The following is a 230,686-nucleotide window of genomic DNA, read 5'->3' as shown; positions in this document are numbered from 1 at the left end:
GGTCCCCGGCATCTGCGTGAGGGCCTGGTCGATCTCGAAATCGGCGTCGTGGGTGAAATGGGGCCAGAGATACGGCTTCAGGCGCTATTCCGCGATCGGTTTGTTGGCGTGGTGCGCGTCGGTCATCCTCTGGCCGCTCTGCCTGAGGTTACCGTCGAGCAGTATCTTTCGTACGGGCACGTGGTGGCCTCCCGGCGTCTCCGTTCAACTCGCGGGCCAGTAGACGATGCCCTCGATGAAAGAGGGCTGACGCGCAAAATTGCCGCCATAGTGCCGTCATTTCCTGCGTCGCTAAAGGTCGCGCAGGCGTCCGATCTCATTGCGCTGGTGCCTGCTTCTTTCCTGTTGAATCAGCCGGTTTTGGCGGTCGAGGGAGAGAACGCGAGGCTGGCAATGTTTGAGCTGCCGGTGAAGACGAGAGCCATTACTGTGTCCCAAATGTGGCACCCGCGTTCAGAGGCAGACCTCGCGCACCGCTGGCTTCGGCAGCTGGTACTAAACATCTGCCGACAAAGGGCAGGCGATCTGTCTTCATAGGGGGAACGCCGCGTTTGTCTGCGACATTATTCTCATTAGCCAACGCTGGCGCAGGGTGAGGCTGGCGTTTATGATAAGGGCCACTCTGGCACCGTCCGGCATCAACAAAGAAACGCATGGCTGCGGCACCGTCTGCGCGATGGGCTCGTTTCTTAAATATAAGGATGATTATGCCTTCAGCAGTTGGATTTGGCCGCATTGCAGCGACGCTGCCAGTCAAAAATATGCCTGCCGCACTGGCGTTTTACGTGGGCGTTTTAGGCTTCACGAAGCGTTTCGAGAACGGCGAACCCGTTGGGTTTGTTATCCTCCAGCAGGGGGCAAGTGAGCTGCATCTGACGCTCCAGCCTCAGCATAAGGCCGCACATTTTCCGGTGGCCCATCTTCTGGTTGATGACATCGGGGCGCTGTTTGCTCTCTGTCAGCAGGCAGGCGCCAGGATCGTGAAGGGGCTTCAGGATAAAGAGTACGGCCTGCGGACGTTTGTGTTTGCCGACCCGGACGGGAACCGGATAGACGTCGGGCAGAGAGTCGATAAGACAGGTCCGGGGGAATAGCCTGAATCAGTCATAAAAAAAGCCGCTGCGGGTGACCGTCAGCGGCTTTTTTATGGGAGCGGATGTGCATCCCGGACACGACTTGATGAATGAAATCCTACCATTCATTAACGATCATCACCGTATCTGCTGAAAGTTTTACTTTAGTTACTTTAGGTGGCATCGGATTAGGAAGTATAGTCATTCTCACGTCGAAATTTCCGCTGACGGACGCCAGAGACATTTTGAAGGGAGTGAAAAGGCACAGCGCCAGGAGAAGTTGTTTCATATTAATACAATTTGTTTGCTTTTAATTAAAATCAATGGATTGGTCAAAATTATATCATATATGATGCCGTCGAGGGAACGCCTGCCGCTTTATTAACACTTAAAGCGTGTTTCAGACTGAAAAGTTAAAATTCTATAAATACGATAATTCAATGATATTTAAGGCAAGAGGTGGTTTATATGAGGTTTACGTCGCTACTCGCCAGGCTGTGTCTGGCTTCCTCCCTGATCTGGTCGGGCACCCTGTTGGCCGCCACCGAGCAGGCAATGGACGCGAATTTAGATAAGTTATTCAGCTCGCATGAAAACTATCATGCGTTTTTTGATAATTTTAAAACGCAGATTGCCGCGCAGAATAAAGCGGAAGTGGCAAAGCTAATTTCCTATCCGATAAAGATCGCGCTGGCGGGTAAAAAAGTGCAGATCAAAACGCCGCAGCAGTTCATTAAAAACTATGACGCCATTTTTACGCCGGATCTGGTGGCGGTGGTTAACGCGCAGAAATATCAGGATCTTTTTGCGAATTATCAGGGGCTGGCGATCGGCAAAGGGCAGATTTGGTTCTCCGGTATTTGCCAGGATAATCAATGTAAAAAATCAACCGTGCTGGTTATTGGCATCAATAAATAGCGTGGGGCTGGCCGTCATTCACGGCCAGCTTATCAGACATTACAAGGCGGCCAGATAACGCCGGTAGTTATCCTCTATCGCTTTTAGCAACTCGCTATCTTCGCTCTGGTGGAGGAGCGCCGAACGCTCAGTACCCAGATCAACGCTTTCACACTGCGGGTAATACGCGGCCCGCAGTGACGGTTTGATGGCGTTAAAATAAGCCGTCGTGGGCACCTCAAAGGCGGCGGCAATATGCAGGGCCGACGAATCACAGGTATAGACTTTACTGGCGTGACGAATAATGGCGATGTAGTCAGACGTTGTCCGGGAATGAGAAGAAAGATCGATGCACTGCGGGTGATCTATTTTTCCAAAGCCTGCCACGGGCAGACCGTGCTGCCGATAGATATGCTCGACTAAATCAACCAGCACGGCAGCCGGGATATCGCGAAGCGGCGTGCTGGCGCGGTGATTGAACAGGATGTAACGACCTTGCATGGGGGACGTTTGCTCTGGCATTCCGTCGCGTAGCCAGCGGTTGGCTTTTATCTCTTCGGGTACAGTGTCAGGGGCAATCCCCAGGTGGCGTAAGAAGAAATCGTGCATTTCCTGAGTGGCGAAATCCTCCCGGAAAAGCTGGTTCCCCGCGTCAATCAGCGCATCATATCCCTCCAGTGAAGCCAGTCCCTGAGGCATGAAATGCAGCTCATCGATCACGTTCCCCGCAAGCCGATAAATCTCTTCCACATAAGACTGGCAGGTGTGAGGGCGCAGCACCGTCAGATGAAGTTTGGGATTTATGGCTTTAATAGCGTGCAGCGCCGCAATCCCGATCAGCGAATCTCCGAGCGTGACGCCCATGCCGTTGATAATACAGAGCCGCTGGATCTGGCTATAGTCGAGAGAAAAGGGACGTAAAGCATAGTTATGAATGCCGGGCTGCCGTAAAGCCTGAAGATGAAGACTGCGCTTCAGCTCAAAAGGCAAAGACTCAAGATCGTAAGAGGCAACTAGCGTTTTCTCATCCTGGAGCAAACTTCCGACAAAAGTTTGAAGCGAAGGGTTCATGGGGTTCCTGGGATCTGGCCAGCACGGCGTAAAATATCCCTCTCACCTTAATGAGATTCAACCTGCTGTCAATTTCCTGCCATCGTTTTTTCAGCAAACCACCGGCATATAAAGCGCATTACCAGGGAATCAGTCCCATTTCATGTAATGCACCCAGAATCAGCGCGATAGACATGCAGGCATCAAAGGGATTAGGCATCGTGTTTCACCTTTACACAGAGCGTCACTGGTTAAATTATAGCCTGTTTTGTGTGCTATTCACGAGATGACAGCCAGTCCCAGGTATTAACTCAGCAACCCGGCGCCCACGTTGACGGAAAGTCCCAGAATCGCCAGGTTGAAGATAAACGAGATAACTGACTGCAGCAGGGTTATTTTACGCATGCCGGTTGTGCCGGTTGCCACATCAGCTGTTTGTGCGGCCACGGCGATGGTAAAAGAGTAATAAAGGAAATCCCAGTAATCCGGATCTTTCGGTTTATCAGGAAAGATCATCGGGGTTATCTCTTTGCTGCGATGCAAATAATGTTGATGGGCATAGTGCATCGCGAAAACGCTGGGCAGCAACGTCCAGGAGACGACCAGCGTCATTGCCGTCAGTAAAATATGCAGCACAAGCGGGGTTCCGGACAAAGAACGCAGCGACGGAAGTTCGCTCATAATCGCCACGAGGCTGGCCATGCAGGCAAAGATAAGCAGGCTTAACACAAGCGCGGCGCTTTGATCCTGTACCCTGGCTATTCTCGGGATGTCGCAGACTTCCGTTCGCAGCATGCGAAACCAGATAAAAATCAGGTAAAGCCAGGCCAAAACATTCCAGCCGATCAACAGCCGCTGCAGCGTGCCAAGCTGAGCGGGAAGGGCGAAATAACAAGCGACGCCGGCAGCCACTGAAATCAATAACCGAAGTCGGGCGAACAGGTGAGTCCTTAACGAAAAGCTCATGGGATGATTTATTCGATGAGAATTAGATAAGTTAACTGTAGACGAGGCTAAAGCCATGATGGTCTGAAAGGGCTGATAAGTAGCGATTTCTTGACCATCCATTTGCATTACCTGCGTGAATTCAGACGCACTGGGATGCTGTCAAAAAAGGAATACGGCTTAGACAATCTTCACTTCGCCAACTGAAAAGATGTTGGGCGGTATCCTTTCCCTCCAGAGGATACCCTTATCCCTCACTGAAAACGCCAGAGCTTAAGGTGCATTTCTGGCGTGGTTATCTCCGATGATTAATGCAATGCCTTCGCAATAGCGCTGAACATCAGCGAAGCTTCCAGCGGCTGGGCGCTGAACGACGGTTCCGCCTGCGGCCAGGTAGACCACTGGACGATCACCAGATTTTCCGCACGGTTGACCATGATCATCTGCCCATAAATCCCCAGCGCCCACATGGAGCCTTTCAGCGAATCCTGCGGCGTTGGTTCCACGTTTTTAGCGTTGGCAGGCACTTCGTTATTCCACCACTGATAGCCATACAGCCCCTGTGGATGCGCCGCAGAGACGGAGTTCTTCGCTCTGTTCCAGTCGGCCGACTGGGCAACCCAGTTCTCCGGCAGAACCTGCTTACCGTTCGGCAGGCGGCCATTGTTCAGTACGAATTCGCCGAAACGTCCCCAATCTTCCAGCGTGGCGTTAAAGCCGTGTGCGCCAACATCATGCTGGTTTTTGGTATAGGCATGCCATACACCATCGTTCGCCATACCGTACGGCCGCCAGATATTGTTCTCAAGGTAGGTAGCAAGCGTCATACCCGTTGCGCGCTCCAGCACATCGCCCAGCAGCCATGCACCGCCGGAGGAGTAAGACCACACTTCACCCGCTGGGTGGGCGCGTTTCAGACCAGAAACCAGCGAGCGGACGCAGTCATAGGTACCCGCGTGCGCTTCACACTGCGTGAGTTTGGCGAAGTCAGACTGCGGATTAGCGTAATCTTCATTCCACGCCACGCCAGAGGTGTGTTGAATCAACTGTTTCAGTGTCACGCCGTTCCAGGCGGTGCCTTTCAAATCAGGTTCATACTGCGTGACCAGATCGTCCATTGAGTGGATTTTTCCCTCTTTTAAGGCCACACCCACGAGTGTAGACACCACCGATTTCCCTACAGAACGAGAGGTCCAGAGTGTGGTGTCGGTATTGCCTTCACCAAGATATTTCCAGGCAACTTTACCGTCCTTCAGTACCAGCATACCGCTGACGTTCTGGCGTTTAATATAATCCTGTAGCGTCCACAGTTTGCCGTTGACCTGATAGCGAGCCTGCGTCAGTGGTTTTTCAGCCATCGCTAACGGCACGGATTTGCCGTGGTGGAAAACATCGCCCTGATAATTACGGTAATCGTTACGAAAACCGATAACACGCTCGGCTTGATCCCAGATCAGCATCGTTTTGGTATCGGGAAGTTTTGCATCAAAAGGGGCCGGGCAGGCGGTGAGTTCGGTGCCTTCACAAGCCGCCATTACGGGAGAAGAGAGGAATGCACCAGCCACCAGACCTGCCAGAAGGCAGTACTTTGCAGGCAAGGATTTATGTTTATTAATCATAGCGTTCTCTATTTAAGTTAAACCCATAGACATGTTGTCCCGGCGGGATGACGGGATGGATGCAGTATAAAAATGACGGCACTATAATAAAAAACGCGTAATGGGGGATAATCCCCCATAAACACGGCAAAAGGAGCCCAGCGTGCCGTCATTGTCTTACTCTTTTTCTCAACTTGAAGCCTTCACTGCCGTTGCGGAACACGGCAGTCTGATGAAAGCTGCGATGAAGCTGGAGAAAGATCGCACCACGCTGCGCGATCTTATCGATCTGCTGGAAGATAGCTTTGGCTACCCGCTGTTTGCCCGCCAGGGGCGATCGCTGCAGCTGACAGCAGAAGGCGAACAGCTTCATCGCCAGGCGCACCTGCTGTTGCGTCAGGCAAGAGCATTCGATCAGTTTGCCCGTCGGGTGCCGTCAACGGAGGTTCAGGAGCTGGGCGTCGCCTACGACCCCTTTACACCCCGCCGTTTTTTGAAGGCATTAATTACGCGGATGGCGACGCGGGGGATCCGTCTGAGTCTGAGATGCACCTCGCGCGCGGAAGGCGAAAAAGCGCTGGCGAGCGGGGAGGTCGATCTGGGCTTCTTTCAGGCCAACAATCACAGCGTCGGCAGCGACATGGAGTGGCGTGCGCTCGGGGCCATCGACATGGATTTTTACGCCGCAGAGCCGCTGTTTGAAGAGGCCAAACGTCCGTGTTCACTGCTTGACCTTTCTTTGACGCCACAGGTGGTGATGCACTCCACAAGCGACGTACCAATGGCGCGGCGGCTGCAAATCTCCGGGAATATCATTGTGGCCAATGAGCTTGAAATGCTGCGTAGCCTGATGGAAGCCGGGTGCGGATGGGGATTTTTACCGACTCATTTTGAGGCGGTGCGTTGGAAAAATGTTATGGCTATTCCCACGGTGGTGGGCAATGAAGGTATTAGCCAGACTATGGTGACGATTTGGCGGCCTGGGAGCGAAAAGCGGATGCTGATCGATGATTCGCTGACCTGGTTATCTGCGCTGTGGCGAGAGGTGAGCACGCACAAGGAGTGCGACGTGTAACTTTGAATGGTTCCGGCATCTGAGCCAGGCTCAGCGCTTAACGGTAAAGCAGTACCTAACGTAAGAAAAGGGAGGTATCTCAAAAATCACAATATGCTGATTGCCGTGGCGGCACCACAGAACCACCAAGTAATAGACCCATGGATTGAATTTAACTATTTTGCGACTGTCGGTTCATGAGCTTGACGTTCTAATTTCATGATAAATGTCACGTTTTTCTTTAGGTCTGCTTATCGCTCGCAGCGGACCTTCAGCTCAGGTATCGACGGAAGAGACCCTCCGGAAATTAGTAGTTATGGCAGTAACCTGTTGATTTACATAACGCAAAGAGTATTGTACTGCCGCCATGGTAGGGAAGGATATGTTCCCTAATATTGACTGAAAATATTCTCATTTTTTCTGAAGCAGTGGGATCAGGATATAAAATAATGAAGTTGAGTCTCAAGAAAAGTGTGATTACCGTTATCGCCGTCTGCTCACTTACGGCTTGTGCCACCATTGATAAATCAAAAATGTACGCGGGAAGCGATGCATCAGCGATATATCTGTATGACGATAACACTCACCAAAATGCGCTTGTCACCTATATTCGTAACGATAAAGACAAGTGCTATGAAAAAGTAAATGACGAGCAGCTGACCATCCTGAGATGGTTTTGGAAGAGTGAAACACTTGGTATGAATAAATTCACGTTAAAACCGGGGAAGACATATGCCTTACGATCTGTCCGCGCTGATATCTCGGGGACGACATATATACAATCTGTGGCATTTATCCCGGAAGCCAATAAAAGCTATTACCTTCGCTATGACCGTGTACTTGAGATCCCCAATAATGCGGATGCAGAGTATTTGAACAAACTTTATACCAAGAGGCCGGGGGAAGAAATCAGTCTACCTCAGGCGAAAGGCTGGCCTATTAAAAATAATACCTGTAGTAATTTCCTGACCGGCAGTCTGTAGTGAAGGACGGTCAAGCCGTACAAGTATGTGCGGCGTATTATCCGATCAGATGAATACTGACGTCATCCAACTTTCTCCGACCCGTTTATGCAGACAAAATCTGGTTAATGCTTTTCAGCCCGGCTCTGCGTAGCGCGGTATGTTTATAGCGGCTAACCGCCCGATAGGGGATCCCCATCTTACGCGCGATAAGCGCTAACCGGTCGCCGTTGAGCAGCGCGCCGAGAATATAGCGTTCTTCCGGGAGGTAAAATCTGGCATCTCTGCGGATGTTTCCCCGGGAAGGATTAACCAGGGCTTGCCGAAGGACGCCGGTCAGCTTGCGCAGCGGCATGCTTTTATCGATCACGGCATAAAACCCGGCCGTTTGTAGCGCCCGGCTCAGGGCCACTGATTCGGCGTCCGTGAGCAAAACATACCTGCACGACGGATAATAAGGCATGTTCAGCAGCTGCGGCAGAACATTGGCCCGAGGGTCAATGCCGCAAATCACCATATCTGGCTTCGATTCAATCATCAGCTCCAGGAAGTGTGGCAGAGTCTGGGGAGTGCCAATCACCTGGCTCTCTAATTCGCTTTCGCACAGTCTGGCCAGACCGAAAGCGGCATACCCGCAGGGGTCGAAGATTAAAACGCGCGGGTTACTTTTCGCGACAGCCTTACCTTCGGCTATATTTTTTTCCATAAGCTATTTCCAGCCAAATTAGCCGCTCTAAGGCGAGCGGGAATATAAGTTCTTACAGGGTAATGAGGAAAAGATTAGGGCTGTATCAGTCGGCGCTGGATTGCGCGTAGGAATAAGATAGAAAGGGTGTAGGGAAAGTATGACAGCGTCGGCAATTGCTTAGGCGTGAAACTCCTATTACACTGATAATTAAAGCGAACTGACAACGTGACTTTAGCTTTTCTTCCCCAGCCCAACAGGATAATAAATGAAAAACGTACTGATTGTTGATGACCATCCTGTCGCCAGGCTGGCGGTAAGAATGGTACTGGAGAAGGAAAACCTGACCGTTATTGCCGAAACTGATGATGGCCTGCAGGCCATTCAGCTGGTCAGGAAAAATACCCCGGATTTGGTGATCGTCGATATTGATATTCCCTCTGTCAACGGCATTGACGTGGTGCAGAGAATGCGCCGCGACGGGTTTAGCGGCGGGATCCTCGTACTCACCGGCAAAGAGGGCGATCACTACATTCGCCGCTGTGCCAGCGCCGGCGCGGACGGGTTTGTCAGCAAAAAGAATAATCTTTCCGAACTCAGCGACGCCGTGCGCGCGATCCGCAGCGGCTATGGCTATTTCCCCCGGCATCTGGCCAGGAGTGATGTTGCCGCCGGTGATGCGGCGGCAGATAAAGACAAACTGGGCGAGCTGTCGGCGAAGGAGCTGGATGTCCTGCGGCATTTGGCTAAAGGCGTGAAGGTGGTCGACATTGCCCGCCAGATGAACATCAGCGACAAAACCGTGAGTACCTATAAAAGTCGCCTGATGGCTAAGCTCGGCTTGAAAACGATGATCGAGCTGTACGATTTTACCCAAAAACATAACCTGGACTGACGCCGTGATGCGCGCCTTGCTGCTTTGCTGTTTTTTATTGAGCTTATCTCTGGGCGTCCTGCGGGCGGAAGAGCCGAAGTCAATGACGCTTCACAGCCGGGAAACCGTCGCCCCGCTGAAATTCACGCTGAGCGACAGCGACTGGCGCTGGTTAGGGGAAAAGCGCCTCGTCAATATCGCCATTTATCAGCCCGCCACCCCACCGTTTAACATGTCTCCGGACGAGCAGACCTACGAAGGCATCTCCGCCGACTACGTGCTGCTGGTGATGCGCTACCTGGGCGTGCGGTTTCAAATCCTGAATTACGCCAGCCGTGATGCGGCGCTGGATGCCGTGCGCCAGGGCAAGGTGGATATGCTGGTGGATGACGGCACCGGCCAGATAACTGCCCCGCAAGGGCTGGCGTACAGTCAGCCGTTTATTCCCGATCGCCCGGTGCTGGTTTCGCGCCAGACGGACATTGCCGCGCCGGTCAAGCTGTCAAAAGGGGCTCGCATTGCGGTGGCGGAAAACTGCCAGTGCGAAGCCTGGGCCAAACAGCGCTATCCCGGCACCAGGGTGACGGTATTCCCGACGGCGCCAAACGGCATGTCCTCGGTGGCCTTCGGCGAAAATGATTACTACATCGGCGGCTTTACCCTGTCGAGCTTCCTGATAGAACGCAACTTCATTAACACGCTGTCTATCGTCGATATTTTGCCCGACAGAAGCAACGGCGCACGCTTTATTTTCAAACAGGACAACAGCGTGCTGATGCGGGCGGTCAATACCGTGCTGGGGGCGCTCACGCCGGTGGAGCACAAGGTTATATTCCGCCACTGGAGTCAGGGGCCAAACCTGTGGCTGTTTGAATCCACGCTGCCGCTGAGCGAGCGCGAGACGCAGTGGCTGGCGCAGAACAAAGATCTGCGCGTGGTGATCAATCCGCTGGACGCGCCGTTTACTCAGCTAAATGCCCGGCAAGAGTTTCAGGGCATTGCTGCGGACGTGCTGCGGCTGATTCATCTGCGTACCGGGCTGAACTTCACCGCCGTGACGGCAGACAACATGCCGGATATGCTGGCCACAGTGGCAAAGCACAGGGCCAGCCTGTTTGCCGCCGTCAGCTTCAGCCAGGATCGCGATAAACAGCTGCTATTGACGCGCCCCTATGTGCAGCCGGAATTCGTCCTTGTCGTCAAAGAGAGTCCTGCCGCTCCGGCTAACATTAGCGGAGCTAAAACGGTGGCCATCACGCCGGACAACGTGCTGCGTGGGCAGCTTGAAAAACAGTACCCGCAAATACACTTCATCGACGCGAAGAGCGGCAGCGTGGCGATGAAAATGGTGGCCGACGGCAAGGCTGATGGGGCGGTGCATAACCTGATCGGCGCCCGCTACATGATTGAAAATGTCTTCCCGGGTCAGCTCAAAATTGCGGCAAGGGTCGCCGATAAACCCGCGTTGATTGGCTTTGCCGTCGGGCGCGACAGCCCTGAGCTTTACTCGATTTTGAACAAGGCGCTGGCGGATATTCCGCCGCGCGACATCTCGCTTATTGTCAATAAATGGCAGACGACGCCCAACGTTAAGCTGGATACCTGGTCTGAGTACCGGCACGAATTCTACTGGCTGGCCGCCATCTTCTCGGCGCTGGTGCTCACCTCGCTGGTATGGGTGTATTACCTGCAGCGCGCCAACCGCTCGCGCAAAGAGGCTCAGGCCCGGCTGCAGGAGCAGGCCACGTTTCTGGCAACGCTGTTTAACGGCACGGCGGTGCCGGTGTACGTCATCGGGCGAGATGGCCGCATTATCAACAGCAATGCCGCGTTTGCACGCTTTTTTGACCTCATGCCGGGTAAGCTTCTGCAGCAGCCGCTGAGCGAGGATAAACATCCGCTGGCTGCGGTCTGGCAGCAGCTTGAACCGGGGCTCGATTCTCCCGAAGGGCTGGCGGCCTCGCCCCAGCGTTTTCTGGTCAATAACGGCGCTGAAGTGCGGGCTATCCTGCACCAGGCCGTGGCCTTCCGGGATAAAAACCAGCGTATCGCCGGGCTGATATGCAGCTGGCAGGATATGACGGAACACGATCGGCTGCTGATGGAAACCTCCCGCTCCCGCGAACAGGCGGAGCAGGCCAACCGCAGTAAAAGCACCTTCCTCGCCACCATGAGCCATGAAATCCGCACCCCAATTGCCGCCATTATTGGTTTACTGGAGCTGGCGGTTACCAGCAAAGGGGCGCGGGAGAACGAGGCCGAGGCCGTGCGCGTGGCTTACGAATCAGCCCAGTCGCTGCTGGGCCTGATTGGCGACATTCTCGACATGGCGAAAATCGAGTCCGGCAAACTTGAGCTTACCCCGGAATGGGTCCGGTTTGATTCTCTGGCCGCGCCGATTGTCAGAGTTTTTGAGGGCCTGGCGCGGCAGAAAGGGCTCCAGCTAAGCTGCCATGTCGATCCACTCCATCCCGATGAAATTTGGATAGATCCGATGCGCCTGCGGCAGATCCTGTCCAATCTCGTCAGCAACGCGATTAAATTTACGCCCCAGGGTTCGGTGGCCGTGCAGGTCAGCTGCCCGGCAGATGGCGGCGAGGGGCAGCTGGTCTTCTCCGTGTCGGACACCGGCATCGGCATTCCCCAGCCGGAACAGGCCACCATTTTTGACCCTTACGTCCAGTCAGAAGAGGGGAAAAAACAGAGCGGCACCGGCCTCGGGCTGGCTATCTGCCAGCAGCTGATCACCATGATGGGCGGGACCATTACCCTGCACAGCCAGGCCGGGAAGGGCACGCGGATCGAAGTTTGCGTGCCGGTTAACTACCGGGACGGCGAAGAGGTGCAGGCCGGTGAGAATGAGGCGCAGGCCAGCGCTCTGCCGCCGCTTAATATTCTGACGGTGGACGATCATCCGGCCAACCGCCTGCTGTTAAAACAGCAGCTTCTGCGCCTGGGGCACCGGGTCACCGAGGCTGAAAACGGGGCGCAGGCGCTGGAACTGTACCCGACCGGAGAATTTGAGCTCGTGATTACCGACTGCAGTATGCCGGTCATGGACGGCCTGGAGCTCACCCGCCGGCTCCGGGCCGGGCAGCGCAGCCCGCTGGTGATCCTCGGGCTGACCGCCAACGCTCAGCCGGAAGAACGCAAACGCTGCATTGCAGCCGGAATGGATGACTGCCTGTTCAAACCGCTTCGGCTCCCGCAGCTTGAAGCGGTGTTAAACCGCATTCCCCGGCAGGAAACCAGTGCCCAGGTCGAGGCTCTCGAGCTGGAGATACTGGTAGATTTACCGGCGCTAAGGGCGCTGGCCAGTCATGACGCAGAGCTGCTCCGTGGATTACTCAAAGCAACTTATGATGAAAACCAGCGTGACGCCGGTCGCGCCCGGCAGCAGCTGGATCGAGGTGACATGGAGGGGCTGGCGCAGAGCCTGCACCGCCTGGCGGGTAGCACCCGGATCGTCGGGGCGAATGATGTGGCCGAGGCGTGCCACGCCCTGGAACAGCGGTGTGCGAAAGAAGCAGAGCGCGAAGCGATAAACGCAGAGTTTGTGGACGTGACTCAAAAACTTAGCGCTCTGAACCGGGCAATCGCGCGGTTTATCGGTATAGAAGCGGCTTAACGGTTCCTTGTTGGCCCGTCACGCCAGCACTTAATTGAAGGTGACCAGCACCTCGGCGGAGGCTTTGATCTCGCCTGTCTGCAATTTATCGCCGCCGGAGCAAAGCCGCCACGTCATCTTATAGGGGAAGCGTTTGATGGTGTCGGTCGCACCCATTATGCCTATATCTAGTGGCGTGGTATCAAATTTTACGCCATTCGCTGTACCGCAGAAGCCTTCCGGCTCGCCGGATAAAGTCCCGGTCAGATAGGCACCGTTAGGATCGCCGAAAGCCAGCTTGTTAATTTCTGAGTTTTTGTGCAAGCCGCTGAGCGCGTTAAAGCGCACCTCTATATTGGTATCTTCGATGTCCACATCCTGAGTGCAGTCCACATTAAAGTTCACCGTTTGCACCGCCAGTTCGGCGTTTCGATTCAGGTTCCGCGGTACATCGCCAAAATTAATATCCCGGGGCGTATCAATATTACACTCCAGGGTGGAAATGCGCAGCGTGGTACCCGCCGGGAACCAGGGTTCCCTTAAATTTCCCGTTCGGTCCGGGGTGAAGGATGCCGCGTGAATATCCGGGAAACGAATGCCGCGCTGCATCTTCTGCGTCCCGTCCGCCACAATGACCCAGTGCCCCCGGAAGCTTAGGTATCTGTCTTGGCTCCGTTCGAGAAATTCGTCCCACCTGTCAGTTTGAGCCATGGTAAAGCACCATTGCCGGTCAGTTGTTCTTGGTCGCTTCAGAGGGAGCGTCTGGGTGTGGCTAATTGTATTGCCTCTAATTTCGGCAGAACCACCTTCAGTGGTAAAATTCCCGCTGATGCTTCCCCTGTTTGAGAAACCCGCCTGCCAGACATCGCTATAAAATCTGATACGTGGCGCAATCCCAACGCCGGGCGCAATTTCGTAAGCCAGTACGCCAGCGATCTCTTTTAGCTTGCTCGCCTCAATACATTCGTAGGGTTTATCAGACAGAGCAGCGTAGCCCTCAGGAGACATGCTTTTTCCGTCCTCTAATTTTCCATATATCGCCACATCTCCATTAAACCCAGCCCATAAAATTCCGGAGCCTTTGCCAATGGTGATTGTATCTTTGGCCTGTGCGGTGGGCGCGTCAGAGAGCAACAGCGCTGCCGCAATAAGAGCCAGGGGGTTAATCCGTAATCGTTTCATCATCTGTCATTATCTCGTTACTGGCAGACAGCCGTCAGGCTGCGGACCGGGTTTGCCGCGGAAGGCTGCTGGTTTTTAAGGTTAAAGCTGGCCCGGCACTGCTGGGTCGCCTGCTGGCCCCACTTCAGTAACAGGCTGCCTTGCTCCGGCAGGCCGCTCATATAGACCTGCCCGGCGTCGCCGACGATGCCGGTAATAGGTTCACCTTCGGCGGTGTTAACCAGCGTGGCCGTGGTGCCAAAGGGCACCGCTGCGCCCGCGTGCTGCAGGGTGATTAACGCCTGGTAGCCCAGGCGGGTATTGAACTTTGACATCACTACCGCCCCTTTGGTGGGGTAGACGGTATTGCTGGAGTGGGTGAGGTCGACGTCATCGGGCAGCGTCGACGGATCGAGGCTGATGTTGTTCGCCTGATAGTCAGATAAATAAGGCACTACGGCATAGCCGAAGCCGTCAATGGTGGTGCCGCCTACGCCCGCGCGTGTGCCTTCCGCGCCCGGGGCATGGACAATGGCTATCGAACTGCCGAGCGACCGGCTGAGCGTCACGCCGCCCGGATGGATGACCATGCCGCCGCTGCCGGAAAGGTTCAGCGAGCGACTGCCGCTTGCCTGGCTGTAGCCCGCCGATACCGAACCTTTGCTGCCGGACCAGGCCCCGTTCAGCGAGGTACTGTCGCTCTGGGCCCGCTGGTTACTCCAGCCCTGGCGCACGCCCCAGGAGAGGCTGGAGTCCAGCGCGCTGCCGCTCAGGCCGGCCATCTGCTGCACCTGGCCGGTGTTGCTGCGGGTGGTCTGGTAGGTGGCATAGACCCGGTTCAGGGCGGAAGAGGCGCTGAACAGGCTGAAGGGCACCATCATGTTGAAGGCCAGCTGGCGATTTTCCGGCCAGTTACCGTCGCCCTGGGTTCTGTCGATGGTGTAGGCCAGGCCGTAGCTGACGCCGCGGTAGCTGCCGTTGTAGCCGGTGGAGAGCGTATTCATGACCTTGCTTTTGCCCCAGTAGTCGTTGCGGGCGGCCGATACGAACACCGATCCCAGACCGCCCAGCTGCTGGCTCATATAAAGCTGGAAGGTGGACCGCGCCCGGGCCAGCGCCCACGGCTGGGTCTCTTTTTTCAGCTGATAGCCGAGGCTGTTGTAGTCTGAAAAGCTGTAATAGTCGCTGGTCGAGTAGCGGTAGGCGGCCAGATCGATGGTGGTGCCGGTGCTGAGCATGCTTTTGGCGTAGCGCAGCCGGTAAGACTCGCCTTTTTGCTGCGCTTCTATGCCGGGTATTTTGGCGCGCGAGGCCGTGACGTCAGCCGAGACGGCCCCCAGTTTCCCCAGCGAGACGCCCGCGCCGGTGACCAGCGAGAAATAATCCCGCGCCGTGAGCGCCCCGCCGTAGAGGGTGAAATCATAGGGCAGGCCGAGGATGGCGGTGCCCTGCACAAACTCAGCCTCGCGCGATCCCACGGTAATGCCGCCGTTATAGCGGCCGGCGGTTACTTCATATTTTACGCTGCCCGGACGGCGCATCACCGGCACTGAAGAGATGGCGATTGTCTGGCTGTGCACGGTGCCGTCGGCTTCGGTAACATACAGCGTCAGCTCTCCGGCCTGGCCGGTCTGGTTCAGATCGTCAATACGGAAAGGCCCGGGGGCGACGTAGGTCTGATAGATAATCGAACCGTTTTGCGTCACCGTGACGCGGGCGTTACTTTGCGCGATGCCTTCAATGACCGGCGCAAAGCCGCGCTGCACATAGGGCAGCATCTCATCGGACGAACTTAGCTTTACCCCCCGGAACGGAACGCTGTCGAGCACGTCCCCGGAGGTGCTGCTTTCCCCCGCCAGCAGCTCCGACCGCCATGCCGCAATATCTCGCATCAGATAAGTATTGGAAAAATCCGTGTGTTGGTAACGTTGCCCCGCCTGGCCCGGCGAGGTTTGCACGCTTCGCGTCCAGTAGGCGTTGCTGCGCAGTCGCCATGCGTGCAGGTTGGCGCCCAGGCTCGTGCTGGCATACAAATTGGTGTTTTCCCCGCCGCCTGGCTGGCTGCTGCGGCCGCCGTTGAGGCTGTAATTAAACAGCAGCGCCGGCACGCCGTGGTCCCACAATTCCGGGTCAACCACGCCGCGTGAACTTGGCTGCATGGCGACCTGCGGAATGCTCAGCTCAAGCTCCAGTTTGGCAAAGTTAAACCGGGCGCTGGCGTGCTCGATCAGCTCGCCAAGCGGCGGGGTAGCCTTGTCATCCTCAAGGGTGCGAAACGCTTCCAGCCCCTGGGTATTCACCCCGACCTCGCGTAAAAATGCGGGCGTCAGCTGGGGTACCACGCTGCCCTGAGCATCCTCGGCAAAATCAATGGCGTGCTGGCCCATGTCGGTACGGTTAACTTTCACCGTCACAACGTAATTGCCCGGCGGTACCTTGCCCGAGGTTGAGAAAACGCTTAAGTCGACGGACTGTGCGGGCACGCCGTTTAAGGTTAAGAACGCCGGGTCAAAATAGTCCTCGGCGAACGCGGGCGACAGCGGGGCCAGCAGCGCAAGGCTGACCAGCCTTGAGAGCAGTTTGGGGCTCGGTTTTTTTGGTTTCATTATTTTGGTTTCCATTGCGTCTTCGGCCCCACTAGTCCTGCTTCAGCGGCTCGGTATGCCAGCCGTCTTCATCAATTAACTGCCACTCAACCTGGCCAGCGGCGCCCTGCGGGAAGCGGTAGGTCTGCTCGCCTTTCGGCGGCACCATCAGCCGGAGCTGCGCTTTATCCAGGGTATTTTTGCCCACGCTCAGGCGGGCAAAGGTCAGCCAGTAGGGCGTGGGGTTTTTGGCAATCAGGGCGTCTCCCTGCCGGGTAAAACGCAGCTCCGCGGCAACATCCTCGATGGCATACTTTTCCAGCCCTTCGGGGCGATAAAAGACCTTCATGCTGTTCACGACCGCCAGCACGACCTTGTTTTCACTCTGTGGTTTAGCGTCCGTTTTTTCGGCAGGAATGGCTTTCATGGCGATGAAAAAGACCGATTCGCGATCCTGAGGCAGTGGCTCCGCATTGCGGCGAATGCGCACGGTCAGCTCGCCGTTGGCCTCCAGGCGCTCCAGCGGCGGGGTGACGATAAAAGGCGCATTAATGTGGCGCGCGTTATGGATATCAATGCTGCCGGTGGCCGGGTCGACCGGGCGAATAAAGGATTGCACCAGCCAGGAGCGGCTGGTTTTGTTGTGCGCCGTGAGCGTGACGCCTTTTTTCTCTGCCGCCGGGTAAACCACGCGGGTGACGTAATAAGTCAGGCCCTTGCCGGAATGACCCGGCTCAGCGCTGGCCAATGCAGGCTGCAGCAGAGCGAATAACACCAGCAGGAAGGAGAAGGTGTGGCTTATCTTCATGGTAACTCCGTAGGGGCCGCGTCGGCCTTGCAGAGCGGGGCCAGCCCGCCGCGATCGTCCACCACCTGCCATGTCACATGGCGTGTGGGTCCCGCCGCGTCTAAAACCTGCCTGCCGAAAGGCGGCAGCATCAGCGGGGAGGCGTCGGCCTGGCGAGGTTGACCGTCCAGGGTTAGCGCCCCAAGGGTGATAAAGTAGGGCGAGGGATTACGCACACTCAGCCCGTTCCCGCTGCGGGAAAAATTTAAATGGCAGGCAGGTAATTCATTGTCGAGCTTCAGCTTTGCCGGGCGATAAATCAGCTTGAGGTTAAAACGCAGGCCCGCCGAGACCTGGGCCGCTGCGTCGCTTTGCTGGCTGGCCGGAATCGCTTTAATTGAGAGATAAAACAGCGACTCCCGATCTTGCTCAGGCGGCTGCTCTTTGCGCATGATTCGCAGGGTTTGTTCTTTCCCTGCGGCCAGGCGAAACAGCGGCGGGATGACAATAAACGGCGTGCCGGCGTCATCTCCATCCAGTGCGGTCAGACTCCGGCTGTGGATAAGCCAGGCTCTGTCGCTGTTGTTTTTGACGATCAGGGTTTGCGTTTTCTCGGCTGCGTTGAACACCAGTCGCGTTTTTGTCAGCGCAATCCCGCCGTCGGCCTGGGCGACCAGCGGCAACAGGAGGCCCGCCAGACCCGAAGCATGGCTTAAAAGACTCAGCAATTTCATCATGACCTCAGGGGTGGTTGAGGGTGAACTCGATGGTGGCGTTAACCTCGCCCAGCGTCGCGGCGCCACAGTTGGCAGTGGTGCCGCAGATCAGCCCGGCATAAAAGTTAAGGGTCTGATTCGGGACAATATCGCCCGCGGTCTGTAAGGTTACTTTCCCGCCGTCGGTCAGCGGCGTATGGCCGTAATCCGGCGGGGTATCGCTTTTCACCAGCATCACGCCGACATTTTTGGCGGTGGACGTCGCGTCATCGCGAAAGGCCCATTTCCCGAGGTTTTGCCCCTTGCCATTGACGCTGATAAAGGGCTTCAGCGAGGTGGAGACATTGCAGTTTGAAATCTGCAGCTCCACTTTTTTGGCGCCAATCAGCCTGGAAGCTATAAGCTCTGCAGGCCGCACCGGGTCCAGCAGCAGCTTAGGGATATCAAGTTCAAATTCGCAGCTGCCGGGCACCAGGTTGGCGGAAAAATTGATCACGGTTAACGCCCCGTGACCAGGATTTAGCCCGGAGAAAGCCAGCAGCAACAGCAGGCCCGCTGATGCCTCAAGGCAGCTTCTGGCTAAACGCATTGTCGCCTCCGTGGTCGTCGATAGTTACCCACTTCACCGTGCCCTTCGCAGCAGGCAGCGGCCAGGTATAGCTGGTAAACGGGGCGATCATTTTGGCGTCCGCTTTATCCAGCGGCAGGTTTTTCCCCTCCAGGCTGAGATGGGCAAAGCTCACGTGGTAAGGCGAGGTGTTGGTCACTTTTAAGCCCTGGTTCACTCGGGAGAACTGCAGGTTTTTTTGTGCATCCAGCGCGGTGCCCGGCAAGCCTTTTGGGCGGTAGAACAGCTTGATGCTGTTGCCGATGCCAAAGCGGACCAGATGATTGTCGTTTTCACCGGCGCCCTGTTTGCTGCCCGGAATGGCGGTGGCGCGGAAATAGAACACGGATTCACGGTCAGTGGGCAGACTGGCGCTATTTTCCAGAATACGCAGGTTATGCTTGCTGTTGGGTTCCAGGCGAACCAGCGGGGGAATCACGGTAAAAGGTGCCGGTTCGGCATGGGATGACACGCGGCTAACCGCCGACTGCACCAGCATTGGTGCGGCGCTGCCGTTCCTCAGCGTGACGTTGATACTTCCTGCTCCCTGGGGATATACCAGCCGGGTGGTGTTAATCCCAAAGCCCTCAGCCTGAGAGACCGACGTCACCGAAAATAGTGCGGTGACAAGTGATATATGCAGGAAATAACGAGTCATTAAATTAACCTTTATTGAGCGGCGGGCCAACGGCACCCGCCAAATAAGAGTAAAATCAGTTGTAGTCAAACTGGAAAGTAATTGGCGCGAGAATGCTTCCCTTGGTTTTTGGGTTATCAATGGCGCTGGTCAGGCTAATATCAAAACTTTTATTCAGTGCACCTAATTCAGCTGCGGTTGGCATAGTTGGGTGAGCGGAGAAATCTTTCAGCAGCACTTTATCTCCAGTTTTAACGATGGTTGCCCCGTCTTTGACCAATGCACCGACATCAGAGGTTGCCACGCTATTAAATACCGCTGAATTACTGGCTGTGGTGGCGCCGGTAACAATGAAGTTAGCCACATTTTTGGTAGTCGGCGTGCTGCAGTTTTTCAGAGAAACATCGACTTTTTGAGTATTTACCGGAGCCATCGCCGTGGCTAGTTCAGTCGCGGTAAAGCTACCCAACTCCAGCGCCGGTGAACCGAGCACCACGTCACAGGTCGCAGCCGTAACGTTCGCAGTAACTGTCAGGGTGGCGTTCTTGCCCGCGGCGTGAGCCGGAGAAATCGCGGCCATCATCAGCAGAGCGGCAGGGGCCAGAGTGTAGAAAGATTTACGCATATCAAAATTCCTTTATCTTTAATTAAATGTTTTACCGTCACTCAAACCGAGTGAAAAGGTCAGTGATGTTCGGCGTTAATAATCGCTTGCGTAGCCTGGGACAAACAAAAGCTATTACTGATGGCGGACATCTTCTTTATTCGCAAGGTGATGCTGTCTTGCGTTGAAATATAATAGGGGGCGGTGAATAACAGAAATAGTCAGCGGGCGATGTGTTACCTGTAGTCTCTCCATGGTGATAATGTAGGGGGACGACTACATGGCAAAGGCTAAATGTTTATGCCTTCTCCAGCGGCGGGTAATAATAGATATTGGCAAACGGATGCCTGTCAGCCCTTCAGCTAAGGCTGACACCAATGTCATCCAGGGCTTACAAAAGTTAAAGCGGGCGATGATATTAATCGTAGGGCAGCCCGGTAATACTCGATTGAACCGCTCACATTATTATTCGATATTGCCTGAAATGAAAAAACAAGTACGTATTATCCCGACGGCCACTTTATGGATGGCTTTAACCGGCTGCACCCTGGTGCCAGGCCAGACGCTATCGCTGCCCGGCGACCCGGCGTCAGACGCAGAAATTAAGCAGCTTCTTCAGCGGGTCAACGTTTATACCCTGACCCCGACGCTAATCGACCGGCTGCGCCCGGCAAAGGTCGCCGCCCGGGTTAATCCCGGACTGGACAGGCAGCTCAATGCGTATGAATACCGCATCGGAAGAGGCGATGTACTGACGGTGACCGTATGGTCGCATCCGGAATTAACGACGCCGGCGGGCCAGTACCGCAGCGCCAGTGACTCCGGAAACTGGGTTGGCGCGGACGGAACCATTTTTTACCCCTACATTGGCCGCCTCAAAGTGGCGGGGAAAACGCTGGCCCAGGTCCGGGCGCTGATTACCGGCCAGCTGGAGAAGGTGATTGAAAGCCCGCAGGTGGACGTCAGCATCGCCGCGTTTCGCTCACAAAAAGTCTATGTCACCGGCGAGGTGGCGCAGTCCGGCCAGCAGCCGCTCACCAATATTCCGCTGACGGTGATGGACGCGGTTAATGCCGCCGGCGGCCTGACGGCGGATGCCGACTGGCACAACGTGGTACTCACCCGCAACGGCCAGGAGAGCCGCCTTTCTCTCCACGCCCTGCTGCAGCGGGGCGATCTGTCGCAAAACCGGATGCTGTCCGCCGGCGATATCCTGTTTATTCCCCGCAATGACGCCCTGAAGGTGTTTGTTATGGGGGTGGTCGGGAAGCAAAGCACGCTGAAGATGGACCGCAGCGGGATGACCCTCACGGAAGCGCTGGGCAACGCCGAAGGGCTGCGCCAGGAGGTGGCCGACGCCAGCGGCATATTCGTTATTCGCCCGCTGAAGCAGGGCGCGGGTGGCAAAATCGCCGACGTTTATCAGCTCAACGCCCGGGACGCGCTGGCGATGACCCTCGGCACCGAATTCTGGCTCGAGCCCTACGATCTGGTCTGGGTCACCGCCGCACCGGTTGCCCGCTGGAATCGGGTGATTTCGCAAATGCTGCCGTCGGTCGTCGGCCTGCGCGATCTGACCGAGACGGGACGCCTGCTGAAGCCCGGAGTGGATAAATGGTGAGATCCGTGCTGGTGATTTGCAGCGGAAATATTTGCCGCTCGCCGATTGCCGAGCGCTTCTTGCGCCGCGACTGTATCGGGCTTGCCGTCGACTCGGCGGGCACGCTTGAGGTTCCGGCGCATCTGGCCGATCCGCTGGCCGCCAGCCTCTGCTCCGGCAGCGGGATTACCCTGGCCGGGCACTCGCCGAGAAAGCTCACCGTTGAAATGGCCCGGCAGTATGACCTGCTGCTGGCGATGGAGCCGCACCACATTAGCGAGATAGTCGCCCTTGCGCCCTGGGCCCGGGGGAAAACGCTGCTTTTTGGCCACTGGTCCCGACGCCGGGCGATCCCGGATCCCTGGCGGCGCGGCCCGGCATTTTTTGAACATGTCTTTGGCCTGCTGGAGCAGGATGCCCGGGAGTGGGCGCTCCGGCTAAATTCTCATGAATAAAAGGTATTTTTTATGTTTGCAGAGGAAAGCGCGCGTTTAACCCGCCGCCCCCCCGTCGAAGAAATTGACTTAGTACATCTGCTACACAAACTACTCAGCGGCTGGAAGCTGATTACCGCCGTCACCTTAACCGCTTCGCTGGCGGGGCTGTTAATCGCGCAATCTTCACCGCCTCGCTTTAGTACAGACGTGCTTATTCAGGTTGAAAAAAAACAGGCAGGGCTTTTGCCAGGCGGGCTGACCCGCCTGATGCCGGAACAAGCGTCAGGCACTGAGCCTGAGGTGGAGATCCTTCAGTCGCGGATGCTGTTGGGGAAAACCGTACGTGACGTCGGGCTACAAACTGTTATCACCCCGGTTTACTTTCCCATTTTAGGTAATCGATGGGCGCAGTTCACCGGAACTGTTCCTCCTTTGCCGGACATCGGGGCTTTTTCTATTGCCGACGGTAAAACCGCCACGCTGCTTGTGGGAGACGCGCATCACTACACCCTTGAACTGGACGGCGACCGGCTGGCAGGCAAAGTGGGGCAGACGCTGCGTGGGAAAGGGGTAAGCCTCACGGTTAACGCCCTGAATGCTGCCCCCGGAAGCCGGTTCGCGCTAAGCGGAGTCACGGAGCAGCAGGCCATCCAGACGTTGAAAAAGGCACTCAGCGTGACGACCAGGGGGAGCGAAAGCGGGATGCTGCAGCTCAGCCTCAGCGGCACCCATCCGCATCAGCTGGCGCGTACTCTTAATCTGCTGGCGGATAATTATCTGCAGCAAAATGTTGCCCGGCAGACGGATAAAGAGGCGAAAAGTCTCGAGTTCCTCAATCAACTGCTGGCGGAAGTGCGCGCCACGCTTAACGACGCGGAGGGCAGGCTCAACCGGGCCCGGCAGAGTAATGATTCGGTCGATCTTAATCTGGAAACCAAAGCCGTACTGGAGCAGCTGGCCGCCGTAGATAGCCAGCTGAATACGCTCACGTTTGAAGAGGCAGAGATAGCCCAGCTTTATAAAAAGGAGCACCCGACATATCGCGCGCTTGCCGGGAAACGGCTTACGCTGGAAAAAGAGAAATTACGTCTGAATCAGCGCGTGGCCAATATGCCAGCGATTCAGCAGGAGATCTTCCGGCTGAGCAGAGAAGTCGACTCCGGCCAGGAAGTGTATATGCAGCTGTTAACCCGACAGCAGGAGCTGGGCATTACCCGGTCCGGCATCACCGGCAATGTGCGTATTATTGACACCGCCCTCGTGCCCGTTGAGCCAGTGTCCCCTAAAAAAGGCTTTATTATTGCCCTCTCAACCCTGCTGGGGTTGCTGGCCGCCTGTGGGTTTATTCTTGGCCGTGGTTTACTCATTCAGCGTATTGAGACGCCCGGGCAGCTGGAAGCGCAGGGGCTGAACGTCTATACCACTCTGCCTCACTCCGCCTGGCAGGCGTTGCATTCGCGTAAAGCGCGCGGCGGCCTGTGGCCCGATAAAAAGATAAGTCCGGCCAGCGTTCCGGCATTGCTTTGCCTGGCTAACCCCACCGATCTCTGCGTCGAGGCCATCCGGGGGCTAAGAACCAGCCTCTGGTTTGACACTATGGAGACAGGCCGCAACGTGGTGATCATTTGTGGCGCAACCGAAAACAGCGGCAAAACCTTTGTCAGTACATCGCTGGCTACGCTGGTGGCGCAGGCCGGGCAGAAGGTGCTTTATATTGACGCGGATATGCGCCGGGGCGATGCCCATAGAATGTTTGGTCTGGATCGCGGGGAAGGTCTGTCGGCCTTGCTGAACGGGGATGTATCCAGTCAGCAAGCGGTAAGCCGCTTCCACGCTGGAGGATTCGACGTTATTACGCGGGGGAGATCCAGGCAGGATCCCATCCCATTGCTGGTGGGGGAAAGTTTCCCGGCTTTACTGGCCTGGGCGAAAGAGACTTATGACATGGTTATTGTCGATACCCCGCCCGTGCTGGCCGTCAGCGACGCGGCGATAATCAGTAAATCCGTTCCGAGCCTGACGCTGCTGGTGACAAGAGCAAGGCTTAACAGCCTGAAGGAAACCACCCAGAGTATTACCCGGCTGGAGCGAGAAGGCGTTCAGGTGAAAGGGATAGTGCTCAACGGCGCGGTCTCAAATGCGATGACGGAGTATTGCTCCGGTTACCGAAGCGCGGGATATCGTTACCAGTCTGAGGATGAAAGCGCCGAAACAAATCGGGCATAAGATAACCCGGCGGGGGAGCCGGTTCTCACCGCCTTTTCATCGTTGGCTGCGCCGCGATAAAATCGTCTATCGCCTGGTTCAGCGTCAGTACCTCCCCGAGCACGGCATCCAGCGTTTGTGCCTCAATGGCATAGCCCCCAGGTTGCCCACAGCGCGTTTCCAGGTTAGCGCACAGGGTCGCAACCTTTATTGCCCCAATGATCCGCGCTGAACCCGCCATCCGGTGCAAGCTGCGGGTCATCCCCGGCAGGTCATCTTCATCGAAACAGAGCCCCGCCACCTGAATATCACGCAGATTTTCGTCACGCGTGGTACACAGCAATCGGGTTAACATCTCGTCATCATCATGCACAAGTTCGCGCAGGGCGCGTATATCCAGCAGCGTACTCAGGGTATCCGGCTGCCACTGAGCTGCGCCCGAAAGGCGAGGGATCCCGGCAAGTAACGCTTCCAGCTGAGGCAGACGCAACGGTTTAAACAGGCATTTGTCCATGCCGGCCGCCAGGCAGCGGACGCGTTCCTCCGGCTGAGCGTTGGCCGTTAGCCCCATGATAGTCAGGCCGCCAGGCTGCTGATTACGCAGCCGCCGCGTCAGTTCAAACCCGTCCATCACCGGCATATTACAGTCGGTGATCACCAGCTGAATATTGTGCTGGTGCCAGAGCGTGAGGGCCTGTTCGCCGTTTTCAGCTTCAATCACGGTGTGCCCCAGCCGCGTTAACTGGCGTTTCAGCAGCAGGCGGTTCGCCGGGTGATCGTCTACCGTCAGAATGGTCAACGGCAGAGAACTGTTTCCCGGCAGCGGCGCGTTTTGCCCTGGCAGGATTTTCGTCTCTCGGGTCAGAACCGGAATACGCACGCAGATACGGGTGCCGCGTTTAGGCCTGCTGCGCAGCTGTATCGTGCCGTTCATCATCGCTACCAGCTGCTCGCAAATAGCCAGCCCGAGGCCGGTACCGCTCTGTTTTTTTCCCGCCTCTGACTGTTCGTAGGGGTTGAAGATCAGCCGCTGTTCCGCCTCGCTAATACCAATCCCGGTATCGGTCACCACCATTTCGAGTATCGCCTGCTCGTGCCGGTCGGGTAAACAATGCACCTGTACCTCAACGGAGCCGTGGCTGGTGAATTTAATGGCATTGCCGATCAGATTGGAGAGAATTTGCCGCAGACGCATCGGATCCAGCAGCAGTTCGTCCGGGTGCAGGATATCAACCTGATGATGCAGGCGGAGTCCTTTTTGCCGCGACAGTCCCTCAAAAACCCGAACAACCGGCGCGGTGAGCGTATCAAACCGCACCCACTCCGGGGACAGTTCCAGCTTACCGGACTCAATTTTAGCCATATCCAGAATGTCGCCAATCAACCCCATCAGCGACAGCGAGGATTCATAAGCCACCCGCACCGACTCGTGATCTTCTTGCCGGTGATGCTGGGTCACCGCCAGCTCCAGCAGGCCAATAATAGCGCTGATTGGGGTTCGAATTTCGTGGCTCATGGTGGCGAGGAAGGTACTTTTCGTTCGATTTGCCTGTTCGGCATGCTCGCGGGCCAGGGAGAGGTCGGCCAGCAGCCGCTGGTGGTCGGTAATATCCTGCCAGCTGCAAATTAGCCCGGTTATGCTGCCGCGCGTGTCGCAAAAAGCCTCAAACTGATAGATCACGTCGCGATCTTCTACACCGTTATTGATCTTCCCGCGCTGAGGAACCAGACAGTATCCGCCGTCGCCTGATTGCGCCGCCTGTGTCTGATAAATGGCGTGCAGAGGATGGCCGGCGGAGGAGGGCTGCAGCGCGTGGATAGCGTCCGTGCTATGACGGAAGAACTGTTCCCAGGCGGGGTTGTGGTTGATCAGCTTCCCGGCCGTATTAATCACGCAGACGGGCACCGGCGTACCGTTAAATAAGGTTTCAAGAAACGTGGCCTGTTGCTGGAGGCTCACCTGAGCCTCTTTTCGCAGGCGCACCGCCCGGTGCAGGTGGTAATTCCAGAATGCCGACGTAAGCCCCAGAAGGGCTAATATCCCGGCCAGCCAGTAAAACTCACGCCGGTAGGTGAGCCAGGTTTCAAGCTTGATATCCGGCGTCCCCTGCCATTTGGTGGCCAGCTGCGAGATATCCCGGGGAGGGATCGCCGCCAGCGCCTTATTTAAAATACTCAGTAATTCTGGGTTATCCCGCGCTACGCCAAAGGCAATGCGGGCCGGCTCTTCCCCCAGTCGGGTGGCTATTGTGAGCCGGCCCCGGAAATAGCGGTCAATCATATAGCGGGCGGCAATCAAATTATTCACCGCGCCATCCACGCGCCCTTCATCAACCATTTGCAGGGCAATGCTGGTATTTTCAACGACGATCAGTTTGATTTTTGGGTAATTTTTACTTAGCCAGGTGGTCAGGGCGTGGTCAGGCGTAATGGCCAGGGTCCGGGTGGCCGCCAGCGTCATTGGGGTCGTCAACGTGTTCTGGCTGACCATCACATAAGGCGGGCGGGCGTAGGGCCGGGTGAAAAGCACTTTTTCTTCCCGCCCGGGGCTGAAGGGCAGGGAGCCGATAAAATCGGCTTCATGATGCTGAACCATAGCCACCATTCCGCTCAGCGTGGCGGCTTCAACCATTGTGAAGTTGATGCCAGTGCGCAAATGGATCAAACGCAAAAGGTCGGCCGCCATGCCGTTAAACCGGTTCCGGCTGTCGCTGAGGGTGAAGGGGGCTTCCATGGAATTGACCACCACGCGCAGCGCTTTATGCTGCTCAAGCCAGCGTCGCTCTTTGTCCGTGAGCTGAAGCTGGGCGGCAGGTTTCCATACCCCAAGCCCCTGGCTCCAGTGGGCAAAGATTAGCTCGTGCTGCCGCGGTGTCATTGCGTCCAGGGCGGTGTTAATACTCCGCTGGAGGGGGGCATTGTCCGCTGAAAAAATAAAGCGTGGGCCGGTGTTTTGATCTTTAAAGACATGGACGACCGACAGCGTAGAGGCATAGTTGCGTTCAATGAGGTAGCTGGCGGATATCAGATTGCCAATAAAGTAATCATTCTCGCCAAACGCGACTGAGGCCAGCGCGCTTTGGGCCGAGGGAAAACGCATGATGCGGATTCCCGGATAGCTGGCTTCAACCCAGCTGTCGCTCAGATAGCCATCGGCCATGGCTATTTTGCTTCCGGCGGGCAGGGGATCAAGATCCGACATCGACGTTTCCCGGGATACCAGCACCGGATGATCGGCCACAAACTGGCGGCTTTGTAATAGAGCATGGTCCGGCTGGCGCTGACCGCCTCCGTCATCGATGAGCAAATCGCTTTCGCCGTTGGACAGGGCGTTTAGCGCGCGAACTCTGTCGGCGTAATAGACAATCTGGAAACGCAGGCCAAGAGACTGGAGGATCAGCGCGGTATAATCGCTGGAAAGGCCTTCCAGCGTGTCGTTATCCACCACAAGGTCAAAAGGCGGGTTCTCTGGCCCATAGACACCTACCTTTAACTCTCTTTTTTCCCCGAGCCAGCGCCAGTCGCTGTCTGCGAGAGAGAAGGTTAACGCCGTCCAGGGTTCCCTGCTGTGCAGGCGCATGGGGGAGGCCGTCTCGGCCCGGAGCCCGGCAAAGTTAAGGCCGAGAAACAGTGCAAATAAAAGAAGTAGACGGGGCATGAGGGTATTAGTCGATATTATTCCGCTGGGTAAATTCGTAGAGTTCAATCATGTTTTCTAATTCCAGCTTTTCTAATACCCGGCTCTTATAGGTGCTGACTGTTTTATCGCTGATATTCATCACCTTCGAAATATCAACCACCTTCATACCGCGGGCCAGTAAAGTTAATACCTGCAGCTCCCGGGTAGAGAGGCTGGACATTTTTTGCTGATCGCTAAGTTCCCCGCTGGCCGAGCCCTGGCGTCCTTTAATGGCGCGCACCGCGTCCTGCAGCTCCGTCAGATTATTGCGTTTACTGATAAAACCGTCGGCACCGGCATTGACGCAGCGCTTCACATAATGTTCGAGGTCTTTGCCGCTTAATACCAGAATCCCGCCCGTGAAGCCGTTATTGCGAAGGCGTAAGACGAGATCTATCCCATTCAGGGAGGGCATATCGATATCCAGAATAATCAGCTCAGGCGAGTGTTTTCTGGTGAGCGCCAGCGCCTCCAGACCGTCGTCCGTCTCAGCGCAAACTACCATGTTGTCTTTTTCAAGCAGCAGCCTGACCGCCATGCGAACAACCGGATGGTCATCAACAATAAGAACATCCTTCATAATTTAATCCTGTGAGTTTATTTGCGGCTGATAATGCGATCCAATCATTTAATTATTTTCAAAATAATAGAGTGATAAGTGCTTATTGGCAATGTTTAATTTAGTCAGGATCCCCCTACATGAATTATATCCTTTGACTACGGTAAAATCGCTGAGTCCTGCTATCGGAATGATTACTCGTGATTTATAATAAGCCGCAGGGGTGTTTTTTTTTAATTCGTGAGAGGCTGCAGTAGGCGTAAAATGTAATTTATTTTTTGAATGAAACATTATGTCGCGCCGTTGACTATTTCTAATTAACGGCGCTGAAAGCTATTTCATTGGTATAAAAATATGCCAGGTCTGCGCTACAGACAGATAACAAAAGATTGGGAGTTTAGTGGGCGCGAACCGTCCAACTCACCAGGCGAACAACAACCCGGCGTACCGCCAGGATACAGATAAAGGCTGCCGGCATGGCGACTTGATAGGCATTCATCAGATTCTCGAACATCCGGCAATCTAACGTTGAATTATTCCACAATATATATTGATACTATCAGGTTAATAGATCGGCAAGTTGATTAAAACTTGAAGCATTTATATCAAATTGCGTAGGTTCAGGCTTTGCATCAACATTTCCATTTGGGCCTGATTCCCGTATCGATAGCATCAATAACGGCTCTTTCGCATTCAGCGGCATCAGACATCTGAAACACACCAAAGCCAACCAGGGGCATTTCAATCCCGTTGTTCAGTTTTACCGTTTGCATGACGTAATCCTTCAGCTGTTGTGTTGGAAAAGCATAACGCAAACTGATTTATTCGATTAGATGGGATAATCAGCTAGGGTTTATTAGATATGTTCATTAAAGAGAACGTCCGCCTCAAGAAGCTACTCGCCGAAGCCATGCTGGATAAAGAGGCACTACAGGTGGCTTTGGGTCGAAAGTACTGACGACAGATCAGAAGCGGGAAGCATAACGTCCGGTAAGTAGAAGATGGGGGATAGGTAAGTGTATGATTAATCGTGGTCTGTGGCCGGTTATGAACTCAATGAGCAATGGATTGAATTTAACATAATATACATTATGCGCACCATTAAGACGTTAGAGAGAATCCAGCATTTTGGCACAGGAAAACCCGGCCATCAGGTCTCGGTCCACCAGAACGACTCTGGTGAAGCTGCCTCGCCGGATTAGCCCCAAACCTGTCATCATGACTGCGCGGCCTGGCCAACTCCGGTCAGCACCATAACAAGTTTTGTCACTGCCCGACGTTACCGTTAAAAACATGAATGCCAAAGTGTTCGCAGCCACAATAACTTCTGTCCTGTTATCCTTATTCAGTCGTGAGCAATTATGCAAAACGGATCGTCGTACTGTTTCCTCACCAGTTACACACGACAAATCGTCTGCAATGTTATAGGACGGATAAGCTCTGCGGTTATGCAATGCGCTTAAACTCTAACGGCTGGCGATTGTTGCCAGCCATAGCGCTGGCCGTGCGATCACCTGGACTGATATTGTAATCATCTAATTCACACAACCAAATCCAGTGAGTAAGATTAGAGCAAACCGTGGGAAACCACAGTAAGCGACAGAAATTCACTAAGGGAAATCATACCCACCTGGAAATCCTTCTTGTCATCGATCTTGATGTGTTGGGTATTTGTATTATGTTCTATAGCTGCGCTAAGCGGCTGCGTATCCCTTTTTTAAGTGCCAGAGAGACTATGAAATCGTTAATTACCCTGATGGTATATTCATCTATTTTTGCACTTACCGGATGCTTGTCCGTTGGCACCCACTTGTTTACTCGATAGCCATCGCGGCGCAGACGTGCTCTTTCTAATGGGATCTAATTATCATGATCCCATTAATGCTTATGCCCTACAACATTCAGGTTGCCCGATCCCGACATTACTCATATGGCACATCAGCGGGAAGATATGGGCGGTAAAATGGCACACTCTTTATCCAGTAGCGCTTCCACCGAAGCCCGATTATTGCGATCCCAGCCTCGCTTCGTGGTGAGCAAAATAAACCCTCTTTGATCGCCGTAAGCGGTTGGAATGACGGCCACGCCCCACTCTGCCAGCTGTTCCGGCGATAAATGAAAATAGCTGGCGACGCTGTGAACAGGGTCAATTCCCATCACCGTCGGCTGCATCACCCGTCTCGCATACCAGGTGTAGCGCAGGAGTTTATCGGGCAAGGGGCGCCATTCTTCCGTGATAAAGGGACGTTCTGCCAGCATCTGACGCCTGACGTCTTCCCGCAGACAGGTCAGATGAATATGAAGCTGGTTTTGGCTGCGGCCATAAGCCGAGTTAAGCGCCAGGCCAAGTTTATCGTCGGGGATTGGGCCGCCATACTGCCAGTCTAAAAGACGACGCATAAGCCAGGCATAGCCGAAATAGTCCGTGCGCCCCGCTGCTGCCAGCGCCGGGCTTTCAATGCCGGTCATCTTTGCTGTGGGGACAAGAATAAAATGGTAGAGGTAGCGCGGGTTCTGGATAACGCTAAAACCCTGGGCCTTCCCTTCAGGCATATAGATCTGCTGGCACGGCGCCGGGTTGCTAGTATGCTGATAGTTAGTCATGCAAACCTTATCAACCACGCCCCACAACGCGTCCGAACGCGCGCAGCCCACCAGCATAAAGATCCCTGTCAGGATTGCCCCCCGGAGGAAACCGACCTTAACCTTCGCGGCTATTCCATTCATTTGCATCATCTCTGCCCCGCTATCCACGGCCACGACTCGCCGCCGGCGGGGAATCATAACGTTTTATTGCAATGAAAACAGCTCAATATGAAAATAAACAGCTATTATATTTTTTATATTATGTATTAAATAATGCCTGCATATATTTATTAGCCAGATCGCCAGTGAAAATATTAAAAAATTTTAATGCTGAGTGTTTTTTATTTTTAGTTAACTACTTCGTCAATTTAAGGGAGGAAGATATTAAATTGCATAATGGCAATATAACTTGCAGGAAAGGCATCAGGCAGCCATAGATTAACAGGATCAAATGGATTCCAGAAACCAATATAAAATATATGGGGCGACATCCGAAAAGCCAAACGAGTAGGAAATATTTCACTGTTGAGGTATCACTATGTCGGAACAACAAACGCTGCTGCCTGGCGGCTGGACGGCTTATCATCCGCTGACTGCTCAGGACCGAAAAGTGTTCGAAGAGGCGCTCAACGGGCATCTGGGCGTGGATTACGAGCCACAAAAGGTAAAAACCCAGGTCGTGGCCGGAACAAACTACCGCTTCCTTTGTGAGGCTTCGGTCCCGCCGTCTACGGCCGTCTGGGAAGCGATAGTGGAAATTTATGCGCCATTACCGGGACAGGGCGCCCCGCATATTACTCAAATTATCAGAATTTAGTTTCTCGCTTTTTCTACACTCAGCCAGACAACATCAACCTGTTTACTGGCAGGTTGATGTTGAATAATTTCACGCTAGTTTCACCGGTGGAAAGCGCTGGAAATAATCCACCAGAAAATCAATGCAGACCTTTAACTTCGCAGAGCCGCTGGTGCGGTTGGAATAAACCGCCCAAATATTGGCGGGCTGGTGCCAGTCGGGCAAAATCTGCACCAGCTCACCGCGAGCAATATAGCGCTGCACTTCCCATTGGGAACGCAAAATAATGCCGTGACCCTTCAGCGCCCAGCTTAATACCACGCTGCCGTTGTTGGAGGAAAGCTGGCTACTGACGTGAGCCTGCACGCTTTCCTCGCCGTTGGTTAACGGCCACACACCGAACTGCGCGCTACGCTCCTGAATGACAAGGCATTTATGGGCTTTAAGATCGGCTATGTTTTCTGGCATCCCGTGTTTTACCAGGTAATCCGGGGCGGCGCAGAGTATGCGGTTGTTGGTGGAGAGCTGCCGGGTGATATACAGGTCTTTGATATCGTCACCCACGCGAATTTCTATATCGACGCCCTCTTCTATCAAATCAACGACTCTGTCCGTCAGCGTTAGCTTGATATTTAGCGCCGGATAGCGCTCCGCCAGCGCCGAAAGCGCATCCGGCATATACGTTGAGCCAAAACCAAACGAGCAGCTCATCTGAATATTGCCTTCCAGCGTGTCCCGCCAGGCGGCAAGCCCTGAGACAAAATCGCCCATGCTCTCCAGCACCGAAAGCGCACCGCTCAGCGCCTTATGGCCATCGGCCGTTAAATGAATCGCGCGGGCACTGCGGTGGAACAGCCGCATCCCCAGGCTTTTCTCCAGCAGCGCGATGCGTTTGCTGACATAAGACGGAGACAGCCCCAGCTCCGCCGCCGCGTTGGCAAAGCTTTCTTTGCGCACCACGGTGACAAAGACATTCAAATCTTCAACAAGCGGCCAGGCGGCGCGTGGGGTTTCGTTGGGGCTCATCGGTATGCCATCTTCTGCGTCAGGTTAAGAAAGGCATAATAGCGCTCAGCAGCACATCAGGACACTCCTCTTGCGGACTGTGTCCGCAGGGCATGGCCCGCCCACGAACGTCCAGCGCTTTGTCCTGCCAGGTCGCGGGGACATCATACAGCTGGCCCACGGTGCCTTTCTCCCCCCATAACACCAGCAAAGGACTGGTAATGCGCAGATGCTTGTCGGCTTCGTCATCCTCAAGGTCGATAGTGGCCGAGGCGCGATAATCTTCGCAGATGGCCCGCAGCGTATCGGGATTCTGGTAACAGCGCAGGTACTCGGCAAACGCTGCAGGTTCCGTTGCGCCAGGAGTTTTAAGCTGGCCATCAATATGTTTACGCAGGAAAAACGCCGGATCTGCGGCGATCATTTTTTCCGGCACAGGCGAAGGCTGGATCAGGAAAAACCACCAGAAATAGCGGGTAGCAAAAGTTTTGTCCGTCAGCGCATACATGGTTGCCGTCGGGGCGATATCAATAAAAATGCTGCGCTTAACCTGTGTCGGGTAATCCAGTGCCAGGCGATGCCCGACACGCGCCCCGCGATCGTGCCCCATAAAAGCAAAACCGTCCTGGAAACCGAGCCGCGCCACCAGCAGGACAATATCTTTCGCCATCTCTCGTTTGGAATAGCGGCGGTGAACTTCGTCGCTGGCGGGCTTAGCGCTGTCGCCATAGCCGCGGATGTCCGGCATGATGACGGTGAAATGCTGTGCCAGAACCGGCGCGATTTTACGCCAGGTCACGTGGTTTTGCGGGTGGCCATGCAGTAAAACTAACGGTTCACCCTGTCCTCCCACGGCGGCGTGCAGGGTAATCCCGTTTTCCAGCGCCACGTCCATGAGCTGGAAACCCGGGATAAAGGGCGATTCGCCCCTGTCGCAAATAAAGTCAGCGTTCTCTTTCATCATTGAAAATTAATCCTGAGTCAGTAGCCACGGATGCGCAGCAAAATGGCGCTGTTCAAACTCGCGAATCTCCTGCTGAAACTGCAGCGTGTAGCTGATGGCATCGTGGCCCTCCAGCAGCATATGCTTTTTCAGCTCATCGACCGTAAAGGCAATATCTTTGCCCTCCACGCCAATCTGCTGCCGGGCGAGATCGACAGTAATGCGGTTAGCTTCAGGATTGTATGCCGCCTGCGCCAGCCGCTCGATATCCTCCGCTGGCAGCGTCAGGGTCAGCACGCCGTTACGCTGGCAGTTGTCGTTGAATATCCCGGCGAAGCTGGTACCGATCAGCGCCCGTATGCCAAGTTGACGTAACCCCCAAACCGCATGTTCACGGCTGGAGCCGCAGCCAAAGTTAGGGCCAACGATAAGAAACTGCGCGTCCCGCCATGCGGGCTTGTTGAGGATAAACTCAGGATTCGGTGAGCCGTCGGTCAGAAAACGCTGGTCGAAGAACACGCCTCGGTCCAGATTGTTACGATCGATACCTTTTAAAAACTGCTTCGGCATGATCACATCGGTATCAATGTTGGCTGCCATCATCGGCGCAGCCACGCCGGTGACGCGGTTAAAGGGTTCCATTTACGCCTCCCCCTGCTGTAAATAAGGACGGACATCGGTGAGGTGGCCAGCTACTGCCGCCGCCGCGACCATGGCTGGACTCATTAAATGCGTTCTGGCCCCGGCCCCCTGGCGGCCAGAGAAATTACGGTTGGTGCTGGAGGCGCAGCGGTCACCCGGCTGCAGCACATCTTCGTTCATCGCCAGGCACATGGAGCAGCCTGACTGCCGCCATTCAAACCCGGCGTCGATAAAGATTTGAGCTAAACCTTCTTGCTCGGCACGGGCGCGAACCTGCGTTGAGCCCGGCACAATAATTCCCCTCACGCCCGGCGCAATTTTTCTGTCTCGCAGCACCTCGGCAACCGCCCTGAGATCTTCAATTCGTCCGTTGGTGCAGGAGCCAATAAACGCATGGGTAATCGGAATCTGGCTCAGCGGCGTGCCTGGCGTGAGTCCCATGTATCTCAGCGCATTTTCAATGTCACGACGTTTGGCCGCATTAGACTCACTGGCAGGATCGGGTACATATTCAGTGATGCCGCCGCCCTGGTCCGGGCTGGTACCCCACGTGACACGAGGCGTTAAGTTGGCGCAGTCGAGCACAACTTCTTTATCAAACACCGCGTCAGCATCGCTGTAGAGCGTTCGCCAGTATTTCAGCGCCTGTTCCCACATCTCGCCTTTGGGTACACGCGGTGCCGGTTTGATGTAGGCATAAACTTTTTCATCAGGTGCCATAAAAGCCCCCCTTGCTCCGGCTTCGACCGCCATATTACAGATGGTCATCCGCCCTTCCACGCTAAGCGCATCAATGGCGCTGCCGCAGAACTCGATAGCAAAGCCGGTCGCGCCGTCGGCACCAATTTCAGCGATCAGCAGCATGACAATATCTTTTGCCGTCGCGGCAAACGGCAGCTCACCGTTGACCGTCACGCGCAGCGTTTTTAGCTTTTTATAAGCTAACGTCTGCGTCGCCAGCATATGCTCAATTTCAGAGGTACCGATGCCGAATCCAAACGCGCCAAACGCGCCGTAAGTGGTGGTATGGCTATCCCCTGCGGCAATCACCATGCCCGGCAGCACGATCCCCTGTTCATGGGCGACGACGTGTTCAATGCCCTGGCGTGGATCCATTACGTCGAACAGCTCAAGGCCAAAATCACGGCTGTTGGACTCAAAGTAGCGAACCTGCAGCTCGCCGCCCGGATCGGTCATTTCTGGCGTACGCTCTGGCCGGGTCGGGTTAACGTGGTCCACGTTGAGCAGGATACTGTTTGGCTGCCAGACCTTGCGGTTGGCGTCACGCAGGCCGCTAAATGCCTGCGGGCTGGTGTATTCGTTGAGGATGGAACGGTCGATATACAGCAGGACATTGCCCTGGTCGTCCAGAGGGCGGATGACGTGGCTATCGATGATTTTATCGTACAGCGTTTTAGGCTTCATGACGGGTCACCTTGTTGCTCTCACAGCATAAAATAACGGCGTGCTGGCACGCAGATAAAAAATGAACAATTTCTACAGGGATAGTAGCAACCGGGTGATTAGGCTGTCAGTAAAGGCATGATGCACAAGCGTAATAGGATAAAACACGAAATGTGTTTTATTTATTGTGATGATAAATAAGGATTTTGATCGTAAGCAAGGTTAATCCGCATCTGCTTTACTTCACGGCGTTAGAGATTGACTTGATGTCGAATAGTATGAAAATGCTTGTTGTTCACCGACTGGCAAAATCTGGAGCACATCATCGCCACTTCAAGCCGCTTCTTCTCTGCCGCCAGGGTCAAAAAACCTGGCGCGATACTTGCCGCTGCGCTGCTTCTGGCGAGCTGCGCCTCTAAACCGCCGGTTTCTCTCGTCACGCCCTTGCCGGGCACTAAGCCGAATGTGACGACCCCTTCACAAGATCATGAGCCGATGCGTGGCGTCTGGCTGGCAACGGTTTCCCGTCTGGACTGGCCGCCGGTTTCATCCGTTAACGGCAGCAGCGCCGCCGTGCGCATCGGCCAGCAGCAGCAGGCGTTAAAAGACAAGCTGGATAAGCTGAAGTCATTGGGCATCAACACGGTATTTTTCCAGGTGAAACCCGACGCCACCGCCCTGTGGCCTTCGAAGATTTTGCCGTGGTCAGATATGCTGACGGGAACAATTGGCGAAGATCCTGGCTACGATCCGCTGCAGTTTATGCTCGATGAGGCGCATAAACGCGGCATGAAGGTACACGCCTGGTTTAACCCCTACCGGGTTTCTACCAACATCACGCCAGGCACAGTTGCCGCCCTGAACCGCACGCTTTCTCTGCAGCCCGCCAGCGTTTATGTGTTACATCGCGACTGGATAAAAACGTCCGGCGACCGCTTCGTGCTTGATCCCGGCATCCCGGAAGTGCGCGACTGGATAACCAGCATCGTCGCCGAAGTTGTTTCAAACTACGCCATCGATGGCGTGCAGTTTGATGATTACTTCTATACCGAATCACCGGGCTCTACGCTCAACGACAGCCAGACTTACAGAACCTACGGCCAGGGCTACGCGTCCAAAGCCGACTGGCGGCGGCACAATACTGAGCAACTTATCGAGCAAGTCTCACGCACCATCAAACAGCTTAAGCCCGGCGTTGAGTTTGGCGTGAGTCCGGCTGGCGTCTGGCGCAATATCTCCCACGATCCGGCCGGGTCTGAAACGCGCGGCGCAGCAGCCTATGACGAGTCCTATGCCGACACGCGTCTCTGGGTACAAAAAGGCCTGCTGGACTATATTGCCCCGCAGATTTATTGGCCTTTCTCCCGCAGTGCTGCCCGCTACGACGTGCTGGCAAACTGGTGGGCTAACGTAGTGAAGCCCACTCACACGCGTCTTTATATTGGGATTGCGCTGTATAAAGTCGGGGAACCTTCGAAGAATGAGCCAGACTGGACGGTGAGCGGCGGCGTGCCGGAGCTGAAAAAGCAGCTCGATTTGAACGACGCCGTGCCGCAAATTAACGGCACCATTTTGTTCCGGGAAAATTATCTTAACCAGCCCCAAACCCAGCAGGCGGTGAATTACATCAAGGAGCGTTGGGGGGAATGATAGGCTAAAAAAACCGGATCGCCCTTCCCTGGGCAGATCCGGGGGCTGTCTTACTGACCAGCCAGGTCGTCATACACATTGCGCAGCCGGGTGCGCAGATACAGAACGGCTTTGTGTTTGCGGGAGAGTAGCGCCTGCACGGTGTCGCCGCTCTCTGCCGCCAGTTCCTTCACGCTATAGTCTTGCAGCTCGGTTTTGATAAACACCTCACGCTGCGGCGCAGGCAGCTCCGACAGGGCCGTCTCCAGCTCCTCCCACAGCAGTTGCTTCAGGTACTCGTCCTCCGGCGTTTGCGGGATCCCGAACAGCGTTTCGGCCAGCTCATCCTCCGGGTAATCGTCCTCTTCATCTCCGCCAAACCAGCTCGCCAAAGGCAGCTCGCGTTTTTTCCTTGCCCGGTCGGTCATTTCATTTCGGGCGGCGCGGAACAGCCAGGCGGCGACGTTCTCCACCGGCTGTTCAACCTTCATAAGCTGGTAGCTGACTTCCTGCAGAATATCGTCGGCGTCTTCACGCCCGGCGGTTCTCCCGCGAATAAACGCTTTCAGTCGGGTGCGGCAGCCGGCCAGCGCTGCCATCAGCAGAGATTCCCCCACTATTCCGGCTTTCATCGTCGTCACTCAGCGTCCGGTTTTTTAGCGCTGTTTTCATCTGGCTGGACTGGCTGCACCGGCGGCTGAGGCTGAGGACGTGGATCCATTTTCTCATCCCAGCGGGAATGCCAGCCGCAACGGTCGCGGTGACCAAAGCCAAATTTCTCGCGGCGATGCTGCATAAACTCTTCGCGCTGCTCCGGCGTCATTTGCATCCAGCGTTCGTGCATGCGGCGACGGGCTTTGCCAAACATGCCCGGGCGGAAGCCCAGGCCGCCGAACAGAATGCGGCACAGCGCCAGCAGGCCTAAAGACTGCCAGAAGCCAATCTCTTTCACGCCCAGCAGGCCAGGCAGCACCGCATTCCACAGCGTCATCACGATCAGGCCGAGTGCGACAAACAATGCCACGCAGAGCAAAATCGGCTTACCCATGCGGTGGCCACAGAATCCACGGCGGCGGTGTTCATGTCGGTGCATATCAAAATCTCTCATTATGTTTACCTCAGTAAAGTCACGGCTAATCACTTGTGATGAGGTAGACGAATCAGCGCGAGAAATATTGCTAAAAAATTCAAAATTTATTTTCACGCCACCGGGTAAGCGCCTGCGCATACGCTTCTGCCTTCGTTTTCAGCCCCGCAGCGTCGAGCTTATCGGCAGTGTAGACCACAAACGGGGTATGCCAGGTCAGGCCGCAGCGATTTGCCGTGGCCCGAAGGGGGGCTAACAGAGATTCGAGGGTAAAAAGATTACGGCCTCCGGGACGATAAGCTTCCTCCACGTTACCGGCGGTGACCGCCACATACAGCGGCGTTCCTTCCAGCTTTCGCCCCTCCTCCTCGTAATGCAGGTAGAACATCCGGGTCAGCACCGCGTCCTGCCACTGGCGCATAATGGCTGGCATGGAGTACCAGTGGATCGGGAACTGCAGCACAATGCGGTCGGCGGCAAGTAGTCGGGCCGCTTCGCGCTCGCCGTCGCGGTAAATGTCGAGCCCGTTAGGGTAAAGCGCCTGGACATCGACCACTTCAACGTGTTCAAGTTTTGCAACTTCTTGCGCCAGCGCGGCATTGGCGCTGGAACGGGACAAATCCGGATGGAAAAGTAAAATCAGGGTTTTGTTCACGGGGCGTCTCCTTGGGTTGATGAGACGATAATGGCGAGGCCCAGAAAATTACTCCAATAGATAATCAAGATAATCTATTATCTGTTGTATGAATTTAAGAACGCTGGATCTCAACCTTCTGGTGGTGCTGGACGCCCTGCTCGACGAGGCGCACGTCACCCGTGCCGCCGACAGACTTTGCCTGTCGCAATCTGCCACCTCTGCAGCCCTTGCCCGCTGTCGCGATCTTTTTCACGACGAACTGCTGGAGCGTGGCAGAGGCACCATGCGGCTGACGCCCCTTGCTCAGTCTCTTCGTGCCCCGCTGAAATCCGTGCTGGGCGGCATTACTGAACTTATCGACCCGCCGGTGATTCCCCTGCATCAAATTAAGCAGCAACTGCGGATAACCATGGCGGATTTCCCGGCGCTGTTCGTGCTGGTGCCGTTGATGCAAAAACTTCAGCAGTCGGCCCCGGGGATTGACCCCATAGTTCAGGGCTGGGCTGGCGCGGAACAGGCTGAAACAGCGTTGCTTAACGGCACCACGGATATCGCTATTTCGGTCTTTCCTCAGCCTGCCGCGGACATTCACAGCGAACTGTTGATGGGCGAGCACTATGTCGTGGCGATGCGTGAGGGACATCCTGCCGCATCCGGGTTTAGCCTTGAGCGCTGGCTCGACTGGCCGCACATTATCACGTCCGGGAAAGGGGAAAGCGTCACACCGGTGGATGTGGAACTCTCAAGGTTGGGATTACGCCGCCGCGTCGGGCTGGTATTGCCGAATTTCCAGATGGTGCCGCAGTTGCTGGCGGCCTCGGATATGCTGGCCCTGCTGCCTTCCCGGGTCATACCTTTTACTGAAGGGCTCGTCGCCTTCTCTGCCCCCGTAGAACTGCCGGGATTTTCACTGCACCTGGCCTGGCACAAACGCCGAAGCCAGGATGTGGCCCTGCAGCACGTGGCCGCGATTTTAATGGCGTTGTTGAAGTAACCCCATTTCACAACCCGGCTTCGCGCACCAGCGTTTGCAGTAATTCAGCGGCGGGCATTTCGCGGATCAGGTTCACGCCCTGTCCGGCCCAGTGCGCGCTGTAGCCCTGGTGACCGTGGCTTTTTGCAAGGCCGGCAAGCGCTTTACCAATATCGTAGGCCACCGGATAAGCCGGGACGGCATGCTGGCCGACGATTCGCCCGTGGCGGCAATAATCGTTTTCCAGGCTTCTGGCTGCCCTGCCTGAGATAGCGTGGGTCATTTCCGTCTGGTGTAATCGGCTGAATTTCAGCCGCTGCCGGTAGCCATCATCGGCGGCGGACTCTGGGCAAAGCAGAAACGCGGTCCCCAGCTGTACCGCGTCCGCCCCCGCGCTTAGCATGGCGTGAATACCGGCTCCGTCCATAATTCCGCCGGCGGCAACAACCGGCAAATCCACCTGTTTTTTCAGCAGTTGCACAAGCGCAAAGGTGCTGAGCTGTGTATCGTGAGCCTTCTCGTCGAACATCCCGCGATGCCCGCCCGCTTCAAAGCCCTGCGCCACAATAACATCCACGCCGTTCGCCTGGATCAGCAAAGCCTCTTCGGGCCGGGTGGCGGTGGCAAGCGTCACAATTCCTTTGTCACGGAAGGCCTGAACAACGTCGCGATCGGGCACGCCAAAATGGAAGCTGACCGCGGCCGGAGCCGTCTCCAGCAGCATCTCCAGCATAGCTTCGTGGCCAATAAAGCTTTGATAAATTTCGCTGAGCACTTCCGGCGGCGTGCCGCCAAATTCAGCGAACAGCGGGCGCAGGCTTTCAATCCATGCGCGTTCCAGCGCCTCATCCCGTTTGGCAGGCTGATGGCAAAACAGATTCACGCTGAACGGGCGTGAGGTTAAGGCCTGCGTTTTCAGGATGGCTGTCCTGGCCTGCACGACGTCGCTCGCGCCAATACCCAGCGATCCAAGGCCACCGGCATTACTGACCGCCGCCGCCAGTTCCGGGGTGGAGACGCCCGCCATAGGGGCCTGTATGATGGGATGGTCTATCGCGAGCAGTTGGGAAAGGCTACGAAACATGGCGCTACCTCAGGAAATGAGAGATTGAAGGCTTAACATCTTATTTGAAGATGTTAAGATCAAGATCATTATCATATTGAGAATGAAAAATATGAACCACACCACACTGCAGATGTTCAAAATCGTTGCCGAAGAACAAAGCGTGACGAAAGCAGCCCAAAGGCTCGGCCGCGTGCAGTCGAACATCACCACCCGCATTCAGCAACTGGAAGAAGATCTTGGCGTCGCGTTGTTCGTGCGCGACAGCAAGAAAATGATCCTGTCGCCGGAAGGCGAAAGTTTTCTCTCCTACACCAAAAAAATACTCAGCCTGGCGGAAGAAGCCCGACAGGCGCTGCATCCGGATAAACCTGCCGGGGCACTGAATATGGGCTCGATGGAAGCCACCGCAGTCAGCCGCCTGATGCCGGTGTTCCAGCAGTTTCACCACCGGTATCCTGATGTCGCCCTCACCTTAACCACCCAGCCGACGCAGCAGCTGCTGGAGCAGGTTCGCCACGCTTCACTGGACTGCGCGCTGGTGAGCCTGTTACCGGAAGCCGAGGGACAGGTTCACTGCCCCGTAGATCTTGAGTCCATGGACGTGTTCACCGAACGCCTGGTGTTGCTCGTGCCTGAAACCGCCAGCGGCAATCATCCTCGCCTTGCCGCTTTTCCGCGCGGATGTTCCTATCGGGCGCGCGGTGAGGCTTTGCTCAACGCACAAACTCTGGTGGAAGTGCAGGACATCAGCTCTTATCACTCGATGATCGCTTCCGTTGCCGCAGGACGCTGCAGCGGCGTGCTCCCGGAAAGCGTCGCCGCGACGCTGGCTTTGCCGGAAGGAACGCGGCAACAGTTTGTGGCCGAAGCCCTCACTCAGCTAGTCTGGCGTAAGGGCTACTGCTCCACCGCGCTTGAGGCGATGAAGCAGATTCTCGCCTCAGCCAGCAACCTTTGAACGCCCCGCTAGCACCAGCCCGCCGGCCAGCAGCAATGCGCCGGTGGCGGCAGCTAACGATCCGTTAAAACTGCCCGTTAAGCCGTACAGCTCCCCGGCAACCAACGGCCCAACAATCTGCCCGATGCCGTAAATAGCGGTCATCGCCGCGATCATATTGAAGCGTACCAGATGCGCCAGCCTCCTGGCTTCCGGTAAGGCTATCGTCACCGTGCCGGTGAACGTAAAGCCCACCAGCGCGGCGCTTAACAGGCAAAAAAGCAGCGAGTGGCTAAAGGCCGGAAGCACTACGCCCGCGGCCTGAACCAGAAGATTGGCGGCAAAAGCGCGGCGATAACCATACTTCAAGACGATTTGATGCCAGACAAAACAGGACGGTATCGCAGCCAGGCCAAAGATAGCCCAAAGCTGCACCGGATCCAGCGTACTAAGTGACCCGGAAAGAAAAAGCGGTAAATAGGTGGCCGTAATGATATACCCGAAGCCCGCCAGGCCGTAGATAGCCAGCAGTTTCCACGTCGCTTTAGCATTCTCTGCCGCCGGCTGAAGCTGACTGGAAGCCTGCCTTTGGTAGTCGATCAGATAATCCGGTGGGCTAAGCAGCAGTTTATAAACCAGCATAAACAATAGCAGCGCAGCGATCCCGCACAGCAGCCAGATTTGCTGACTGGTGTAGCCATAAGCTTTACCAAGCGCGATAAATTCCGCAGATAAAAAGATCCCCAGCCCAACCCCGGTATACAGCACCGGCGCGCCGGTATGGTGTTTCATGTGCTGCAGAAGCCACAGTGAAGCCGCAATCAGCGACACGGCGCTCAGTAGGCCGGCAACCCCCCGAACCGCTACCACCGCCCACGGCGATTTCGTCCATGCCAGCAGAAGCAGGCAGCCAATGGTTAACCCGACGGAGGCCATGTTTAACCGCCGCGCGTCGGCAGGCTTAGCTTTCGCCAGCAGTAAGGCACCAATAAGATAACCTGCGTAGTTAGCCGATGCGGCGAGGTTGCCCTGATGCAGCGACAGCAGCCCTTCTTTCAGCATCACCGGCAGAATGCCGGTATAGGAAAAACGCCCGTAGCCCATACCTATCGCCAGCACCACTGCACCCGCAAGCGCCAGCTGTAGCGCACGAATTTCCGGCCTGAAATACATTGTCATAACCCCCACCCTTTCAATCTCTAAATATGAATATTATTTTTATTTAAATCTTATTTTGAGATTAATGTCAGCAAGAGCAACAAGCAAGCGGCTTTTCTGCCGCTTTGCATTTCATCGAAAGATCACAGCTGACGCAGATCGGTTTCTATGCGCTGGATCCAGCCTTTGGCCGTCTGGGTTTGTGCCAGCAGCAGCGCAGATTGCAGCGCCATGCTGAGTTCCAGGCCATATTCTGGTTGGCCGCCGTAACGAATGTGCGCCTGAACCCGCATCAGCTCGGGCAGGTTCCAGAGTGACTGGTTGACGTCAAGCGCGGACAGCCGCTCGGCGATCATCGCTTCGGCTACCTCTGGCTGGCCTTTTTGCGCCAGCGCGGCGGCGAAATCAGACAGAAAAAGTGAATAAGCGGGATCAAAACCGTTATCCCGCAGCCGGGTAAGCATGGCGAGGATCTGCTGGGGAAGTACCGTTTCAGGCTGCTGGCGAAGCCTGCCCCAAAAGGTAAAAGCGGCCGCATAAAGCCGCCAGAAGCCCAGGCCGTGTTCCAGGGCGATGGCCTCAATCTGCGAGGCTACCTGTAGCACGCCAGCGGTATCTCCGGTGAAGGCCGCCAGCGTGCAGGTGCCTTCCGCGAGGGCCGCACACAGCGAACAGGCATGATCCAGCGCCCGGGCTTCTTCCACCGCCAGCTGCGCCGCTCTTCTGGCTTTCGCCACATCGCCAGTCACCCACAGGGCCCGCACCAGGAAAGCCCAGCCCGCCACGCGCTGATCCAGCCCAAAGCGGAAAGGCGCTCTCTGGCTGTCATCATCCACGGTGCGATCCAGCAAAGCCTGAATTTCGCTGAGCGCGGCCTGTTGCTCGCCGGAAAAATGCAGCGCGGTGCCTGCCAGGCGACGGGCGGTTAATAGCGCGCCGTAATCACCGGTTTGTGTCGCCAGTTCAGCCATTTTTTTGCCGTTCTCTGCGGCATCGGCGTAACGGCCACTGCGCAGGTGATACAGCCACAGCCCGTACTCGGACTGTAATTGCATTTCCACATCGCCAAGCGTGCTGGCAATCTCCCCGGTTCGCCGCCAGGCCTGGCCGTTTTCTTCAATGGGCCCCTGCGCCCAGCCCAGCGCCGAGCCCAGCGCGGCCTGCATTAGCATCTCTTCGCGCGGCGTGGCCTGACCATTGTGCGAATCGTTAATTGCGGCGGTAATCCGCTGGCGGCACTCGCCGTGGAGCGAAAGCTGGATCCAGAACGGCGTGGCGTTAGCGAGAATACTGCGTCCCAGCGGAGCGTTTTGACCCACACCAAAACACCAGTCTGCCGCCGCACGGAGATCGTCAATTAAATAGCCATACTGACGGCGCCACTGCGGACTGGACTCTTCGGCCCAGGCAACTTTTGCCCGCACCATGCTGTCGGCCACAAGTTGTGCATGGCGAAGAAAATACGGGGTGTTATTTGGGGCCAGCGTCCGGCGAGCGTACGTGCGCACAATGTTGAGATAGCGATACCTGGCCGGGCGCGTGCCCGCCTGCAAAACCAGCAGGGATTTCGCCACCATGCTGGCCACCACGTCGCTGACCTCTTGCTGATCTAACAATCCTTTCGCGGCGGCAAGGTCAAATTCACCGGGAAACACCGCCAGGGCATGAAACACTCGCTGTTCTTCAGCCGTAAGTAATCGATAACTCCAGTCCAGCGCCTCGGCCAGCGTTCTGTGCCGGGAAGCCGTCACTCCCGGCGTTTCCGGTAACGTCTCCCGCCCGCTCAGGTCGGCCAGCACGGCATCCGGTCCCAGATTGGCAACGCGAGCAGCCACAATTTCCAGCGCCAGCGGTACGGCATCCAGCAACCGGCAAAGCGCCAGGATCGGCCCGATATTCTCTTCGCTCAGGCGGAACGCGTAATCCACCGCTTGAATGCGCTGTACCAGAAACTCAACCGCGCTAAAACTTTGCGCCTCGCTGGCGGCCAGTTGCGCTGGCGGCAAAGTCAGCGGCCCAACGCGGTAAACCTGCTCCCCTTCAATCCCCAGCGGAGACTGGCTGGTGAGCAAAATGCTCAGTAATTCGTTTCGCTGTAGTAGATGCTCAATTTCCCTGGCGCAGGCGGCCGACAGATGCTCACAGTTATCAATCACCAGCAGCGCGGGGCGTGGCTGCGACGGCCCCGCGCCACGAATACCGGCCAGTGCCGCCCGCAAAACTGGGGCTGGATCTGATCCTGCGTTCAGGCTGGACAGGTCGGCAAAAAAGACGCCATCGGGATAAAGACTGGCGGATTCGCGAGCCACTTCCAGCAATAGCCGGGTTTTGCCGATGCCCGCCGGCCCCGCCAGCGTGCAAATAGTATGCTCGATCAGCCGTTTTCTGATTTCACCCAGTTCTTTTTCGCGCCCTATCAGCGGCGAGCGGGGACGAGGTAATGCCGTTGAAGAGGTGATGACAGGCAGGGCCGACGTGGCCGCCTGCAGTTTATTCACCGTGGCGGTAAAGCAGTAGCCCCGGCCAAACACCGTGGTAATCAAATTGCGGTCGGGACCAAAAATTTTGCGCAAAGCGGAGATTTGCGCCTGCAGATTATTCTCTTCGACGATCTCTTTTGGCCAGACGGTGGCCAGCAGCGTCTCTTTGGTCACCACCTGCCCCGCTTCGCTGACCAGCAGCCGGAGCACGGCCATTGCCCGCTCGCCCGGCTCCAGCCGAACGCCGTCCCTGAGCAGCAATCCCAAATCGGGAAACAGCTGATAGCGGCCAAAGACCACCATGTCGTCATCTCTTTCTGAGCGGAGTTGGGGCTCGTCGGCAGGCATAAGAACGGTCGCTTTTCAGGTGATTTCAGAAGTCTGAAATTCTAGGGCAAAGATTGCGGGCGGACAATCATTCAGCATCAGCACTCGTCATTCCCAGAGAGAAAAATCATGTCGGAGAATCCCCTGAGCATCACCCTGAATCGTCCGCCCGAGGCGGAAAAGAATTCGCCTTTAACCTCCAGTCTGCTGCTGATCATGGCGCTGGCCTGCGGGGTTTTCGTTGCCAATGTCTACTACAACCAGCCGCTGCTGGAACTGCTTCAGCAGGCGTTTCCGGGGCAGCTAGCGCTGGTCAGCCTTGCGCCGACGGCAACGCAGCTTGGGTTTGCCTTTGGTTTGTTCTTGCTTGTACCGCTGGGCGACAAGATTAACCGCCGCACGCTGATCCTTTGCCAGTCTGCGGGGCTGGCGGTAGCGCTGGCGTGCCTGGCCTTAGCGCCGAATGTTGTCACAATTATTATTGCCTCCGCTGCGGTGGGCGTAACCGGCTCCGTGGCCCAGCAAATAGTGCCGTTCGCCGCCGAGCTGGCTAAACCGGAACGCCGTGGACAGGTGGTCGGCACGGTAATGAGCGGCGTGTTGTGCGGCATACTGCTTGGCCGGGCCGTGGGCGGTTTTAGCGGCGATCACTGGGGCTGGCGAGCGACCTTCTGGCTCGGTGCTGTGGCAACTGCTTTCGGCTGGCTGATGCTGTTCTTTACCCTGCCGCACCACACGTCCGGTAATAAACAGAGCTACATGACCCTGATGCGCTCGCTGGTTTCTCTGTGGCGGGAAGAACCGCTGCTGCGTCGGGCGACCTGGATTCAGGCCGCGCTGTTTGGCTCGTTCATTGGCCTGTGGACCATTCTGGCCTTGCAGCTCCATGCCGCGTTTCATCTTGGCGCAGACGTCGCCGGTCTGATGGGCATTGTGGGTGCCGTAGGCATCCTGGTTGCGCCGCTTGCCGGGCGAATTGCCGACCGCCGGGGACCGTATACCGTCATCGGGCTTGGGGCGCTGGTGATGGTTATCTCGTTTGCGGTGCTGGGGCTGTGGACTTCGCTCACCGGGCTGGTGATTGGCATCATCCTGATGGATCTGGGCGAGCAGTCGGCGCTGATCTCTAACCAGCACGTGATCTATGCCCTGAGGCCGGAAGCCCGCAGCCGTATCAATACGGTCTTTATGAGCGGCATGTTTATCGGCGGCGCGCTGGGATCCTGGGGCGCGAGCCTGATGTGGCGACTCGGCGGCTGGGAACTGGCTTCGATGCTGGGCGGTGGGCTTAGCCTTATCGGGCTAATCATTCATCTGATCGGGCAGCAAAAACGCGGTTAGTGCCCCAGGCGGCGGCACGAAAATCGCCGTCGCCTGAAGCATGAGACGTTACTGAATCAGCACGCCCTGAACGAGGTTGGCCTTCACCACGGTCACCTGAGGGATTTTCAGGGCTTCCATATAGCCCTGAACCAGTAGCAGGTTGCTGACGTCCGTGGCCCGGTAATCCCCGCGCAGCTCTGAATCCCCTTTCCAGACCTGGCTGGCGGAAGATTTTTGTAGATCGGCGAGGGTGTAAACCTTTTCATTGAGCTGCTTGCTGACGGAGAAGTCATGCACCCCACCGATACCCACGACGGTACGCTTAGCCAGCGCCTGTTTCATCTCCGGGCTGACGTGAGTGGTGGCATAGAAGCGAACAAAACGCAGCACTCCGTCACGCAGGGAACCAATCGGATTTGGCGAACTGACATCATGCAAATCTTTGTTTTTCACCACGTCGATGATGTAGTTCTTCAGCGTGACGGAGGCCAGCTTGCCCTGGTAAATCTCCGGCTGCCATTTGTCGTGTTTTTGCAGCCAGGTCGTCATTTGCATCGACCCGCCGCCAATGTCCCAGACCACCATCTGGTCGTCTGGCAGCGGCACGGGCATCGAGGCTTTGGCGGACAGGAAGCCCAGCTCGGCCTCTTGTTCCTGAGTAATAATTTTTAGATTCACCGGAGCAGCACGGTTGAAGGCATCGATCGTCTGCTGGGCGTTAGACGCGCTGCGAAAAACAGCGGTAGCCACGCCGTTAAAACGGGCAGGATGATAGCGGGCGGCCTCTGCAGCTAGCTCGCGCAGCGCCGTCTGCCCCTGCTGTTGAATCGCTGGGCTGAGAGTGTTATCTGCAGATTTGGATAAATCTTCGTTAAAACCGATTGGACGCTGATCCTCGAACAACACTTTGTTGATGCGCTGCTGGCAGGTATCCACTTTGGCGACCACCAGCTTGGTGGTGCCGGAGCCCATGTCGATGCCCGCCCTGGTCTCTTCACAGCCAGCTGCGTGGGCCGCAACGCTCACGCCGGGTAATGCCGCTACCACCATCAGGGAAAAAAAATTGCGTCGAAATATTTTTGTCATATTGAGTATCCAGTGTCGATCCATTAAAAAGCTTTTGATAACGTAGCTTTAATATTCGGTAAAACACTTTTTAACAATACCTGCTGATTTTGTTAGAAAAAGTCACTGCATTGTTCAGTGCAGAGGCCGGCAGGTATCAATGGCGTTAATGATAAAAGCAAGGGTAAGGACATAAAAATGAAGAAAAGTTTATTGGGTGGCGCGGTAGCGCTGGTGCTGGTTAGCCTGACTGGTTGTGCAAATCAGCAGCAGGCGGCGGATCAAAAACTGGCGAGCCAGGCGGTGATGGCGGTGGACTGGTTCCAGCAATCCGGCGAATACCGCGCGCTGGCGTACCAGTCGTTTAACAGCGCTCGCGCCGCGTGGGATCAATCCGCTAAACAGGGTAACGCTAAGCGGGCCGTTATCGTCGATCTGGATGAAACCATGCTCGACAATAGCGCCTACAGCGCGTGGCAGGCCAAAAATAACAAAGCGTTTGACGACAAAACCTGGTCCCAGTGGACTCAGGCTCGCCAGGCGCTGGCCGTCCCGGGCGCGGTGGATTTTGCTAACTACGTGAACAGCCACGGCGGCACGATGTTCTATGTGTCCAACCGCGACAGCAAAGACTTTGACGCCACCGTCGCCAACATGAAAGCTCTGGGCTTTACCGGCGTGAGCGACAAAACCGTGCGCCTGAAAACCGACAGCTCCAACAAGCAGGCCCGTTTCGATGCGATCAAAGCCGAAGGCTATGACGTAGTGATGTACATCGGCGACAACCTGAATGACTTTGGCAAAGCGACTTACCACAAGGATCAGTCCCAACGTCAGCAGTTTGCCAGCGATAACCGCGGCAAGTTTGGCACCCAGTTCATTGTGCTGCCGAACCCAATGTACGGCGACTGGGAAGGTGCTTTAGCGCCAAATTACTACAAGCTGAATACTGCCCAGCAGGCCGAAGTGCGCGAAAACGCACTGCGTACCTGGTCCGGGAAATAAGTTTTCTGGCAACCCCACCCATGCGGTGGGGTTTTTAGAGTGATAGTTAAAGGATGAAACACATTTACTTTATCTATAATCCAGTAGGTAAAGAGCTTGATTTTGGCGACTACTTTTCATATCCGTATAAATTAATCCTGCCCGAGAGATACTCGCCCAAATAGACTTCGCTAATTTTATTAAAGCCTTGCTTGATAACTTCATTTTCTAACCAGGCGTTGTCCTTGTTAAGGATTTCGAGCAAATCATGGTTAGCTAAACCATCAACTATAATTGGGTAGCGTATATTCTCATCACCACTTTGTATAATGGTTAATTGCCCATTCTGCTCGAGAACTACTCGCTTCAATTGTTCTATTTCATAAATGCTATTCGCCCTTAACTTGAACATCAAATCATTCGCAGAAACACCATTGCGTAAACACTCCTTAACATTGACACTGCCATTATGTACCAGGGTGATTGGCTTGCCATCAATAATCCTTTTAACTAACCGATTATTTTCTTTTAAAAACTTAAGGACAAAGACGAGGAAGGTCCATATAATTAACACCAAAACAAACTGCAGTACTGTTATCGATTCATTATAAATTACGCCACCGATAATCCCCCCGAGCACATAGTTTTGAACCTGATCCATTGCGGATGAAGGCGCCAGATTGCCCTTCCCCATGAGATTTATTTGAATAATCAGACACAGTATCCCCAAGCCCAATTTTATCATGATCGGCGTATAAATTATCATTTCTGTTCCTCAGTTTTTTATGATTTCTATGCCTGGGTTTACTAACGACACCTCAACTAAACTATATGTTTTTTGATCCGGACTTAAATTGACTCGATAGTAAAGATCATTAATTTTAATGATGATGCCATCCGAGAGCTGTACTGAGTTTGAAAATATAGAATCCATACCCACTTCTTTTTCTTTTGATAGCAATTTAACAAAACTCACCATTTGTGATGATTGAGAGTGTATATTTTGACTGTCAGTATAATCTGCATACTGAACACCCGAAATGAAGAGTAAAAATAAAAATACTATAATTGTTAGATCTCGATATTTAGTTTGTAAGCGATGACGCATGTACAGGCTAAAAAAAACGATCAGGATAAATAAAGTACTAAATATAATGATGTATTTTAAATAATCATTAATATTAGACTGCGTTTGTAGATATTCAATGCCATAAAATCTCATATAGTTATAATCCCTAACCCTTAAGACCCCGTTTTTTATTATAGTAACACATTGGCATTTCCCGCCCTAACGGCCGCGATCCGGGCTTTCTCCTCCCTGCCAGTTCACCCCTATCCCCCTTGCTGCTTTCCATGTTGAAAACCTCTTGATCGACATTTAGTCCAGATATAGATTATTTGTCTAAATCTGACCGCGCTTGAGAGGATACATGGCCCCGAACATTACGCTGCGCAATATCGAACAGGTTCCTGCCCCCGTGGGGCACTATTCCCATACCGCCACTGCAGGTGGTTTGGTGTTTATTTCCGGTCAGCTTCCCGTGGCGGCGGACGGCACGCCTCGCTGCGAAGCGCCCTTCGAAGAACAGGCTCAACTGGTGCTGCAGAATATTGAATCTTGCCTGGCCTGCGCGGGCGTGACAAAACAACATCTTGTCTCCGTAAGGGTGTACATCACTGATATCAACCTCTGGCCGCTGTTTAACAGCATTTATGCGGCGTGGATCGGTCAGCATCGCCCTTCTCGCGCGGTGGCCGGCGTGGCACAGCTCCATTACGGCGCGGCGCTCGAAATTGAAGCCGTGGCGCTCTCTGAATAAGACAACCGTTTAAAGGTGGCAAAATGAGTGAATTAGTTCTCCCTGTTTATGAAGATGTGGTCGCGGCGGCTCAGCGCATTGCAGGCCATGCCAACCGCACCCCGGTCATGACGTCCCGTACCGTGAATGAAGAGTTTGGTGCCGAAGTCTTTTTCAAGTGCGAAAACTACCAGCGAATGGGGGCGTTTAAGTTCCGTGGGGCCATGAACGCTCTCGCTCAGTTTACGCCGGAGCAAAAAAAAGCTGGCGTGGTGGCCTTCTCCTCCGGGAACCACGCCCAGGCGATTGCGCTCTCCGCAAGGCTGCTGGGGATCCCGGCCACCATCGTGATGCCGGAAGATGCCCCGGCGGCTAAAATTGCCGCCACGCGCGAATACGGCGGCAAAGTCATTCTCTATAACCGCTACACCGAAGACCGCCAGCAAATCGGCAAAGATCTGGCTGACAAATATGGCCTGACGCTGATCCCGCCTTACGATCACCCGCACGTCATTGCCGGCCAGGGCACCGCGGCGAAAGAGCTGTTCGACGAAGTTGGCGAGCTGGACGCGCTGTTTGTCTGCCTGGGCGGCGGCGGGTTGATTTCCGGCTGTTCGCTGGCGGCGCGCCATCTTTCCCCCAACTGCAAAGTCTACGGCGTGGAACCGGAAGCCGGGAACGATGCCCAGCAGTCACTCCGGCATCGACAAATTGTGCGGATTGATACGCCCAAAACCATCGCCGACGGCGCACAAACCACCTTCCTCGGGGACTACACCTTCCAGATGATTTGCCAGAACGTGGACGACATTTTCACCGCCACTGATGAAGAGCTGATCGATTCGATGAAGTTTTTCGCCGAGCGGATGAAAATGGTGGTCGAGCCGACGGGCTGCCTTGGCTTTGCCGCCGCGCGCGGAATGAAAGAGAGCCTGCGCGGGAAGCGAATCGGGATTATCATCAGCGGCGGCAACGTCGATATCAGCCGCTACGCTGAGTACCTCGCCGGCCCGCGTTAATTAACAGGAGAAATAGAGTGTCAAAATCAGAAAACAGTGCCCTGCTCGACCAGCTCGAAAACATCGCCCAGGGGTTGAGTGAAACCTTCGCGCCTTTTTGCGAAGTGGTGGTGCACGACCTGACGCAGCCCGAGCACTCTATTCTCTCCATCCACAACAACCTGTCTGGCCGCGAGGTTGGCCAGGGCGCCACGGAAATGGGGCTGGCGCGCATCGCCTCCCCTGATTTCCCGACGGTGATCGCCAATTATGCCAACCAGTTTGCCGACGGACGCCCGGTGAAAAGCACCTCTATTGGGCTGAAAGATGACGCCGGGAACTATGTCGCCGCCCTTTGCCTCAACCTGGATATGACCTTGTTCAGAGGGATGCAAAGCGCACTCGCCCGCTTCACCGACACCAGCCCCGGCCCGGTGGAAGAACATATTGAACCCGCAGGTTCCGAAGCCATCCGGCTGAGAATCGATCGTTATGCGGCTGGCATAGCCACCACGCCGCGCGCGCTGAAAACTTCAGAAAGAATTGAGCTGTTGCAGACGCTAAAAAAAGAAGGATTACTGGATATCCGTAAGTCGATGGAGACCGTGGCGCAGCATCTGGGCGTTTCCCGCGCATCGGTTTATTTGTATGCAAAACAACAGCCGTCCGTTGACGACACGGCATAATTCAACCGCAGTATTTTTTGTCAGGGTAAACAGATGGGTTCTTTGAAGTGGCTGATAGCACCTCTATTTCAGGAGCCACAGCGCTCCGGTTCTTTGTTTCATCTCTTCACCGGGCTGCCGGTTGCGGCACTTCTTCTCAGCGTCAGCGGCTGCAGTTCCGCCAGTAATAACGCTTCATCTTCCCTGAAGCTGGATCGCCAGCTCAATGAGCAGATTGTGATGTTGCCCGTGCAAATAGAGGGTAAAACCGTTGAGCTGGAAACCACGCTGTATAAGCCTTCGGGTAATGGGCCTTTTCCCCTGCTGTTGATGAACCACGGTAAAAATCCGGGCAATGCGCGCACGCAGCCGCGTTCCCGTCACCTGGAGATTGCCTCAGTATTTGTTCATCGGGGATTTGCGGTCGCGATTCCGATGCGGGAAGGTTTTGCGGCCTCCGGCGGCGACTACCCGAAAGACGGATGCGATGTGCGTCGTCACGCGTTTGATGAAGCAGATGGCGTGGCTGCCGCCCTCAAGGAACTGGTCAAACTGCCCTACGTTGACCGTTCACGCATTGTGATTGCCGGCCAGTCTGACGGCGGGCTGGTGACTATGGCGCTGAGTACGCATCCACTCCCCGGCGTGCTGGGCGCGATTAATTTCTCGGGCGGTCTGCGCCAGCCAAAATGTGAAGGCTGGCAGCAAAATCTGGTACGCACCTATGGCGCGATAGGTAAACAGGCTCGCTACCCGTCGGTTTGGTTCTATGGCGATAACGACCAGCTCTGGCCGCAGCCGATGCCGGAGCAAATGTTTAATGCCTACACCCGCAACGCGGAGGGCGACGCCGGGCATGCCCGAATGATCGATATCGGCACCTTCGGCAAAAACTCCCACGACTTTGCCGACAGCAAAGCGGGCGTCAAGCTCTGGTATCCGCAGGTTAAAGCCTTTGTTCAGTCGCTGGGAATGCCGTTCGAACCCCTGTCGAAATAGCTAAGCAGCCGGGCCATTTTACTCTGAGGTGAGGTGTGCCCGGTGACGCTGTTGTCAAACCAGCTGCCATCCGCCTCCGGATGTGGGCCGGTCAATACCACTTTTCCTCTGCCATAGCGGTAAGCGGCGATAGCCACGTCGCCGTTGCTGTACCAGGCCACGGGCGTAAAGCCGCTGCTTTTCGTGCCGGGATTAAAATAAGGGCCGTCCTGATAATAAAAAGGCTCTTTTTTATTCCCCCAGCGGATATTCAGCGTGTAGTCACCTTCATCCGCCACGCCGGACTCAGGCCGACCGACCTCAGACTCAAGGGGGTTGTCGATAAGCCCTATCCAGTCTTTGTCCGCCAGATAAGCCCCCATGCACAAGCCAAGATAACCTTTCCCGCGTCTCACAAACTCTCTGATAGCCCGCGCGCCATCATCACCAATGGCATCATACGCAGCCGGAATATCCTGCCCGCCGCCAGGTTGCACATAGAGATCAAATTTACTCAAGTTCTGGCCGGTCAGCTTTAGCTTTTCTTTTTCACCGATGTAGGAAATAACAATGTTTTTCCTGGTATTTTGCAGGGATTTCGCCACCATTTCGGAACATTCATCGCAGCCGGCAGCTCCCCGGTATATGGCAATATTTAAGGGGCCGCCGTTGGCTGCATGCGTAGCGAATGGGGATAATAAAAAAGCGCAAAACGCTAAGCGAAATACGTTCAGACCTTGGGGGAAGTTCATCCGGGGATCCTGTCTCAAAAGCACATTAGAGGAAGTCAGTATGGATCCCGAAGCCTTTTAAAAACCAGTCAAATCGCGGCGAGGTTTAGCAGGTGTTTAAGCCTTCCCTTCGGGAGGAAACCGCGAGCTGTAAATCCCCTTCAGCCAGTCGATAAACACCCTCACCCGCGGCGAAAGCTGCCGGTTTTGCGTGTACACCGCGGATACCGCGATGGCCGGACTTTGCCAGTCAGGCATCACTTCTACCAGCCGACCTTCGCTCAGTGGCTGTTCAACGTGGTAGCGCGGGAGCTGAACCAGCCCGCAGCCGCGTAGCGCACAGATCACGTAATTCTCAGCTTCGTTGACCGTCACCCAGCCTTTCGGCGAATAAGCCCGGCGCTCGTTATCGATAATGAATTCAAAAGGGTAATTCAGGCCGCCTGTCGTCGAGAAAAAGTTCACGCACTGGTGCTGGTCAAGATCGTCCGGGTGTGCAGGCACGCCAAACGCCGCCAGATAATCCGGGCTGGCGCATACCACCTGCGGGAGATCCGCCAGATGACGGGCGACCAGCGAAGAGTCCTGTAATTTACCGGCACGCACCACGCAATCTATCCCCTCGCGGATTAAATCCACCAGCCTGTCGCCGCTGCTTATAATCAGTTCGATATCCGGATAACGGCGATGAAACTCGTCCAGGCGCGGCAGGACGATGTGCGAGGCATGCGTTCCCTGCAGGTCAATACGCAGGATACCGCGAGGCCGGGCCACAACCGGGCGCAGCGCGGCTTCGGCATCATTCAGCTCCGCAAGAATGTACACACAGCGCTGGTAGTACGCTTTCCCATCCTGAGAGGCTCGCACATGCCGGGTGGTGCGCTCCAGCAAGCGGCAGCCCAGTTGGCTCTCCAGCTCTTTAATCGCATTGCTTGCCGTGGCCCTCGGGATACCAAGCTGGTCGGCGGCCTGGCTGAAACTGCCCAGCTCAACAATGCGGGTGAACAGCTGCAAAGTGTCAAATTTATCCATCTGCTATTGTTAACCAAAACGGAATTATCTAATCAAATTAGCACCATTTATCCCGAAATCAAAAACATTAACAATGCACCCACGCCCACTCGGGGCGATTCACTCACCGCATCTGGAGAACAACATGACGACTGCAAAGAAAACTGCCCTGGTGACCGGCGCTTCCCGTGGAATTGGCCGGGCAATTGCCGAAAGACTGGCCCGCGACGGCTTCACCGTCGTCGTGAACTACGCCGGAAATAAAGCCAGCGCCGATGAAACGGTCCAGGCGATTAAAAACAACGGCGGGAACGCCGTGGCGATTCAGGCCGATGTCTCTTCGGAAAGCGATGTCACCCGTCTGTTTGCTGAAGCGAAAGCTCTCCACAACCAGCTGGATGTGGTGGTGCACAGCGCGGGGATTATGCCGATGGTGAAAATTACTCCAGCAGGCCTGGCCGAGTTCGACAAAATCATCAATACAAATCTGCGGGGGGCGTTTATGGTGCTGGCCAACGCCGCAGAGTCTCTGCAGGATGGCGGCCGCATTATCGCCCTTTCAACCAGCGTTATTGCCAAATCATTCCCGGCCTATGGCCCCTACATCGCCTCCAAAGCCGGGGTTGAAGGCCTGGTGCACGTCCTCGCCAACGAACTGCGTGGCCGTAATATCACCGTCAACGCCGTTGCACCGGGGCCAACCGGCACCGATCTGTTCCTGAACGGAAAAACCGAAGAGCAAATTCAGGCCATCGCCAGCCTCGCCCCGCTGGGGCGCATCGGCACGCCAGAGGAAATCGCCAGTATTGTGGCGACATTGGCTGGCCCGGACGGCAGCTGGGTGAATTCTCAGGTGATCCGCGTTAACGGCGGCTTTGCATAAGACTGGCGACCAACAGGAGACAAACATGCAGCAAATTATACTGATAACCGGCGCATCCAGCGGCTTTGGTGCCTTATCCGCGCGCGCCCTCGCCCATGCCGGGCACACCGTTTATGCCAGTATGCGCGATATTTCAGGTCGCAATGCTCCCCAGGTTGAAAGCCTGCAAGAGTATTCGCGGCAACACGGCGTGGATCTTCGCGCCATTGAGCTGGACGTGCAGTCCGAGGCTTCTGCGGAGGCGGCAGTCGCGCATATCATCGCGGAGCAAGGCCGGCTGGACGTCGTGGTGCACAATGCCGGGCATATGTCCTTCGGCCCTGCCGAGGCGTTTCTGCCGGAGCAGTTCAGCCAGCTATTCGACATTAACGTGCTGGGCACCCAGCGGGTTAATCGGGCGGCACTGCCTTATCTGCGTCAGCAGAGAAAAGGTTTGTTGCTGTGGGTCGGAAGTAGCAGCACTCGGGGCGGTACTCCGCCTTATCTGGCACCCTATTTTGCCGCCAAAGCCGCGATGGACGCCGTGGCCGTCAGCTATGCCGCCGAACTGAGCCGCTGGGGTATTGAAAGCTCGATTCTGGTGCCGGGGGCTTTTACCAAAGGCACCAATCACTTCCTGCATTCCGGCAAGCCTGCGGACAGCGAACGTGAGCTGGCCTGGACCCAAACTGGCCCAACCGCTGGACTGGAAGATGAAGCGCTGAAAGGCCTGGCGGCCTGTGAGCCAGAGGATACCGATGTTGCCGATGTCGCGGCGGCGATGGTGGATATTGTGAATGCGCCGTATGGCAAACGCCCGTTCCGCGTGCACGTTGATCCCTCTGATGACGGGGCCGAAGTGGTCAACGCCGTGGCCGACCGTATCCGCAAGGAGTTTTTGCAGCGTATTGGTTTAGGCGACCTGCTTACTCCCCGGCAGTAAATCCCCAGCCTGCGGCTTATCTCGCAAAGTTAAGCCGCAGGCCATTTCCAGGAGTGTTTTATGCGAACATTGTTATTTCTGCTGAGCGGTTTTTTGCTCGCCAGCGGCTGTTACCTGCTTATCCGCCTGTTCAGCCCGGACTACCCGCCGGCTCAGGCAATTATCGCCCGAGGCTTTGCGGTACTGTGGTGCCTGATTGCGGCGGTAAATATGCTGATCGGCGTAATTAAAGTAGGCTATGGCTGGGGCGAAGAACTGACCATTTTTGTCGTTATTTTCGCCCTGCCGGTGGTGCCGCTTTTGTGGATTGTTGAGCACTAATAGGGGGGCGGCCCATTCCTCGTTAAGCCTATTGCTTAGGCAAAAATTGCCCGGCTGCTTTGAGCGAGATGCTGACGTTAAAGGCCGCTAAAGTGAAGAGTGACTAACCCTGTGTTTTAAGTTCGAAGGGTTCAGATATTGCCCACCGGGAAGCAAAATGTTCCTGATACTGAGACACGATGTGAGGCATATTTTTAATAACGATGACATTCTCGCTGTTATCGTACTCTGCTGATTTTGCATAATTAAATGAACCTGTTTCTACAGTTGAACCATCAACAATCATCATCTTATCGTGCTGAATATGGTAATGCCCATCAATGCGCAGCTCCACTCCATGGCGAGTAATGTCGCGCATTGCCGCCAGTGATGTACTGCCTCTATTTCGACGTTTATCGATAACGACTTGTACTCTAACGCCTCGCTGTTGGGCTGCATCTAGTGCAGCAGCAATATCGTGGGCCTGAAATGCATATGCAACCATTTCGATAGAGGAGTGCGCTGAATTGATGGTATTTAGCACGAGCTGTTGTGCGCTACCTTCCGGAGAAAATCCCACCTCTATTGAAGGGGCTGCAGAAGCTGAACCAGTAATAATGAGCAGTAAAAAGGCCAATTGTTTCATAGCGGCTGTTCCAAATGAGTCCTCGATAACGTTCAGGAGTCCTCATTACCGGGTCTACTGCTGCAGGAATGAGGACATCGATAATACTCCTGACGTCCGCATTTGGCACGGAGCGGACAGCCTTGCTCGGTTTTGCCTGAGAACGTCAACCCACCAGCCCGCTAACAAAGTCCAGAAATGCCCGTGTTTTCGCCGGCACATGATGCCGGGAGGGGTAATACGCATAGAGCGGGAATCGATGATCTGACCATTCGGGAAACAGCGGCACCAGCCGCCCAGAAGCGATGTATTCCTCACTGCCCAGCTCGAATATTTGCACAACGCCCAGCCCCGCAAGACAGGTACTGAATGCGGTTTCCGCATCATTCACCGTTAACAGGCCGCGCGGCTGGATCATCAGTTTCTTTTTCCCCTGATGAAATTCCCAACTGAAAGGCTTCCCCGTCAGCGGCTCGCGGAACAATACGCAGCGGTGCGGCTCCTGCTCCAGTTCCTGCGGTGTTTCAGGCCGCCCAAAACGCTGCACGTATTCAGGCGAGGCCATGGCAAATACCCGCGTGTCGAACAGCTTTCTGGCTATCAGCGATGAGGACTGAGGGTGACCAAAGCGCAGCGCCAGATCGAAGCCGTCAGAAATAAGGTCCCCCAGTTCGTCCCGGCTGCGCAGCTCGATTTCAAGCTCAGGGTGCTTATCCATAAACGCGCCGAGGCGTGGCCCTAAAACCTGGCTGGCAAACAGCGGATCAACATTCACCCTCAGTCTGCCGCGAATGCTCTGCCCGTCCCCTGCCGCGCCGCCGGTGACTTCGGCCAGGGCGCCAATCAGCGGCATAACCTGCTCGTAGAACGCCCGCCCCTCATCGGTCAGCCGCACTGAACGCGTGGTGCGGTCAAACACGCGAATACCGAGCCGCTTTTCCAGGCGTGCAATCGCCCGGCTGACACCCGACTGCGACATATCGAGCATTTCGGCGGCAGCGCCAAAGCTTAGCGTATCCACTACCGCCGCCATCACGTCCACACCTTCCAGCAGTTGCGAACTAAATGCTCTCATTATTGATTCTCAGTCATAGGTGATATGCCTTTCATGCTATCGCATTCTGACCTGTACGACGCCACAATTTGCTCGTCATCTCGACCTGTTCACATTTTCAGGATGGTTTTATGCATTCAAGCAGTACAAATATCGCTGCGCCGCAGGGCGCACACGTTTCCCGGGCCCGCAGCATCGCGGCGGTGCTGGCGCTGAGCCTGGGCTGTTTCACTTTTGTCAGTACCGAACTGATGCCGGTGGGAGTGCTGCCGGGCATGGCTGCCGGGCTAAACATTTCCCTCGGCGTGGCCGGTTATCTGGTCACGATTTTTGCCTTCATGGTGGCCCTCACCGCCGCGCCGCTAACCGGGTTACTGGGGCATATTAACCGCAAAACGCTGATGGCTGGGCTGCTGGCGGCCTGCTTTGCCGGCAACCTGATTACCTGGCTTGCGTCTGATTATTTTGTTGTCTTTGTGGGGCGTATTCTGGTGGCCGCGGCTATCGGCGTATTTTGGTCCACGGCGGTGGTGACCGCCGTGCATCTGGTGGCAGCACGCAACGCCGTGCGGGCAACGTCCATTGTTTTTGGGGGCGTTTCGCTGGCAACGGTGCTCGGGGTTCCGGCGGGCACGATGCTGGGCGATTTTTACGGCTGGCGGGCGGTATTTGCCGCTCTGTGCCTCTTGTGCCTGGTGGTTTTCACGCTTATCGCCTGGTCCGTTCCCGCGGTACGAATCGCTAAATCCGCCAGACGCGGCGCTATTTCCGCGGTGTTTAAAAACAGAGCATTGCTGGCCATTCTTGGCATCACCGCGCTGGTGGTGACCGGCAACTTCCTGGCCTATACCTACATTACGCCATTCCTTGAGCAAATGGCCCGCCAGAGCAGCTCGCAAATCAGTATGTTATTGCTGGTTTACGGTGCGGCAGGCGTTGTCACCAACTTTGCGGTGGGGCCTTTTGCCGCCCGGGAGCCGCGAACCAGTCTGGGCGTGGTGGCCGCGCTGTTTACCGCCAGCCTCGCTTTTCTTAATGCGGCGACCGTCAGCCATACCACAATTTTTATCGCTATCGCCCTGTGGGGTGCAGCTTATGGGGCTCTGCCGGTGTTGCTGCAAACCCTGGTGTTCAAAGAGGCATCCACGCTTGAAGGCGGCCCGGATGCGGCAACCTCGGTCAACGTGTCGGTGTTTAACGCGGCAATTGGCTTCGGCTCACTGGTCGGCGGCGTGCTGATAAACCTGACTGGGCCTCGCCCTATTCCCTACGTGGCCGCCGCTTTTGCGCTGGCCGGGCTGTTGGCGGTGATAGTGACCCGTGAAAGCAAATTCCGTGGTGGCTGATGGCCTTTTTACAACACCTGGCCAATCATGATTTTATGGCCTTCTGGCGTCGCGACGAGAAATTCGCGCATCCCATGTGGACGGCTGGCCGGTGGTTGTAAAATGATGGCACCACGCCGGGTAAACTCGGCGTAGAGTGCATCCACGTCATCAACATGCAGATAGCCGAAATAACTGTGATCCCCAAGGGAAGCTGGGGCCAGCGCCTGCGGGCAATGGCCCAGCATCACCTTCACTGTCCCTCGCACCGCTAATTGCCAGCCGTTCGTGCCAGGCCATTCAAGGGTAAAGCCTAACGTATCGCGGAAATAACCTGCAGTGTCATCAAGGTTGTTTACCGCCAGCACAAAGGCAAAAGGCGTAATATTATTAGTCATTTACAATCTCTTCAGGCTGAAAAATTCAGTGTAGAGCCGTTCATCATGTATCGCAAGAACGCCCTGTTTGTCATTTTTTTGTCATTTGTACGTCAGCACTTTGTTGGCGCCCGGGAACTACATTGGTCCTGACCCCCTTGTTGAATCCTGAGGATAGATCATGAAATTACGCCATCTCTCTGCTCTCGCCACCCTTGTGCTGGCGTCTCTTGGTACCACGGCGGCCTATGCCGACACCGCATCTGCTACACAGGAAGTGAAAAATATCGTGCTGGTGCACGGCCTGTTTGCCGATGGATCGAGCTGGGGCAAAGTTATTCCCCTGCTGCAGGCCAAAGGTCTGCACGTCACGGCGGTACAGAACCCGACGACCTCTTTAGATAACGATGTTGCCGCGGTAAAACGCGCGCTGGCGCAGCAAAACGGCCCGGTGATTCTGGTGGCACACTCCTACGGCGGGATGGTGATTAGCCAGGCGGGCGATGAGCCAGAAGTCAAAGGCCTGGTGTATATCGCCGCCCGCGCCCCGGAAGCGGGTGAAGATTACCCGGCGCTCACCAAAAAATACCCGGCGGCACCGGCTTCCGCTGGCCTTAAATGGAACGACGACGGCTACGGCGCGCTGAGCGAGTCGGCATTTATCCACGATTTCGCCGGCGACCTGCCGGAAAGCGAGGCCAAAGCCTATTACGCGGTGCAGCAGCCAATGGGCAAAGCCATCACCATGGCGAAAACCACGGTTGCCGCCTGGCATGACAAGCCGACCTGGTACGCGGTATCGACTGAAGATCGCACGATCAACCCGGATCTGGAGCGGTTTATGGCGAAGCGCATGCACGCGCAAACCATCGAGCTAAAATCCAGCCACGTTTCGCTGATTTCCCAGCCTGAAGCGGTGGCTAATCTGATCATGAAAGCGGCGCACGTGCCTGGCTACTGAGGTTCACGCCTCTTATAATGACGAGACTGGGGCGGTCTCCACGCCCTTTTCTCTCTTTTCGACGGGATCCGCTGCTTGAAAATCCTCATTATTGAAGACGAAGCGAAAACCGCCGCCTACCTGGTGAGCGGACTGAACGAAGCGGGCTATACCGCAGACTGGGCGGCTAACGGCATTGACGGCCTGCATCTGGCCCGGGAAGAAAATTATGACCTGATTCTGCTGGACGTCATGCTGCCGGAAATGAACGGCTGGACGGTAATGGAGCGTTTACGCGCCCACAGCCAGACGCCGGTGCTGTTTCTGAGCGCGCGCGGCAGGCTGGAGGACCGTTTACGCGGGCTTGGTCTGGGGGCCGATGAATACCTCGTCAAGCCTTTCTCCTTTGCCGAACTGTTGGCAAGGATCCGCATTATTTTACGCCGCGGCCAGCCGCAGGCCGAAGCCGAAGAAGTGCTGACGATGGCCGATCTGCTGGTGGATGTTGCCAGGTTTCGCTGCGAGCGCGAAGGCAAGCGCATCACGCTGACCAATAAAGAGTTCAAGCTGCTGGTGTGCTTTCTCCAGCATCCGGGGCAAGTTCTGTCGCGAACGTTTCTGGCTTCCCGCGTGTGGGACATGAATTTCGACAGCGACACTAACGTGGTGGACGTCGCGGTGCGCAGGCTGCGGCAAAAAGTGGACGACCCCTTCCCGGTGCGGCTAATCCATACCGTGCATGGCGTGGGCTACCGCTGCGAGCCAGAGTCATGAAGCGTACTTCGCTAACCTTCCGCCTTGCCGTGTTGCTGGCCGCCTTTTCCTTTGTGGCGTTTACCGTCATGGGCAGCGCGCTCTATTACGCCCTGCGCCAGCAGCTTTCTATCCGTGATGACGCGGCGCTGGTTTCCCGCGTGGACCAGATCAGTACGCTGCTGCGGGATCTGGATGCGCGGCAGTTGATCCGCGAAAAGCCCCATTTGTTTGCCAATATGCTGGGCAATACGGAATCCCTGCTGGTGATCCGCTATGTGGGCGGTGCCACATTGCTGGAAGTTAACCCCATGCAGCGCGCGCTTCCCACCGTGACGCCGGTTGCCGCCAATCAGCGGCTGACGCTTGAGGCCGTACATCACGCCAATAATGCGGACGGCACACCGATGGTTTACATGGCGGCAATTAGCCCCTCGGCCAATAATTTACCGCCGCTGGAGATTGTGTCGGCGCGGGTGCTAAGCGACAGAACCCATATTCTCGAAGAGTATCGCAACAAGATTATTCTCTTTGCCTCGATGATGGCGGCCATCTCGGTCGTACTGGCGGTGATCTTTGCCCGACGTGGCATTTCGCCTTTGCGTCGTCTGGCCGATCGCACGGCGACTATTGGCACCCAAACGCTCTCGTCGAGGCTGGATAAGCAGGATGTGCCGATGGAGCTTGATGCGCTGATTGACCAAATCAACGCGATGCTCGAGCGGCTGGAACGCGGGTTCCAGCAGTTAAAACAGGTCAGTGCCGATATGGCCCATGACCTGCGCACGCCGATAACCACCCTGCTCGGCCAGACAGAAGTTGGCCTCGGCGCGGCGAGGGACAACGCCTATTACCAGCGACTGTTGGGCTCAAACTTTGAAGAGCTGCAGCGTATGTCGCGGATGATAGACAACATGCTGTTTCTGGCCCAGGCGGAACAGCCTGACCAGGAGATCCAGCGGCGTGATATTGACATTGTTGAAGAGACTCACCGCCTCGGTGAGTATTTTGAGGATCTGGCCGCCGAGCGTGAGGTGACGATTCAAACGCACGCCAGCGGCACGGTCAATGCGGATGCCCTGTTGCTGCGCCGTGCGCTGGCGAACCTGCTGTCTAACGCGGTGCGCTATGCCGAGCCCGGCAGTGAGATTGAGATTGCTGCCAGGCCTGAAGCGGAAGGTATGTCCATCGTGGTGATGAACCGTGGGGAGACCATTTCCCCGGCGCACCAGGAAAGGCTTTTCGACCGGTTCTACCGGGCCGACCCTTCCCGCAACGACTCGGCGCACTCCAGCGGACTTGGCTTATCCATCGTGCATTCCATCATGCAGTTGCATCAGGGGCGCTGCTGGGTGGAAAGCCAGGCCGGGGTGACCCGCTTTGGTTTATGGTTCCCTGACCGAAACTAGCCAAACGCCTCAGGCTTTTTTGTCTGCGGCCAACAGTCCAAAAAGCGCTGAGTCAGAAATCACGCCGTTGATTTCCCAACGCTGCCGCAGCAGCCCTTCCTGAGCAAAGCCCAGCTTTTGCAGGGCGGCTGCAGAAGCCTGGTTGCCAGGATCAATTTCAGCTTCGATGCGACGCAGATGAAGTACCTTAAAGGCATAGCTAATCAGCGCCTCGGCGGCTTCGTTAACCAGTCCCTTCCCCCAGTGCTCGCGCCCCAGACCAAACCCAATCTCGGCGCGGCGGGAATGAAAGTCAAAGCTGAAAAGCATACATTTTCCCGCCAGCTGGCACGACTGTTTATCCCGGATGCACAGCGTCAGCGCAGAACGGTCCTGCATCTCTGCCGTTCTGCGGTCGATAAAACGCAGAGCATCGTCAAGGGAGCACCAGGGCGCGGTGTTCCAGTATTTCATCACCTGTGGATCGGAAAAAATGCTGAGCAGTGCCGGGGCATCTTCCGGTGAGGGTGGCGAAAGTATCAGGCGCGGAGTTTCAATCATTACCTTGAACGGCGAGGCGTGTTCAGCCTGCTCTTTATCAGCAAGAAGCGTTCCGGCCGGGTAGCAAAAAGTTTGCATAACGTTATTTCCCTATAGCGATGGTGGCAGGCTGTTTGTTATGAATGCCGACGTAATATTTTGGCCGGAAGATAGCGCTGCATCGGCGTGGGCGACTGCCCGTCAATCAGCTTGCTGATCAGGTCATAGCAATGAAAAGCCAGCTGGCGGTTATCCTGCTGAATGGTGTCGATGCGCACCGACAGCGAGTCATACAGGTAGTGGTCGTCAAAGCTGGCCAGGTGAATGTCGCTCTCCAGCAGGTTGTGCTGGCTCATGTAGCGCAGCACGCCCTCAAGCAGGCCGCAGGCGGCGGTAAACAGCGCTTTGGGCGGACGTCCAAGCTGCGCGCACAGTGCAGCAAAGGACTCATAGCCCGAGCTCGGATGATAGTTGCCGTGAATGATCCACTCCGGGCGCAGCGTGACGCCCGCCTGAGCCAGGCCCTGGGTAAACCCTTCCAGCCGATCCCGCGTGGGGGAAAGCCTCGGCTGGCCGCCTAAAAAGTAGAATTCATCCGCATGCTGGCGGGCAATCGGGGCGATCAGCTCGGCGGTAGGCTGCACCGAGTCGGTGGCAACCAGCGGCAGCGCGGTGTCGTTCATGTGCCGGTCAAACAGCACCACCGGCAGTTGCTCACTCAGTTTGTGGTAATCCACAGCTGTCAGCATGCTGGAGGCGACAATCAGGCCGTCAACCTGGCGCGCAATCATGTTGCTGACCACCATGTTTTCCTGGCCCGGATTTTCGTCAGTGCAGGAGATAAGCAGCTGAACGCCCGCTTCACGGCAGAGCATTTCCAGCTCGTGGGAGAAAACGGCGAACCCGTAGTTGGTGATCTCCGGGACCACAAGCCCAATGGTATGGCTGCGGTCATCCCGCAGCGAGCGAGCGTGAATGCTCGGCTGGTAGTGCTGTTGTTGCGCAATCGTCATGATGCGTTCGCGGGTGGCCTGGGCTACCCTCAGCTCTTTGCCCCGGCCATTGAGGACCAGGCTGGCGGTCGCCTTTGAGACGCCCGCCAGTTCGGCAATATCTTTAATCGTGACGCGTTTGGTTTTTTTCACAGCGTAACCGTGGCAATGAGTCGAAAACCCTCATTGTATCATGCAGGAACGCAGCGGCCAGTAGCGCAACGTGACCGCCGACTCGCCGTTGAAAGAGAGCCGCTCCGAAGGATGCGGGAAATAGCGGCTGCTCATCACGCCTTCCCCCTGATTGATGAAGATCTCAACGCTTGAGCTGTCGCAGAGGATCTGCAGCGAGGCAACCGCGCCATGCCAGTAACGGTGAAGCGGCTCGCCCGTCGCCAGGCTCGGACGCTGAAGCGTAATGCCCTGCCCGGTAACGTCCAGCGTCAGGCCGCCGCCAAAGCGGAGACTGAAGCGACCCGTGGCCTCTATCTGGAGTTCCAGGCGCGTTGCATCCAGCGCCGGAGCCAGGCTGGCTGGCCCTTGCCAGCGCTGTTCTTCTTCGCGCAGCAGAGCCAGTTCCGCTATCGGGTTTTGATAAAGCTTGCCGTTGTTAAGCGTAAGCTCCCGCAGGCAGGTCATCTGGTGGATCCAGCCCTGTTCACGGGTTGGCTGCAGCATCTCCTCGCCGTCCGGCACGCCCATCCAGCCGACGAGCAAACGCCGCCCGTCCGGCGCCAGCGCCGTTTGCGGGGCATAGAATTCAAAGCCTGCATCCAGTTCGTTCAAGTCGCCGTGGCTGAATGTCGCCGTGGCGTAATCAAAGTCGCCAACCAGATACGCCGCAGGGTAAACGTTCAGAAAGCGTTCATTTTGACGGGCCAGCCCCTGCGGACAGCAGAGCAGCACATGTTTACCGTCAAGAGGGAAAAGATCGGGGCATTCCCACATATAGCCTGCGTCAGCCAGCCCGTGGACGCCGTTCCCGGCAATTTCGCCTCTGTTTTCCCAGTCGCGCATATTCGGCGAAGAAAACAGCAATACCTTGCCCCGCTTGTGAAGATCCTGCGCGCCCAGCACCATGTACCAGACGCCCTCGTGCTGCCAGACCTTCGGGTCCCGCACATGCCCGGTGTAGCCCGCAGGCAGCGGTAAAACTGGCCCCATTTTGTCAAAGCCACCGGCGCTGTTTTCCACCGCAAGGCATTGCCAGGCCGTGCGGCTGCCGTCGTCAAACTTAACGTTGCCGGTGTAGCACAGCGTCAGTCTGCCTTCGAGGTCAACGGCGCTGCCGGAGTAGCAGCCGCTGCGGTCGTATTCTTCATCCGGCATCAGCGCCAGCGGCTCGTGTCGCCACTGCACTAAATCAGCCGAACTCCAGTGGCCCCAGCACTTGTATTTATGATCCGCCGCCAGCGGGTTCCACTGATAAAACAGGTGCCAGCGCCCGGCAAACCAGGTAAATCCGTTCGGATCGTTCATCAACCCGGTCACCGGGGCGTGATGCCACTGCGGATAGTGTTTATCCTGCAGGGCTTTGGGCTGGCCTGTCATCACGGCCTGCAAAATGGCCGGTAAACGGGAAGCAAGCGTCATGCTTCAGACTCCGCTTTGTATTTCAGTAACAGGGAGAGGATGAACGCCACGCCAAAAGCGATAACCATCCCGATGATGTAGTTCACCAGTGAACTGGCCTGCACAATAGCCATGCCCGGCAGCGCGGTTAAGCCGACCGCCGTCATGTACACATGCACGGAAACCACCCAGGCCCCGCCCGCTGCGCCGCCCACTAGCGCCGCAATAAAGGGTTTAACAAACCTGAGGTTGATCCCGAAAATCGCCGCTTCGGTAATGCCCAGCATGGCAGAAAACGCCGAAGGCAGCGTAATTGCTTTGATTTTTGCATCCCGGGTTTTAAACCATACCGCCAGGCAGGCTCCGCCCTGCGCGACGTTTGCCATTGCCCAGATAGGCAGCAGGAAATTAACGCCGATGGCCGGATTGCCAAGCAGCCCGGCCTCAATAGCGTGGAAGCTGTGGTGAATACCCGTGATCACAATAACGGAATACAGCCCGCCAAAAAGCAGCCCGGCGAGCCAGCCCGCGTGGGCAATAAGCGTGCTGAGCACGAATGAGATGCCGTCCCCCAGCGCGCGCCCGGCCGGGCCGATAATCAGCAGCGCGATAAAGCCGGAAATGATGACCGTCAGGAACGGCGTCAGGATAAGATCCAGCGCATCCGGGATCACCCGGCGCAGCTGTTTCTCCACCAGACTCATAAACCACACCGCCAGCAGCACAGGGAAAACCGTACCCTGGTAGCCAATCATCGCCACTTCCAGCCCAAAGAAGTTCATGGTGTGGAACCCGGCCGCCACGCCCCAGGCGTTGGTTAACGCCGGATGGGTTAAAATTCCGCCCAGCGTCGCGCCCAGGTAAGGGTTGCCGCCGAACTCACGGGCGGCGGTGAAACCAATCAGGATAGGCAGAATAATAAACGCCGCCGAGCTGCACATATCCAGCATGATATAGAGCGCGTTATCCGGGCTGACCCAGCCGTAGGTTTTCACCATCCCGAGCAGCCCCATCAGCAAACCTGAGGCCACAATGGCAGGAATGATTGGCACAAAGATGTTCGACAGCAGACGGGCAATGCGCTGGAACGGATTCAGCTTTTTCGCCGCAAGATCTGCGGCTTCGGACTTGCTTGACTCTGCAATGCCTGCGGCCTGAATAAAGGCAGCATACACTTTATTCACTACGCCAGTGCCAAAGATGATTTGCATCTGCCCTGCGTTGCGAAAACACCCTTTCACGCCGTCGACTTTGCCAATCGCCTGTTGGTCTGCCAGCGCATCATCCACCAGAACCAACCGCAGCCTCGTTGCGCAGTGTGCCGCGCTGGCGATATTGTCTTTGCCGCCCAGCAGAGGAATCAGCTCTCTGGCAATGTGATTGAAATCCATAGTCACCTCTAAACGCTTTCTTGTTATGTCGTGGCACTCCCGCCGCAGCGGGAGGCCAGTTCGTTAAAACCAGGTTTCCATCTGAACGCCAAAGTTCCATTCCCCACCGGCGTTAAAGCCGCTGCTGCCGAAGGCGTCATTGCTCGCGTATTTGTCCAGTTTGCTGCTCCAGTCCATCCAGGTAGCAAACAGGCGCAGTTCCGGGCGGCTGAAGAAGTCGCCGATGCTGCCGGCCTTCAGCGTTGGGGCAAAGGTCAGCTTGTAGAAGCTGCCGTTGACCGCATTACGGTCTTTGTAGCCTTCTGGCCGCAGATCCATGTACTGATAGCTGCCCTCGAACGCCAGAGCAAAGTTCTGGGTGACTTCTTTGATAAGCCGCGCGTTGACCGTGGCCCATTCATAGCTGTCTCCCTTCACGTAGCGATCTTTACTGCTTTGCGCCAGCAGCGCCGGAGCAATATGCCAGCCGCCGCCAATCGGCGTCACGCCAAAGCTGGCAAAGCGCCAGGTATTCGCCTCCGACAGCAGCGCACCGTCCGACCCGATCCCTTTTACTTCGGCGCCAAGACCGTGGCCGTAGAGCAGCGCGGTTTTAGCGCTGCCTTCGCGCAGGCCGTAGAAGCTGTCGTTATGCAGCCCTACCAGAGTATGCACGCCGGTATTGGCGGCATCTTTTTGAATCAAATCGCCATTGGCATCTTTTCGGTCGTCGTTATCCTTTGCCCGAAGACCGGTGACCATCAGCTGGAACGGCCCGGCAAAGTGATTCATGGTCAGCATATAGTTCTGGACGGTGTTGCCGGTGTCTTCGAGGTTGCCAAAATTGCGGCCATAGACCGCAAAGTTGCTGCGCAGCCCGTCGTTCCATTTCACGTCATACACGCCGCCGCCGGTGCCGGCGAGAAACACCACGTCGGAGTCCAGCCAGTGAATGTCGAAATTGTCACGATCGAAGCGCTTGCCTGCCCACCAGGTACTGCCTTTCAGCGGGCCCTCAAAGCCGGGGAGATTCCCCAGTTCGGCGAAGGCCTGGCGAATATTCAGGTCGCTGCTGTCCGCCGACCAGTCGTTGTAGGTCTTTTGCCCGTCCGCGAGCATAGCTTTAAAGCGGGTAGTGGTGCCATTGTCCAGCGTCTGGCGGTGCTCCAGATTCAGCTCAACGTAGGTATCGGCCTCGTTACCCAGTCGCCCTACTGCCCCCCCGGTTTCCCCGGCGGGCGTTAAGTAAGGGCCGCTTTTACTGCTGGATGCAGAATCATTCATTAACAGGCCGGAACGCGCGTAGCCGTGGAATTCAAAACCAGTTTGCTTATCTGCTTTTGATTCCAGTCGTGCAGTACGGTCGGCCACCGCCTGAGTGGTTGCCTGAGTTTGCTGTTGTTGAGTGGCGAGCAGTTGCGCTTTGCTTTCGGCGGCGCTGGCGCGTTGTTCTGCGGCCTTCGCCCTGCTTTCTGCATCCTGTAAGCGCTGCTCCATCGCGGCAAGGCGTGATTCTATGCTGTTTAAATCCGTGGCGGCCTGCGCGGACGCCGTGCCAATCAGCAAGGCTATCATCACTGCCAGTTTATTTTTCTTATACATGTTCGTCGTATCCCTGAGAGGCTAATGTCATTTGTTTAGCTAAACCGGTTTAGTTGAAAAAGGGTAACCAGGGCGAAATACCGAGGGCAACGAATTTTGCTAAACCGATTTAGTAAATGTGACAGGCACGACAATCAGAATATATTTTTACCGTATTACAGCGATTGCTCGACCTCTTCCCGGTGAGGCAGCGCGGTCATCGCGCCTTTCGCCGTTGTCGCCAGCGCCCCGCAAAGCTGCGCCTGAGCGATAATCCCGGCCAGGGCTTCTTCGCTGTCGGGTAAGCCCTGGGTCGCCAGGCCGCTGAGCAACCCGGCAACAAAAGCATCGCCTGCCCCGGTGGTATCCACACAGACCACGGGCCGGGCATCAAAGTGGTAGATCTGACCGTGGTAATACACCAGCACGCCTTCCTTGCCCTGAGTGACCAGCAGAAGTCGCAGAGCAAAGCGGCTGACCAGCTTTTTAATGCCCTCATGGAGATGGGTTTTCCCGCTGATAAAAATCAGCTCTTCGACGGAGAGTTTCACCACATCGGCCAGCAGCAGCGCCCTCGTCAGGCAAGCCTGCAGCTCTGCGACGTCATGCCAAAGATCGGGACGGATATTAGGGTCAAAGCTGACCAGGCCCCCGGCTTTTTTTATCTGCTCCATGGCGGAGAACGTCGTGTTCCGGCTGGGTTCCGCGCTTAAGGCTATCGAGCAGACATGCAGCCACTGACCGTGGCTGAAGGACGGAATATCATCGTATTCAAGGAATAAATCCGCACTGGGGCGAACCATAAAGGTGAACGTGCGTTCGCCGTGTTCATCCAGATCTACCACCACCGTGGAGGTTCTCTGGTTGGCATCCAGCCGCATAAATTCGGTGTTTACTCTTTCTTCCTGCAGCGTGCGTCGCATAAAGCGACCAAAGGGATCGTCCCCCACGCGGCCAATAAATCCGCTGCTGCCTCCGAGGCGCGCAATCCCGACGGCAACATTGGCCGGTGCCCCGCCAGGGCATTGCAGTAACCGGCCATTGCCGTCCGGAAGCAGATCGACGACGGCATCGCCCAGAACCCAAACTTGTACGCTCATGGTGTCTCCATTCGTAAGCTAAATATTGCTAAACTGGTTTAGCTATTTAAACACACTCACGGAACGCGCTGAAACAAAATTCCTGCCGATTTGAGGACTTGTGTAACCAAAGTTCTTGGCCTGGCGGTGTCGGATGCAAAATCGCTGTGCCATAATATTGCGCGAAAACTTACCGAATGAGCCTTACTGGCAAGACGTTACGTCGAAAAAAGAGTATGCACATGGACATCAAACCAAAAAAACATCGCTCGCTTTACATCCCTTACGCCGGACCCGTTTTACTTGAATTCCCCCTGTTAAATAAAGGCAGCGCTTTCAGCATCGAAGAGCGCCGCAATTTCAACCTGCTCGGCCTGCTGCCGGAAGTGGTTGAAACCATCGAAGAGCAGGCAGAACGTGCCTGGATTCAGTACCAGGGCTTCAAAACCGAAATCGACAAGCACATCTACCTGCGCAACATCCAGGACACCAACGAAACGCTGTTCTACCGCCTGGTTGAAAATCATCTGGAAGAGATGATGCCGGTGATTTACACCCCCACCGTGGGGGCCGCCTGTGAGCGCTTCTCAGAAATCTACCGCCGCTCTCGCGGGGTGTTCATCAACTACGAAAATCGTCACCACATGGACGATATTCTGCAGAACGTGCCGAACCACAACATCAAAGTGATCGTGGTGACCGACGGCGAACGTATTCTCGGCCTGGGCGACCAGGGCATCGGCGGGATGGGCATTCCTATCGGGAAGCTATCGCTGTACACCGCCTGTGGCGGCATCAGCCCGGCCTACACCCTGCCGGTGGTGCTGGACGTCGGCACCAACAACCAGCAGCTGCTGAACGACCCGCTGTATATGGGCTCTCGCCATCCGCGCATTACCGGCGACGACTACTACGAGTTTGTGGACGAGTTTATCCAGGCCGTGCGCCACCGCTGGCCGGACGTGCTGCTGCAGTTCGAAGACTTCGCGCAGAAAAACGCCATGCCGCTGCTGACCCGTTACCGCGACGAGATCTGCTCGTTTAATGATGATATTCAGGGCACCGCCGCTGTGACCGTCGGGACGCTGATCGCCGCCAGCCGTGCTGCAGGCAGTCAGCTTAACCAGCAGAAAATCGTCTTCCTGGGCGCAGGCTCCGCGGGCTGCGGCATCGCCGAGCAGATCATTGCCCAGATGCAGCGCGAAGGGCTGAGCGAAGAAGCCGCCCGTGGCAACGTGTTCATGGTTGACCGTTTTGGCCTGCTCACCGACAACATGCCTAACCTGCTCTCCTTCCAGACCAAACTGGTGCAGAGCCGCGAAAGCCTGGCGGAGTGGGATCTGGAAAACGAAGCGATTTCCCTGCTGGACGTGGTGCGTAACGCGAAGCCAAACATTCTTATCGGCGTTTCCGGCCAGACCGGCCTGTTCACCGAAGAGATCATTCGCGAAATGCACAAGCACTGTGCTCGCCCAATTGTGATGCCGCTGTCTAACCCGACTTCCCGCGTGGAAGCCACGCCGCAGGACATCATCACCTGGACCGATGGCGCCGCGCTGGTGGCCACCGGCAGTCCGTTTGATCCGGTGACCTGGAAAGATAAAACGTACCCTATCGCCCAGTGCAACAACGCCTATATTTTCCCTGGCATTGGCCTCGGGGTGATTGCCTCCGGCGCGTCGCGCATTACCGACGAAATGCTGATGGCGGCGAGCGAGTCGCTGGCTCAGCATTCTCCGCTGCTGAACAATGGAGAAGGCATGGTGCTGCCAGAGCTGAAGGACATTCAGAAAGTGTCCCGCGCTATCGCCTTTGCCGTGGCGAAGATTGCCCAGCAGCAAGGCGTAGCGGTAGTGACCTCCGCTGAAGCCCTGAAGCAGGCCATCGACGATAACTTCTGGCTGCCGGAATACCGCGACTATCGCCGGACTTCCATCTAACGAAGCCATTGTGGTACATGTTCAAACCCGCCTTTTGGCGGGTTTTTTATTTTCAGTTTCGCGCCTTAAGAAAATCCAGAAAAGCGCGGAAAGCGGCGGACGGATGCTTGCGATTCGGGAAATAGAGGTGAAAACCCGGCAGCTCCGGCAGCCAGTCATCCAGGACGGAAATCAGTTTCCCGCTCTGAAGGTGTGGTTCGGCCATCTCCCGCAGCACATAGGCCAGGCCCACGCCGTTAAGCGCCATGTCGAGAGCAATATCCAGGTCGTCCACAACCACGGGGCCACTCACAACGACCTCCTCACGGCTTTCAGCTTGTTCAAAATACCAGCCAAAAGCTTTCCCGCTGGGGTAACGGAATTGAATGCATTTGTGTTCAGTTAACCACTGTGGCTCTGCCGGGATCCCATGCTGAGCAAAATATGCCGGCGTGGCGACAACCGCGTAGCGTACCGGCGGACCGACAGGAATAGCTTTCATATCCTTCTCTATAACCCGGTTCAGCCTCACGCCTGCATCAAGCTGCGCCTTCACGATATCGACCAGCCGGTCATCCATCTGCACTTCAACCTGAATATCAGGATACTGACGGGTAAAGTCGGCAATCAGCGGCGCAAGCTGAAGCCTGCCGCCCTGGCGTACAACATTGAGCCGAATAATGCCCATCGGCGTCTCGCGATAAAGGTTGAGTTCGTCGAGCGTGAGGCTGATGTCATCAAAAGCCGGGGCAACCTTCTCATGCAGTTTTCTTCCCGCCTCGGTGAGCGACACGCTGCGCGTCGTCCGGTTGAACAGCCTGACTTTAAGCCGCTCCTCCAGTTGGCGAATGGAATGGCTTACGGCCGAGGGCGTTAGCCCAACCTCTTCCGCCGCCTGGCGAAAACTGCGGTACTTCGCCACGATCACGAAATAGCTGAAATCCACCAGCTTTATGCTCATTAGTGAATATTCCTCACTTCCCCAAGAAAATTCATGATCTTTATTACACACCAGACGGGGGATAAAGTCTCGCTATCGCAATAGATATCCCTGATAACGAGGTTTTAAGATGAAAAACATTAAATTAGAAAAAGTCTTCATCGCCGGTGGCTACGGCATGATTGGGTCAGCTATCGCCCGCCAGATTCGTGAGCATTTTCCTGCGGTTGAACTGGTGATTGCAGGTCGCAGTCCGGCAAAAGGCGCGAAGTTAATCGAGCAACTGGGGTTCGCGCACCCGGCGTTTATCGACTTCACCGGAGCGGAAGTGCCTGAGCACGCCGCTAACGCGCAGCTTATTATTGCCGCCGCGCCGGACCCTAAGAACCTGCTGGCGGAGTTTGCTATCAAAAATAACATCGCCTTCATAAATATTACCCAGGCAACGGGTGACGCCATTTTGCCGCTGCTGAATTTAACTCAGCGCTATCGGCTGACTCAGCCCGTCGTGCCGCTGGGCTATTACGAAGCGGGCCTTTTTTTACCGTTGGTTAGCCTGCTTGCCGCTGATTTTAGCGTTATTGATAGCGTGCAGCTTTCCGCGCTTCATGACCCGGCGGATCCGTTGGGAGAACTTTCCAGCAGCGAATTAGGCAATGAACCTGCTTCGGCTCTGATTCGGGAGTCAGGAAGCTGGACGCATTCATCCACTCCCCGGGATATCACTCTCCAGAATGGTGAAGTGGTTCAGGGCGTGCCGTTCAGCATACTCGATACCACCGCGGTGGCCGCTATAACCAGCGCGAATTCGGTCAGGCTGGATATCGCGGCGGGTACGTCAATGGGTATGCATCAGCATGGCAAGCCGTCTATTGACCTGTACGTTGATATTGCCGGCACGGATTATGCTGGCGAGCATGTCAGAAAGCGCGTGATTGCCTCTGACCCACACGGTCAGGCGCATATGACCGCTTTTGGCGTACTGACGGTGATTAAGGCGATGCTAGACAGTGAAAAAGGAGGCCTGGTTGCCGCTGAAATGCTGCTGGATATGGCTGCGGCGCTGCAGCAAATGAAAGACGCCGGGATCGCCATTTCCCGCGAATAAGAAAAATATCAATGCAGGGTCCTGCATTATATTCATCACGTTAATGAAGAAAGACTCACCTATAAACGATTCAGGCCGTAGGCATCAATATAAGTAAATATATGTAACTATATACAATGATCATTGTTGCGAACTGGGATTATTGATACTTTCCAGGCAGTTTAACCGCACTCAAAAAAGGGAAATATTATGAGGAAAGTGTCAGCTTTTATCGGTTCATTACTGCTGGTTTCTGGTTCCACATGGGCCGCGCCCGCTAAGGATTGTGTGAAAGTGGACAAAGCCGCGATTGAAGGCTTGTTCGACCGCTGGAATGACTCGCTAAAGACTGGAGATGCTAAAAAAGTCGCTGATACGTATCTTACCGATGCGGTGTTATTGCCTACTGTGTCAAACCAGGTACGTCTGACGGACGCCGAACGTGTGGATTATTTTGAACATTTTCTGGCGAAAAAGCCCGTGGGTAAAATTGACAGCAGAACGGTTAGAATTGGCTGCAATAAAGCGATTGATGTAGGGACCTATACCTTTACCTTTGAGGATAAAACGACGGTTTCTGCACGATACACTTTCACCTACGCCTGGGATGGCAGCGACTGGAAAATCTCTTCACACCACTCTTCCGCGATGCCTGAAGTTTAATTAATAAAGGCGGTGACGTTTGTCACCGCCTTTATTGGCTTGTCTGAATACCAACAGGGCCACTTTAATCGTGCGCGTTTCGTTTCTTAAAAAGCGATTATGGCTTTTTGTAGACGTAACTCAGCAGAATAGGATCGTCAGGGATCTGCGTGAACTGCGTGATTATCTGGTGGTAGTCCGCCGTTGGGTCAAGATCCTGCAGTTTTTGCGGGTACAGGTCTTTGGCTAAGATTTCCATCCCGATAATGTTGTACGGGTGATTATAGAAGTGGTGATACACGCCGTAGACCTTGCCTTCTTTCACCGGCTCGATGTTCTGGAACGTGTTACGGGCCAGCAGTTTACTGAAGGTGGCGTTCACTTCCTGCGGCGTACCGCCGTAGCCAAACGGCAATACGCTCGGATTCGGGCGTTTAGAGCCGGACATAATATAGACGTCAGGCTTCATGGCGATGATCTGCTCCATGGAGACAAACCCGGCGCTGCCAGGCAGCAGCTTAGAACCAATGTTCTTCCCGCCTACCGCTTCCACCAGCGCGCCCCAGCCGTTGTGCCCGTGGGTGAAGCAGCAGTTCTCGGTGTTACCGGCGATCGGCTCAATAAACACCGTAGGTTTGTTTTTAACATCGGCCGCCACCTGCTGAATGCGGGCCAGGTGCTGCTGGTAATAGTCAGTGTACTCTTTGGCGCGTTTCTCCTGATTAAGCACGGTGCCCAGCAGCTTCACGCTGTTGGCGGTGTTCTCTACCGGGTGCAGCTCATAATCAACGAACACCACCGGAATATTGAGTTTTTTAAGGGACTTAATAACGCCGGTTTGCTCCAGCGCAGGCTTGGCCCGCAGTTGCGCAATCATGATGTCCGGCTGCTGCGCCAGCACGCTCTCAAGGTTGACTTCGCCCTGATCGCTAAAGCCCATATCAATAATTTTGGTGGCTTCAGGCCATTTGCCCTTCAGCACATCCCAGGTTTGGGTGTCCTGTTTTTTCGGCAGGTTATTCCAGGCTACAACGCGTTTGAACGGATCTTCACGGTCAAGCAGCGCAAGCGACAAAATGTCTCGCCCATCCTGCAGGATCACATGCTTAGGTTCTTTTTCGATAGTAATACGCTGGTTATCCATGTCGGTAACCGTGATGGGGTAAGTGGTGGCGCCGCACCCCGCCGAAGCGAGCAGTAACCCTGTCAGGACCAAATTTGCTTTCATTGATTGATGCTCTCCATGAGAAAGAGATTAGTTATTATTACTATTTATATTAATAAAGCCTTAATTTCCCACGGTATGGCAAGCACTGATTGGTTTAATTTTATTACGTGACAATGTCACAAAAACTTAATCAAAATCGTAAACATATGAATACACCTCCCGTAACCCTCATTTGACGCATCTACGCTTTTCCCTTACCCTGCGCGGCATAAATGTATACAGCTCTTCGTAAATGCAGAGGAAAGCGTGAAGAACAGGACTCTTGGCAGTGTTTTTATCGTGGCGGGAACCACCATTGGCGCAGGCATGCTGGCGATGCCGCTGGCGTCTGCTGGCGTAGGGTTTAGCGTCACGCTGCTGATGCTCGTCGGCCTTTGGGGATTAATGTGCTACACCGCACTCCTGCTGGTAGAGGTTTATCAGCACGTTCCGGCGGACACCGGTCTGGGCACCCTCGCCCGGCGCTACCTTGGCCGCCCCGGGCAGTGGTTAACGGGGTTCAGTATGCTGTTCCTGATGTATGCCCTGACGGCGGCTTACATTAGCGGCGCCGGTGAACTGCTGGCGGCAAGCCTTAGCCAGTGGCTGTCCACTTCTATCTCCGCCACTTCTGGGGTGCTGTTGTTTACCGTTGTGGCGGGCGGGATTGTCTGCATCGGCACTCACATGGTCGATATGTTTAACCGCGTGCTGTTCAGCGCCAAAATCATTCTGCTGGTGGTAATGCTCGCGCTGATGATGCCGCATATCCACCACACCAACCTGCTCACGCTGCCGATTGAGAAAGGCCTCGCGCTTTCCGCCATCCCGGTCATCTTTACCTCGTTTGGCTTCCACGGCAGCGTGCCGAGCATTGTCAGCTACATGAACGGCAATATTCGCAAGCTGCGCTGGGTGTTTATCGTCGGCAGCGCCATTCCACTGGTGGCCTATATCTTCTGGCAGCTCGCCACCCTCGGCGCCATTGACTCGCCAACCTTTACCGGGCTGATGGCGGAGCATTCCGGGCTGAACGGCTTCCTGCAGGCTGTTCGTCAGGTGGTGGCCACCCCTCACGTTGAGCTGGCGATTCATCTGTTCGCCGACTTCGCGCTGGCCACCTCGTTCCTCGGCGTTTCCCTGGGCCTGTTCGACTACCTCGGCGATCTTTTTGCCCGCAGCCGGAAAGCCTCTGGCCGCCTGCAAACCGGCCTGATGACGTTCCTGCCGCCGCTGGTGTTTGCCCTGTTCTACCCGCAGGGGTTTGTGATGGCGCTGGGCTACGCGGGCGTTGCGCTGGCGGTGCTTGCCCTGCTGGTGCCGTCGATGCTGGTGTGGCAAAGCCGCAAACAGCATGCGGAGGCGACGTGGCGCGTGGCGGGCGGTAAGCCGCTGCTGGGGCTGGTCTTTGCCTGCGGGATCGCGGTGATTGTTATTCAGTTCCTGATTACCGTCGGCCTGCTGCCGGAAGTCGGTTAACGCTCTCGATATTCACGCGGGGCATTCGTCCCGCGTTCTTCATTTTTTCTGCTAATTCCCCGCTAAATCATCAGGATTTTGGACATAAAACCAGTAATTATGTAAGCAGAGTTAATATTGTAAATGCTAATTATTGTTATTATCATCTCAATTCCCATTATAAAATCGCTTCAGTTCAGATAAACAACATCATGAATCGCATTCCTTTTGGTTCTACTTTCGTTCGCCAGGCACTTGTTAATTCAAAATTATTAATCATTTCAACCTTCATTGTTGGGGCTCCGGCTTTCGCCGCCGACAAACCGAAGGAAGACACCTTAACCGTGGTCGCTACCGCGAACCCGGACGGCTCACCAACCAGCTATACCCAGGATGACTCTACCATCGCCTCCCGCAGCAAGACGCCGCGCAGCGAGATTCCGCAGTCCGTTAGCGTGGTCACGCCGCAGGTGATTGACGACTACGCGGTGACCTCGGTCAATGACGCGATGAAGTTCGTCAGCGGCGTCACGCAGAGTAATACTCTCGGCGGCATCGAGGACGGTTTTGTCAAACGCGGGTTCGGTTCGAACAGCGACGGCTCCGTGTTTATTGACGGGGTGCGCAGCAACCAGGGCCTGGCGATGGATTCCAGCATCGACCATGTTGAGGTGCTGAAAGGCTCAGCCTCCCTGCTCTACGGCATCCTGAACCCTGGCGGCGTGATTAACCTCGTCAGCAAGAAACCGCAGTACAGCTGGAACACCCACGTCAGCGGCACCAGCAGCAGCAACGGCGGTGGCTCCGGCATGGTTGACGTCACCGGCCCGCTCGGCAACGGCTTCGCCTTCCGCCTGGTCGCCGAACGCCAGCATGAGGATTACTGGCGGAATTTCGGCACCGACGAACACACGCTGATTGCCCCGTCGCTCAGCTGGTACGGTGACAAAGCCTCTTTCAATATCAGCTACGTAGAATATAAGTTTGATATTCCGTATGACCGCGGCACGGCGTTTATCAACGGCAAACCGCTCAACATTCCTTACGACCGCCGCATTGACGATTACGCCAACCATGCCTGGGGCAAAAACAAACGCCTGACGACCAACTACTCGTACAAGCTGGATGACACCTGGGAAACGAACCTGAACTACGCCTGGATGCAGCGCCGCTACGACAGTAACGAAGTGCGTGCCACGGCGGTCGATCCTAACAGCGGCCTGGTTTCCCGCCGCGCGGATGCTAACCGCGGCTTTAACCACCAGACGGATTACGCGTCCTGGGACATCAGCGGCAGCCCTGAACTGCTGGGCATGACCCATGACATCACGCTGGGCGTGGATTACGAGCAAAACGAAACCTACAAGAAGTATTCGTATCGTGGGAAGGTGACGAAAACCTTCAATATGTATAACCCGGTGTACGGCGTCTCGCCGGTCACCAACGGCAGCACCTATAGCGATTCCAACAGCAACCTGCGCACTAATCTCTACAGCCGCTCCGTGTTTGCGAAAGACAGCATTCATCTGACTGACCAGTGGATTGCCGTATTGGGTGGCCGCCTGCAGCGCTATACCCAGACCTCCAGCGCCGGTTGGGTAAACCCGCAAACCACGCTGGAGGACCGGGGCAATGCCTTCCTGCCGCAGCTTGGCCTGGTGTACAAAATCGTGCCTGACGTGTCGCTGTACGGCAGCTACAGCAAGTCGTTCACCCCTTCCACGCAAACGGACGACAACGGCAACGTAGCGTCCACCGAAAAAGGGACGACATGGGAAGTGGGCGCGAAATGGCAGATGGCACCTCGCCTGACCAGCAGCCTGGCGCTCTACCGCATTGATGAAAAAGACATGTCGATCTTTATCAACGGCGTGACCCGCAATATCCCGAAAGCGCGCTCCACCGGTGCGGAATTAGAGCTTAACGGCGAAATTGCGCAGGACTGGAACCTGACGGCGAACTACAGCTATGACAAAACTGAGATCGTGGAAGATAACGTCAATCCGGTGAACGTCGGCAACCGCCTGGTAAATGCCCCGACGACCATGGGCGGACTTTACCTTAGCCACACCCTGCGTTTCTCCTGGCTGCCGGGTGAATTACGCCTGGGCGGCGGCGGGCGTTACGTCGGCAGCCGCGCGGGTGACCCGGAAAACAGCTTCACCATGCCGGCTTACACCGTGGCGGATGCGTTTGTGGCCTGGGACAGCAAGCTGCTGGGCAAAAATACCGAGCTGAAGCTGAACGTCAAAAACCTGTTCAACCGCGAGTACTATGAATCCAGTGCAGGTAACCTGCGCGTTATCGAAGGTGAACCGCGCACCGCTTATCTCTCCGCCAGCGTGGACTTCTGAGATGAAAAAGTCGCTGTTGCTCGCGGCCCTGCTGGCGCTTAGCGCCGGCAGTCAGGCCAAAACGATAACCGATATTCTGCAGCGTAAAGTTGAGGTGCCGGATAACCCGCAGCGCCTGGTCGTCGGCGAAAGCCGGATGATTTACACCCTCGCTTTGGTGGAGGACGGTAACCCGGCGAAGCGCGTCGTCGGCTGGCCTGCGGATCTGCAGCGTCTGGATCCGCAGACCTGGAACCGCTACACCGAAGCGTTCCCGGCTATCAAAGATATCCCGACTATCGGCAACAATAACTTCTCGCAGATAAGCGTGGAGAAGGTTATCGCCCTGCATCCAGACCTTGTGATTCTGCCGATCTACGCCAAAAAAGAGAGCAATCACGACAGCTTTCTTACCCAGCTGACGCAGGCGCATATTCCGGTGATTTACGTTGATTTCCGCGTCGATCAGCTGAATAACACCGTTCCCAGCCTGCGTATTCTGGGCGAAGCGCTAAACGACCAGCCGAAAACGGAAAAGTTTATCGCCTTCTATCAGCAGCACATGGCGAAGATTGCCCAACGCCTGGCTGAGGCTAAACCCGTGAAGCCGACGGTAATGTTGCAGCTGCATTTAGGGGATAAAAGCGACTGCTGCACCACCGTCGGGCGCGGCAACCTGGCGGATCTGCTGGCCTTTGCCGGTGGGGATAACATTGCCGTGAGCCGCTTCCCCGGCGTGTATGGCAAGATTTCCCCGGAAGCGCTGCTGACGGTGAACCCGGATATTTACATCGCCACCGGCAGCGCCGGGCCGGATCAAACAGACCGGTTGAAATTGGGGTCGGAAGTCACAGCCGTTCAGGCGCAGCAAAGCTTTACGCAGGTGCTTAGCCAGCAGAAAGTGATTTCTAATCTGAACGCTATCCAGAACGACAAAGCCTGGGCAGTCTGGCATAACTTCTACCTCTCGCCGTGGCATTTACTGGATGTTGAGTTCTTTGCCAAAACCTTCCACCCGCAGCTGTTTGCGGATATGGATCCGCAGCAAACGCTGGATGAGATGAACCAGCAGTTCCTGGTGGTGAAAGAAACAGGCACTTACTGGACGAAACTGAAGTAATCTGTGTGCGGGTCAGCCGCTCTGACCCGCCAATTTTACTAGTTGTATCTTTCATTCCTCAGGTAGACAGTAGTGAAAACCTGTTTCTTTCCATGAGGTGTCAATGCCAGACTCGTCCCCCGCTCAGCCCACGCTTCATCTTCTCTGCGGCAAAATTGCTGCCGGTAAATCCACCCTGAGCGCAAAGCTGATGGAAACGCCCGATACTATTCTGGTCAGCGAAGACAGCTGGCTCGCGGCGCTTTACGGCGAGCAAATGCAAAGCGTGGCGGATTATGTCGCCTGCTCAGGCAAACTGAAAAAAGCGCTAACGCCGCATCTTGTTTCCCTGCTGAGGAACGGGCTTTCGGTGGTGCTCGATTTCCCGGCGAATACGCTGGCAAACCGCCAGTGGATGAAGTCGATTGCGGATGAAGCCGGGGCAGATAATCGCCTGCACTATCTGGACGTGCCCGATGACGTTTGCCGGGAGAGATTACGCGCCCGCAACAGCAGCGGAACTCATGATTTTGCCGCTACGGACGCGCAGTTTGATTTGATTACCCGCTACTTCGTTGCGCCCGATGAGCGCGAAGGGTTGACGATAATCCGCTACCCATAAGGTGACATTGTCACCTTTTAAACTTGACTAAAGGCTGTAACCCGGTTTTTTCAGCAGCGAATCCATCTCCGGCGCAATCTGCGTATCCCACACTTCGGCTTTCCAGTTCGCCTGATCGATCATTTTCAGCGCCACGGACAGCGACTCGTCCTTCGAGCCGAAGTGCTTTTTCAGCACATCACACATTTCGCTGGCCACGGCCTGTTTTTGCTCTTCGGTCAGCTCACGAGGGAAACATTTGATTTCGATATGCGGCACGGTGATTCTCCTTTTTGTTGTTGAACAGTAGTTTTACTGCTTCACAGGGGGATCGGGCAAGCGGCGGGTAAAAGAAAGGCCAGTTTCACTGGCCTTGAAGGGTTACTGGATTTTTCGCGCCGGCGCTTTTCTGACCGGCGACTGTTCCGCTTTGTAATAGCTGGCGGTGCTGCGCGGCAGCGGCGCTTTGCCGCGAATCGCATCGGCAATTTTTTCACCGATCATAATGGTGGTGGCGTTCAGGTTGCCGGTAATGATCTGCGGCATAATTGAAGCATCCACCACGCGCAGCCCCTGCAGGCCGTGAACCCGGCCCTGCTCGTCCACCACGGCCATGTCGTCGTGCCCCATTTTACAGCTGCCGCACGGGTGAAAAGCGGTTTCCGCATGGTTACGCACAAACTCATCCAGCTGTTCGTCCGTCTGGCAGTCAACGCCGGGGCTGATTTCGCGGCCACGGTATTTATCCAGGGCTGGCTGCTGCATGATCTCACGAGTAATACGAATCGCGTCGCGGAACTCCTGCCAGTCCTGTTCGTGAGACATATAGTTGAACAGAATACTCGGGTGCTCGTGAGGGTCGCGCGATTTCAGCTTCACGCGGCCCCGGCTTGGGGAACGCATAGAGCCGACGTGGCACTGGAAACCGTGCTCTTTCACCGCGTTTGAGCCGTTGTAGTTAATCGCCACCGGCAGGAAGTGATACTGAATATTAGGCCAGCTAAATTCTTCGCGGCTGCGGATAAAGCCCCCCGCTTCAAACTGGTTGCTCGCGCCTACGCCGGTGCCGTTAAACAGCCACTCTGCACCGATTTTTGGCTGGTTGTACCATTGCAGCGCCGGGTAAAGCGACACCGGTTCTTTGCATTCGTATTGCAGGTACATTTCCAGATGATCCTGCAGGTTTTCGCCCACGCCCGGCAGGTCATGAACAACAGGGATCTCAAGGCTTGCCAGGAATTCTGCATCGCCCACCCCAGAGCGCTGCAGAATTTGTGGCGAAGCAATCGCGCCGGCGCTCAGCAAAACTTCTTTGCGCGCTTTGGCCACGGAATGCACCGGGCTATCGTTCACCAGGTATTCCACGCCTACCGCACGCAAATTATCAAAGATAATGCGGTCAGTGGTTGCATGGGTCACGATGGTCAGGTTTTCCCGGCGCTTTGCTTCATCTAGATAACCACGGGCGGTACTGGCGCGGCGGCCTTTCGGCGTCACGGTACGGTCCATCGGGCCAAAGCCTTCCTGCTGATAGCCGTTCAGATCGTCCGTTCGCGGATAGCCCGCCTCAACGCCCGCTTCGATCATCGCGTGAAACAGCGGGTTGTTGCCCTGCTTCGGCGTCGTAACGGACACCGGGCCTTCGCCGCCGTGATAATCGTTGGGGCCGATATCGCGGGTTTCCGCTTTGCGGTAGTACGGCAGGCAGTCCAGATAGCTCCAGTTCTCCAGGCCCGGCATCGATGCCCAGTTGTCGAGATCCATCGCGTTTCCACGGATGTAACACATGCCGTTGATCAAGGATGAGCCGCCGAGCCCTTTGCCTCGCCCGCACTCCATACGGCGGTTGTTCATATACGGCTCGGGGTCGGTTTCATAGGCCCAGTTGTAGCGCTTGCCCTGCAGCGGGAACGCCAGTGCCGCGGGCATTTGGGTGCGGAAATCAAAGCGGTAGTCCGGGCCGCCTGCCTCAAGCAGCAGGACGGTGGTATCGGGATCTTCCGTTAAACGTGCAGCTAGAACATTACCTGCGGAACCCGCTCCAATAATGATGTAATCAAATTCCATTCATCCTCCTCAGGTGGGGTTAAAAGATTGAGTGATAGGTGCCCATCTCCAGTTGGATTGACTTAACTTGCGTATAGCTTTGCAGCGTCATCAGGCCATTTTCGCGACCAATGCCGGAATGCTTGTAGCCGCCCACCGGCATTTCCGCCGCCGACTCTCCCCAGGTATTAATCCAGCAAATCCCGGCCTCAAGCTGGTGAATTACGCGGTGCGCACGAGTGAGGTCGTTCGTGACTACGCCCGCCGCCAGGCCATAATCCGTGTCGTTAGCGCGGCGAATCACTTCCTCTTCTGATTCGTAGCTAAGGATCGACATTACCGGCCCGAAGATTTCTTCGCGGACGATAGTCATCTCATCCCGGCAGTCGGTGAATACCGTGGGCGCAACCCAGGCACCGTTATCAAACCCATCTCCGCGCAGCTTGTCGCCACCGCACAGCAGCGTCGCGCCTTCTTCACGGCCGGATTCGATGTAGCGCAGGACGTTTTCGCGGTGCGGGAAGCTGACCAGCGGCCCAAAGTTGGTGTGCGGGTCCATTACGTCACCGGCACGAATGCGGCCCACGCGCGCCACAATTTTCTGCTCAAACTCGGCTTTCAGCGCCGCAGGGATGAAAACGCGAGTACCGTTGGTACAGACCTGGCCGGAGCTGTAGAAGTTGGCCATCATCGCGATGTCCGCCGCCAGGTTGAGATCGGCGTCATCAAAGATAACCAGCGGAGATTTACCGCCCAGCTCCATCGTGACCTGTTTCAGCGTGGTACCGGCGGCATTCGCCATCACCTTTTTGCCGCTGGCTACGCCGCCGGTGAAGGAAACTTTGGCAATGCCAGGGTGTTCCGTCAGCAGTTGGCCCGTTTCTGCGCCAACGCCTGGTAGCACGCTAAAGACGCCGTCCGGCAGCCCGGCTTCGGTATAAATTTCTGCCAGCTTAAGTGCGGTAAGCGGCGTCACTTCGCTCGGTTTGAAGATCATCGCGTTGCCAGCCGCCAGCGCAGGGGCAGACTTCCAAAGCGCAATCTGAATCGGGTAATTCCATGCGCCGATCCCGGCCACAACGCCCAACGGCTCCCGGCGGGTGTAGACGAATGAGGTATCCCGCAGCGGGATCTGCTGGCCTTCCAGGGTGGTTGTCAGCCCGGCATAATATTCCAGCACGTCTGCACCAGTGACGATATCGACGGCGGAGGTTTCGCTGAAGGCTTTGCCAGTGTCTAGCGTTTCCAGCTCGGCCAGCTCATCGTTACGCTCGCGCAGAATGTCGACCGCGCGGCGCAAAATGCGTGCACGCTCAACGGGCGTTTTTGCTGCCCATATTTTCTGCCCTTTCTTCGCCGCAGCCACGGCGCGGTCAACGTCTTCCCGGCCAGCAGCCTGAACGACCGCCAGCACTTCGCCGTTAGCCGGGTTGATGGTTTCGAAAGTTTTACCGCTGAGCGCATTCACGTAAGCGCCGTCGATATAGAGCTTTTGTTCACCCAATCGGGACATGATTTTTCCTCGCTAAATTAGCTTTTCACCGCAGTAAGATGCTGGTTGATGAATTGCGTGGTCAGTACGCTCGCCGCTTTGCGGTCAAACGGTTTGCCGCTTAGGGCCGCCCGCAGCCAAAGGCCGTCTATCAGCGCCGCGAGGCCATAGCCCGCCAGCCGGGCTTCCTCCTGCGGCAGCTCGCGCCTGAATTCGGCGGTGAGCGTGGATAACAGGCGGCGGCTGCTCACCTGCTGTAACCGGTAGAGCATCGGCTGGTGCATGCTGCTGGCCCAAAATGCCAGCCAGGCTTTCATCGCCGCGCTGTGCGTTTGTGTCTCGTCAAAATTTCCGTCCACGATGGCGCACAGCCGCCGTTCGGCAGAAGCGCCAGGTAAAGCTTTCAGTCGCCCCACCACCGCATCGCGGAGCTGGGCGGTGACGTCCCGCATGGTGGCCTCCAGCAGGCCGTTTTTATCCTGGAAGTAGTGGCTGATGATGCCGGTCGAGACCCCGGCCCGGCGGGCAATTTGCGCCACCGTGGCATCATGCATGCCGACCTCATTTATGGCGTTTAATGTGGCGTCGATGAGCTGTCTTCGCCTTATCGGCTGCATACCTTTTTTTGGCATCGCCCTGCTCCATTCATCAATAATTGTTATCTATTTAAGCGTTTATTGATTGAACGTTCAATATAAAATGTGTATTAATTGTTACGCAATGACGTGAAAACAGAGAAACACTCGCGTTCCAGACAATAAAAACGAGGATTTTATTTGAATAAATTCAATGAATTAAATTTAATCATCAATGTAAGACCATAAATTGATTATGGAATTGTTAAAAAGCAATCTCACCTGTATTCACAAGAAAAACTTAACTGCTCATCTGAGTAGTCACCGTTACTTAACCTGAGGTAATCGATGACGAGTCCCGTTACTGCTCCTGCTACCAGTGAAAAAGACAAAATCAACCCGGTGGTGTTCTACACGTCCGCCGGGCTGATTTTGTGCTTTTCCTTGATGACCATTTTTTATAGCGATTTCTCCGCGAATCTGATTAGCCACACGCTAAGCTGGGTCTCCTCCCGCTTCGGCTGGTACTACCTGCTTGCCGCCACGCTCTACATCGTGTTTGTGGTGTTTATCGCCTGCTCACGCTTCGGTTCTATAAAGCTCGGGCCGGAACAGTCCAAGCCCGAATTCAGCGTGCTGAGCTGGGCGGCGATGCTGTTTGCCGCCGGGATAGGCATCGACCTGATGTTCTTCTCCGTTGCCGAGCCGGTGACGCAATATATGCAGCCGCCGGAAGGTGCCGGACAAACCATTGAGGCGGCGCGCCAGGCGATGGTCTGGACGCTGTTCCACTACGGCCTGACCGGCTGGTCGATGTATGCGCTGATGGGCATCGCGCTGGGCTATTTCAGCTACCGCTATAATCTGCCGCTGACGATTCGCTCGGCGCTGTACCCGATCTTCGGCAAGAAAATTAATGGCCCGATTGGGCACACGGTGGATATCGCGGCGGTGATCGGCACGATTTTCGGTATTGCCACCACGCTGGGGATCGGCGTTGTGCAGCTGAACTACGGGCTGAGCGTGCTGTTTGATATCCCGGACAGCCTGGGGGCTAAAGCGGCATTGATCGTTCTGTCGGTGATTATCGCCACTATTTCGGTCACCTCCGGCGTGGATAAAGGTATTCGCGTGCTTTCCGAACTGAACGTGGCGCTGGCGCTGGGCCTGATCCTGTTCGTGCTGTTTATGGGCAATACCGAATTTCTGCTCAACGCGCTGGTGCTGAACGTGGGCGATTACATCAATCGCTTTATGGGCATGACGCTAAACAGCTTTGCGTTCGACCGCCCGGTGGAATGGATGAACAACTGGACCCTGTTCTTCTGGGCCTGGTGGGTGGCGTGGTCGCCGTTTGTCGGCCTGTTCCTGGCGCGTATTTCACGTGGCCGTACCATTCGTGAGTTCGTGTTAGGCACGCTGATTATTCCGTTTACCTTTACGCTGCTGTGGCTTTCGGTGTTCGGCAACAGCGCGCTGTACGAAATCATTCACGGCGACGGCACCTTTGCCCAGGAAGCGATGGCGCACCCGGAGCGCGGCTTCTACAGCCTGCTGGCGCAGTATCCCGGCTTCACCTTTAGCGCTTCGGTGGCGACGATCACCGGCCTGTTGTTCTACGTCACCTCGGCGGATTCCGGCGCGCTGGTGCTGGGGAACTTCACCTCTAAGCTGAAGGACATTAACAGCGATGCGCCCAACTGGCTGCGTATCTTCTGGTCCATTGCGATTGGCCTGCTGACAATGGGGATGCTGATGACCAACGGCATTTCCGCGCTGCAGAACATGACGGTGATTATGGGCCTGCCCTTCAGCTTCGTGATCTTCTTCGTGATGGCTGGGCTGTATAAATCGCTAAAAATTGAAGATTACCGCCGCGTTAGCGCCAGTCGCGACACCGCGCCGTATATGATGACCGCGCAGGATCGTCTTGGCTGGAAAAAACGCCTCTCCCGGCTGATGAACTACCCCGGCACGCGTTATACGCAGAAGATGATGGATACCGTTTGCTACCCGGCGATGGAAGAGGTTTCTCAGGAACTGGAACTGCGCGGCGCGAAGGTCGAACTTTCCGTTGAGCCACCGCTGCCGGATGAGAAGCTGGGGCACCTTGAACTGCGGGTGCATATGGGCGACGAACAAAACTTTGTCTACCAGATTTGGCCGCAGAAGTATTCGGTGCCGGGCTTTACCTACCGCGCCCGCAGCGGGAAGTCGACCTATTACCGGCTGGAAACTTTCCTGCTGGAAGGCAGCCAGGGCAATGACCTGATGGACTACAGCAAAGAACAGGTGATCATCGACATTCTCGATCAGTACGAACGCCACCTGAACTTTATCCACCTGCACCGCGAGGCGCCGGGGAACAGTATCACGTTCCCGAACGTGTAGGGGTTAGCACATCTTCTTATACGCGGCGGGCGTGATGCCCATTCGGCGCACAAACGCCCGCCGCAGCGTATCCACTCCGGAAAACCCGCTGGCGGCGGGTATCGCTTTTACCGGCAGCTCGCCGGACTCCAGCAGCTGCCTCGCCTTTGCCACTTTTTCGGCCTCCAGCCACTCGCCCGGCGTGATCTGTATTTCCTGATGAAACAGGCGCGTTAAATGCCGCACGCTGAGGTGAATATGTGCCGCCATCTGCTGGACCGTGGTCACCTCCGCTATGTTGGCGAGGGTCCAGCGCTGGAGATCCTGCAGCGCGCTGCGGCCGCTGAGCGAGGTCTTTTGCTCGCGGATGAAGTGGTTCTGGTTTACTGGCCGCTTGAAGAACATCACCAGATTAGCCGCTACGTCCTGCGCGACTTCCCGGCCCAGATCCTCTTCCACCAGCCTTAACGCGAGATCCAGCCCGGATGTCACGCCTGCCGCCGTGCGTAACGCCCCATCCATGATGTACAGCGCGTCGGCGCTAACTTCCGTTTCGGGGTAATGGGCGGCTAAAAGCGATGCAGCTGACCAGTGGGTAGTGACTTTCCTGCCTTTTAATAAGCCCGTTTGTGCCAATAAAAGTGCGCCGGTACAGACGGAGCCAAAGCGGCGGCTCTGGGTACAAAGCGCGATCATTTTTTTGCCCTGTTCGGCGCTAAGCGTTCTGCCTGCCGCATCCGGCGCACCGGCGACCAGAAATGTGGTTTCCCGCCCGCCCGCCGTGCTTTCCAGCACATCGTCAGCCAGCAGTTTAACCCCGGATGAAGCGACAATTGTCGGGTCTTCCAGCGCAACAATTCGTGAGTGATAAACCTCGCGGCACAGCACGCGGTTTGCTTCGGCAAACACGTCCAGCGGCCCGGAAACATCCAACAGTTGAACGCCCGGCACCGCCAGGATCAGGATTTGATGCGCCATTCTCTTCTCCACGTCGCGAACTGCGGCATAAGTCTTAAATCGTCGTTATGCGACTATTCAAGACATTTCAACGGAGGCCTATGCTACTCCAACACCAACATGAGGAGAAAGAGATGAGCTTAAAAATTAACGGCATCGCCATGCCTGACACCAAAATGGCGCGGGAAGCTACCCAACTGGTCCGCGACACCGAATCAGATTTACTTTTCCACCACTCCAGCCGGGTTTACTACTGGGCGGCGCTGGCCGGGCAGCGACGTGAACTTAAGGTTGATCATGAGCTGCTGTACATCGGCTGTATGTTCCACGATATGGGGCTGACCCACGAACACTGCAGCTGCGACAGGCGCTTTGAAGTGGACGGCGCGTTTGCCGCACAGGATTTTATGCGTCAGTACGGCGTTAGCCAGGCGGATATCGACAAAGTGTGGACGGCGATTGCCCTGCACACGACACCGGGTATTCCTGAGTTTATGGCGCCGGAAATTGCGCTGGTCACGGCCGGCGTGGAAATGGATGTGCTTGGGATTGATTACGACAAATTCAGCGCGGAACATCGCGAGCAGGTGGTGAAACTACATCCTCGCCCTGCGGCATTCAAGGAAGAAATTATTCAGGCATTTTACGACGGGATTAAAAACAAACCAGCCACCACGTTTGGCAACGTGAAGGCCGATGTCATTCGGGATAAAGAGCCTGCGTTCGAGCCGCTGAACTTCTGCAGTATTATTCGCGCTTCCCGCTGGGCGGGTTAAGCAACGTCAGGCGGGTGGCTTAGGGGTCACCTGCCCTGCACGGCGGCAAGCGAATCAAGCCCGGTGCCAGGCTGCGGATCGTGAGCAAAAGCGCCAATAACCATAAGAGAAAGGATAATTGCCAGAAAGATGTTTTTCATAACCTGTATTAACCGCTGAGCCGCCTGATGAGAACCGCCGATATGCTAAAAGAAAAAGGCTCAAATTGATAAAGGAAATTTTCAAAGTAACGTCAATTTTTGAATATTCCTCATATTATTCGGCCTTTTACCCTTGCATTGGTTTTGAAACAAGATATATCCGCTATCTACGCGCGTACCGTTGCTATTTTATTTCGAGTTTTGGGGTGTAACTTTACGATCCAGGCGGATCGCCGCAGCGCGCTGGCACGAACTGCGGCGTCAAAGTGGACAGGTCAGGCTGGTTTTATCACGCCAATCCGTACCAGCATCGCCGAAAACTCTTCGAGACTGATGCCATGGCGCGGATGGTCGAAGCGCAAATTGAAGTTTTTCTGGAGCAGATCATAAACGTCTTGTGCACGGGTAAAGACCGGTGCGTTTTCCCCGGCGCTGTAGAGCGTATTTTTTTCGCCATTGGCCTTGTACAAACTCAGCGTCAGGCAGTGACGGAAGTGCGACTGCGGCCACGTTGCCACGTAGTGGTTCCCGGCTTCGTAATCAGAGTCGTACTGCGGTTCGAGGCTAAAACGATACAGGTTAATCACCTTGTCGGCGTCATGGAATTTCAGCAGCCAGTCGTGGTCAACACGTTCGAAACTGTACACGCCATGCGTCGTCTGCTGCATTTCACCGGCCACCAGACGAACCGGTTCAGGCAGCGTTTTACCGCCGAAGCCGACGTCAGCGATCCAGTCCTGGCCGTCGACGGTCACTTTCGTGAGGCGATGCGTCCTCGCGGGCATCTGCGGCGGGTTGGCCAGCAGCACGCGGGCCGCTAAGTTCTCCACCTCAAAGCCAAGCTCGGCGAGAACATTGCGAAACAGGCCATTTTGCTCAAAACACCAGCCGCCGCGCCCGGCCACGACCAGCTTTTCAAAGACGCTTTCGTCGTCGATATGGAGCGTTCTGCCGAGCAAAACGTCCAGATTCTCAAACGGAATAGTGCAGGCGTGCGCCAGATGCAGCGCACGTAACGTTTCTATGGTGGCGCTGCGCGGCCCGTGATAGTTAATACGGTCGAAATAAAGCCCCAAATCTACTGCCATTTTGCTGATTCCCTGCTGCGAATGAATGGCCTCACTATAAATGCGGAGGCCGGCAGGCAGATGATCGTTCGTGCTTTAAAGCATGCCGTTTCTGCCCAACACTTTATTGAGCTGCGGCAGCGCACGAACCTGATTCGCCACGGCGGCAAGCTTAGGCGTGTGTTGGTCAAACCAGGTCTGCCGGGGCCGCCAGCGGGTCATCGCCGGCAGATACAAATCCAGCAGCGTCAGCCGTTCGCCAAAAATATAGGGGCCAGCACCGAGCTGCGTTTCAAACCACAGCCACAGCGACTCGCGGTAGCGGTAAAGGTTTTCGGTGAGGACCGTGGCCTCTTCTTCTACCCAGCGTTCACCGTAATCGCCGTAGGTGAAGGTGGGATAAACGTTGGCCACAATCCAGATAAGCAGGCGGTAAAACTGCTGCCGCTCAGGCGTGCCAATGGGCGGGGCATACTGCGGGTGACGATCGAGGATCCAGAGCGCGATGGCCGCGCTTTCGGTCAGCACTTCTCCGTTTTCCAGCACAAGGGTTGGCACCTGCGCCAGCGGATTAATCTCCAGCAGCCGATCCCGCATTGGCCCCGCTGTATCAAACCCATCAACGTCGATGAATTTGTAAGGTTCCTCAACCAGCGTTAGCATCAATTCAGTAATGGCCGACCCAAAACTCGACACGCCATACAGTTTATACATAAGTTTCTCCCGGCTTTCGCGTTATGTGTAGAATAGCCGCCCTACCAGCGTCTGCGAGAAGGAAGCCTGCAATGAAAGCGAAATCTGTGACACTGTACGATGTTGCCGAGCTGGCAGGCGTGTCGTATCAAACCGTTTCGCGAGTGATCAACCAGGCTTCGCACGTTTCGGCGAAAACGCGGCAAAAAGTTGAAGCCGCGATGAAAGCGCTGAACTATGTCCCTAATCGCGTAGCGCAGCAGCTGGCGGGGAAACTCAGCCAGACGCTTGGCCTGGCGACCACCACCCTTTCCCTGCATGCCCCTTCGCAGATTGCGGCGGCGATAAAATCCAAAGCCGGTGAGCTGCAGTTCAACGTAATGATTTCGATGGTTGAACAGCCCGGTGTTGACGCGGCCTGCGCCGCCGTGAATAGCCTGCTTGCCCAGCGCGTTGACGGGCTGATTGTGAACATTCCGCTGGAAGCGGCGGAGGTGGCAGCCGTGCAGGCGGCCTGCGGCGATGTTCCCGTGTTGTTCCTTGATGTTTCGCCGGAGGTTTCGGCTAATCATATTGTTACCGACGCCGCTTCAGGCGCCGATCTTGCTGTGGAACATCTGGTCACACTGGGGCATCGCCATATTGCCTTGCTTGCTGGCCCTGAAAACTCGGTCTCAGCCCGGCTGCGGCTTGAAGGCTGGCAGCGAACGCTAGCGGAGCATCAGCTTGCGCCTGCGGCCTTTCTGCGTGGGGACTGGAGTTCTCTGTCAGGCTACCAGCAGGTTAGCCAGCTTTTACGCGACGATCAGAAGCCGACGGCAATTCTTGTGGCTAACGATCAAATGGCGCTGGGCACCCTGCGTGCCATTCACGAAGCCGGGTTCGTGGTGCCGCAGGACATTTCCGTTATTGGTTTTGATGACACCGAAGATAGCGCCTGTTTTCTTCCCCCGCTGACGACCATCCGGCAGGACTTCCGGCTGCTAGGCGAAGCCAGCGTGAACGGCATGGTGGCGCTTATTCATCAGGGCGGTGAATTAGCGGCGCTGCAGCCTGTCAGCCTCGTAGAACGCAAAACGACAGCCGCACCGGGTAGCCTGATGCAGCCCACGGCGGCACAGCTGGCCGACGAGCTTTCCCGCCTCGCGCAGCAGATTTCGCGCCTGAAATAAAACCGGGGTTCTTTGTGAGGCCCATCACCGAATACGGCGTGATGGCTTTACTCCTGAACAACTCACGCTAAATTGTGAGCGAATAACAATCACCTCGCAGGTGCATCACTATGACCAATATTTCACCTTCGCTCCATGCCACGCTGGCCCGCCGCGACTGGGAATCCCCCGGCGTGACCCAGCTTAACTCGCTGGCGGCTCATCCCCCGTTTTCCAGCTGGCGTTCGCTGGAAGATGCCAGGGATGATAAGTGCTCACCGTCGCGGCGATCCCTTAACGGTGAATGGGCGTTTAGCTATTTCCCTCGCCCCGAAGCGGTGCCGGAGAGCTGGATCAGCGAAGACCTTCCTGAAGCCGACGCTATTCTCGTCCCGTCGAACTGGCAAATGCTGGGCTACGATGCGCCTGTTTATACCAACATCACCTACCCGATTCCGGTCAACCCGCCTTTTGTACCGCAAGACAATCCCACCGGTTGTTACTCGCTCACATTTGAAGTCGATGAAACCTGGCTGACGAGCGGGCAAACGAGGATTATTTTTGATGGCGTAAACTCCGCCTTTCATCTGTGGTGCAACGGCATCTGGATCGGCTACGCCCAGGACAGTCGTCTGCCCTCCGAATTTGATCTCAGCGCCGGGCTAAAACCCGGCTGCAACCGTATTGCGGTGATGGTGCTTCGCTGGAGCGACGGCACGTATCTGGAAGATCAGGATATGTGGCGCATGAGCGGTATTTTCCGCGATGTTTCGCTGCTGCATAAGCCGGAAACTCGCCTTGCCGACGTGCAGTTGCAGACCGATATTAACGAAGATTTTTCACGCGGTGAGCTGCGGGCGTTAGTCAAACTTGAAGGTCAGAACATCAGCGCCTGCGAAGTGCTGGTACAGCTCTGGCGCGGCGAGACATTGCTGGCGGCGAAACTGCAGTCTATCGGCAGTGAGATTATTGACGAACGCGGGGCTTATCACGACCGCACTACCCTGCATCTGCCGGTTGAACAGCCGCTGTTGTGGAGTGCGGAAGTGCCGAATCTCTATCGCGCCGTGGTTGTCCTGCAGCAAGGCAATGCGCTTATCGAAGCCGAAAGCTATGACGTTGGCTTCCGTAAAGTGGAGATTACCGGCGGGCTGCTGAAGCTCAACGGCAAACCGCTGCTTTTGCGCGGCACTAACCGGCACGAGCATCACCCGGTCAACGGCCAGGTGATGGAGGAAGAAACAATGCGGCGCGATATCCTGCTGATGAAGCAGAATAACTTCAACGCCGTGCGCTGCTCGCATTATCCCAATCACCCGCTGTGGTACAGGCTGTGCGACTTTTACGGCCTTTATGTTGTGGATGAAGCCAATATTGAAACCCACGGCATGGTGCCGATGAACCGCCTGAGCGACGATCCGACGTGGCTGCCAGCAATGGTCGAGCGCGTGACGCGCATGGTGCAGCGCGATCGCAATCATCCGTCCATTATCATTTGGTCGCTCGGCAACGAGTCCGGGCACGGCAGCAATCACGATGCCCTCTACCGCTGGATAAAATCCAACGATCCCACGCGGCCAGTGCAGTATGAAGGCGGCGGCGCGGACACGGCGGCCACCGACGTTATCTGCCCGATGTATGCCCGGGTGGATCAGGATCAGCCCTTCCCGCAGGTGCCAAAGTGGTCGATAAAGAAATGGCTGGGGCTGCCTGAAGAAAGCCGCCCGCTGATTCTGTGCGAATACGCCCACGCGATGGGCAACAGCCTGGGCGGGTTCAGTAAATACTGGGAGGCATTTCGCCAGCATCCACGGCTGCAGGGAGGTTTTGTCTGGGACTGGGTCGATCAGTCGCTGATAAAACATGATGAAAGCGGCCGGCCCTGGGCCGCCTACGGCGGTGATTTTGGCGACACGCCAAACGATCGGCAGTTCTGCATGAACGGCCTGGTCTTCGCCGACCGCACGCCGCATCCGGCGCTGCATGAAGCGAAACATGCGCAGCAGTTCTTCCAGTTCCGCCTGTTGGCGGACAACGGACTGGAAGTTACCAGCGAGTACCTGTTCCGCCATAGTGATAACGAACGGCTGGTCTGGACGCTGAAACTCGAGGGTGAAGTGCTCGCCAGTGGTGAACTGGCGCTGGACCTGGCCCCAGAACAAACCCGCGTGCTTCAGCTTCCGCTGCCGGAGATTACGCGCCCCGGTGCTGTCTGGCTCAATGTCGACGTACGGCAGGTACAAGCCACCTCATGGAGTGAGGCCGGGCATTGTTGCGCTCGGGAGCAGTGGCAGTTGCCGTCCACGTTAGTCAGGCCCACAACTCTCCCCGGCGGTTCAGCGCCGTTGCTGCAAATGGACGACAGGCACGCCGATGTGTTCCACGGCGATCAGCACTGGCGCTTTGAGCGTAGAAGCGGCCTGCTTTGCCAGTGGTTTAGCCATCAGCAGCCTACGCTTCTCCGGCCGCTACAGGATAATTTCACACGGGCACCGCTGGATAATGACATCGGCATCAGCGAGGCCGCACATATCGATCCTAATGCCTGGGTGGAGCGCTGGAAGGCCGCAGGCATGTACGACCTGACGCCGGAACTGCTGAGTTTCGACGTTGACAGGCTGGGCAACGCGGTGCTGGTTCGCACCGTCCACAGCTGGCAGGGTAACGGTAAAACGCTGTTTATCAGCCGCAAAAGCTATCTCATCGACAGCGAGGGCGTGCTGCATATTACGGTGGATGTGGACATTGCCTTCGGCACGCCAGCCCCGGCGCGCATTGGCCTTTGCTGTCAGCTCGCGGATATTGAATCTGAGGTGAACTGGTTTGGCCGCGGCCCGCACGAGAACTATCCCGACCGCAAAAGCTCAGCGCTGATGGACCGTTGGACGCTGCCGCTGGCGGACATGTACACGCCCTACGTTTTCCCGAGTGAAAATGGCCTGCGCTGCGATACCTCGTCGCTTGAATACGGCAGCCACCGCTGGCGTGGGGCGTTTCACTTCAATCTCAGCCGCTACGGCCAGAAACAGCTGCAGGAAGCCACGCACCGGCATTTATTGAAAGAAGAAGAAGGCAGTTGGCTGAATATAGACGGCTATCATATGGGCGTGGGCGGGGACGATTCCTGGAGCCCGAGCGTCTCGCCGGAGTTTCTGCTCTCCGGGTCACATTATCACTACGCGGTTAGCTGGCAGAAAAAGTAGTCGAAAAGGCCGCCTGTTGTGCAGGCGGTCTTTACGCGTTCACATAACCACGAAGAGGGAAAAACCACGCTTTTCCCCTCTTCGTCAGCAACGTTAACGTGCCAGCCAGCCGCCGTCGACGGCAATGGTGTAGCCGTTCACGTAGCCTGACGCCGGTGACGCCAGGAACACAACCGGCCCCATCAGATCCGATGGGAGCCCCCAGCGCCCGGCCGGGATGCGATCCAGAATCTCACTACTGCGATCCGCATCCGCTCTTAACTGCGCGGTGTTGTTGGTGGACATATAGCCCGGCGCAATCGCATTGACGTTGATATTGTGTTTCGCCCATTCGTTCGCCATCAGGCGGGTGACGCCCATGACGCCGCTTTTGGACGCGGTATAAGAAGGCACGCGGATCCCGCCCTGGAAAGAGAGCATCGACGCAATATTGATGATTTTCCCCCCGCTTTTCTGCTTGATAAACTGCTTCGCCACCGCCTGAGAAAGGAAGAAAACCGTTTTGAGGTTCACGTTCATCACGTCGTCCCAGTCCTGCTCCGAAAACGCAAGGGCATCCTGGCGGCGAATAATCCCGGCATTGTTCACCAGAATATCTATCCGTCCAAAAACGGCGGCGGCGTCATCGGCCACGTTTTGCAGATTCTCATAGCGGCTCAGGTCGGCAGAGATATTCACAAAACGCCGCCCCAGCGCTTCAATTTGCTGGCGGGTTTCCGCCGGTTCTGCAATGTTAACACCAATAATATCGCAGCCCGCCTGCGCCAGGCCAACCGCCATGCCCTGCCCCAGCCCGGTATTACAGCCGGTCACCAGCGCCACTTTTCCTGTTAATGCAAACTGTTCTAAAACCATTGTGTTCTCCTTGTGAGCGCTAGCGATTCAGCGGATATCTTTCATGGCAATGTGGTCCATGTCGTCGAAGGTTAAATTTTCGCCGATCATGCCCCAAATAAAGGTGTAGCGTTTGGTTCCGACGCCCGAGTGAATGGACCAGCTCGGCGAGATCACCGCCTGCTCGTTGTGCAGGACGACGTGTCGAGTTTCCTGGGGTTTGCCCATCATGTGGAAGATGATGGTGTCTTCGTCCATGTCGAAGTAGAAGTAGACTTCCATGCGGCGTTCATGGGTGTGGCTGGGCATTGAATTCCAGTTACTGCCCTCTTCAAGCCGGGTCATGCCCATGCTGAGCTGGCAGGTGTCGAGTATCTCCGGCACCAGATACTTGCGAATGGTGCGCTTATTGCAGCTTTCCAGGCTGCCTAACGGCGCGGCCACCGTATCTGCGGCGGTAATGGTTCTTGTTGGATACGCGTGGTGGGCTGGCGCGCTGTTGTAGTAGAGTTTGGCGGGTGTAGCGCTGTCGACGCTTGCGAACGCCACATGCCTGGCGCCTTTCCCGATATACATCGCTTCTTCTTTTTCTACGCGGTATTCGGTGCCATCGACGGTAATCACGGCGGCCCCGCCTATATTAATCAGCCCCAGCTCACGGCGTTCGAGGAAATAGTTCACGCCAAACTGCTTACCGACTTCTTCGCCAATTGAAACGCTTTTATTTACCGGCATAATGCCGCCAATCACGATGCGATCAATATGGCTGTAGACCATCGTGTATTTATCGGCTTCGAAAATATTTTCAACTAAAAACTCTTTTCTAATCCCGGCGGTGTCCAGCGTTTTAGCGTGATCGCTGTGAATACTTTGTCTGATATCCATACATGACTCCTTAGTCTATATTGAATTTAACGCGAGTTAGTCCCTGGCGGATATATGCCATAAAGGGAATAAGTTATTTAATCTGAATCTCAGGTATATATTTAGCTAAACAATTAAGGTGCGGGTTGTCTGACGAAAACAACCTCCTGGCTGGTCTTGCCTTTTTTAGCCTGCTTTGCCCAAAGCGCGGTCAGAATCGGGACAAGAAGAGAAGTGACAATCACGCTGGTGGCCACCAGGGCGGTAGCTGCCGGTGCCGCTGGCGCAAATTCTGGCACCATCTGAGCAATTAATACCGGCGTAGCCACGGCGGCACCCGCCGTACTTGAGGCCGCTATGCCTGCCGTGCCATCGCCGCCGCCGATGAATTTATCCGCAAGAATCAGTGGGATCCCGGTGACCACAATAACCACGAGACCCAGCAGGATCCCGGCAAGGCCGGTTTCGAAAATGACCTGCAGCTTAATGGTATTGCCGAGCGCAAAGGCGAAGAACGGAATCAGCGTTTGTACCGCGCCACCGAACATTTTACGCAGATCGGGATCAAGGTTACCCAGCACAAATCCTACCAGGAAAGGCAGCACGGCCCCGACAAACAGCTGCGGCTCGAAGGAGGCAATCCCGGCGGTGCCCAGTATCACCATTGTCATCAGCGGCCCGGACTCCAGCGACATCAGGACAAAGGCTCCGGCCTCTTCTTTGGAGCCGTACTGATTCATCAGCGCGGCATATAGCCCGCCGTTGGTCATGTCCATCGCCGCCACCAGCGCCAGGGTGGAGATACCTGCAAAGAGGCCGGCTTCAACGCCGCTCAGCGGCAGAAACGACCCGACGGCCATGGCGACAACCCAGGCGGTAGCAATCTTGGTCACCACCAGTACGCCGGATTTTTTCAGCATCGTCCCCGTGGCTTTGAGCTCAATCGACGCCCCCATACAAAAGAACCAAACGGCAAGGATCGGCACCGTGCCGGTAATCAACCCGTTGGTAAATGAGCCAAGGTATTTGCCGGTGCCCGGAGCAAAGGTGTTACACAGGGTACCTAAAAATAGCGGCACCAGCATTAATCCCCCGGGGATTTTGTCTATTGCCCTCTTAATTTGCATCTTTGTTTCCTCGATAAAAGAGTTAATCAATGGATTTTTTATTGCAAAACCCCAGACGTAAACCTCCGAGAATAATCATCGGATAATTTACGACCTGGTTAATACAGGTTTACTATTTAGTTATGGGGCTGGACTTCAGGCCAAAGTTTAATGCATTTGATATTCTCTCAGTGGTTGCCAATAAATGACTTAAATACTCTTCTTTTTTGCCATTAGTAAATTGTGAAACCATTCCCGTCAGCCCGATGGCGCAAAGCACATTGCCTTTGACGTCAAATACCGGGGCAGAAATACAGCGGATTTCATTGATATTCTCACCATCGTCATAGGCCCAGCCCTGCTGCTTCACCAGGGCGAGATGCTCGATAAAACGCGACTTATCGGTGATGGTAGACTCTGTTTTCTTCACGAAAGTGGCCTTGGACAGAATCTGTTCAACCTGTTCGCCGGGTCGCCAGGCCAACAGAATTTTTCCCAATGAGGTGCTATGCAGCCGAATGCGCTTCCCTTCCCAGGACGTCAATATAATCGCCTGCGGCGACTGAATTTTGCTGAGGAAAAAGGCTTCATCACCTTCCATAATGCCCTGGTGGCAGGTCAGCCCGGTGAGTTCGACCAGCTCGTGCAGGTAAGGAATGGCCTCGAGGCGAATGTCCAGCCCGCTTGCCGCCAGGCCCCCCAGCTCAAACAGATGCAGCCCGAGAGCGTAACGCCCGTCGACGCGCAGACGGAGCAGGTGCGTGGCGGACAGCACCTCCAGCAAATGGTGGGTGCTGCTTTTCGGGATAGCCAGTTGGGTACTGATTTCGCTAAAACTGGCGCTGCCTTTTTCCGCAATAAAATCAAGAATAGCCACCAGTCTGACGGCTGCCGGCGCTTTACTCTCTTTTAAATTCTCGGGAATATGCATATTTATTTCCATTCAGCGATTCGTTTTATATATAGAACGCTTTTTGTTTTATATATCGAACCTATTTCATAACGTGTTTTACGCTGCTTTTGTTTCATATATAGAACCTAGAGATTCATATGTGAAACGATATACAAAAATTAGCCTAAAAAACGTTATGTGATGCAACTTATTATTCTTGCCTGTTATTTATAACTTAAATGCGTGAAGCGGATCACAGTTCGTTATTTTACTGATATCTTTGTCTCCCGAGGGTGGCTATTTAATAAAAAAGACGTTCCCTCCCGCATTGAATAAAGGATGTTATATGATTGTTGGAAATATTAATGAATTAGGTTTGAATCCGTGGCTGCCGCCGAAAATAACCGAGGCATTGGATTATGTTTTGCAGAACATCAACGCTGAGTCTCATGCAGGGAAATACAATGTTGCGGGAGAGAACGTGTGGGTGATGGTCATGGAAGGGAATACCCGGTTAGCCGCTGAAGCCCTCCCGGAATATCATGAGAAATACCTTGACGTGCAAATTGTTTTGGCCGGACAGGAAGGTATGGCGTTTAGCCTCAAACCGCCGCATACGGAAGTCATGGAAGATAAACTGGCGGGGAGTGATATTGCTTTTATTAGAACGCCGGATGATGAAACTATGATTACTATGAATGCCGGGGACTTTATTATTTTCTATCCCGGCGAAGTACACAAGCCACTCTGCATGCTTAATGGCAATGCCGCTGCAGTCAAAAAAGCGGTCATTAAAATAGCGAAAAATTATTTGTAATATGCCCCGGACATTCTGTTCCATGCAATGTCCGGGGGAATGAAATTAACGCGTCAGGCTAAAGCTATCGTCAATAAGGGCCAGGATTAATTCATCTGGTACCTTGTCAATTAATACCGTGACCCAATGCTCTTTGTTCATGTGATATGCTGGTAAAATTCCCGGCTGCATTCTCAGCGAGCCCACGGCGCCAGGCATCACTTTGACGTTGAGAATATCGACGACTTCATCGCTTTCCAGCCCCAGCTTTGCGGCGGAAATACTCAGCACCACGCCAAACCATTTCCGCTTGTAGCGATGGCGCAGCACGGCGTAGTCCTTAAACTTGTCCCACGGGTAGTCGGGCTCAACCTGATACCGGTCAAATACCACAGTGAACAGCGCTTCTCGTTGCATTGTTTTTCCTTCACGGCGTAGCCCGGAAACCTTATCCGGCTCGCGGCTAGTATAACCACAATTATTCGCAGCCGGTGCCAGGGTTAACTTTTTGCGGTGAGCGTTTTCTTGTCCGGGCTTATCACCAGCCAGACGGAGAAACAAACAATGACAGCCCCGATGATAAACGCTTCACTAATGGTTTCATGCAAAATGAGGTAGCCCCACAACACACCGAACGGGGGAATGAGAAAAGTCACCGTGAGGCTGCGTAGCGGCCCGATATCGGCAATTAAGCGGAAGTAAAAAATATAGGCCACGGCGGTACAGAGGATCCCCAGACCCAGCACGCTGAGCCAGACATCGCCCTGCAGCCAGTTTATTGCCGGACCGGTCGCCACGCTCCAGGTAAAGAACGGTAACAGGAAAAGTGTGGCCCCGATTTGGCTGCCGAAGGCGACGATTTTAGGGTCAAGCCCGCCTTTATTGGAGATCCAGCGGCGGGTTAAAAAACCTGCCACACCGTAGCAACTCGTGGCCACCAGGCAGGCGATAATTCCGGCGATCTTCTCCCCGCTGGAATGCGCATCCCCGACCGATGTAATCACCATTATCCCTGCCAGGCCCAGCACTACGCCCAGCCATTTTCGCGCCGTTAATTTCTCACTAAAGAAGGAGAAGCCAATAATGGCGCCCATAAGCGGCGTGGTGGCGTTTAAAATGGCGGAGTATCCGGCAGGTAACCATTTTGCGGCGAGACAATACATAAAAAAGGGCAGCCCGGAGTTAATTGCGCCCAGAATAAGCGCCGAACGGAATTTCCCCTCAAAGCGGAAGGATGATCTCAGGGTGAAAAGAATCACCGCCAGCCCTGTACAGCCAAAAAACACCCTTAAAAAGGCCGTATTTACCGCCCCGAACTCTGGTGCCGCTATTTTCATAAAAAGGAAGCTGGCTCCCCACACCGCGGCAAGAAATAACAGCCGGATATAATCTGACACACGCATGCCTTCACCCTTCCCCATAAAATAAACGGTTGTTTATTATTTTGCTGGCTGAAACCCATTCAGCCAGCAAAACTTTAAACGAGCATCCGCGAAAGAAAAACCGTTTTCTGTTTGGGGAGAATTAGTTAGCAAGATTTAGGGGAAAGCAGACGACCCGCCAAACTCGAGATAAATTTTTGCCAGATTCTGGAGCTGGTTGAAGCGATTTTCATCCAGCAATAGCTCTGCCTGGCGGCGTTTCTCTTGGGCATCTAGCCAGAATGAGATACGCGCGGCGCCCTGGCGGTAACGTACCTCATTCAAGCGCTCAGACTTACGCGCAAGATCCAGCCCCTCCCGGAGTCTTATCTCCTGAGCCAGAAGCTGATCGCGCAGGGAGAGTTCGTCTTCAAGGCTGCTCATCGCCTTATAAAGCGACTGTTTAAACGCCAGCACCCGCTGTTCGTAATCGTTACGGGCAATTTTCACCTCCACGCCCCGCTGCCGCCATTCCAGGAACGGCAGCGTCAGACTTGCGCCAACGGAAGCGAGGGGATTATGCAGCACGTTTAGCAGCGAGCTACTGCCGGAACCAAGCGATCCCGTCAGGGTGAATGCGGGATAGTATTCGGTGCGCCGTATATCAACATTGGCCAGGGCTTCACGCACCCGCCACTCTTGCGCGCTGATATCGGGCCGATGCATCAGTACGCTGGCAGGAATGTTCGCGTTAACCTGCGGCAGAGGGCCGTCGGGCAGTTTTGTAGGCTCAACCACTGAGCTGCCCGGAGCGGTACCCAGCAAAACGGCCTGCTGATTCAGAACCTGCAGGCGCTCTCGCTGCAATCCAGTGAGCCGATTTTCCTGCGCGAGTAAACTTTGCTGCGCGTCCACAACATCCAGCGCGGAAGCACCTCCTGCACGATAACGAGCCCCGGCGAGGCGAAGCGTTTCTTTTGCATAGCCGATGCTCTGCAGGAGGACATTGATTTGTTGGTTCACAAAGCCAATGCGCCAGTAATTATTGCTGGCCTCTGAAAGCAGCGTCAGGCGTGCGGCGCGTAAATCTTCTTCGCTGGCATGAGTTGCCCACTCCGCCGCATCGCGCTGGCGGGCTATTTTGCCCCAGAGATCAAGCTCATAGCTGGTACTGAGACTCGCGGCGCTGCTTTTTGTCCAGCCTGACGAGTTATTGAGCTGATTTTTCCCGTCTACGCCCAGTGAACCTCTGAGCCCGGGATCGTTGGTGATACCGACTCTTTCCGCGTCGAGTCTCGCCCGATACACCCGCAGTACGGCAATCGCGACATCGTTATTGCTGGCCATAACCTGGCGCAGCCAGTTATCCAGGTGGGGATCGTTAAACGCTTGCCAGTCAAACGGGGCCAGGTCGCGGGTAGCATCGCTCTTGTCCCAGCTGGCGGGATAGCGTACTTCCGGAGCGTGATAGTCGCTTTTAAGCGTATTTGCGCAGCCTGCGCTCAGCGCGGCAGCCAGGCACAAAGCCAAAGGTGATAAAAATTTCATAGGTTACTCGCTGGCCAGTGAAACGACCGGGTCCATCCTTGCCGCCTTGCGGGCGGGGAGATAACCGAAGATCATGCCGATTAATGTTGAACAGAAAAACGCGGCGGCGGCGGCCTGCCACGAATAAATAGCCGTGAACATCCCGCCGGCCAGGGCGGTAAATAGCGCTCCGGCGGCATACGACAGCGCAATACCTAACGCGCCGCCAATCAGGCAGACCAATACGGCCTCAATCATAAACTGCTGCATGATGTCGCTCCGCCGGGCGCCTACCGCCATTCGTACGCCGATTTCATGGGTTCGTTCGGTGACCGACACCAGCATGATGTTCATCACGCCGATACTGCCGATCATCAGCGAGATGCAGGCAACCATCAGAATTAAAATGCTGAAGGTCATCGAGGTACGCTCGATAGATTTTCTGATCTGTTCGAAGTTATAGAGCTGGAAATCTTTTACGCCGTGGCGCTGAGTAAGTAGCTGGGAGATAGCGCTCACCGCCGCTTCGTTTGCCACATTGTCTTTCAGCCGGACGCTGATGCTGGTCAGCACCGGCTTGCCTACCATGCGGTACATCACCGTGCTGTAGGGCATCCACACGGTAATGCGGTTTGGCGCGTAGCTCCGGTTATTGCTTTGGGCAATGCCCACCACCCGTGCCGGCACGGAACCAAGAAAAACAATTTGCCCCAGCGCCTGCAATCCGGCGGCGTCGAACAGCGCTTTGCGGGCATTTTCATCAATAATGACCTCCTGCAGGGCGGTACGGTCGTCCCTGAAGGTGGTTCCTTCCAGAAGCTGAATGCCATTAACGCGGAAGTGATCTCGCCCTACGCCGTTGATAGACGCGGTTGCAGACTTACCCAGAAAACGAATGTTGTCTGAGGCACTTACCTCCGGGCTGACGCTATCGACAAATCCCTGCTTTGCCAGCGCCTCCGCGTCAGCCGGAACCAGAGTACGAATGCCCTCAATACTGTCATCAAAGAAGTCTCGCCCGGGATAGATACTCACCACGTTGGTGCCCAGATCTTTAATATTCTCCAGCGTCTTTTGCTTCGCGCCCTCGCCCAGTGCCACGACGGTCACAACGGCGGCAATACCGAAAATGATCCCGGTCATGGTGAGCGTGGTGCGTAAACGATGCGCATTCATCGCTTTGAGCGCCATTTGCAGCGATTCACGCGTGCGGTCGAGCATACTTTGCCAGCGGCTTTGGCGGGTACGGTTAGGCGGCGGCAAAGTTTGCGTGGCGGTGACCTTACTGCCGCTATCGGCGATAATTTCACCGTCTCGCAGTTCGATAATGCGCTGAGCGTGCTGGGCCACCTTCATGTCGTGGGTCACCATCACGACCGTATGACCGCGCTGGTTAAGTTCGCTCAGGATGGCTAAGACCTCCTGGCCTGACTGAGAATCCAGCGCGCCGGTTGGCTCATCGGCCAGAATAATTTCCCCGCCATTGATCAACGAGCGGGCAATACTGACGCGCTGCTGCTGGCCGCCAGAAAGCTCGCCGGGTTTATGATGCTCACGGCCTTCCAGGCCCAGTCTGCCAAGCAGTGCGGCGGCGCGCAGCCGGCGCTTGTCACGCTCGGTGTTGGCATAAATAGCGGGGATCTCAACGTTGCCCAGTGCGCTAAGGTCGGGCATCAGATGGTAGCGCTGGAAGATAAAGCCGATATGCTCCCGCCGAACCCGGGCCAGTTCATCCGGCGAAAGCTGGGCGGCATTTTGCCCGCCAATGTAATAATCGCCGCTGTCGGGCACGTCGAGACAGCCCATGATATTCATCAGGGTCGACTTACCCGATCCTGATGCACCGATGATCGCCACCATTTCCCCGGCGGCGATGGTCAAATTGATATTTTTCAGCACGGTCAGCGCCTGACCGCCGTTACCGTAGGTCCGGCTAATGCCCTTCAGCTCGATGATGTTACTCACAGCACAAACCCTTCCCCAGGCGCTTTCTCACCCGGCTGTGACAGCACGACATTTTCCCCGACTTTTAGCCCTTCGAGGATCTGAATATCGACGCTGTTGGTGATCCCGGTTTTCACTTCTCGGGCTTCCAGCCTGCCGTCAGCCAGCAGCACCTGCACCTCCTGCTTATTCCCTTCAGCTTTATGCACGGCCTGAATCGGGACCAGCAGCGCATCTTTGGCTTCACCGGCCAGCAGCGTGACCTGTGCCGTCATCGCGATACGCAGGCGATTGTCTGGGTTGGGCACGTCGAGCAGCGCGTTGTAGTAAACGGAAGCATTTGAGGTGCCAGACCCTGATGCCGAACTGCTCCCGGCAAGAGAGTCATCTTTCATTACCGACTCTGGCGCCAGTTCAACGGTGCGCAGCGTCGCGTCATAGTGCTTGTCCGGCTCAGAGAAAATCGTGAAACGGGCCTTTTGTCCTGGAGAAATACGGGTGATATCGGCCTCAGAGATCTGTGCTTTGATGGTCATCACATCGAGACGAGCCAGCTTGATAATCGTCGGCGCACTCTGGCTGGAGTTCACCGTCTGCCCCTGCTGCGTGACCACGGCAATAACTACGCCGTCCATTGGCGCAACGACTCGGGTATAACCCAGATCGACGGTTTTCTTATCTACTTCGATTTGCGCCTGGACAAGCCTGGCATTCAGTGAGAGTAATTCCGCCCGTGTAGTGGCGAGCGTAGCCTCCGCAGACTCAAAATCCTCGCGCGAACTGGCGTCCTCGCTCAGCATTTGCCGCTGGCGTTTGAACCGCAATTCAGACTGTTTCAGGAGCGCTTGCTTAGCCTGCAGTTCGGCTTTGACCACATTGAGTGCGGCTTCGGCGTTACGCAGGTCGTTACGCTGGGGCACATCATCAATGTCGGCAATGGACTGCCCTTTGGTGACATGGTCGCCCAGCTTCACTTTGAGCGACTTGACCTGGCCTGAAACCTGTGCCCCGACGTTAACGCGTTCGATAGCATCGATTCGACCGGTTGCCAGGACAGAGTTTTCGATATCGCCCTTGCGTACAGGAGCCGTGACATAATCAGGCGTATCGGGGCTTCTAAGGAAGAAGAACAGAGCGATGGTGAGGGCAATTATCAGCGCCACGGCCACGGCAATGGCACGGCGAGAAAAGTGTTTCAATAGCATTGGGCAGGTTTTCCATAACAATAAAAGCGATGATCCCAGAAACTCATAGTGAACGCCCCAGTCTCTACTGGAGCTAAACACGTTTCATCTGTTTGGATTTTAGTCAGGTCGGCACAAAAGGCTACCTGTTAAGTCACTGAGACTCATGCCGCGTAATATTGTTCCTGCCAGAAGAGATTATTCTGCGGTACTCAGGCTTTGTCGTGCAGCGGCAATGACAGCGTAAACGTGCTACCTCGCCCAGGCTCACTGACCACGCTGATTTTGCCGCCGTGCAGTTCCGCAATGGTTTTCACAATCGCCAGCCCCAGTCCGGTGTTTTCCGTGGCGCTGCGGGAGGCTTCTCCCCGGAAAAAGCGATCAAAAATCAGCGGCAGATGTTCGGGTTTGATGCCTTCGCCATTATCACTCACGCTCAATACCACCCGTTCATCGGCAATTTTTGCACTGAGCGTGATATGTCCCTTTTCTGGCGTGTGGCGCAGCGCATTAGAGAGCAGATTGGAAAGCGCGCGCTGGATAAGCTGCGGGTCAGCATAGAATGAAACGTCTCCCCGGCTTTCGAGGGTGATCTCTTTTTCTTCTGCCAGAATGTCGTAGAAACCAATCAGTTTTTCGAATTCATGGGCGCTGCTGAGCCATTCGGCATTCAGCACTTCGCGGCTGTTGTCCGCCCTGGCAAGGAACAGCATAGAGGAGATCATGCGCGACAGACGTTCGCCCTCTTCAATGATTGCCGCCAGCGTGTCCTGATACTCTTCGGCGCTGCGATCCTTTGTCTGAATGACGCTGGCGGCCGAGATCAGGTTATTTATCGGCCCGCGCAGCTCGTGGGCAATGTCCGAGGAAAAGCGATTTAGCTGATGGAACGAGGCTTCAAGGCGCATCATCATGCGGTCAAACGACGCCGCCAGCGCGTTCAGCTCCGGCGGCCAGCGCTGATCCAGGATCCGGGTATGCAGATCGTTGGCGTGAATTTTCTCAATTTCAGTGGTGATCGTGCGCAGCGGCGCTAATCCCCTTCGGGCAAGCCACCAGCCAAAGGCGGCAAACAGCAGAATCGCCAACGCGGCGAAAAACTGCATTCGCTTGTAATAGGTGTTGATAATTTCGTTGTTGCCGGAGACGTTGAGCGCCGCCTGCACCAGCCATTTCTGGTTATTTTTGAGGGTGAACAGCGTGGAGGTAATTAAGTATTTTTGCCGGATATTCTCTGCGCGATAATGCCATTCCCGGTAGCTAAACCCGGGGCCCGGCAGCGGAAAGTCCTGCTCCGGGATAACCATATTGTTGGATTGCGCGTACACCTTACCTTCCGGGCTGAAGATGCGCAGCGACAGGCGCTCCTGCCGCACCACGGACTCCAGCAGCTCGGTTTGCCACTCTTCCCCGTTGTCCTGGCGCTCGCCAATCGCCGTGGCAATTTCCTGCTGGAACTGGATAGAACTTTGCAGCTCCAGCTCATCTTTATGGTTGAGCTGCTGGCGCATGGTCGAATAAAGCACGCCGGACACGCTGTAAAGCACGATGGCCATCGTGACGGAGAAGTAGAGCGTCAGGCGCGCCGTGATCGACAAATGCGACAGTTTTATCATCCGCGTAATTCCAGCACGTACCCCGCGCCGCGCAGGGTGTGGAGTAATTTATCCTCAAAACCGTCGTCAATTTTGTTGCGCAAACGGCGGATGGCGACGTCTATGACGTTCGTTTCCGGATCAAAATTCATGTCCCACACCTGCTCGGCAATCACCGTGCGGGAGAGCACTTCACCCGAGCGGCGCATCAGCAGGCTTAGCAGCAAAAATTCTTTTTGCGTCAGCTCTATTCGCACCCCAGCGCGGGACACTTTGTGCCGCAGAAAATCGAGCTTCAGATCGCCCACCTGCAGCAGATTTTCTTCAAGAATGGCGGTGGGTGGCGCGGAGCGGCGCAGAATCACCCGTGCACGCGCCAACAGCTCGCTAAAGGAAAAGGGCTTGATCAGATAATCTTCCGCGCCCAGTTCGAGGCCATGGACTCTGTCCTCCACATCATCCCGCGCGGTCAGAAACATGATGGGCGTCTGTTTTCCGGCCTGCCGCGCCATTTCAATGATCTTCCAGCCGTCAATACCGGGCAGCATCACGTCGAGGATCGCCAGGTCATAGTCAGTGGTCAGGAGATAATGCAGGCCGTCGATACCGTTCCCGGCGACGTCGACCACGAAATCGTTCTCGCGCAGCCCTTTGGCAATGTACTCCGAGGCCATTTTCTGATCTTCCACCAGCAGAATTTTCATCGTCACTCCTTCGTTCCTTGTGGGTTGCCGTCAAACAGCAGGAACAGAACCGGCGTAATAAACAAGGTGATCAGCTGCGAGAACAGCAGCCCCCCGACAATCGCCACGCCCATCGGCTGGCGCAGCTCGGCCCCGGCCCCCAGGCCAAGCGCAATGGGGATGGCCCCCATGATGGCGCAAAGCGTGGTCATCATAATCGGGCGGAACCGCTGCAAGCAGGCCTGCATAATGGCATCATGCGGCGTCATGCCGTGCTCACGCTGCGCCACTAACGCGAAATCTATCATCATGATAGCGTTCTTTTTGACAATACCTATCAGCAGCAGAATACCAATCATCGCGATAAACGTAAGATCGAGATTAAACAGCCTGAGCGCCAGCAGCGCGCCCACTGCCGCCGACGGCAGACCAAGCAGAATGGTCAGCGGGTGGATCCAGCTTTCATACAGCACGCCGAGAATCACGTAAATCACCGCCAGCGCCAGCACAATCAGCCAGATCTGGCTGCTCTGGGACTGCTGGAACAGCGCCGCCTGCCCGGCGTAGGTGCCAAACACCGAAGACGGCAGATGAATCGCCTGCTGGGCCTGGGCAATGGCCGCCGTCGCATCCGACAGCGATTTCCCCGGCGCAAGGTCGAACGAAAGCGTAATCGCCGGCAACTGCCCCTGGTGGTTGACCGCCGTCACGCCCTGAGTGCGCGAAATCGTTGTAAAGGTGGTGATGGGCAGTAGCGCCCCACTTGATGACCGGACATAGATTTTCGACAAATCACTTTCGTCCTGTCGGAACGGCTCCTGCACTTCCATGATCACTTCGTAGCTGTCTTCCGGGGCATAAATTGTCGACACCTGGTAAGTCCCGAAGGCGTCATACAGCGTGTCGCGAATCTGCTGAATATCCACGCCCATCAGCGAAGCTTTGTTTCTGTCGGTGACCAACTGCGCCTGTAGCCCGTTGAGCTGGGCGTCGGTATTCAGGCCGACAAACACCCCGCTTTTTTGCATCTCTGCCATCAGCCGGTTGGCCCAGTCGTTGAGGCTGGTATCGCCGCTGCTGACCGCCTGCAGCGTGTACTGGTAGCTGCTTTTCGCACTGCGGCCGCCCACGCGCAGGTTTTGCACCGGGCTAAAGTAAACTTTAATGCCCGGCAAATAGCCGGTTTCCGAACGCAGCTGTTTGAGCACGGCATACAGCGGCGCGCGCTGGCCTTGATCTTTTAGCGTCAGGCTTAACTGCGTGGTGTCGTGGTCAACGCGGGTCAGGACGTCGCTGACGCTCGGATCTTTCATCAACGTTTTGCCCAGCTGCTGCGCCACGCCCAGCCGACCGAGATAGGACATATCCTGCGGCGCATCAATGCTGGCGGTGATCTGCCCGATATCTTCCTGCGGGAAGAAGCCTTTCGGTGAAAACCAGTACAGGCCGATGGTCAGCGCAATCGTGCTGAGCGCGACGCCGATCATAATCACGCGATGAGACACGGCCCATTCCAGCCCGTTCCCGTACTGGCGGCGCAGCGCTTCGAACCCACGCTCAAAGACCAGGCTCCAGCGCGGTTCAGGTTTGTCTTCCGGCGTGTGCTCGCGAATAAGTTTAGGCACCAACAAAGGAATAATGGTCAACGATGCCGCAGCCGAAACCAGAATCGTCAGCGACACCACATAGGCAAACTCGTGGAACAGCAGGCCAATCGTCCCCGGCATAAAGAAGATCGGAATAAACACCGCCACCAGGGAAAGCGAAATGGAGATAACAGTGAATGCTACCTCTTTCACCCCTTTCAGCGCGGCGCGATACGGCGTTTCCCCTTCTTCCATGTAGCGCATGATGTTCTCCAGCACCACAATCGCGTCGTCCACCACCAGGCCTACGGCAATGGTCAGCCCCATCAGCGAGATATTGTCCAGGCTCAGGCCAAAGGCGTACATCAGGCCGAAGGCGCCGAGCAGAGAAATGGGCAGGCTGAGCGCAGGAATGATCGTCGCCCGAATATGGCGCAGGAACATCAGGATCACCATCACCACCAGGGCGATGGTCAACAGCAGAGTTAACGTCACGTCATGAATCGCCGCGCGGATCGACAGCGAACGGTCGTTCAGAAACTTCACGCTCACCGAAGACGGCATCTGCGCCTGCAGTTTAGGCATCAGTTGGCGAATGGCATCGATGGTGGAAACAATGTTCGCGCCGGGCTGACGCTGCACGCTGAGTACAATCGCGCGGTTACCGTTCACAGCGCTGTAGCTCAGCGTATTTTCAATGCTGTCCTGCACGGTGGCCACATCTGATAGCCTGACCGGCTGGCCGTTTCGCGTGGCGACAATGACTTTGGCGAAGTCTGCAGCGTTGCGCAAATCGCCGCTGGTTTGCAGCATCACCATCTGGCGTTTACCGTCCAGTTCGCCTATCGGTGAGTTGTCGTTGGCGGCCGCGAGCGCGGTATGTACATCTTCCAGCGTAAGATTTGTCGCCGCCAGCTTGTCCGGGTTGACCTCCACGCGCACGGCATAGCGTTTCTGCCCCAGCACCGTCACCTGCGCCACGCCGTTCAGGGTGGAAAGCGCCGGTGAGATCAGGTCATCCGAGAAGCGGTTCAGGTCAGACAGCGCCATCGACGGGGAATCGATGCCAATTTGAATGATCGGCGCATCCGCCGGGTTAATTTTGCGGAATGACGGCGGCGTGGTCATCTGCGACGGCAGCTGTTTTAACGCCTGGTACAGCGCGGACTGCACGTCCACCGCCGCCGAATCAATATCCCGGGACGGATCGAACTCAATGACGATAGTCGTGGCGCCCTCGAGGCTGTTGGAGGTCATGTTCACCACGCCGGGAATGGTCGACAGCTTTTTCTCCAGCGGCGTCGCCACCGACGAAGCCATGGTTTCGGGGCTGGCGCCGGAAAGCGAAGCGCTGACCTGAATCGTCGGCGTGTCGTAGTTGGGCAGCGCGGCAATGGGCAGTTTAAACCAGCACACCGCGCCGGCGACCATCACCGCCAGCCACAGCAGCATCACGGCAATCGGCCGTTTCAGGCATTGTTCGGCAAATGTCATGATGCAGACCCCGCTGGCGCGTTAACCACCTTCACGGCCATTCCCGGACGCAGGGCGTTGGCCCCTTCCAGCACCACTTTCATGCCGGGCTGAATGCCGCTCACCACCGCCATTTGCTGCTGGATGCGCAACAATGTGACCGGTTGCGTTGTGGCGTGCATTTGGGCGTCGATAACGTAGACAAAATGCCCGTCGGGGCCGTCCTGCACGGCCTGAGGCGGTAAAACAACGACATTCGGCGTGCTGCCCGCGCTGACCGTAATGTTCTGATAGGCCCCCGGCCAGAGCTGGTTTTCACCGTTCGCAAAGCGGGCTTTAAAGTTCACCGTGCCGCTGTCCTGGCTGACGGTGTTATCAATGAAACTGAGCGTGCCGGTCACCGGTTTTCCGCTGGCGTCGGTCACTTGCACCTCCACCGGCCCCTGATGCTGCGCGGCGACCACCGCGTTGAGATCCTGCTCCGGCAGGGTAAATTCTGCGCCAATCGGGTCAAACTGATTAATACTGACCATCGGTAACGTGCTGCCCGGCTGCGCAAGGCTGCCGATATGCACGTTCAATGCGCCTGTTTTGCCGCTAACAGGCGCGTAAATGCGGGTATAGGCGAGCTGCGCCTGGGCGGTGTGTATATCATCCTGGGCGGACTTGTACTGCGCCGCCGCCTGCTGTTGCGCGCTGACCAGCGCATCCCAGTCTGAAGACGAAATGTAGTGAGTTTTCAGCAGCGGCTGGCCACGGCTGAGGTCGCGAGCGGCTTTATCCAGCTCGGCTTTAATGACCCCCAACTGGGCCTGGGCGTGACCCAGCGCGGCCTGCTCTTCGGCATCATCCAGCACAAACAACAGCTGCCCTTGCTTAACAAAATCCCCTTCGTGGAAGGCAACCTGGCTTACCGGGCTGGTGATTTGCGCGCGAATATCCACCTCATTGAGCGACACGAGATGCCCCTGGGTGGAGAACGTTAGCGGCAGCGTTTGGCTGGCCGCGGCTATCAGGCTAACTTTCGGCAGCGCCGTTTTCTTTTGCGTTGCCGGCGATGAGGCCTGGGAGTACAGCCAAAGTCCTGCCACCCCTGCCAGCACGCAGGCCATCGCCAGCCCTTTTTTTGACCATTTTATGTTCATGATGCAGCGCTTCTCTGAGTCCCGGTATAGCAGGAATGTTACGCCCGTCACACCAACAGAACGCCGCCACTAAAATGACAAGTTTGTAATTTTGCTTCTCATTCAATTTTCTGCCAGGATTCCTCGCCCTCTTTTTCACGGCCTCCGCAGCCAGAATTAACGGGCGGAAAAGGACGGCGCTTTTTAACTCAAAGGCAGACAGGAATCTCAATGAAAACAAAGACTGAAGCGGAACACCGCGCCGCCAAACGGCGCTGGTTGAATTCTCAGGACTCGGGGTATCACCAGGCGATGGGCAATCGCCACGTGCAGATGATTGCTATCGGCGGTGCCATCGGTACCGGCCTGTTCCTCGGCGCAGGTGCGCGCCTGCAGGCAGCAGGGCCCGCGCTGGCGTTAATTTATCTGGTTTGCGGCATTTTCTCTTTCTTCATCCTCCGCGCTTTGGGCGAGCTGGTTATCCATCGCCCGTCCAGCGGCAGCTTCGTCTCCTACACCCGTGAATTCCTCGGTGAAAAAGCCGCCTACGTTTGCGGCTGGATGTATTTCGTCAACTGGGCGATGACCGGTATCGTGGACATCACCGCCGTGGCGCTCTACATGCATTACTGGGGCGCGTTCGGCGATGTGCCGCAGTGGGTCTTCGCCCTCGGCGCGCTCGCCGTGGTTGCGGCGATGAACATGATTGGCGTGAAATGGTTCGCCGAGATGGAGTTCTGGTTTGCGCTGGTCAAAGTGTTGGCTATCGTCGCCTTCCTGATCGTCGGCACCATTTTCCTCGGCACCGGGAAACCGATTGACGGTAACAGCACCGGGTTCCATCTGATAACCGATAACGGCGGTCTCTTCCCCCACGGTCTGCTGCCTGCGCTGGTACTGATTCAGGGCGTAGTGTTCGCCTTCGCCTCTATCGAATTGGTAGGTACCGCCGCCGGGGAATGTAAAGACCCGAAAACCATGGTGCCGAAGGCCATTAACAGCGTTATCTGGCGTATCGGCCTGTTCTATGTTGGCTCCGTGGTGCTGCTGGTTCTGCTGCTGCCGTGGAACGCCTATCAGGCGGGACAAAGCCCGTTCGTGACCTTCTTCTCGAAGCTCGGCGTGCCTTACATCGGCGACGTGATGAATATCGTGGTGTTAACCGCCGCGCTCTCCAGCCTGAACTCCGGCCTGTACTGCACCGGGCGTATTCTGCGTTCGATGTCGATGGGCGGTTCCGCGCCACAGTTCATGTCGAAAATGAGCAAGAATCAGGTGCCGTATGCCGGGATTCTGGTCACCAGCGGCGTGTACGTGCTTGGCGTGTTCCTCAACTATCTGGTGCCTTCGCAGGTGTTTGAGATCGTGCTGAATATGGCGTCTCTGGGCATCATCACCTCCTGGGCGTTTATCGTGCTGTGCCAGATTCGCCTGCGCAAGGCGATTAAAGAAGGGAAAGCGGACGACGTGAGCTTCAAGCTGCCGGGCGCGCCGTTTACTTCCTGGCTGACGCTGCTGTTCCTGCTTGGCGTGCTGGTCTTGATGGCGATGGATTACCCGAACGGGACGTTCACGATTGCTTCTATTCCGGTGTTGGCGATTCTGCTGACGCTGGGCTGGTTTGGCGCTCGTAAGCGCGTGCATGAAGTGGCTCAGCAGGTCCACGATCACCACGAGTAGTGCCCCTCACCCTAACCCTCTCCCCACCGGGGAGAGGGGATAAACCAGTATATCTTTACCTCTATGGGGTCAGTCCACCCCTACGATGTAGGATTATCAGTTAAATGGTACTGTTAAATTTTCTGGCAGGAACTACCCATGCACCTTTACCGTTCATGCCCCGCATCCAGGTTCCGGTAAAGTTATTTTCCCGTTGTCCAAATCGAGCAGGTTCTTTGAGTATTTTTGTTGTCTTAAAACGTTGACTTAAACCACTGGCTTGAAGGTATGCATCCATTAACCCTGGCCCCGTCAGATATATAGTTATTTGATGGCGAAGAGAAGGTACTGCTCTCTTTCCTACCCACATTATTTCCCTTAATGGGATTTCTTTCAAATCGCTTAATGCCTTTCTTAATAAATCCTTACCCGCAGTTCGACCAAATCCCATTTCATAAAGGTGATTTTTCGTATAGGGCGCAATTGCATAGTTAATCATTTTTTTCAGGGTATTAGTATTTGGTTGACTGACAATAACTGCATTGGATAATCGTGTTTTATTATCCAGCACCTCCTGATGTATTAATATATCAGACGCACCAGTACTGCTTATTCTTTCTGGAGATATTAGCCCAAGGCTACCGGACACCATAACATCAACATCCATATAAATACCGCCGAATTTTTCTAAAATGACCAATCGTAAAATATCAGAGGCTGCTGCATAATTATGGTAAGTACTATCAGACATTTCCCGCTCAATAGCGGATTGAACATATCCTGTCATATCAGGTAAACCACGGCAATTTATCAGGCTTATAAATCGAGAACTGTAACCAAAGTTAATGACATCATTAATTATTCTGTGTGGATTGGTGGTCCAAAGATAGACTGTGTAATGTGGATTATTTGATTTGAAGTGTATGATATTACTTACTGCGTATTGTGGTAATGGTTGATTGCCAATCCAAATGTAATGTGCATTTTTAGGATACATCCTTTACTCCGTTAAAATTGTCATTTATTTAGTATTAGATTATTTTTACGCTTCTATTTTTAAAAAAACCTCACAGCAATCAGGAGTAAATATCAAATATAAATTAAATGCCAGCAAGCATAAGTTCAACAAGAACTAGCTTAATAATTTCGAACTATGTTGATTGAGACATTAAAGAGCATTAATTAAGATTCTAATAACACGATTAATTGCTTGCCCTGCAATATTTTGCACCCAGACAAAAAAATCAAAAAAACGCTGCTTAAATTGCACACCGCGGGTTTTCCGCGGTCTGACCCAGAGTGGAGAGCCGGCTATATTTTCCGTTTTCCCAGCGGCCCCCACTTTCGGTGAACAGAACTTCATCGCCATCACATTCGCAGTAAACTTATTCACAACACCCCGCTATACACTACCGGCCCCGTCGGCTGCCCGGTTGGCGAACCGCCCTGCGGCTCCAGGCTGATGGCGATCGTCACACCTCGTGACAATGTCACGTTTCCGTTACTCACCTGGGTCACCGATTTACTGTCCAAAAGCCCAAGTGAGACGGGCTTCGCGCCAACCGGGATAGCCCACAGCTGCAGGCTATTGCTGGCGGAGACGGAGGCCAGCTGCAGCGGCGTCAGGCGCAGCGTTTTACGGTCGCTGTCGGCGCTCACCAGCCACTGCCCCTGCTGGCTGGCACCGTTAAGCACCATGAGCGGTGCCAGCTCCGGTGCTTTGCTACTGAAGTATGGCACCAGCGCAACTGCAGCCAGCCCGGCGGCGAGCGCCCAGCCAAGATAGTTCCAGTTCCAACGCGAGCGCACGACGGCATTCCGCTCGGGCGGCAGGCTAAGCTGAATTTTCTTCCACACTGTTTCCGGCGGAAGCTGCGGCTGGGTCTGGCTGTCCAGGCCACCAAGCAGGGTTTGCCAGCGGCCCACGAGCGCGGCGAGATCCGGCTCGGCATGGAGACGTTTTTCGAAGCGCAACCGGGCACTCCCGCGCAGCGTGCCCAGCGCGTATTCAGAGGCCAGGGCGTTATCTATTTCTTGGCTGCTGTTCATAGTCCGACGCAATCCTTAAGGTGATCCAGCGCCCGCCGAATCCAACTTTTTACCGTGCCGAGGGGCTGCTGTAGCCAGTCGGCGATATCGCCGTGGGACATCCCCTGGTAGTAGGCCAGCACCACGCTCTGCCGCTGCTCGCTGGTCAAATTGTCCAGGCAACCGCGCAGGCGGCCTGCCTGTTGTTCATCGCCCCAGCCGTTGTCCCCTTCATTTTCAATGTCGGCCGCGTTGTCGCCGAGTTCGTCTTCCTGATTTGCCGCGCGGGACTGGCCGCTGCGCAACCAGTCGATACAGCGGTTGCGAACGATGTGGGTCAGCCAGGTCACGGGGGCGCTGATGGCCGGATCGTAGCCTGAGGCTTTATTCCATACCGTGAGAAAAGCATCGTGCAGAATCTCTTCGGCCCACGCCCGGCGCTGCACGGTACGCAGCGCCACGGCAAACAAATGGGGGGACGTCAGGCGATAGAGTTGTTCAAATGCGCGGCGGTCGCCCTCAGCAACCGCCCGCATCAGTTTTACCTGCTGTTCTACCAGAGTTTTATCCATAATTTTCTCGACCAGGCGACGGGCCTGGATCGAGTATAGACACTCACTTCGGCATCAGTACGGTATCAATCACGTCTATCACGCCATTTTTCTGGTTCACGTCATAGGTGCTGATATTGGCGATGTTGCCTTTCCCGTCTTTAATCTGAATATTGTGCGGGCCATTGTTCATGATCCACAGCGGCTGGCCGTTCACCGTTTTTAATTCTGCGCTGCCGCCACCCTGCTGGATTTTTTTCTCCAGCGCTTTCATGTCGTATTTCCCTGCCACCACGTGGTACGTCAGGATGCTGGTCAACGTGGCTTTATTTTCTGGTTTCACCAGGTTGCTGACCGTGCCCGCCGGCAGTTTGGCAAACGCGGCATCGGTTGGGGCAAAGACGGTAAACGGCCCTTTGCTCTCCAGCGTATCCACTAAACCTGCGGCCTTCACCGCCGCAACCAGCGTGGTGTGATCTTTAGAATTCACCGCATTTTCAATGATATTTTTCGACGGGTACATCGCCGCGCCGCCGACCATAACAGCGTCGTGATTCATCGCGGCAATGCATAGAGAACTGAAAAAAACGGAGGCGCACACGGCGGAGGTAAAGTACTTGTTCATGTTCAATTCCTCAATTGTAGGGAGCAAGAGAGTTGCTCACAGTCTGATATACGATTGAGGGGGCGCCGCTGGATGCAGAAAAAATTAAAAATATTTCGCCGTTAATTTCATCAGTCATAACTTATTGTTAACGTTACGTGCGCTAATAATTTTCAAAACTTACACACAGGAACTAACATATACAGTTCACAATCCTGACAATTGCGCATACCGTAAAACACTCCCCGATGAAGAAACCCCAGAAAAAAACGCTCCACACGCATAAAACCGCCCTTTCCCTTCTCCTGATCCCGGCTTTCACTCCCGGTTTTACACAAGCCGCTGACACACAGCCCAAAGACGAATCTACGCTGCTGGTCACCGCTAAACCGACAACCGTTTCTGAGCTCGATACACCAGCTGCGGTCAGCGTGGTGTATGGCGATGATTTGCGCCAGGCCGCCCCACGGATAAACCTGTCGGAAAACCTCGGCAGCGTGCCGGGCCTGCAAATTCAAAACCGCCAAAACTATGCTCAGGATTTACAGCTTTCCGTGCGCGGTTTTGGTTCACGCTCGACGTACGGCGTGCGCGGCGTGCGCATGTATGTGGACGGCATCCCGGCCACCATGCCGGATGGCCAGGGGCAAACGTCCAATATCGATTTGAACAGCGTGGACAGCGTGGAAGTGCTTCGCGGCCCGTTCTCAGCGCTCTACGGCAACTCGTCCGGCGGTGTGGTTAATGTCAAAACGGAAACAGGCCGACAGCCGCCAACCGTTGAGGCCAGTAGTTACTACGGAAGCTTTGGCAGCTGGCGCAACAGCGTGAAAGCCACCGGCTCCACCGGCGACGGCACGCAGGCCGGGGATGTGGACTATGCAATTTCTGCCTCGCGCTTTACCACGCACGGCTACCGTGACCACAGCAGCGCGCAGAAGAATCTTGGGAATGCAAAGCTCGGCGTGCGTCTGAATGACGTCAGCAAGCTGACATTGCTGTTCAACAGCGTGGATATTGACGCCAACGATCCCGGCGGCCTGACCGAGCAGGAGTGGCGCGATAACCCAACACAGGCACCCCGCGCCGATCAGTACAATACGCGAAAAACAACGAAGCAAACTCAGGGCGGCCTGCGCTACGACCGGCAGCTCAGCGAGCACGATGACCTGAGCGTGATGATGTACGCGGGCGTGCGCGAAACTACGCAGTTTCAGTCCATTCCTGAATCAGCGCAGAAAAACCCAACGCATCCGGGGGGCGTGATCCAACTGGCAAGGCATTACCAGGGCATCGATACCCGCTGGACGCACAACGGCGAACTCGGCAGCGTGCCGGTCAGCTTCACCACCGGGCTGGACTACGAGACGATGACCGAGAAGCGCAAAGGCTACGAGAACTTTGTGACGGTCAATGGCGCGACGGTGCTCGGCGAACAGGGCAATCTGCGCCGCAACGAACGCAACCTGATGTGGAACCTCGACCCGTACCTGCAAACCACGTGGCAGCTTACCGATAAACTCAGTCTGGATGCGGGCATGCGCTTCAGCTCGGTCTATTTTGATTCCAACGATTATTACATCGTCGGGAAAAACGGCGACGACAGCGGCAGCGCCAGCTATCACAAGTGGCTGCCTGCGGCCTCGCTGAAATATGCCGTCACCGACGGCTGGAATATTTACACGTCCGCTGGCCGCGGGTTTGAAACGCCGACCATCAACGAGCTTTCTTACCGCGACAACGGCGCGGCCGGGCTTAACTTTGCTCTGCAGCCGTCCACCAGCACAACGGTAGAAGTAGGCAGCAAAAACCGCGTTGGCAATGGCCTGTTTACCGCCGCCCTGTTCCAGACCGACACCGATAATGAGATCGTGGTTGATCAAAGCGGCGGCGGGCGTACCACCTATAAAAATGCCGGCGAAACTCGCCGCCGTGGGCTGGAACTTTCCCTCGATCAGCAGTTTGCCGCCGACTGGCGACTGAAAATGGCCTGGACGTACCTGGAGGCGACCTACCGCACCAACGTATGCGGGGCAAATGACTGCCGCGGTAACCGAATGCCGGGCATCGCCCGCAACATGGGTTACGCGTCGTTTGGCTACGCGCCTGAAGACGGCTGGTATGCGGGCGCGGATGTTCACTACATGAGCGATATCCAGGCGAATGACCAGAATAGCGCCAAAGCCCCGACCTGGACCACCGTGGGATTGAATACCGGCTACAAGCTTCACGTGCGGCAAAACTGGCTGCTGGACATCTGGGGACGAGTTGATAATCTGTTCGACCGCGATTACGTTGGGTCGGTGATTGTCAATGAAGGCAATGGCCGCTATTTCGAGCCAGCGCCAGGGCGTAACTATGGTGTGGGCGTCAACGTCAGCTACAGCTTCCAGTAAGCTTTTTCCCCTCCGGCTTTTGTCGGGGGAGATTAAAAAGGAATTTTATGTCACCTAATCTCACCCTTCGGGATGCCACCCTGGCGGACATCGAGACTATTTTCACCATCCGCACCAGCGTCAAAGAGAATCATCTGTCGCGCGAAGAAATGGCTGAAATGGGCATCACACCGCAGACTATTGCCGATATTATTGTCGAATCGCCGTGTATCTGGCTGGCAGACGTGGGGGGTGAGCCGGCCGGTTTCTCGATGGCGATTGCCGAAGAAGCCTGCCTGTTTGCCATGTTCGTTCTGCCTCAGTTTGAAGGCCAGGGCGTCGGCAGACTGCTGCTGGAAAAAGCCGAGGCGTTTCTCTTTGCTCAGCAGCCCACTATCTGGCTTGAAACGGCGGCAGCCAGCCGCGCCGCTGCGTTTTATCAGCGCCACGGCTGGCTGGCTGTGGGGGAGCAAGGTGGGGAAGATATTCGCTTCGAAAAATCACGCCCTGCAGCTGCGAAATAACAACTCCCTTACCCATCGGTGCGCGCTGTCGTGATGCGTGCGCTCATGCCAGGCGGCGACTTTGGTAAAACCAGGGATCGCCAGCGGCGGCTGATGGCTGACGATACTCGCTTGTCCGGCAATAAGCCTCGCGGGTACCACGGCTATCAGATCGCTGGTTTTTAAAATCTCGGTTAAAAATAAGAAGCTCTGCACCGACAGGCTAACCCGCCTCGAACGCTTTATTTTTTGCAAAGCGCTGTCGGTCACGCCGCTAAACTCCCCACCGCTCCACGACACCAGCGCATGATCGCAGGCGCAAAACTGATCCAGGGTGATCGCCCTCTGCCGGGCCAGGCTATGCTGCTGCCCCATCGCACAAACGTAATGCTCCTCATACAGCGTATGAACGTGGAGGTCAGCCGACAGCGAAAAAGTCGTCATGATGGAAAGGTCCAGCTCGCCGCTTTCCAGCATCGGCTGAAGCTGGCCGTCAACCGGCGGGCGCACCGAGACGCGCATATTCGGCGCTTCACGCCGGAGTGCATTAATAAAAGGCAGCACGATGGCCTGCAGCGCATAGTCCGTGGCCGCGAGGGTAAACGTCAGCGTAGACGTTTTAGGATCGAACTCAGCCGGGCGCAGCAGCAGTTCAACTTCGTGCAGGATGCGTTTCACTTGCTGCTCGAGCTGTAACGCTCGCTCCGTTGGCACGATGCCCCGCTGGCTGCGGATAAACAGCGGATCGTCGAAGCTTTCGCGCAGCCGCGTCAACATCCCGCTGACGGCAGGCTGCGTCAGAGACAGGCGCGAGGCGGCGCGAGTTACGCTGCGCTCCTGCAGCAAAGCATCGAAGGTTTTCAGTAAGTTAAGATCCAGACTGCGTAAATCGCGCATCGCTTGCCTCCAGATATAAAATTACATTATATCTGAGATTAAATTTGACGATTGGTTTTATATCCAGCGTGTCGATATTCTCGCCTCACAGCAACGAAACGTGAGGAATCCAACATGCATTCAATTCATTGGCCGCAGGGCTTTATCCCCGGTTTTAGCGACAACTTCGCTTCTAACGAAATCATTATGATCGGGCTGGACGCCAGCGAAGTCTGGCGCTGGCTGACGCAAACCTCGGCCTGGGAACGCTATTACAGCAACGTGTCCGATATTGTGTTTCATGATGCCAGCGGGCCGACGTTAACGGCAGGGTCGCGCTTCCGCTTTACGACCTTTAGTTTCCCGGTTGAAGCCGAAGTGGTGGAGTTTGTCGCCCCGCAGGGGGAAATCCCAGGCCGTCTCGCCTGGCACGGCTGGGTTGGCAGCGAAGCGTCCCCAGAGCTGGTCGTGCATCACGCCTGGCTGATTGAGAATCTCTCGTCTGGCCGGGTACGTATCTTGACTCAGGAAACGCAAAACGGGCAGCCCGCGCGTGACCTGGCGAGGACGTTGCCTAACCCTATGCTAAACGCACATCAGGAGTGGATTTGCGGCCTGGCAAATTATGCGCTGAGCCAGAAGAAATAGCGTTAAGGTTTTTGCCCCGCCGTCAGTGCCGTCTGCCAGCGTTATAAAATACCCACCATGTAGCGCTGTTCCTCATCGGCCAGCGCTCTCCCCGACCGTATCGCGTGCTAATTTCCTCACAGGAAAAGAGTGTTGTCCAGATGGCAATTCGTATCTGCAGGATTCTCCCCTTATGCTGAGCGTCGCTATTACACTGAGGACGCCATGACACGCTTTCTAATCTGCAGTTTTGCCCTGATTTTGCTCTACCCTGCGGGCATTGATATGTATCTGGTCGGTTTACCGCGCATTGCGGCCGATCTTAACGCCAGCGAGGCGCAGCTGCATATTGCCTTCTCCGTTTATCTTGCCGGAATGGCCTGTTCCATGCTTTTTGCCGGCCGCGTGGCGGACCGCTCGGGGCGTAAGCCGGTGGCAATATTCGGTTCGGTAATTTTTATTGCCGCCTCCCTGATATGCGCCTCGGCGCAGCACAGCACGCTGTTTCTGGCGGGCCGGCTGGGTCAGGGGATCGGGGCGGGAGCCTGCTACGTGGTCGCTTTTGCAATTCTGCGGGATGCCCTGGATGAGCGACGCAGAACCAAAGTGCTCTCGTTAATGAACGGAATCACCTGCATCGTGCCGGTGATGGCGCCGGTGCTGGGGCATCTGATTATGCTTATTTTCCCGTGGCAAAGTTTGTTCTATACCCTGACCGGAATGGGGCTCGCGGTATTGCTGCTTTCCCTGCTGGTACTGAAAGAGACGAGGCCAGCAGCCAACGGTGCCAGCTCATTGGTTTCTTTGCCGAAAGCCGAGTCGTTGATTAACCGTTTCTTCCTCAGTCGGCTGGCCATAACAACCCTTAGCGTAACGGTCATCCTCACCTTCGTTAATACCTCCCCCGTGTTATTGATGGAGGGGCTGGGTTTAGCTCGCGGGGAATACGCCACCACAATGGCGTTAACGGCCGTCGTCAGCATGAGCGTTTCATTCTCTACTCCGTTTGCCCTGAGCATATTTCAGCCCCGCACAATGATGATAACGTCTCAGACGCTGTTTCTGGCGGCGGGTGTGCTCCTGAGCATGGCCGATTCAAACTTGCTCACGCTGGTCGGACTCACGCTTGTGTGCGCAGGTTTCTCCGTCGGATTTGGCGTGGCCATGAGCCAGGCGCTGGGGCCATTTTCACTTCGGGCAGGAGTAGCCAGCTCAACGCTCGGAGTGGCACAGGTGTGTGGTTCATCGTTGTGGATATGGCTGGCCGCCATTTTGCGTATCGATGCGCTGAATATGCTGATCGGAATTCTGATTGGCTGTAGCATTGTCAGCCTTTTACTGATTTTCCTTGTCGCCTCTCCCAGAGCCGTAGTTGAGTATGAAGAAAACAATCAACAGCCTCGATCTTAATTTGCTGCTCTGCCTGCAGTTGCTGATGCAGGAGCGCAGCGTCACCCGCACGGCAAAACGGCTGAGCGTCACGCCTTCGGCGATCAGCAAATCGCTGGCAAAACTGCGGGCGTGGTTTGATGATTCATTATTTGTCAATACTCCTCAGGGACTCGTCCCTACGCCACTGATGGTAAGCATGGCGCAGGAACTGGCGGACTGGATGCAGATGAGCCATCAGCTGCTGGATAACGCTCACCATGAGACGCCGAGCGGACTGAAGTTTGAGCTTGTGGTTGAATTACCGCTGATGATGATCATGTTCAATGCCCTGTCGCAGCAAATTTATCAGCGCTATCCTCAGGCGACTATCAGGCTGCATCACTGGGATTACGACGCGCTGGACGCCATTACGAGTGGAAGTGTGGATGTTGGTTTCACCGGTCGTGAGAGCTATCCGCGTTCTCAAGGACAGCTGAGTCTGCCGTTGTCTATCGACTGTGAAGTGCTCTTTTATGACTCTCCCTGTGTCTGGCTGAGGGAAGATCATCCGGCTCTCCAGGAAGAGTGGAACCTGGACACTTTTTTGCGCTATCCCCATATCAGCATTTATTGGGAACAAAGCGATACCTGGGCGCTGGATGATATCCTGAGAGAAATGGGGCGCAAGCGGGATATTGCGTTGAGCCTGCCGGGATTCGAGCAGTCTCTGTTTATGGCCGCTCAGCCCGGGCACTCTCTGCTGACGACCGCTCCGGGCTACTGCCGGCATTACGGCCAGCTTCACCACCTGCCGCTGGTCTCCCGTCCCCTGCCGTTTGATGCCGGGCTTCTGCAAAAATTCCGGGCACCCTATATGATGATCTGGCACAAACGTAACCGCCATAACCCGAAAATTATCTGGCTCAGGCAGGCGATTAAGGCACTTTATGCCGATCTCGTTATCGCCGGTAAAACAGCCAATGTCTAAACGTTTTCCAGCTAAGCAAGGCCGATAGAATCCCGGCGCGAGTGAATGTTTCTTCCCCCGCGCCAGGGCAGGCTCTAGCTGCGTTCGATGTCTTTTGCCGCCTGATCCAGCGTGTCGATAATCTTATACAGCGTCTCTTTCGACAGCTCGGCGCTGCCCAGTTTGGCGTGCAGCGCCGTTTTAAAATTATGAATAGCCCGCTGCACTTCGGGCAAACGGCGGTTGTCGCCGAGAACGCCAAGGGTAGCGAGTCGAGTGGTCACCGCTTCCAGTTCGAGCTGCTGCTCTTCAAGCGAGGTTTGTCCTTCCGCCGTCAGCGTGAAGGATTTTTTCCCGCTTTGCCCTTCGCCCACCGTAATAAAGCCCATCTCCTCCATCAGCGTCAGGTTCGGGTAAATAATACCGGGGCTCGGCACATATTCCCCTTTCGCCATCCCTTCGATGGATTTGATCAGTTCGTAGCCGTGGGCCGGGCCATTTGCCAGCAGATGCAGGATCAGCAGGCGGATATCGTTGGCGTCAAACAGACGTTCGCGGCGATGGCGAGCGCGTCCCTCCGGGTGGCTTTGCTCATGGCGGCCATGACCGCCCCTGCCGCGATGCTGTTCGTGGCGCTCGCATTTGTGCTGTCTCAGATGATGAATACGCATAGTTTGGGACCTTATTTGTCATGCCAGTAGGCGACGGCGCGTACCAGGTCGGCGTCCAGGGCGCGGACTTCCAGCAGGTAATCTCCCAGCGCTTTAGCCTCTTTGCCTTCGCCAACAATCCAGATGTAATAGTCGTCGGCAGGGATCTCAATCTGCTTCAGGTACCCGGCGATCTCCGCGTGAGTTAACGCCCGCACATTTACCGCAGGGAATTCGTTCAGATAGCCCAGGCTGTCGGAATGGTGGCAGTTAACCAGGACTTCGACCTGAACATCCTGACTCAGCGACTGCAGACGGCGGCGCACTGCAGGCAGCCCGCTTTCATCGGTCACGTACAGCTGCCAGTGATAATCCGTTGGGGTGACCAGAGAGCCCCGTGGGCCACCGATGAACAGCTTGTCACCCGGCTGCGCATCTTTCGCCCAGCTGCTGGCTACGCCGCCGTCGTGCAAATAGAAATCCAGGGTTAATTCACCGCGTTCGGCATTGAAATCCAGCGGCGTATAGTCACGCGACTGTGGGCGAGCCCCCTCTCCCCAGACAATGCCCTCGCTGGTGACCTGCGGCGGAGTGAATTCGCCATTTTCAGCCGGGAAGAAGACTTTGATGTGGTCGTCAAATCCCTGGGAAGAGAAATCCGCCAGCTGCGGGCTGGTGAAGACCAGACGGTAAAACGTATTGGCAATCAGCGTTTTCGTTTTAACCGTTAATTCACGAAACTTCAGTTCGTTACGAACCCGAACCGGCACTTTTTTAGCGTTATTTTGCGTTGTCATAGCGTACCTTTTAGGTATGTAAGATATATCATAGACATATCTTAGAGCACGACACAGCGGCTGTCTTTATCATTTTGCGGCGTTATCACCAGGTTTAAACAATGAGAATGACATCCATTCCGGCAAGGTGCTGCCGGGATCGCAAATTGACAAAACGATGCTTTTTTGTACTTTCCCTTATCGCAAATTCGGTTCTAAACTGAAGTTGGCATCAGCCAGTTGTTAATCCACTCACCAACCTACTGACCAGGGAGGCCTGACATGTTTCCTGAGTACCGTGATTTGATTACCCACCTGAAGTCCGAAAACCCCCGCTTTCTCAGCCTGTTTAACAAACACAACCGTCTTGATAGCGAGATTTTGCGCAAGGAGGGGCCGCAAGGGACGGGATACAACGATGAAGTTGTGCAGATGAAGAAAGAAAAACTGAGGGTAAAACAAGAGCTTTATCAGATGTTGAAACAGGCCAGCCAGCCGGCCTGATAGCATTGAAACCGGGGAAGGGTTTGCCCTTCCCTTGTTGTCTCCAGAGGTTACAGCGCCACACCCAGCGCCCGCAGTATGCCAATCATTTTCCCAGCCCCCAAATAGTTCAGGTGATCGCCGTCGCGGAAATCTTCGCGTGCAAAAGCGGGATGTTCTGAGAGATCGATAAAACGCGAATGCGCCCCTTCAAGGTCTGCAAAATATTGACGATGCGTCTGTTTCATCTCAGCATCAAGATTGTCCACGTAGTCTGACGGGAAAGACGGCGTTAGCCAGATAACCTTTTTGCCTTTTGTCGCCAACTGAACGCTCATCTCAGCCACGCGGGGTTTATTCTCTGCAAGCGTTGTCTGGTGCTTCACTGATTTCGAGTGAGAGATCCCCCGCTTTTGGGCTTCCTCTTTCTGCTGCATGGCAGGGAGTGAGTCGCTGCGGGCAAAAACAAGGCGTGCGGACTCACAAATTTGCGTCCTGGCATTATTATCCTCGAGTCCATTTATCGCTTGCCCTTGCACCGGCGTCGGCATCACCAGCCGGCTAAACGCCTGCATGCCGTCGGCGGTTATCCCTTCTTCCGGCTTTATCCTGTAATGGCTATTGAGCTGGCTCCAGGCGTGGATGATTTGCTGGTTAAAGTCATCTTTTGTTTTTAACAGGTCGCTGTACAGATCAAAGAAGCCCAGGCAATACACAAAGTTTTGCACGTGCGGATAACGTTCAATAATATGCGCCGTTAATTGCTGGGCCTGCTTCAGCCCCAGGCTGTGGGTAGAAAGATTTATGCTGTGTTCAAACAGCGCGTCAGGGAAGCCATAAAAACTGTAGGAGTTACCTATAATGACTGTTCTGACGTTTGGATTAGCCAGCGCGGTATATTGCTGCGCCAGCAAATGCGTGTACTGAGTAGCTGTTGTGCTTAAGGGAATGAAATTATCAATCAGCAAATCGTACAACGAAATGCAGCCTATGGCCTGAGGATGTTCAACCGCAAAGGCCAGCTTTAATCCCTGCGGATCGTAGAGAATAAAAGGGGCCGTGCTGGCGGCAATTTTGTTATGAAAAGCGGTGATTTCCTGCTGATTTGTCTCTTCATAACTGAGGTAATAGAGGTTATTGATGGCCGAATCTCTGAAGCGCGATCCGAGCATTTGCAGCTTGTTCAGCTCGCCAAAATAAAAAATATCGATACCGTTGCGCGCCAGCGCGCTCAGCCAGAAAAGATAGAGTGACAGGTAGAGTTGATTCAGGTTTTGCTGTTTACCTTCCAGCCAGTCACTCAGGGCATTAATCAAATCGAGCGTAATATTGCTTTCATCCAGGCATGCCTGGTTTGAGAAAAGATAATCGGCGAGCCTCTGAGGAACCTGAGCCGCCTGCTCAGCGTTTTCTATGTCCCTCAGAAAATGCTGGAGCTGTTTTAAAAAGTGATTTTGCATAATGTCTTGTTGTATTCGCGCAAGAAGTATCGCTGATACTACCAGCCACCAATACAAGCAAACGCACGATTACCCCCCTTCCATCATGCTAATCTCGGGCGAAGGATTAGCTCACCAGCCGGAACGAAATCTCGTACAACGCATTCAATCCCGGATAGATTTCACCAATCACCTGTTTAAGCTCTGCCAGCGTCATGTTCTCCTGGCGGGCGTGTTCCTCGTCCAAATCATCAAGCAGCACCGGCGTCACGCCGATCACGTCGATCGTACAGAAATAGACGTCATCTTCGTAGCGGCCCACGCGCAAACGCTGGCCGGGCTGAAAATGAGATTCGCTGCTGTCGCGCAGCGTAATCGTTTTTAGCCCGGCGATAATGTCGTGCTCAAAGCGGCGGAAAAAAGTGATATCGTTAGCCATGCTACCTCCTGATAAACATTCGGCAGCATGATAAATCCCTTAGACGAACGGCGCTAACGGATCCGCCGTTTCAAAGGCGATTTTTCTGTCTGCCACCGGCGGGTAAATGAGTTCCTGAGTAATCGACAACTTAATTTTCTTCGCTTCCTCGCGCACGTGCGTCACTTTTTGCTCCCAGCCTTCGGTAAACACCGCGCCCCAGCCGCCGAGATCGAGACAGGTGACATAGTTAATCTGGCGGTACGGCAGTGGCGCGACGTCCAGCAGACTTGCCGCCACGTTATAGCCCACAAAGCGGCCTAGCATGATGGCGTGCTGGCAGGTCATTAGCGCGAGGTTGCCCTGTTCATCCGTCTCGGCACGCGCCACATCCCCCGTCGCAAAAATAGCTGGCTGCCCTTCCACCCGCAAAAAAGCATCCACGTGCAGACGGCCTTGCTTATCACGTGGGGCATTAATCTGCGCGGTTAGCGGGCTGGCCTGCACGCCTGCGGTCAGAATTACCGTGCTGGAGGCGATGCGTTCGCCGTCGGCCAGTACAATGCCGTTCGCATCAATTTCGCGGACGTCGGTATTCAGTCGCCACTCCACGCCCAGCTCTTCGCTGGCGGTAGCAATCACATCCCGCAGTTCGCGGCTGTAGCGACCGCCGATTTTATCGCCCCGTTCCACCACAATAACGCGAGCATTTGTTTCTTTGCCCAGTACCGCGCGCAATCTGCCCGGCAGTTCGGTCGCCATTTCAATGCCTGTAAAGCCGCCGCCACAGACAATGACCGTGTTGCGGGCTTCGCTTTCCGGCTGCTGCGCTAAGTCTGAAATGTGCTGCTCCAGGCGCAGGGCGCTCTCGAGCTGGTCGAGGTCGAAAGCATGCTCTGCCGCGCCGTCGATCAGGTCGCGCTTGAGGTTGCTGCCGGTAGCCAGAACAAGCCGATCGTACTGTCGCGGTGTGCTGTTGCCCTGTTCGTCACGGTACCAGACGCACTGATTGACGCTGTCGATACGCTGCGCCTCGCCTTTCACAAAGGTCACGCCGGTAACGTCGAACAGCGGCTGAAGAGGAGCGACCAGCGAAGCCACCTCGGTTTCGTAAAAACGTGGGCGAACGCGCAGCTCAGGCTGGGGAGCCAGCACGGCGATCTCAATGTCGTCACGGTTATGCATCGCCACCAGTCTGGCCGCGCTCAGGGCCGCCCACATACCGGCAAAGCCGGCGCCAAGGATCAGGATCTTCTGTTGCATGGTTCTACTCCGGTAAAGGCCCTCAGTGGCCAACGACTGCGACTATACTTGTCGCAGTTAACTACGACAAGATCTTTCGGAGTTTATTTTTAATCCTCTGTTTTCGGGGTTACAGATTGCATCGCGTGAGTAAAATCCCTACATTACCTGGATTAAATGAGTCGGAGGCAGCATGGCGTTTTACAGTTCGGGCGTGGAGTACGGCATTCATAGCCTGATATGCATGGTGGATGGCAAAGGCGAAGGCCGCGAAATGAACGTGCGCGAAATCGCCGAACTGCAGGGCGTGCCCTACGACTACCTCGGTAAAATTTTCACCAAACTTTCCAGGGCGGGGCTCGTCATCAGCAGCGAAGGTAAAGGCGGGGGGTTTATCCTTTCTCGCCCGCCGGACCAAATCAGCGTGCTGGACATTGTGGCAGCCATCGACGGTGAGAAAAGTATTTTCGACTGCAAAGAGATTCGACAGCGACTGGCCGTCTTTGAAGCAACGCCGCCCGAATGGGCCTGCGAAGGGATTTGCGGCGTGCGCGCGGTAATGAACATTGCCCAGCAGCGTATGGAAGAAGCGCTAGCCCAGCATACCGTACTGGATCTGGCCCGCCGCATGTACCGCAAGGCACCGGATGAATTTGTTATCGAAGTCCAGGACTGGATCCGCGACCGGCGGAGCAATTAGCCTTTCGCTTAGTACAATTTCGCAGATTCAAAGCCAGCCAGCGCATAAGCCGCTGGCTTTTTTGTTTAAAAAACAGGCTTAAACCGGCAAAAGACGGCTCGTTTAGCCATCCCCCATTCCGGACATCCGAACGGCTTTCCTTCCCTACCGCCAGAACAGCACATTATATTACTTTCCGATCTAAACCACGGGTTTATGTTCTTTAGAAGCGTCAATTCACCGCCCTATCATTCCATACATGAACACTTTTCATGTTGAGAGAACGATGATTGCCGATTCCGTCCTGGACCTGATAGGCCACACCCCGCTGCTGCGGCTCAATCACCTTGATACCGGCCGCTGCGAGCTGCTGCTTAAGCTGGAAAACCAAAACCCCGGCGGTTCAATTAAAGACCGCGTTGCCCTGTCGATGATCGAACATGCCGAGCGCAGCGGTAAGCTGCAGCCGGGGGGCACGATTATTGAAGCCACAGCGGGCAACACCGGGCTGGGGCTGGCGCTGATTGCCACGCAAAAAGGCTACCCGCTGATTCTGGTGGTGCCGGACAAAATGAGCCAGGAAAAGATTTTCCACCTGCGAGCGCTGGGCGTGGACGTGCGCCTGACCCGCTCGGACGTCACTAAAGGCCACCCGGAATATTACCAGGATTACGCCCTGCGGCTGGCGGCAGATATCCCGGGCAGTTATTACATCGATCAATTCTCTAACGCCGCAAACCCGCTGGCCCACACCAGCGGCACGGCCGTTGAGCTTTGGGAGCAAACCGGGGGCCACATTGACGCCATCGTCGTAGGCGTCGGCTCCGGCGGCACGCTGGGCGGCCTGCAGCAGTTTTTCCACCAGCATTCCCCGCAAACCGAGTTTGTGCTGGCCGATCCCTGCGGCTCCATTCTTGCCGATGTGGTTGAGCACGGTAGATATGGCGAAGTGGGCAGCTGGCTGGTGGAAGGCATCGGTGAAGACTTTGTGCCATCGCTTGCCGACTTTGAGCGCGTCCAGCACGCATACCGGATCAGCGACCGCGAAGCGTTTTCCACGGCCCGTGAATTGCTAACCCACGAAGGCATCCTGGCGGGTTCTTCAACTGGCACCCTGCTCGCCGCCGCCTTGCGCTATTGCCAGGCACAGAACACGCCGAAACGCGTGGTCACCTTCGCCTGCGATAGCGGTAACAAATATTTATCAAAAATGTTTAACGATCAATGGCTCAGCCAGCAAAACCTGGCATAACTATTAAGGAAAATTCATGAATAAATTTGCTACCCAGAGCGTGCACAGCGGTACTTTCGAGGATGCACACGGCGCGGTGATGCCACCGATTTATGCCACATCGACTTTTGCCCAACCGGCACCTGGCCAGCATACCGGTTTTGAATACTCGCGCAGCGGCAACCCCACCCGCCAGGCGCTGGAAACGGCGATTGCCGAACTCGAAGGCGGCCAGCGGGGTTACGCGTTTGCTTCTGGCCTCGCGGCTATCTCAACCGTGCTCGAGCTGCTGGACAGCGGCAGCCATATTATCGCCGTTGACGACGTGTACGGCGGCACCTGGCGACTGATTGAAAACGTGCGCAAACGCAGCGCCGCGCTCCAGGTAAGCTGGGTAAAGCCTGACGATCTCGACGGGCTGCAGGCGGCCATTCGGCCTGAAACACGCATGATTTGGGTGGAAACCCCCACCAATCCGCTGCTCAAGCTGGCAGACCTGGCGGCGATTGCGGATATCGCCAAACGCCATCGCCTGATAAGCGTGGCCGACAACACCTTCGCTTCGCCTGCGCTTCAGCGCCCGCTGGAGTCCGGGTTCGATATCGTGGTGCACTCGGCCACCAAATACCTGAACGGCCATTCTGATGTAGTCGCCGGGCTGGCGGTGGTCGGCGTTAATGACGATCTGGCGCAGCAGCTGGGTTATTTGCAAAATGCGGTCGGCGGCGTGCTCGACCCGTTCAGCAGTTTCCTGACGCTGCGGGGCATTCGTACTCTGGCGCTGCGCATGGAACGCCACAGCAGCAACGCGCTCCAGCTGGCAGAGTGGCTCCAGACGCATCCTGAGGTAGAAAAAGTCTATTTCCCATGGCTGGAGACTCACCCGCAGCATCAGCTTGCACGCCAGCAAATGTCGCAGCCTGGCGGCATGATTTCTATTGTGGTTCGCGGGAATGAAAAGCGGGCCGAGGAAGTGATCCGTAAGCTGAAGCTGTTTACGCTCGCCGAAAGCCTGGGCGGCGTGGAAAGCCTGGTCAGCCAGCCCTTCAGCATGACCCATGCTTCTATCCCGCTAGAACAGCGTTTAAGTAACGGCATTGTGCCGCAGCTAATTAGATTGTCAGTGGGGATTGAAGATGCCGGAGACTTGCAGGCCGATCTCGCGCAGGCGCTGAGTTAGCCGAACGCCAATTAATGCTGCCATAAATATAAATGATGGCCTTTTGCTGGCTCTGAGCACATCCAGAGTAATACAAAAGGCCATTTATTTGCTGTGCGTTAATAAATTAAAGACGTTTAGTCTTTAACCAAAGTACTGTCGGCGTAAAATATCTGCCCCGTCGTCTATCGCTTTATGAATTGCTTTCACGCTGCGCTTTTCATCTTTTTCGGCCAGGGCTTCCAGCAGATCGTCGTAATTATGATGCCCCTGAGTCATTTCTTCCGACTGCGGGTACAGATAATTAAAACATGGTCCAATGCGCACCCAAAGCTGCTCAATTAATACGGTAAGCGTTGGCATCTCGGCGTACTCAAACAGCTGGAAACGAAACTCCCGATTGGCCTGCAGCGCCGCCTCAACGCTGATATGTTTCGCTTCAAGAAACGCATCGCAAAGCTGCTGCAAACGGGCGAGTTTGGTTTTATCCATGTAACGCGCCGCCTGCTCTACCGCCATACCCTCCAGATTTTTACGGATGGTTGTAATTTCGTGGTAGCGCCCCAGAGAAATTTCAGGCACCAAAAAAGCCTGCGCCGGCGTCGCGTCCAGTGCGCCAGAAGAAACAAGACGCAACAGCGCTTCACGCACCGGCGTAATGCTGGTGCCAAGCTGCTCTGCAATCTCTTTGGTCACTAATCTTGCGCCGGGTTTTAAGGTTCCCACGATCAACGCACTCTTTAACCTGCCCTCGACTTGCATGGTTAAACTCATTCTTTGCGCTTTTTCTAAGTCAAGCATGTTTATTTCCTATAGCAAAATAACTACTTTGTATTTGCAGTTTAATAACTGGCTTGTCATCAATGGAGTATATAGGATATATCATGTACTCTTACCACAAATTTATACCACCATGCGAATTAACCTGACGAAACATTCGATATCCGTCAATAATTTAGACGGTAACGTATAGGGATTGACTACAATGAAAGCATCTGGCCGTAAGCTCGCAACTCTGGCTGTATTAATTAGCCTGGTAACCCCCTTTAGCTACGCAAGTGAATTAGTTATAGCCCAACCGGCTTCCGCCACCGCGATGGATCCCGGTTTTCTTAAAGAAGCCGCCACCCTGGTGGACAATATTTTCGATACGCTGGTCCTGCGCGATAAAAACATGCAGCTCCAGCCCGGTCTTGCCACCTCCTGGAAAGCGCTGGATGACACGACCTGGCAATTCGACCTGCGCCCCGGCGTTACTTTCACCAACGGTGAACCCGTTAACGCGGCGGCAGTGAAATTCTCTATTGACCGCATTCTGGACCCGGCCAACCACGCGCCAACCATCTCTTACATCCGCACCATCAAGTCGGTGGAAGTGATCGGCGACTATCAGGTTCGCATTCACACTGACGGCCCTGACCCGCTGCTGCCAACCCGTATGAGCCGTTATCCGACCTACATCGTGCCGCCTGCCTATGTAAGTAAAGTCGGTGCTGCGGAATTTGCACGAAAACCTATTGGTAGTGGAGCATATACATTAAAAGAATTTATACCAGATGAACGTGTCGTTATGCAGGCTAATCCACATTATTGGCGTGGAAAACCTACAATTGACCAGGTGACATGGCGCCCAATCCCGGAAGCGACTGCCCGCATTACCGCCCTGTTAACAGGAGAAGTACAGCTGGTTGACAGCGTCCCTGCTGACCTCGTTTCTACGTTGAAAAATAAACCGGGCATTCATCTTGAGCAGGTGAAAGGCGGCGGATTGACTATTTATCTCGGCCTGAAGAATGGTGAGAAACCTTTAAGTGATGCGCGGGTTCGCCAGGCGCTGTCGCTGGCGCTGAATCGTCAAGCCTATACCACCCAGCTGCTGCACGGTTTTGGTACGCCAACCGGTACCATGGCTGGCGCCAAGGACTTTGGTTACCTCAATGTTCCGGCCCCTGAGCAGGACATCGCCAAAGCTAAAGCCTTGCTTAAGGAAGCGGGTTACCCGGACGGCTTCACGCTGAAATTCCAGGCGCCGCGTCGCTATATCGCCAGCGCCGAAGTGGCTCAGGCGATTGTGCAGGACTTGGCTGCCATCGGCGTGAAGGCGCAGCTTGAGGTGCCTGAGTGGTCCGTCTATACCCAGCAGGTGGCTTCCGGTAAACAGGCGGAAATGTACATGCTGGCGTGGGGCTCAACCCAAACCCTGGATGCCGATGCCGCGCTGTACCCTATCCTGCACTCCGGCGAACCTTACTCCACGGTCAGCAACCCTGAACTGGATAAACTGCTGAACGCCAGCCGCTCAACGGTAGATGCGAAGAAGCGTGAAGTTATCCTGCAGGATATCCAGAAAGTTGTCGCCAAAGAGCAGCCGCTGATCCCGCTGTACCGCGAGGATTCTCTGTATGCCAACAGCGACAGCCTGAACTTTACCGGTCGCGCCGACGCCCGCATCCCGCTGTATGATTTGAGGCTGAAATGATTTTTCCCGGACGCGCCCTGACCCGTCGCCCTCGCCGCCTGATTTCAGGTGACGGGGCGCTGGGGGGCTTATTGCTTGGCATCGTGATCCTGCTGGCACTGGTGGCCCCGTGGCTGCCCTTGCCCGACCCGTTAACCAACAACCTGGCGGATACCTTCCTGCCGCCGGGCAGCGAAACGGCAAGCGGGATGCACTGGCTCGGCACCGATCAGCTCGGGCGCGATTTGCTGGCAAGGATCCTGGCGGGTACCCGCCTATCCCTGACGGTGGTGTTACTGGCGGCGGCAATTGCCGCCGTTATCGGTACCCTGCTGGGCATTCTGGCAGGCTATGTTGGCGGCTGGCTGGATGCCGTTATCATGCGCCTGATGGACATCCAGCTGGCGGTGCCGTTTATTCTGTTAATTTTGCTGGTGATGGCGCTGTTCGGCACTTCACTGGAAAACATTATTCTGATCATGGGCGTGACCAGTTGGGCGATTTACGCCCGCGTGGCGCGCGCCAAAACGCTCGAGTTACGCGAACTGGAATACATCGAAGCCGTTCGCGCCATGGGCTTTTCCACGCCGCGTATTCTGCTGCGACATATTCTGCCTAACCTCGCCACGCCGCTGGTTGTTCTGCTGACGCTGGATATTCCAAGGCTGATTGTCCTCGAAGCCTCCATTGGCTTTCTCGGGATGGGGATCCAGCCGCCAACGCCTACGCTCGGCAACCTGATTGGTGAGGGGCGTTCCTACATGCTGCTGGCGGAATGGCTGGTGCTGTGGCCGGGGCTGATTATCGCGGCGCTGGTGGTCGGCTGTAACCTGCTCGGCGACAGCCTGCTGCGTAAAACCCACACGAGGCTCGACTGATGCTGCGCTACATTCTTTCCCGCTTCGCGCAGGCCGTGCTGGTGATGTTTGGCGTCTCACTGCTGATCTTTTACAGCCTGCACCTGACCGGCGATCCTGCCGCGGTGATGATGCCGCCCGGCTCTTCCCAGCAAGAAATAGACAACTTCCGCCACGCAATGGGTTTTGACCGTCCGCTGCTCTGGCAATACGGCCATTACCTGACCGGCCTGCTGCACGGCGACCTTGGCCTGTCGCTCCGCTATGATCAGCCGGTGACCGAACTTATCGCCCAGCGCGTGCCTGCCACGCTGCTGCTGGCCGTTTCTGCCCTGGCGTGGAGCACCCTGGTTGGCCTGCTGCTTGGCCTGGTGAGTGCGGTCTGGCGCAACAGCGTTTGGGACTTACTCGCCCGCCTGTTTGCCTTCAGCGGCCAGGCCGTGCCGGTATTCTGGCTGGGTCTATTGATGATTATCTGGTTCAGCCTGCATCTGCGCTGGCTGCCCTCCAGCGGCTACGGCACCTTCAGCCATCTGATCATGCCCGCCATCAGTCTTGGGGCCTATTACATGAGCGCCATTGCGCGCCTGGTACGTGCCAGCCTGATCGACGTACTGGCTCAGGATTACATCCGCACGGCGCAGGCCAAGGGGCTAAGTTCGTGGCGGATCCTGATTCGCCACGGCCTGCGCAATGCGCTGATCCCGGTCGTCACCGTGCAGGGAATGTATTTCGCTTCCCTGCTGGGCGGCGCGCTGGTCACCGAAATTATTTTTGCCTGGCCCGGCATTGGCCGCCTTGCGGTGCAGGCCATTCAAAACCGTGACTTCCCGCTGGTGCAGGCGATTGTCCTGCTGGCCGCGCTGGTGTTTGTGGTGGTGAACCTAATCATTGATTTGCTGTACGTGGTACTGAACCCGAGGATCCGGCTATGAAGTCACTCGATGCAACGCTGGATCTCCTGCACCTGCTGACGCCTTTCCGAAGCGTGGCGGGCAATATCGACCAGCAGCGCGACCTGGCGCAGTGGCTTGAGCGTTGGTTAATTGAAGAAACTGACGCTGAAGTGCTGTACCCGGTCAGCCAGCAGCTTCAGGACGACGCACCGCCGCTGGTACACGTGCGAATTAATATCGGCTCGCCACGAACCCTCGTGCTGTACAACATGTACGACGTGATGCCCGCCGAAGAAGACGGCTGGGAGGTCGACCCGTTCGTGGGCGGCCTCAAACACTGGTCGGATAAAGGCGATGTGTTTATTTCTCGCGGGGCGGAGAACAACAAAGGCCCGCTGGCAGGCATGCTGAGGGTGGTGCGCGATCTCTGTCACTCGGGCCGCCTGCATACCAACGTTGAAATCCTGCTGGAAGGCGAAGAAGAGATTGGCAGCGGCAACCTGCGCCGCTACCTCGCCCGGCAGCCTTGCCCGGTTGCCCCGGCAGAAGCAGTGCTTTTCCCTTCCCTGTGCGAATACGGTGGCGGCGCACCTCGCATATACCTCGGCTTCACCGGCCGCAGCGGTGGCCGCCTGGTAGTCAAAGGCGGCAGCTGGGGCGGCCCGAAAGCGGCGATTCACGCCAGCAACGCCGCATGGATCGATAGCCCGGTCTGGCGGCTGGTGCAGGCGTTAAGCACTCTTGCCCCGCCTCACGCCAACGGCGTGCTCGAAACGGGTGAGCTGGACGAAGAAGCCAGCTCCATTCTGGACGACCTCGCGCGGGAATTTAATTTGGCGGACGAACTGACCTTCCGCCGCAGCGAAAAATACGCCATCACTGGCGACAGTTTCAGCAACCTGGCATACCTGCTGGGCAGCGCGGTGCTAAGCGTGTCGGAGATAGCCAGCCTGCCGCGCGGTGCTCAGGGCGTGATCCCCCCGGAAGCCTTCGCCGATGTGGTGTTAAGAACACCGCCCGTCGTCGATGGCGAACGCCTGATGCGGCGCATAAAAGAACAGCTTGCCAGCCCGGCACTTGCCGGAGCGGTGCTCGAACCGGGGGACAGCTACCCCGGCTACCGCTTCAGCATTGATGACGTCGGCGTGCTTGAGCTGATGGCGAGCTATCACCAGCAGCAGGCAAAACCGCAAATCTGGCCCTGGGCGCCAGGCTGCGCCCCGGCCTACGCCTTCGCCCCTGTGGCACCAGCCTTCCTGATCGGCGGCCTGGGCTACGGCGGCAACGCCCACGGCGTGAACGAATTCGTCACGCTCAGGGGCTTACAACGCTACCAACAATCGCTTAATGACTGGCTACTTGCCTTTTAAATACGGCCAGCACCCGGGAACCAGACAGGATAATGCATGAAAAACGTCAATGATTTTGAACGTGTTACGCTCGGATTCTTCCCCACGCCGCTGGAATCTTTACCTCGTCTGAGCGAAACGCTAGGCGTTAACATAAAAATTAAGCGCGACGACTACAGCGGTTTTGGCGGCGGCGGCAACAAAGTCCGCAAGCTGGAGTACCTGATGGCCGAAGCTTGCCGCGAAGGGGTAAAAGTGGTGATAACCACCGGCGGTCACCAGTCTAACCACGCGCGCATGGTCGCGGCGGCCGCCCGTAAATTTGGCATGAAGCCGGTACTGGTTTTACGCGGCGATGAGCCACAGACTTATCAGGGAAATCTCCTGCTGGATAAACTGTTTGGGGCAGAGCTGGAGTTCCTCGACCCGGAAGGCTATTTCACCCAGATTGAAGGCGCGATGCAGGCCCATGCCGATGCGGCCACGTCTCGCGGCGAAAAGCCGATGATCATTCCGCTGGGAGGTGCCACGGCGCTAGGTGCGCTGGGCTATGTGCGCGCCGTTGAAGAGATGGATGCTCAGCTTCGCGCCGCGGGCGAATCTGCCCCGGACGTGATTATCGCCCCCACCGGCTCCGGCGGCACGCTGGCCGGGCTGTATGTCGGCGCTCGCCGTTACTGGCCGAAAACGCAGATTATCGGCGTCAGCGTCAGCGCCAAAGCCGACTGGTTCCAGACCCGAATCTCCGCCATGGCCGAGGACTGCGCTCGCCTGCTCGACTGGGATCAAACCTGGCAGCCGCAGGATATCCTGATCGAAGACGGATTTGTTGGCAGCGCCTACGGTGTGCCTTCTGACGGCGGCATTGAAGCGATTTATCAGGTCGCGCAGCAGGAAGGCGTGCTGCTGGATCCGGTTTACACTGGTAAAGCGATGCACGGTTTAATCACCCTCGCGAAAGAAGGCCGTATTGCCGCCGGCAGCAGCGTAGTGTTCATGCACTGCGGGGGCTCTCCGGCGCTTTACCCGTTCGCTCAAAAACTTCTGGAGCACTGATCATGCAGATAGTGAACCGTCAGCAGGTGGCCGACCTTGGGGGGAATGATCCGGTACAGGCTCTGCAGGACATCGAGGACACCGTGCGGTTGCTGAGGCGCGGCGAGGCAGCGATGCCCGCCGAAACCCACGTCAACCTCGATACGCCGCTGGGGAAGGTTTACGCCCTCCCGGCCAGGGTCGGCGGGCGGTTCAATGCGACGGGCGTAAAATGGACGGCGCATCGACCTCGCGCCAACGACGGCTATCCACAGGCGATGGCCACCACGCTGGTTAATCGCGCAGACAGCGGTTTGCCGATAGGCCTGGTCGAAAGTGGCAGCCTGACCGCGACCCGAACCGCCGCCGTGTCGGCCCTCGCCTTGAAGCTGGCGGCTCCCCGCCGCCCTTCACGTGTTTTATTGCTCGGCGCTGGCGTGCAGGCCCGCGCTCATCTCGAGATGCTGGCTGCACATTTTCCCGATCTGGACATGGTCTATTGCTGGAACAAAACGCCGGAGCCTCTCGCCGACATGCTCAGCCATGCCGACAAACTCCCCTGGCCTGTCACCCAGTTTGAAACACTAAACGATGCGCTGCGCCAGCACTGGGACGCGCTGATTACCTGCACCAGCGCCAGCGAGCCGTTTTTACGCCCTGGCATCTGGCGGGCAGGCACCCTGGTGCTGCAAATCGGCTATCACGAAGTGGCCTTTGAGACGATTGCCGCCGCCGACAAGGTAGTGGTCGACCTTTGGGGAGACTTCAAGCTGACCAGCGCCAAAAGCCTGTTTCAAATGTACCGGGCCGGGCTTTTTGATGAGCAAAACGTCTCTGCAGATTTAACAAATTTACTGGTCGATGGCTGGCGGCCTGCGGAAACGGACAAGGTTTACTTCTCTTCTTTCGGCCTCAACGTGTTTGATATCGCCCTCGCCGCCCGCGTTCTAAGCGCTGCTGCCGAACAGGGCAAGGGCAGCAATCTGCCTTTTGGCTGGGAGACCACCGATGCTGATTAACGCTCCCGATCTGGTAAAACGAATCGAGAACGGCGAGTTATTCGCGCTGATCGATGTCCGTGAACGAGAAGCCTGGCAAACGGCCTCCCTACCGGGCGCGCTGAATCTTAACGTCTACGACTATTTTGTGTCTGACTCGACCCCGAAAGGTTACGCCGCGATGGCCGGGGCATTTGTTCATGCCTGGCAACAGCTCTGTATCGCGAGCGGGGCTACGCCGGTATTCTTCGAACAAACCGTGGGCATGCGATCTCCGCGTGGATTATGGTTTTTGTGGTTTGCGCTGGGTGCAGAAGGACTGATTCTGGACGGCGGTGTAGAAGCCTGGGGAGACGCCGGGGGGAAATTAACGCCGGGGAAAGGTCCAGCTACGATTGTTTCTGACGCCGGAGCCCCTGAATGTCAACCGGCCATGCCTCAGCTGGCCGCCACCCGCTCCGAAACGATCGACGCCGATCCGGCATCAACCTTACTGCTGGACGCCCGCAGGCCAACGGAATATGACGGCAGCTTTGTGCATGAATGCTGCGCGCGAGCGGGACGTATTCCTGGCTCAAAACTGCTTTTCTGGGAAGATGCAGTCGAGCATGGCCGGTTCAAATCCGCTGCAGCGCTGGCAAGCCTTGCCGCCGAAGCCGGATTTACGCCGTCAACAAAAAGAGTGATTGCCTGGTGCCACCGTGGCGCTCGCGCCGCCACGGTTCTGGTGGCTCTCAAACTTGCAGGTTAGCAGGACGTGGCCGTTTACGTCGGCTCCTGGCATGAATGGGCGAGTCACCAGGAATTACCGCTGCTTAGTGGGGAATAATCACCCCACCTTCCGCAGCTTCAGCGCCTGCTGAATATCCGGCGCGGCGGCAATCAGCTGCCGCGTATATTCATGCTGTGGCTTGTCCAGCACCTGCTTTGTGGCCCCCGTCTCCACAATTTCACCGCGATACAGCACCACCACTCTGTCACACGCCTGACGTACGGCGCCAAGGTCGTGGCTGATAAACAGCACGGTCAGACCCAGGCGGTCACGCAGATCGGCGAGCAAGGCGAGGATCTGCCCTCGCACAGAAAGATCCAACGCCGAAACGGCTTCATCGGCCACCAACAGTTCGGGTTCAAGCGCCAGCGCGCGCGCAATGGCAATGCGCTGACGCTGCCCACCGGAGAAAGCCGGCGGCAGACGATTCGCCGCCGCAGCATCCAGCCCGACCAGCTCCAGTAGTTCGCGAACGCGGCTTTGAACTTCCCCCGCGGGTCTCAATTTATGCACGCGCAGCGGTTCGGCAATTTGCTCGCCCACCGGCATTTTGGGATCGAGGCTGGCGTAGGGATCCTGGAAAATAATCTGCGCCCGGCGGCGCATCCCCCGCTGCTGCTCACGGCTGGCGCGACGAACGTCCAGACCATCAAAAATAATGGTGCCGCTGTCGGCCGGAATTAAACCTATAGCCGCCCTGCCGAGCGTCGTTTTACCCGAACCGGACTCGCCGATCAGCCCGACGATCTCGCCTCGTTCGATTTCGAGACTGGTTGGCTTGAGCACGGTCTGGCGGCTGTCCGGGAAAAACGGCAGCGTATGCGCCTGCGGGTAGCTTTTGGTGAGCTGCGACAGCTGCACCAGCGGCGAACGGGTAACGTTTTTGCGCCTGGCGGGCTGAGGCTCCGGCTGAGAAGCGGCAATCAGTCGACGGGTGTAGTCGGCCTGCGGCGCGGTCAGCAGCGTTGGCACATCGCCCTGCTCAACAATATTGCCCTGATACAGCACGCAGGCACGGTCTGCATAGCGAGCCACCACGCTTAAATCGTGGGTGATGAACAGAATGCCCATTGCCATTTCCTGCTGCAGTTCCTGTAGCAAAGTCAGGATTTGCGCCTGAATGGTGACGTCCAGCGCGGTGGTGGGTTCGTCGGCAATCAGAAGCGCAGGTTTGCAGCTAATGGCGCTGGCAATCATCACGCGCTGGCGCATGCCGCCGGAAAGCTGATGAATATACTGTTTTGCCCGCTGCTCAGGGTTCACAATTCCGACCCTGTCCAACAATGCGACCGCCTCACGGTGCGCCTGCTTCCAGCTGAGCTTTTGGTGGCGCACCAGCACTTCCGCAATTTGCTCCCCCACTTTCAGCACCGGGTTCATGCTGCTCATCGGCTCCTGAAAAATCGTGGCGATTTGCTGCCCGCGAAGCTCACGCGGATAGCTTTTCCCTACAGCCGATACAACCTGCCCGTTAAACGTCACGTTGCCGCCCGTTTGCCGCACGCCAGCAGGAAGTAGCCCCATCACCGCCAGCGAGGTTAAGGTTTTCCCTGAGCCTGATTCGCCTACCAGAGCAACAACCTCCCGGCGTGCAACGCTGAATGAAGCGTCCTTCACCAGAGGTTTACCTTCCAGCGTACTGATACAAAGCGAATTAACGGTTAACAGCGGGGTTTGATCGGTCATACGGGTTCCAGACGGGTGCTAACAGCGTGATTTTTGAGACTATAATATCTGCCCCAGTGCGACAAGATGATTTGCTGATAGCTTATTCATTTGGTCTTACTCTCCGGCATTATTTATACTTTAGTCATGCTGACCTGATGTGATTGCCGCCATGACAACTCAAACTTTTCCCCGCCGTTGGGTGCTGCCTGCGGGCTTATTGGCCTTGCTGTTAAGTACCCTGGCGCTGGTGTTTATCAGCCATCACTGGAGCGCTTTTATTCAATGGTGCCTGAGTATGCAGATCAGCCTGCACCGCTACGTGGTCTTCTATTTACTGCAAATCAACAACCACCAGTACATCGGCGGCGTCTGGCTGCTGGTCGGCAGCTTCTTTTACGGCGTACTCCACGCCATCGGCCCTGGGCACGGTAAATTTATCGTCACAACCTACCTCAGTACCAACCAGGAAACGCCTCTCGCCGGACGAGTGGTGCCGTTTCTCGGCAGCCTGATGCAGGGCGTGAGCGCCATCGTATTTGTCTTTGTGCTGGCGATTGCGCTTAATTTGTCCAGCGGCGATCTCAGCGAAAGTCGCTGGTATGTGGAAAAAATAAGCGCGGTGATGATTGGCTGTTTCGGGATTTTTATTGTGCTGAAAGCGCTGCGACAGCAAGCGCCGCTCAGGATGAAATCCTTCACGCCGATAAGCAGTGATGCACCAACGCTGAATCATCATTCACACGATGATCGGTGCGGCTGCGGGCACAACCACGGCGTTGGCTACGATGCCCGGGGCGGCAACTGGCTCACGCACCTGGGCGTCATTCTGGCGATTGGCGCTCGGCCTTGCAGCGGGGCCATCATGATTTTGGTGTTTTCGAATGCGTTGGGATTTATTAGCTGGGGCATTGCCGCGGTGATGACTATGGCTTTCGGTACAGCCCTGTCGATTCTCGGGCTGTCCGTGTTGGTCACCCGCACCCGCGACTCGGTGAGCAAACTCTGGCTTTCGCGCACTCCTACTCAGGTTCGCATTATCACCACCGGGCTGAAAGTGCTTGGCGGCTTGCTGATCGTGCTTTTTGCCGCGGTGCTATTTATCACCACGATTCCCGTTAGCGCCAACGGCGACTTTATCGCGGCAGGCTGTTAGTTCAGAACGGGTTAGAACAGAGAGAACAGCAGCGCGACCGGGAAACTCATCGGCCAGGTGGCGCCAATCAGCACTGAACAAAGCAGCTTAATGCGTTTAGAGTCTTTGGCGAGCAGCCAGGTGATCCCGGCGCAGATTAACGCCATTACGGCGTAAAAAACCAGCATGTGTTGATAAAGCGTCATACAAGACATTACTACTTGTTAAAATTTTTTGCAGAATATGCTCTTTTTTATGACGCAGATCAAGTTTAGAAACTTTATTTACTCAGTAATAGCTGACTTCCGTCGTCACCTGCTGCCGCTGGGTCTGCTGCGTTTTTCCGATGCCGGTCACCAGCGTGATATCGCAGGCGATGGGTGACAAGTGCTCGTCGTAGCGGCAGTGGCTTTCCATCGTCAGGAACGGCGTTCTCATCGTTTCAGTCACCAGTTTGTAGTCAAACGGACGGCGCTCCGCATTCTCGTAGCTGACTTTAGTTTGCGAAGCCACTTTGTCATTGAGGTAAAAATCGATCTGACGAGGGAGGCCGTTAACATCGTATTCATGGTGAGCGATGCGCTGCCCGCCCGGCATGAAAAAAATATCCTTCAGCAGCCCGCCAGGCCAGTAGGCATATTTCACTTCGCCCAGCTCATCTTTTCTCTTTTTCACCAGACACTGTTCATCAAGCTTGAGGGTTAACGGTTTGCCGTTTTGGGTCCCCGTTAGCGCGTTGCCTTCGCGGTGAAGCTGTAGCACCATTTTTTGCGCCGAGTCTCTGATATCAAGGCTGGTCACACACCCGGTACGGTCTACCTTTAGTCGGTTCTCATAGTTGACTTCCCCTGACGGATGCTTCATGACGGTATGCATTTCGCGCACGTTGCCTGCCGGGGCATTGAAATCAAACATTGTCGCCAGGTTGGCGATAACCGGGTTTCTTGCCGTTTGGGCATAAGCGAAAGAACAGAAAACAAGTGGGATTGCCAGCAGAATGGCTCTTTTCAACGTCATACATCATCCTTGATAGCAGGCCAACACCTCGTCGGCAAATAGCAGAAAATAAACAGATTAATTCTGAGGTTTAACGTGACACTTTACGCGATCCACCAAACAAAACCCACCGAAGTGGGTTTTTAGGGCACTTACAGCTTAGGAATAATCAGTACCTGTCCGGGGTAAATTTTATCCGGGTGGCTTAGCATCGGTTTATTCGCTTCAAAGATGGTGTTGTACTTGTTGGCATCGCCATAGACATGTTTAGAAATGGCGCTCAGCGTGTCGCCTGATTTCACCGTATAGTAAGTGGCTTCCTGCGCAGCATCCGTCGCCTGAATATTATTTTCAACGCTGCTGATACCGGCCACGTTACCTACCGCCACCTGAATTTTTTCTTTCAGCGCCTGAGTCAGCCCGTCTCCCCCGGAAATCACCGCTTTGCCGTTTTCTACGGTAACATTCACTTTGTCAGCGCCCGGAATGCCGCTGTTTTTCAAATGCTCCTCAAGCTTGCTGCCCTGCTCGCCTTCGTTCCCCTTCAGCGAGTCCCACAGTTTGGCGCCCGCGTCTTTGACAAAATCAAATAATCCCATGGTCTTTTCTCCTGTTTACTGGTCCCTGTAAGCCTGGCAAAAGAAGCCAAAACCGCCAGTCGCAAGCTCAGTGCTTAATCATCACATGCCGAATAACGGTGTAATCCTCCAGCCCGTAAAGCGACATATCTTTGCCGTAGCCGGACAGTTTTTGCCCGCCGTGTGGCATCTCGCTCACCAGCATAAAGTGCGTGTTCACCCAGGTGCAGCCATACTGCAGTCGGGCACTCAGGCGATGCGCCCGGCCCACGTCCTGCGTCCATACCGAAGAGGCCAGGCCGTAGCTGGAGTCGTTGGCCCACGCCAGCACCTGCTGCTCATCGTCAAATTTTGTGACGCTGACGACCGGGCCAAACACCTCTTTTTGCACAATGGCATCGCCCTGCTTAGCCCCGGCCAGCAGCGTAGGCTGGTAGTAATAGCCGTCGCCTGCGACTTTACTGCCGCCGGTAATCACCTGGATATGCGGCAGCGCTTTGGCGTCTTCCACGGCCTGGCTGACTCGCTCAAGATGTGCCTCTGAACTCAGCGGCCCCAGCTCGGTGCTTTCGTCCTCAGGAGGCCCATATTTGAGACTGGCCACGGCTTCCCCAAGCTGCTCAACCAGCCGGTCGTAAATCCCGCTTTGAGCGTAAATCCGGCAGGCGGCGGTGCAGTCCTGCCCGGCGTTGTAATAGCCAAAGGTGCGCACGCCTTCGACCACCGCCTGTAAATCCGCATCGTCGAACACGATAACCGGCGCTTTGCCGCCCAGCTCCATGTGCGTGCGCTTAATTGACGGGGCGGTGTGGCTAATAATGTGTTCCCCGGTGGCGATAGATCCGGTGAGCGACACCATGCGCACTTTTTCATGCCCGGTCAGCGCATCGCCGACGGTTTGCCCGCGCCCAAACAGCACGTTAATCACGCCCGCCGGGAAGATATCCTTCGCCAGTTCGGCTAGCTTAAACGCGGTCAGCGGCGTAATTTCGGACGGTTTGATCACCACGCAGTTCCCGGCGGCCAGCGCCGGAGCCAGTTTCCAGGCCGCCATCATCAGCGGATAGTTCCAGGGAGCAATAGACGCCACCACGCCGACCGGATCGCGGCGGATCATCGAGGTGTGCCCGCTCAGATATTCTCCGGCGGCCAGGCCGATCAGGCAGCGGCTCGCCCCGGCAAAGAAGCGAAAGACATCCACCACTGCCGGGATCTCATCGTTGAGCACGCAGTGGAAAGGTTTGCCGCAGTTCTGCGACTCCAGCCTGGCGAAGGCTTCCGCGTGTTGCTCGATGGCGTCCGCTAGCGCCAGAAGATGTTCGGCACGTTCTTTCGGCGGCGTCTGCCCCCATGCGGCAAAAGCTTTATCCGCCGCCAGGACCGCATCGTTAACTTGCTGAGCCGTGGCTTCCGCCACCGCCAGCAGCACCTGCCCCGTGGCCGGGTTGTAGACAGGCTGCTTCTCTCCAAGGCCAGCCACAAGCAGGCCGTTAATCAATAACTGACTTTGCATCCCTATCTCCTTTCCCGTTCTGATAATCATGGCCCCAGCGGCGTTCTGGCTTAAAAGGACTGAAGTAAAAAGCATAGCGTCGGCTTGACGGCGGCAGCGGTGCCGGGCGGTGATTTTCACCAGGTTGTGATGCACTGCGCAGTAAGCCTGTCCCGGCGCTCCCCTTTGGTATAACAGGCCGCGGCGCAAATGAGGTATCTATTGAAAATTAATATGAAAAGAAGGCGGGATCCCCCTATGCTTTAGGCAGTCTTTTTCTTAGTTCACCGCCAGGAGGCACCATGAGTATTTCCGCCCGCAATCAGTTAATCGGCACCATCAGCAACGTCACGGCCGGCGCCGTTAACGACGAAATAGAATTAACCCTGAACGGCGGCGGCAAGCTGGTCGCTGTGGTGACCCGCAGCAGCAAGGAAGCCTTAGGCCTGGTTAACGGCAAAGAAGCGTTGGCCCTGATCAAAGCCCCGTGGGTGGTGCTGGCCAGCGAAGACTGCGGCTATCACTTCTCCGCCCGGAACCAGTTCCCAGGCGCGGTGAAAGCCATCGCGGAAGGCGCGGTGAACACCACCGTGCATATTCAGACGGACGCGGGTTTTGCATTAACCGCCGTGGTGACTAACGAAGCCGCTGATGAAATGGCGCTGAAGGTGGGGTCTCGCCTGCTGGCACTGGTGAAAGCCTCATCCGTGCTGATTGCGGTAAAAAAATAACGCCATAACGTCCGGCAGCCACTCCGGCTGCCGGTTTTAACTCGCTTACTTGTAGCGTACGTCAAGCTTGCTGTAGGCCACCACCGATTCAGAACCATCCTTGTTTTTGTCCTGGTTGTAGTTGCCCGCCTTGAAGTACAGCTGGATCCCTTCCCAGCCCTGCTTCGGATAGTCAAACGTTTGGCTGGCCTTTTTGCCTCCGGCGCTGGCCTCCACCGTCACCTTCATGCCGCTCGCCGTGCCTTTGGCTTTGATGCTGTAATCAATTTTGTCTTTCAGCCCGACGCCCGAAAGCAGCGTGGTGCGTTTTTCCGGGTCGCCGTAGTTTTCTTTCACGCCCGCCACTATCGCGCCGTCTTCCCAGCGCAGTTTCAGCATCTCTGAGCCGCCGGGTTTGTCGCCGTGAATTTGAGCAAAAATAATTGAGCGCGTGGACGGATTTTTGACGATATACACCGACCCGCGCTGCTCATTGTCAAACTCGCTGCCGTTAACAAAATTGTGCGTGGCTCTCAGCTCGACGCGAGGAAATTCACTGTGCGGCGTAGATCCAAACCCGGACGGTGCTTTAAACACCATCGCCCCCGCCGGAATGGCAGAATCACAGCTTTTGTCCCCACCGCAGTTGCTGTAGAAATAGCGGTTATGCAGCCCCGACGTGATCTTCACTTCATTCGGTTTTTCACTGCCATCAAAGGATTGCAGCAGATAGTCCTTTGTCAGCACCGGGTAGTTTTCACCCGGAGCGGTCTGGCCGCTCTCGGCCCATGCGCTACCGCTCAGCGCAGCCAAAAAAAGGCTGACAGGCAGCCCGTAACTTAGTGTTTTACGCTTCATCTTTAACCCCAATGCAAAATGTAAACCCGCCCAAGCAGCTAACCACTAATCAGCGTAGATGCTTTACTTAAAATCTGTTGCGGTAACATGTCAGTAGTAACAATGGGTTTCCGGTAATTAACCTGATGCATAAAGGGAACAGTCATGATCAAAAAACTGCTCGTTTCAGTTCTGTTTGCGGCCAGCTACTCCGCCTTCGCGCTGGCGGATAACGCCGGCGCGGCGTTTAAAACTTTTCCGCTCGGCAAGCTTGAGCTAACCGCGCTGCACGATAAAAACAACACCCTGCCCAACGATGGCAAAGTGATTGGCGTCGACGTGGGAGAAAAATCGGTGGCCGAAGTGCTGTCTGCGGCGGGCGCGCCGACGGACAAGATTAAGCTAAGCGTCGATGCCCTGCTGGTGAAAGACGGCAGTAAAGTCATTCTGCTGGATACCGGGCTTGGCCCCAACGCTCAGGGCCAGCTGGTTGAGAGCCTCGCAAAGGCGGGTTATAAGCCAGAGCAGGTAACCGATGTGCTGATCACCCACGTTCACGGCGACCATGTTGGCGGGCTGCTGACGGCGGACGGCAAGCAGGCATTCCCCCACGCCACGGTGCAAATCTCCGCCCCGGACTGGGCATGGCTGCAAACGCTGCCGAAGATGAAGGCGCTGGCTGAGGCCATCCAGCCGCAGGTGAAAACCTTTAAGCCAGGCGACCAGGTGCTGCCGGGGATCACCTCTGTGCCGCTGCCGGGCCACACGCCGGGGCACGTTGGCTACCAGATTGTCTCCGGCAAGCAGCGACTTTTAGACATTGGCGACTCGGCGCACAGCTCGATTGTGTCGCTGACGAAGCCCGAATGGGCGATTGCCTATGACAACAATCGCCAGGAAGGCATAGCCAACCGCAAAGCGCTGCTGGCCAGACTGGCCGCCGATCGTGAACTGATTTTTGCCCCGCACTTCCCGTTCCCGGGCGTCGGGCATATTGTGGCTAAAGGCGACCATTACGTTTTTCAACCGACAGAATAGCGGTGACACAAGCCGGTTCGCCGGCTTTTAACCCTCCTGCCGGTGTATCTGATACCAGACATGCCGGAGCAGCGGATGCTGCTCCGGCACCATGGGATGGTCAAACTCTCCGCTTCGGCGCATGCCCAGCTTCTCCATCACCCGCTGAGACGGCAAATTTGGCAGTGCGGTAAAAGCCACAATGCTGTCCAGATCGTATTCGTCGAAACCAATGCGCAGCGCTTCCCTCGCGGCCTCAGGCGCGTACCCTTTGCCCCAAAACGCTTTTCGAAGCCGCCAGCCGACCTCGACACAGGGGCCAAACGGCAGCGAGTAGCCGGGGCGATTCAGGCCCACAAACCCGACCAGCTCACTGCTGCGTTGCTCTTCCACCGCCCAGAAGCCAAAGCCGTATTCAGCCATACGCTGACGGAATGTCTCGAGGTAACGCTGGCTCTCTTCCGACATCAGGGGCTGCAAGAAATAGCGCATCACCTCCGGGTCAGCGTTCATTTCGGCAAACGGAACCAAGTCCTCGTCTCGCCACGCTCTCAGCAGCAATCTTTCAGTCCTGTACATGGTGTTCCTCAATCAATTCCTTGATTAAACGTGACAACGTCACCACGGCCTGGCGCTCTCTTTCGCCCCAGTTCCACGAGGCGTTGAAGCGGAAATAGTTATCCCAGGCCCTGCCGGTGGTGAACATTTTCCCCGGGGCGATGCTTATCTTATGCGCCAGCGCCCGCTCGTTAAGCAGGCTGGTATCCAGCCCCTCCGGCAGTTCAATCCACAGGAAATAGCCGCTTTCGCTGCGGTGGATTTTGACTTCAGGAGGGAAAAGCTCACTTAGCGTTTGCCAGGCCTGCTGCTTGCGTTCTGCCAGCTGCCGCCGGAGGCGGCGCAGGTGTGTGTCATAGCGGCGGGTAGCCAGAAAATCGACCAGCGCCAGCTGCATCGGCGAACTGGTGGACAAGGTGCTCATCAGCTGCAACTGCTGAATGCGGCGGGCGTGCTTCCCGGCGGCGACCCAGCCGATGCGAAATCCGGCCACCAGGCATTTTGAAAACGAGGAGCAATGCAGAGTCATATTGTGGGCATCATACGCCCGGGCAGGCAGCGGCCTTTCCCGCCCGTAATAAAGCTCGCTGTACACGTCATCCTCAATCAGCGTGACGTTATGTGCCCGCAACAGTTGCACCAGCCGCGCTTTTTTCTCCGGCGGCAGCGTCACGCCCAGCGGGTTCTGGCTGTTGGTCATTAGCCAACAGGTTTTGACCGGGTATTCGGCCAGAGCCTGCGCCAGGGCATCGAGATCGATCCCGCTTACCGGGTCAGTGGCGACCGAGAGCGCTTTCAGCCTCAGACGCTCCAGCGCCTGCAGCGCGCCGTAGAAGCAAGGGTTTTCGACAATTACCCAGTCACCCGGCTCGGTCACCGCCTGCAGACTGAGGTTGAGCGCCTCAAGCGCGCCGGCGGTGATAACAATTTCGTCCGGTGAAACATGCATCCCCTGCTGGGCGTAGCGCTGGGCGATGGCGTGGCGCAGCGCTTCGTTGCCCGGCGGCAGGCTTTCAATCACGCTGATGGCGGTCGCCGTTTTGCTGACCGCCGCCATTGAACGGTGGAGCGCCTGGAGCGGAAACAGGCGAGGATCCGGGAACGCAGAGCCAAACGGCACCACGGAAGCATCCGTGCTTGCCTGCAGCACATCAAAAATATAGGTATTGATATCGACGGTTTCCGCGCGAGTGACCTGCACCGCAGGCGGCGCGGTGCGTGCCACCGGTCGGGGCGCAACGTAGTAGCCGGACTGCGGCCTGGCCACAATCGCCCCCTGGCTTTCCAGCATCTGATAGGCGTGGCCGACGGTCATAAAGCTCATGCCACTGTGGCCGACCTGCTCGCGCAGCGACGGCAAACGATCCCCCGGCTGCCAGACGCCGAGGGCAATCTGGTCGAGGATCTGCTGTGCCAGCTGCTGGTACTTTTTCATGCGCTGCTCCCTGTCTATATCACAGCGCTAAAAATACGCTGTTTTGTACAACTGTTATAGTCAGAAAGTGAGTTTTTAACACGAAGATAGCGGGCGGTAAAACCGCCCGTGAAAAGGTAAACGTGGGGATTTTACTTCACATCGGCCAGCGCGGTTTTCTCAACATACGGCTTCATCAGGCTGTCCGCCGTTTGCTGGGCAGATTTCGCTGCCGCTTCCGGGGTCACCTTTTGATCGTTCACCACCGCCGCCAGCTGGTTTTCCATCGCCTGACGAACGGCAACCGTTTCATAAGTCGAATACCAGGGATGGGCATATTTCAGCTGATCCAGCGCGATTTGCGCCCGCGGATCTTTCTGCAGGTATTCTTTCATTTCCGGCGTGTCGTAGGAGGCCTTCAGCGGGGAGAAATACCCGGTGAAACGGCTCCACGCGCCGTTAACCTGCGGGCTAACCAGATACGTCAGGAACTGATAAGCCGCCTTTTTCTGCGCGTCGGAAATGCCCTTGAAGCTGACCAGGCTCGCGCCGCCGATAGGCACCGCCCGCTGTTCTTTGGCGGGCATCATCGCCACTTCCATATCAAAATCTTTGCTGTTTTCGCGCATAAAGCCCAGCGCGCCGGTGCTCAGCATCGCCATGCCCAGTTTACCGCTGAAGAACGCAGCGCTGATCTGCTTGGAGTTAAGCACGCCGGACGGCATCACTTTGTCGCGGTAAACCATGTTCTGCCAGAAGCGCAGCGCGCCAATGGTGGTCGGCGAGTCGTAATACACTTCGCCCGGATAGTTTTCGTTGAAGTAGTTACCGCCATTGGCTCGAACCAGCGAGGAGAAGATCCAGCCGCCGTAATCGTCGTTGGTGGACGGCAGCATGATGCCCCACTGCCCTTTGCTGGCGTCGGTCAGCTTCTTCGCATCGGCCAGCATTTCGGCCCAGGTCTGCGGCGGCTGCTTGATGCCTGCCTGATCGAACATGGTTTTGTTGTAGTACAGGATTGGCGTGGAGTTATGGAACGGAATCGCGTACGTCACGCCCATTACCTGGGCATTCTTGTGCATTGCTGGCCAGAAATCGTTCATCAGGAAATCGCCCGCCTTGCGGTTGCCGTATTTAAACAGCTCGTCCATCGGCAGGATTTCGTCTTTTAGCGCAAGGTCGGTGGTGAAGTTGGCTGACATGATGACCAGCGCCGGCGGCTGCCCGGCTTTCTGGGCGGATTCCGCTTTAATTTTGGTGGTGTCGTAGCTGCCGGTAAAAATACCGCGGACTTCGACGTCCTGCTGCGAATCGTTAAACGCCTTGATGACGCGGGTCATCTCCATTGTCAGCTTGCCGTCGACCGGCGCCGGGAACATAAAATCAATTTTCTCTTTTGCCAGCGCTGCGCCGCTCACGGCCAGCGAACAGCAAACGGCAAGCGCCCGCCATTTATGCATCAGGGGGTTAAACATGGTCAATCTCCTGGTGTAAGTTGTGGTGAAGGTCTGTGTGGAAAAGGTGTATATCCGATGAAGAAAAACCGAGGGTAAGCGTATCGCCTTTTTCTGGTACCTCGCCGCGGTGGCGACGGGTGTAGCGTAACGTTCCCAGGGGGGTACTGACATGGAGCAGATAATCTGCGCCCATCAGTTCTCGTTGCAGCACCGTCGCCGTTAGCGTCAGGTGCCCGTTTTCTGGCCTGTCGGTGAGGTGCTCGGGGCGGATCCCGAACCAGACGCTTTGCGCTTTTTCCGCAGCAGGCGGCAGAGGCAAATTCAGCGTGGCAGGCAAAACGCGGCCCTTTTCACAAGGCAGAGAAACCAAATTCATGGCCGGGGAACCAATAAAACCAGCAACAAACAGGTTGGCTGGATGGGCATAAAGATGCTCCGGCTCGCCCACCTGCTGCACCACGCCGCCGTTCATCACCACTATGCGATCCGCCATCGACATGGCTTCCGTCTGATCGTGGGTGACGTAGATGGTGGTGGTTTTAAGCTGATGATGCAGCGCCATGATGCTGTCGCGCACCTCGGTGCGGAGGCGGGCATCCAGGTTAGAGAGCGGTTCATCCATCAGGAACAGACGCGGATTGCGCACAATGGCTCTCGCCATTGCCACACGCTGGCGCTGCCCGCCGGACAGTTTGGCCGGTTTACGGTCGAGCATTTCACCCAGCTGCAGCATCGTGGCCACCTGCTCGAGGCGCGGCTGCCAGCTGGCTTTATCTTCTTTACGGATCTTCATGCCAAAGGTGATGTTGTCCCGTACCGTCAGGTGCGGAAACAGCGCATAGTTCTGGAAGATCATCGCGAAGTTGCGCTCACGCGGCGACATCGCAGTAATGTTCTCGCCGCCGAGCCAAATCTCGCCGCCGCTAACCTCTTCCAGCCCCGCCAGCATCCGCAACAGCGTACTTTTACCGCAGCCGGACGGCCCGACCAGCACCACAAACTCGCCTTCGTCGATGCTGAGCGACAGCGCGTTGAGCGCCGCTTTGCCTTCAAACTGCTTGCTTACCTGATTCAGTCTTAACATAGCGATTAATACTCATCCGTCGGGCAACTGATCGCCGCGTCATACAGCCACGGGCCAGCATAATGCGCCAGAGAATGCTGATAGCTGACCCACTGGTCGCCCACCTGGCGGTGCATCAGGCAAGACGGCGGCGACAGATCGTAATACGGGCGGCTGTCCTCAAAGTGATACGGAACCTGGTGAACCGTGCCGGGAATCGTCGCTATCGTTGCCTGGCGGTATTGGGTCATCGTCAGGCTGTGGTTGTGGCCGCAGAAAATACGCACCAGCGCCGGGAAACGGGCGACCAAATCAAGCAGCAGGTGCCCGTTTTCGCAGGCGATTTTGTCCATTTGCGCGTTGCCCAGCGGCAGCGGCGGATGGTGCATAAAGACCGCCGTGGGCTTGTCGCCGCTCGCGATTAACTGCGCTTCAAGCCAGGACACGGTATTGTCGGTCAGCCAGCCTTTAGAGTGCCCGGCGAGGCTGGAGTCGATAAACAGCAGACGGGTAGCGAAGTCGTCCACCGCATAGCGGATGTTTTCCGGGTCATCCCCCAACGGCGGGCAAAGCGGGCGCAGGTATTCCAGAAAATGCGATTTATCGTCGTGGTTGCCGGGGATCAAATAAAGCGGCGACTTGATGGTGCCGAGCACCTGGCGCGCAACCTCGTACTCTGAAGGGCGCCCGCAGTTGACGATATCCCCGCTGACGATGACCGCATCCGGGCGGTCACGCAGCGCGTTCAGCTGCGAGGCCACGTCGGCATTGCCCGCGTTGATGTCGATAAAGCCGTACAGTTTCTGGTTCTGACTGCGGAAATGGGTGTCGGAAATATGGGCCAATAACATCACTCAACTCCTTACTTGATACCTGAAAAACCAAAACTTCGCAGAAACTGCTTCTGGAAGGCGATAAAGGCGAGCATCAGCGGCAGGCAAACCATAATGGTCCCGGCGCTGATGGTGCCCCACTGGCCGCCGGATTCGGCGCCCATAGCAAACGAAACGAGCCCGACCGTTAGCACCTGCTTGTCCGGGTCGTTGAGCATCATTAGCGGCCACAGGTACTCGTTCCAGTGGTAGGTAATACTCACGGTGGCGAAAGCCAGCACCGACGGCCAGCACATCGGCAGCAGCACGCGGTAAAGCACCTGCCACCAGCGGCAGCCCTCCATCAGCGCGGCCTCCTCCAGCTCTTTCGGGATGGCGAGAAACGACTGACGCATCAGGAACACGCCGAACGCGGAGGTGAAATACGGCATCATCACGCCGGTCAGCGTATTGAGCAGGCCCAGCGCTTTGAGCGTCATCATGTTCGGCACCATCATCACGACGGGCATGATCATCAGCTGCACCAGAAACAGCAGGAACAGCATTTGCTTGCCGCGAAACTCATGGCAGGCAAAAACGTACCCGGCGGTGGTGATGGTGATGAGCTGCACGAAGAAAGTACCGAAGCTGAAAATCAGGGTATTGGCGTACAAACTGAGCCAGTCGGCGCTCTGCCACGCATCACGGAAGTTATCCAGCGTGAGCGGAAAACGCGGCAATATTGAGGCCATGCCTTCCCCGAAGGTGCTGGCGCTAAAAGCCGATGAAAGCATCCAGATAAACGGACTAACCCACAGCAGCGCCAGGCAGCACATCAGCACGGTGAGCGTCACGCCCTTTGATTTTCGCAGGCGCAACCACAGCGGCTGCGGTACGCTACGCGCGTTGACAACGGACCCAGAAAACTCAACGCTCATGGTGGGCGCCCCTTTCCAGCAGTTTGAGGTTAACGAACGAGAAGACAAACAGTCCGGCCAGCGTCAGGAAGGTGGCGGCAGAAGCTTTGCCTAAATCATGGGTGTCCCAGGCGAGACTCTGGATGTAGTACAGCAGCACGGTGGTGGCGTTATCCGGCCCGCCGCGCGTCATCACCGCCACGTGGTCAATCTGCGTAATCGAGTAGATAAGCGCCGTGGTTACCACAAAGCTCAGCGTCGGGCGAAGCAGCGGTAAAGTGACTTTGAAAAATACCTGCGTGGAGGTTGCCCCTTCCATGATCGCCGCTTCACGCGCCGAGGCTGGCAGGCTTTGTAAGCCGGCGAGGAAGAACAGCATGTAATAGCCCGCGAACTTCCAGACACCAATCAGCGCCAGGGCGTACAGCGCGCTGTTGCTGCGGCCGAGCCAGTTGTTATTCATCGGCCCGAACAGCTTCGCCAGGTAGTAATCCAGCATCCCCATGCCCGGCATAAAAATGAACAGCCACAGCGCCGCAGCGCTGACCATGGGAATGATCATCGGGAAGAAAAATGCCGTCCGCAGCCAGCGGTTAACGCGATGATTTTCCCACAGCGCAACCGCCAGCAGCAGCGCGAGCGCCACGCCGGGGATCACGGTCAGCACGATATAGAACAGATTATTCATCAGCGATTTCCAGAAAACCGCGTCAGCAAAAAGGCGAACATAGTTACCTGCGCCCACATACGCGCCGGCCTCGCCCGCCAGACGCGTATCAAACAGGCTGTCGTACACCGAGCGGATCAGCGGGAACCAGGTAAAGAGCAGTAAAAAGATCAAAGATGGCGTGAGGATCAGCCACGGAAGCCAGGGACGTTTTGCCATTGTCTGCAAACCTGTCAGGGGTCAGAAGTCAGTCAGTATGGGAGGGGTTTATGGCAGAAACGTGACGGGGAAATGGCAGTTTTGCGCCAGATAAAACAGGCAGCGCCCCGGCTGAGGGATAACTGCCTGTCGTTCAAAGAGATTGTCTTTGCAGGGATATATTCTTTAACCGTGCAAAAATGCTACTGCATCTGTTCCAGACTGGCCTTTTTCGTTTTGCGGTTATAAAGACACAGTTCTTTGCCAGGCACCGGCTGGCTGTTCTTAAATTTGTAGTTGCCTGAAATCACCACCGCCGAGTAACCGACCTCGTCGCTGAAGTCAGTGCGCTTCCCTTCTATCTTTTTCTCCTGCAGGGCGCTGATGGCGAGACAGCTTTTTTGCACGTCTTTGTCCAACTGCTGCCAGGCCGCTTCCGAGGAAGCCAGGCTGCTAAAGGTCGTCAGTAAAACCGGAATTGCGGCGAGAGCATATCGCTTCTTCATGGACACCTCGAAAACAAACGGATAACGGGCTTTCACTCCCTTCAGGCGGATAATCTAAAACATTATCCGCCCGGAATTATCTGTATTGTAGCCAATGCCCTGTATCACTTGCCCAGCTTCGACAACATCTCAGGCCGCATAAACTTATGGATGACCAGCATAAACAGCAGCGACGGTACCAGCAAAATCAGCGCGGTAATCGACGATACCTGGTAATTCCCGGACATGCTGGCGTTGTAAAGCAGCAGCGGCAGCGTGGTGATATCCGGCGCGCCGACGAAAAAGGTGCCGGTAAACTCATCCAGCGATTCCAGGAACACGAAAATCCCGGCGGCCATGATCCCCGGTAAAGTTTGAGGCAGCACAATGTGCCAGAAGGTAAACAGTGGCCCTGCCCCTAAATTACGGGACGCCCGCGCCTGCAGCGGGTCAACAGCCGAAAACGCGGCTACGCAAATCCAGACTGAATACATCAGGCCATGTACGCTGTGCACCAGCACCACGCCAGCTACCGTGCCGTTCAGCCCCCACTGATAGAAAAGCCGCGCGATGTTCATATACACCGTCAGGTTTGGAAACGCCTGAGGGATCAAAAACAGCAACATAAACACCACCCGGAACGGCATCGCGCGCCGGGAAAGCGCGTAGCCGGCGGGAACGGAAATCAGCAGGCAAACCAGCACCGACAGCACGGCAATAAACACGCTGGTCAGCAGCGAGCCGGACACATCGCTGTACGGGCTAAACACCTGATACCAGTACTTTAATCCCCACTGGCTCGGCAAGGTATGCGGATAAAACCAGCTTTCCGCCACCGTCCAGATCAGCAGGTTCAGCAACGGGCCGAACATCGCAAACAGCATAAAGGCCAGCAGCAGTACCTGCAGCGGCAGGCCGAATCGGCCTTTTATCAGGCTCATGCTTCCCCTCCTTTCTGGCGCAGGCTGTGGCGCAGATAAAACCAGGACAGCGCCCCGCAAATCAGCAGGGAGATCACGCCCAGCGCGTTAGCCACCGCATAATCGCTGTAGGAGTTAACGCGGAATGCCATGTCGACGGTCAGCATCGTTGGCGTTCCGGTGCCAATCATCAGCGGCACGGACAGCACGGACATCATGGTCACCGTGGAAAGCACCAGCGCGACGCCAATAGCCGGTAACACCTGCGGTAAAATAATGTCGAACAGAATGCGAACTCGCGAAGCCCCCAGGTTTCTGGCAGCCAGAACCTGCGAGGGCTCCAGCGCCGCCATCGCCCCACAGATAAGTAAGGTGGCAAACGCCAGCTGCTTCCAGACAAAGGTAATGATGATCCCTTTCCAGCCGAGCCAGGAGATCGTGTCCAGCGGCTGTACCAGATCGCTGGCGACCAGCAGGTTATTCATCAGGCCGTTTTTGGCCAGAAACGTGCGCATCATCTGCGCGGCAACGATGAACGGAATAAACAGCGGCAGGCGGTAAAGCATGCCCAGTAGCCGAACAACAGGACGGCAGGCAGAAAGCGCGATCACCGCCGAGATCGTTATCGATAACGCGGCCAGCAGCGCAACCGACACCAGCACGATAAACACCGTGAACAGGATATCGTTGGAGTACAGCGCCAGGACTTTGGCAAAGTGCTGTAACGTCAGCGCCCCGGCATCAGAAGTAAAGGCGGCCACCAGAGAAAATCCCAGCGGGTACAGAAACAGCACCACAATCATCAGCGCGGCGGGGCTCACCAGCAGCAGATAGTTTAACGAAACGCGCATAGCAAACCTTTGGACTTGAGCGTGGCGCCCGACCTGAACCGGGCGCCGGGAAAGGATTAGTTAGACACCTGGCTTTCGTACCCTTCTTTGATGTCGTCAAAGTAAGGCGCTATCGGGAAGCTTTTGCCGTAATCGGCGAGCGCTTTCGGGGAAATCTCGGCAAACAGTTTGCTCCAGGTTGCGTCATCCAGCTTCGGTTTGACGTACTTAGCGTCAATGCCCGGATACCAGTTGAACTGCTTCACGATCCCGTCGGCCTGCACTTCCGGGCTGGTTGCCAGCGCAATGAACTCGCGCGCCAGTTCAGGCTGTGCCGCTTTGGCCGGCGTGACGTAGTACATCGGCTGCCCCGGCATGCCCGGTGAAAGCAAAGCGAGCTTGATGGACGGCGGCAGCTTGCCCTGATCTTTCCAGGTGTAGAACATATCCACCCAGACCGGTCCCATGGCGATTTCCCCGCGGGTCAGCATATCCAGCGTACCGGCGTTGCCCGGCGTAAAGGTCACGTTCTTATTAAACGCTTTCAGCTTCTCAAAAGCCTGCGACCAGTTTTTCTCTACGCTCTTATCGTAAGGCAAGGCGGATAAACGCTGGGCGTCGGTGCCGTAGGCGTAGATCCAGCCAACGACAAAACTGACGCCGGACATGCCGTTTTTAATGCCGTTGTAGCCGAACGCCTGCGGGTGTTTCGCCGCCCACTCAACCAGCTCGTCATAAGAGGTCGGTGGCGCTGTCATGGTTTCACTGTTCCAGGCGATAGCCGTCTGGCTCAGGAACATCGGCATCACATAGCCGTCCACGTTCACGCCCAGCGCATTTTTCGCGTTATCCGCGGAGACCATGTCGCCCGTTTTGATGTGCTGCCGGTATTTTTCCAGCAGCCCTTTTTCCACCAGTTCGCCGCCCGCTTTCTGGTGAACCACCGCCACGTCGATATCCCAGGTTTTGGCCCCGCTCTGCTGCTGAGCGCTCAGTTTTTCGATGATTTTATTCGAGCCTGCGTCCCCCGGTCCGGTGCCGACCACGCGCACTTTCACCCCCGGATGCGCGGCCTCAAACTTTGGCCCCAGCCAGGTTTTGACGTAATCCACCATATTCTGGTCACCGGCGGTGGCCACGTTTAAAACGGTTTCCGCCTGTACGCCATAACTTAAAAACAGCGCCGTGACGGCGGCAAGTCTGGTTTTAGTAAACATAATTACCCCTCAGAAAAATAGACTGGTTCAAACTGTGTGGGACGAACTAAAAATATGCAGGGCTGACTCAGGCACATGCAGCCTGACTTTTGTATTCAACGGCAAATTATCAACGGAGTCGGCATGGAAAAGACGCTGCCGATAGCGAATGGCGTAACGATAGTTGTGGCCAATAAAAGCATTTTGCTCAACCACCCCTTCAAGCGTTAATCCCCCCTCCGGGAAAGATTTATTTAATGATGAAAGCGCGGCATCCGAGCTTCTGAAATAAATTTCCTGGTCACCGCTATTATTTAGCGAGGCCAGGCCCAGGGTATTTATTTCTTCCGCCGTAATACGGTTATCGGCTCCCATAAAATCAGCCACAAAGGGCGTGGCGGGCTTTTGATAAATCTCTTCCGGGGTGCCGATTTGCTCGATTTGGCCATTATTCAGCACCACAATACGGTCGGCCATCACCAGCGCTTCCTGCTGGTCGTGGGTGACGATCACCGAAGTGAAACCCAGCTTTTTCTGCAGTTGCTTGATTTCGTGGCGCACGTTCAGCCGGACTTTGGCATCCAGATTCGACAGCGGCTCATCCAGCACCAGTACGTCTGGCTCAATGGCCAGCGCGCGCGCCAGGGCCACGCGCTGCCGCTGCCCGCCGGAAAGTTCGGTAATTTTAGCCCCGGCAAGGCCGGTCAGATTCACCATCTGTAATACCTCAAGCACTCTGGCCTGAATCGCGTCCCGCCGCCACTTGCGTAGCTTCAGGCCATAACCAATATTTTGTTCCACCGTTAAATGCGGCCACAGCGCATAGCTTTGAAATACCATGGTGATATTTCGCTGCTCCGGCGGGCTTTGGGTAATATTATTCCCGGCCACAACAATGTGGCCCTGCTTAACAGGAATAAACCCACACAACGCGTTCAATAACGTTGTTTTCCCGCAGCCGGACGGGCCCAGCAATGCAATCATCTCGCCTTTCTTCACGGCAAGATTAATTTCTTTTAGCACCACCTTTTCGCCGTAACTAATTTGCAGGTGCGCCATTTCCAGGTAGCTCATAACGGTATCCGACATGTTTGTTTACGTCTTTTTTGCTCTGAATGAACACGTGTTCATTTCGCTGTAAAAAAAATGAAATGCCGCTCAGAGATGATGTGAGCCTACTGTGGCGTGTCTTTGTGACACTTTAATTAACCGCGATAAATTTTTAGCGAGGGGCAATGAAAATCGACGTGCTTGGCTGCGGCAGCGCTTTCTCCCGCTGGCAAAATACTTCCGCGCTGCGGATTGTTGATGACGAAAACCGGCAATGGCTTATCGACTGCGGCCCCACCATTCCTCGTGCGCTGTGGCAGCGCGGCGGCGGCATCAACGACATCGACGTGCTGTTTTTCACCCACGTGCATCCCGACCACTGCACCGGGTTAACGGCGCTGCTCAATCACTGGAAGAGTTTTGCCCGCCAAAAGCCGCTGGTGATCTACAGCCAGCCGGCACAGCGCGAGGTGTTGATGCAGCTGGCCTCGCTCGCCAACTGGCCAGAACCTTCGCTCTGCTTCCCCATCGAATGGCGCGACAGCGAAGCTGATTTTCACTGGCATCATTGGCGGATTCGCACCGCCCCAACCCGCCACGAAATGGCCAACCTGGCGCTGCGCGTGGATATCCGGAAATATGCTTTGTTCTATAGCGGCGACGGGCGGCCCACCGAAGCTTCCATCGCGCTGATGGCCGGTGTGGACCTGGCGTTTCAGGAGTGCGCCTCGCTGTCTGAACTGGCGGAGGACGCCTCCCACGGCGACTTCCCCGGTTGCCTGAAGCTTTTTACTTCTCTGGGGCTGCCGTCGCTGGGGTTGTACCACTGTAACGATGCCATTTTGCCCGCGCTAAAGCTGGCCTGCCGCCCCCACGCCGGGCTGTTCGTCAGCCAGGACGGGCTGCAGTACGACTTCCATCAGCAGCGGTTTTACACTGAGGATTATTTGCCTTGAGTTCGTCGATGCATAAACAAAGCGTGACCGCCGAAGATGTGGCCCGCCGGGCGGGCGTTTCGCGCGCCGTGGTTTCCAGGGCGCTGAGCAACAACGGCAGTATTTCCCCTGCCACACGGGAACGCGTGCTGCAGGTAGCCGAAGAGCTTGGTTATCAGGTCAATTTTCTTGCTCAGGGCCTTAACCGCCGCCGCAGCCATCTGATTGGCGTCATCGTGTCGCGCATCAACGATCCGTTTCGCAGCAGCCTGCTTGACGGCCTTCTAGGCGAAATTCAGCGCAACGGCTTTCAGGCTCTGGTGACAGAGATCCGCTCTGAGCAGGAGCTGGCGGAAACGCTGCGCCACTTCACTCAGTTTCGCGTCTCCGGCGTCATCGTCACCTCCGGCAAGCCTCCCGAAGCGCTGGTGAACGAGTGCGTGCAGCAGCATATTCCGGTGGTTGGCATCAACCGCCAGCCCGACATTCCCGGCGTGGATTACGTCTGTTCGGATAACGCCGCCGGGGCGGTGCTGGCCGCCGAACAGCTGGTCAACAGCGGGTGCAAACATTTTGGCTGGCTCAACAATCACTCTTCTACCTGGGCTGGCAGAATGCGCGGCGAGGCATTCCACCAGGCCCTTAAAGAACGTGGCGTAGACGTTGAGCAAAACCTTGTGTCGCTGCTTTGTGCAGAAGAAGGCTATGAAGGCGGCTGGCAGGCCGCAGCGGCTGTGGAACAGATCCCGGAGGGTATTTTCTGCGCCAACGCTCAGCTGGCATGTGGCTTTCTCGACGGGATGCGCCAGCGCGGCAAATATGCGCCACAGGATTTTCAGCTGATCGGCTTCGACAACACGCCACAAACGGCGCAGTACAGCTACCGACTCACCACCCTCAACCAGGATGTGGCGGAAATCTCCCAGCTGGCGCTGGCTCACTTGCTGGAGCGCGCCCGAACGCCTGCACAGCCTTCACGCACCAGTTGGGTGAAGGTCAACCTGATTCATCGACACACGTCAATCTCCCTTACTTAAGAGCAAAACATGACCGAACAACAGCTACAGGCGTTATGCACGTTAATCCGCGAAGCCGGCGCCCGCGCCCAGGCGCTGCGCGATGCAGGCTTAAGCGTGGAAAAAAAAGGTCGCCAGGATTTCGTCTCACAGGCGGACATTCTGGTTGAGCAAGAGATTAAAAGCTGGCTGCGGACGCATTGCCCGCAGGACGGCTTTCTGGGGGAAGAAAGCGGCCTGGAGGAAGGCGAACGCGGCGTCTGGGTGCTCGATCCGGTTGATGGCACCACTAACTTTATTCTTGGCATGGACTATTGGTGCGTCTCCCTCGCTTACGTCAGGCAGAACGTGATTGAGCTGGGAATTATCTATGCTCCCGACCGAGATGAGTTCTTTTTTGCCCGCCACGGCGCGGGCGCATTCCTGAACGGTAAATCGCTCAAGCTTCACGATCCATCCCCGGAAGGCGTGGTCATCGGCCTGGGCCGTTCCAGCCGCGCGCCGGTTCCACTTTATGCGCGCACTATAGAAGATGTTCTGAACGACGGCATGGAGTACCGGCGTTTTGGCGCAGGCGCGCTGATGCTGGCGCACGTTGCCGCGGGCCAGGTTCACGCCTACTACGAGGAGCATATGAACAGCTGGGACGCGCTGGCCGGGCTGCTGCTGATCACCGAGGCGGGCGGCAGCAGCACTGCGTTTCTCGCCAACGGAGGCCTGTTGAACGGTAATTTGGTACTGGCCGGCTGCACCAGCGTGCAGGAAAGGTTAATGGCGCTGCTGGAAGGGGCCGTCGATTAATTAAGGATTTAATAGTCGCCACTTTAATTCCGGTGGCGACCTGATTGTTTTATTTCAAATGATACCGACAGTTATTATTTAATAATATTTATTACACTCAATCTATAAACCCCATCAATAATTAACCATCCGATGAAAACAAAAATTGCGTCAAATCATTTTTTATTGACTTAAAAAAACAAAAAAAAATAGAAAGAGTGATAAACAGCATATACCCTATCCATTCCCAAAATATGAACATGGATCATTTGTGGCTTTACATGGAAAATTTGTTATCAGTGATACCGATTACGCCCCTCTTAGTTTTTCCGACGTGGGTACATTTCTTGTATTTTCGGGTAATGGAGTTTATCTCAACTGGGGTGCTCGGGTAATAGCACTGATATATGAGAAGCGATTTTATAGTTTAGTGAAACAACAAAGGATGATATAAATGAAAAAGCATTTAACTGCTGATGTTATTATTGAAGCATCTTTCTTAGGAACTGAAGGAAACCTCACTTATAATAGGATTGATAGAGCGTTGGAAATTACTATGCATGGCATGATATTCAATGCTAATCATATGTCAGGTTTAACTCTCGCCAATAAGATTAAAAAATCAATAGAGAAAAGTACGATTCAACATGATATTAACTGGGTGATGATTAATGAAATCCGATTATATTGTTGCGCAGGTGGCTTTGGCGGGATATTTTCAGTTGCGAATGTATTAGCTTCACATCTCGAAAAACCAGTGAGAGCGTATACTACACAGTACTCACCGGCAGGAACTTTTGGGGGGTATGAAAATAAGATGAAATGTTTCCAACCTAAAAGAAAAAACGTTATGATCGATGGGATTCACAAAGTGTTATATTTTACTTGTGAGCATATGATACTTCCCACCCGTCGTGCATTGAGATAAAAATCACAGAAATGCCACATACTTTATCAATAGGCGAGAAGGTGAGTATCTGGCATTTCTAAAGATACTGGCATTGCTTGTGCTAACCATTTTTAAAAAATTACAGGTTGAATATTTCGATACTCAGCCTCTTAATGTGAGTCAATGTTCTTCCCCTTAGCGGCCAATCACAAAGTCTTCGTCATTGGTCCCCCAGCGCAGCGGGAGCGACAGGCTATAATTCCCTTCCCTGAGAAAACGGCGCTGTTCAAGCTCAACTCGCGAGGTATCCTCATTGGCTTGTTCCTCCAGCATAATCGTCACCCGGGCATCTAAAAACGCGTTCAACCAGGCCTGCTCGCTACCACCCTGTGCGGGTGTTTGGGCAACATTACTTGCCGCCACGCGTATGCCCCCAAACGCCTCTCGCTGGTTACCCGGCCCATGCATCACCAGCGCATCATAGTAGATAAACTGCCCGAGCGTGCTCAGCCCGTCTTCTTTCGCTTGCTCGACGGCGGGCTCCAGATACTGCTCCGTCAGAATTTCATCCTGCGCCGCCCGAAATGCGGGATCTTTTGCCGCCCGTTTCCAGGCATCAACAAAATCAGGATCAAGTCCGGTATGGGCGCTGCTTTCTTCTTCCGCGAGCCTTTTTAAGGCTGGCAGATACTTCGCAAGCGGGTTGGCCGCCCGCTTTGACGTGTAGCGCTCCACAACGTCGAGCATATCACCATTGGCGGAAGTAAAACCGATCAGACCAGCGGTATAGCCGCGATCGTCGTCGATATCTTCTATATAGGCATACTGTTTTCGCCAGTCCAGCGAGGAGTTTTCCGCGCTGGACACCAGCTGCATGGCGATCTCTCTTTTGGCGGGGGACAAAAGATCCAGGGCAAAAGCCTGGGATGCCAGGCAGAGTCCAATCAGTAAAAATACGCCAAACTTCGATGACAGCATCTTGTTCCCCTAAAAGAGCATTCGCGATATAGACTGGACAGTTTCGAATTAGTTCTCAGTCAAACTGTTATCCCTTTTTCTTGCCCCTCTGTTTCTACATCCCGGGCGTGGAACTAAAACGGGTGTACTTACACCAACAGCATTAAGAGCCGCAAGATATTTTTAAAATCGCAGTAGATATTGATCTCCGCAACAGCCATAAGAAGACTCCTTATGCCGCTGAACATAAGGAGGAAGCAGGTTGCCCTGACTGCAAAAGGCAGGACTGATAAGCTTTAGGGACATAGTTCCGAGTCCCCTTGAACATCTAACTCAGGACTTTCAATCTCAGGATAATTATCGCCATTTCTCAGGAATTATCTTTGAAATCAAATAAGTCACTACTAAAACCATCCCAATTGACACTCCTCTCTCCAGCCATGTTTCGAAATGAAAGAAAAAATATATAGAAAGCCAGAATATAACCCCCCCCCAAAGCGCACCAGAGTAATGTATTAAGATTCTTATCAACTTATTTTTAGCACTATTTTCAGATTCGTTTTTTTTGAAGTTCATTATCTAGTTCATCAATGATTTTATTAAATGCCGATTGTCCGAAAGTGTGTCTTATATGGATGGCTTCCAGAAAAGGTTGCAATGCAGGCTCCAGAAAAAAATAGAGCAAATCATAATCATACCTCCTCAGGCTATTATATACCTCAGGTGCATATGTTTGCAGCCTGAAAGATGTGTAGATGCTTCTTTCTATCATACCACCTGAAAGCAGAACATTGCCCAAAGCACTTCCTCTAACCCCCACAGTGAAGCTGGCCCGCTGAGCAATAACTTGGGCTATTCTGCCCGAAACAACAGTATTTCCTACAGCTCTACCCGTGACTGAAAAAAGTGTCTTACTGTATAAACTGTTTTGTTTTTCTTGCGGTATATATTTATTAAATACACCCAGAACATTTTCAACCGTTTTTATGAAGTTTGAGTTTTGCAAGATACCCCAAGTCTTGGGGTATTGACATGACACCGTGAAAAAAACCACTGACTGAATCTGGTGAGATGATTATTTTAGCTATTCGTCGTGCAACATCGATGTAAGTACCCATAGATCCCTCTATCTTTCTGTTTCCCATATACCTGAGAAATGCTTAGCACATTCACCATAATACTACCGAACCATTCTCCCTAACGCAAATTTCTCTTCCACCATAACCTACTCACAATTCATAACTAGCCTGTGACAAAGATTTAGTTTCAACAGTACTCTGTACTGAATGATTTTATATAAGTTAATTGCTTTGATTTTTAGATCGTATCCTCCTCAGCAGTTCTTCCCCCGCAGCGCGGTGTTTTCCATCAGTATCGCGGTTATCAACCCAGCTCAAGGATATTTGGGATAGTTATTTGCATATAACGCAGGGCAAGAAAGGGAATAAACTAGCGATACCTCTTTCATTAAGTTTCGTTTCATGAGCAGCGCTCTTTGGCTGGACGTATATTGCAGTCTGATTTTTATCCAGTTTTGGGGAATGGTTTTGGAGGAGTTTTGGGGAAGCGTTATTGAGGGCTAGAAACTGTTATCCATTTTTGCAGTCGCTCTGTTCATACAACCCAGACGTGGCGCGGCCTACAATCGAGCCGAATAATTTTCTATGCGGAGTTCTGCATGTTCGGTTTAGACGCTTTTCACCTGGCGAGGATCCAGTTTGCTTTCACTGTCTCCTTCCACATTATTTTCCCGGCCATCACCATCGGGCTTGCCAGCTACCTCGCGGTACTTGAGGGGCTCTGGCTTAAGTCTAAAAACCCGGTTTACCGCTCGCTGTACCACTTCTGGTCGAAGATTTTTGCCGTCAACTTTGGCATGGGCGTGGTCTCCGGGCTGGTCATGGCCTACCAGTTCGGCACCAACTGGAGCGGGTTCTCGCAGTTTGCCGGCAGCATCACCGGCCCGCTGCTGACCTACGAAGTGCTGACCGCTTTCTTCCTTGAAGCCGGTTTTCTGGGCGTGATGCTGTTCGGCTGGAACCGCGTTGGCCCGGGTCTGCACTTCTTCGCCACCTGCATGGTAGCGCTCGGGACAATCATTTCCACTTTCTGGATCCTCGCCTCAAACAGCTGGATGCAAACCCCTCAGGGCTTTGAGATCCAAAACGGACAGGTCGTCCCGGTGGACTGGCTGGCGGTGGTCTTTAACCCGTCATTCCCTTATCGCCTGCTGCATATGTCCGTGGCGGCGTTCCTCAGCAGCGCCTTCTTTGTTGGGGCCTCCGCCGCCTGGCACCTGCTGCGCGGCAATAACGCGCCAGCCATTCGCACCATGTTTTCAATGGCCCTGTGGATGGCGGTGATTGTCGCCCCCCTTCAGGCAATGATCGGCGACATGCACGGCCTGAATACGCTCCAGCATCAACCGGCTAAAATCGCCGCCATTGAGGGACACTGGGAAAACCGTCCCGGCGAGCCGACGCCGCTGCTGCTGTTCGGACTGCCGGATATGGACCAGGAGCGCACTCGCTTTGGCCTGGAAATCCCGGCGCTCGGCAGCCTGATCCTCACCCACAGTCTGGAAAAACAGGTGCCTGCCCTGAAAGAGTTCCCGAAAGAGGACCGCCCTAACTCGCCGATTGTCTTTTGGTCGTTCCGCGTGATGGCGGGCTTAGGCATGCTGATGATCCTGCTCGGCGTCGCCAGCCTGTGGCTTCGCTACCGCGACCGGTTGTTTGAGAGCCGCCCGTTCCTGCACTTTACGCTGTGGATGGGGCCCTCGGGGCTGATTGCCATTCTCGCCGGGTGGATTACGACGGAGGTTGGCCGCCAGCCCTGGGTCGTTTATGGCCTGCTGCGCACCAAAGATGCCGTGTCTGCCCACGGTACGCTGCAAATGAGCCTCAGCCTGGCCGCTTTCTTTGTGGTGTACATGTCGGTGTTTGGCGTCGGCTACGGCTACATGATTCGGCTCATCAAAAAAGGCCCGCAGCCGTTCGACGACCATCCGGCACAAGGCACCCCATCCCGCCCGCTGTCCGCGGTCGCTGAATCACTCGAGGAGACGCGCTAATGGGCATCGATTTATCTGTTATTTGGTTTGTGATCATCGTCTTCTCCACCCTGATGTATATCGTGATGGACGGTTTCGATCTGGGGATTGGCATTCTGTTTCCGTTTATTCGCGACGCTGATGACCGCGATGTGATGGTCAACAGCGTGGCACCGGTCTGGGATGGGAACGAAACCTGGCTGGTGCTGGGCGGGGCTGCCCTGTTTGGTGCCTTCCCGCTGGCGTATGCGGTTATCGTCGATGCCCTGACTATTCCGCTCACGCTGATGCTGGTGGGGCTGATTTTTCGCGGCGTCGCCTTCGAGTTCCGCTTTAAGGCCACGCCGGCGCATCGCCCCTTCTGGGACAAAGCGTTCCTGGGAGGATCGATTCTGGCGACTTTTTGCCAGGGTATCGCCGTCGGCGCCGTTATCTCAGGCTTTTCAGTCAGCGGGCGGCATTTTGCCGGTAGCCAGCTTGACTGGTTGACGCCGTTCAACCTGTTCTGCGGCCTGGGTCTGGTCATAGCCTACGCTTTACTGGGTGCCACCTGGCTGGTGATGAAAAGCGAAGATCCGCTGCAAAGAAGAATGCGGAGCCTGACCCCAGCATTGCTGCTGGCGCTTTTGGCCGTGATAGCGGCGATCAGCCTCTGGACGCCGCTTCGCCACACGAATATTGCCGAGCGTTGGTTCTCCCTGCCAAATCTGCTGTTCCTGCTGCCGGTCCCGCTGCTTGTCGTGCTCTTCAGCCTGTGGCTCTGGCGCAGCGTGCGGGCAACCGACAGCCTGCACGCCACACCGTTTGTGCTGACGCTGGGGCTGGTTTTTCTGGGCTTTAGCGGGCTGGGCATCAGCATCTGGCCAAACATCATTCCGCCGGACATCACGCTGTGGCAGGCCGCTGCGCCACCGCAAAGCCAGGGCTTTATGCTGGTTGGCGCGCTTTTTATTATTCCGATAATCCTGGTTTACACCTTCTGGAGCTATTACGTATTCCGAGGGAAGGTGCAGCCTGGCGAGGGCTACCATTGATGAAAGAGACCGCTAAACGTGTCATGTGGATGGTTATTCTATGGAGCGTCAGCGTATTTGCACTGGCCGCAGTGGGGATGGGATTTCGCCTGCTGATGACCGCCGCAGGCTTTAAATCTTAATTCGCTGAGCCGTGCGTCGTGGGAAGGAATATGTTCAGTCCTTCCCGCTAACTCATTCTGAATCTATGGTGAAGAAATTGATTTTCTTTAAAACTGTGCTAATTCTTTAATGCGTTAATGAGGAAAAACAGTTAACCATTTCAATGAAACATTCAGAGGATGACAAAGATGAAATATATGCTACCCGCACTGGCTTTAACGCTGTTAGTTTCATCACCTGTTTTTGCGGCAAAACAAATTACTCATGAAGAATCATCTGGTTATACAAAAGTTGGCGATCTTTCCCTGGAACAAGACGGGACCCCGACCGTCGGACACAAGGATTTATCCAAAGAGGTAAATCAAAAGTGTGAAGCGTCCAACGTGAAGCCTGCCGACTGCTTTTATGTGATAATAGCTGCCACCGGCGACGAGTCTAATCATAAAAATATTAATATCGAAGTCTTTAAGAAATAAATAACCAGACGGCCCTAAAACAGGGCCGTCATTCATTTTTATTTCACTTCTGTTTTCACGCTGGCCTGCGGCACATTACGATATTGTAATATTCCAGCGGCAACCTCTAAATAACGCAGCGAAAAATACACTCTGTCCTGCCCCGCTGCGGGTTTGACAGACATTAAGCGCTTCTGCTCGGCAGTAGAAACAGGCTCGGCGCTAAAGTGAGCGGTATTTTTATCCTGACGGAAGAGTTCGATCACCTCACCGCTGCTTTGCGTTTGCCGGTACAGCGCTCGCGCAGCTGGCGTTAACACGCCCGTCCCGGCCCCGTCCTGCACCCAGATTTTCACCCCGCTGTGGCTCAGGGTCGTCACCCATTTTTGGTAGCCATCCGGCGACATATTGCCGGCAAAGAAGCTGCTGACGGCAACCGGTTTATCGGCCACCAAGGCGAGAGACTCATGGGTTTTTGTCAGCCATGCCAGCGCGGCCTGCTGCATATCCGGGCTTCGCCAGCGGCGGTCGTCCAGCTCGCTGCTGATGTACCAGCCCGCAATGTTTTCAGCCCCGAGCACCTGTGTCCAGCGCGTGGCAACCGCCACGTCCTGGGCGCGCAGCAGGTTAAAATAACTTTCAAGCGCAGTGAGCGGCTGATTTTGCCGTTCGAAGAATTTATCGTCCGCGGCCAGGCCCAGCACCAGCTTCAACCCGCTGTTTTTTACCAGGCGAGCCTTGCCCTCCAGCCAGTGTTGCGACTCCCCGCCGGCGAAGGCGTCCCCATAGCGGCTCCACTGAAAGACCAGAGTATCAATGCCCTGTTGCTTCAGCTGCGCCAGCATCGTGGTCCATTGCTGGTCGGTCATCGACATATCACGCAGCTGGGGCTGATACATTACCGCGTTAATGGCAAAGGCAGACGCCGGGCAAAACAGCGCGGCCGCCAGCGTTAATGCCGGAGTAAATTTCATTACCAACGCACTCCTATGGTAAGGAACAGACTGTTTTTGGAGTCTATATCGCGGTTGCGGCCGTCGAATACCCGCTGGTATTCCAGCCCCACGCTCGCCTTGTGGGGATAAGCATCATAATGTGTTTCGCCAAACCAGGTGTTATAGCGAACGCCTACGCCGCCGAGCCTGTTATCCATACTGCGTGAATGCCGCGTCTGGTTGTTGTACTGCACATGCCAGTAAGGTTCGATCGTGTGCCGCGCCGAAACCTTGTGGTGCCAGCTTTGTCGGTAATCGGCCGTGTACAGCTGATAGTCGTATTTCACGAAATGCGCCGCGTCCAGATAGAGGTTCTGCGCAAACCAGCCTTTACCCAGCGGGTGCCAGTCATCGCTGTACTCCCCGCCGTTCAGGAACGAAGCGCTGGCTCGCAGCATCATATCCGTCCGGGCATCGTCCGCCTTATCGAGAGGAAGCTGCTGCTCCACCGCCAGATAAATAACCTGCTCACGCAATGGCTTCCAGCGAACGCCCATTCCCACCATCGGCTGATAGATAGGCGCGATATTGCTGTGCCCTGCGCTGCCGCCAAACAGTCGGGTATAAACCGAAAGCTGATCGCCATCCAGAATTTGATTCTGACCAATGCGGTATTCAGCTTCAGCCTGGCCATAACTACGGTTGCTTTTATCTCGTGAGACGCCGCCGCCTGCGCCCGCTTCATTTTTAGAGGCGGAAGTCAGGCCCAGCGAACTGTCAAAGGAGAACGTCCAGCGCCGCTGGCTATCTTCGTGCACGCGGCGGAAGGCGAACCGCTCTTTTTGCTGCGCGTTGGTTAAGCCTTTGGACGGGGTCAGCGTGTTGTCGATACCATCCACAACGCGTTCGCTGTAGCGTTTGGTTTGCGGCTTGTCATCCAGCCGCTGGTTGATATAAACCATCTGTCGCAGGATTTCCGGCGAGTCAGGCATGGTTTGCAACGCTTGCTCCAGCTCGCTGCGCGCGCCGGGCATATCTCCCGCTTTAAACAGCGCAAAACCGCGCGTGGCGTGATCCTGCTCCGGCGGGGTCTCAAAGTTCAGCTCCGGCATGGCTCGCTGCCAGGCCACCTGTCGCCAGTAGTCAAGCGCGGCGCTGTCTTTCGCCAGCCAGGCGCTGCGCGCTGCGGCACGGATGTCTTCATCGCTAAGCGTTTTAACCGGCACGCTCCGCAGGCTACTTTGCGCCAGCGCGTAGTCTTCTACGGCAAACGCCAGATAAGCCACCTGCCGCGCGTAGTAAGGATTAGCATCGCGGGATTGAGCCTGCTGGGCGGCATACAGCGCCATTCCCGGCGAGGTTTGCTGGTAGCATTCCGCGAGGTGCGACCAGCTCTGCGCATCGTACTGCGGCGACATGTCGCCCAGGATGGTGATAACTTTATCGCACTGGTCTTTAAGCACGCGCGCCTGCGCCATACGAATTTCAGCGGCGGAAAGCGGTTTTGGCTTCACAACCGGCAGCGTTGCCTCTGGTAGCTTCAGCCCGCCCCACGTCACCATCAGATAGCGCCAGTTATGTTTCTCACTGTCCGTATCAAAGGCAGGCTTGTGGCTGGACAGGTAATTTTCCAGTTCGGGATGTTTCTTGCGCTCCGCCAGGGACTGCGCGTAGGCCAGCTGCATACCCGGCGTGTTCATGACGCCCTGCTGCTGGAGATCCAGAATACGGCGATCGCGCCCAAGATGAAGCAGGATGGCAAACCACTGCTGATACTGCTCTTCACTCAGCGTCGCCAGCCTGTCCTGCAGGGCAAAGCCGCGATCGGCTGTTTGCCACTCCTGCAGGTAAATAGCGCGCTGAGTCAGGTTGTTAATCAACGTGTGCCCCGCAGGCGAGGTGCGAAACGCATCGTCGTTAAACTGCTGCAGCGCGATATCCAACGCCCCAAGCTTAACGGCAAAGTTACCCACTTCGGCGCGGCATACCACGGAAGGAGAAGCGTTACATTCGTCGTTAAACGCCAGCAGTTGCTCACGCGTTGTCACATTTTTAGCTGGAAGGGGAATAGCGTCCCGCGCCCGACGGACCTGCGCGTTGTCGGGCGTTTTGCGTAGTTGCTCATTCAGCAGCGCAGCCGCTTTATCGTCATGGTGAAAATGGCGATACGCTTCGGCAAGCCAGAGCGTCAGTCGGACGCTATCCGGGGCCAGCTCGCGGGCGTGCTGAAAACTGCTGATGGCACGCTGCTCATCGTTGGCTTTCAGCGCCTTTTGCGCGCGCTCAATGTGTGGATACACCTTGAAGTAGCGGTAACCGCTTAACCCCAGATCCTCTTTCGAACCTTCGGTGGCCGCCAGGGAATACCCGGCGATCATCAGGCCGCATGTCAAAATAGCTAACGGTTTAAGGCTGAACTTCATGCTATTTCTCCTGCAAGGCTGGAGATTTGCAGGCTGCTCAACCCGGCTTTATGCATCAGCCCATTTAAAGAAGGCTGGAGTATTTTTTGCTGTTCCAGCGCACGATCGACCGCGTGTTGGTCGACAACTTGTTCCTGCACCAGGAAATCACCAAACTGCATTTCACTGCGCTCATAGCGCAGCAGTACCGCTTTCAGTACAGCCTCATCCAGGTGACTTTCCGTAATCAGCACTTCGGCAAACAATATTTGCCCGGAGACATATTCCTGCCAGATAGCCTCGGCCTGATCCGAAGTTAACATTTCCGCATTGACCGCTCTGGAGAGCAGTTCCGACGGGTCGTTTTCAGACTGGAGATACCAGCGACGTAGCCCCACCACAACTTCACCTCGCGGCACGATAACGTAACTTACTGGACGCTGAACTTTGCGCCCCAGCGCAGCAAGAGAGACGGGATCAATGGCACTTTCGCTGGCAAAAATCAGCGTTCCCTGCTCCTCGCGTAGCGGAAGCACCGCGTAGTGCAGCGCCACATTTGCCGGCACCGATTTAACCAGCGCCTCATCTAAACGACGGCTGTCGATGATTTCCATCGGCACGCTTGCCTGTTCCGCCAGAGCATTCGCTAGCTGTTGGGCCGTAATCACCCCGCGATTAACGAGGCTCCCCCCAAGTTTGAGGCCAGGTACTCTGTTTTGCAGCGCTTCCATCAGTTGCTCTTCGCTGATAACGCCCTGGCTGACCAGAATTTCACCCAGCGGACGAAGAGCACGGTTGCGGGTATTGACTGTCGGGAAGTCATGGGTTGTTTTATCCCAGGCAACGCGCCTCGGATCACCATGCTGGATCACCTGACGAATTGCACGCCAGTTGGCCATAAAGTTGATTAAGTTGCCCCAGAACAGGCGTGGAATGGACATCAGTCCCTGCCCTAAGCCGTAGTAACCGGTGACGAAGATAATTCGCTGTAAAATTCGGTTGGCCATCAGGAAAAAGTTTATCCACAGCAGAGTGCTGAGCCATGCGCCACCGACAAAGATCGACAGGAACTGCCAGGCGCCTTCTACGCTGCGCTGATAAATTAACAGCGCCACCAGCTGCAGCATCACCAGCATGGCGGCAAAACTCAGGAAGTTAGCCACAGCGCCTTTCCGGTCGCGCCACAGGAAGTAGTTAAGTACCCAGTTATTGCTCCAGCGATGCGTCTTAAATCCCTGAAAAACGATACCAATAATCCAGCGGGACTTTTGGCGCACCGCAGTCGTATACGTATCCGGGAAATATTCGCGCACGCAGATCACTTTTGCGGTGCGTTTACGCTGGCCGAACGGCCTTGCGGAACGATCGGTGTCATCCACCACCGGGAAGCGACAGAATATCTCCTCCATCCCTTTTTGCCGCAGGCGGAAACCGATGTCATAGTCTTCGGTCAGACTTTGCACATCAAAGGCGATACCGTCACCATCAGCAAGCAGCGCCAGCACCGCGCGGCGGCTGAAGCAGGTGCCGACGCCAGCGCTTGGCACCTGGCCTGCCAGCGCCTCACGCACCGGGACATCCTTGCCGTGGAGCTCGGAGAACTCGTCGAGATAGCTCAGGCTGGTGAAATGGGTCCAGCGGCGCTCGAAGGGGTAAACCGGGATCTGAATCAGATCTTTACGGTCAACGAGGTAGTTGAACAGCCGCAGCTCCATCGGGGAAATAACATCCTCTGCATCGTGCAGAATAAACCCTGAAAAGGAGAACCGGGCGTTACGCTCAAACTGCAAAATCGCATCAAGGATATTATTCAGGCAGTCGGCTTTACTGGTTGGGCCTGGGCGGGCGCAAACCACTTTGTGCACGTTAGGGAAACGGGCACACACCTCATCGACGTCGCGCTGCGTGTCAGGATCGTTGGGGTAGGTACCGACAAAAATATGGTAATTCTCGTAGTCGAGCGTGCTTGCCGCAAGGCTCGCCATATTGCCAATAACGCCGGTTTCATTCCAGGCCGGCACCATGATAGCAAGCGGCTTTTCCTGTGGTTCATACAGCTGCTTATAGCCTAAATGATTATGCCGACGATAAACGGTACAGGCGCGCCAAAGGCGGCGGAACCAGAACACAATATCAATAAACAGATCGTCGATTCCGCTGATAAGCATCAGAATCGCCAACCCAATCGCTATGACCTTCAACCCATACAGATAAGTAGAAAAATAGTCTACTAACCAGTCCATGCCTCACCCCGAGGTTATTTATCGTTAACGACACTACACGACATCGCAGGCATACGGTCAGCCTCAAATGTTACCGGTATCATAGTTGATAAGAAAAATCTTACAAAGGATAATGTTTTGCTATTTTCTTTCCTCAACATTAAAGACACTGCTCATTAACCATATAACCAGCGCAAGATTCTTTAATTAACAAATTAAACAGTTCATAAACATTCATCAGGATGCGTTCGACTTTTTACCTGGCCGTCTTTCGAAAAATACGGCACCAGGTCAGAATAGCGCTCCGCAACCGCCGTCTCTCACTGGATACACCGACATGACCTACAGCTGGCTTATTCTCGCAATCGTTGCCGAAGTGATTGCTACCACCGCGTTAAAACTTTCCGATGGTTTCAGCCGTCTGTGGCCAAGCGTCGTCACGATTCTTTTTTATGCTGTCGCATTTTACGCGCTATCTATTACCATGCGCACTATCCCAACCGGGATCATTTATGCCATCTGGTCCGGCGCCGGCATCGTGCTCATTGGTATGATTGGCTGGCTTTTCCTCGGGCAAAAACTCGACTGGCCTGCCCTGGCAGGGATGGCGCTGATTATACTCGGTGTGCTGGTTATTAACCTCTTTTCTAAATCCGTTGCACATTAACGAGCGCCGTCCGGGCTGTCTTATCACGGCAGCCCGGGTCTGTTAATTTTGCTCGGCCACCATAATGGCCATCGTGTCCGGCTCCAGCGCCCGGAAAATATGCGGCTGATCTGCCGGGTAGCAAATATAGTCCCCGACGCCCAGCTCTGCGGCAGACTCCGTCAGGCCGACCAGAGCCCGCCCCTGCGTCACAATCATATGCTCCACCGAACCCGGTGGATGCGGCTCTGAAAGCCTTGGCGTGCCGGGCTGCGCTTCGACCAGATAGATATCCCGACGCACGCCTGGCGGACAGGTTGCCAGCAAAATAGCGACATAATTAGCCTGTTCGGCGGCAATGCGGCTGCCCTCACCCCGGCGAATAATCTGCGTCCGGGCGCTTTGCGGCTCCAGCAGCGTGGCGAACGGAATATTTAACGCCACGCACAGCGCCCAGAGCGTCTCCAGGCTAGGATTACCGTTCCCGGCTTCCAGCTGTGAAAGCGTGGATTTCGCAATCCCGGCCCTGCGGGCGACTTCCGCCAGCGACAGCCCCGTCCGCCCACGTTCACGCACCAAACTTTTTGCGATGGTGTCTATTGGCTGGGTCATAAAACTCCCCCACTGTTCGTTAAAATGAACGATTCGTTCGCTTGATATGGTAACAGATTGCGGTCATTATAATGGCGATTTCGTTCGATATGGAAAACATAAGATGATGCGAGAACATCTCCGTACCCTGCCCGGAGACACCAAAAAAGCGATATTTCTGGTCTGCCTGGCCGTCGGCGTCGTGGGCGTCTCCTACGGCTCGCTGGCGATGGCCTACGGGTTCCCACTCTGGCTGCCGGTTCTGGCCTCTTTTGTTGTGCTGGCGGGGGCATCCGAATTTATGTTTATCGGTATTATTGCCAGCGGCGGGAATCCTTTTGCCGCCGCGATGGCCGGTCTGCTGGTCAACGCCAGACATATTCCGTTTGGCGTCGCCGTGCGGGAACTGGTGGGCACACGCCTGCTAAGCCTGTTGGGCTGCCATATCATGAACGACGAAAGCGTGGTGTTCGGGCTGTCCCAGGCCACGCCTGAAAAACGCAAAGCCGCCTACTGGCTCTGCGGGGCTGGCGTCGCGATCTTCTGGCCCGCAGGAACGCTGCTTGGCGCAGGCGTAGGCAGCCTGCTTCCCTCGCCGGAGGTTATCGGGCTGGATGCTGTATTCCCGGCTATCCTGCTGGCGCTGGTGATCCCGGCGTTTAAAAGCCGTACAACCCTGGTTCGCGCCTCAACCGGGGCCGCCATTTCACTTGCCGCCACGCCTTTCGCCCCCGTTGGCCTGCCGGTACTGCTTTCAATGCTGGGCCTGCTGGCGAGGAAAAAATAATGACCAATACATTCACCGTGCTTGCCGGCCTGGCCGTGCTTTCCGCAGGAACATGGCTGATGCGCTTCAGTGGCGCAAAGCTCGGCAGCAAGCTGGCGCTTTCCGAACGCTCGCAAAAGCTGCTTAACGACGGGGCAACGACCCTGCTGTTTTCGGTGGCGCTGGCAACCACCTTTTTCGAAGGTGCGCACTTCGCCGGATACGCCAGGTTTGCAGGCGTTGCCGTGGCCGTATTCCTTGCCTGGCGCAAAGTGCCATTGATTTTTGTCATTATCGCCGCGGCGCTGGTTACCGCGCTCCTGCGCCTCGCCGGTCTTCACTGATGGGCTGCCGCTTTTGCGCGGCCCTTCGCATATTCCGCCTTAACCGCAGCGCAACAAAACGCCTTCCTTGCCCGTTTTTACCTTGCTGACAAACCTTTAAATCACTTTTGATTCGCCGAATAGTTTCGCACGGGGATTATCGCTAGAGTAGCCAGGTTGCGTGCTGACGCTGCCCCTCACCCTAACCCTCTCCCCTCTGGGGTTAGGGTGAGGGGCACAAACAACAATGGCTCAAGAAAAAACACCCACGAGGCGTGGCAAGATGGCAATAAAACAACCGCTCAACATTATCCTGTTATTAATTGTTACCGCACTCTTCTCCGGCCAGACCATGGCTGAACGTCACGGACATGAATACTTCGTGGTGAAAGATATGGACATTCAGCTTAGCCACCAGGCAGACAGCGACGAACTGCGCCAGGCGGCAGAAGATTCCGCTGATGATTTTCGCGAACACCATCATGCGGTCACCCACAGACGGCCAGCCACCTATTTACGTTAAGTCGATTTTCAACAATCGTTAGTAATTTTTCTTCGTTCTCATCCTTTATTGCCTGAGTTGTTATGGGTTTCAAGGCGCTGCGTGCGCCGCTAACAATCAGACAATAAAGGATAACACCATGCCATCATCGCCTCGCCAGAATACGATCGCTCGCGGTCTGGCATTAGCAGCAGCCTTTGCTGCTTTCAGCCCCAGCGCCGCCCCGGTAAAAGGCGGGGAATTGGTCTACCTGGAACAACAGGCTCACACTAACCTTTATCCTCCGGCCGGGGGCTTTTACCCGAACGGCGGCATCCTGAACCAAATTACCGACAAACTGACCTGGCAAAACCCCAAAACGCTGGAAGTGGAACCGTGGATCGCCGAATCCTGGACCAGCAATGCCGACAAAACCGAATACACCTTCAAGCTGCGCCCTGGCGTGACTTTCTCCGACGGCACCCCTCTGGATGCCAATGCCGTGGCCAAAAACTTTGATACCTACGGCCTCGGCAACAAAGCCCTGCGCCTGCCGGTATCTGAGGTGATCAACAACTACGACCATAGCGAGGTTGTTGACCCGCTGACCGTCAAATTTTTCTTCAAAAAACCGTCGCCGGGCTTTTTACAGGGCACGGCAACCATCGGCTCCGGCCTGGTTTCCCTGAAAACGCTGTCGCGCACCTTTGACGAACTGGGCGATGCCCGCAATATCATCGGTTCCGGCCCGTTCGTGGTGCAAAACGAAACCCTGGGCCGGGAAGTCGATCTGGTCGCGCGGAAAGACTACCAATGGGGGCCGAAAAACAGCCCGCAGCAAGGGCCAGCTAACCTCGACGGCATTAAGATTCTGGTGACGCCGGAGGACAGCGTGCGCATCGGCGCGCTGCTGGCGGGCCAGGCAGACTTTATTCGCCAGGTGCAGGCCTATGACGAAAAACAGGCCACCGATCAGAAGTTCCCCCTTTACGCCGCCCCAACCCGAGGCGTGAACGACGGCATAGCGCTGCGCCCGGATAACCCGCTGGTCGCTGACGTCAAAGTTCGCCAGGCGCTGCTGCACGGCACCAACGCTCAGCAGGTTGTCGACACCCTGTTTTCCGCCAACTATCCGGTTGCTACGTCGGTGATCGCCAGCACCGCAGCGGGCTATGTTGACCTGCGCGACAAGCTGAAATATGACCCGGCGCTGGCAAATAAACTGCTTGATGAAGCCGGATGGAAAAAAGGCAGCAACGGCGTTCGCCAGAAAGACGGCAAGCCGCTGGCGCTGACCATTTACGAATCCCTGCCGCAGCCGCAGAACAAAGAAGTGCTACAGCTGGTTGCCCAGCAGTGGAAGCAAATCGGCGTGGGCCTGAGCGTGCGCGCCGGGGATGCCGGTAGCCGGGTGCTGGATACCAACGATCCGCATAAAACCGGGGTTAACGTCATCGAAGTAGGTCGCGCTGACCCGGACGTGATCAAAAGCCAGTTCCATCCGGCCAACCGCGATGCCCTGCTGCAAAAAGGCGGCCTCAGCGCCGCCTCCCAGTTTACCGACGACAAGCTGAACGCCCTGCTGGTGGGGATCTCTTCCGAAGTGGATCCGCAGAAGCGCCTGGCGCTGGCGGGCGATGCCCAGCGCTACCTTATCGACCAGGCCTACGTCATCCCGATCTTTGAAGAGCCGCAGGTCTTTGCCGGTGCACCGTGGCTGAAAGGCGTGGCGTTTGAAGCGGTCGGACGCCCGTCGTTTTACGCCGCCTGGCTTGAAAAACACTAAGGGGCAACCATGACACGTTATCTGGCCGGGCGCATAGCCCAGGCGTTGCTGGTACTGTGGGCGGCCTATAGCGTGTCGTTCATTCTTCTGCAGCTCTTGCCGGGCGATGCCGTCCTGATCAAATTCCAGAACCCGGATCTCGGCCTGAGCGCCGAGCAAATTCAGGAGATGCGGGTGATCTATGGCGAAAGCACCCCGCTCTGGCAGCAATATTTGACGACGCTCGTCCATATGCTGCGCGGTGAGTTTGGCTACTCCATCGAGGCTGGAGTGTCCGTCAGCCAGCTGATTGCCGCCAACCTTCCTTCGACGCTGCGGCTAGCCGGGCTGGGTTTTGCCGCCGCGATTATTCTTGCCGTGGGCATTTCAGCGGCCTCTACGCTGGCCCCGCTTCGCTGGCTGAGAACGCTCTTTGCCAACCTTCCGGCGCTGTTCATTGCCGTCCCGACGTTTTGGCTCGGCATTGCGCTCATTCAGCTGTTTTCCTTCCAGTGGCGGCTGATTCCGGTGATCAATCCCGGTTTCTGGCAGGGGCTGATTTTGCCGGTCGCCACGCTTGCGGTGCCCATTAGCGCCCCGCTGGCACAGCTGCTGATGCGAAATATCGACCAGGTGCTGACCCAGCCGTACGTCGCCGTTGCCAGGGCAAAAGGCGGCAGCCGCGCCGGGGTACTGTGGCGGCACGTGGCCCGCAACGCCCTGTTGCCGGTGCTGACCGTGGCCGGTTTGCTGCTGGGCGAGCTGATTGCCGGGGCGCTTATCACCGAAACCGTCTTTGGCCTTAACGGCCTGGGCCAGCTGACGCAGCGGGCGGTGAACAATCAGGATGTCGCCGTGCTGCAGGCGGTGGTGATGATCTCCGCCCTGAGCTTCGTGGTCATTAATCTGCTGGTGGATGTGCTTTATCCCCTGCTCGATCCGCGCCTTAAATCTATTCGGGGAGTCACCGCATGACGACCGTTGATATTAATACTCCGCTGCCGCGCCGTGCGGTAAGCCGCTTTTCGGGCCTGCGCGCTAACGTTCAGCCCGGTCTTTGGCTAGCCTGGTTAACGCTGATTATTGTCGCACTTTGGGCGCTGTTCCCGGCGCTATTCACTCAGTGGAGCCCAACCGAAGGCGTCCCGGGCGCGCAGCGTCTTGCACCTCAGGCCGGACACTGGCTGGGCACCGATCAGCTTGGCCGCGATCTCTACGCGCGAATCGTCTGGGGCGCATCGCATTCGCTCTCCGGCGCGCTGGTCGCGGTAGCGCTCGGGCTGGTGGTCGGTACTGCACTTGGCGTCCTGGCCGGGGCAACCGGCGGCAAAACGGAACACGCGCTCATGCGAGGCGTGGATGTGCTGCTGGCGATCCCCGGTCTGCTGCTGTCGCTCAGCGTGATTATTCTGCTTGGTTTTGGCACCGTGAACGCCGCTATTGCCGTGGGCGTGACGTCTATTGCGAACTTTACCCGCCTGGCCCGTGCAGAAGTGGTTCGCATTCGCCACAGCGATTACGTCGAGGCTGCGGTCGGCAGCGGTGGCACATTCCTACAGGTGCTGTGGCGCCATATTTTGCCGAATGCTTTGACCTCCGTGTTGGCCTTTGCCGCGCTGCAGTTCGGCTCCGCCATTCTGGCGCTGTCTACGCTGAGTTTTCTGGGTTATGGCACGCCGCCGCCGACGCCGGAATGGGGCCTGTTGATTGCCGAAGGTAGGAACTATCTGGCAACGGCCTGGTGGCTTTCCACCTTCCCCGGCATGGTTGTCGTGGCCGTCGTGCTTGCCGTCAATCGTCTTAGCCACCCTTTTGCCCGGAGATCGTCATGAATACACCGCTGCTAAAAATCACCGACCTCAGCATCGCCTGGCGCCAGCGCGGCGGTAAAAAACGCGTGGTGCATAACGCCTCCTTTAGCCTGAACGCTGGCGAGGTGCTGGCGATTGTGGGCGAATCCGGCTCAGGGAAAACCACCCTCGCCCAGTCGATTATTGGGCTGCTGGGCGACAATGGCGTAATTGAATCCGGTGAAATTCAGCTCAACGGGGAAGCCATCAGCCGCTGGTCTGAACGCCAGCTTGATGCCCTGCGCGGAGCCAGCATCAGCCTGATCCCGCAGGATCCTGGCAGTTCCCTGAATCCGGTAAAAACCATCGGCGAACAGGTGGCCGAGGTACTGAAACTTCACACGCGGTTGCCTAAAGCCGAGCGGGAAAGCCAGGTTGTGGCCCTGCTAGAAAAAGTGGGCTTGAGTCACCCGGCGCAGCGCGCGGGGCAATATCCGCACCAGCTTTCCGGCGGGATGAAGCAGCGGGTGCTGATCGCCATGGCTATCGCCCTGAAACCCGCGCTGATTATCGCTGATGAGCCGACCAGCGCGCTGGACGTTACGGTGCAGAAACGCATTCTTGATTTGTTGGATACTCTGCGGCGCGAGTCCGGTACGGCTGTACTGTTTGTGACACACGACCTGGCGCTGGCCGCCCAGCGTTCCGACCACATTCTGGTGTTCCGCGACGGGCGAATCCAGGAGGCTGGCCCCACGAATGACGTCGTTCGACAGCCTAAAAACTCCTATACGCGCCAGCTGTTTGCCGATGCGCCAGGGCTGTCGCGCACGCTGCGAGCCTGGCCTTCACGCGCCCCGCAAACGGCGGCCATCGAAATCCGTAACCTAAGCCAGCACTTCTCCCTGGGGAAAGGCAGTGACCAGACGCTCCGGGCTCTGGACAACGTGTCATTTACCGTAGCCAAAGGCACCACCCACGCGCTGGTTGGCGAGTCAGGCTCAGGTAAATCCACGCTGGCGCGCATTCTGCTTGGCTTCCAGAAGCTGGACAGCGGGCAAGTGCTGATCGACGGCATCGACACCACCGATCTCAGCCCGGAAGCGCGCCGTCAGCTCCGGCAGAAAATTCAGCTGGTGTACCAGAACCCCTTTGCCTCACTCGACCCGAGCCAGACGCTCTTTCGTATCATCGAGGAGCCGCTGCTTAACTTCGGCAAGCTGTCGAAGGCCGAGCGGCGCGCCAAAGTAGAGGCGATTACCGAACGCGTGGCGCTCCCGCTGGAGGCGTTGACCCGCAAACCTCGTGAGCTTTCCGGCGGGCAGCGGCAGCGCGTGGCTATAGCCCGCGCGCTGATTCTTGAGCCACAAATTCTGGTGCTGGATGAGGCCACCTCTGCGCTGGATGTCACGGTACAGGCACAAATTCTGCGCCTGCTTGACGACCTGCAGCAGCAGCTCGGCCTGACTTACCTGTTTATCTCCCACGACCTCGCCACCGTGCGCCAGCTGGCCTACAGCGTTTCGGTGCTACGCGCCGGAGAACTGGTGGATAACGGCCCGATTGCCGACGTATTTAACGCCCCGGCCAGCGATTACACATGGCAGTTGCTGAACGCTATTCCCGATATTGGCTTTGGCCATAAGGACGTTGCATGACCATTAAACGACTGGGCTTTTTTACCCGCCTGCTTGACCATGCCCCGGCAGCCGAACGCTACCGGCTGGCAACGGAACAAATTATTCACGCCGAATGGCAGGGTTTTGATGCCGCCTGGGTGGCGCAGCATCACTTCCATGAAGCCGAAGGCGGCCTTCCCGCCCCGCTGGTGTTTCTCAGCCACGTGGCGGCCCATACCCGACGCATCCGCCTTGGCACAGGGATTATTACCCTGCCGATGGAATCCGCGCTGCGCGTGGCCGAAGACGCAGTTGTCCTGGATCTGCTGAGCGGCGGGCGCTTTGAACTTGGCGTCGGCTCCGGCGGCACACCGGGCTCCTTTCCGGCATTTGGGTTACAAAGCGCGGAAAGGGGCAAAATTTACGCCGACAACCTCTCATTGCTGCGCTCAGCCCTGAACGACGAGCCGCTGGCGGGCACGGATAACCATCTTTACCCGGCCTCCCCGCAGCTAAAAAACCGCATCTGGCAGGCAACTTTTTCCGTTGACGGCGGCGCGCGGGCAGGAAAAGCGGGCGACGGGCTGATGCTTTCCCGCACTCAGCCTCGCCCGGCTGACGCGCTGGATACCCCGCTGGATGAGATACAAAACCCGATCATCGATGCCTATCTGGACGCCTTACCCGAGGGCGTTGAGCCTCGCATCCTTGGCTCCAGAACCGGGTTTGTCACCGACGACGGCGAGCTGGCAAGGCAGCTAGCGGCCAAAGGGCTGCGCCAGCAGGCTGAGCAGCACCGGGCGCAGGGGCATCCGGTATTGGGCGAGACGCTGGATAGCCATATTGCCTCGTTTGACGTTCATCTGGGGACGCCGCAGCAGGTCATTGCCTCGCTGACACGCGACAGCACGCTCCAGCGCGTGACCGACCTTTCGTTCCAGGTGCACTCCATCGATCCGCCGCATGCCTACATTTTGCGGTCTATTGAACTGCTGGCGCAGCAGGTTGCCCCGGCGCTCGGCTGGGTTCGCAGCAGCGCCCGCCCAACCTCTACCTCGTCATTGTCTAAGGAGTCATTATGAGTCATTCGGATTTGCTCAATCATCTGGCGGGCGTTATTCCCGGCACCGCGCTTGCGGAAGCGCGGGAAATCCGCGAGGCCGCCACAGCCCACGCGCAGGGCAGCTATGAGGCACTTTTCGGTGAGGCCAGTTCAAGTGGCCTGAGCCTGCCAGAAAGGCTGCATCTCGCGAGGCGAGTGGCGGACTGGCACGACGATGCCCGGCTCACGGACCATTACGCCCAGCGTCTGGCTGGCCAACCCGCCAGCGAACGCTTTAGCGCCTGGCTCGATCATGCCGAAAGACTGAGTTTCCAGCCGGTGCAGGCAGGCCCGCAGGACGTCCAGACGCTGATTCAGGCAGGCTTTAGCGAAGAAGAAGTGGTGACACTGTCACAAATTATTGGCTTTGTGGCCTTCCAGAGCCGACTGCTGCGCGGCCTGCGCCTGATTGGAGGCCAACAGACAAACGGCGAACAGGTTCGCATTCCTGCCGCCGGCGAGTGGCACCGCCAGCCGTTAACCGCCAGCGGCAAATCCGCCCCGGTGACGTTTACCCAGGCCGAGCTTAACTGGGAACCCTGGATAGCCGCCCTGCCTTACGCGGAATTCGCCCCGGAAGAGCAGGAAACCCTGAAACGTTTTGGGCACCAGGACTCGGATTATTTCCGCCTGCTGGGCCGCAATCTGCCGGTACTGGAACAGCGCACGCTCACCGATAAAGGCATTTTCTATACGCCGGGCGGTTTGCCCCGCGCCGAGCGCGAACTTGCCGCCACGGTTGCCAGCAAGATCAACGGCTGCATTTACTGCGCCTCCGTGCACGCCCGCAAGGCCAGCCAGCTGTCAAAACATAATGAAGCGATTGAACGTCTACTGGCCATCGAACCTGGCGGGACGCTGAGCGACGGGCAATCCCCTCGCTGGCAGGCGGAAATTAACTTTTCGGCGGCATTATCCGCCACTCCGGCAAGCGCCAATGCGCAACAGATACATGCCCTGAGGGAACTGGGATTAAGCGAGCTTGAGTTGTTGGATTTGGTGCAGTCCACGGCCTTTTTCGCATGGGCCAACCGTCTGATGCTGACCCTGGGCGAGCCGTTTAACTGATTGCAGGCAGGCAAACGTGCCGGGGAATTATGATCCACCGGCACGCTTAAGTGAAACCGTCACGGATGATTAATGATTCGCCGCCTGACGAAGATCGCACACCCGGATAGCTTTTCCTTCTGAACGCGGCAGGCTGCCGCAGTTCACAATGGTGATATCCGTTGAAATCCCCACCATCGACTTAATGCGGTGGCGCAGCTCATGGCAAACCGCGCAGCGCTGTTCGTGGCTGAGATACAGGCTGCTTTCCTTCAGTTCCACCTTGATCGCCAGGGTATCCAGGTGCCCGCGACGATGCACCTCCAGCTGATAATGCGGTGCCAGGTGCTGGAATTTCAGGATCTCTTCTTCCAACTGGGACGGGAACACATTCACGCCCCGGATAATCAGCATATCGTCTGAACGGCCGGTTATCTGATCCATTCGGCGCATGGTACGAGCGCTGCCCGGCAGCAGGCGCGTTAAATCGCGGGTACGGTAGCGGATCACCGGCAGCGCCTCTTTGGTCAGCGTGGTGAACAGCAGTTCGCCGTGCTCGCCGTCGTCCAGCGGGACACCGCTCTGCGGGTCAACGATTTCCGGGTAGAAATGGTCTTCCCAAATCGTCGGGCCATCCCGGGATTCCAGGCATTCCATTGCCACGCCCGGCCCCATCACTTCCGACAGACCGTAGATATCCAGCGCGGTAATGCCCAAGCGACGTTCAATTTCCGCCCGCATCGCTTTGGTCCACGGCTCCGCACCAAAGACCCCGACGCGGAGTGAGCAGCCGCTGGCGTCGCCGCCCATCTGCCGTTCCAGCTCTTCAATCAGGTTCAGGCACCAGGACGGCGTGACCATGATCATGTCCGGTTTAAAATCACGGATCAGCTGCGCCTGTTTTTCCGTCTGGCCGCCGGACATCGGGATCACTGTCGCCCCGAGGCGCTCTGCGCCGTAGTGCGCTCCCAGCCCGCCGGTAAACAACCCGTAGCCGTAGGAGACGTGAATTTTATCTTTTGGCGTTCCGCCTGCGGCACGCAGCGAACGCGCCACAAGGTTAGCCCAGGTATCAATGTCGTTTTGGGTGTAGCCCACAACGGTAGGTTTGCCCGTGGTGCCGGAGGAGGCATGAATGCGAACGACCTGCTCCATCGGCACGGCGAACGTGTCAAAAGGATAGTTATCGCGCAGATCCTGCTTGGTGGTGCACGGGAACAGGCGAATGTCTTTCAGCTCTTTAAAATCGTCAGGGTGCACGCCCACGGCGTCAAATTTGCGCTTATACATCGGGACGTTGCTGTAGGCGTGATTCAGCGTCCATTTCAGGCGCTGCGTCTGCAGGGCCTGAAGCTCATCCAGCGATGCGGTTTCAATCGGTTCCAGCTTGGTTTCAGAGGTTATCATTATTAGGGTACTCGCAGGTTTGACTAGCTCACACGCTCAAGGACCAGGGCAATGCCCTGACCCACACCGATACACATAGTGCAAAGGGCATACCGCCCGCCGCGCCGGTGCAGCTCCAGGCTGGCCGTTAACGCCAGTCTGGCACCGCTCATCCCCAGCGGGTGTCCCAGGGCAATCGCGCCGCCGTTAGGATTCACATGCGGGGCATCATCCGGAAGCCCCAGTTGGCGAAGCACGCCGAGCGCCTGCGCGGCGAAGGCTTCATTGAGTTCAATCAGATCCATGTCGTGGATGCTTAATCCGGTCATCTCCAGCACTTTACGTACCGCAGGCACCGGCCCCAGCCCCATCAGGCGAGGCTCCACGCCCGCCGTCGCCATCGCGACTATGCGCGCCTTAGGCGCCAGGCCGTGCTGCAGCGCGGCAGCTTCGCTGGCGATAAGCAGCGCTGCCGCCCCGTCGTTCACGCCGGAAGCATTGCCCGCCGTCACGACGCCGTTCGCGCGGAACGGCGTTTTTAGCGCCGCCAGCTGTTCAAGCGTGGTTTCCGCCCGCGGGTGCTCGTCTTCCCTTACTTCCGTCACCGCGCCTTTGCGACCGCTTAGCGTGACCGGCACAATCTCTTCAGCCAGAATGCCTGTCTGCTGCGCGAGAGCGGTACGCTGCTGGCTGCGAAACGCAAACCGGTCCTGGTCTTCACGGCTTATTTTTAACAATTCCGCTACATTCTCTGCCGTTTCCGGCATGCTGTCAGTACCAAATTGCGCTGCCATGAGCGGGTTCACAAAACGCCAGCCAAGGGTGGTGTCAAACATCTCGGCCTGACGCTGGAACGGCGAGCTGGCTTTGGCCATCACAAACGGTGCCCGAGACATGGATTCCACCCCACCTGCCAGCATGAGCTGAGCGTCACCTGCTTTGATGGCGCGAGCCGCAAAGCCCACGGCATCCAGCCCGGAGCCGCACAGGCGGTTGATCGTGGTGCCCGGCACAGTCTGTGGTAAACCGGCCAGCAGCGTCGCCATGCGTGCCACGTCGCGGTTATCCTCCCCGGCCTGGTTCGCGCAGCCAAAAATCACGTCGTCTACGGCGCTCCAGTCGAGAGTGGGATAGCGTGCCAATAGCGCTTTTAGCGGCAGCGCGGCCAGGTCATCCGCGCGCACGCTCGCAAGCGCGCCGCCGTAGCGGCCAATCGGGGTGCGTACCCCATCGCAAATAAAAGCCTGACTCATAATTTTTCTCCTGAAACCGTCGTCCCGATGCGATGGGCGCGGCCGCGAAACAGCGCCAGCGTCTTCTCGTCCTGATTACTGATCTCGATATCGTAGACGCCCGTCTGCCGCCCCTGCTGGCGCACCCTAGCCACCGCTTTAAGCCGGTCCCCCGCCTTGCCGGGACGCAGAAATTCAATGCTGCAGCCGGAGGCCACCGCCGCCAGCCCCTGGCTGTTGCAGGCGTAGGCAAAAGCGGTGTCGGCGAGCGTAAACAACTGCCCGCCGTGGCAGGTCTGGTGCCCGTTAAGCATGGCCTCAGTGATGGTCATGGTGAGCAGAGCAAAACCGTCGCCCATCTCAACCACTTCAATGCCCATCTGTCTGGCGCAGTTGTCCCGCGCGTACATCACGCGGGCGTTATCCCAGGCGTTAGTGCTCATGTTGGTTCTCCAGCAGCGCTCGCTGGCGCAGTAAAGAGGTCGGGCGGTAGCGCTCTTCTCCGTAATGGCGCTGCAGATTTTCCAGCAGCGTCAGAATGTTTTGCCAGCCCAGGCGGGCTCCCCAGGCCAGCGGCCCGTGCGGATAGTTCACGCCGAGCTGCATGGCGGTATCGATGTCGGCTTCCGCAGCCACGCCTTTCTGCAGCGCATCCAGCGCTTCGTTGGCGAGCATCGCCACGGTGCGCCAGGCCAGCATGCCAGGGTAGTCACCGATCACCAGCACCTGTTTACCCTGCTGCTGGAAGTAATGGGTGACCTGCGCCAACTGCTGAGGCGTGACCGAAGCCGACGGCGCTAACACTTCCAGCGAAGACTCGGCGAGTCTGTCCCGCAGCACTACCGGGCGTTTCAGCTCGGCCGACATGGCGGTGGCCGTAATACCGCTGGTTATGGCAACGGCGATGCCGTCGATTTCAAGAGTTTTGCCGACCTGCGTGACCTGTTTAGCCGCCAGTTCGGCAGGCACTTGAGGCTGATATGCCGGTTTCGCCTCAAGCGGCCAGCGGTAGACGCCCTGCCCGGTTTTCTTGCCCAGCCGCTTGCCAAGCACCAGTTCCTGCTGGGCGAGAGAAGGCAGGAAACGACGCTCCTGCCAAAAGGCGTTAAACACCGAGCAGGTGACGGCGAAGTTGACGTCCTGACCTATCAGATCCGTTAACGCCAGCGGCCCCATCGGGAAGCCCGCCCCGTCGCGTAACGCGGCATCAATAGCCGCCGCCGGGGCAACCTGCTCCTCCAGCGCGCGCCAGGCTTCAGCATAAAAAGGCCGAGCCACGCGGTTAACGATAAAGCCCGGCGTGGAATGGCAGCGCACCGGCTGTTTACCCCAGCGCAGAGCCAGCTCGCAAAGCCGCTCGGCAATCTCCGACGAGGTTTCCAGGCCGCTGACCACTTCGACCAGTTTCATCACCGGCGCAGGGTTAAAGAAATGCAGTCCGACCACGCGCGCCGGGTGGCTGATGCCGCTGGCGATGGCGGTGATAGAAATGGATGAGGTATTGCTGGCAAAGACGGTATCAGCCCCGCAGACCGCCGCTAAATCGCGGAAGATGGCCTGCTTGACGTCAATTTGTTCGGCGGCGGCCTCAATCACCAGCGCGGCCTGAGCCAAATCAGCCAGCGTTTCCGCCGGATGCAGCCGGGCAAGCGTTGACTGACGGAGCGCCTCGTCAAGTTTGCCTTTGGCTACGCGGGCGCTGAGTACGGTATCAATGCCGTCTATCGCACGCTTTGCTGCGCCGGGCTGAATGTCGTACAGCCACACCGGATGACCCGCGCTGGCCGCCACCTGGGCAATACCTGCGCCCATGGTGCCGCTGCCAATCACCGCAATCACGGCCTCAGGAGTTAACATACTTATTTCCCCTTAAAGGTGGCCGGGCGCTTCGCCAGAAAAGCAGACACCCCTTCGCGGTAATCTTCGCTGCGGCCAGCCAGGCGCTGATAGTCGCGCTCCAGGTCGAGCTGGGCGTCCAGGGTGTTGGTTTCCGAGGCGTAAAGCGCCTGCTTGATAAGCCCCAGGCCAAAGGTCGGCTGGGTGGCAAAGTGCTGGGCCAGCTGGCGGGCGGTATCGCTGAGCTGTTCGTCGTCCACGACCTGCCAAATCATGCCCCAGTCGTGCGCCTGCCCGGCGGTTAGCGTGTCGCCAAGTAACGCCAGCCCCATGGCACGCGCCCGCCCGGTCAGGCGAGGCAAGAACCAGGTGCCGCCGCAGTCGGGCACCAGCCCCAGCTTGCTGAAAGACATAATAAATTTTGCTGAACGCGCGGCGATAACCATGTCGCAGCCCAGCGCCAGCGTAGCCCCGGCTCCCGCCGCCACGCCGTTAACCGCCGCAATCACCGGCTTTGGCAATTTCGCCAGGCGGCGCAGCAGAGGGTTATAAAACGTTTCAACCGAGTAGCCGAGGTCCGGGGCGTCACCGCTTGGGTCAACGTTGCGGTCGTTGAGATCCTGCCCGGCACAGAAGCCGCGCCCTGCGCCAGTGATTAGCAGGCAGCGGATGGTTTCGTCCCGCTCGGCCTGGGTGAGAACTTCCGCCAGTTGGCGATGCATTTCGTCGTTGAAGCTGTTCAGCCGCTCCGGGCGGTTGAGGGTCAGGGTCATCACCCCGTTTTGCACATCGCTGACAATAAAACTCATGATTAACGTCCTTTGAATTCAGCAGGTCGTTTTTCCAGGAAAGCGGCGAGGCCTTCCCGACGATCTTCGGTGGCGGCGAGCAGCGTAAACAGCTGGCGTTCCTGCAGCAGCCCCTGGCTCAGGCCCGTGTTCTGTGCCTGTTGAAGCGCATTTTTGGCGGCCTGCAGCGCCAGCGGCGCATGACGGGCAATACCGGCGGCAAGCTTCTGGGCGTATTCCAGCGTTAGGGCTGCGGGATGCACTTCGGCGACCAGCCCGGCACGTAAAGCCCGATCCGCGTCGATAGCTTCGCCGCTCAGCACCATGCGGTAAGCCAGCGCTTTGCCTACGCTACGAATAAGCCGCTGCGTGCCGCCCGCGCCGGGCATAATCCCCAGCGTGATTTCCGGCAGGCCGAAGCGCGCATTATCCCCGGCCACGATGATGTCGCTCAGCAGCGCCAGCTCGCAGCCAGCCCCGAGCGCATAGCCGTTCACGGCAGCGATCAGGGGTTTAGGGAAACGCTCGAGACGAGCCCAAAGCTGTGGCCGGGGGTCGTTGAGCGTGGCGGGCATATCCCGGCTGGCCATCTCTTTGAGATCGGCTCCGGCAGCAAAAAAACGTTCGCTGCCGGTAATGACGACGGCACCAATGGCGGCGTCCTGCTGCGCAGCTTCGAGCGCTTCGGCAATCAACGTCAGCAGCGCGTTGTTGAGCGCGTTCCGCGCCTGCGGGCGGTTCAGCGTCAGGGTTAACACCCGGCCGTTTTGCTGGCTAAGAAGTTCGCCCATCACACCCCCTGCGCGTCAAAGTCGAGCACCACGTCGTCGCCCTTCGGCAGCGCCTGGCAGCTCAGGACGTAGCCTGCGGCCAGCTGATCCGGCTCCAGGCTGTAGTTGACGCCCATTTCCACTTCGCCCTGCAGCACCTTGCAGCGGCAGGTGGCGCAGACGCCGCCTTTGCAGGCATACGGCAGATCCGCGCCCTGGCGCAGGGCCGCGTCGAGAATGCTTTCGTCCCCGGCGGTCAGGGTAATCTGGCGATCTACGCCGTCCTGGCGCAGGATGACGGTTTTACCCGCAGCCTGAGCGCGGGAACGGGCACCCGGCGCAATGCCCGGCGTGTTGAAATGTTCGAGGTAGATATCCTGAGGCGCGACGCCCATCTCTTTCAGCGCGGTTTCGGTGGCCTGCATCATGCTTTGCGGGCCGCAGATAAACGTGCGGTCAAAGCCTTTGACGTCCAATAGGTGGTCGCCAAGCTGCTTCAGTTTTTCGCCGTCCAGCCGGCCGCTGAGCAGGTCGCTGTCCGACCTTTCCTGACTGAACAGGTAAATCAGCTGCAGGCGCTGCGGGTAGCGATCTTTCAGGTCGGCCAGCGCCTGGCGGAACATCATGCTGGCGCTGCTGCGGTTGCCGTAAACCAGGGTCACGCTGCTTTCTGGCTCGGTGGCGAGCGTGGCGCCGATAATGGCCAGCATCGGCGTGATGCCGGAGCCGACGGCGAGTGCCAGATAGTTGCCGCGAGTTTCCGCTTCCGGCTGGTAGCCAAACGTTCCCTGCGGCACCATCACCTCGAGCGACATCCCGGCGGTTAAATCGCTGACCGCATATTGTGAAAAGCGGCCGCCTTCAATGGCTTTTACCGCCACGCAGATTTCGCCGGGATCCTCAGAGCGGCAAATAGAGTAGCAGCGGCGCAGCTCTTCCCCGCCCAGTCGGGCTTTCAGCGTCAAATGCTGCCCTGGACGAAAGCGGTACTGCCCGCGCAGCGCGTCCGGCACCGCAAAGGTAATCGCTACCGCCTCTGCGGTTTCGGGTTCGATGCGTGCCACTTTCAGGGAATGAAACGTTGTCATGGCATCCTCAAATACATTTAAAGTAATCAAAGGGTTCCCGGCAGCTGTCGCAGCGGTAAAGCGCTTTACAGGCCGTGGAGCCGAATTCACTGATGAGCGACGTGTGTTCGCTCCCGCAGCGTGGGCAAGTCACCTGGGCGGCGACCGTCGCGTGGCAGGCATGTCCCTGCGGCGGGCTGATGCCGTATTCGCGCAGCCGGGTTTTAGCCTCCGGCGACATCCAGTCCGTCGTCCAGGCGGGATGCAAAACCTGCCTGATGTGCACCGGACTCAGCTTTGCGCCTTCCAGGGCTTCCCGGATTGCGGCCAGCAAAAATTCAGTGGCCGGGCAGCCGGAATAGGTTGGCGTAAAACCGATATGCCAGCCGTCCGGGCGGTGCTCGACGCTGCGCACCATCCCGAGGTCGGTGATGGTCAGCACCGGGATTTCCGGGTCACTGATTTCACTCAGCAGACGCCAGACATCGCGGACGGCAGCGGGCTGAAGCGTGGCGGTTTGCATCCTCTCCTCCTTACCACTGCTGGTTCGGGTAAGCGCGCTGCAGGTACTGCATTTCAGCCAGCAGCGGGCCGAGGTGTTCGGTGTGCAAGCCTTGCTTACCGCCGGTGCGGTATGGCTGCTCTGCCGGGGCCTGCAGCGAGGCATCGCTCAGTCCGGCGGTCACTTCTTGCAGCCATTCGGCCTTGAGGCTACGCGGGTCGACGGCGATGCCCTGCTCCGCCAGCATGGTTTCCAGCTCATCGACAACGAACATTTCGCCGCTGAAGCGCCATAGTTTGTTTAAAGCACTTTGCGTTTTCGCCTGCGAAAGCTCAGTGCCGTTGCCCAGGCGAACCAGCCAGCCACGGCTGAAGCGCAGGTGATAGCGCACTTCTTTAATGGCTTTGGCTGCGATGGCCGCCAGCTGCGAATCTTTGCTTTCTACCAGGCGGCTGAACAGCGAGACGTGCCACGCGTCCAGCAGGTACTGACGCACCAGCGTTTCGGCGAAATCACCGTTGGGCTGTTCCGCCAGCAGCAGATTGCGGTACTCGCGCTCGTCGCGGCCAAAGGCCAGCCTGTCTTCGTCGAGGTGCTCGCCTTCGCGCTCGGCGGCGTAGGTCAGGAAGTTGCGCGCCTGGCCGAGCAGGTCGAGGCCAATGTTGGCCAGCGCCAGATCAATCTCCAGCTCCGGCGCATGGCCGCACCAGGCGCTCAGGCGCTGGGCCAGCACGAGGCAGGTGTCGCCGAGGCGCAGGCTGTAGGTCGCTACAGGATCGAGTGTCATTGGCGGCCTCACATGTGCTCGATGCCGTCAGGCAGCGTGTAAAACGTTGGGTGGCGGTAGACTTTGCTGTCTGCCGGGTCGAAAAACTCCGGGCGCTCTTCCGGCTGGGAGGCGACGATTTCGCTCGCTTTCACGACCCAGATGGAGCAGCCTTCGCTGCGGCGGGTGTAGGCGTCGCGCGCGTTTTCCAGCGCCATCTGGTCGTCGGCGGCGTGCAGGCTACCAACGTGGCGATGGGACAGCCCTTTTTTATTGCGAATAAAGACTTCATACAGCGGCCAGTAAATTTTGCTCATCTCTTACTCCTTCAGGCGGCGGTGCGGGCCTGTTGTTTTTCGGCATACGCAAGGGCGGCTTCGCGCACCCATGCCCCCTCTTCCCAGGCTTTGCGCTTGGCGGCGAGGCGCTCTTCGTTGCATAAGCCGCGCCCGGCCACCACGTCGTTGAATTCCTGCCAGTCGATGTCGCCAAAGCGGTAATGGCCCGTGACCTCATCGCGATACAGATCGGGATCTGGCACGGTCATGCCCAGCAGCTCAACCTGCGGCACGGTATTGTCGACAAAGCGCTGACGCAGCTCGTCATTGCCGAAGCGTTTGATTTTCCAGGCGAGGCTTTGGGCGCTGTTCGGCGAGTTGTCGTCGTTGGGTCCGAACATCATCAGCGCCGGCCACCAGAAGCGGTTAATGGCGTCCTGCAGCATCTGGCGCTGTTCGGGGCTGCCGTTCGCCAGCACGGTGCAGGCTTCAAATCCCTGCCGCTGGTGGAAGCTTTCTTCTTTGCAGATTTTCACCATCGCCCGGGCGTACGGGCCATACGAGGTCCGGCACAGCGCGACCTGGTTGACTATGGCTGCCCCGTCCACCAGCCAGCCAATCACGCCGATGTCGGCCCAGTTGAGCGTCGGGTAGTTAAAGATGGAGGAGTATTTCATCTTGCCGTCGAGCATCTTCTGGTAGATATCTTCCCGGGCGCAGCCCAGGGTTTCCGCCGCGCTGTAGAGGTACAACCCGTGCCCGGCTTCATCCTGCACTTTGGCCAGCAGAATGGCCTTGCGGCGCAGGCTGGGGGCGCGAGTTATCCAGTTACCTTCCGGCAGCATGCCAACGATTTCCGAGTGCGCATGCTGGCCTATCTGGCGGATCAGCGTTTTGCGGTAAGCCTCCGGCATCCAGTCCTGTGGTTCGATGGCGGTTTCCTGCTGGATGCGCTCATCAAAGCGTTCTTGTTCTGTCACGGCATCACCTTATGATTCAACTTAACTCAACAATTTGCGATATTGCGAATCACTTCATGATTAAAAGTTACAGATAAGTTAACGAAGATCGCAAAGATTACACCGCACGTTTGTGAGGTCTATCACGCTAAATATCGTAAAAACCAGACTTATCATTGAGATAAATCAATAACAAAAAACACAAGCCATCACAATGTTAACAATTCATTAAATTACAGCTTGATTTTTATGATTCATAAAACAAACACTGTAATGATTAAATGCAGCATGTAATGGAGAGTGAGATGCAACAGTTAACCAGCTATCTGTCCGGGACGTGGTTTAGCGGCCAGGGAAAAGAAAGAACTATTTTTCATGCCGTTAGCGGCGAACCGCTGTGGCAGGTGACCAGCGAAGGGGCGGATATGGCGGCGGCAAAGCGCTTCGCCATTGCGCAAGGTGGCAAAGCGCTGCAGGCGATGACGTTTATTCAGCGTGCCGCGATGTTAAAAGCGGTGGCTAAGCACCTGCTGGCGCAGAAAGAAGCGTTTTACCAGGTCTCTTACCAGACCGGTGCCACCCGCGCCGACAGTTGGGTAGACATTGAAGGCGGCATCAGTACGCTGTTTGCCTACGCCGGAATGGGCAACCGCGAGCTGCCGGACGACACGCTGTGGCCGGAAGACGAATTGATGCCGCTGTCCAAACAGGGGGGATTCGCGGCCCGCCACGTACTCACTTCGAAGTCTGGCGTAGCGCTGCACATCAACGCCTTTAACTTCCCCTGCTGGGGAATGCTCGAGAAACTGGCCCCAACCTGGCTGGCCGGGATGCCCGCGATTATCAAGCCCGGCACGGCGAGCGCGCAGTTAACTCAGGTGATGGTAAAAGCGATTGTGGAATCAGGGCTGGTGCCTGACGGGGCGATAAGCCTGATCTGCGGCGGCGTGGGCGATCTGTTTGAGCACCTGGATGAGCAGGACGTGGTGACGTTCACCGGCTCGGCCAGCACAGGCCAGAAGTTACGTTGTCACTCAAATATCGTTGCCCGTTCAATTCCCTTCACCATGGAAGCCGACTCGCTGAACTGCTGCGTACTGGCGGAAGATGTCACGCCTGAACAACCTGAATTTACGCTGTTCGTGCGGGAAGTCGTGCGCGAGATGACCGCCAAAGCCGGGCAAAAATGCACCGCCATTCGCCGGATTATCGTGCCGCAAAACCGGCTGGGTTCGGTGATTGAAGCGCTGAAAGCGAAACTGGAAAAAATACAGCCCGGCGACCCGGCACTCGAAGGCGTGCGCATGGGGGCGCTGGTCAGCCTTGAGCAGCGGGATGACGTGCAGCGGAAAGTCGACCAACTGGTTGGCGCCGGCTGTGATGTCCTGCTGGGCGGCAAGGCCGATACTGCACAGCCGGGCGCGTTCTTCCCGCCAACCCTGCTGCTTTGCCAACAGCCTGACGAAACGCCTGCGGTGCATGAGCTTGAGGCCTTCGGCCCGGTAGCGACCGTGATGCCATACCGGGATGCCGAACATGCCATGGCGCTGGCTCGCGCCGGTCAGGGCAGCCTGGCGGGGACGCTGGTGACCGCCGATGAGCAAACGGCACGTCACTTTATTCTCGGCGCGGCCCGCGCTCACGGGCGCATTCAGGTGCTGAACCAGGAGTCTGCAGTGGAATCCACCGGGCACGGTTCTCCGCTGCCGATGCTGGTGCACGGCGGCCCAGGTCGCGCGGGCGGCGGGGAAGAACTCGGCGGCCTGCGGGCGGTGAAGCACTATATGCAGCGCACCGCCATTCAGGGCAGCCCGACGATGCTGGCCGCCGTTAGCGGGCAATGGAACTACGGCGCAAAAGTTCACGAGGACGCCTTGCATCCGTTCCGCAAACATTTTGAGGAGCTGCGCATCGGGGAAAGTATTCTGACTGCCCGCCGCACCGTCACCGAAGCTGATATCACCAACTTCGCCAACCTGAGCGGCGACCGGTTCTACGCCCATACCGACAAAATTGGCGCGGCGGAGTCGTTCTTCGGCGAGCGCGTGGCGCACGGTTACTTTGTGGTGTCTGCCGCCGCCGGGCTGTTTGTTGACCCAGGTGTCGGGCCGGTGATTGCCAACTACGGCATGGAAAATCTGCGCTTTATCGAGCCGGTAAAAATCGACGATACCATTCAGGTGCGCCTGACCTGCAAACGCAAAACCGCCAAGCCGCAGAAGACGGCGGAAGATAAGCCGGTTGGCGTGGTGGAATGGGCGGTGGATGTCACCAACCAGCATCAGCAGATTGTTGCGCGCTACTCGATCCTGACGCTGGTGGCCCGTCTGCACGGTGATTTTGCCTCATAAGAGTTCGTCACCGAGTTTGGTTTTTACCCTCACCCTAACCCTCTCCCTAACCCTCTCCCTAAATGGGAGAGGGAATAAAAATCTTCCCGTCGTTTATTTTCTCTTTCTCCCTCTGAGGTGAGGGCTGAATTTAACCCGACGCTTATCAACCCGGAGCCACAATCCTCACCAATCCTACATTCTGGCAACCACAGCAAAACACTTGGCAGGGAGCACAAGGGAAGCCCAGGCGGAAGTTGTTATGTTGAATCCGACAGTCTTTATCCAGCACGCACATAACAACACAACGCACTTTTAAGGTGAGAAAGCGATGACAATGAAAACTGGAAAAAAAGCGCTGGCGCTGGCTATTGCGCTCCTGACTTCGGCGGGGATTAACGCCCCCGCTTTTGCCCACGGCGGCGAGGCACATATGGTGCCGATGCAAAAAACGCTGACGGATTTTGGCGCCGACGTCCAGTGGGACGATTACGCGCAGATGTTCACCCTCGTGAAAGACGGTGCCTATGTGAAGGTGAAGCCTAATGCCACCTCCGCCATCGTTAACGGCAAAACGCTGAAGCTTGAAGTGCCGGTGATCTTTAAAGGCAAAACGGCGTTTATCTCCGAAGGGTTTATCAATGAAGTCTTCCAGTCCGGGCTGGATCAAACCTTTGCCGTCGAGAAAAAGCCGCACCCGCTGAACTCTCTGAGCGCCGACGAAATTAATAAAACGGTGGAGATAATCAAAGACGCGGCTAACTACAAGCCGACTATTCGCTTTACCGAAATCTCACTACGCGAGCCGCCTAAAGAACAAGTCTGGAAGTTTGTGATGGACGGCACCAGCGTCAGCCAACCACGCGAGGCGGACGTCATCATGCTGGATGGCCGCCATATTATTGAAGCCACGGTGGATCTGGCCGCCGGGATAGTTAAGAGCTGGAAGCCTATCGAAGGCGCACAGGGCATGGTGCTGCTGGACGATTTTGCCAGCGTGCAGTCAATCATCAACAACAGCAAAGAATTCGCGGAAGCGGTGAAAAAACGCGGTATCAGCGATCCGTCGAAGGTCGTCACAACGCCGCTGACGGTCGGCTATTTCGACGGTAAAGACGGCCTGAAGCAGGATCAGCGCCTGCTGAAAGTGGTGAGCTATCTTGACGTGGGCGACGGCAACTACTGGGCACATCCGATTGAGAACCTGGTCGCGGTGGTGGATCTCGAGCAGAAAAAAATCATCAAAATTGAGGAAGGCCCGGTCATTCCTGTGCCGATGACGCCCCGCCCTTATGATGGCCGCGACCGGCAGGCTGCCAACCTCAAGCCGCTGGATATCATTGAGCCGGAGGGAAAAAACTACACCATTACCGGCGACACGATTCACTGGCAAAACTGGGATTTGCACCTGCGTCTGAATTCCCGCGTTGGCCCGATGATTTCCACCGTGACCTACAACGACAACGGCACTAAACGGAAGATCATGTATGAAGGGTCGCTCGGCGGGATGATTGTGCCGTATGGCGACCCGGACATCGGCTGGTATTTTAAAGCGTATCTGGACGCCGGGGATTACGGCATGGGCACGCTCACGTCCCCTATCGTGCGCGGCAAAGATGCGCCGGCGAACGCGGTTCTGCTGGACGAAACCCTGGCCGATTACACCGGTAAACCCATCACCATTCCTCGAGCAATTGCCATTTTCGAGCGCTACGCCGGGCCGGAATACAAACATCAGGAAATGGGCCAGCCGAACGTTAGCAGCGAACGCCGTGAGCTGGTGATCCGCTGGATAAGCACCGTCGGCAACTACGACTACATCTTTGACTGGGTCTTCCATCAGAACGGCACCATTGGCATTGATGCAGGCGCGACCGGCATTGAGGCGGTCAAAGGCGTGAAGGCCAAAACCATGCATGATGCCACCGCCAAAGAAGATACCCGGTACGGGACGCTGATCGACCATAATATTGTCGGCACAACGCATCAGCACATCTACAACTTCCGTCTGGACCTGGACGTGGACGGCGAAAACAACAGCCTGACCGCGATTGACCCGGTGGTGAAGCCAAATACCAGCGGCGGCCCGCGCACCAGTACCATGCAAACCAATGAGTATGCGATTAAAAACGAGCAGGACGCCGCGCAGAAATTTGACCCTGGCACTGTCCGCCTGCTGAGCAATCCGAACAAAGAAAACCGCATGGGCAACCCGGTCTCCTACCAACTGATCCCCTACGCGGGCGGGACTCACCCGGTCGCCACCGGCGCGAAGTTTGCCCCGGACGAGTGGATTTATCATCGCCTGAGCTTTATGGATAAGCAGCTGTGGGTGACCCGCTACAACCCGGATGAGCGCTATTCTGAAGGGAAATACCCGAACCGCTCTGCGCACGACACCGGTTTAGGGGCTTACAGCAAAGACAATCAGTCGCTTGAGAACACGGATAATGTGGTCTGGCTAACCACCGGCACCACGCATATCGCCCGCGCCGAAGAGTGGCCCATCATGCCGACCGAGTGGGTACATGCCCTGCTGAAGCCGTGGAATTTCTTTAACGAAACGCCGACGCTTGTGAAATCAGAGGAAACGACCAGTAAATAAAGGGTTTGCGGCGCACTATTACAGCGCGCCGTTTATTTAACGCCTGGACGAAATATTCGACCTGGCTTAGGTAATCATTTTGGTTTATCATGAATAATAAAAATGTGGCGTAGCCAGCATTGATTTAGTCTTTTTAAATTTATTTCATCATGGGTGTAAATACCCCCCCACATTATTTATCACACCGATTAATTCTTGGTATTTACCATAATAATAGGCTTACTCATGACCACCATGTGACCCTGTTTTTCTATGTAAAACATTCGCCAATTGCTGCGCAATGCTTAGCTCCTCTGAGTTCTCTTTTGCCGCGCCGGAATAGCAGCCAACCAGATAATAGATGAAATAACAAACCAACTATAACACCTTAATTAATGCGTTATAGTTGGTCATTAAGAAGAAAAAAACGATGAACTCTCAGTTTTGCGGCGTGCTATTCCCGCCCGCCTGAAGATTTTACCGCCTGCCAGCCGTGAATCAGCAGCGACTGGAGGAACGGTGTTACGCTGGCGAACCCGGCTTCGCGCAGCAGAGCTTCGGTCTGGCGAGGCGGCAACAAGAGCAACCGCTGGTTGAGCTCAGCTTTTACCTCAGCAATATCGCGCTGGCGTTGGGTATAGGCCTGCTGCAGCGCAACCCAGTTTCTTAATTGCCCGTCAAAATCGGGATCCGCCATATCTCCCGCTATTTCTGCGGCAATCAGCTGTCCCACGGGTTTTAGCCTGTCGCCGATGTGCTGATAGATCCCGCCCCGCTGCGGATGTTGAATAAAATGCGCCACCAGTAAGCACAGCGCAGCATCAAATTTATCCTGTTCCGGGACGTCTTTGACGTGGCCTACAATCAGCTCACAGCGGCCACTCAGCTCCTCCCGTTCAAGCTTTTCTGCACAGACGGCCAGCATATCGGGGGAAGGATCGACCCCGGTAAAATGCCAGTCAGGATGCTGTTTTGCCAGCCGGACGATTTCGGTGCCGGTCCCTACGCCCACGCAAAGCACTTTCGCCTCAGTTGGAAGATCCCTGAGAAGCAATGACAGCAAGGCGTGTAGGTTGTTAGAGATGTCTTTCAGACGTTCGCTGCTGGCATCGTACTGGCGGGAAAATTCCGCGTTAAAGATATCATTTGTGTCGTTCATCACTTCACCTCCGGCGGTGCACTGCGGCTAAACATCACCATCATGGATAAAAGGTCAAATGACCTCTTAAATATCATGTAACTTACGATATCACATGAAAGATGGGTATAGAAAGACTTTGTATCTTGCTTTTCTGACGCCTGCCGAAGCCTGTTTTTGTAGCAAATATAATAATCGCCGTTTTCTTTTCACAACGCTATGTAAAGGGCAAGCCCTGCCCTTTAGTTATTTCGATGTTGTTCGCCGCTGGCTAAAAATCACCGATTTCTTAACGAGTTAAAGGGTGAAGCTGGAGTAATCAATTTCCCGACAAGGGGTAATCTCGGATTATTATCAAAAGGATTTCGCTCCTTAAAAATAGCCCCCTGATTATTTAAAAGACCTAAAATCCCTTGATATTCCGATTTATAAGATAAACGTTCATATCCACCATATACATATATTCTTCTCTGCAATACATTAGCTAACCTCTGCGCCACGCTAAGCTCTTCAGAATTTTCTTTTGCCTCGCCAGAATAACAGCTTAAAAGATGTAGCGGTCTTTTATCTCTCGAGAGATCAAGTGAATGGCGAAAAATAAGATAACGGTGAAGATCTTCCGGTGTAAATGTCTGATAAACAGGATCAGGTCCATCCCCCATGATGTATAACTTACCGCTTTGAGAACCATGCACCATAAGACCCGGCTCTCCTGTACCCAAATAATCACTGACGTATCCCAGACGGAGTCGGGTAGCTTTCCCATTCTTTTTCTCACCTATTTCAATCGCTTTATAATAAGCAACTGGCTTTGCATCAGCAGGATTAAAATCAATGCTTAAATTTCTCTTTTTTCGTTCAAATAAAAATTGATTAATGCTTTTACAAATAGCCATAGCAATATCCATATCATAAATAAGGCATAGGACATTATAATAAAATGGCGATAAGCACCATGAACAAAATCTTAATTAAGGTATTATCCCCCGCTCTGAACGGAGAGCATTTTAAGCCCGAAAAAAAAAATAGAAAATTAAAGATGAAGCAGAAACAAAAGTGAGTACTTCGTTGGCATAATCCTTAATCATTTTACCGAAGTCGCCGCAACTTTAACTGCTACATCGGCTGCAAACCTGACGGAAAAGACAGTAATCCAGGCGTAACGCTCGCTGCATGTTTTTTGTACATGACCTCACACTGTTTTCCTCTGCCCGGAGATATTATTTCCACATAATTTCAAAATCAAAAAAATGAGAACGATAAGCATTTTTGGTTAAAAAAAATTAAAAACAAGAAAAAATAGAATCATATTTTTAACTTTAAAATAAACAGTGATATACTCAAAAACGATATCAACTTGCAATCACTAAATAAAAATCACGTATAACGTGCATTTTATCTCTGCCTTTAGCAGTCGTTTTATGGAGCATTTGCGCCATAGCTGAATACCGAGAAAAAACAATATGACACGACACAAACTTCAAGACACCATCGATAAATACAGCCAACAAGTTAAAAAACATCCTCGTTTTCGAGAAGCCATACAGCATCATTATGATCACCTGTTAATCACCTATAAAAAACAACCTCTTTTTTATAAAACCATTCTGCAAAGCTCGCGCTTTCATGTGGTTCTGGCCCTGCTCTGTTTTCACTACGGTGACCGCCAGGCGGTGCTCGCAGACATCAAAGAGTTTTGCGTAAAAATGGGGTTGACCAGCCTGAACACCGTGAATTCTCTGGTCACGCTCCTACGCATCACCGGCAGAATGACGCTTGAAAAAAGTGAGGATGACCGTCGGGTTCTGTTGTATTCCCCGAGCGTAAAGGGTCTCAATGAAACCCGCAGCTATATGCAAATATCCATCCCTTCATTGAAATTTTTGCTACCGGAAAATGCTCTGTCGTTTCACGCTCTGGAGGATGAAAATACATTTGCGAATTTTTTCCGGCGCAGCGCCAACCTTCTTTTTGACGAAGTCATTTTAAGTCGACTGGTCCCCAACAGCGCCATGTTTGTTGACAAAGATGCCGGGCATATCATTATGTTGAGAATATACCTGAGGGCAAAACAGGATGATGATGGCCGCTGGTGGCTGAAGCCTAATTATAATAAAACGTCCAAAGATCTTTTTGTCTCGAGAATGCATCTGAGACGCATTGTTAATTGCGGCATTATGGCCGGATTATTCAGTGAAGACAGTGAGGGCAAGCTCGAAATACACCGTGCCTTCATGGAAACGGCTGAGTCTTATTTTGGATATTATTTTTCCTTTATCATGTACGGTCTGGATATCGACCCGACGATATTTTGAACAACATTAAGCCGGCTTTCGCCGGCTTTTTTGATTATCGTTCTCTGAGCGCTTCCTTTGCTTTATTCAGCGGTTTCAGCAGGTAATCGAGTACCGATTTGCTACCGGTTTTGATATCCACGGTGGCAATCATCCCCGGAAATATCGGAAACGTTTTGCCGTCCCTGTTTGTCAGTTGGCTGACATCGGTGCGGATATAAACCCGATAGTAGTAAACATCACGTTTGACCTCATCCTGAATCGTATCCGGTGAAATAGTGGTCACCACGCCCTTTAACCCGCCATAAATCGAGTAGTCATAGGCGGTGATTTTCACCAGCGCCTTTTGGCCGGGATGAATAAACGCCACGTCGCGTGGTGAAATTTTTGCCTCAATCAGCATTTGATCGTCGAGCGGAACCAAAGTCATGAGTTTTCCGTTTGGCGGGATGACGCCGCCCACCGTTGTGACCTCAATGCCCTTCACTATCGCCCTGACCGGCGCGGTAAATTTGAGCCGGGTTAACGAGTCCTCTCGCCCGCGCATCACCGAGCGCTGGGTTTCAATTTCTTCGTTAGTTTTCGCCAGCTCTTCGCGCGCGCGCACGTAATACTGGTTCTGCATTTCGGTAATTTTGTTTTCCAGCTCGTTTTTTTGTCTCTGCAGGCGCAGGACCTCCACGCTGCTTGCCGCGCCCTGTTTAACCAGCGGCTGCGTCATCGCCAGCTCGCGCTGAACCAGCGAGATGGCTTCCCGCAATCCGGCAACCCCTTTTTCAAGACTGCTCCGGCGCGAGTTATAAAGCGCGGTTTCCTGGCGAACAAGTTCGCTATCTCCAGGTAACATGTCGGGAAAAACCAGCGGCGTGCCGCTCACTTCAGCCTTCAGTCGTGCGGCGGTAGCCATCGCGGCATGTAGCCTGGATTCACTTTCCTGCACACCGGACTCGGTTTTGGTGCGATCGAGCTGCGCGAGAACCTGGCCCTTCTCTACAATATCCCCCTCCCGAACGTCCAGTTTGTAGAGGATGCCGCCTTCCAGGGACTGAATAACCTGCTCGCGAGAGGACGGCACGACTTTGCCAGACCCGGTGGTCACTTCGTCCAGAGAGAAAAAGTTTGCCCACAACACAAATGCGAGCAGCATCAGTCCAAGTGCCCACGCCACCAGGCTTGCTCGTGGAAGCGCCGGCTCTTTCAGTCGGCTGTTATAACGCGTGATGTCGTTCATGCCCGAACCTCCGTGTCACCTGCCGGTTTTAAGGTCGCGGTTCTGCGAGGGGCAGCTTTTTTTTCCATAAGACCGTGCTGCTGCAAGATTTGGTCCCTTGGGCCGTCCATTACGATGCGGCCGTTATCCAGCACGATGATGCGGTTAACCAACTGCAAAATTGGGATACGATGCGTGGCCACCACCAGCGTGCGGTTGCCGAGCCACGGGCCAAGCTGCTGGATAAGCTGCTGCTCGCTGACTTCATCCAGCCACGCTGTAGGTTCATCCAGTAATAAGATTTGCGGCTGCAGGATCAGCGTTCTGGCCAGCAAAAGTGCCTGCCGCTGGCCGCCCGATAGCCCGCTACCGCCTTCGCTGATCGTGTAGTTGAGGCCATTTTTCTGTTTTTGCACAAATTCCAGCGCCCCGCTTAGCGCCAGCGCCCGGTGTATTTCTTCGTCCGTGGCTAACGGGCGCCCCATGGTGAGGTTGTCACGTATTGAGCCGAAGAAGAGCCGCGCCTGCTGGCTGAGCAGATTCATGTCGCGTCTCAAATCGGCAGTGTCGATTTGCCCGAGACTGGTGTCGTCCAGCAAAATCTGGCCGTGCTGAGGCGTTTGCATCCCCGCCAAAAGCTGAAGTAGCGTGCTTTTACCCGAACCGTTTCGCCCGAGCACCGCAATTTTTTCCCCGGCGCGGATCGTCAGGCTGGCAATGTCCAAATCGTTGACCTTCTCTTCTTCGTCGTAATAAAACGCCGCGTAGTTGAGCTGGTAGTTCCCCTGCAGGTGGGCTTTATGCACTTTCTTGCCCTGTTCAGGATCGTCCAGCGGGCGCTGCATCAGGTCGTCCAGCCCTTTGCGCGCCACCTTCGCCTGCTGCCAGCGCGAAAGCACGCCGGAAATCTGCGCCAGCGGCGCGATGGTGCGTGAGGCCAGAATGGACGTCCCCACCAGGGCGCCGGTGGTCATGTCGCCGTTAATCACCAGGTAACAGCCGACGAGCAGCACCACGGCATAAACAATGGACTGCACTTCCTGCGTCCAGGTCATGAGCAGGCTGGTCAGCCAGCGCTGTTTCATCCCGACCGCCGCGGCAACGTCGTTGGTGTTGTTCCACTGGTTCTGGAACCGCTGTTCGGCGCGCAGCAGTTTAATGTCTTCGATGGACTGCACGGCTTCTACCAGCGTGGCATTGCGAATGGCCGACTCGCGCATCCCCTCATTCGAAAGGTGCGCCAGCGGGCGCTGCACCAGTAAACCGGGGATCAGCAGCAGCGGGATCGCCAGCAGCACAACGAACACCAGCGGGCCGCCTATCAGCCAGAGAATAAAAACAAACAGCAGGAAGAACGGGATATCCGATACGGTGCTGATGGTGGTGGAGGTAATCAGCTCGCGCACCGACTCCAGCTCGCGAATTTGCGAGATAAAGGAGCCGGTAGATTTTGGCCGGGCGCTGTTTTTGATGCGTAACGCCCTGGCAAAAACCCTGTCGGAGATACGCAGGTCGGCCCGTTTGCCGACCACATCGGCAATATGCACGCGCAGCATACGCATGGTGAATTCAAAGAGGATAGCCAGCATGACGCCGCCAAACAGCACCCACAAAGTGGGCACCGACTGCGAGGGCACCACGCGGTCATACACCTGCATGGAAAAGATCATCCCGGCCAGCGCCAGCACGTTGGCCGCCATCGCCACCAGCATGATATCGCCGTAGCGTTTCCAGTCTTTCAGCGCCAGCGTCCAGAACCAGTTTTTCTGATAGGGCTTCACGTAATCATCGACGCGTGCATCGGGAATTGAATTCAGCGGGCGCAGCACAACCAGGCTCTTTAGCCTTTTGGCCAGCACATCCCGAACGATCACCGTCTCCAGACCGCCATCGCCGCTAAGCTGCAGGCTTAGTTGCCCGTGATTATCCATATGGGTAACCACCGCTATTTGGCCCCCCTCAAGCTCGGCCACCAGCGGCAAGCGCCACGGGTCGATAAGCGAGACGTCCGCCGGGGCGCGACGCATCGCTAAACCAAGCTGGCGGGCCATATCTTCCAGCACCAGCTGCTGCGGGCTTTGGTTTTCCTGGTTAACCACCACGCGGACGTGCTCTTCCGAGAAATCCAGCCGATAGTGGCGCGCGACGGCCAGCATGGCCTGCAGCCAGGGTTCATAGCTTGTATTCGTTGAAGTCATGATGTTTCACATCCTGCGAAAATGCCAAAAAACGCCTGTGTCGTCCTTTCCGCGGCTTGTTTCATAAACATGTTTTATACCGGGTAATAAAAGTTAAGCTGCTGATATTCCGCCGGACTTAAGGCCCGGCGGAATAAGGGCTAGATAACTAATAGTTGGTGGTTAGCCAGCAGCGTGGCGAGATCGGTTTGTACCCCGTTGAGCGTGACTACCGTGGTCGGGTCAAAGACGCCGCCCTTACCGTCGCGGTCAATTTGAATCTCAGTGCTGCTGCCGTTCTGCACCACTTTGATGTAGTCCCCGATATTGCCCGCCCCGGCCCCCAACTGCGCAACGCCATTGATGTAATGCGCCGATGCGTCCCCGGCGTAGCCGCTGCCCTGCAGCAGCTCACGAAGGTCAATACGGTCGCTGTCCGCCGTACCTTCCCAGGTTCCCACGCTGAAGCCGTTCACCACATCATGGCCGTTGCCGCCGGTGGCATCCGAACTGTTCAACAGCTTGTAGAGCAACGTATCGTGGCCGCCGCTGCCGATGTTGAAGGTGTCGTTGCCGCCGCCGCCTTCGAAGGTGTTGTTCCCGCTATTGCCGGTGATCACGTCGTCATGGCTGGAGCCGACGATCCCTTCGATGTTGGTGAAGGTTGCCGTGTTAAAGCCGGTGTTTTGCGCCCCGGTTTTACCCAGATCAACGGTGATACCTACCCCGGAGTTACGGAAGTCAACCACATCCATCCCGCCCGTCGCGCTCCAGGTCTGGTGATCGGATGAAGTTTCCCAGCCGCCGCCGCCGTTATAGACGTAGGTTCCCTGCTCGGCGATAAAGGTATCGTTATAGCCAGTGCCGTTCAGCGTGCCGCCGTGAACGCCGGTGGCGGCCTCCGCCGTCAGGGCATAGCTTTCTTTCCCGTCTCCGGCGGTTAGCCCATTCCACGTCACATTGCTGGTGACGCCGTTAATCGCTCTGACCAGCTCGGCATGGTAGGTTTCATTCGGGTTGAGGCCGTAGAAGCTCACCAGCGCCGACGCGTCGTTCGCCCCAATGCCCGACTGGGCGTTGATAATCTGCGTCGAAACCAGCTTCCCGGCAGAGTCATACAGCCGGACGGTATTGCCGTAGAAGACGTTGATCCCTTCACTGTCGACAATGCGCAGGTGCATCGCGGTACCCGGGGCGATGGTGTTGGTGTTGGCCACCAACACCACTTTCCCGTTTTGCTGAGACACCAGCAGATCCTGAGTACCGTTCCAGTCGTAGTCCGCCACCGCAACGCCCGTGACGTTAACCAGTCCTTTTGCGAGCTGGCTTTCGGTCCAGTTTTTGCCGGTGCCGTCGTTGCTAAACAGACGCGCTGTCTGACTGGTGCCGTAGGTGGAAAACTTAACAATATCCATGTCGCCATCACCGTCCCAGTCCACGGCCACGGACATATAGCCCGCGTTAGCCGCCGTCGACGTAGACTCCACGCTGGTGTAGTTGCTGTTCAACTGACCATTGCCATCGTTGTAGAAAATCTTCCCGCTGTAATTCACCGTCGCAGAGGTCACGCTCCGACCGGTGGCGATATAGAGATCCAGGTAGCCATCGCCGTTGAAGTCGGCCCACGTCATGGAGGCAGCGGTCGTCGTGTTCGCCGCGTTATCGACAAACACGTTGGCAATAGACTGCAGGGTCGTCAGCTTGCTGCCGTTGTTAGAAATCACGCTCAGCGCACTGGTCCCGTTGCTGTTGGTATGCTGAACAATATCGATGTTACCGTCATTGTTGATGTCCACGCCGGACAGTTCGCGGTAGCTGACGCCGGTCAAGCCGCCGTTGCCATTGGTCCCGTCGGCCACCATGCTACCCTTGTTGTTAATCAGGTAGGTTCTGGAGTCGCCCCCGGCGTCACCGTAGGCCAGGTCGACATAACCATCGCCGTTTTTGTCATAGGCGATAACGCCGCCGTACCAGATCGTGGTGCCGTTGGCCTGGGTACTGGTGGTATAAGTGCCATTGGCGTTGGCGATCCACATGGTCTGTACCGCGTTGCCGTAAGTGGTTTCCGTGCCGTAGATATCAACGGTGCCGTTACGGTCAAAGTCCAGCGCGGTGTAGCTGACGGTATTCGCACGCGTATTAGGCAGCGACGTCTGGGTGTAACTGTTCAGATCCGTGCCGTTGTATACCGAGGTATTGGTCACCAGCGTCCACAGGCCGTTATTGTTGAGCATTAACGTGCTGGCGCTGTTGTTCGCATTGCCCGCCGTGTTCGCCCAGCTGGTGTCATTGGCCGTTTCGGCATGCACGACCAGCGATCCTGTCTGGATCCCGGTGTTGTTGCCGTTACCCGCGCTGCTCTTCACTTGGGCGGTGACGTTGTAGCTGTTCAGCCCCAGCAGGTCGCTGTCAGGAATTTGCAGATACCAGCGGTTAGACGAAGGATCGACCACCACCGGGCCTCCGCGCTCGGAGCTGTACGTTTTGCCATTCACGGTCACGACCACGAATTCACCATTCATCAGTTGGGCACTGACATCCCCGGTGAGAATCGGCGTGGTATCTGAAGTCGATACCGCATCTACGTGGGCAATTGTCGTCGGCACCGAGGTATCGACCGTCAGCGTGAAGTCGTTCGACTCGGTGTAGTTCCCCGCTTTGTCCGTCACGCGCAGAACATAGTGGTAATTTCCGTCCAGCAGGCCAGAATCCGCAAAGGTCCAGCTTGTACCGCCGGTAATGGTCACCTTGCCTACCAGCACGCCATCGCGGAAGATCTGGGCAATTTCACCGTCGGCCAGCGCATGGTTCAGCGTACCGTTCAGCACCGGCGAGGTATCGTCGGTGGAGTAGCTGCTGTCGAAATTACCGGTACGCTCGCCGTCATTATCCGTATAGCTGACGATAGTGCCGACGGTATCCGGCGCCACGGTATCAACGGTGACAACCTGGGCTGCGGTTGAACCCACGTTTCCGGCCTGATCGATAATCCGCACCTGATAAAGATGGTCGCCGTCCGGCAAAGTACGTCCATCCACGTAATGCCACGCCGTGCCGTTCACCACGGCATCCACCCAGCTCTGACCGCCGTCCAGGCTGATTTGCACGCGCTCGTCGCTGGCAAGGGCGTGGCCCAGGGTGCCGTTCAGGGTCAACGTGGTATCCATAGTGATAAAGTCGCTAGCGCTCTGCCCGGTATCATCCGAAATACTGTCGATGGTGATGCCGTAGGTTGGCGCGACGGTATCTACCGTTACCGTCTGGCTGGTGGTTGCTCCCACGTTTCCGGCAAGGTCGACAACGCGAACCTGCCAGGTGTGGTTACCGTCCGCAAGCTGGCGGCCATCGGTATAGCTCCAGCTTGTCCCGTTGACGGACGTGGCGTTAACCCAGCTGGCTCCGCCGTCGAAGCTCACCTGAACATATTCATTTTTGCCAAGCACCGCGCCAAGTGAGCCGTTCAGCGTCAGCGTGTTATCGTTGGTGATAAAGTCGCTGTTGCTGAAGCCGCTGTCGGTGGTGATGCTGTCCACGGTAACGGTGATAGCCGCATCCGGCGGCGTGGTGTCTACCGTTACCGTCTGAGAAGCGCTCTGCCCGACATTACCCGCAGCGTCGACCACGCGAACATAGTATTGATACGTGCCGTCGGTTAACGTTCGCCCGTCGGTAAAGTACCAGGTTGTGCCTACCGTGGTGACCGTTTTCCAGGTGAGGCCGCCGTCCATGCTTATCTGCACATATTCGCCGTCCAGCAGTGAAGCGCCCAGAGAACCGTGGATAGTCAGCGAGGTGTCGCTGGTGACAAAGTCGCTATTACTCAGCCCTGTATCGTCGGCAATGCGGTCAATGGTGACGGATTTGCTCGCATCCGGTGCCACGGTATCAACGGTGACCAACTGGCTGGTGGTTGCCCCGATATTGCCCGCATCATCAATCACGCGCAGTTGATAGAGATAATCCCCGTCGGCCAGCGTGCGGCTATCGATGTAGCTCCATGTGGTGCCGCTGATACTCACGTCAACCCAGGTTTTTCCGCCATCAATACTGATCTGGGCATGTTCACCGGCCGCCAGCGTTCCCCCTAACTTGCCGCTAATGGTCAGCGTATTGTCACTGGTAATAAAGTCGTGCGCATCGAGACCCGTATCCTGGGTAATGGCCTCAACGGTAATGGTTTTACTGGCATCCGGCGCAACAGTATCAATAGTTACGTTTTGCGTTGCCGTCGAGCCCACGTTGCCGGCATTGTCGATGACGCGTACGTTATAGGTCACGATACCGTCCGGCAGCGTGCGCCCGTCGGCATAGCTCCAGGATTTGCCGTTAACCACAAGGTCAATCCAGCTGGATCCGCCGTCGAGGCTTATCTGCGCCTTTTCGTTATTGCCGAGTGCCGCGCTCAGGGAACCTTTCACCACCACCTTGTTATCGGAGGTAATAAAGTCAGTCTTGCTCAGCCCGGTGTCGTTTTGCAGAGCGTCAATGGTAATGGTCATCTGCGGCGGTGTGGTGTCCACCGTGACGGTGCGGTCTGCTCCCGCACTGTTACCGATGCTGTTGCTGACGCTGGCATGAATCACATACGAGCCGCCATCGACCAGCGCGGAAACCGCACCGCTGCCGAGGGTGTAGCTCCATGTGCCGTCGCCGTTGACCGTGGTGGTATAGCTCTGATTATTCAGGGTGATAGTCACCGTCTGGCCCGCAGGCGCGTTGGTCACGCCGCTTATCACCAGCGGAGTGCCGTGTTCTGCGGCGCTGACAATGTTGTCCTGCGCGAAGTCATTGACGCTGATGGTCGGCACCTCGCCGTTCAGGGTCACCTGCTTATTCGCACTGCTGCTGTTCCCGGCTTTATCGCTAACGCTGGCGGAAATCTGGTAACTGCCGTCTGTCGCGCCCAGGAAGTCCTGTGCCGGGACGGTCACAGACCATGTTCCGGTGTCGCTCACCACCGCCTTATAAGAGTGATTATTGAAGGTGATGGTTACCGTCTGCCCAGGCTGAGCGTCAGTGGTGCCGCTAATGACCTGGCCTGCCTGCTGCTCGGCGCTGTTGATGATGTCGTCCCCCGCCACCTTGTTAAAGGTGATGGTTGGCGGGGTGGTGTCCACCGTCAAAGTACGATCCGCGCTGCCCGGGTTTCCTGCCTTATCCTGAACGGAGGCGCTAACGTTGAAGTCACCGTCGGTAAGCTTCGCCAGGTCGTCCGCGGCAACGGTCACGCTCCAGGAGCCGTCCGCCTGCACCGTAGCGTCGTAGCTCCCGCTTCCCAGCTTAACGGTCACTTTTTGCCCGGCTTCCGCGCTGCTGGTACCGCGAATGGTTAACGGCAGCTGCTGTTCCGCCGCGTTGATCACGTTGTCACCGGAGATATCGGCGAGGGTGATGACCGGCGCTGCGGTGTCTATGGTGATGTTATGGCTTGCCGAAGTGGCGTTATTTGCGCCGTCCGTCGCCGATGCCACGACCGTGTAGCCGTTACCGTGCACCAGGTTTTGTACCTGATTCGCCGGCACGGTAACGCTCCAGCCGCCGCCTTGTTGAACAGTGGTGTGGTACTGTACGCCGTTCAGCGTAACGGTCACCTGAGTGCCCACGGTCAGTTCAGCGCTACCTCCGCCGATAACCAAATCCTGCTGAGATTCTGCGGCGTTAATCACGTCGTCATCGCTGATAGTCCCGATGGTTAGCCCGACACGGACGGCGTTAACCTCAACCGTATGGGTGTTAGTGCCCTCGTTGCCGGCGCTGTCGGTGAGCGTGGCGGTAATCGTTGCCGTGCCGTTTTTCAGCGATGAAATCGCCGAAGCCGGGACGCCTATGCTCCAGTTGCCGTTGGCATCTATCTGGGTGACATACTGAGTGCCGTTGAGGGTAATAACAATTTTATTCCCTGCCGCTGCGCCGCTGCTGGAGCCAGAGATAATCTGCGCCTGAGCGTGCTCTTCAAAGTTGATGATGTCGTCACCCGCCACGACGTTAAAGCCGATCGTCGGCGCGGTGGTGTCTAGCGTTATCGTTTTGCTGCTGGTTGATCCGTTACCCGCCGCATCGCTGACGCTCGCACTAAGCTGATAGTTGTTATCTGCCAGGCTCCCCAGGGCTGTAGCATCAAGCGTTACGCTCCAGGTGCCGTCCGCTTTCACTACGCCAGTATAGGTTTTTCCGTCCAGGGTCAGCGTGACCGTCTGTCCGGCTTCCGCGTTTGACGTTCCGGTGACGACGACGCCCGCGCCTGCCTCTGCGGCATTAATAACGTTGTCCGTGGCAATGGGGTCAATGGCAAGCCCCGGCGGCGTGGCATCCACGCTGAATTCACGCTCTGCGCTGGCTCCGTTGCCGTTCACGTTAGTCACGGTAGCTTTTACTGACGCATCGCCATCCTTCAGCCCAGCCATATCGCCTGCTGGCACGGTGTAACTCCAGCTCCCGTCGGCCGCAACCTGCGCCGTATAGGTGTGCCCGCCGAAAAGAATGGTGACGTTTTGCCCGGCCTCAACGTTCTGGGTCTTACCTGAAAGAACCAGATCGGCCCCTTTCTCAGCCGCGTTAAGCACGTTATCTGCTGTGATAGCGTCAACGCTGACCGCAACCGGACTGAGGTCGACATTCACCATGCGATCGATAGAGATCGGGTTCCCCGCGCTACTGCTGCCAGCGGCAGTAACAGTGACATTGCCTGCCGCCCACTGGCTGACATCTTCCGCAGGTACGGCGGCCGACCAGGTTCCGCTGGCGCTCACCGTTGCCAGGTAGCCTTTGCCGTTGATGGTGACGGTCACGGTACTGCCTGCGCTCATACCGCTAGCGCTTCCGCTAACAATCAGGTTCTGATTGTGTTCAATGGCGTTGATCACATCGTCCCCCGCCACGGTGTGGATCCGAAGACCCGGCAGGCTGGCATCAATGGTAAATTCACGTTCTGCCGTGCCGCTGTTGCCGTGCCCGTTAGTGACCGAGGCCGTGGCGGTGAGTTTTCCGTTCCCCAGGGCGGTAAGCACGCTAGCAGGCAGGTCGAGGCTCCAGCTCAGATCGCTCTGCACCGTCGCGGTGTAGGTTTTCCCCCCCAGATTGATCGTGACTGTGTCGCCGGCTGCCGCATTGCTGACTTTTCCGCTCAGAGTCTGGCCTGCTGCGATTTCAGACGCGTTAAGGACGTTGTCTGCGGTCACTGGATTAATCGTGACGCCCGGCGCGGCGGTGTCTACCAACAAACTGGCGTGAGTGCTGGCACTGTTGCCGATAGCGCTTGTTGCGGTAGCGGTCAGCGTATAGTTGGCTTCGCCCAGCCCGGCCAGATCGCCCGGCTGAACGTCAACGCTCCAGTTACCGCTGGCGTCGGTGGTGGCGGTATAATTTTTACCGTTCAGCGTGACGATAACCGCAGTTCCCGGGGCCAGATTAGCGCTGGTCCCGCTCAGGGTTAATGTTTCCCCTTTTTCACTGGCGTTAAGCACGTTGTCACCGCTTAACGGATTGAAGCTGAGCGACGGTAAACCGGTATTGACCACAACGTCATGGCTACCGATCCCCGTATTACCTGCTGCATCCGTCAGGCTGGCGTGAATAGTGACGGTGCCGTCCGCCAGCTGGCTGACGACGCTGGCCGGGACGCCAATGCTCCAGTTGCCCGCAGCGTCCACGGTGGTGGTCCAGCTGTTGGAGCCAATGGTCACGGTAATTTTGTCCCCTGCCGCAGCGCCGCTGCTGGAACCGGAGATAATTTGTGCCTGCCCGTGCTCGGCGAGGTTAATCACATCGTCGCCCGCAACCACACCAAAGGAGATGGTCGGCACGGTGACGTCCACGCTGAAGTTATGGTTTGCGGAGGTGTGGTTGCCTGCGGCATCGCTGACGCTGGCTGCAACGGAATAGACGCCGTCACCAAGCGCAGAAGCTTTCTCCGCCGGAACGGTTATGCTCCACGTTCCGTCAGCCTGCACGGTACCGGTATAAGTTTCATTGTTCAGATTCACGATCACGGTCTGGCCCGGCTCCGCATTGCTGGTACCGTTGATGACCAGCGGCTGCCCGGCCTCGGCTGCATTGAGCACGTCATCCCCGGCGATAGTGTTGATTTGCAGGGTCGGGGCTGCGGTATCCACGCTGATTTCACGCCCGGCCGATGCTCCGTTACCGCTCACGTTAGCGACGCTAACTCCCACAGAAGTCTCGCCGTCTTTCAACCCTTTCATATCATTAGCCGGGACGGTGAATGTCCAGCTACCGTCGCTTGCTACCTGAGTAGTGTAGGTGTGCCCGGCAAAGGTAATGGTGATGGTCTGCCCGGCCTCCACATTCTGTGTTGCCCCGGACAGCAATAAATCAGCGCCCTTCTCGGCAGCGTTCAGCACGTCGTCCCCGGCAATCTGGCCGATGGTTATCGCCACCGCGCTGAGATCAACATTGACGGTGTGATCGATGGACACCGGGTTGCCTGAGCTGCTGGTTCCGCCTGCCGAAACGGTAATATCGCCGGCCTGCCACTGGCTGACTTCGTTTCCTGGCACCACAGTCTGCCAACTGCCGTCGGCGCGTACCGTCGCGGCATAGTCTTTACCGTTGATGGTCACGGTTACCGCACTGCCTTCGCTCAGGCCGCGGCTGGTGCCGTTGATGACCAGGTTCAGGCCATGTTCAATGGCGTTGATAACGTCATCGCCCGCAATGGTATTAATCCGGATGCCCGGCAGGGCCGCGTCGATAGTGACTTCGCGAGAACCGGTACCGGTGTTACCCGCACCGTCAGTCACGGAAGCATTAATTTTAAGCGAGCCGTCGCCTAGTGCGGTCAGCACATCCTGGCTAAGGGCCAGGCTCCAGGTGAGATCGCTTTGCACCTTCGCGGTATAGTTGACGCCGCCGATGTTAATGGTCACGTCTGCGCCGGCCTGCACGCCGGTCACGCGCCCGGTGATCGTCTGGCCAGCGGCCAGCTCGGAGGCATTGATAATGTCGTCGATCGCCACGGCATTGATAATAACGCCCGGCAGCGTAGAGGCGACTTCCAGCGTGCTGCTCTGGCTGCCAGCGTTACCCACGCCGTTGCTGGCGCTGACGGAAACCTCATAGAAGGCCTCGCCAAGTTTGCCCACGTCGCCTGCTGGTACGGTGGTGGACCATTTGCCGTCGTCGCCCACGGTAGCGGCATAGTTTTTACCGTTCAGATGTACGGTGACGGCGCTCCCGCTCGCCAGCCCGGTAGAGGAACCGCTGATGATGACATCCCCGGTTTTCTCATCGGCATTGAGGATGTTGTCCCCCGCAATAATGTCGATGGTCAGGGTTGGTGCCGCGGTATCGACCTTGACGTTATGAATCGCATCGCCGGTATTGCCCGCTTTGTCGGTAATGGAGGCCGTCACGGTGTAGGTGTTATCGCCCAGCGCGCTGATATCCGCCCGCGGGATGCCGACGCTCCAGTTCCCGCTCGCGTCCACTACGCCGGTGTAGCTTTTACCGCCTAGCGTAACGGTAACAATATCGCCAGCCTGCGCGCCGGTGCTGGTACCGGAGATCACCTGCGCCTGGTCGTGTTCGGTCTGGTTAATCACGTCGTCAGTAGCGACGGTGCCGATGGTCACTTCAGGCACGGTTTTATCAACCAGCACGTCGCGGCTGGCGCTGTTCGGGTTACCCGCGCGGTCTTCCACGCTTGCGGTGACGGTGACGTTACCATCAACCAGTTTACCGACGTCCGATGCAGGTACGGTCAGGCTCCAGTTTCCGTCTGCCTTTACCGTTGCCTGATAGCTTTCGCCGTTCAGCTGCACGGTCACGGTCTGGCCCGCCTCTGCGGTACTGGTTCCGCTGATAATCAGATCCTGCTTAGCCTCTGCGGCATTCAGCAGGTTATCCTGGCTGACAGGATCCACGGTCAGGGTCGGAGCAAGGCTGTCGACGCTGACGTTTTGCGCCGCTTCTGTGCTGTTGCCATTTTTGTTGGTCACGCTCACCTGAACGGTGGTGTCACCCTCTTTCAGGTTCACCATATCCGCCGCCGGGACGGTGTACTTCCAGCTGCCGTCCGCCTGAACAGTGGCGGTGTAGGTGTGCCCGGCAAAGGTAATGCTGACGGTTTGCCCCGGCTCTACGTTTTGCGTCGTGCCGGAGAGTTCGAGGTTGGCGCTCTTTTCAGCGGCGTTCAATACATTATCGCCGGTTATGGCGTTAATGCCGATCACCACTTCGCTGAGATCGACGGTAACCTGATGCTGGATAGCCACATCATTTCCCGCGCCGCTGCTGCCCTTCACCTCAATGGTGACGGCACCTTCTGCCCAGCGAGCGACATCTTCTCCCGGTACGGCGGCCTGCCAGCTGCCGTCCGCGCGAACGGTTGCCGCGTAGTCTTTACCGTTAATCGTTACGGTTACCGCGCTGCCCGCGCTGAGGCCGGTGCTGGTGCCGTTGATAATCAGGTTCTGGTTATGCTCGATGGCGTTAATCACGTCATCGCCCGCGACGGTGCCCACGCGCAGCCCCGGCAGGTTCGCGTCGATAACAATATCGCGACTGCCGCTGCCGGTGTTGCCGTGTCCGTTGGTCACAGAAGCAGTAATGGTCAGCTCGCCGTTGCCCAGCGCGGTGAGGATCTCTTTGGAAACCAACAGGCTCCAGCTCAAATCGTCCTGGACGGTCGCCTGATACAGCTTGCCGCCGAGATTAATAGTGACAACGTCACCTTTTACCGCCCCGGTGACGAGGCCGCTGAGCGTCTGGCCGCTGGCGATTTCCGTGATATTGAGAATATTGTCGCTGGTGACGTTGTTGATAGTAACGGTTGGCAAGGCGCTATCGACCTGCACGCTGTGGCTGTCGCTATTGCTATTGCCGTGGGCGTCGGTTACCGCCGCGGTCACCGTGTAATTAGCCTCACCCAGCTTGCTGACGGCAGAAGCCGGAATCGTTGTGCTCCAGCTGCCGTCGGTTCCGGCCACGGCCTGGTAAGTAATCCCGTTCAGGGTGACGGTGATGAGGGTGCCAGCGGGCTGGTTGCTGGTCCCGGAAAGCACAAGGTCCTGCCCCTTTTCCGTCGCGTTAATAACGTCATCCACCGCAATGGCGGCAATCGAGATCGCCGGCAGCGCGGTATTCACGCTCAGGCCGCGATCGGCGCTGCCGCTGTTGCCAGCCGCATCGGTGACGCTGGCGGTGATGGTGTAGCTGCCGTCCGATAGGCCATTAATGACCGACGCCGGGATGCCGACATTCCAGTTACCCCCGGCATCAAGCGTTGTGGTGAAGGTGAACGACGTTCCCTGCCCGTTGGTCACCACGACGGTAACCACATCCCCCGCAGCAGCTCCGGTGCTGGTGCCGCTCACGGTGTGGGCCTGGTTATGCTCGCTGGCATTAATGATGTCATCGCCTGCCACGGTATCGATAGTCAGCTTCGGCTCGGTAATATCAACCAGCATGCCGCGATCGGCGTTTGCAGGGTTACCTGCTTTGTCAGCCACGGAGGCGCTGACGGTGATGATGCCGTCCTTGAGCGCGGCTAAATCATTGGCCGGAACGCTGACGCTCCAGCGGCCATCGGCGCCAACGGTCGCGGTATAGTTGACGTTATTCAGCGTCACCGTAACGTCCTGTCCCGGCTCTGCGCTGCTGCTGCCGCTGACAATCAGCGGCTGCTTCGCTTCTGCGGCGTTAAGCAGGTTATCCCCGCTCAGCGGATCGATAAGTAGCGTTGGCGCGCTGGCGTCCACGCTGTATTCCTGGGCGGCGTTTGCCGGGTTACCGTTCACGTTGCTGACGCTGACGGTCACCCGGGCATCACCGTCTTTCAGTTTTGCCATGTCGGCGGCTGGTACGGTATAGCGCCAGCTCCCGTCGTCATTCACGACGGTGGTATAGCGATGCCCGGCGAAGGTAATGCTGACGGTCTGGCCCGGCTCAACGTTAGTGGTCAAGCCGGAGAGCACCAGATCGCTGCCTTTTTCTGCCGCGTTCAGCACGTTATCGGCCGTGACGCTATTCACGCTGATGGACACCGGCGCTAAATCGACATCCACGATACCGTCGATGCTGACCGGATTTTGGGCGCCATCCTCTGCTTTTGCGGTTACCGTCAGCACGCCGTCAGGCCAGCGGCTAACGTCGCTTCCCGGTACGGCGGCGCGCCAGGTGCCGTCGGCGTTTACCGTTGCCAGATAGTCTTTGCCGTTTAGCGTCACGGTCACCACGCTACCCGCGTTGAGGCCAATGCTGGTGCCGCTGACAATGAGATCCTGGCTATGCTCCGCGAGGTTGATCACGTCATCGCCCGCGATAGTATTAATACGCAGGCCCGGCAGCTGGGCTGCGATCGTGATGTCATGATCCGTGCTGCCGGTGTTACCGCGCCCGTTGGTGACGGAGGCGTGAACGGTAAGCTCACCATCGCCCAGCGCGGTGAGCATCTCTTTGCTCAGCGGCAAACTCCAGCTCAGGTCGCTCTGGACGGTAACCGTATAGCTTTTACCGCCAAGAATGACGGTAACTTCATCTCCTGCCGCCGCGTTGAACGCGCTGCCGCTGAGCACCTGTCCGGCGTTAACCTCCGCCAGGTTAATGATGTTGTCGCCCGCGACGGTATTAATAGTGATGACAGGCAGCGAGCTGTCGACCAGCACGCTGTGACTGGCAGAATTGCTGTTACCGCTGGCATCCGTGACCGATGCGTTAACGGTATAGTTAGCTTCACCCAATTTTGCGACGTCCGGCGCCGGGATCTTAACGCTCCAGGCACTGCCGTTAACGACGGCAGCATAGTCAACACCGTTCAGATTCACGGTGATTTGTGTCCCGTCCGGCTGGTTGCTGGTCCCGCTAATGGTAACTTCTGCGCTCTTTTCTGCCGCGTTAATCACGTCATCCTGCGCGATGACATTGATGGTGATTTGCGGCAGTCCGGTAGCAACATCAAACGCCAGCGAGCTGCCGCCGACGTTGCCTGCTTTATCCGTCACCGCGACCGTTGCGGTATATTTGCCGTCTGCCAGACCGCCTATCACCTCTGCAGGCAGGCCAATGCTCCAGTTTCCACCGGCGTCCAGCACCGTAGAATACTCGACGCCGTTAACGGTGACTTTAACGCTGTCGCCCGCGGCCGCGCCGGTGGCTTTACCGGACAAGATCTGCGCCTGGGAATGTTCGGTGCGGTTAACGATGTTATCGCCAGCGAAAACATTGATGGTGACCACCGGCACGGTGGTATCGACCAGCATGCCGTGGTTGATACTGGCCGGGTTGCCTGCTATGTCGCTGACGCTGGCGCTGATAGACCAGTTACCGTCGGTTAGATTAGCCAGGTCTGAAACCGGCACGGTGATGCTCCATGTGCCATCGGCCAGCACCTGGCCGGTGTAGCTTTGGTTATTGAGGTTCACGGTGACCGTTTGCCCCGGCTGTGCGGTGCTGGTACCGGTGATGACCAGGTCTTGTGCCGCTTCGGCATGATTAAGAATATTGTCAGCCGTGACGCTGTGGAGCGTGATTGACGGTGGCTGGGTATCGACCAGCACTTCCCTTGCGCCGCTGGCGCTATTACCGCTGGCATTGGTAACGCTCACGGATACTTCTGCTCGGCCATCAATCATGTCGCGCATATCCGCCGCTGGCACGGTATACGTCCAGTCACCGTTTTCGTTAACGGTTGTGGTGTAGGTGTGCCCGGCAAATTTAATGACTACAGTTTGCCCGGTTTCTACGCCCTGAGTTTTCCCGCCCAGGGTAAGATCTGCGGCCTTCTCAACCGCATTCAGCATGTCATCGCTGGTCACGCTGTTGATGGAGATAGCGACGGAGTTCAGGTCAACGTCCACCGGGCGGGAGGCCGCAACCGGGTTGCCCCATTCATCGGCAGAACTGGCGCTAATGTCCAGCTTACCGTTCGGCCAGCTGGCCAGATCGCTTGCCGGGATCCCTATTTGCCAGGTGCCGGTGGCGCTTACAGCCGCCGGGTAATCCACGCCATTCACGCGTACGGTAATAATTGTCCCGGCGTTGAGGTGTGAGCTGGTGCCGCTCACCGTCAAATCCTGATGCTGCTCGATGGCGTTAATCACGTCATCCCCGGACACGGTATTGATGCGCAGCCCCGGGAGCTGAGCGTTGATATTAAAGCTGCTGTCGCCCCGGCCGGTATTGCCGTGACCGTTGGTCACGGACGCAACCACGGAGACATCGCCATCGCCCAGCGCCTGCAGGTCGCCCGCAGAAACAGTGATGCTCCAGGTCAAATCGCTTTGTACTTTGGTGGTGTAGTTTTTTCCACCTACGTTAAGGGTAACCGTGTCGCCTTCACGCGCGCCGGTGACTCGCCCGCTCAGCGTCTGGTCGTTAGCGATTTCGCTGTTGTTGATGCGGTTGTCGCCCGCGAAGGTCGACACCACTACCGTAGGCAGTGCCGTATCAACCAGCAGCGTCGCATTCGCCGTCCCCGTATTTCCCGTACTGTCCGTGCCGCTGACGCTCAGCGTGTAAGTGGTATCGCCCAGCTTGACGACATCCTCAACGGGTACCTGAACCTGCCAGACACCGCCCTGAACGTCCGCAGTATAATTGACGTTATTCAGCCTGACGGTGACGGTGCTGCCGTCCGGTAAATTGCTGGTGCCGCTCAGCGTTAACGGCTGAGTCGCCTCAATGGCGTTCAGCACGTTGTCCTGGCTTATCGGATGGAAGGCAACCGCTGGCGGCGTAGAGCTGACGGTGATGTCATGGTCTACTCGGCCACTGTTTCCCGCCGCATCGGTGATGGTTACGGTAACGGTATTTGTGCCTTCCGGCAGCGATGAAATAATTTCTTTGGGTACGCCCACGCTCCAGCTGCCGTCCTGCTGCACGCTGGTTTGGAAGGTTTCTCCTCCAATAGAAACGGTGACCTTGTCTCCAGGGGCTGCGCCACGGCTGGTGCCAGAAATGATCTGTGCCTGACCCTGTTCGCTGACGCTGAGAATATCATCCCCGGCCACGGTATTGACGCTGGCTTCCGGCGGCGTGGTGTCTACCAGCAGGGACGCGTTAGTGGTGGTGGTGTTGCCCGCTTTATCGCTGACGCTGAAGTTCAGCGTGTAGCTATTGTCCGCCATAGTCTGCACATCACCCGCCGGCACGGTCATGCTCCAGCTGCCGTCTGCGCTTACCGTTGCGGTATAGGTTTTGCCGTTCAGCTTAAGCGTGACCACCTGCCCGGCTTCAGCGTCAGTTTTACCGCCGATGATCACCGCCGCGCCGTGTTCAACCGCATTAATGATGTTGTCGTCGGCGATGGCATTTACCGTCAGCCCAGGCGCTTTCGTGTCCACCACCAGCGTTTCACTGGCAGTGACATTGTTGCCTGCGGCGTCTTTCCCGCTCACGGCTACCGTCCAGCTCCCGTCCGCCAGGTTTTTGGCGTCGGCTGCAGGCACGGTTATGCTCCAGCTGCCGTCGCTACCTACGGTTGTGCTGTAAGTTTTCCCGTTCAGGGTGAGGGTTAACGCCGTGCCGCTGGCCAGCGCCTGCGAACTGCCGCTGATGATAACGTCATTTGCCTGCTCCGCCGCGTTGATCATATTGTCGCCTGCCGTCGTCGCGACGGTCAGTGAAGCCTGAGCGGTAACAACATTGAGGGTAATATCCCCGGCAGAGGTGACTTTATTGCCGTCGATTTGCACCACGCTCCAGGTGTGCGTCCCGTCCGGCTGCTCGCTCAGCAGCACTTTCCAGTTGCCGTTGCTGTCGACCATGGTGCTGGCAATGGTGTTGCCGTTGCTGTCTTTGACCTGAATAGTGGCTCCCGGCTGTCCGGAGCCGCTGAAGGTTGGCGTTGCGTCATCGGTCACCGCGTTGCTGCTCAGCAGCCCTTTGCTGTCGCCTTTGTTGTCGGTAACCGTGAACGTTGGCCGGGCGCTTTCGACCTCTTTGGTATTGTCGATAACGGTGGTGTGTGACTTCCCGCCGCCGTGTGCCAGCAGCGCCCCGATACCCGCGCCCCCGGCCACGGCACCTGCAACCCAGCCCCACGGCACATCGCCGAGCGCAGAGCCGTCCATGAATGGTGCAATGGATTCAATGGGGACGGAGGTTGCCGTTAAAGCCGTGCCCTGGGTGCCAACCGCGGCGCCCGCTTCGTCGAAAGTGATATGCGTCAGTGCCTTGCCGTCATCAAACACCAGTTCTGAATGGTGCCCAGACCGCCCTTCTTCCTCCACAAAATAGCCATTGCAGCGAATAACGCTGCCGTCTTTCATGTATACCAGCAGATCGTTGCCCTGACGCAGATAGTGCGCCACATCTTTAGCGCTGCCGTGAATCTGAATGACAGAGGGGGATGAAAGCGACACAGAGAGATTCCCATCGCCTGTTACCAGGGTTTTCTCTGCGTCCTTGCGGGAAATAACTTCAAGAATCTTACTCATAGCACTTCTCCTTATATATGCCGGAACGAGGCATACGGTATTAATTTTTGGATGTGGAAACCCCTGAGAATTCCGGATCTCATTTCACATCAACTTATTTTTATGTGGCGGGGCTAAGCCACTACTTTCACACCATTTATTTCAAATCCGGTAATTTCGAGGCGGCATTTTTCTCGACGCCTGTCAGGGGCAATAGATTATCAACGGCGGCAGCGTAATTTACTGCCGCCTGCCAGCCGTCGAAGTCCGCATTAATTTGTGCATAGGCCGCCTGGAACACATCCTGCTCCACGCTTAATAAGTCGTTGAGACTGCGTTTGCTTAATTTATATTCATTTTTATAAACTTCCCGCGCGCGTCGGGCATTTTCCAGCTGGAGTTTTCCCGCCGTTTCACGGCCTCTGGCCCCGTTCCAGTCAGCCATTGCCACGGACGCTTTTTGCAGCACGTCGAATTTCGCCTGCTCAACCTGAGAAGCCGCAATACGTCTGGCTCCCTGAGCCTGCTCGACCTGGGCGGAGACCGCCCCGCCCTGATAGATAGGCGCGTCCACGCTCAGCTGAATCTGATCGTCCCAGTACGCGCTGTTGTTGGACTGGTAACGAGTGCGTCCGCCTTTCAGGCTCAACGTGGGCCAGTGGCCCGATTTCGCTTTCTCTACGGCATACCCTGAAGACTCACGCATGGCCTCCGCCGCCAGCACGCTCGGGATCAGCGAGTAATCAATGTTGTCGAGCGGTTCCTGTTCAAGCGCCAGGCGTACCGGCATGGCCTGATATTGCGCGGCGTTGATTCCGGTTAATACCGCCAGTCTCGCTTTCGCGCTTTGGAGTGCCGCCTGATATTGTTCAAGCGTTGAGCGCATACCGGCAATGCGAGTCTGGGTTTGCAGCACGTCCGAACTCGAGCTCAGCCCGGCATCCGCCCGCAGTTTTGCCATGGTGTTGACGTTTTGCAGCGCGGCAATACTCTCTGTCGTTGCCGCGATCAGCGCCTGGTTACGCTTCACATCGACATAGGCCTGCGCCGTTTTTTCTGCCACACCGGTCAACGTCGCCATAAGCTGGTAGCGATAGCTCTCACGCTGGCTCTCCTGCTGACTAATATTGCTGCTGGTTTTCCCAAAGTCATACACCAGCTGCGTCAGGCTAAGCCCGTAGGCAGCCGAGTTCTTGAGGGAACCGCTGGAGTCCGTGGTACGCGAATGCCCGGTGCTGCCGCTGAGGGAGATCTGCGGCATCCAGGCGCTTCGGGCTTGATCAATCTGCGCCTGACCAATCCCGAACTGAGCTGCCTGCTGAGAAACGGCAGGATCGCGGTCAAGAGCGAACAGAATACTTTCGTTCAGCGTGAGGGTTGCCGTTTGCGCGATGCCGGGTGCTGTGGCCCAGGCCGGCGCTGGTGCGGCATTCACCCGCATGCCGCTGCCGAAAAAAATAACGGCAAGCATCGCGACCGGCAGGGAATAAGACTGAAGCATAAACGGCAATATCCTTATCCATTAAATAATCAGGATGATGTTGCTCCTTCCTGCATTGGGAATAAACAGGCACGGATGAGTAGCTGATGTATTTAAACGACTGTAATGGTTGAATTAAAACGCCCACATTATGGCGCCCCGTTTATTTCTGGAGCGAGACGTTGTGACTATAAAGAGGTAGAAAGCTGTCGACCGCTTTCATGTCTTCTTAATAAATGAAGGTCATGATTTCACGCTGCCTCTTTATATAAAGGCGTTACGCAATATGACTTATTTAGTCCTGCGGAGCAAATCACTTAGATCCTTTTTCCGAATCATCCTTAAGAAAAATCCTACCAAATAAAAATTAACCTCACCAATGATTTATTGTTAATAGTATGTTACTCAAAAGGAGGTGCTCTGAAAAAACAGATCGATTGATCTCGTGAATAGAGACATCGTGATAAATAGCTAATAGTTATAATTCATAAGCTTATGGCATAAGCATTGATTTACATCAATTTTACATTCCAGCGAAGTTCTTCAATAAATCCGTGCTGCTCATTTTTGGTTGTTTTTCCATAAATGTTACATTGTCGCAAGTTCTACGCAAAATAAGGGCGTTGGGCAGATGTTAACCCTGGGCGATCGTCACGGAAAAAAATCATTTCATGACTAAAATAACGTCTTCTTGACAAAAAAATGCAAAAAAAAGACCGGGGGGAAACCCGGTCTGAAGGTAGCAACATTTCTTATCAAGATTAATGGTCAAGATCGGACAACGATCTTCCCTCGCGGGAGGGGACCTGCAGATTACCAGCGGCAACTTATTCCGGGACGTGATAAGTACCGAAATGTGCCAACGTTCAGTAACGCACGCATACGGTTTTGGTTTCGGTATAGGCGTCAAGCCAGTCCGGGCCAAAATCACGCCCGTAGCCCGACTGCTTCATGCCGCCAAACGGCATATTCGCGTCGATTAGCGTATGGCTGTTCACCCAGACAGTGCCCGCCTGTATACGGCCAGTGTACTGCATTGCCGCCTGCAGGTTGTTGGTCCACAGACTTGCCGTCAGGCCGTAGTCGCTGTCGTTGGCCTGTCGCAAGGCTTCTTCCGCATCCGCCACGCGCACGAGGTTAACCACCGGGCCAAAGACCTCTTCTCTGGCAAGGCGCAGAGAGGCGGCAGGGTTCACTACCAGCGTTGGGGCAATATAGTAGCCGCTGCCCTGCGGGCCTGAATTCCCGGAGATTAGCTCCGCGCGCTGCTCTTGCGCCTGCGCCAGATATCCGGCCACTTTTTCCTGTTGCACTTTCGATACCAGCGGGTTGATGTGGGCCGCTGGGTTCATGCCCGCCCCCACCTGCAGCGATTTCACCGCTTGCTCAAAGCCGCTCACCAGCGTGTCGAACAGCGGGGCTTCGATATAGATCCGCGAACTGGCGGCGCACACCTGCCCCTGGTTAAGGAAGCTGCCCGCCATTAAGCCTGCAATCACCATCGCCGGGTCGGCATCTTTCAATACGATTGCCGGGTTTTTCCCCCCCAGCTCCAGCGTGACGCGCGTTAGCCTGTTCGCTGCTGATTTGGCAATGCCTTTGCCCGTCGCCGTCGAGCCGGTGAAGCTGACTTTGGCAATCAGTGGATGTTCGGTCAGGGCTTTACCGCAGCCGGAGCCGCTGCCGGTGACGACGTTAAATACGCCGTCCGGCACGCCTGCTTCTGTAGCCAGTTCGGCCATACGCAGCAGCGTTAGCGGCGTAGTTTCTGATGGTTTAACGACAATCGAGCAGCCTGCCGCCAGCGCCGGCATCACTTTCCACATGCCAATAAGCAGCGGGAAGTTCCACGGCACGATCCCGGCCACGACCCCCACGGGTTCTTTGCGCGTCCAGGCCTGATAGCGCGCCCCTTCCGGCATCGGGATAGAAACATCCAGCGTCTGGCCGCTGATTTTCGTTGTCAGGCCTGCGGTATAGCGCATCCAGTTCAGCGTGCAGCCCACTTCAAATGCGCGAGAGATGTTAATGGACTTGCCCTGCTCCAGCGTTTCAAGCTGCGCCAGTTCTTCCGTGTTTTGCTCAAGCAGGTCGGCAAACCGCAGCAGGATTCGCTCCCGCCCGGCAGGCAGCATGTTGGCCCATACGCCGCTGCTGAAGGCACGCCAGGCAGACGTTACCGCGCGGTCGACATCCGAGGCGCTGGCGTCGGCACTGCTGGAAATTTGCAGCCCGTCCGCCGGGTTAAAGACCGGCAGGCGCCCTTCGCTGTCTGACGCCTGCCAGCGGCCGTCAATGTACAGCCCATGTGAACGCTGAAGAAACTGGCGCACACAGCCCAGCACGCTTACCGTTTCTGGCTCGGTCATAGCATCTCCTTATCAAGGTCATTATCGTGTAGCCCACCTTCATTCTAGGCGCTATGTTGAGGTTAGGGTTTTCTCCGGCTGACATTCGCTTTGCTGGCTGTGACACGCTACACAAATGTTGATGATGATTCTTTTTTTGAATCACGTTTACCTATAGTTATTGGCTTCTGGCGGCGATAAGTGAGGATATATGGTAGAAAAACAGTGCAACGAGCGATTCGAAAAATGGCTTGACCAGGTGAATCGCGCATGTGGTCGTTTTTCAGGTGCGGCGCTGGAGAGCGGGTTTCACGGCAGCCTGAGCGAACACCTTACCCATGCCATTAAACTTAGCGTGGTGGAAATTAACCAGGCACGCCTGCTGCGTACAAAGCAGGAAGTGACCCAAAGCAACGACGCCTGGTTTTATACCGTTTTTCAGCTGGAGGGCGAAGCCGTCATGGAGCAAGGCGATCGCCAGGCCGTGCTTACTCAGGGTGATATTACGCTGATTGATGCTGGCCGCCCCAGCTGTTTTACCTATACCGACGGGGCGAAGCAGGTTTCGCTTTTACTGCCGCGCCATCTGCTGGAACAGCACCTTCGCCAGGGCGAAGTCCCCTGCGCACAAAGACTCTCCGCAGAGATGCCTGTTGTGCGCCTGAGTCACAGCTTGCTGCGTGAAAGTATGGGCAGCGAGGGGCTCAGTGGCGGAGAAAGTGAAGCCACGCTCGAAGCGATTGCCTGCCTGCTCGCGCCGGCGCTGATTCAGCACAGCCTGCCGGGCTCAAAGCGCGACCGCCACCTGCAGAAAGTCATGTCGCTGATTGATGACCATATTCAGTCCGAAACGCTGCGCCCGGAGTGGATCGCCGCCGAGTCGGGGATGTCGGTGCGCAGCCTTTACCGACTGTTTGCCGATAAAGGCCTGGTTGTGGCGCAATACATTAAGAATCGCCGACTGGATCTCTGCGCCCAGGCGCTGCGCACGGCCAGCCACAGTGAAAAACTGGCGGGGATTGGCTACAGCTGGGGATTTGCCGATCACAGCCATTTTTCAACGGCGTTTAAGGGCAGGTTTGGCGTGTCGCCGGGGGAGTATCGCAAGCGTTTTCAATCAGCCTGAAAGGCAACCCTCACCCCGGCTCTCTCCCAAAGGGAGAGAGGGAACACAAATGAGGGGGAATAGACATAAAGCTACTTCTTCATCCACTGCCCGTTCAGCCCGCGGACGTATTCTCCGGCAGGAGCCCTGTCCACCAGCTTCTGACCAGCCAGGCGAGCAACCTCATTGAGCGAGACATTGTTGGTGTCCGCCAGCTGCTGATAGTGCTGGGCGCGACCTTCATTGATGCTTTGTACCAGTGCCAGCGTCTCCGGATCCTGCTTGATGGGCGCAATATAGCCGCTTAGCGTTTCGCCCACCCGCCCTTGCTCACGCGCTTCGTTTAGGGTCAGCGCCATCACGGATGTGCTGAACAACAGGCCAGCCAGCAGCACGCTTTTAATCATAGAGTTCATCGCCGTTCCCCTTCTCAAAACAGATCGCTACGGTTTTTAAGCAGGCTTTCAACGTCTTTATCCACTTTGATGTGGATTTCGTGTTCGATTTTGACGTTCATATTGATGGTGATCGGCTCTTTAGGGGCGGCCACTTCAATGCGCGGCGTGCAGCCTGTCAGCATCAGCGCCGCCGATGCCAGCAGCACAGGGGTAAAATAGTTCATTTGGGTTCCTCACAGGCTTCACCGGACTGTGTGCAGCGAGCCGTTGGCAGCGCGGCGTTCTCTTCCAGCCAGGTTTGTAAATTATCGCCAAAGCGCAAACTGCGCCACAGGGTAAACAGGTTTTCCTGATGGGTATAGTTGAGATTGACGGTGTTAGTTTTTCCCTCCACGTGGCTGATGCCGGTCACGCTGGAACGCATCCTGACCACGCCGAGGTTGTCGAGGTCGATTTGTGTCCATGATCGCGAGATCTCCATGTAGCGCAGCCAGTTGATTGCCGCGCCAGCCGCCATGTTGTTGTCCACGATGGCATCCGCCATGTCTTTGTCCATGCGGAAGGTCATTGGGCCAGGGTTGGTCAGCCAGCCGTCTTTGATAATCCACTGCGGGTGATTGAGCCACAGCGGCAGCGCGCCGTTGAAGCGCCCGGACATACTGAACTGTTTAGGGTTGATGGCGGTGACGAGCTGGCTGGAGGAGAGCCCTTGCAGCCGTAAAAGCGCCGCGTCCCGCTGGGGCATGCGCAATTGCTGCATTGAGATCTTGCCGCCCAGCACATC

General features: G+C 56.1%; 196 protein-coding genes and 3 pseudogenes (2 of these 199 cut by a window edge). 82 read left to right on the top strand and 117 right to left on the bottom strand.

What is annotated here, in order from left to right:
- The 3 genes from F3J26_RS06695 to F3J26_RS06685 all read left to right on the top strand — a co-directional run.
- Positions 1-537: the 3' portion of a LysR family transcriptional regulator gene (locus tag F3J26_RS06695; protein ID WP_166992558.1), read on the top strand. The gene continues 405 nt to the left of window position 1, outside the view; only the last 537 of its 942 coding nucleotides appear in the window; the start codon falls outside the window, past its left edge; the stop codon is at positions 535-537.
- Between the two features lie 170 nt (positions 538-707).
- Positions 708-1,094, top strand: a complete 387-nt coding sequence (locus F3J26_RS06690; protein ID WP_166992555.1) for a VOC family protein — start codon at positions 708-710, stop codon at positions 1,092-1,094.
- Positions 1,095-1,541: 447 nt separating this feature from the next.
- A complete protein-coding gene (locus F3J26_RS06685; protein WP_166992553.1) occupies positions 1,542-1,991 on the top strand; it encodes a hypothetical protein in 450 nt (149 codons plus the stop codon).
- A gap of 39 nt (positions 1,992-2,030) precedes the next feature.
- Here the strand turns inward: F3J26_RS06685 and F3J26_RS06680 are convergent, their stop codons facing one another.
- The 3 genes from F3J26_RS06680 to F3J26_RS06670 all read right to left on the bottom strand — a co-directional run bounded on the left by F3J26_RS06680 (position 2,031) and on the right by F3J26_RS06670 (position 5,584).
- The gene (locus F3J26_RS06680) at positions 2,031-3,041 is read right to left on the bottom strand and encodes a glycosyltransferase family 9 protein (protein ID WP_166992550.1); all 1,011 of its coding nucleotides are present in this window, start codon (positions 3,039-3,041) and stop codon (positions 2,031-2,033) included.
- A 285-nt stretch (positions 3,042-3,326) separates the two neighbouring features.
- On the bottom strand, positions 3,327-3,986 hold the full coding sequence (locus tag F3J26_RS06675) for a DUF1345 domain-containing protein (RefSeq protein WP_166992548.1): 660 nt from the start codon (positions 3,984-3,986) through the stop codon (positions 3,327-3,329).
- Between the two features lie 287 nt (positions 3,987-4,273).
- A complete protein-coding gene (locus F3J26_RS06670) occupies positions 4,274-5,584 on the bottom strand; it encodes a serine hydrolase domain-containing protein (protein ID WP_166992546.1) in 1,311 nt (436 codons plus the stop codon).
- A 142-nt stretch (positions 5,585-5,726) separates the two neighbouring features.
- Between F3J26_RS06670 and F3J26_RS06665 the strand changes: the two genes are divergently transcribed.
- Together F3J26_RS06665 and F3J26_RS06660 are read left to right on the top strand one after the other, a co-directional pair.
- On the top strand, positions 5,727-6,638 hold the full coding sequence (locus tag F3J26_RS06665) for a LysR family transcriptional regulator (protein WP_166992543.1): 912 nt from the start codon (positions 5,727-5,729) through the stop codon (positions 6,636-6,638).
- Between the two features lie 428 nt (positions 6,639-7,066).
- Positions 7,067-7,600 carry a hypothetical protein gene (locus tag F3J26_RS06660; RefSeq protein WP_166992541.1) on the top strand — a complete coding sequence of 178 codons (534 nt, stop codon included), beginning with the start codon at positions 7,067-7,069 and terminating at the stop codon, positions 7,598-7,600.
- 85 nt (positions 7,601-7,685) lie between these two features.
- Here the strand turns inward: F3J26_RS06660 and F3J26_RS06655 are convergent, their stop codons facing one another.
- The gene (locus F3J26_RS06655; protein WP_166992539.1) at positions 7,686-8,285 is read right to left on the bottom strand and encodes a helix-turn-helix domain-containing protein; all 600 of its coding nucleotides are present in this window, start codon (positions 8,283-8,285) and stop codon (positions 7,686-7,688) included.
- Between the two features lie 247 nt (positions 8,286-8,532).
- On the opposite strand from F3J26_RS06655, the gene F3J26_RS06650 reads away from it, so the two are divergent.
- A complete protein-coding gene (locus F3J26_RS06650) occupies positions 8,533-9,159 on the top strand; it encodes a response regulator (protein WP_166992536.1) in 627 nt (208 codons plus the stop codon).
- Between the two features lie 7 nt (positions 9,160-9,166).
- On the top strand, positions 9,167-12,766 hold the full coding sequence (locus F3J26_RS06645; RefSeq protein ID WP_166992982.1) for an ATP-binding protein: 3,600 nt from the start codon (positions 9,167-9,169) through the stop codon (positions 12,764-12,766).
- A 30-nt stretch (positions 12,767-12,796) separates the two neighbouring features.
- On the opposite strand, the gene F3J26_RS06640 is transcribed toward F3J26_RS06645, so the two are convergent.
- From F3J26_RS06640 to F3J26_RS06610, 7 genes are read right to left on the bottom strand one after another with little or no spacing between them, the layout of a single operon-like run.
- A complete protein-coding gene (locus tag F3J26_RS06640) occupies positions 12,797-13,930 on the bottom strand; it encodes a hypothetical protein (RefSeq protein ID WP_166992534.1) in 1,134 nt (377 codons plus the stop codon).
- Between the two features lie 14 nt (positions 13,931-13,944).
- Positions 13,945-16,512: a fimbria/pilus outer membrane usher protein gene (locus F3J26_RS06635; protein ID WP_166992532.1), complete on the bottom strand. Its 2,568-nt coding sequence runs from the start codon at positions 16,510-16,512 to the stop codon at positions 13,945-13,947.
- 31 nt (positions 16,513-16,543) lie between these two features.
- Entirely contained in the window at positions 16,544-17,299 is a 756-nt protein-coding gene (locus F3J26_RS06630) for a fimbrial biogenesis chaperone (RefSeq protein ID WP_166992529.1), read from the bottom strand.
- Positions 17,296-18,015, bottom strand: a complete 720-nt coding sequence (locus F3J26_RS06625; RefSeq protein WP_166992527.1) for a fimbrial biogenesis chaperone — start codon at positions 18,013-18,015, stop codon at positions 17,296-17,298. The genes F3J26_RS06630 and F3J26_RS06625 overlap by 4 nt, the downstream gene beginning before the upstream one ends.
- A gap of 4 nt (positions 18,016-18,019) precedes the next feature.
- Positions 18,020-18,583: a fimbrial protein gene (locus tag F3J26_RS06620; protein WP_166992524.1), complete on the bottom strand. Its 564-nt coding sequence runs from the start codon at positions 18,581-18,583 to the stop codon at positions 18,020-18,022.
- Positions 18,558-19,259 carry a fimbrial biogenesis chaperone gene (locus tag F3J26_RS06615; protein WP_166992520.1) on the bottom strand — a complete coding sequence of 234 codons (702 nt, stop codon included), beginning with the start codon at positions 19,257-19,259 and terminating at the stop codon, positions 18,558-18,560. The genes F3J26_RS06620 and F3J26_RS06615 overlap by 26 nt, the downstream gene beginning before the upstream one ends.
- A gap of 55 nt (positions 19,260-19,314) precedes the next feature.
- A complete protein-coding gene (locus tag F3J26_RS06610; RefSeq protein WP_166992518.1) occupies positions 19,315-19,863 on the bottom strand; it encodes a fimbrial protein in 549 nt (182 codons plus the stop codon).
- Between the two features lie 463 nt (positions 19,864-20,326).
- Between F3J26_RS06610 and F3J26_RS06605 the strand changes: the two genes are divergently transcribed.
- Genes F3J26_RS06605 through F3J26_RS06595 form a run of 3 tightly spaced genes read left to right on the top strand, consistent with a single transcriptional unit; the run spans position 20,327 to position 24,105 of the window.
- On the top strand, positions 20,327-21,463 hold the full coding sequence (locus tag F3J26_RS06605) for a polysaccharide export protein (RefSeq protein ID WP_166992515.1): 1,137 nt from the start codon (positions 20,327-20,329) through the stop codon (positions 21,461-21,463).
- Entirely contained in the window at positions 21,457-21,897 is a 441-nt protein-coding gene (locus F3J26_RS06600) for an arsenate reductase/protein-tyrosine-phosphatase family protein (protein ID WP_166992511.1), read from the top strand. Before F3J26_RS06605 ends, F3J26_RS06600 begins: the two co-directional genes overlap by 7 nt.
- 12 nt (positions 21,898-21,909) lie before the next feature.
- Entirely contained in the window at positions 21,910-24,105 is a 2,196-nt protein-coding gene (locus F3J26_RS06595) for a polysaccharide biosynthesis tyrosine autokinase (RefSeq protein ID WP_166992508.1), read from the top strand.
- A 25-nt stretch (positions 24,106-24,130) separates the two neighbouring features.
- On the opposite strand, the gene F3J26_RS06590 is transcribed toward F3J26_RS06595, so the two are convergent.
- The 3 genes and pseudogenes from F3J26_RS06590 to F3J26_RS06575 form a co-directional block, all read right to left on the bottom strand.
- A complete protein-coding gene (locus F3J26_RS06590; RefSeq protein WP_286180192.1) occupies positions 24,131-27,664 on the bottom strand; it encodes an ATP-binding protein in 3,534 nt (1,177 codons plus the stop codon).
- An 85-nt stretch (positions 27,665-27,749) separates the two neighbouring features.
- Positions 27,750-28,343, bottom strand: a complete 594-nt coding sequence (locus F3J26_RS06585; RefSeq protein ID WP_166992502.1) for a response regulator — start codon at positions 28,341-28,343, stop codon at positions 27,750-27,752.
- Between the two features lie 629 nt (positions 28,344-28,972).
- Positions 28,973-29,095 (bottom strand): annotated as a pseudogene (locus F3J26_RS06575) (aldo/keto reductase); the annotation flags it as partial.
- Between the two features lie 98 nt (positions 29,096-29,193).
- Between F3J26_RS06575 and F3J26_RS22840 the strand changes: the two are divergent.
- Positions 29,194-29,303, top strand: a pseudogene (locus tag F3J26_RS22840) (IS3 family transposase); the annotation flags it as partial.
- Positions 29,304-30,260: 957 nt separating this feature from the next.
- Here the strand turns inward: F3J26_RS22840 and F3J26_RS06570 are convergent.
- Positions 30,261-30,983 (bottom strand): CDP-diacylglycerol pyrophosphatase, encoded by a 723-nt coding sequence (locus F3J26_RS06570; protein ID WP_166992979.1) that lies wholly within the window; start codon positions 30,981-30,983, stop codon positions 30,261-30,263.
- A gap of 463 nt (positions 30,984-31,446) precedes the next feature.
- Here F3J26_RS06570 and F3J26_RS06565 point away from each other — a divergent pair, with 463 nt between their 5' ends.
- Positions 31,447-31,725 (top strand): cystatin family protein, encoded by a 279-nt coding sequence (locus tag F3J26_RS06565; RefSeq protein ID WP_008458969.1) that lies wholly within the window; start codon positions 31,447-31,449, stop codon positions 31,723-31,725.
- Between the two features lie 69 nt (positions 31,726-31,794).
- Here F3J26_RS06565 and F3J26_RS06560 read toward each other — a convergent pair whose 3' ends face one another.
- Genes F3J26_RS06560 through leuC form a run of 4 tightly spaced genes read right to left on the bottom strand, consistent with a single transcriptional unit; the run spans position 31,795 to position 35,719 of the window.
- Positions 31,795-32,730, bottom strand: a complete 936-nt coding sequence (locus F3J26_RS06560; RefSeq protein ID WP_166992496.1) for a LysR substrate-binding domain-containing protein — start codon at positions 32,728-32,730, stop codon at positions 31,795-31,797.
- A gap of 19 nt (positions 32,731-32,749) precedes the next feature.
- A complete protein-coding gene (locus F3J26_RS06555; protein ID WP_166992493.1) occupies positions 32,750-33,673 on the bottom strand; it encodes an alpha/beta fold hydrolase in 924 nt (307 codons plus the stop codon).
- A 6-nt stretch (positions 33,674-33,679) separates the two neighbouring features.
- A complete protein-coding gene (leuD, locus tag F3J26_RS06550) occupies positions 33,680-34,294 on the bottom strand; it encodes a 3-isopropylmalate dehydratase small subunit (protein WP_166992490.1) in 615 nt (204 codons plus the stop codon).
- On the bottom strand, positions 34,295-35,719 hold the full coding sequence (leuC, locus tag F3J26_RS06545; RefSeq protein ID WP_166992487.1) for a 3-isopropylmalate dehydratase large subunit: 1,425 nt from the start codon (positions 35,717-35,719) through the stop codon (positions 34,295-34,297).
- Positions 35,720-36,022: 303 nt separating this feature from the next.
- On the opposite strand from leuC, the gene F3J26_RS06540 reads away from it, so the two are divergent.
- Positions 36,023-37,348 carry a glycoside hydrolase family 10-like protein gene (locus F3J26_RS06540; protein ID WP_166992976.1) on the top strand — a complete coding sequence of 442 codons (1,326 nt, stop codon included), beginning with the start codon at positions 36,023-36,025 and terminating at the stop codon, positions 37,346-37,348.
- Between the two features lie 50 nt (positions 37,349-37,398).
- Here the strand turns inward: F3J26_RS06540 and F3J26_RS06535 are convergent, their stop codons facing one another.
- The 3 genes from F3J26_RS06535 to F3J26_RS06525 form a co-directional block, all read right to left on the bottom strand.
- On the bottom strand, positions 37,399-37,959 hold the full coding sequence (locus F3J26_RS06535) for an RNA polymerase sigma factor (RefSeq protein WP_034809284.1): 561 nt from the start codon (positions 37,957-37,959) through the stop codon (positions 37,399-37,401).
- A 5-nt stretch (positions 37,960-37,964) separates the two neighbouring features.
- A complete protein-coding gene (locus tag F3J26_RS06530; protein ID WP_166992484.1) occupies positions 37,965-38,435 on the bottom strand; it encodes a hypothetical protein in 471 nt (156 codons plus the stop codon).
- Positions 38,436-38,514: 79 nt separating this feature from the next.
- Positions 38,515-39,069 carry an NAD(P)H-dependent oxidoreductase gene (locus F3J26_RS06525; RefSeq protein WP_166992481.1) on the bottom strand — a complete coding sequence of 185 codons (555 nt, stop codon included), beginning with the start codon at positions 39,067-39,069 and terminating at the stop codon, positions 38,515-38,517.
- An 88-nt stretch (positions 39,070-39,157) separates the two neighbouring features.
- Between F3J26_RS06525 and F3J26_RS06520 the strand changes: the two genes are divergently transcribed.
- Entirely contained in the window at positions 39,158-40,045 is an 888-nt protein-coding gene (locus F3J26_RS06520) for a LysR substrate-binding domain-containing protein (protein WP_166992479.1), read from the top strand.
- Between the two features lie 7 nt (positions 40,046-40,052).
- Here the strand turns inward: F3J26_RS06520 and F3J26_RS06515 are convergent, their stop codons facing one another.
- Positions 40,053-41,108 carry an NAD(P)H-dependent flavin oxidoreductase gene (locus tag F3J26_RS06515; protein ID WP_166992477.1) on the bottom strand — a complete coding sequence of 352 codons (1,056 nt, stop codon included), beginning with the start codon at positions 41,106-41,108 and terminating at the stop codon, positions 40,053-40,055.
- 91 nt (positions 41,109-41,199) lie between these two features.
- Here F3J26_RS06515 and F3J26_RS06510 point away from each other — a divergent pair, with 91 nt between their 5' ends.
- A complete protein-coding gene (locus F3J26_RS06510) occupies positions 41,200-42,048 on the top strand; it encodes a LysR family transcriptional regulator (protein WP_166992475.1) in 849 nt (282 codons plus the stop codon).
- On the opposite strand, the gene F3J26_RS06505 is transcribed toward F3J26_RS06510, so the two are convergent.
- On the bottom strand, positions 42,031-43,206 hold the full coding sequence (locus tag F3J26_RS06505) for a YbfB/YjiJ family MFS transporter (RefSeq protein WP_166992473.1): 1,176 nt from the start codon (positions 43,204-43,206) through the stop codon (positions 42,031-42,033). The genes F3J26_RS06510 and F3J26_RS06505 overlap by 18 nt on opposite strands.
- Positions 43,207-43,328: 122 nt before the next feature.
- Positions 43,329-46,013 (bottom strand): ATP-binding protein, encoded by a 2,685-nt coding sequence (locus F3J26_RS06500; RefSeq protein WP_166992471.1) that lies wholly within the window; start codon positions 46,011-46,013, stop codon positions 43,329-43,331.
- A 108-nt stretch (positions 46,014-46,121) separates the two neighbouring features.
- Here F3J26_RS06500 and F3J26_RS06495 point away from each other — a divergent pair, with 108 nt between their 5' ends.
- Positions 46,122-47,333, top strand: coding sequence for an MFS transporter (locus F3J26_RS06495; protein ID WP_008458940.1), 1,212 nt, complete (start codon positions 46,122-46,124; stop codon positions 47,331-47,333).
- Between the two features lie 48 nt (positions 47,334-47,381).
- Here F3J26_RS06495 and F3J26_RS06490 read toward each other — a convergent pair whose 3' ends face one another.
- Positions 47,382-48,401 (bottom strand): Ppx/GppA phosphatase family protein, encoded by a 1,020-nt coding sequence (locus F3J26_RS06490; protein WP_008458937.1) that lies wholly within the window; start codon positions 48,399-48,401, stop codon positions 47,382-47,384.
- 177 nt (positions 48,402-48,578) lie between these two features.
- Between F3J26_RS06490 and F3J26_RS06485 the strand changes: the two genes are divergently transcribed.
- A complete protein-coding gene (locus F3J26_RS06485) occupies positions 48,579-49,385 on the top strand; it encodes a 5'-nucleotidase, lipoprotein e(P4) family (protein ID WP_166992469.1) in 807 nt (268 codons plus the stop codon).
- 109 nt (positions 49,386-49,494) lie between these two features.
- On the opposite strand, the gene F3J26_RS06480 is transcribed toward F3J26_RS06485, so the two are convergent.
- On the bottom strand, positions 49,495-50,130 hold the full coding sequence (locus F3J26_RS06480) for a YetF domain-containing protein (protein ID WP_166992467.1): 636 nt from the start codon (positions 50,128-50,130) through the stop codon (positions 49,495-49,497).
- 9 nt (positions 50,131-50,139) lie between these two features.
- Positions 50,140-50,586 (bottom strand): DUF3290 domain-containing protein, encoded by a 447-nt coding sequence (locus F3J26_RS06475; protein WP_008458932.1) that lies wholly within the window; start codon positions 50,584-50,586, stop codon positions 50,140-50,142.
- A 208-nt stretch (positions 50,587-50,794) separates the two neighbouring features.
- On the opposite strand from F3J26_RS06475, the gene F3J26_RS06470 reads away from it, so the two are divergent.
- The 4 genes from F3J26_RS06470 to F3J26_RS06455 are packed head-to-tail and all read left to right on the top strand — an operon-like array spanning position 50,795 to position 53,825.
- A complete protein-coding gene (locus F3J26_RS06470) occupies positions 50,795-51,184 on the top strand; it encodes a RidA family protein (RefSeq protein WP_008458929.1) in 390 nt (129 codons plus the stop codon).
- A 23-nt stretch (positions 51,185-51,207) separates the two neighbouring features.
- Positions 51,208-52,182: a threo-3-hydroxy-L-aspartate ammonia-lyase gene (locus F3J26_RS06465; RefSeq protein ID WP_166873833.1), complete on the top strand. Its 975-nt coding sequence runs from the start codon at positions 51,208-51,210 to the stop codon at positions 52,180-52,182.
- Between the two features lie 17 nt (positions 52,183-52,199).
- Positions 52,200-52,847, top strand: a complete 648-nt coding sequence (locus F3J26_RS06460) for a helix-turn-helix transcriptional regulator (RefSeq protein WP_166992465.1) — start codon at positions 52,200-52,202, stop codon at positions 52,845-52,847.
- A gap of 33 nt (positions 52,848-52,880) precedes the next feature.
- Positions 52,881-53,825: a dienelactone hydrolase family protein gene (locus tag F3J26_RS06455; protein WP_166992463.1), complete on the top strand. Its 945-nt coding sequence runs from the start codon at positions 52,881-52,883 to the stop codon at positions 53,823-53,825.
- Here F3J26_RS06455 and F3J26_RS06450 read toward each other — a convergent pair.
- On the bottom strand, positions 53,786-54,556 hold the full coding sequence (locus tag F3J26_RS06450) for a BPL-N domain-containing protein (protein WP_166992460.1): 771 nt from the start codon (positions 54,554-54,556) through the stop codon (positions 53,786-53,788). The genes F3J26_RS06455 and F3J26_RS06450 overlap by 40 nt on opposite strands.
- Positions 54,557-54,652: 96 nt before the next feature.
- Entirely contained in the window at positions 54,653-55,567 is a 915-nt protein-coding gene (locus tag F3J26_RS06445) for a LysR family transcriptional regulator (protein ID WP_166992458.1), read from the bottom strand.
- A 124-nt stretch (positions 55,568-55,691) separates the two neighbouring features.
- Here F3J26_RS06445 and F3J26_RS06440 point away from each other — a divergent pair, with 124 nt between their 5' ends.
- From F3J26_RS06440 to F3J26_RS06430, 3 genes are read left to right on the top strand one after another with little or no spacing between them, the layout of a single operon-like run.
- Complete coding sequence (locus tag F3J26_RS06440) at positions 55,692-56,429, top strand: SDR family oxidoreductase (RefSeq protein ID WP_008458914.1); 738 nt, start codon at positions 55,692-55,694, stop codon at positions 56,427-56,429.
- 25 nt (positions 56,430-56,454) lie between these two features.
- On the top strand, positions 56,455-57,351 hold the full coding sequence (locus F3J26_RS06435) for an SDR family oxidoreductase (RefSeq protein ID WP_166992456.1): 897 nt from the start codon (positions 56,455-56,457) through the stop codon (positions 57,349-57,351).
- A 60-nt stretch (positions 57,352-57,411) separates the two neighbouring features.
- The gene (locus F3J26_RS06430; RefSeq protein ID WP_166992454.1) at positions 57,412-57,672 is read left to right on the top strand and encodes a hypothetical protein; all 261 of its coding nucleotides are present in this window, start codon (positions 57,412-57,414) and stop codon (positions 57,670-57,672) included.
- Between the two features lie 103 nt (positions 57,673-57,775).
- On the opposite strand, the gene F3J26_RS06425 is transcribed toward F3J26_RS06430, so the two are convergent.
- Both F3J26_RS06425 and F3J26_RS06420 read right to left on the bottom strand, forming a co-directional pair.
- Positions 57,776-58,297, bottom strand: coding sequence for a phospholipase D-like domain-containing protein (locus tag F3J26_RS06425; protein WP_166992452.1), 522 nt, complete (start codon positions 58,295-58,297; stop codon positions 57,776-57,778).
- A gap of 145 nt (positions 58,298-58,442) precedes the next feature.
- Entirely contained in the window at positions 58,443-59,351 is a 909-nt protein-coding gene (locus tag F3J26_RS06420; protein ID WP_166992450.1) for a LysR substrate-binding domain-containing protein, read from the bottom strand.
- A gap of 110 nt (positions 59,352-59,461) precedes the next feature.
- Here F3J26_RS06420 and F3J26_RS06415 point away from each other — a divergent pair, with 110 nt between their 5' ends.
- The gene (locus F3J26_RS06415) at positions 59,462-60,676 is read left to right on the top strand and encodes an MFS transporter (protein WP_166992448.1); all 1,215 of its coding nucleotides are present in this window, start codon (positions 59,462-59,464) and stop codon (positions 60,674-60,676) included.
- An 8-nt stretch (positions 60,677-60,684) separates the two neighbouring features.
- On the opposite strand, the gene F3J26_RS06410 is transcribed toward F3J26_RS06415, so the two are convergent.
- Positions 60,685-61,053, bottom strand: a complete 369-nt coding sequence (locus F3J26_RS06410; protein ID WP_166992445.1) for a VOC family protein — start codon at positions 61,051-61,053, stop codon at positions 60,685-60,687.
- 160 nt (positions 61,054-61,213) lie between these two features.
- On the opposite strand from F3J26_RS06410, the gene F3J26_RS06405 reads away from it, so the two are divergent.
- The 3 genes from F3J26_RS06405 to F3J26_RS06395 all read left to right on the top strand — a co-directional run bounded on the left by F3J26_RS06405 (position 61,214) and on the right by F3J26_RS06395 (position 64,134).
- Positions 61,214-61,993 carry an alpha/beta fold hydrolase gene (locus F3J26_RS06405; RefSeq protein WP_166992442.1) on the top strand — a complete coding sequence of 260 codons (780 nt, stop codon included), beginning with the start codon at positions 61,214-61,216 and terminating at the stop codon, positions 61,991-61,993.
- Positions 61,994-62,068: 75 nt separating this feature from the next.
- A complete protein-coding gene (locus F3J26_RS06400; RefSeq protein WP_166992439.1) occupies positions 62,069-62,746 on the top strand; it encodes a heavy metal response regulator transcription factor in 678 nt (225 codons plus the stop codon).
- Complete coding sequence (locus F3J26_RS06395; protein WP_166992436.1) at positions 62,743-64,134, top strand: heavy metal sensor histidine kinase; 1,392 nt, start codon at positions 62,743-62,745, stop codon at positions 64,132-64,134. Before F3J26_RS06400 ends, F3J26_RS06395 begins: the two co-directional genes overlap by 4 nt.
- Before the next feature lie 9 nt (positions 64,135-64,143).
- Here F3J26_RS06395 and F3J26_RS06390 read toward each other — a convergent pair whose 3' ends face one another.
- From F3J26_RS06390 to cscK, 6 genes are all read right to left on the bottom strand, one after another.
- Positions 64,144-64,752, bottom strand: coding sequence for a GNAT family N-acetyltransferase (locus tag F3J26_RS06390; protein WP_205246357.1), 609 nt, complete (start codon positions 64,750-64,752; stop codon positions 64,144-64,146).
- 38 nt (positions 64,753-64,790) lie between these two features.
- Positions 64,791-65,798, bottom strand: a complete 1,008-nt coding sequence (locus F3J26_RS06385) for a LacI family DNA-binding transcriptional regulator (protein ID WP_166873793.1) — start codon at positions 65,796-65,798, stop codon at positions 64,791-64,793.
- A 30-nt stretch (positions 65,799-65,828) separates the two neighbouring features.
- On the bottom strand, positions 65,829-67,238 hold the full coding sequence (locus F3J26_RS06380) for a sucrose-6-phosphate hydrolase (protein ID WP_166992432.1): 1,410 nt from the start codon (positions 67,236-67,238) through the stop codon (positions 65,829-65,831).
- Entirely contained in the window at positions 67,235-68,608 is a 1,374-nt protein-coding gene (locus F3J26_RS06375; RefSeq protein WP_166992430.1) for a sucrose-specific PTS transporter subunit IIBC, read from the bottom strand. Before F3J26_RS06375 ends, F3J26_RS06380 begins: the two co-directional genes overlap by 4 nt.
- 63 nt (positions 68,609-68,671) lie before the next feature.
- A complete protein-coding gene (locus F3J26_RS06370) occupies positions 68,672-70,189 on the bottom strand; it encodes a carbohydrate porin (RefSeq protein WP_166992428.1) in 1,518 nt (505 codons plus the stop codon).
- 155 nt (positions 70,190-70,344) lie between these two features.
- A complete protein-coding gene (gene cscK, locus F3J26_RS06365) occupies positions 70,345-71,268 on the bottom strand; it encodes a fructokinase (protein WP_166992425.1) in 924 nt (307 codons plus the stop codon).
- A gap of 221 nt (positions 71,269-71,489) precedes the next feature.
- Between cscK and F3J26_RS06360 the strand changes: the two genes are divergently transcribed.
- Positions 71,490-73,187 carry an NAD-dependent malic enzyme gene (locus F3J26_RS06360; protein WP_166863902.1) on the top strand — a complete coding sequence of 566 codons (1,698 nt, stop codon included), beginning with the start codon at positions 71,490-71,492 and terminating at the stop codon, positions 73,185-73,187.
- Between the two features lie 52 nt (positions 73,188-73,239).
- Here F3J26_RS06360 and F3J26_RS06355 read toward each other — a convergent pair whose 3' ends face one another.
- Entirely contained in the window at positions 73,240-74,127 is an 888-nt protein-coding gene (locus F3J26_RS06355; protein ID WP_166992422.1) for a LysR family transcriptional regulator, read from the bottom strand.
- Between the two features lie 109 nt (positions 74,128-74,236).
- Here F3J26_RS06355 and F3J26_RS06350 point away from each other — a divergent pair, with 109 nt between their 5' ends.
- Positions 74,237-75,214, top strand: coding sequence for a saccharopine dehydrogenase NADP-binding domain-containing protein (locus F3J26_RS06350; protein WP_166992419.1), 978 nt, complete (start codon positions 74,237-74,239; stop codon positions 75,212-75,214).
- Positions 75,215-75,403: 189 nt separating this feature from the next.
- Positions 75,404-75,856 (top strand): SgcJ/EcaC family oxidoreductase, encoded by a 453-nt coding sequence (locus F3J26_RS06345; RefSeq protein WP_008458880.1) that lies wholly within the window; start codon positions 75,404-75,406, stop codon positions 75,854-75,856.
- 97 nt (positions 75,857-75,953) lie between these two features.
- On the opposite strand, the gene F3J26_RS06340 is transcribed toward F3J26_RS06345, so the two are convergent.
- On the bottom strand, positions 75,954-77,063 hold the full coding sequence (locus tag F3J26_RS06340) for an ABC transporter substrate-binding protein (protein WP_166992416.1): 1,110 nt from the start codon (positions 77,061-77,063) through the stop codon (positions 75,954-75,956).
- Between the two features lie 246 nt (positions 77,064-77,309).
- On the opposite strand from F3J26_RS06340, the gene tyrP reads away from it, so the two are divergent.
- From tyrP to F3J26_RS06320, 4 genes are all read left to right on the top strand, one after another.
- Positions 77,310-78,521, top strand: coding sequence for a tyrosine transporter TyrP (gene tyrP / locus F3J26_RS06335; RefSeq protein ID WP_166992413.1), 1,212 nt, complete (start codon positions 77,310-77,312; stop codon positions 78,519-78,521).
- A gap of 191 nt (positions 78,522-78,712) precedes the next feature.
- Positions 78,713-80,854, top strand: coding sequence for a TonB-dependent siderophore receptor (locus tag F3J26_RS06330; RefSeq protein ID WP_205246356.1), 2,142 nt, complete (start codon positions 78,713-78,715; stop codon positions 80,852-80,854).
- Position 80,855: 1 nt separating this feature from the next.
- Positions 80,856-81,953: an ABC transporter substrate-binding protein gene (locus F3J26_RS06325; RefSeq protein ID WP_166992410.1), complete on the top strand. Its 1,098-nt coding sequence runs from the start codon at positions 80,856-80,858 to the stop codon at positions 81,951-81,953.
- A gap of 103 nt (positions 81,954-82,056) precedes the next feature.
- The gene (locus tag F3J26_RS06320) at positions 82,057-82,554 is read left to right on the top strand and encodes an AAA family ATPase (RefSeq protein ID WP_166992407.1); all 498 of its coding nucleotides are present in this window, start codon (positions 82,057-82,059) and stop codon (positions 82,552-82,554) included.
- A gap of 27 nt (positions 82,555-82,581) precedes the next feature.
- Here the strand turns inward: F3J26_RS06320 and pptA are convergent, their stop codons facing one another.
- The 4 genes from pptA to betI form a co-directional block, all read right to left on the bottom strand.
- Positions 82,582-82,812: a tautomerase PptA gene (gene pptA, locus F3J26_RS06315; RefSeq protein WP_039293536.1), complete on the bottom strand. Its 231-nt coding sequence runs from the start codon at positions 82,810-82,812 to the stop codon at positions 82,582-82,584.
- Positions 82,813-82,914: 102 nt separating this feature from the next.
- Positions 82,915-84,600, bottom strand: coding sequence for a choline dehydrogenase (gene betA / locus F3J26_RS06310; protein ID WP_166992404.1), 1,686 nt, complete (start codon positions 84,598-84,600; stop codon positions 82,915-82,917).
- 19 nt (positions 84,601-84,619) lie between these two features.
- Entirely contained in the window at positions 84,620-86,092 is a 1,473-nt protein-coding gene (gene betB / locus F3J26_RS06305) for a betaine-aldehyde dehydrogenase (protein ID WP_166992402.1), read from the bottom strand.
- 17 nt (positions 86,093-86,109) lie between these two features.
- Positions 86,110-86,703 carry a transcriptional regulator BetI gene (gene betI, locus F3J26_RS06300; RefSeq protein ID WP_166863880.1) on the bottom strand — a complete coding sequence of 198 codons (594 nt, stop codon included), beginning with the start codon at positions 86,701-86,703 and terminating at the stop codon, positions 86,110-86,112.
- A 291-nt stretch (positions 86,704-86,994) separates the two neighbouring features.
- On the opposite strand from betI, the gene F3J26_RS06295 reads away from it, so the two are divergent.
- Positions 86,995-89,037 carry a choline transporter gene (locus F3J26_RS06295; RefSeq protein ID WP_008458860.1) on the top strand — a complete coding sequence of 681 codons (2,043 nt, stop codon included), beginning with the start codon at positions 86,995-86,997 and terminating at the stop codon, positions 89,035-89,037.
- A 3-nt stretch (positions 89,038-89,040) separates the two neighbouring features.
- On the opposite strand, the gene F3J26_RS06290 is transcribed toward F3J26_RS06295, so the two are convergent.
- Positions 89,041-89,994: a helix-turn-helix domain-containing protein gene (locus F3J26_RS06290; protein WP_166992400.1), complete on the bottom strand. Its 954-nt coding sequence runs from the start codon at positions 89,992-89,994 to the stop codon at positions 89,041-89,043.
- A 113-nt stretch (positions 89,995-90,107) separates the two neighbouring features.
- On the opposite strand from F3J26_RS06290, the gene F3J26_RS06285 reads away from it, so the two are divergent.
- Entirely contained in the window at positions 90,108-90,749 is a 642-nt protein-coding gene (locus tag F3J26_RS06285; protein WP_166992397.1) for an HD domain-containing protein, read from the top strand.
- Between the two features lie 415 nt (positions 90,750-91,164).
- On the opposite strand, the gene F3J26_RS06280 is transcribed toward F3J26_RS06285, so the two are convergent.
- Both F3J26_RS06280 and F3J26_RS06275 read right to left on the bottom strand, forming a co-directional pair.
- Complete coding sequence (locus tag F3J26_RS06280) at positions 91,165-91,977, bottom strand: arylamine N-acetyltransferase family protein (RefSeq protein ID WP_166992395.1); 813 nt, start codon at positions 91,975-91,977, stop codon at positions 91,165-91,167.
- 75 nt (positions 91,978-92,052) lie between these two features.
- Positions 92,053-92,670 (bottom strand): glutathione S-transferase family protein, encoded by a 618-nt coding sequence (locus tag F3J26_RS06275; RefSeq protein WP_166992393.1) that lies wholly within the window; start codon positions 92,668-92,670, stop codon positions 92,053-92,055.
- A 71-nt stretch (positions 92,671-92,741) separates the two neighbouring features.
- Here F3J26_RS06275 and F3J26_RS06270 point away from each other — a divergent pair, with 71 nt between their 5' ends.
- Positions 92,742-93,821: a LacI family DNA-binding transcriptional regulator gene (locus F3J26_RS06270; protein ID WP_166992391.1), complete on the top strand. Its 1,080-nt coding sequence runs from the start codon at positions 92,742-92,744 to the stop codon at positions 93,819-93,821.
- 110 nt (positions 93,822-93,931) lie between these two features.
- Complete coding sequence (locus F3J26_RS06265) at positions 93,932-97,003, top strand: beta-galactosidase (protein WP_166992389.1); 3,072 nt, start codon at positions 93,932-93,934, stop codon at positions 97,001-97,003.
- Positions 97,004-97,096: 93 nt separating this feature from the next.
- Here the strand turns inward: F3J26_RS06265 and kduD are convergent, their stop codons facing one another.
- From kduD to F3J26_RS06245, 4 genes are all read right to left on the bottom strand, one after another.
- Entirely contained in the window at positions 97,097-97,858 is a 762-nt protein-coding gene (kduD, locus tag F3J26_RS06260) for a 2-dehydro-3-deoxy-D-gluconate 5-dehydrogenase KduD (RefSeq protein ID WP_166992387.1), read from the bottom strand.
- Between the two features lie 27 nt (positions 97,859-97,885).
- Positions 97,886-98,722, bottom strand: a complete 837-nt coding sequence (kduI, locus tag F3J26_RS06255) for a 5-dehydro-4-deoxy-D-glucuronate isomerase (RefSeq protein WP_166992385.1) — start codon at positions 98,720-98,722, stop codon at positions 97,886-97,888.
- 113 nt (positions 98,723-98,835) lie between these two features.
- Entirely contained in the window at positions 98,836-99,828 is a 993-nt protein-coding gene (gene kdgT, locus F3J26_RS06250) for a 2-keto-3-deoxygluconate transporter (RefSeq protein ID WP_166992383.1), read from the bottom strand.
- A gap of 112 nt (positions 99,829-99,940) precedes the next feature.
- A complete protein-coding gene (locus F3J26_RS06245; RefSeq protein ID WP_166992381.1) occupies positions 99,941-100,738 on the bottom strand; it encodes an IclR family transcriptional regulator in 798 nt (265 codons plus the stop codon).
- Positions 100,739-101,045: 307 nt separating this feature from the next.
- On the opposite strand from F3J26_RS06245, the gene F3J26_RS06240 reads away from it, so the two are divergent.
- Positions 101,046-101,516 carry a NanQ anomerase/TabA/YiaL family protein gene (locus F3J26_RS06240; protein WP_008458839.1) on the top strand — a complete coding sequence of 157 codons (471 nt, stop codon included), beginning with the start codon at positions 101,046-101,048 and terminating at the stop codon, positions 101,514-101,516.
- Positions 101,517-101,561: 45 nt separating this feature from the next.
- On the opposite strand, the gene F3J26_RS06235 is transcribed toward F3J26_RS06240, so the two are convergent.
- The 9 genes from F3J26_RS06235 to F3J26_RS06195 form a co-directional block, all read right to left on the bottom strand.
- Positions 101,562-101,912: an MmcQ/YjbR family DNA-binding protein gene (locus F3J26_RS06235; RefSeq protein WP_166992379.1), complete on the bottom strand. Its 351-nt coding sequence runs from the start codon at positions 101,910-101,912 to the stop codon at positions 101,562-101,564.
- A gap of 83 nt (positions 101,913-101,995) precedes the next feature.
- Entirely contained in the window at positions 101,996-102,898 is a 903-nt protein-coding gene (locus tag F3J26_RS06230) for a DMT family transporter (protein WP_166992377.1), read from the bottom strand.
- Between the two features lie 135 nt (positions 102,899-103,033).
- On the bottom strand, positions 103,034-104,404 hold the full coding sequence (gene etsC, locus F3J26_RS06225; protein WP_166992375.1) for a macrolide efflux RND transporter outer membrane subunit EtsC: 1,371 nt from the start codon (positions 104,402-104,404) through the stop codon (positions 103,034-103,036).
- Between the two features lie 3 nt (positions 104,405-104,407).
- On the bottom strand, positions 104,408-106,348 hold the full coding sequence (locus F3J26_RS06220) for a MacB family efflux pump subunit (RefSeq protein WP_008458834.1): 1,941 nt from the start codon (positions 106,346-106,348) through the stop codon (positions 104,408-104,410).
- On the bottom strand, positions 106,345-107,532 hold the full coding sequence (gene etsA, locus F3J26_RS06215) for a macrolide efflux RND transporter periplasmic adaptor subunit EtsA (RefSeq protein WP_166992372.1): 1,188 nt from the start codon (positions 107,530-107,532) through the stop codon (positions 106,345-106,347). The genes F3J26_RS06220 and etsA overlap by 4 nt, the downstream gene beginning before the upstream one ends.
- A gap of 191 nt (positions 107,533-107,723) precedes the next feature.
- Positions 107,724-109,127, bottom strand: coding sequence for a heavy metal sensor histidine kinase (locus tag F3J26_RS06210; RefSeq protein WP_166992369.1), 1,404 nt, complete (start codon positions 109,125-109,127; stop codon positions 107,724-107,726).
- Complete coding sequence (locus tag F3J26_RS06205) at positions 109,124-109,810, bottom strand: heavy metal response regulator transcription factor (RefSeq protein WP_008458831.1); 687 nt, start codon at positions 109,808-109,810, stop codon at positions 109,124-109,126. Before F3J26_RS06205 ends, F3J26_RS06210 begins: the two co-directional genes overlap by 4 nt.
- 2 nt (positions 109,811-109,812) lie before the next feature.
- Positions 109,813-112,869 (bottom strand): efflux RND transporter permease subunit, encoded by a 3,057-nt coding sequence (locus F3J26_RS06200; protein ID WP_166992366.1) that lies wholly within the window; start codon positions 112,867-112,869, stop codon positions 109,813-109,815.
- On the bottom strand, positions 112,866-113,993 hold the full coding sequence (locus F3J26_RS06195; RefSeq protein WP_166992363.1) for an efflux RND transporter periplasmic adaptor subunit: 1,128 nt from the start codon (positions 113,991-113,993) through the stop codon (positions 112,866-112,868). Before F3J26_RS06195 ends, F3J26_RS06200 begins: the two co-directional genes overlap by 4 nt.
- A 210-nt stretch (positions 113,994-114,203) precedes the next feature.
- Between F3J26_RS06195 and ansP the strand changes: the two genes are divergently transcribed.
- The gene (ansP, locus tag F3J26_RS06190; protein ID WP_008458826.1) at positions 114,204-115,652 is read left to right on the top strand and encodes an L-asparagine permease; all 1,449 of its coding nucleotides are present in this window, start codon (positions 114,204-114,206) and stop codon (positions 115,650-115,652) included.
- Positions 115,653-115,752: 100 nt separating this feature from the next.
- Here ansP and F3J26_RS06185 read toward each other — a convergent pair whose 3' ends face one another.
- The 4 genes from F3J26_RS06185 to F3J26_RS06170 all read right to left on the bottom strand — a co-directional run bounded on the left by F3J26_RS06185 (position 115,753) and on the right by F3J26_RS06170 (position 118,835).
- Entirely contained in the window at positions 115,753-116,628 is an 876-nt protein-coding gene (locus F3J26_RS06185) for a glycosyltransferase family 32 protein (protein ID WP_166992360.1), read from the bottom strand.
- A gap of 392 nt (positions 116,629-117,020) precedes the next feature.
- Positions 117,021-117,680, bottom strand: a complete 660-nt coding sequence (locus tag F3J26_RS06180) for an anti-sigma factor domain-containing protein (protein WP_166992357.1) — start codon at positions 117,678-117,680, stop codon at positions 117,021-117,023.
- Entirely contained in the window at positions 117,677-118,231 is a 555-nt protein-coding gene (locus F3J26_RS06175; RefSeq protein WP_166992354.1) for a sigma-70 family RNA polymerase sigma factor, read from the bottom strand. The genes F3J26_RS06180 and F3J26_RS06175 overlap by 4 nt, the downstream gene beginning before the upstream one ends.
- A gap of 43 nt (positions 118,232-118,274) precedes the next feature.
- A complete protein-coding gene (locus tag F3J26_RS06170; protein ID WP_166992351.1) occupies positions 118,275-118,835 on the bottom strand; it encodes a fasciclin domain-containing protein in 561 nt (186 codons plus the stop codon).
- A gap of 227 nt (positions 118,836-119,062) precedes the next feature.
- Here F3J26_RS06170 and pqqU point away from each other — a divergent pair, with 227 nt between their 5' ends.
- Complete coding sequence (pqqU, locus tag F3J26_RS06165; RefSeq protein WP_166992348.1) at positions 119,063-121,210, top strand: TonB-dependent receptor PqqU; 2,148 nt, start codon at positions 119,063-119,065, stop codon at positions 121,208-121,210.
- A 47-nt stretch (positions 121,211-121,257) separates the two neighbouring features.
- Complete coding sequence (locus tag F3J26_RS06160; RefSeq protein WP_166992345.1) at positions 121,258-121,713, top strand: GNAT family N-acetyltransferase; 456 nt, start codon at positions 121,258-121,260, stop codon at positions 121,711-121,713.
- On the opposite strand, the gene F3J26_RS06155 is transcribed toward F3J26_RS06160, so the two are convergent.
- Positions 121,690-122,589, bottom strand: coding sequence for a LysR substrate-binding domain-containing protein (locus tag F3J26_RS06155; RefSeq protein WP_166992342.1), 900 nt, complete (start codon positions 122,587-122,589; stop codon positions 121,690-121,692). The two genes, F3J26_RS06160 and F3J26_RS06155, sit on opposite strands and share 24 nt — an antisense overlap.
- Positions 122,590-122,703: 114 nt before the next feature.
- Between F3J26_RS06155 and F3J26_RS06150 the strand changes: the two genes are divergently transcribed.
- The 3 genes from F3J26_RS06150 to yidZ all read left to right on the top strand — a co-directional run bounded on the left by F3J26_RS06150 (position 122,704) and on the right by yidZ (position 125,554).
- On the top strand, positions 122,704-123,216 hold the full coding sequence (locus tag F3J26_RS06150; RefSeq protein ID WP_166992339.1) for an SRPBCC family protein: 513 nt from the start codon (positions 122,704-122,706) through the stop codon (positions 123,214-123,216).
- A 204-nt stretch (positions 123,217-123,420) separates the two neighbouring features.
- Positions 123,421-124,605 (top strand): MdtL family multidrug efflux MFS transporter, encoded by a 1,185-nt coding sequence (locus F3J26_RS06145; protein WP_166992336.1) that lies wholly within the window; start codon positions 123,421-123,423, stop codon positions 124,603-124,605.
- Complete coding sequence (yidZ, locus tag F3J26_RS06140) at positions 124,574-125,554, top strand: HTH-type transcriptional regulator YidZ (RefSeq protein ID WP_166992333.1); 981 nt, start codon at positions 124,574-124,576, stop codon at positions 125,552-125,554. The genes F3J26_RS06145 and yidZ overlap by 32 nt, the downstream gene beginning before the upstream one ends.
- A 74-nt stretch (positions 125,555-125,628) precedes the next feature.
- On the opposite strand, the gene F3J26_RS06135 is transcribed toward yidZ, so the two are convergent.
- Complete coding sequence (locus F3J26_RS06135) at positions 125,629-126,204, bottom strand: PadR family transcriptional regulator (RefSeq protein WP_008458805.1); 576 nt, start codon at positions 126,202-126,204, stop codon at positions 125,629-125,631.
- Positions 126,205-126,215: 11 nt separating this feature from the next.
- Positions 126,216-126,980, bottom strand: coding sequence for a siderophore-interacting protein (locus F3J26_RS06130; protein ID WP_166992330.1), 765 nt, complete (start codon positions 126,978-126,980; stop codon positions 126,216-126,218).
- 261 nt (positions 126,981-127,241) lie between these two features.
- Here F3J26_RS06130 and F3J26_RS06125 point away from each other — a divergent pair, with 261 nt between their 5' ends.
- A complete protein-coding gene (locus tag F3J26_RS06125) occupies positions 127,242-127,463 on the top strand; it encodes an HP1242/YdcH family protein (protein ID WP_008458803.1) in 222 nt (73 codons plus the stop codon).
- 50 nt (positions 127,464-127,513) lie between these two features.
- Here F3J26_RS06125 and F3J26_RS06120 read toward each other — a convergent pair whose 3' ends face one another.
- The 3 genes from F3J26_RS06120 to F3J26_RS06110 form a co-directional block, all read right to left on the bottom strand.
- Positions 127,514-128,902 carry a hypothetical protein gene (locus F3J26_RS06120; RefSeq protein WP_166992327.1) on the bottom strand — a complete coding sequence of 463 codons (1,389 nt, stop codon included), beginning with the start codon at positions 128,900-128,902 and terminating at the stop codon, positions 127,514-127,516.
- A gap of 106 nt (positions 128,903-129,008) precedes the next feature.
- Positions 129,009-129,320: a N(4)-acetylcytidine aminohydrolase gene (yqfB, locus tag F3J26_RS06115; protein WP_166992325.1), complete on the bottom strand. Its 312-nt coding sequence runs from the start codon at positions 129,318-129,320 to the stop codon at positions 129,009-129,011.
- Positions 129,321-129,359: 39 nt separating this feature from the next.
- Positions 129,360-130,562, bottom strand: coding sequence for an NAD(P)/FAD-dependent oxidoreductase (locus F3J26_RS06110; RefSeq protein ID WP_166992322.1), 1,203 nt, complete (start codon positions 130,560-130,562; stop codon positions 129,360-129,362).
- A 172-nt stretch (positions 130,563-130,734) separates the two neighbouring features.
- On the opposite strand from F3J26_RS06110, the gene F3J26_RS06105 reads away from it, so the two are divergent.
- The 3 genes and pseudogenes from F3J26_RS06105 to F3J26_RS06095 all read left to right on the top strand — a co-directional run bounded on the left by F3J26_RS06105 (position 130,735) and on the right by F3J26_RS06095 (position 133,631).
- Positions 130,735-131,241 carry an RrF2 family transcriptional regulator gene (locus tag F3J26_RS06105; RefSeq protein WP_008458799.1) on the top strand — a complete coding sequence of 169 codons (507 nt, stop codon included), beginning with the start codon at positions 130,735-130,737 and terminating at the stop codon, positions 131,239-131,241.
- Between the two features lie 265 nt (positions 131,242-131,506).
- Positions 131,507-132,466 (top strand): annotated as a pseudogene (locus tag F3J26_RS06100) (PLP-dependent cysteine synthase family protein); the annotation flags it as partial.
- 22 nt (positions 132,467-132,488) lie between these two features.
- On the top strand, positions 132,489-133,631 hold the full coding sequence (locus tag F3J26_RS06095; RefSeq protein WP_166992318.1) for a trans-sulfuration enzyme family protein: 1,143 nt from the start codon (positions 132,489-132,491) through the stop codon (positions 133,629-133,631).
- A gap of 123 nt (positions 133,632-133,754) precedes the next feature.
- On the opposite strand, the gene F3J26_RS06090 is transcribed toward F3J26_RS06095, so the two are convergent.
- A complete protein-coding gene (locus F3J26_RS06090) occupies positions 133,755-134,411 on the bottom strand; it encodes a GntR family transcriptional regulator (RefSeq protein WP_166863791.1) in 657 nt (218 codons plus the stop codon).
- Between the two features lie 184 nt (positions 134,412-134,595).
- Between F3J26_RS06090 and F3J26_RS06085 the strand changes: the two genes are divergently transcribed.
- The 7 genes from F3J26_RS06085 to F3J26_RS06055 are packed head-to-tail and all read left to right on the top strand — an operon-like array spanning position 134,596 to position 141,954.
- Positions 134,596-136,089 carry an ABC transporter substrate-binding protein gene (locus F3J26_RS06085; protein ID WP_166992315.1) on the top strand — a complete coding sequence of 498 codons (1,494 nt, stop codon included), beginning with the start codon at positions 134,596-134,598 and terminating at the stop codon, positions 136,087-136,089.
- Positions 136,086-136,946, top strand: a complete 861-nt coding sequence (locus F3J26_RS06080) for an ABC transporter permease (RefSeq protein ID WP_166992312.1) — start codon at positions 136,086-136,088, stop codon at positions 136,944-136,946. The genes F3J26_RS06085 and F3J26_RS06080 overlap by 4 nt, the downstream gene beginning before the upstream one ends.
- The gene (locus F3J26_RS06075) at positions 136,946-137,860 is read left to right on the top strand and encodes an ABC transporter permease (protein WP_008461517.1); all 915 of its coding nucleotides are present in this window, start codon (positions 136,946-136,948) and stop codon (positions 137,858-137,860) included. The genes F3J26_RS06080 and F3J26_RS06075 overlap by 1 nt, the downstream gene beginning before the upstream one ends.
- Positions 137,857-139,191 carry a M20 family metallopeptidase gene (locus F3J26_RS06070; protein ID WP_166992309.1) on the top strand — a complete coding sequence of 445 codons (1,335 nt, stop codon included), beginning with the start codon at positions 137,857-137,859 and terminating at the stop codon, positions 139,189-139,191. The genes F3J26_RS06075 and F3J26_RS06070 overlap by 4 nt, the downstream gene beginning before the upstream one ends.
- A gap of 36 nt (positions 139,192-139,227) precedes the next feature.
- On the top strand, positions 139,228-140,226 hold the full coding sequence (locus F3J26_RS06065; RefSeq protein WP_166992306.1) for a 1-aminocyclopropane-1-carboxylate deaminase/D-cysteine desulfhydrase: 999 nt from the start codon (positions 139,228-139,230) through the stop codon (positions 140,224-140,226).
- A gap of 2 nt (positions 140,227-140,228) precedes the next feature.
- A complete protein-coding gene (locus tag F3J26_RS06060) occupies positions 140,229-141,224 on the top strand; it encodes an ornithine cyclodeaminase (protein ID WP_166992303.1) in 996 nt (331 codons plus the stop codon).
- A complete protein-coding gene (locus F3J26_RS06055) occupies positions 141,214-141,954 on the top strand; it encodes a sulfurtransferase (protein WP_353621169.1) in 741 nt (246 codons plus the stop codon). The genes F3J26_RS06060 and F3J26_RS06055 overlap by 11 nt, the downstream gene beginning before the upstream one ends.
- A gap of 78 nt (positions 141,955-142,032) precedes the next feature.
- Here F3J26_RS06055 and F3J26_RS06050 read toward each other — a convergent pair whose 3' ends face one another.
- Positions 142,033-143,661 carry a dipeptide ABC transporter ATP-binding protein gene (locus tag F3J26_RS06050; RefSeq protein ID WP_166992300.1) on the bottom strand — a complete coding sequence of 543 codons (1,629 nt, stop codon included), beginning with the start codon at positions 143,659-143,661 and terminating at the stop codon, positions 142,033-142,035.
- A gap of 151 nt (positions 143,662-143,812) precedes the next feature.
- On the opposite strand from F3J26_RS06050, the gene F3J26_RS06045 reads away from it, so the two are divergent.
- Entirely contained in the window at positions 143,813-144,796 is a 984-nt protein-coding gene (locus tag F3J26_RS06045) for a nickel/cobalt transporter (RefSeq protein ID WP_166992297.1), read from the top strand.
- A gap of 11 nt (positions 144,797-144,807) precedes the next feature.
- Here the strand turns inward: F3J26_RS06045 and F3J26_RS06040 are convergent, their stop codons facing one another.
- From F3J26_RS06040 to patD, 4 genes are all read right to left on the bottom strand, one after another.
- Positions 144,808-144,981 (bottom strand): GhoT/OrtT family toxin, encoded by a 174-nt coding sequence (locus F3J26_RS06040; RefSeq protein WP_008461495.1) that lies wholly within the window; start codon positions 144,979-144,981, stop codon positions 144,808-144,810.
- Positions 144,982-145,063: 82 nt separating this feature from the next.
- Positions 145,064-145,792 (bottom strand): YnfC family lipoprotein, encoded by a 729-nt coding sequence (locus tag F3J26_RS06035; RefSeq protein WP_166992294.1) that lies wholly within the window; start codon positions 145,790-145,792, stop codon positions 145,064-145,066.
- Between the two features lie 131 nt (positions 145,793-145,923).
- A complete protein-coding gene (lysM, locus tag F3J26_RS06030; protein ID WP_008461492.1) occupies positions 145,924-146,370 on the bottom strand; it encodes a peptidoglycan-binding protein LysM in 447 nt (148 codons plus the stop codon).
- Positions 146,371-146,437: 67 nt separating this feature from the next.
- The gene (gene patD / locus F3J26_RS06025; protein WP_166992291.1) at positions 146,438-147,862 is read right to left on the bottom strand and encodes an aminobutyraldehyde dehydrogenase; all 1,425 of its coding nucleotides are present in this window, start codon (positions 147,860-147,862) and stop codon (positions 146,438-146,440) included.
- A 281-nt stretch (positions 147,863-148,143) separates the two neighbouring features.
- Between patD and F3J26_RS06020 the strand changes: the two genes are divergently transcribed.
- The gene (locus F3J26_RS06020) at positions 148,144-148,572 is read left to right on the top strand and encodes a TOBE domain-containing protein (protein ID WP_166992288.1); all 429 of its coding nucleotides are present in this window, start codon (positions 148,144-148,146) and stop codon (positions 148,570-148,572) included.
- Between the two features lie 45 nt (positions 148,573-148,617).
- Here F3J26_RS06020 and F3J26_RS06015 read toward each other — a convergent pair whose 3' ends face one another.
- Positions 148,618-149,409, bottom strand: a complete 792-nt coding sequence (locus F3J26_RS06015; RefSeq protein WP_166992285.1) for a polysaccharide lyase family 7 protein — start codon at positions 149,407-149,409, stop codon at positions 148,618-148,620.
- 144 nt (positions 149,410-149,553) lie between these two features.
- On the opposite strand from F3J26_RS06015, the gene F3J26_RS06010 reads away from it, so the two are divergent.
- Positions 149,554-150,426: an MBL fold metallo-hydrolase gene (locus F3J26_RS06010; protein WP_166992282.1), complete on the top strand. Its 873-nt coding sequence runs from the start codon at positions 149,554-149,556 to the stop codon at positions 150,424-150,426.
- Between the two features lie 27 nt (positions 150,427-150,453).
- On the opposite strand, the gene F3J26_RS06005 is transcribed toward F3J26_RS06010, so the two are convergent.
- The 12 genes from F3J26_RS06005 to F3J26_RS05950 form a co-directional block, all read right to left on the bottom strand.
- Entirely contained in the window at positions 150,454-150,984 is a 531-nt protein-coding gene (locus F3J26_RS06005) for a GNAT family N-acetyltransferase (RefSeq protein WP_166992279.1), read from the bottom strand.
- Positions 150,971-152,398, bottom strand: coding sequence for an aminotransferase-like domain-containing protein (locus F3J26_RS06000; RefSeq protein WP_166992276.1), 1,428 nt, complete (start codon positions 152,396-152,398; stop codon positions 150,971-150,973). Before F3J26_RS06000 ends, F3J26_RS06005 begins: the two co-directional genes overlap by 14 nt.
- A 131-nt stretch (positions 152,399-152,529) precedes the next feature.
- Positions 152,530-153,837, bottom strand: coding sequence for an ABC transporter substrate-binding protein (locus tag F3J26_RS05995; RefSeq protein ID WP_166874469.1), 1,308 nt, complete (start codon positions 153,835-153,837; stop codon positions 152,530-152,532).
- Between the two features lie 7 nt (positions 153,838-153,844).
- On the bottom strand, positions 153,845-154,918 hold the full coding sequence (locus F3J26_RS05990) for an ATP-binding cassette domain-containing protein (protein WP_166992273.1): 1,074 nt from the start codon (positions 154,916-154,918) through the stop codon (positions 153,845-153,847).
- A 5-nt stretch (positions 154,919-154,923) separates the two neighbouring features.
- Positions 154,924-155,748 (bottom strand): glycerophosphodiester phosphodiesterase GpdQ, encoded by an 825-nt coding sequence (gene gpdQ / locus F3J26_RS05985; RefSeq protein ID WP_166992968.1) that lies wholly within the window; start codon positions 155,746-155,748, stop codon positions 154,924-154,926.
- A gap of 11 nt (positions 155,749-155,759) precedes the next feature.
- Entirely contained in the window at positions 155,760-156,647 is an 888-nt protein-coding gene (locus F3J26_RS05980) for a carbohydrate ABC transporter permease (protein ID WP_166992270.1), read from the bottom strand.
- A complete protein-coding gene (locus F3J26_RS05975) occupies positions 156,637-157,512 on the bottom strand; it encodes a carbohydrate ABC transporter permease (RefSeq protein ID WP_442892178.1) in 876 nt (291 codons plus the stop codon). The genes F3J26_RS05980 and F3J26_RS05975 overlap by 11 nt, the downstream gene beginning before the upstream one ends.
- A 182-nt stretch (positions 157,513-157,694) precedes the next feature.
- A complete protein-coding gene (locus F3J26_RS05970) occupies positions 157,695-157,997 on the bottom strand; it encodes a hypothetical protein (protein WP_052045593.1) in 303 nt (100 codons plus the stop codon).
- A gap of 104 nt (positions 157,998-158,101) precedes the next feature.
- Positions 158,102-158,917, bottom strand: coding sequence for an ABC transporter permease (locus F3J26_RS05965; protein WP_166992262.1), 816 nt, complete (start codon positions 158,915-158,917; stop codon positions 158,102-158,104).
- Positions 158,914-159,747 carry an ABC transporter permease gene (locus F3J26_RS05960; protein WP_166992259.1) on the bottom strand — a complete coding sequence of 278 codons (834 nt, stop codon included), beginning with the start codon at positions 159,745-159,747 and terminating at the stop codon, positions 158,914-158,916. The genes F3J26_RS05965 and F3J26_RS05960 overlap by 4 nt, the downstream gene beginning before the upstream one ends.
- A gap of 56 nt (positions 159,748-159,803) precedes the next feature.
- Positions 159,804-160,943: an ABC transporter substrate-binding protein gene (locus F3J26_RS05955; protein ID WP_166992256.1), complete on the bottom strand. Its 1,140-nt coding sequence runs from the start codon at positions 160,941-160,943 to the stop codon at positions 159,804-159,806.
- Positions 160,944-160,970: 27 nt separating this feature from the next.
- Positions 160,971-161,996, bottom strand: coding sequence for an ABC transporter ATP-binding protein (locus F3J26_RS05950; RefSeq protein ID WP_166992965.1), 1,026 nt, complete (start codon positions 161,994-161,996; stop codon positions 160,971-160,973).
- 161 nt (positions 161,997-162,157) lie between these two features.
- On the opposite strand from F3J26_RS05950, the gene F3J26_RS05945 reads away from it, so the two are divergent.
- The 4 genes from F3J26_RS05945 to F3J26_RS05930 all read left to right on the top strand — a co-directional run bounded on the left by F3J26_RS05945 (position 162,158) and on the right by F3J26_RS05930 (position 165,631).
- Complete coding sequence (locus F3J26_RS05945) at positions 162,158-162,928, top strand: MBL fold metallo-hydrolase (protein WP_166992253.1); 771 nt, start codon at positions 162,158-162,160, stop codon at positions 162,926-162,928.
- Between the two features lie 8 nt (positions 162,929-162,936).
- Positions 162,937-163,944 carry a LacI family DNA-binding transcriptional regulator gene (locus F3J26_RS05940; protein ID WP_166992250.1) on the top strand — a complete coding sequence of 336 codons (1,008 nt, stop codon included), beginning with the start codon at positions 162,937-162,939 and terminating at the stop codon, positions 163,942-163,944.
- Positions 163,945-163,953: 9 nt separating this feature from the next.
- Positions 163,954-164,724 (top strand): inositol monophosphatase family protein, encoded by a 771-nt coding sequence (locus F3J26_RS05935; protein WP_166992247.1) that lies wholly within the window; start codon positions 163,954-163,956, stop codon positions 164,722-164,724.
- 433 nt (positions 164,725-165,157) lie between these two features.
- A complete protein-coding gene (locus F3J26_RS05930; protein WP_166992244.1) occupies positions 165,158-165,631 on the top strand; it encodes a hypothetical protein in 474 nt (157 codons plus the stop codon).
- A gap of 156 nt (positions 165,632-165,787) precedes the next feature.
- Here F3J26_RS05930 and F3J26_RS05925 read toward each other — a convergent pair whose 3' ends face one another.
- The gene (locus F3J26_RS05925) at positions 165,788-166,570 is read right to left on the bottom strand and encodes a chitosanase (RefSeq protein ID WP_166992241.1); all 783 of its coding nucleotides are present in this window, start codon (positions 166,568-166,570) and stop codon (positions 165,788-165,790) included.
- A 529-nt stretch (positions 166,571-167,099) separates the two neighbouring features.
- On the bottom strand, positions 167,100-167,555 hold the full coding sequence (locus F3J26_RS05920; protein WP_353621170.1) for an Ssp6 family T6SS pore-forming effector: 456 nt from the start codon (positions 167,553-167,555) through the stop codon (positions 167,100-167,102).
- 672 nt (positions 167,556-168,227) lie between these two features.
- Here F3J26_RS05920 and F3J26_RS05915 point away from each other — a divergent pair.
- From F3J26_RS05915 to F3J26_RS05900, 4 genes are all read left to right on the top strand, one after another.
- Entirely contained in the window at positions 168,228-169,622 is a 1,395-nt protein-coding gene (locus F3J26_RS05915; RefSeq protein ID WP_166992236.1) for a cytochrome ubiquinol oxidase subunit I, read from the top strand.
- Entirely contained in the window at positions 169,622-170,635 is a 1,014-nt protein-coding gene (cydB, locus tag F3J26_RS05910; protein ID WP_166992233.1) for a cytochrome d ubiquinol oxidase subunit II, read from the top strand. Before F3J26_RS05915 ends, cydB begins: the two co-directional genes overlap by 1 nt.
- Entirely contained in the window at positions 170,635-170,757 is a 123-nt protein-coding gene (locus F3J26_RS05905; RefSeq protein ID WP_008461441.1) for a DUF2474 domain-containing protein, read from the top strand. Before cydB ends, F3J26_RS05905 begins: the two co-directional genes overlap by 1 nt.
- Positions 170,758-170,925: 168 nt before the next feature.
- Positions 170,926-171,213: a YdgH/BhsA/McbA family protein gene (locus F3J26_RS05900; protein WP_008461440.1), complete on the top strand. Its 288-nt coding sequence runs from the start codon at positions 170,926-170,928 to the stop codon at positions 171,211-171,213.
- Positions 171,214-171,251: 38 nt separating this feature from the next.
- Here F3J26_RS05900 and F3J26_RS05895 read toward each other — a convergent pair whose 3' ends face one another.
- Genes F3J26_RS05895 through nfrB form a run of 3 tightly spaced genes read right to left on the bottom strand, consistent with a single transcriptional unit; the run spans position 171,252 to position 176,772 of the window.
- Positions 171,252-172,166 (bottom strand): DUF4434 domain-containing protein, encoded by a 915-nt coding sequence (locus tag F3J26_RS05895; RefSeq protein WP_166992230.1) that lies wholly within the window; start codon positions 172,164-172,166, stop codon positions 171,252-171,254.
- Positions 172,166-174,550 (bottom strand): NfrA family protein, encoded by a 2,385-nt coding sequence (locus F3J26_RS05890; protein ID WP_166992227.1) that lies wholly within the window; start codon positions 174,548-174,550, stop codon positions 172,166-172,168. The genes F3J26_RS05895 and F3J26_RS05890 overlap by 1 nt, the downstream gene beginning before the upstream one ends.
- Positions 174,547-176,772, bottom strand: a complete 2,226-nt coding sequence (gene nfrB / locus F3J26_RS05885) for a cyclic di-3',5'-guanylate-activated glycosyltransferase NfrB (protein ID WP_166992224.1) — start codon at positions 176,770-176,772, stop codon at positions 174,547-174,549. The genes F3J26_RS05890 and nfrB overlap by 4 nt, the downstream gene beginning before the upstream one ends.
- A 316-nt stretch (positions 176,773-177,088) precedes the next feature.
- Between nfrB and F3J26_RS05880 the strand changes: the two genes are divergently transcribed.
- Positions 177,089-177,418 (top strand): SMR family transporter, encoded by a 330-nt coding sequence (locus F3J26_RS05880; protein ID WP_008461433.1) that lies wholly within the window; start codon positions 177,089-177,091, stop codon positions 177,416-177,418.
- Positions 177,419-177,460: 42 nt separating this feature from the next.
- Here the strand turns inward: F3J26_RS05880 and F3J26_RS05875 are convergent, their stop codons facing one another.
- Positions 177,461-178,009, bottom strand: a complete 549-nt coding sequence (locus F3J26_RS05875) for a helix-turn-helix domain-containing protein (RefSeq protein WP_008461431.1) — start codon at positions 178,007-178,009, stop codon at positions 177,461-177,463.
- 106 nt (positions 178,010-178,115) lie between these two features.
- On the opposite strand from F3J26_RS05875, the gene F3J26_RS05870 reads away from it, so the two are divergent.
- The 9 genes from F3J26_RS05870 to F3J26_RS05830 all read left to right on the top strand — a co-directional run bounded on the left by F3J26_RS05870 (position 178,116) and on the right by F3J26_RS05830 (position 186,902).
- Positions 178,116-178,775: an AzlC family ABC transporter permease gene (locus F3J26_RS05870; protein WP_008461430.1), complete on the top strand. Its 660-nt coding sequence runs from the start codon at positions 178,116-178,118 to the stop codon at positions 178,773-178,775.
- Positions 178,775-179,098: an AzlD domain-containing protein gene (locus F3J26_RS05865; protein ID WP_008461429.1), complete on the top strand. Its 324-nt coding sequence runs from the start codon at positions 178,775-178,777 to the stop codon at positions 179,096-179,098. The genes F3J26_RS05870 and F3J26_RS05865 overlap by 1 nt, the downstream gene beginning before the upstream one ends.
- 262 nt (positions 179,099-179,360) lie before the next feature.
- Complete coding sequence (locus tag F3J26_RS05860; protein WP_039302993.1) at positions 179,361-179,600, top strand: DUF2554 family protein; 240 nt, start codon at positions 179,361-179,363, stop codon at positions 179,598-179,600.
- A 118-nt stretch (positions 179,601-179,718) separates the two neighbouring features.
- The gene (locus F3J26_RS05855) at positions 179,719-181,344 is read left to right on the top strand and encodes a TIGR04028 family ABC transporter substrate-binding protein (RefSeq protein WP_166992221.1); all 1,626 of its coding nucleotides are present in this window, start codon (positions 179,719-179,721) and stop codon (positions 181,342-181,344) included.
- 9 nt (positions 181,345-181,353) lie between these two features.
- Positions 181,354-182,298: an ABC transporter permease subunit gene (locus F3J26_RS05850; protein ID WP_166992218.1), complete on the top strand. Its 945-nt coding sequence runs from the start codon at positions 181,354-181,356 to the stop codon at positions 182,296-182,298.
- A complete protein-coding gene (locus F3J26_RS05845; protein WP_166992215.1) occupies positions 182,295-183,155 on the top strand; it encodes an ABC transporter permease subunit in 861 nt (286 codons plus the stop codon). The genes F3J26_RS05850 and F3J26_RS05845 overlap by 4 nt, the downstream gene beginning before the upstream one ends.
- The gene (locus F3J26_RS05840) at positions 183,152-184,771 is read left to right on the top strand and encodes a dipeptide ABC transporter ATP-binding protein (protein ID WP_166992212.1); all 1,620 of its coding nucleotides are present in this window, start codon (positions 183,152-183,154) and stop codon (positions 184,769-184,771) included. Before F3J26_RS05845 ends, F3J26_RS05840 begins: the two co-directional genes overlap by 4 nt.
- Positions 184,768-185,814 carry a putative FMN-dependent luciferase-like monooxygenase gene (locus tag F3J26_RS05835; protein ID WP_166992209.1) on the top strand — a complete coding sequence of 349 codons (1,047 nt, stop codon included), beginning with the start codon at positions 184,768-184,770 and terminating at the stop codon, positions 185,812-185,814. The genes F3J26_RS05840 and F3J26_RS05835 overlap by 4 nt, the downstream gene beginning before the upstream one ends.
- Positions 185,811-186,902, top strand: coding sequence for an alkylhydroperoxidase domain protein (locus tag F3J26_RS05830; RefSeq protein WP_166992206.1), 1,092 nt, complete (start codon positions 185,811-185,813; stop codon positions 186,900-186,902). The genes F3J26_RS05835 and F3J26_RS05830 overlap by 4 nt, the downstream gene beginning before the upstream one ends.
- 69 nt (positions 186,903-186,971) lie before the next feature.
- On the opposite strand, the gene paaK is transcribed toward F3J26_RS05830, so the two are convergent.
- From paaK to paaA, 11 genes are read right to left on the bottom strand one after another with little or no spacing between them, the layout of a single operon-like run.
- The gene (paaK, locus tag F3J26_RS05825) at positions 186,972-188,288 is read right to left on the bottom strand and encodes a phenylacetate--CoA ligase PaaK (RefSeq protein WP_166873542.1); all 1,317 of its coding nucleotides are present in this window, start codon (positions 188,286-188,288) and stop codon (positions 186,972-186,974) included.
- Positions 188,289-188,311: 23 nt separating this feature from the next.
- On the bottom strand, positions 188,312-189,520 hold the full coding sequence (gene pcaF, locus F3J26_RS05820; RefSeq protein WP_166992203.1) for a 3-oxoadipyl-CoA thiolase: 1,209 nt from the start codon (positions 189,518-189,520) through the stop codon (positions 188,312-188,314).
- Positions 189,517-189,942 carry a hydroxyphenylacetyl-CoA thioesterase PaaI gene (gene paaI, locus F3J26_RS05815; protein WP_166992200.1) on the bottom strand — a complete coding sequence of 142 codons (426 nt, stop codon included), beginning with the start codon at positions 189,940-189,942 and terminating at the stop codon, positions 189,517-189,519. The genes pcaF and paaI overlap by 4 nt, the downstream gene beginning before the upstream one ends.
- Complete coding sequence (locus F3J26_RS05810; protein WP_166992197.1) at positions 189,932-191,356, bottom strand: 3-hydroxyacyl-CoA dehydrogenase NAD-binding domain-containing protein; 1,425 nt, start codon at positions 191,354-191,356, stop codon at positions 189,932-189,934. The genes paaI and F3J26_RS05810 overlap by 11 nt, the downstream gene beginning before the upstream one ends.
- Positions 191,357-191,358: 2 nt before the next feature.
- Positions 191,359-192,147: a 2-(1,2-epoxy-1,2-dihydrophenyl)acetyl-CoA isomerase PaaG gene (gene paaG / locus F3J26_RS05805; protein WP_166992962.1), complete on the bottom strand. Its 789-nt coding sequence runs from the start codon at positions 192,145-192,147 to the stop codon at positions 191,359-191,361.
- Positions 192,147-192,914, bottom strand: a complete 768-nt coding sequence (gene paaF / locus F3J26_RS05800; protein WP_166992194.1) for a 2,3-dehydroadipyl-CoA hydratase PaaF — start codon at positions 192,912-192,914, stop codon at positions 192,147-192,149. The genes paaG and paaF overlap by 1 nt, the downstream gene beginning before the upstream one ends.
- The gene (gene paaE, locus F3J26_RS05795) at positions 192,914-193,981 is read right to left on the bottom strand and encodes a 1,2-phenylacetyl-CoA epoxidase subunit PaaE (protein WP_166992191.1); all 1,068 of its coding nucleotides are present in this window, start codon (positions 193,979-193,981) and stop codon (positions 192,914-192,916) included. Before paaE ends, paaF begins: the two co-directional genes overlap by 1 nt.
- 7 nt (positions 193,982-193,988) lie before the next feature.
- Complete coding sequence (gene paaD / locus F3J26_RS05790; RefSeq protein WP_166992188.1) at positions 193,989-194,483, bottom strand: 1,2-phenylacetyl-CoA epoxidase subunit PaaD; 495 nt, start codon at positions 194,481-194,483, stop codon at positions 193,989-193,991.
- Positions 194,484-194,493: 10 nt separating this feature from the next.
- On the bottom strand, positions 194,494-195,249 hold the full coding sequence (gene paaC / locus F3J26_RS05785; protein WP_166992185.1) for a 1,2-phenylacetyl-CoA epoxidase subunit PaaC: 756 nt from the start codon (positions 195,247-195,249) through the stop codon (positions 194,494-194,496).
- 8 nt (positions 195,250-195,257) lie between these two features.
- The gene (paaB, locus tag F3J26_RS05780) at positions 195,258-195,545 is read right to left on the bottom strand and encodes a 1,2-phenylacetyl-CoA epoxidase subunit PaaB (RefSeq protein ID WP_008461407.1); all 288 of its coding nucleotides are present in this window, start codon (positions 195,543-195,545) and stop codon (positions 195,258-195,260) included.
- An 11-nt stretch (positions 195,546-195,556) separates the two neighbouring features.
- Positions 195,557-196,486, bottom strand: coding sequence for a 1,2-phenylacetyl-CoA epoxidase subunit PaaA (gene paaA, locus F3J26_RS05775; protein WP_166992182.1), 930 nt, complete (start codon positions 196,484-196,486; stop codon positions 195,557-195,559).
- Positions 196,487-196,770: 284 nt separating this feature from the next.
- On the opposite strand from paaA, the gene paaZ reads away from it, so the two are divergent.
- On the top strand, positions 196,771-198,816 hold the full coding sequence (paaZ, locus tag F3J26_RS05770) for a phenylacetic acid degradation bifunctional protein PaaZ (protein WP_166992179.1): 2,046 nt from the start codon (positions 196,771-196,773) through the stop codon (positions 198,814-198,816).
- A 310-nt stretch (positions 198,817-199,126) separates the two neighbouring features.
- Positions 199,127-201,400: a primary-amine oxidase gene (gene tynA, locus F3J26_RS05765; protein WP_166992176.1), complete on the top strand. Its 2,274-nt coding sequence runs from the start codon at positions 199,127-199,129 to the stop codon at positions 201,398-201,400.
- A gap of 433 nt (positions 201,401-201,833) precedes the next feature.
- On the opposite strand, the gene F3J26_RS05760 is transcribed toward tynA, so the two are convergent.
- On the bottom strand, positions 201,834-202,538 hold the full coding sequence (locus F3J26_RS05760; protein ID WP_166992173.1) for a class I SAM-dependent methyltransferase: 705 nt from the start codon (positions 202,536-202,538) through the stop codon (positions 201,834-201,836).
- Between the two features lie 257 nt (positions 202,539-202,795).
- A complete protein-coding gene (locus tag F3J26_RS05755; protein ID WP_166992170.1) occupies positions 202,796-203,413 on the bottom strand; it encodes a hypothetical protein in 618 nt (205 codons plus the stop codon).
- 567 nt (positions 203,414-203,980) lie between these two features.
- Between F3J26_RS05755 and F3J26_RS05750 the strand changes: the two genes are divergently transcribed.
- Complete coding sequence (locus tag F3J26_RS05750) at positions 203,981-204,832, top strand: hypothetical protein (protein WP_008461399.1); 852 nt, start codon at positions 203,981-203,983, stop codon at positions 204,830-204,832.
- 34 nt (positions 204,833-204,866) lie between these two features.
- Here F3J26_RS05750 and F3J26_RS05745 read toward each other — a convergent pair whose 3' ends face one another.
- From F3J26_RS05745 to F3J26_RS05725, 5 genes are all read right to left on the bottom strand, one after another.
- Positions 204,867-206,042, bottom strand: a complete 1,176-nt coding sequence (locus F3J26_RS05745; RefSeq protein WP_166992168.1) for an HlyD family type I secretion periplasmic adaptor subunit — start codon at positions 206,040-206,042, stop codon at positions 204,867-204,869.
- Positions 206,039-208,219: a type I secretion system permease/ATPase gene (locus F3J26_RS05740; protein WP_166992165.1), complete on the bottom strand. Its 2,181-nt coding sequence runs from the start codon at positions 208,217-208,219 to the stop codon at positions 206,039-206,041. Before F3J26_RS05740 ends, F3J26_RS05745 begins: the two co-directional genes overlap by 4 nt.
- Positions 208,220-208,359: 140 nt before the next feature.
- Positions 208,360-224,592, bottom strand: coding sequence for an Ig-like domain-containing protein (locus F3J26_RS05735; protein WP_166992162.1), 16,233 nt, complete (start codon positions 224,590-224,592; stop codon positions 208,360-208,362).
- A 136-nt stretch (positions 224,593-224,728) separates the two neighbouring features.
- Positions 224,729-226,072: a TolC family outer membrane protein gene (locus F3J26_RS05730; protein WP_008461396.1), complete on the bottom strand. Its 1,344-nt coding sequence runs from the start codon at positions 226,070-226,072 to the stop codon at positions 224,729-224,731.
- An 845-nt stretch (positions 226,073-226,917) separates the two neighbouring features.
- Entirely contained in the window at positions 226,918-228,420 is a 1,503-nt protein-coding gene (locus F3J26_RS05725; RefSeq protein ID WP_166992159.1) for an aldehyde dehydrogenase family protein, read from the bottom strand.
- Positions 228,421-228,610: 190 nt separating this feature from the next.
- Here F3J26_RS05725 and feaR point away from each other — a divergent pair, with 190 nt between their 5' ends.
- Positions 228,611-229,525, top strand: a complete 915-nt coding sequence (gene feaR / locus F3J26_RS05720; RefSeq protein WP_166992156.1) for a transcriptional regulator FeaR — start codon at positions 228,611-228,613, stop codon at positions 229,523-229,525.
- A gap of 71 nt (positions 229,526-229,596) precedes the next feature.
- Here feaR and F3J26_RS05715 read toward each other — a convergent pair whose 3' ends face one another.
- The 3 genes in view from F3J26_RS05715 to F3J26_RS05705 are tightly spaced (at most 14 nt apart) and all read right to left on the bottom strand, a layout consistent with a single transcriptional unit that may run on beyond the window.
- On the bottom strand, positions 229,597-229,920 hold the full coding sequence (locus F3J26_RS05715) for a YdbL family probable chaperone protein (RefSeq protein ID WP_008461392.1): 324 nt from the start codon (positions 229,918-229,920) through the stop codon (positions 229,597-229,599).
- Between the two features lie 14 nt (positions 229,921-229,934).
- Positions 229,935-230,126 carry a YnbE family lipoprotein gene (locus tag F3J26_RS05710; protein ID WP_008461390.1) on the bottom strand — a complete coding sequence of 64 codons (192 nt, stop codon included), beginning with the start codon at positions 230,124-230,126 and terminating at the stop codon, positions 229,935-229,937.
- Positions 230,123-230,686 carry the final stretch of a YdbH family protein gene (locus F3J26_RS05705; protein ID WP_166992153.1) on the bottom strand. Its footprint extends 2,082 nt past the window's final position, so the window shows 564 of its 2,646 coding nt (coding positions 2,083-2,646); its start codon lies off the right edge, out of view; its stop codon occupies positions 230,123-230,125. Before F3J26_RS05705 ends, F3J26_RS05710 begins: the two co-directional genes overlap by 4 nt.

Source organism: Enterobacter sp. Ap-867 (genome assembly GCF_011752855.1).
GTDB lineage: Bacteria > Pseudomonadota > Gammaproteobacteria > Enterobacterales > Enterobacteriaceae > Cedecea.
Note: the sequence above shows the minus strand (reverse complement) of the source record. Positions and strands in the feature narration are given on the sequence as shown.

Excerpts from the sequence above, each read along its gene's own strand:
- F3J26_RS06690 (WP_166992555.1), top strand. The coding sequence starts at position 708 with ATGCCTTCAGCAGTTGGATTTGGCCGCATTGCAGCGACGCTGCCAGTC.
- F3J26_RS06685 (WP_166992553.1), top strand. The coding sequence starts at position 1,542 with ATGAGGTTTACGTCGCTACTCGCCAGGCTGTGTCTGGCTTCCTCCCTG.
- F3J26_RS06680 (WP_166992550.1), bottom strand. The coding sequence starts at position 3,041 with ATGAACCCTTCGCTTCAAACTTTTGTCGGAAGTTTGCTCCAGGATGAG.
- F3J26_RS06675 (WP_166992548.1), bottom strand. The coding sequence starts at position 3,986 with ATGAGCTTTTCGTTAAGGACTCACCTGTTCGCCCGACTTCGGTTATTG.
- F3J26_RS06670 (WP_166992546.1), bottom strand. The coding sequence starts at position 5,584 with ATGATTAATAAACATAAATCCTTGCCTGCAAAGTACTGCCTTCTGGCA.
- F3J26_RS06660 (WP_166992541.1), top strand. The coding sequence starts at position 7,067 with ATGAAGTTGAGTCTCAAGAAAAGTGTGATTACCGTTATCGCCGTCTGC.
- F3J26_RS06655 (WP_166992539.1), bottom strand. The coding sequence starts at position 8,285 with ATGGAAAAAAATATAGCCGAAGGTAAGGCTGTCGCGAAAAGTAACCCG.
- F3J26_RS06650 (WP_166992536.1), top strand. The coding sequence starts at position 8,533 with ATGAAAAACGTACTGATTGTTGATGACCATCCTGTCGCCAGGCTGGCG.
- F3J26_RS06645 (WP_166992982.1), top strand. The coding sequence starts at position 9,167 with ATGCGCGCCTTGCTGCTTTGCTGTTTTTTATTGAGCTTATCTCTGGGC.
- F3J26_RS06640 (WP_166992534.1), bottom strand. The coding sequence starts at position 13,930 with ATGATGAAACGATTACGGATTAACCCCCTGGCTCTTATTGCGGCAGCG.
- F3J26_RS06635 (WP_166992532.1), bottom strand. The coding sequence starts at position 16,512 with ATGAAACCAAAAAAACCGAGCCCCAAACTGCTCTCAAGGCTGGTCAGC.
- F3J26_RS06630 (WP_166992529.1), bottom strand. The coding sequence starts at position 17,299 with ATGAAGATAAGCCACACCTTCTCCTTCCTGCTGGTGTTATTCGCTCTG.
- F3J26_RS06625 (WP_166992527.1), bottom strand. The coding sequence starts at position 18,015 with ATGATGAAATTGCTGAGTCTTTTAAGCCATGCTTCGGGTCTGGCGGGC.
- F3J26_RS06620 (WP_166992524.1), bottom strand. The coding sequence starts at position 18,583 with ATGCGTTTAGCCAGAAGCTGCCTTGAGGCATCAGCGGGCCTGCTGTTG.
- F3J26_RS06615 (WP_166992520.1), bottom strand. The coding sequence starts at position 19,259 with ATGACTCGTTATTTCCTGCATATATCACTTGTCACCGCACTATTTTCG.
- F3J26_RS06610 (WP_166992518.1), bottom strand. The coding sequence starts at position 19,863 with ATGCGTAAATCTTTCTACACTCTGGCCCCTGCCGCTCTGCTGATGATG.
- F3J26_RS06605 (WP_166992515.1), top strand. The coding sequence starts at position 20,327 with ATGAAAAAACAAGTACGTATTATCCCGACGGCCACTTTATGGATGGCT.
- F3J26_RS06600 (WP_166992511.1), top strand. The coding sequence starts at position 21,457 with ATGGTGAGATCCGTGCTGGTGATTTGCAGCGGAAATATTTGCCGCTCG.
- F3J26_RS06595 (WP_166992508.1), top strand. The coding sequence starts at position 21,910 with ATGTTTGCAGAGGAAAGCGCGCGTTTAACCCGCCGCCCCCCCGTCGAA.
- F3J26_RS06590 (WP_286180192.1), bottom strand. The coding sequence starts at position 27,664 with ATGCGCCTGCACAGCAGGGAACCCTGGACGGCGTTAACCTTCTCTCTC.
- F3J26_RS06585 (WP_166992502.1), bottom strand. The coding sequence starts at position 28,343 with ATGAAGGATGTTCTTATTGTTGATGACCATCCGGTTGTTCGCATGGCG.
- F3J26_RS06570 (WP_166992979.1), bottom strand. The coding sequence starts at position 30,983 with ATGCTGGTGGGCTGCGCGCGTTCGGACGCGTTGTGGGGCGTGGTTGAT.
- F3J26_RS06565 (WP_008458969.1), top strand. The coding sequence starts at position 31,447 with ATGTCGGAACAACAAACGCTGCTGCCTGGCGGCTGGACGGCTTATCAT.
- F3J26_RS06560 (WP_166992496.1), bottom strand. The coding sequence starts at position 32,730 with ATGAGCCCCAACGAAACCCCACGCGCCGCCTGGCCGCTTGTTGAAGAT.
- F3J26_RS06555 (WP_166992493.1), bottom strand. The coding sequence starts at position 33,673 with ATGATGAAAGAGAACGCTGACTTTATTTGCGACAGGGGCGAATCGCCC.
- leuD (WP_166992490.1), bottom strand. The coding sequence starts at position 34,294 with ATGGAACCCTTTAACCGCGTCACCGGCGTGGCTGCGCCGATGATGGCA.
- leuC (WP_166992487.1), bottom strand. The coding sequence starts at position 35,719 with ATGAAGCCTAAAACGCTGTACGATAAAATCATCGATAGCCACGTCATC.
- F3J26_RS06535 (WP_034809284.1), bottom strand. The coding sequence starts at position 37,959 with ATGAAAGCCGGAATAGTGGGGGAATCTCTGCTGATGGCAGCGCTGGCC.
- F3J26_RS06530 (WP_166992484.1), bottom strand. The coding sequence starts at position 38,435 with ATGAGAGATTTTGATATGCACCGACATGAACACCGCCGCCGTGGATTC.
- F3J26_RS06520 (WP_166992479.1), top strand. The coding sequence starts at position 39,158 with ATGAATTTAAGAACGCTGGATCTCAACCTTCTGGTGGTGCTGGACGCC.
- F3J26_RS06515 (WP_166992477.1), bottom strand. The coding sequence starts at position 41,108 with ATGTTTCGTAGCCTTTCCCAACTGCTCGCGATAGACCATCCCATCATA.
- F3J26_RS06510 (WP_166992475.1), top strand. The coding sequence starts at position 41,200 with ATGAACCACACCACACTGCAGATGTTCAAAATCGTTGCCGAAGAACAA.
- F3J26_RS06505 (WP_166992473.1), bottom strand. The coding sequence starts at position 43,206 with ATGACAATGTATTTCAGGCCGGAAATTCGTGCGCTACAGCTGGCGCTT.
- F3J26_RS06500 (WP_166992471.1), bottom strand. The coding sequence starts at position 46,013 with ATGCCTGCCGACGAGCCCCAACTCCGCTCAGAAAGAGATGACGACATG.
- F3J26_RS06495 (WP_008458940.1), top strand. The coding sequence starts at position 46,122 with ATGTCGGAGAATCCCCTGAGCATCACCCTGAATCGTCCGCCCGAGGCG.
- F3J26_RS06490 (WP_008458937.1), bottom strand. The coding sequence starts at position 48,401 with ATGACAAAAATATTTCGACGCAATTTTTTTTCCCTGATGGTGGTAGCG.
- F3J26_RS06485 (WP_166992469.1), top strand. The coding sequence starts at position 48,579 with ATGAAGAAAAGTTTATTGGGTGGCGCGGTAGCGCTGGTGCTGGTTAGC.
- F3J26_RS06480 (WP_166992467.1), bottom strand. The coding sequence starts at position 50,130 with ATGATAATTTATACGCCGATCATGATAAAATTGGGCTTGGGGATACTG.
- F3J26_RS06475 (WP_008458932.1), bottom strand. The coding sequence starts at position 50,586 with ATGAGATTTTATGGCATTGAATATCTACAAACGCAGTCTAATATTAAT.
- F3J26_RS06470 (WP_008458929.1), top strand. The coding sequence starts at position 50,795 with ATGGCCCCGAACATTACGCTGCGCAATATCGAACAGGTTCCTGCCCCC.
- F3J26_RS06465 (WP_166873833.1), top strand. The coding sequence starts at position 51,208 with ATGAGTGAATTAGTTCTCCCTGTTTATGAAGATGTGGTCGCGGCGGCT.
- F3J26_RS06455 (WP_166992463.1), top strand. The coding sequence starts at position 52,881 with ATGGGTTCTTTGAAGTGGCTGATAGCACCTCTATTTCAGGAGCCACAG.
- F3J26_RS06450 (WP_166992460.1), bottom strand. The coding sequence starts at position 54,556 with ATGAACTTCCCCCAAGGTCTGAACGTATTTCGCTTAGCGTTTTGCGCT.
- F3J26_RS06445 (WP_166992458.1), bottom strand. The coding sequence starts at position 55,567 with ATGGATAAATTTGACACTTTGCAGCTGTTCACCCGCATTGTTGAGCTG.
- F3J26_RS06440 (WP_008458914.1), top strand. The coding sequence starts at position 55,692 with ATGACGACTGCAAAGAAAACTGCCCTGGTGACCGGCGCTTCCCGTGGA.
- F3J26_RS06435 (WP_166992456.1), top strand. The coding sequence starts at position 56,455 with ATGCAGCAAATTATACTGATAACCGGCGCATCCAGCGGCTTTGGTGCC.
- F3J26_RS06430 (WP_166992454.1), top strand. The coding sequence starts at position 57,412 with ATGCGAACATTGTTATTTCTGCTGAGCGGTTTTTTGCTCGCCAGCGGC.
- F3J26_RS06425 (WP_166992452.1), bottom strand. The coding sequence starts at position 58,297 with ATGAAACAATTGGCCTTTTTACTGCTCATTATTACTGGTTCAGCTTCT.
- F3J26_RS06420 (WP_166992450.1), bottom strand. The coding sequence starts at position 59,351 with ATGAGAGCATTTAGTTCGCAACTGCTGGAAGGTGTGGACGTGATGGCG.
- F3J26_RS06415 (WP_166992448.1), top strand. The coding sequence starts at position 59,462 with ATGCATTCAAGCAGTACAAATATCGCTGCGCCGCAGGGCGCACACGTT.
- F3J26_RS06410 (WP_166992445.1), bottom strand. The coding sequence starts at position 61,053 with ATGACTAATAATATTACGCCTTTTGCCTTTGTGCTGGCGGTAAACAAC.
- F3J26_RS06405 (WP_166992442.1), top strand. The coding sequence starts at position 61,214 with ATGAAATTACGCCATCTCTCTGCTCTCGCCACCCTTGTGCTGGCGTCT.
- F3J26_RS06395 (WP_166992436.1), top strand. The coding sequence starts at position 62,743 with ATGAAGCGTACTTCGCTAACCTTCCGCCTTGCCGTGTTGCTGGCCGCC.
- F3J26_RS06390 (WP_205246357.1), bottom strand. The coding sequence starts at position 64,752 with ATGCAAACTTTTTGCTACCCGGCCGGAACGCTTCTTGCTGATAAAGAG.
- F3J26_RS06380 (WP_166992432.1), bottom strand. The coding sequence starts at position 67,238 with ATGACGCTTGCTTCCCGTTTACCGGCCATTTTGCAGGCCGTGATGACA.
- F3J26_RS06375 (WP_166992430.1), bottom strand. The coding sequence starts at position 68,608 with ATGGATTTCAATCACATTGCCAGAGAGCTGATTCCTCTGCTGGGCGGC.
- F3J26_RS06370 (WP_166992428.1), bottom strand. The coding sequence starts at position 70,189 with ATGTATAAGAAAAATAAACTGGCAGTGATGATAGCCTTGCTGATTGGC.
- cscK (WP_166992425.1), bottom strand. The coding sequence starts at position 71,268 with ATGAGCGTACAAGTTTGGGTTCTGGGCGATGCCGTCGTCGATCTGCTT.
- F3J26_RS06360 (WP_166863902.1), top strand. The coding sequence starts at position 71,490 with ATGGACATCAAACCAAAAAAACATCGCTCGCTTTACATCCCTTACGCC.
- F3J26_RS06355 (WP_166992422.1), bottom strand. The coding sequence starts at position 74,127 with ATGAGCATAAAGCTGGTGGATTTCAGCTATTTCGTGATCGTGGCGAAG.
- F3J26_RS06350 (WP_166992419.1), top strand. The coding sequence starts at position 74,237 with ATGAAAAACATTAAATTAGAAAAAGTCTTCATCGCCGGTGGCTACGGC.
- F3J26_RS06345 (WP_008458880.1), top strand. The coding sequence starts at position 75,404 with ATGAGGAAAGTGTCAGCTTTTATCGGTTCATTACTGCTGGTTTCTGGT.
- F3J26_RS06340 (WP_166992416.1), bottom strand. The coding sequence starts at position 77,063 with ATGAAAGCAAATTTGGTCCTGACAGGGTTACTGCTCGCTTCGGCGGGG.
- F3J26_RS06330 (WP_205246356.1), top strand. The coding sequence starts at position 78,713 with ATGAATCGCATTCCTTTTGGTTCTACTTTCGTTCGCCAGGCACTTGTT.
- F3J26_RS06325 (WP_166992410.1), top strand. The coding sequence starts at position 80,856 with ATGAAAAAGTCGCTGTTGCTCGCGGCCCTGCTGGCGCTTAGCGCCGGC.
- F3J26_RS06320 (WP_166992407.1), top strand. The coding sequence starts at position 82,057 with ATGCCAGACTCGTCCCCCGCTCAGCCCACGCTTCATCTTCTCTGCGGC.
- betA (WP_166992404.1), bottom strand. The coding sequence starts at position 84,600 with ATGGAATTTGATTACATCATTATTGGAGCGGGTTCCGCAGGTAATGTT.
- betB (WP_166992402.1), bottom strand. The coding sequence starts at position 86,092 with ATGTCCCGATTGGGTGAACAAAAGCTCTATATCGACGGCGCTTACGTG.
- betI (WP_166863880.1), bottom strand. The coding sequence starts at position 86,703 with ATGCCAAAAAAAGGTATGCAGCCGATAAGGCGAAGACAGCTCATCGAC.
- F3J26_RS06295 (WP_008458860.1), top strand. The coding sequence starts at position 86,995 with ATGACGAGTCCCGTTACTGCTCCTGCTACCAGTGAAAAAGACAAAATC.
- F3J26_RS06290 (WP_166992400.1), bottom strand. The coding sequence starts at position 89,994 with ATGGCGCATCAAATCCTGATCCTGGCGGTGCCGGGCGTTCAACTGTTG.
- F3J26_RS06285 (WP_166992397.1), top strand. The coding sequence starts at position 90,108 with ATGAGCTTAAAAATTAACGGCATCGCCATGCCTGACACCAAAATGGCG.
- F3J26_RS06280 (WP_166992395.1), bottom strand. The coding sequence starts at position 91,977 with ATGGCAGTAGATTTGGGGCTTTATTTCGACCGTATTAACTATCACGGG.
- F3J26_RS06275 (WP_166992393.1), bottom strand. The coding sequence starts at position 92,670 with ATGTATAAACTGTATGGCGTGTCGAGTTTTGGGTCGGCCATTACTGAA.
- F3J26_RS06270 (WP_166992391.1), top strand. The coding sequence starts at position 92,742 with ATGAAAGCGAAATCTGTGACACTGTACGATGTTGCCGAGCTGGCAGGC.
- F3J26_RS06265 (WP_166992389.1), top strand. The coding sequence starts at position 93,932 with ATGACCAATATTTCACCTTCGCTCCATGCCACGCTGGCCCGCCGCGAC.
- kduD (WP_166992387.1), bottom strand. The coding sequence starts at position 97,858 with ATGGTTTTAGAACAGTTTGCATTAACAGGAAAAGTGGCGCTGGTGACC.
- kduI (WP_166992385.1), bottom strand. The coding sequence starts at position 98,722 with ATGGATATCAGACAAAGTATTCACAGCGATCACGCTAAAACGCTGGAC.
- kdgT (WP_166992383.1), bottom strand. The coding sequence starts at position 99,828 with ATGCAAATTAAGAGGGCAATAGACAAAATCCCCGGGGGATTAATGCTG.
- F3J26_RS06245 (WP_166992381.1), bottom strand. The coding sequence starts at position 100,738 with ATGCATATTCCCGAGAATTTAAAAGAGAGTAAAGCGCCGGCAGCCGTC.
- F3J26_RS06240 (WP_008458839.1), top strand. The coding sequence starts at position 101,046 with ATGATTGTTGGAAATATTAATGAATTAGGTTTGAATCCGTGGCTGCCG.
- F3J26_RS06235 (WP_166992379.1), bottom strand. The coding sequence starts at position 101,912 with ATGCAACGAGAAGCGCTGTTCACTGTGGTATTTGACCGGTATCAGGTT.
- F3J26_RS06230 (WP_166992377.1), bottom strand. The coding sequence starts at position 102,898 with ATGCGTGTGTCAGATTATATCCGGCTGTTATTTCTTGCCGCGGTGTGG.
- etsC (WP_166992375.1), bottom strand. The coding sequence starts at position 104,404 with ATGAAATTTTTATCACCTTTGGCTTTGTGCCTGGCTGCCGCGCTGAGC.
- etsA (WP_166992372.1), bottom strand. The coding sequence starts at position 107,532 with ATGCTATTGAAACACTTTTCTCGCCGTGCCATTGCCGTGGCCGTGGCG.
- F3J26_RS06210 (WP_166992369.1), bottom strand. The coding sequence starts at position 109,127 with ATGATAAAACTGTCGCATTTGTCGATCACGGCGCGCCTGACGCTCTAC.
- F3J26_RS06205 (WP_008458831.1), bottom strand. The coding sequence starts at position 109,810 with ATGAAAATTCTGCTGGTGGAAGATCAGAAAATGGCCTCGGAGTACATT.
- F3J26_RS06200 (WP_166992366.1), bottom strand. The coding sequence starts at position 112,869 with ATGACATTTGCCGAACAATGCCTGAAACGGCCGATTGCCGTGATGCTG.
- F3J26_RS06195 (WP_166992363.1), bottom strand. The coding sequence starts at position 113,993 with ATGAACATAAAATGGTCAAAAAAAGGGCTGGCGATGGCCTGCGTGCTG.
- ansP (WP_008458826.1), top strand. The coding sequence starts at position 114,204 with ATGAAAACAAAGACTGAAGCGGAACACCGCGCCGCCAAACGGCGCTGG.
- F3J26_RS06185 (WP_166992360.1), bottom strand. The coding sequence starts at position 116,628 with ATGTATCCTAAAAATGCACATTACATTTGGATTGGCAATCAACCATTA.
- F3J26_RS06180 (WP_166992357.1), bottom strand. The coding sequence starts at position 117,680 with ATGAACAGCAGCCAAGAAATAGATAACGCCCTGGCCTCTGAATACGCG.
- F3J26_RS06175 (WP_166992354.1), bottom strand. The coding sequence starts at position 118,231 with ATGGATAAAACTCTGGTAGAACAGCAGGTAAAACTGATGCGGGCGGTT.
- F3J26_RS06170 (WP_166992351.1), bottom strand. The coding sequence starts at position 118,835 with ATGAACAAGTACTTTACCTCCGCCGTGTGCGCCTCCGTTTTTTTCAGT.
- pqqU (WP_166992348.1), top strand. The coding sequence starts at position 119,063 with ATGAAGAAACCCCAGAAAAAAACGCTCCACACGCATAAAACCGCCCTT.
- F3J26_RS06160 (WP_166992345.1), top strand. The coding sequence starts at position 121,258 with ATGTCACCTAATCTCACCCTTCGGGATGCCACCCTGGCGGACATCGAG.
- F3J26_RS06155 (WP_166992342.1), bottom strand. The coding sequence starts at position 122,589 with ATGCGCGATTTACGCAGTCTGGATCTTAACTTACTGAAAACCTTCGAT.
- F3J26_RS06150 (WP_166992339.1), top strand. The coding sequence starts at position 122,704 with ATGCATTCAATTCATTGGCCGCAGGGCTTTATCCCCGGTTTTAGCGAC.
- F3J26_RS06145 (WP_166992336.1), top strand. The coding sequence starts at position 123,421 with ATGACACGCTTTCTAATCTGCAGTTTTGCCCTGATTTTGCTCTACCCT.
- yidZ (WP_166992333.1), top strand. The coding sequence starts at position 124,574 with ATGAAGAAAACAATCAACAGCCTCGATCTTAATTTGCTGCTCTGCCTG.
- F3J26_RS06135 (WP_008458805.1), bottom strand. The coding sequence starts at position 126,204 with ATGCGTATTCATCATCTGAGACAGCACAAATGCGAGCGCCACGAACAG.
- F3J26_RS06130 (WP_166992330.1), bottom strand. The coding sequence starts at position 126,980 with ATGACAACGCAAAATAACGCTAAAAAAGTGCCGGTTCGGGTTCGTAAC.
- F3J26_RS06125 (WP_008458803.1), top strand. The coding sequence starts at position 127,242 with ATGTTTCCTGAGTACCGTGATTTGATTACCCACCTGAAGTCCGAAAAC.
- F3J26_RS06120 (WP_166992327.1), bottom strand. The coding sequence starts at position 128,902 with ATGCAAAATCACTTTTTAAAACAGCTCCAGCATTTTCTGAGGGACATA.
- yqfB (WP_166992325.1), bottom strand. The coding sequence starts at position 129,320 with ATGGCTAACGATATCACTTTTTTCCGCCGCTTTGAGCACGACATTATC.
- F3J26_RS06110 (WP_166992322.1), bottom strand. The coding sequence starts at position 130,562 with ATGCAACAGAAGATCCTGATCCTTGGCGCCGGCTTTGCCGGTATGTGG.
- F3J26_RS06105 (WP_008458799.1), top strand. The coding sequence starts at position 130,735 with ATGGCGTTTTACAGTTCGGGCGTGGAGTACGGCATTCATAGCCTGATA.
- F3J26_RS06095 (WP_166992318.1), top strand. The coding sequence starts at position 132,489 with ATGAATAAATTTGCTACCCAGAGCGTGCACAGCGGTACTTTCGAGGAT.
- F3J26_RS06090 (WP_166863791.1), bottom strand. The coding sequence starts at position 134,411 with ATGCTTGACTTAGAAAAAGCGCAAAGAATGAGTTTAACCATGCAAGTC.
- F3J26_RS06085 (WP_166992315.1), top strand. The coding sequence starts at position 134,596 with ATGAAAGCATCTGGCCGTAAGCTCGCAACTCTGGCTGTATTAATTAGC.
- F3J26_RS06080 (WP_166992312.1), top strand. The coding sequence starts at position 136,086 with ATGATTTTTCCCGGACGCGCCCTGACCCGTCGCCCTCGCCGCCTGATT.
- F3J26_RS06075 (WP_008461517.1), top strand. The coding sequence starts at position 136,946 with ATGCTGCGCTACATTCTTTCCCGCTTCGCGCAGGCCGTGCTGGTGATG.
- F3J26_RS06070 (WP_166992309.1), top strand. The coding sequence starts at position 137,857 with ATGAAGTCACTCGATGCAACGCTGGATCTCCTGCACCTGCTGACGCCT.
- F3J26_RS06065 (WP_166992306.1), top strand. The coding sequence starts at position 139,228 with ATGAAAAACGTCAATGATTTTGAACGTGTTACGCTCGGATTCTTCCCC.
- F3J26_RS06060 (WP_166992303.1), top strand. The coding sequence starts at position 140,229 with ATGCAGATAGTGAACCGTCAGCAGGTGGCCGACCTTGGGGGGAATGAT.
- F3J26_RS06055 (WP_353621169.1), top strand. The coding sequence starts at position 141,214 with ATGCTGATTAACGCTCCCGATCTGGTAAAACGAATCGAGAACGGCGAG.
- F3J26_RS06050 (WP_166992300.1), bottom strand. The coding sequence starts at position 143,661 with ATGACCGATCAAACCCCGCTGTTAACCGTTAATTCGCTTTGTATCAGT.
- F3J26_RS06045 (WP_166992297.1), top strand. The coding sequence starts at position 143,813 with ATGACAACTCAAACTTTTCCCCGCCGTTGGGTGCTGCCTGCGGGCTTA.
- F3J26_RS06040 (WP_008461495.1), bottom strand. The coding sequence starts at position 144,981 with ATGACGCTTTATCAACACATGCTGGTTTTTTACGCCGTAATGGCGTTA.
- F3J26_RS06035 (WP_166992294.1), bottom strand. The coding sequence starts at position 145,792 with ATGACGTTGAAAAGAGCCATTCTGCTGGCAATCCCACTTGTTTTCTGT.
- lysM (WP_008461492.1), bottom strand. The coding sequence starts at position 146,370 with ATGGGATTATTTGATTTTGTCAAAGACGCGGGCGCCAAACTGTGGGAC.
- patD (WP_166992291.1), bottom strand. The coding sequence starts at position 147,862 with ATGCAAAGTCAGTTATTGATTAACGGCCTGCTTGTGGCTGGCCTTGGA.
- F3J26_RS06020 (WP_166992288.1), top strand. The coding sequence starts at position 148,144 with ATGAGTATTTCCGCCCGCAATCAGTTAATCGGCACCATCAGCAACGTC.
- F3J26_RS06015 (WP_166992285.1), bottom strand. The coding sequence starts at position 149,409 with ATGAAGCGTAAAACACTAAGTTACGGGCTGCCTGTCAGCCTTTTTTTG.
- F3J26_RS06010 (WP_166992282.1), top strand. The coding sequence starts at position 149,554 with ATGATCAAAAAACTGCTCGTTTCAGTTCTGTTTGCGGCCAGCTACTCC.
- F3J26_RS06005 (WP_166992279.1), bottom strand. The coding sequence starts at position 150,984 with ATGTACAGGACTGAAAGATTGCTGCTGAGAGCGTGGCGAGACGAGGAC.
- F3J26_RS06000 (WP_166992276.1), bottom strand. The coding sequence starts at position 152,398 with ATGAAAAAGTACCAGCAGCTGGCACAGCAGATCCTCGACCAGATTGCC.
- F3J26_RS05995 (WP_166874469.1), bottom strand. The coding sequence starts at position 153,837 with ATGCATAAATGGCGGGCGCTTGCCGTTTGCTGTTCGCTGGCCGTGAGC.
- F3J26_RS05990 (WP_166992273.1), bottom strand. The coding sequence starts at position 154,918 with ATGTTAAGACTGAATCAGGTAAGCAAGCAGTTTGAAGGCAAAGCGGCG.
- gpdQ (WP_166992968.1), bottom strand. The coding sequence starts at position 155,748 with ATGTTATTGGCCCATATTTCCGACACCCATTTCCGCAGTCAGAACCAG.
- F3J26_RS05980 (WP_166992270.1), bottom strand. The coding sequence starts at position 156,647 with ATGAGCGTTGAGTTTTCTGGGTCCGTTGTCAACGCGCGTAGCGTACCG.
- F3J26_RS05975 (WP_442892178.1), bottom strand. The coding sequence starts at position 157,512 with ATGGCAAAACGTCCCTGGCTTCCGTGGCTGATCCTCACGCCATCTTTG.
- F3J26_RS05970 (WP_052045593.1), bottom strand. The coding sequence starts at position 157,997 with ATGAAGAAGCGATATGCTCTCGCCGCAATTCCGGTTTTACTGACGACC.
- F3J26_RS05965 (WP_166992262.1), bottom strand. The coding sequence starts at position 158,917 with ATGAGCCTGATAAAAGGCCGATTCGGCCTGCCGCTGCAGGTACTGCTG.
- F3J26_RS05960 (WP_166992259.1), bottom strand. The coding sequence starts at position 159,747 with ATGCGCGTTTCGTTAAACTATCTGCTGCTGGTGAGCCCCGCCGCGCTG.
- F3J26_RS05955 (WP_166992256.1), bottom strand. The coding sequence starts at position 160,943 with ATGTTTACTAAAACCAGACTTGCCGCCGTCACGGCGCTGTTTTTAAGT.
- F3J26_RS05950 (WP_166992965.1), bottom strand. The coding sequence starts at position 161,996 with ATGAGCTACCTGGAAATGGCGCACCTGCAAATTAGTTACGGCGAAAAG.
- F3J26_RS05945 (WP_166992253.1), top strand. The coding sequence starts at position 162,158 with ATGAAAATCGACGTGCTTGGCTGCGGCAGCGCTTTCTCCCGCTGGCAA.
- F3J26_RS05940 (WP_166992250.1), top strand. The coding sequence starts at position 162,937 with ATGCATAAACAAAGCGTGACCGCCGAAGATGTGGCCCGCCGGGCGGGC.
- F3J26_RS05935 (WP_166992247.1), top strand. The coding sequence starts at position 163,954 with ATGACCGAACAACAGCTACAGGCGTTATGCACGTTAATCCGCGAAGCC.
- F3J26_RS05930 (WP_166992244.1), top strand. The coding sequence starts at position 165,158 with ATGAAAAAGCATTTAACTGCTGATGTTATTATTGAAGCATCTTTCTTA.
- F3J26_RS05925 (WP_166992241.1), bottom strand. The coding sequence starts at position 166,570 with ATGCTGTCATCGAAGTTTGGCGTATTTTTACTGATTGGACTCTGCCTG.
- F3J26_RS05915 (WP_166992236.1), top strand. The coding sequence starts at position 168,228 with ATGTTCGGTTTAGACGCTTTTCACCTGGCGAGGATCCAGTTTGCTTTC.
- cydB (WP_166992233.1), top strand. The coding sequence starts at position 169,622 with ATGGGCATCGATTTATCTGTTATTTGGTTTGTGATCATCGTCTTCTCC.
- F3J26_RS05905 (WP_008461441.1), top strand. The coding sequence starts at position 170,635 with ATGAAAGAGACCGCTAAACGTGTCATGTGGATGGTTATTCTATGGAGC.
- F3J26_RS05900 (WP_008461440.1), top strand. The coding sequence starts at position 170,926 with ATGAAATATATGCTACCCGCACTGGCTTTAACGCTGTTAGTTTCATCA.
- F3J26_RS05895 (WP_166992230.1), bottom strand. The coding sequence starts at position 172,166 with ATGAAATTTACTCCGGCATTAACGCTGGCGGCCGCGCTGTTTTGCCCG.
- F3J26_RS05890 (WP_166992227.1), bottom strand. The coding sequence starts at position 174,550 with ATGAAGTTCAGCCTTAAACCGTTAGCTATTTTGACATGCGGCCTGATG.
- nfrB (WP_166992224.1), bottom strand. The coding sequence starts at position 176,772 with ATGGACTGGTTAGTAGACTATTTTTCTACTTATCTGTATGGGTTGAAG.
- F3J26_RS05880 (WP_008461433.1), top strand. The coding sequence starts at position 177,089 with ATGACCTACAGCTGGCTTATTCTCGCAATCGTTGCCGAAGTGATTGCT.
- F3J26_RS05875 (WP_008461431.1), bottom strand. The coding sequence starts at position 178,009 with ATGACCCAGCCAATAGACACCATCGCAAAAAGTTTGGTGCGTGAACGT.
- F3J26_RS05870 (WP_008461430.1), top strand. The coding sequence starts at position 178,116 with ATGCGAGAACATCTCCGTACCCTGCCCGGAGACACCAAAAAAGCGATA.
- F3J26_RS05865 (WP_008461429.1), top strand. The coding sequence starts at position 178,775 with ATGACCAATACATTCACCGTGCTTGCCGGCCTGGCCGTGCTTTCCGCA.
- F3J26_RS05860 (WP_039302993.1), top strand. The coding sequence starts at position 179,361 with ATGGCAATAAAACAACCGCTCAACATTATCCTGTTATTAATTGTTACC.
- F3J26_RS05855 (WP_166992221.1), top strand. The coding sequence starts at position 179,719 with ATGCCATCATCGCCTCGCCAGAATACGATCGCTCGCGGTCTGGCATTA.
- F3J26_RS05850 (WP_166992218.1), top strand. The coding sequence starts at position 181,354 with ATGACACGTTATCTGGCCGGGCGCATAGCCCAGGCGTTGCTGGTACTG.
- F3J26_RS05845 (WP_166992215.1), top strand. The coding sequence starts at position 182,295 with ATGACGACCGTTGATATTAATACTCCGCTGCCGCGCCGTGCGGTAAGC.
- F3J26_RS05840 (WP_166992212.1), top strand. The coding sequence starts at position 183,152 with ATGAATACACCGCTGCTAAAAATCACCGACCTCAGCATCGCCTGGCGC.
- F3J26_RS05835 (WP_166992209.1), top strand. The coding sequence starts at position 184,768 with ATGACCATTAAACGACTGGGCTTTTTTACCCGCCTGCTTGACCATGCC.
- F3J26_RS05830 (WP_166992206.1), top strand. The coding sequence starts at position 185,811 with ATGAGTCATTCGGATTTGCTCAATCATCTGGCGGGCGTTATTCCCGGC.
- paaK (WP_166873542.1), bottom strand. The coding sequence starts at position 188,288 with ATGATAACCTCTGAAACCAAGCTGGAACCGATTGAAACCGCATCGCTG.
- pcaF (WP_166992203.1), bottom strand. The coding sequence starts at position 189,520 with ATGAGTCAGGCTTTTATTTGCGATGGGGTACGCACCCCGATTGGCCGC.
- paaI (WP_166992200.1), bottom strand. The coding sequence starts at position 189,942 with ATGAGCACTAACGCCTGGGATAACGCCCGCGTGATGTACGCGCGGGAC.
- F3J26_RS05810 (WP_166992197.1), bottom strand. The coding sequence starts at position 191,356 with ATGTTAACTCCTGAGGCCGTGATTGCGGTGATTGGCAGCGGCACCATG.
- paaF (WP_166992194.1), bottom strand. The coding sequence starts at position 192,914 with ATGGGCGAACTTCTTAGCCAGCAAAACGGCCGGGTGTTAACCCTGACG.
- paaE (WP_166992191.1), bottom strand. The coding sequence starts at position 193,981 with ATGACAACGTTTCATTCCCTGAAAGTGGCACGCATCGAACCCGAAACC.
- paaD (WP_166992188.1), bottom strand. The coding sequence starts at position 194,483 with ATGCAAACCGCCACGCTTCAGCCCGCTGCCGTCCGCGATGTCTGGCGT.
- paaC (WP_166992185.1), bottom strand. The coding sequence starts at position 195,249 with ATGACACTCGATCCTGTAGCGACCTACAGCCTGCGCCTCGGCGACACC.
- paaB (WP_008461407.1), bottom strand. The coding sequence starts at position 195,545 with ATGAGCAAAATTTACTGGCCGCTGTATGAAGTCTTTATTCGCAATAAA.
- paaZ (WP_166992179.1), top strand. The coding sequence starts at position 196,771 with ATGCAACAGTTAACCAGCTATCTGTCCGGGACGTGGTTTAGCGGCCAG.
- tynA (WP_166992176.1), top strand. The coding sequence starts at position 199,127 with ATGACAATGAAAACTGGAAAAAAAGCGCTGGCGCTGGCTATTGCGCTC.
- F3J26_RS05760 (WP_166992173.1), bottom strand. The coding sequence starts at position 202,538 with ATGAACGACACAAATGATATCTTTAACGCGGAATTTTCCCGCCAGTAC.
- F3J26_RS05755 (WP_166992170.1), bottom strand. The coding sequence starts at position 203,413 with ATGGCTATTTGTAAAAGCATTAATCAATTTTTATTTGAACGAAAAAAG.
- F3J26_RS05750 (WP_008461399.1), top strand. The coding sequence starts at position 203,981 with ATGACACGACACAAACTTCAAGACACCATCGATAAATACAGCCAACAA.
- F3J26_RS05745 (WP_166992168.1), bottom strand. The coding sequence starts at position 206,042 with ATGAACGACATCACGCGTTATAACAGCCGACTGAAAGAGCCGGCGCTT.
- F3J26_RS05740 (WP_166992165.1), bottom strand. The coding sequence starts at position 208,219 with ATGACTTCAACGAATACAAGCTATGAACCCTGGCTGCAGGCCATGCTG.
- F3J26_RS05735 (WP_166992162.1), bottom strand. The coding sequence starts at position 224,592 with ATGAGTAAGATTCTTGAAGTTATTTCCCGCAAGGACGCAGAGAAAACC.
- F3J26_RS05730 (WP_008461396.1), bottom strand. The coding sequence starts at position 226,072 with ATGCTTCAGTCTTATTCCCTGCCGGTCGCGATGCTTGCCGTTATTTTT.
- F3J26_RS05725 (WP_166992159.1), bottom strand. The coding sequence starts at position 228,420 with ATGACCGAGCCAGAAACGGTAAGCGTGCTGGGCTGTGTGCGCCAGTTT.
- feaR (WP_166992156.1), top strand. The coding sequence starts at position 228,611 with ATGGTAGAAAAACAGTGCAACGAGCGATTCGAAAAATGGCTTGACCAG.
- F3J26_RS05715 (WP_008461392.1), bottom strand. The coding sequence starts at position 229,920 with ATGAACTCTATGATTAAAAGCGTGCTGCTGGCTGGCCTGTTGTTCAGC.
- F3J26_RS05710 (WP_008461390.1), bottom strand. The coding sequence starts at position 230,126 with ATGAACTATTTTACCCCTGTGCTGCTGGCATCGGCGGCGCTGATGCTG.